Below are 230,686 nucleotides of genomic sequence, written 5' to 3'. Positions count from 1 at the left end.
ATGATCTGCCGTTGCTACGATTTTCTGTGTTCTGAAGACAGGAATTTTTCGTTCTTCCAATTCCGAAAAAGCTTGCGGACTGGTCACTTCGTGAATTAAATGTTTATCTATATATAAAATTTGAGGACCGTCAGGAACAGTACTTACAACATGACTATCCCAAACTTTATCAAATAAGGTTTTCTTTTCCATAATTTATAGTGCAATACCAATTTTACAATGTTCAATAATACGATGAATATCATCGTTCTCCACTTGTTTTTTACGATCCGCTACTCTTAAAAACTCCTGATAAACCGTATCTAACTGAAGTTTCGTTAATTCGTAACCAATATTTTTAGCCCGATATGCCAAAGCAGCGCGACCACTTCTTGCAGTTAACACAATAGAAGAAGCATTAACCCCAACATCTTCCGGATTAATGATTTCGTAAGTGGCTCTGTTTTTAATAACACCATCCTGATGGATCCCTGAGCTATGTGCAAAAGCATTAGCGCCCACAATAGCTTTATTAGGTTGTACCATCATTCCCATTGTATCTGAAACCAATCGGCTAACCTCATTCAATAACTTTGAATCGATCTTAGTTTCCAGATTCAAATAAGGGTGTTGACGCAGGATCATTACTACTTCCTCTAATGCTGTATTTCCGGCTCGTTCTCCAATTCCGTTAATTGTACACTCTATTTGTCTGGCTCCGTTGACAACTCCTGAAATTGCATTGGCTGTTGCCAAACCTAAATCGTTATGACAATGGCAAGACAAGACTGCTTTTTCAATCCCCACAACATGTTCGGAAAGGTATTTGATCTTAGCGCCGTATTCTTCAGGCAAACAATACCCTGTAGTATCCGGAATATTTAAAACCGTAGCGCCTGCTCTAACCACTTCTGTACAAACCTGAGCCAAGAACTCATTATCCGTTCTTCCGGCATCTTCGGCATAGAATTCTACATCATCCACAAAGGTTTTCGCATAAGAAACTGCTTCAACGGCACGTTCAATGATCTCTTCTTTAGAAGCGTTAAATTTGTATTTGATATGAGAATCAGAAGTCCCGATCCCGGTATGTATCCGAGGTTTTTTAGCCTGTTTTAGTGCCTGAGCAGCAACTTCAATATCGTTCTTCACAGCACGGGTCAAGCCGCAAACTGTTGCATTTTTCACTTCCTTTGCAATAGCTTGTACCGCATCAAAATCTCCCGGACTGGAGACCGGAAAACCGGCTTCAATAACATCCACTCCCAATTCGTCCAGCTTTCGGGCAATTTTTATTTTCTGTTCTTTATCAAGCTTGCAACCCGGAACCTGTTCGCCATCTCTCAATGTAGTGTCAAAAATATAAACTCTTTGCTTATTCATTTTTTATTTAAGATTGTTCTATACGAATATATTTTATAGTCAAAAAAAGGTTACTTTTGATTTTACGCTATTTACAACGTCAAACAAACCAAGAAACATAAATAAAATACTGATTTACAATATTTTAAATAAAATAATTTTACGATGGCTAACACTTCTAAAGATTTTTTGTTTGTATTGATCAAGTCTCTATCTAAGTCTGAAAAGCGGCAATTTAAGCTGTATGTCAACCGAATAGGAATGAATACGGATGCTAAATTTTTACAGCTTTTTGAGCTTTTAGACAAGATGAATGACTATAACGAAGAAAAGATCCTGAAGAGTAACATTGTTACCAAAGTACAATTGTCTAACCTTAAAGCGCATTTATACAAGCAGATCCTGGTAAGCCTTCGCTTAAACCCGACCCTTCAAAACATTCGTATTCAGATCAGGGAACAGATCGATTTTGCCACTATTTTGTACCAAAAAGGACTGTATAAACAAAGCTTAAAGTTATTGGAAAAGGCCAAAACAATGGCTCTTGAGCATGAAGAAAAAAATATTGCTTATGAAATTGTTGAATTTGAAAAAGTGATCGAATCGCAATACATTACCCGAAGTATTTCAGGAAGAGCCGACGAATTAAGCATTCTCGCCAAAGATCTGAGCCGTCAGAATGTAGTGACCAGTAAGCTTTCTAATCTTTCATTACAATTATATGGTTATTTACTAAAACACGGCTATGCAAAAAGTGATGAGGAGATGAAGCAGATCACACAATATTATAGTGACCGGATGCCTGAATTTGATTTTGAAGAATTAGGCTTTCGCGAGAAATTATGGTTGTATAAAGCCAACTTGTGGTATAGTTTTTTAATTCAGGATTTTTTGGGTTGCTTTAAATATGCTTCAAAATGGGTAGAACTGTTTTACGAATATCCGTCAATGATCCAGATCAACCCGATCTGGTTTATTAAGGGGAGTAATTACCTTTTAGAATCGTTGTATCTCGTTAAACATCAGACCTATTTTAAAGAAGCTTTAGTGCGTTTTGAAGATACTTTAACACACAAAGGCTTTCCTAAGAATGAGAATATTTTGTCTCAGAAATTTTTAACCCTTTACAACAGCAAGCTGAACCTGCACTTTTTAAAAGGCGATTTTGAAGGCGGTTTGTATTTGGTTGACGAAATCCTAACCCAACTGGATTTATTTAACGAGCAAATTGACGAGCATCACCACATGGTCTTTTATTACAAAATTGCATCGCTATACTTTGGTATCGGAGACAACTTACAGTGTATCGTTTATCTCAATAAAATTATCAGCAACAGAAATTTAGAAATGCGCGAGGATCTGATGTGTTTCGCCAGAGTTCTTAACTTGGTTGCTCATTATGAAGCCCGTGAGGACGAACAGTTGGACAAATTGATCAGAGACACTTATCAATTCTTAATCAAAATGAACGATCTGCACGAGGTACAACGAGAAATGATCCGTTTCTTAAAGAATCTGGGAACTATTTATCCGCACGAATTAAAAGACGCATTTATAGCACTTCACGCTAAATTAAAGACTTTCGAAAATCACCCTTATGAAAAAAGAGCCTTCTTGTATTTAGATATTATTTCGTGGTTAGAAAGTAAAATCTACAACAAGCCTGTGGCTCATATTGTTCAGGAAAAGGCTTTAAAAGTAAACCGTTAATTATTTATTTTTGTCTGAAATAGATATCGATCGGCACTCCTGAAAAGTTATAATTTTCGCGCAATTTATTTTCAATGAAGCGCTTATAAGGTTCCTTTACATATTGCGGTAAATTGGCAAAAAACACAAACTGAGGAGTCGCTGTGGGCAACTGCATACAATATTTGATCTTGATATATTTTCCTTTAATCGCCGGTGGCGGTGTATGTTCTATGATCGGCAACATCATTTCGTTAAACTTAGAAGTCGGTATGCGTTGTTTTCTATTCTCAAACACCTCAACAGCAGCTTCTAAGGCTTTTAATAAACGTTGCTTTGTTAATGCGGAAACAAATAAGATCGGCACATCTGTAAAAGGTTCGATCTCTTTACGGATCTTAGCTTCATATTGTTTAGCTGTCATAGTATCTTTTTCGATCAGATCCCATTTATTCACTAAGATCACAACACCTTTTCTGTTCTTTTGAGCCAACCAAAATATATTTTGATCCTGACTTTCGAAACCACGGGTAGCATCAATCATCAAGATACAAACATCGGCATGTTCAATAGCGCGAACCGAACGCATTACGGAATAGAATTCCAAATCTTCTTTTACTTTCGCTTTTCTACGAATACCTGCTGTATCTACCAATTTGAACTCAAAACCAAAACGATTGTAAGTAGTATCAATAGCATCGCGGGTTGTTCCGGCAATATCCGTTACTACGAAACGATCTTCGCCTATTAAAGCATTGATAAAAGATGATTTTCCGGCATTAGGACGACCTACTACTGTGAATCTCGGCAACGGATTTTCTTCCTCCTCTGCTTCCGGCAATTCCGGTAACACCTCAACTAACTTATCTAACAATTCACCAGTTCCGCTACCGCTCATTCCGGCAATCGTAAAATATTCGCCTAATCCTAAAGAGTAGAATTCAACCGCATCGGCAACGCGCATAGCATTATCTACTTTATTTACTGCTAAAAGCACCGGCTTTTCCACCTTGCGAAGCAAATTAGCCACTTCCATATCCATTGGCGTGATCCCTTCTTCCACATCTACCACAAATATAATGGCATCCGCTTCATCAATAGCCAATTGCACCTGACGTCGTATTTCGCCTTCAAAAACATCGTCCGACCCTACGATGTAACCACCGGTATCAATTACTGAAAATTGTTTGCCGTTCCACTCACTTTTTCCGTAATTTCTATCGCGTGTAACTCCGCTTACCGAATCTACAATGGCATCACGTCGTTGTATTAAACGATTGAAAAAGGTTGATTTCCCTACATTTGGCCTACCTACTATGGCTACAATATTATTCATCTTCTTGTTTTTGAATGTGCAAAGATACTTTTAAAATTTAGAAATCAGAAATCCGAATTTAGAAAATAAGTGTTCTTTCTTTTCAGAAATCCATTGCTTTTGCGTTAGGAAATTTACTATTTAAAAAAAATATACTATTTTAGTTCTAAATAACTTGCCTATGGAACCGGAAAAAGAGTTGCGTTTGCGCCTGCGCTTTTATAAAACTACTTCTAAATCAGTAGAAGAAATTAAAGCTCGTTGCGAAAATTTAAAGGCAGAAGTTGCTCCTGATTTTAACATTAAAACGCTAGACAATCATATCTGGTTGAGCATCGGCGCCTTAAAAAGGGAAAAATATTCTCCTAATCTTCATTTGGAAATTGAACCAATGGAAGATGGTAACACAGCAGTGAATGGATTATTCGGTCCGGATCCGGTTTTATGGACCATGTTCATGTTCCTGCATTTTATTGTTGCCGGAATCTTTATTATTTTTGGTCTGATTGCCTATTCAAAATGGACTTTACATCAAAATTTTGCGCTTGATATTTCCATCATGGTTCTTATGGTAGGCTGCTGGTTCACTCTTTATTTTTTAGCTCGTCGTAATCGTAGCAGAGGAATTCCTCAAATGCAAGAACTCGAAGAGTTAATGGATAGAATTTTATATTGATCTTTAAATCTCATTTTCTTCCATTAATCTCATCATGTAATCAAAAAATCCTTTATGTGATTTCTCACTTTGTTCAAAATGACAAAAAACAGGAACAAGTTTGGTTGGCGACAAAATTATTTTTGATTGTAGCCAAAACGTTTTAGCTGACGTAAATTGGTTCTCCAGTCTTTATTAACCTTCACATAAGTTTCCAAATGGATTTGTTTCCCAAAGAATTTTTCCAGTTCTTCGCGTGCCTGAATCCCAACTTTTTTGATGGCTGCTCCTTTATGACCAATGATAATCCCTTTTTGGGTATCCCGTTCCACCATAATTAAAGCACGGATACGGATAATATCATCGTCTTCTTTAAATTCTTCTGTTTCAATTTCTACTGCATAGGGAATTTCTTTATCGTAATTCAATAATATCTTTTCACGAATGATCTCGTTGACGAAGAAACGTTCCGGCTTATCAGTCAATGCATCTTTCGGATAAAACGGAGGAGAATCAGGCAAGAGTTCTATAATTCTGTCGAAAACTGTTTGAACATTAAAGTTTTCTAAAGCTGAAATTGGAATGATCTCTGCATTAGGCACCTTCTCTTTCCAAAGTCCGATCTGTTCTTCCAGTTGTTCCTGATTGGATTTATCAATTTTATTTAATAGTAACAGAACCGGGATCTTAGAATGAATAATCCTTTTAAAAAAGGCTTCGTCCTTTAAGTCCTTCTCTCCTATTTCGACCATGTACACTAAAACGTCGGCATCTTCAAAAGCACTTTTAACAAAATCCATCATAGAATTTTGCAATTCATAGGCCGGTTTTATGATTCCCGGTGTATCAGAAAAAATAATCTGGAAATCATCGCCATTCACAATTCCGAGAATTCTGTGACGTGTTGTTTGCGCTTTACTTGTAATAATAGACAAACGTTCACCTACTAAAGCATTCATTAGCGTTGATTTACCTACGTTAGGATTTCCGATGATATTGACGAAACCGGCTTTGTGATTCATGTTTAAAATTTTATAATGCAAAGGTAGTATATCTATTGAAATGCAGAAAATAAAAGTTTTTTCAAAAAAAGCTTGCTTTTTGATATAATCGTTGTATTTTTGCAGTCCGATAACAGCGCGGGATAGAGCAGTAGGTAGCTCGTCGGGCTCATAACCCGAAGGTCACTGGTTCGAGTCCAGTTCCCGCTACTAAGTTGGTCACTTCAACCCTTTCAAAAGATTTAATGAAGTCGTATTTTGAAAGTATTTTAAACTTCATAAAAACGCACAGCGCGGGATAGAGCAGTAGGTAGCTCGTCGGGCTCATAACCCGAAGGTCACTGGTTCGAGTCCAGTTCCCGCTACTAAGTAAAGAGAATCAAGAAATTGGTTCTCTTTTTTTATATAGTCAACTCTCCTATTATAAAGGGATTTACAATAAATCTACTTCTATATTAAAAATTCAAATTTTCAATTTTTTGAGGTTACAATAAGGTACACATTTTATTATTTGGGTACACTTTTAGGAATACTCATTTTTTAGTTAGGTACACACTCAGGTACACAATTGGGTACACATTGACAAAACTTCAGGTACACATAAATCTAATATCTATGAAAAGTTCAACAGTAATTAAAATTCTGTTTTTATTAAATAAGACCAGGATTAATACAAAGGATGAAGCACCAATTAGGTGTAGAATCACTTTTAATGGGATTAGGAAAGTTTTCTCTACTGGATTATTTATAAATCCTGAAAATTGGGATAGTTCATTACAAAAAGCTATTCCTGATGATACAGAACACAAACAAATAAACACTCAATTGAGCCTTATTAAACAAGAAATTAATCAGGCTTTTTTATTTCTACAAGTTCAACAAGAACAATTTGATGTAGAGGACATTTATTTAAAATACAAAGGAGAAGATACAAAACCATCAAAATCCTTAATTGAAGTTTTTAATCTGCATAATTCAAGAATGGAAAAATTAATTGGTATTGAATATACAAAATCAACATTCTCAAAATTTGTAGAAGCAAAACAACATATTATTGATTTCCTATTCTTTAAATTCAAGAAGAAAAATATTCCTTTAGAGGATATTACATTAAAATTCTTAAATGATTTTGATTATTACCTTAAAACAGAAAAGAATTTTAAGCAAATTACCATTAATAAAAGTATTCAAAGAGTAAGGAAAATAATTAAATTGGCTATTTCAGAAGGCTTTATTGTTACTGACCCATTTCTACTTTATAAACCTAAAAAAGTAATCAATACTATAACTTATTTAACCTCTAAAGAACTTTATAAATTGGAAAATCATAAGTTTTCTCAAAAGAGATTAGAGCAAGTTAGAGATATGTTTGTATTCTGTTGCTATACTGGTTTACCCTATCAAGAAATGTCTGTATTAAATCAAAAGCATTTGGTAAATAAGTTTGATGGTAAACTATGGATTGATATGTATAGACAAAAGACAAAAAGACAATTTTCAATTCCATTACTTCCTAAAGCCATTTCAATAATTGAAAAATACCAGGATGATAAAAGACTATTACCTATTATTAGTAATCAAAAATTCAATTCTTATTTAAAAGAAATAGCTGAGATTATAGGTATTGAAAAGAAATTAACCCATCATATTGCCAGAAAAACATTTGCTACAACTGTATTACTTTATAATGATGTTCCAATAGAAGTTGTTTCAGAACTTTTGGGACATTCAAAAATATCTACTACACAAGAGCATTATGCTAAAGTAGTTCAGAAAAAAGTTAGTGAACAAATTTTGCAGTTGGGCAAGAAGTTAAATTAACTGTGTTGTAATATCTTTACAGCACAGTTTTATTTTAAGTTTTATGAGTACAATAGATTTTGATTTGGTAAATGTTCCTGTGGAATACAAAAAAATTAATGTTGAGGATTTTGATTCTAATTACTATAACTCAACTAAAGAATGTATTAGCCCTAATGCTGAAACTGGATATATTTCAGAAGAATTAATGCCTATTCTGATAAGAGACTTAGATGTAAAAAATACAACTGTAATAAATGCTGGAACTGGTCAAGGAAAATCAAAATGCATAATAGATATTGTTTCTGAATATTCTAATAAAGAAGATTACATTGTTGTTTTTGCTTTACCATACAATAATTTAATTGAACAATATTATAATGATTGTAAAAGTGTTATAGATGAAAATAAAATTTTCAGTCTATTAAATATTGATAAATCAAAGCCTGCAACAGAATTTGTTTTTGGAGCAATAAATGATGAGGAGATAATCAATAATTCAAAAAACAAACAATTTAAAATTCATATTTTAACCGTTTATGCTTTACTTGAAAACCCCGGAGATGATGCCTTGTTTCAATCAAATAAGAGGAAAAAATATTTTAATGACTTAATTAAATATTGTGAAACTCATAATAAAAAAATTGTATTAATATTTGATGAATTACATGACTCTATACACACTTTTAAAGAGGAGTATATTTTCAATCTTTGGAGATTTAAAAATGTTATTTATAAAAACTATGTAATTAGTGCAACATTTAATGAATCATCCAAAGAAATAATAAAATATCTTTCTGAATTTACTACTAATAATATTCATATAATTGAGTCTGAAAGAGTAATTATTCCAGAAAAACAAGGTAGTTTACACTTAATCCTGCATCAAGAAAACAATGATATAACAGAAAACAATGAATTAAAAAAATTGTTTAGAAAATTGCTCCATGAAAACAAGAAGTTTGATGTAATTGTTTATTCCAAAAGCCAATTAAAAAAAATGCAAAAGAACAATTACTTTAATGTAATTGATAGGAAAATTTTAAATTTTTGTTATAATGATATCTTTAATCCCAATTTTGTTAGAAAGTATAATAAAAGTAAAATAAATATTGGAACAAATTTTTCTACTGGAATCAATATTACTAAAGAAAATCACTCACTTTTCATTCTACTACCACCAAGAACAAATATTAAATATTTTAACAATAAAGGTGTATTCACTTCTGGATATGTATCAATTCTCCAAGCAATTGCAAGGTTAAGAGTAAAAGGAGATATATACATTGTAATGTCTGAACCCTTAGAAGTATTAGAAAATAGTTTACCATCCTTTATTGAAAATAAAACCATAATTAAAAATATATTTCAAAAATATCAAACCCTTGGTTCAGTTGAATATTCTGACATAAACAACCAAAATTTACAGTTAAATGATGCTTATATTCAACATACTTACAATATAAGGAAGGCTAAAAAAAATATTGAAAAAGTAGAAAGAAAAGGGTTTAACACACTAAATTATCTAAGAAAAGAGCAATTTGTTTTAAAAAAAGGGGAAAAGTATCTGAATAGTACTTTTTTTAATGGAGATTTATCAACTTATGTATTCTTTACTGCAGTTACAAATCAGTTTTCAAATTGTAAATTAAAATCTATATACTACAATCCAGATATTTACTTTGAAAGTGAGTCTTTAATTGAGGGTATTAGATATCATTATAATATTACAGCTAATTCTGCTTTTAATAATAATTTAGCTCAAACAAATTTAATGGCTTATTCTGGTCATCAATTTTTTGCAACATTCAATTCATTTTTAAATAAAAGAAAAGTTTATTTAGATAAAGTATTAATTGATTCAGTTAAAATTAAAGAATTAAAAATGCATTATTTGATAAATGTTTTAACATATGGTGAATTTGTATTTGAGGAGAGTACAAGAGACTACAGAAAGTTAATAAAATCTATTTACTTCAAGTCTTGTTTGAATCAAGTCTTAAATTTAAGTTCAACTGGAGCAACCATTTCATTTGAAAATGAACAATTAAATTTTTATTATAATCAATATAAGAATTGGAATGAACTATTAGAAGTTATTAATGAGGAAATTATAAATCAAAAAAGCAAAAATTTACTTAATACTAAAGCATCAAGTTTGTTTATTCAAAAATTTAATGAGCTTGATATGCTTAATAAATTAAAAAGATTGATTAATGAAGATATAGTGATTAATCTTGACTTATTTCCTTTTTATGATACTTTTAAAAGATTCAACAATAGCTTAAAAGCAGGACAATATTTCTATGAACTTTTAATAGAGATATTTTTCAAAGTAAATGAAAAGAAATCTCAAAAATTAATTAATGGGAAAAAAGTTCTGCATTACAGAATTGAAGAATCCTTTTCAAAAGAAAAATTCCAAAATGAGTTTTATGTCAATATGTTATTCAGTAATTCAGAAATAATAGGAAATAGCCTTTTTAATTAAATCACATATTTTCCTATTCCTATATATATAATTTAGGAAAATATGTGACTTTTTCAAAACCAATCTCAATCAAATGAGGTTGGTTTTTTGTTTTGTATAAACCAGGAATCTAAAATATTAATCAAATAAAAATTATAAACTATGCAATTAAGACAATCAGAAAGGAAGAAAGCCAAAATAAAAATGGCTTTGCAAGGTTCAGCAGGTAGTGGTAAAACTTATTCAAGTTTATTACTTGCACAAGGATTGACAAATGGTGATTTTAGCAAAGTTGCCATTATTGATACAGAAAATGGAAGTGCTGATTTATATGCTCATTTAGGCAATTATAATGTACTTACATTAACTCCACCATTTACACCAGACAATTACATTAAAGCAATTGATGTTTGTGAAAAAGCAGGTATTGAAGTGATAATTATAGATAGCATTAGTCATTGTTGGGATTACTTACTTGATTATCATTCTTCATTAGCTGGAAACTCATTTACAAATTGGGCAAAAATTACTCCATTACAGAAAGCATTTACAGATAAAATTTTACAGTCTGATGCTCATATTATTGCCACAATGAGAACCAAACAGGATTATGTTTTAAATCAAAAAGATGGCAAATACATTCCTGAAAAAGTAGGATTGAAAGCAGTACAAAAAGATGGGTTGGATTATGAATTTACTATTGTATTTGATGTAGATATTAAACATTTTGCTGTTTCAAGTAAAGACAGAACAGGCTTGTTTATGGGTAAGCCTGAATTCATTATTAATTCTGCTACAGGAAGAAAAATTTTAGAATGGTGTAATAGTGGTACAAATCTACAAGATGCCAGAGAAAAGATTAAAAACACTAAAAGCCTTGATGAATTAAAAGTATTGTACAACCAATATAGCAATTGGAGAGAACTTTTAGAATATGATTTCAAAGTTCAGAAAGACACTATTAATTCAAAAGAAATATTGTTAAACCCAAAATCATTCAGTACAAATGGAAGCACAAGTCATCATTGAATCCAAAATAAACCAGGAATCACATAAATTAATTCCTGTAAAGCAAACTAATAACATTATAAATCCTGGTACTATCCAAACAGGTAATGTTATAACTCCTGGTACTTCAAAATTTCCAAACAAACCTTTTATTGAAGCTAACACACAAGAAATCAATTTATACAATTTAAAAAATGATTGTGTTATTCCTGTGTTTAGCAAGGATAATGAAAGGACTATTTCACACCAGGAATTTATTGAAATTGCACAAGAAGCAGTTTTAAAAGTATTTCCACATCATACATTTGAGAAACCTGAAATTAGAGTGTCACATCAAATTAAAGGTAGAACTCCTGAAGCAATACATAAAAATGTAAAAGACTTATTAGACCATGAGAGAACTCAATATTTTGAAAGAATGGCTTTTATTATTAGGATTCCAAGTATTGTAGATAAAATAAATGGAAATGAAATTGCTCTTACAATAGGTGGAGTTAGAAGCTATAATTTGGAAAATTTATACAATAAAAAGACTTTTGAAAAATTCAAGTTTTTTATAGGTTTCCAAAATAAAGTTTGCTGCAATTTATGTGTTTGGAGTGATGGTTTTGTAGATGATATGAAAGTAAGCTCATATCAAGAATTACAAACTAAAATTATAGAAGTAATAGAAAACTATAATGCTGAAAAGCATTTGTTAGGAATGAAAGAGTTTGCTAAACATTCATTAACAGAAACTCAGTTTGCTCAATTAATTGGTAGAACAAGATTATATCAACATTTACCAAAAAAGGATAAAGTATTGATTCCAAATTTAAACTTCACAGATGGACATATTAATACTATTGTGAAAGATTATTTTGAAGATGATAGCTTTTGCAGAAATGAGCAAGGAGATATAAACCTTTGGAATGTTTATAACCTCTTTACACAAGCCAATAAATCTTCTTATATAGATACTTTTCTTGATAGAAATGTGAATGCCTTTGATTTTACAAATGGCATTCAGAAAGCACTGATTGGTAATGGAGATTACAATTGGTTTTTGAGTTAAATGAAAACCCAGCTTTTTTAAGCTGGGTTTGTCATAAAAAAAGAAACCCAGAGCAAGTCTGGGTTGTTGTTTTATTTTTTTATAGTGCAGTATTAAAGCGTAATGAATAATAGGGCACTTCATAGTGCAAAGATACATAACATATTTGTTATATACAAATTAATCTATATAACCAATTTCATTTGTGATTATATTTTTAAGTACTTCATTTTCAGAATGCTTATCAAAAGTTTCTTTTATTTTTTCTGTCATTTCATTTTTTCTGTCATTTGAAATTTGTTCTAAAATATATAGAATTACTTTTATTGATGAATCAAGAGAATGTCTATTGTTATTGTTAAAAGTTATTCCAGGTATTGCAGATATCCCTTTAGGTAATCTAAGGTCAAATAGAACACCACCATGAGCACAAGTATTCCTAATATAAACAATAGTTTCCATTAGATTAATAAATTTATCAATGTTGATAATGCCATATTCATTAGCAATTCTCTTTTTGATTTCACTATCCAAAAGAGATTTATAAATTTTTAAAATTGTTCCAAAAGTAAAAAACTCAAGAGTTTTCCAAGCAGGAGCAAATTTGTCATTAATGTATTTTTGATGATGAAGTTTTATTACTTTGTTGTTCTTTTTAAATTCATCATTATAGTGATTTTCAACAGCATTAATAAATTCAGAACTAATTACCTTAGGGTCTATAAACCAAGTTGGAGAATTTTTGTGAGTGTTTGAGGCATAATAAACAACTTTTGTTCTAAAGTTTATTTCAATTCTGTTCATATACTTAAGAAGTATGTTTCTCAAATCAACATCTAAATAATATAATAAAACAGCATTTGAAAACTTAGTCCCTTTAGCAAAATTATGGTCTTTATCAATTTCAAATGGATTCCAATAAAAGCCAAGCCTATAATAACCAATATCTAATAAAAACTCTTTGATTTTGTCTTTGTCATAATCAAGCTCCATTCCTCTTTCTTCAAGCTTCACTATTTGCTCATTAAAATTTGTTGCTTTATTCCCCATACTATCTATAACTTTTTACAAAGATTACCCTTTATTATATTAAATGAAAGTCAAACTTATTCACAATCAGGGTGAGTTTTTAACAGAATCCTTAGTAACAAGTTTTGCTAAATTTTGTTTCATTTTATTTTAACTTTTCAAGAATTCCACCAGGTAAAGTTGGAGATGAATCTTCTTTTAATAATCCAGTATCAGTTCTGCTAAAAAGTGATTGTAAAATCATTTTTCTATCTTCTTCATTAACTTCTGTGTCTTTAACTAAAGCTAAGAAGAAGAATGTTAAAGTATGTCTTTCTTCAGCATCTCTTGCTAAATGATAAGAGCTAAACATATATTTAGTTAAAGCTCTAATTGCATAAACTAAAAGTGAAATTAATGTAATGAATACTATTGACCATCTTACTATGCTTACTTCATTTCCTTTAAATACCTTTTGGAAAATCCAATCAGGAGCTGTAAATAAAAGAATACTTAGAAAAATTGATGAAACAATAACAACCCAAATTAGGATAGTTTTTGCAGTATTACCTTGTTCATAATATTTATCAGACTTAATTTGCCAGTATCTTGCTGGTTTTTCAAGTTTTAATTTAGTCTCATAGGTTTTTTCAAGTCTTGATAAAGTTTCAATTTTATCTTCATACCATTTTTTCCATTCTTCATTTTGGGTATTCTCAAACCATTCTTCAAAATTTTGATTTTTCTCTTCTTGAAGTTTATCTAATTGCTTTAAATGTTCAGAGTAATTAGCCTCTATGTTGTTGGTATATTCTGAAAGAGTTTTTTGATTGTCACTAATTTTTCTATTAAAATAATTTCTTACTTGATTTAATGTTTTCTTTTCTAATTCAGTTTTAGAAATTTTATTATCATTTTTTAATTCTTGAAATTCATAAGATTTAAGTTGACCTTTGAAGTACTCTTTACTATTCCTAATTTGAAAATTAGATGTCATATAGTTAAATGCACCCTCAAATTGTTCTTTATTTTCATTTAATAATCCAAGTAAAAGTTTAAGTTCTGATGATTCTATTGGGAAAATTTGATTATTATAACTTGATAAATAGTTATTTATACTACTTTTTATTGAATTCCAATTTGTATTAAAACTATTTAAGTCATTAAAATAATTATCTAATCCAAATATTAAATCATAATGTCTTTTGAAAAAATTAGAAGATACTTTTAATTCATTTGGTAAATTAACGAGTTTACTCCAATCATTATTTTGATTTAGAAAAAACTCATATATAGATGATAGACCTGTAAACTCAATTTCATAATTTATATGAGGAAAATTAATATTGAGTGTTATTTTGTTAATCTCATCTGAAAATTCAGTTTGTGCTATTTTCTTAGTTAGTTCTTTTACAGTCATACTCATTATTCATTTGAAATTTTTTTACAGTCTCTAACATTCAGTCTTTTCTCTATTTTACCAAAAGCAGAAGAGTCATAAACAGTTTTTAAACCTTCAATTATTTCAAAATGCTTTTCCTCATTATAAGTGGTATAACCATGAACAGTATTTTGATTGTGAGGGTTATCAATTACTTCTTCAATTTCTAAAGAAGTTGGTTCTGTTAATTCAAAAGCAGAAGTTAAAAAATCACAATACCCTTTTTCTTTATTGGTTTTAATAGGGAAAACAAAGTTATAAGATGGAACATTTTTTAGTTTGGAATAATTAATCTTTGTTGATGGGAATTTAATTCCATCAAAATTATCATCTTTTGAAACATACTGTAATAACAATTGAGGGATAACATATTCTGGTTTAAAATTAGCCTTTGTATTCTTTACTTTAATTGAACATGCAATTGAAAGTGGAAAAGTGACTAAATACCTTAATATAAAGGTTAATTGGAAATCCTTAGAAACCTTTTCTATTTCTGTTAAAAAGTCTTCAAGCCTTTCTATTAAAATAATTTTTAAATCCACTGTATTTTTAAATTTAGAAAACCATAAACTTCTAAATTTTGTTCTATCAAACTCCTCCCAACACACATATGTGCTTTCACCTAAGTATAGTGCTGGAAAACCTGGTATACTATATCTTTTTGTAGTAACATGAATTCTATCTTCAAATTTAATATGAAACAAATCAGCTGATGTGAAATGTGATTCATTATCTTTTCTTGCTCTGTAAAACTTTCTCCCTGCAGCAATTTTATCAGAAGTATTTATTTCTTCAAAAAGTATCTCTTTTAGAGAGTTATTAAAAATTTCAATAGATTCTAAGACTTTACCTTGATAATGAAGATTTATAGATTCAAGTAAAGAATTTGAAAATTGTTTAATCTTGTTAAGAATTATTCCTTTTTCTAAAGATTCAAATTCTACATATTCTTCAATTATAGGGTTAATTGTTTTTTCAAATACTTTAGCATATTTATCTAATTCTTCTTTCAAAAAAGTTGGAAAGCTATTACTTCCTTTTTGTTCTATTGGAATTTTAAATATCTCTTCTGTTAATAATGGCTTGATTTTATCAACAGCATCTCTAAATAATTTTGCCATAACTTAAATTAACTATTCTCAACTATACTAATTTCATCATCTGTTAAGCCATACAACTCATACACCATTTTATCTATTTCCTTGTCTGTGGTGGTTATTTGTTGTTTTAAAGCAAGTGCTTTTTGTTGTTCTTGTAAAAAGTAATCTTCCCATTCTGCTTCTTCTGAAAGTGATAGCTTTATTTTCTTCTTACTTAATTCTTTTACAAATTCTGCAAAAGTTAACTCATACCAGGATTCTAACTTTTTAGGCAAACTCTCTAATTCAAATTTTCTTTGTAGAGTCCTTTGGAATTTAGAAGCTGAATCTTTTAATTCTTTATTTAATAATAACATTAAATCAGCTTTATCTACAAATATTAATTGTTCTGACAAGGTTGCTTTTAATATTGGGAGTTCTTTGCAATTTGCAATCAATACTTTTTGAAATAAATCCTTTTCCAAATCCAAAAATTTATATTTATGGTAAAAATTTAAGAGCTTTGAATTCAATAAAGTTAATATGTATTTATTAGCAAATTCTTCTTGATTTTTAGAAATAATCCCAAACCCAATTTGAGTAAAATAAAGTTCTTCTTCAGTATATCCACAATATATTCTTGGTGGATTACCTGAAACAATTTGTCTAATTAGTATTCTTGAATTAATAAAAAATCTTTCTTCTCTTTTTGCTCCTAACCAATCTCCATATTTTATATATTCTTTTATTTCAGGACTAACAAAATATCTAATTATATTCTCACCTGTAATTAAAGGTTTGTATGAATCATCAATTTTAATAACTGAATGATATGCTCTTGATTTTATAATTTCCTGGCTATGACCTTTGTACTTGTCATATGGTGTTATACCTAATGTGAAATCAGCTATTTGATTAAGAGTTATTATATTTAATTTTTCAATTTTATTAATTAAATTCAGTTCAGATTTTGAAGCATATAAGTTAAAATTCAAATTTGAATCTTTTTCCCAATCAGTACTTAAATACTTAATAGTTCTTGATTCATCAATAAAATTTATCCTTTCATCTTTTGAGTAATTAATAACATTTATTTCTTTACTCAAATTATTTTTAAATAACTCAAAAATTATTGTTTCAACTTTAGCATCTTCAAAGACATTATCAGGTAATTTAATTATCTTTTTTAGATAAGGTAAAATGAGTTTTCTTAATTTAAAATATGAAGAATTAACCAGCATTGAGTTTGGGTTAATATAAGATAATACACCATATTGATTAATTAATCCTAATCCTTTTTCAATAAAAATAGAATAAAGATTTATTCTATTTTCAGTTGTTGAATATTTATCAAAGTAAAATTTTACATCATCTTTGTTCAATCCTTTTATATCTACATAAGGCGGATTCCCAATAATCACATCAAAACCACCTTTTTCAAACACTTTAGGAAAAGCATTTTGCCAATTAAAGGCTTTATCTCCTGCAATTTCAGGGTCATCAATTAATGAGTTCCCACATTTAATATTACCACTTAAATCATTTAATTTTCTATTAGGTTGAGCAGTTCTTAACCAAAGGGATAGTTTAGCAATTTCAACACTTTCTTCATTTAAGTCCACACCAAAAAGGTTGTTTTCCAAAATGCTATTTTCCATGTCTGTTAATACCAATGCATCACCAAATAATTTGGCTTGTAATTCATCAATGTATTGGTGTTCTTCAATTAAAAAGTCTAAAGCTTGGTTTAGGAATGCACCACTACCACAAGCAGGGTCACAAATAGTTAATTGTAATAGCCACTTTCTGTAAGTATCTAATTTATCAACTAAATCTTTAATGGTTTTCTTTTGCCTTTTCTTATCAGTAATATAATCCTCTTCATTAATGGCTAATTCCAATTTCTTTTCTTCACACAGTTTACTAATAGTATTTTCAACTATATATTTGGTAATGTATTTTGGAGTATAGAAAACTCCATCTTTCTTTCTCTTGGTCTTGGTTTTGTCAATTTCTTGACCTTCCAATTGGGCTTTAATTTCATCTAACTCATTTAAGGAGTTTTCAAAAATATGACCTAATATGTTTACATCAACCTCACTTACAAAATCATATTCTGATAGCTTTAATGTGTGTTCATAAAGCAATTTATCATCAATAGTAATGTTGTCTAAAATGTCATCAGGTTTAAATAAGCCACCATTATAGGCATACACATCATAGTTTTTGCCTTTATGTCCTGTGTTTAAGTACCCAAAGTATAACTTGAATCTATCATATAGTGGGGCATAAGCATCTAATTCTTCTAATTGTTTCCATTGGTTAAGAATCAGTCTAACTGAATTAGGAGGCAACAACATTCTATCTTCTGCAAAGAATATGAAAAGGAATCTATCTAACAGTTTTTGGGATTTCTTGAAAAGCTCTAATTGGTCAAATTGAGGATTTAATTCAACCAAGTTTTTAAATAATTCTCTCTTGAATAAAGAGTAATCTTTATATAACTTTTTGGTAATTACATCTTCTTGGCTTACAGATTCCTCTTTAACTTTTTTAGCAATGTCTTTTGAAATGTTTTCAACAGCCAAACACAAATACAAGATTTTAAATTCTGCTTCTGTAAGTGTAAATAAATTAAACTCTAAATGTTCAATTGCATTATCAATATAGAATCTGATTTTCTCAAAGTTGGAAGTAATTACATAAGTACAATCTGGCTGATTATTTTTATAACCAAAGGCTTGAACTTCTATTTTGCCTAAATCTGTGGTATTAGTTCCTTTTAGTTCAATAACGCCTCTTACCTTGTTGTCTACTAAAATAGCACCATCTGCCTTTTTACTATCTTTTACATTTTTGTATTCAGTAGTAAGATTAAAGTTAGGTTCAGGATTCAGTGTGTAGCCTAAAATCTTAACAAACAATTCTCTTAAAAAGCCTTCTTGATATTGCTCTTCTTTAGAGTTTCTAATGTTTTCTTGTCTTTCAGGATTATGAAAGTAGGTGGTAAATTCATTCCATTTTTGATTAATGGAATCTTGGTTTATAGCTTGTAAATACTTTGTTACAACAGCATTTTGAAACAATGACATCTTTGATAATTTAATATTACTTTTCAGTGTGGTTAATAGTAGTAATATGGGTTTACCAAAGTAGGGATATTTTTACATAAGTGCAAAAGAAGTTATTGACAGTTTATTTCTCATTTTCAAACATTTTTCTAATTGCTATTTCTATATTCTTTTTGGAACTTTCCTCTTCTAAAATTTTAGATCCATGCACAAATAAATCATCATATGTTATTGCTGCAATAGTTTTTTTATCATTGAATTTATAATTATGTTCTTTTAATCTATTACTTGAATTAGAAAAACTATAAATAATAGAAAGGTATTTTGTGAAAATATTCTTTTTTATTTCTTCATTGTAATCACTTTCAGCAATATGCTTTATAAATTTAAATTTTAAATCATCATCTTTTTTTAAAATTTCAATCATAACTTCTTGCTCACAAATGAACTTATTGAAAGAGTCTTCTAACAAAATTTCAACTACATCTATATTCTTAGGTTTTTTAATTTCTTGTTCATTTGTAAACCATGAAATATACTTATAGCCCCTCATTTTTTCTTTTCTTTCATCAGCTCTAAGTTTTAGCATTTCTTCAATTGTTAAAACATTTAAATTTGTTAAATCAACATCAGATGAACTAAAACAATTAATAAAAGATTTAACATCTTCTTTTACACTTAAAAATTTTTCTTTGTCAGTAGTGTCATTTAAATAATTCTCAACCTCAAAAATGTTTTTAGATAATATATTATAGTTTAAGTAATTGTTTGACCCAACAAAAACATAAGCGCCAAAATCATTTATTTTAAATTCTGTGGATAGGTAACATTTAATAAAATTGTTGTTTTCTAAACCAGAATCATAAAATTCAATTATTTTATAATTTTCATCAACATTATGAAAGAAAAATTTTCCGTTTTCAGAATAAACTGGAATTGCAAATGAATTTTCTTTCAATGCTTTTAAATATCCTGCTAATTTCATTAGTTCTTCAAAAATTTAAAATACTCCTGTCTAAGTAAGCCAAAAAATTCAGAAGGATTACCTCTATGAGTATTATATGTTAATGGATTTTCAATACCAAGATTCTCTTTAACCAATTTCATTGCATATTCATCATCCCTAAAACATTTTGGTATTATTATTTGATTGACAGAACTTTTATCTAAGTTGAAACCAGTATCAAAAAGCACTTCAATACTTGATGCTCTATCATCAATTCTACTACTACTATTGTCTGAAATTAAATTGTTATAGCCATGAGCTTCAAAATCTAATTGTGATAGTTCTTTAGTCAAAGAAGGAGTTTGATTAAGATAATTATCATTTGTATTATAAAAAGTTTTAATCACTTTTTTTGCACTTATTATTGAACCTGTTAATTCAAAGTCATCTATTTTAGTTTCTTCATGAAAAAACTTTTCTTTTATTTCATTCAGTTTGCAAAAAGCTCCACTATCAAAAGGATAGACTTTTGCAAATGCACTTTTGTCTTCTGAATTTAAAATAAAGCAAACCATATAGTGTGCAGGGTTATTAGTTGCTTTGTTTAGTTGTACTCTATATGAAGGTAATCCATAATAAGTATATAATAAATCTGTATTGAATACATCACACAATGAAGGTTTTAAAATCATTTCTTCTAAAATATTTCTAAACCTGTAAGCATCACAAGTATGAAGTAAAGGCAAATTTTTTAAACCATCTATCTCTTCAGCTAAAACTCTTTCAAACCTACTCATATAATCAATAATTTATGTAAAGATAGTTTTTTTCTAAAAAAAATTTTCTAAAAATTTTGAACACACAAACTACCAGAATAAAATAGCCCCCACTTGTTTTAAAAGGAAAATCCCCCTGCCCAAATTATATTAAAGGACATTTTTTGACCAGGATATTAAAAACAGTAATTTTTTGAAGGGTAAACTTTACTACAAAAATTGATTCAAACTAATTTCTGTTCAAAGTTGTAAAACACCAGGAATCCAACAAAATGTATTTCTATCAATATCCTGGTAATTTTTCAACTCCATGTGAATAAAAAGCAGACCTTTTAATTGTTTTATATAAGCCAAACCTCTTAAAAACCCTCACTTATACTGAGCATTGAAAACCAGTGTGTAATACTTTCAGAAATTAAAAAATTCAAGGTGATAGCTGAATTTTAAGAATCATTTGAAGTATTAAAAATTACTCAAAAACTCAAAATCAATGGTTACAATTATCAATTACAAAGAGAGACAAACTGAAGAAGGAAAATCCTTTTTTGTTTTAGAAGTACAAGGTGGTATTGAAATGGTTCAATCACAAACCACAGGTAAATTTTATGCAACAGCAAGAAAAGCATTTGTTCCAAGTACATTTGATGAAATGACTTGTAAAGCTCTTATTGGTACTCAAATGGCTGGTGCAATTGTAAAAGAAGAGTGTGATGCTTATGAATATGTTGACCAAGGAACTGGTGAAATGGTTGTATTGACACATAGATATGCTTATGCACAAGAACAAGCTGCAACTGTTCAAAAACCAGTTTATGAAAATTTCACTCCATCAATAGAAGCATTTTCTAAAAATGGAAAACATCATTTTGAACCAGTAAACTAACATAAAACCTATTATGTATAAAAGCATAATAGGTTTTATCTTTTTTTCAATATGGAAATAGCTGAAATTAAAGTGTCTTATTCTACTAATAAACCTGATAAAATAAAACTTAAACAATGTGATGAAGTGTATAAATTCATTTTGTCACAATGGGATTTTGACTTAATTGAATTCCAAGAAGAATGTAAGTTGATTTTATTAAACAGAGCTAATTTGGTTTTGGGTGTTTATAATTTATCAAAAGGTGGAATTACTGGAACTATTGTTGACATCAAAATTATTTTGAGTGTTGCTCTAAAATGTAATGCATCATCTATTATCCTGGTTCATAATCATCCAAGTGGAAATATGAAGCCAAGTGAAGCAGATAAGAGTATTACCAATAAATTGAAAAAGGCTTGTGAGCTGATGGATATATTTTTACTTGACCATTTAATTATAAGTAAATATGAATATTACAGTTTTACTTATAATGGAATTTTATAAATCACACTTTTTCCTAAATGATATATATAAGTTTGGGAAAATCTGTGATTTTTTGAGAATGTGTATTAACTTAAAAACACCCTTTTTAAAGTAAAATTAGTACCAGGACTTTTATAGTAGATTATTATTAATAGCTATTTCTTTGAGATTTCTGGTTTAAAGTTATAAAGTTCAGGTAATTCAATTTCCAATTTTTGTGCAATTGTATAAACTAAAAAACTTGATGGATTGGTATTACCTGCTTCAATTCTATTCATATTAGACCTTTCAATTTCACATCTATAGGCAAGTTCAGTTTGAGTGATATTTTTATCTTCTCTCAACTGCTTAATTCTTTGACCTAATGCTTTTTGAAATTCTTTTTTATTCAACTTTTAGCTATTTATACCAAAAGTTGTCATATTTGATAAAAATATTGTTATCAATTTTGATACAGTACTTATATTTGTTATAATTAATGAAATACTCAGATATTATGTTTAAGTTTTTTAATAATCTATATGATAGAGATACAAATGAGTTTTATTCTTTATGTTTAAATAGAGCAAAAGTTTTTAGTAATCCCAGTTTTACAAAGCAAGGAGAGTTTGAAGCAATGATTTTAATTGGGTTTATTTTAGCTCCTAAAAGTGGAGACACTTTTATGTTTTATATAAATAAATTGAGAGACAGTAGAAAAGATTTTGATGTCAAAATTGATAAAAAAGAATGTCTTGAATTAATAAATCAGAGAGTAATTTACTATAATAGATTATTTAAAGAAATTGTAGGATATCAGGAATATAACATGGAGCTTTGGGGTTCAAAAACAACAAGTTTTTTATATAGCAGTCCACTTTCAAAAATGCAAAATGAAAGTAATGACATACCTCAAATTATTGAAGTTCAGTTAAAAATAACTGATTTGTTAAAACAAAAATCACACATATAGTTACTAATAATTTATTGATGAATCCAAAATTACCACTTCAAGTCCATTTGAAATTTTTATGTAATGAAAATAATCTTTTTGATGCTCATACAATAAATAGATTATTGGAAAGATGGAAAGAAGATTATGATTTGGTTTGTGAAATACAGACAAATAATAAATGTCAAATTTGTGATGATGATTTACATTGGATTCATAAATTAAATTGCCCCCAAAAGGTTTATGCAGAAGCATTCAAATTTAAAAGACTTTATGAAACATTACAAAAGACAGTAGAAATTGCAAAATGCAATAAAGATTATATTGCATTTTTTGATAGCTATGTTTCCCAATCTGAAAATCCTGAATTATTTAGCCAATGGGCTAATTCTGTAATGAATCATAAATCAAATATTGATGAATTAAGATTTGAGCTTTTAAATGATAATTTCTTCATTACAGATAAAAATGAAGTATTACAAAAAGTTAGACCAATATTGGGGAATGATTTTGATTTTGAGTTCTATATTGAACCAAAACATTTTTTGGGTATTTTTAAACTTATAAAATTAATTGCAAAACAATCTAAATATAATTAAAATGAAAAAAACAATTTTACTCTTATTATTTTCTCTTGTTAGTTTAGTATTTTCAACAAGTTGTAGCAATGATGATTCTGATAACAGCTCTAATCAAATACTCCAAAGTTTATTAGGGAAATGGTATTTTGAAGACCCTTCTACAAATCCCACAATAAACAATTCATTTACATTTAATAGCAATGGTCAAGTGATTTATTCATATTGGGATGGTAGTCCAGGCAATAACTATGATAGTGAAACTGGAACATTTTCTGTTGAAGGTGATATTTTAACTATGATTTTTCCTGAAAATGTATCATTAACTTTTGTTCAGAAAGTTGTTATTGTTAATCAGAATAAAATGGAATTTTTACCAACTGGAAATCCAAATGAAGATGCCTATGAAGGAGACTACTTTAAAGAGGGTTACTCACCAAGCCCAACAGATGAACTTAAACTTACTTTTACTGGTTCAGCATTTACAGACCAATGTACAACAACAGGTTCTCCTTTATACAATTCTGTAGATGTTAATGTTAGCTTTCTGTCAAATGGTAATCTTGTTAATCAACATAATTTTCAAGAGGACAGTAATTGGAACTTAAGTTATAATGAAATTCTTGATGGAAATATTATCTCAGTAAAAGTTAAATTACAAAATTTTAATCCTAATGATTCAAATAGTGGTAAAGGTACAGGAGTAGATAACATTACAGTAAAAATTGAAAATTCATATAATGAAGTTATATTTGAAGAAAATATTGGGATGCTTTTGATTTGTACTGATACTTGGCATGAAGTTATTTTTACCTATAATAAAACTACAGGTGCTACCACAACTGATTTTCAAACACATAGTTTTTAAAAAATCATTGCAAATATTCAAAACCACTCTATAAGGGTGGTTTTTTTATACCAGGATTTAAATGAAACAACTTAATTTACCTTTCAAAATAGACAAACAACATGAAAATTGGGAGTTTGAATTAGATGCTTTAGATGATAGGTTAAGTGGTTATCACAGCTATAAATATATAGGCAAACAACTTAATTATTTTCTGAACTATATTACACATGAAACTGAACTTATATTTAATGGAGATTTTTTAACAGCAGTCATTCTAACACTTAAAAAAGTTGAAGTAAAGGATTTGCATATTGTTAATGAGTTCCTGGTACAAAATGCAACTAAACAGATTCAAGTTGATAAATTTTGTTCAAAATTTAAAGTATGGAGAATTATGTACTTCTCAAGTTACAACCCTAAGAAGAAACAAATTATAGTTATTTATGGTAAGCCAAGATTTATCCAAAAACATTTACTAATTTTACTCAAGAGTTGAGTATTCAATTTTAGTGGTTTTGAGTTTGTCAAGGCATACTTTTAGGCATACAAAAAATTATTAATCTTGTAAATAGTTGATAATTAAGTCAGAAGTGTCACAGGTTCGAGTCCAGTTCCCGCTACTAAAGGAGACAAGTCGGCATCATCGCCGACTTTTTCATTTCCTATTTCTCCTGAAAGTCCTTTTATACTTGATACTAACACAAATAACTGATTTACTTTATTGGTTAGATATTGCCTGTTTTTTGCCTTAATGGACAGTCCTTCAGGAAAAACCAATTTTTGTATTCTAATTTTATTTTCTATATCGCCTTCACTCCATATTTTACTAGTGTTTTGAAGAATTGCAATTGATTTATCTATAAAATTTTTGTGGTTAGATATTTTTTGAGAAGCATCTTCAATTTTTTCATTTATAAGTTCCAATTCACTTTTAAATTTATTTTTAAAATTTTTATAAGTTACCTGTGAAAAATCTAAATTAGAAATATTTCGTAATTCCAAATTTTCAAGATTTTTTTCAACCTCAACTTTTTTTGCTTCTAATGACTTCAATTCTTGTAAACCCTCATTATTCATAGTATCAAACAACTTTTTTAATTGTAATTTTAGTGGTTCGATAAATTGATTGTTCAGTGTATAATTAGCCAATAAATCTTCGAATAAGTTGTTTAATCCTTTTGATTTAGATTTTGTTGTTGTAATTGCATTAAAACTTACTTCTTTACATTTTTGACATTTATAATAATGTAATTTCTTTTTATTAACCTCATAAGAGGTTAATGGTTCTCCGCATTCGCATCTTAAAAATCCCGTTAGAGGTCTTTTGTTATGAACTTTAGATTTAATAAACTCTTTTTTAGAGTTGACTTTATTTTTATCCAATTCTTCTTGAATTTTCCAAAAATCCGTTTCACTTACAATTGGTTTCCATTTTCCCTTGGCTGGCTCATCAAGTAAAGCATTTACAATAACACCACAATAAAATGGCTTTCTCCACATATTACTTAATGACTGTTTAGATATTTTTAATCCTAAATTTTCCAATTTTTCCATGATTACAAAATCTCTTTCTCCCATCAATTTCCACTTCCAAGCCTTTTTTAATAGCTCTCCTTCCTCATTAATCAAGATTTCTTGGTGCTCTTGTAATTTAGAATAATCCGTAACTTTTCTACCTCTTAATGTATATCCTCTAGGCACTTTACCTAACCAGTTTCCGTCTTTTAACAATGCTTTCATACCTGGTAATGTTTTTTCCAATCTGTCAAGATTTTCTTTTTTAGCTTCTAAAAGCTTTTTATATACTTCAAGCCTGTCAAACTCATTTTCGGTCGTTAACCCTGTTGAGGTTTCGATTAAGTGAACCCCCATTTTTTCGACTAACTCTTGAACAATACCAATTGCATTATCTCCAGTTCTTGAAAATCTGCTTATAAATTTTATTGCTATTGCAAATGGTCTTTTTTTAGATTTACGAACCTCATCAATTAACCTTTTAAATTCTTTTCTTGAAAAATCTCCACTTGCACTTTCATAAGAACCTCCTAAAATTTGTTCAAGTTCATAATCATTCTTTTTCGCAAATAATTTTAAATCTTGTTCTTGCTCTGTTAAACTGTAGTTGTTTGATTGCTCCTTACTACTTACTCTCGTGTACCCCCAAATTCTTTTTACTGATACAACTAATTCTATTTTTTCTTTTTGAAACTTTTTAAATTTATCTAAACTCATAACTTTTTATTTTAAATTATATACTATAACCGCTAATTTTAATAGACTTTCGATTATTTCTTCACATTCTAAGTCCGAAACATTTTCAAATCCTGTAAACTTTCTTAATTCATCGTTTGTTATTTTTATATCATTTTCATCAACTTTATCAATCACTTGTAAACATTACGCACTTTCCCTATTTTTTACTGCGTGAGATTATTAAAATCATATTTTTTAACATTTTGAAATTAGGCATAGTAATTCCAGCCCAGGTTTTCTCGGATTTTTCTAAAAAATATAATTTTGATTATTTTGAGGATACCACCTCGATGTAGATTACTTAAACACTAAGTAATAATTTCCGAAACATTCCGTAACGTACTCTTTTAAAGCTATTTATACAAAATTACGCAATAATCGGTCTTGTTGCAAGTTTTTAATTTACAAAATTTTATACAAACAAAAAAGAAGCGGTTTTAAACCACTTCTTTCTGTTTTAATATACTTTGTACCTTTTGCGCTGTTCCTAAGCTACAACCTCCTATTTTTGATGCTCGCCTTAATGATTCTCCGTTTTTCAACTCACGAACAACCACTTTATATTTTGTTAGCACCTCATCATCACTCATTCGAGTTCCATAAAGACGACCTTTATACGTTCCTTTGGCTTTTGCTAATTCGATTCCTTGCTTTTGTCGCTCCAGCATATTGTTTCGCTCCATTTCAGCAACATTACCCAAAACACTTACAATCATCTTAAAACTTGGATTTGGTTTGCCATCAATAAGCGAATACATTCCAATATTTTCAACAAAAACTTTTACCGATTTTTCATTGAAGAATTCAATCATCGTTAAAATATCTATTATCGAACGTCCGATACGGTCGATACTTGACGTATGTATTTCGGTTACAATTCCACTTTCAATGTCTGAAATCAGTTTACTTGCTTCTTTACGTTCTGAAAATTTAACAGAACCCGAAACCTTGTCAATATAAACTTTTGAAAATTCTTTTGAATTTGTTTCTTGGCGACCTGTGTTTTGCTCTGTGGTAGAAACTCTAATGTATTTTACTTTTGTCATGGCTTATATTTTTATATTACATGACAAATATAGTGTATATTTTTAGGGTGGCAAAATTATACACCTAAAAACCAGGTTATTAAACAAAAAAAGTGTGCTATTTTCAAGCATACCCTTAAAAGAGTACGAGAAGCTAAAGGACTTTCGCAAAAAGAACTGGCAGGATTATTAGATATGCCACAACCACAGTATAGCCGTATTGAAAACGGTAAAACAGACCCTTCTTTTACCGTAGTTTATAGAATTGCTAATGCTCTTAATGTATCTTTATCGGAACTGTTTAATGCTGATGAGATTTTTAGCGATGTAAACGCCTATGATAAAACACTTATCGAAAAACTAAAATTATTGGATTCGCTTAATGATGATGAAAAAAAATCTATTTATACACTCATAGATTCTTTAATTACAAAGAAAAAATTAAAAGACAACTTGCAAAACCTTGCTAACTTATAAAAACAATAAAGCCCTGCTCAATGCAAGGCTTTTTTTATTTAATACTTCTTAAAAATTACATCACTAACTCTGTAACATTACCCCCTTTATCTATCTATATTACTGATAATAAATATTTAAAAACAATCATATGCAAAAAGCACCATTTTGAACCATTACCCCATTATCGACGGCATTTAATAAATTGAATTATCGATTCTTTCTCTTCATCGCCTACAACAGAAATTTCTTGTATTGAATAAACAAATATTTTTAAAATCTCAGATTTTAGATTATCCCTATCTATTAATTCACAACCTTGAAATTTAATTTTACATACAAAAAAATTATTCTTCTTTATTTTTTTTAAGAAAAAATCATTATTAATGGTATAACCTTTTCTCTTATAATGAAAAAAAACAAGATCAAGGTTTAAGTCTACATAATAATAAATATCTTTTTGAGGATTCTCTATACAATCATTACTTTTAAATAAATATGGAAATTTATAAACCTTACTACCACCTGAATTCCGAACCTTAAGTTCTAATTTATCATCTTTATGCTCTAAAGTTTCTTTATTAAACGAGATGTTGTTTTTGTTAAAATCAAGAGGAAGAAAATAATACTCATTATAAACCTCTTCTGCTATTTGTTCATTATCTATACATAGAATATACCCTTCAAAACTTTCTTGCGAAAATATCTTACCAGTGAAAAGTATAAAAAGAATAATTATAAATGTATGTATTCTCATAGTTCTCTTTTATTTATTTTCATCAATTGGTTTTTCTGATTCATCTATTGACGGAACTGTTTTTAAGATAAAATCTACATTATTTTGTGAAGGAGGGTTACCAGACCCTGTCCCATATAACATTGCTCCTCCTCCTCCTATATTTTCATTCGCATGATATACAGGAGAATTCCCCATATCTAGACTCAAATCGTATGAGTAAAAATTATGAATAATTTCATGTACTATGGCAGATAAATTATTTCTAAAAAAAGCAATACGATTACCTCCTGAACTAGCAATAGTAGAATCATCCCCCATTCTAATGTCTTTTATTTGCCCAACAGTTACTGTTCTTCTTATTACATCTCCATCAGTTGAAGTAAAAGCTGTTTCCTCTGTATTTTTTAAAGTCGCTACTCTAAGGAGTTCTTTACGCCCGTCATCATCTCCTGAACCTGGATAAATTTGCTCAGACACATTAAATACAAATTCAACTGGAACAGTGTGACCTTCAATATTTGTAGTATACTCTCTTTTCTTCTTGCCTATTTTCTTTTTATTAAAAGTTCTATTATACCAATTATCTTCATATACTTCAGTTGGATTAAAATTATCATTCAATATCTTTTCTATTTTTTCACCAGTCCCAACATTAAAACTTATTTTATCTTTACTATTATTAGTAACTAAGACTACCACATCTACCTCCACTACCTGTTTAATTGGAATTTTTTGCCCATTTATAGTTTCGTATTTCGTATATTGAAATCCTTCCATTCCTTCAATTTCCTTTGAATCTATAGGTCTATTACCACTAAATTGATAAGGTGTTAACATAGGATATTTTTTCTCCAATGGGTCAGTAGTAAAAAACCTCCCCACCCTCGGGTCATGCATTCTAAAAGTATAATTTAAAGAATTTCCTTCCCCTTTAATCTCATCGTCTTTTTCTTGTCCCTGGAAGCCGTAACGGTATGAACCTGAGCTTACATGCCTGTTTGGTACTAACATACCGAAAGGGTCAAAACTACTGCATTATTTTGCTGGGTGTTCGTTAGTTTGGGTATACCTTTTTGGGCAAAATCACCAAAAAAAACTTTTTCCGCTTGCCTCTACTACTGCAACTTTTACTATTTTTTATAAGAACGTATATTGGTTATTTATAGCTCAAAAATACTACTTTTTATAGGATATACATAACTCATAATTATATTTTTTTATGCTTTATTTAACAGGAACTTACGCAATATTGGTACACAACTTGCTGTTATACTGGTAAAAGCGGTTTTTATGGCTCTACAACTACCTATTTAGTAACCTTTTAATTTTTATGTTATGAGTAAGCAAAAAGGCGTTATCAAGTTAGTTGGTAATATTGGAGGTATGAGTTTTTATACTTCTAATGGTGAGTATTTGGCAAGAACCGCAGGTGGTGCTTCCAAAGAACAGATAGCTACGGGTTCTAACTTTGTGAGAACACGAGAGAACAATGCAGAGTTTGGCGGTTCTGCTAAAGTAGGTAAAGCCTTTAGAACGGCTTTGAGTAGTGTTATTCAAACAATGGGCGGAAGTACTTTAACAGCTTCTTTAACCAGACTTTTTAAGTCGATTAATGCAAAAGCTTCAGGAGTTCGTGGACAACGCCCTATTGCTTTGAGTGCTAATAAAACACAAGCAAAAGGATTGGAACTAAACAACAAGATTAGTTTTACTTCGGTTTTCAACGCTCCCTTTACCGTTACGCCCGATGCCGACCGTGTGGAGATTACCTTTACAATTCCTAGTTTTATTCCGATAAACTTTATCAATGCTCCCGCAGGTGCTACAGGTTTTCGTATTGCAGCTGCTGTGGGTTGGTTGTCGGATTACAGTTATGATAACAGTACCTTAAGCTATGAGCCGGATGTACCCGACCAAAATAGTTTGGGGATTACTTCCTATAGTGCTATTCAGCCTATTGACAACACCGGAACAACCATCACATTAACGGCTACCGCTCCTGGCGGATTGGTTCCTGATGCTAGTATTAGCGTGGTAGCGTGTTTGGGTATTGAGTTTTACCAAAAAGTAGATGGCGTAGATTATTTACTGGCTCAAGGTAACGCTATGCGGATAGTAGAGGTTTTTTAAGGTTTAAAGCCTGTTTATTGACCACTGGGCTCTCGGGTGACCGAGGGCTTTTTTTGTGCTTAAAACGCTTTAAAATCATTATTTCAAGGATAGTTTAACTTACTGATGTAGTTAACTTATCCTTTTTTTATCTCTTTGATAAAGTCGGCTTTAGTGGAGTTATGGTGGGCTTATACTGGGCTTATCCTCGGGTTATCTATAGCTAAGCCTCAAAAAATCTAAAGCTAAAAATCGTATGTATTTATCCATTATCAAAAGGCAGGTATAAAACTACCTTCGGGGTTTGCCTGTAGTCGGCTGGTTGGTTTAAACGGATGGCTCGATTTTTTTGGAAGATTACCAGTAATCAAACGTTGTTGTATAATCGGATTTCCCTTGGTAATCTTCTAAAAAAATGAGCATAGCCTTGTGGCGATTGAACACACAAAGTGCATCCGTTTTGCTTTTTTAAATTTTTGTGATAAAAAACGAGCAAAGATTTAAGGCTGTGATCCTTCGGGGAGACAGGCGTAATTTTGTGATGTTTTTTTGAACAAAGAATTTTAAATAACTGTATTTTAAGGTGTTAGATTTTATCTGTAAGATTCGTTAGATTTTATCCGTAGGGGTTTGATGGTGTTGTATTTGGTGTTTTTTTACTCTTTGCTTTTCGGGGTTTCGGGTGGTTTTTTGGTGGTTTTTTGCCTTTGGATTCCGCATTATTTTGATACCGGACAAATGGGTGTTGGGTGTGGCGGGGGGAACGGGTGGGCGCTGGGGTGTGCGGCTATTTTACATAGTGCAAATTATGGCTTCATAAAAATATCTTTTAATCAATTATGAACTTTTTTTTATGAACCATAATGCTCGATGCACTATGTAAATATAGCTTGGGGCGTTTTTTGGGGTGCGCTTGTTTATCGGTTGGGGGTAAGGCGCTTTGTTTTTATCTCTTTTATGCGCGGTGGGTTTGGGAAAATAAAAGGGTAAAAACAATGTGCCTTACTCGGGGTAAACAAGGGCTAAGCGTGGGGTGGAAAACGCCATTGCAGGGGAAGCTCGGACTGGGCGGGCGCAAAGAACTCAGCGGAGCGTTCCTATTTTGGGATTCGGCTTGGACTTCGCTTAGTAACTACGTCCTGCCACGGTTCGTTTTGCGAACGTTTTTTTGGTTTAATGTGTTGGTTTTTAAAAGTTTAGTTGTTTTTGGCGTTTAGTTGTTAAAATATGTTAAAATTGTAGGGTTTATTGTATGGGATGGAAGGTGTTGACCATCTCGTGAAGTTCTTCTAAATTGTCTTGCCTGTAGCGTTCTGTACTACTTATGTAACGATGTCCTGCCATATATTGAGCCTTTCTTAACTTGTGTTGTTTGAGCCAGTTTACGATGACGCTGTTTCTGATTTGTATGGCATTTTGATAGTTGTAATTGATTAGTTTTAATTCTTCGCTTATTTTCTTTAAAACATTGCTTAAATTACTATTTCCATAGCTTGATGTAAATAAACTTTCTTCTCCTTTTGGCGTTATTTGTGGTCTGATCTTTTGTAAATATTCCATTAGTTCCATGAGTTGCCAGGGTTTGAGTTCTAATGTTCTGCCGTTGGTTTTTTTACTCTCTGGAATTTGTATTTTGCCTTTGTATAACTCTACGTGTTCTTCTTTTAAGTATTGAAGTTCTTTACTTTGTAAGCCTTGATAGACTAATAATCCGATAATAATTTTGTTGCGTTTTCTAGCTAGATCATTGTCTTTGGTCTCGTAAGAATAATATAAATCTTCGAGTTCATCGGCTGTGAGTAGATTGCCTAATACCGTTTTTACTGTTCCTTTTATGTTGATGTTGGTAATGGGATTGTCTGCTCTGTAATTTTTTTCTTGTAGATAATTGAAGTATATTTTTAAGTTTCCGATATAGGTTTTTAAAGTTCTGATTTTTATTCCTGTTTTTTTGATTTCCTCTACATATTTTAAAAAGGTTTTGTAGTCGATGTTTTCTTTTGTAGTTCCGTATTTATTCATCCATATATTTAGGCGTTCTGTAGCCTTTAGGAATGCTGGAATACTCTTGTTGCTGTAACCGTTTTTCTCTAAGTATGTTGTGTAATTGTTCATCGTTATTGGTTTTTGCTTTGTGTTCTAGTAAATGCGTGTAGATTTGTGTACTCTCTAAACTTGAGTGCCCTAAAAACTGGCTGATGGTTTCTATTTTGGCTCCTTTTTCTAAAAGATGTGTTGCGATGCTATGCCTTAAAATGTGTGGTGTGATATTTTTAGTTATCAGTTCACGGTTTTCAGTTATCAGTGCGATTGCTGTTAGTCGATTACTTAAACTTTGTCCTTGTAGTGGTTTTCCTCGATAGTTGATTAATAGATATTCGGTTTGTTTATAATTGTAAAATGCTGGTCGATAATCGTAAATATATTCTTCTATTATTCTTAAATTATATTCATTTATGGGAACAAAACGCTCTTTATAATTCTTTCCTTTTCTAACGTGGATGCGTTCTTTATCAAAAACTATATCTTTGATTTTTAGATTAACTACTTCGTTTCTACGCAGACCACAACTGTATAATAACACTAAAATTACTTTATCTCTTTTTCTAATTCTTTCTTGTTCATTGCTATAATCGGTTGCTTTAAATAATTGTTTGATTTCGTCTTGGGTTAGGATTTGTAAACTATCTCTTTGGTTTTGTTCTTCTCGTTTTAAATGTATATTAATGCCTTTGTGATTGTGCTCTTTTAAATAATCGTTGAACTTAAAAAGTGCTTGTTGGTGTTTGTTTAAATACGCTTTGCTTAATCCTCCTTCTCGGGCTTGATTGTTTCTTGTTTTTAGATGATTGTAATAGTCTTTTATTTGTTGAACTGTTAAACTGTTTATTGTATTGATGTTTTCGTTTTCTAAGTAGTGAAAAAACTCCCGCAAGTGACTAGGTAAATTTTTAATGGTACTTTCGCTGTAACCTAATATATCTAGCCAGTTCTCAAAATCTTTTACTAATACTTTATAACTTTCATTTTTTATGGGGTATGTATTGTTTTTTGCATCCTGACAACTTTTTAATTTTAACTTATTGATTTTGTTGGTTTTGACCTCGCCACTTTGGAGTGGTTAGTTGTTGGCTCATTGGCGAGTTGTATTTGTACCATACAGTCTTGTAATGCCTTATCTATCATAGCTTTTAAGTCTTGGTATTCATCGGGATTAGTGATTTCATAGGCATAAGATTTAGTCGTTTTATTTTGTACTTTCTTAATATAGTTTTCTAGTAATAACTGGTTGTTGTATCTTCTAAGTGTGGTTTCTTTTACTCTTAAATTTCTTCTGATTTCACTATTGGTAAACTGGGTTTGATTTTGTTTTTTTAAATAGTCTTTTAGATTTTCAAGGTGATTTCTGCACGCTCCTGTTAAACTATCACTTTTTCTTAATAATACTTCTTTAATGAGTTCGTTAGCTTCTTGTATGTCTTCGATTGATGTTTCGATGTATTCTTCGCCTGTTTCTTTGTCGATATGGTGGAACTTTTGGTATTGCTTGTAAAATGTGATTGCCTCAATAAATTGTAAATAGTGGGCGTTGGTTCTTCTTGGTTTAAACACGGATTGCGGAAGTGTTAAGTGCATGGCAAAAGGATTGCGAACAGTAATAACTTTTAATAACCTTTGAGCGTTTTTTAATAATTCTCTTGCTTGATGTTCTTCTTCGTGGTTGATTTGTCCTGCTGATATGGCACGCTGATACAACATAATTTTTTCATCTTGCAACTCACTTTCATCAATGTATAAAAGAAAACTACGGTTACTGTTATCCTCATAAATACTTTCTTGAGTAGTACAACCACTTACACTTACTGGACCTTCGACTGTTAAATGAATGGTTTTTGTTACGCCTTTTTGGTCTTTATGCACTAATGTTTTGGTAATCTTCTTTTTACTTTGTAACTCTCGAAGTGGATAGAGTACACTTTCTGCTCCGTCTAAATCTTCTATTAAAATGAGTTTGTTTTGTAGTTCTGTTCTGTTGAAGTAATAAAAAGCATTTGCCGATAATACGGTCATTTCTATTTTATCTTCTTCTGGGATGAGTTCGGCTACTTTGCTTTGTAAATGTGTTTTTCCTGCTCCTGAACTTCCTAGACTGATGCAATGTAACGGATTGTTGGTTTTTCTTGATGTGAAGATTAAGTACATTAATAATCGGTTGGTTTCTTCGCCGATTACTCCTGATTGTCCGATTAATTCTTGAGTTCTGTTTATCAAGTTATCTGCTTTTAAAAATGCCTGTGCGGCTCGCACTTCTTTTTCGGTTAAAACTTTTACTTGCTTTTCGTATAATTTGCCTTGTTGTTCTACTTCTTGTAATCGGTAGGTTTCCAGTTCATTGGTTAATTGGTCTAAATCCCGTCTCACTATCGTTGTGCCGATTTCTAAACGCTCCGCTACTTTTCTTGTGAGTTTTTCTATACTGGTGTCATTATATAAATCAATATTCTGTCTTAAAACCTGTTCGCTTTTTAGTTTTTGTATTCCGAGAGTAACTCGTAAAGCTTCTAAATTATTAAACCGTATTCCTCCTAAAATGGATATTTTTAAGTGTTTGGTTTCGTAGATGTAATGGTTGGGGTTGGTGGTGTTGAGATTTGATTTTTCCATTGTTAAAAAAAAATAATTACGACTTATAATTCACAAAAGTAAATTATCAATCCGAATTAACCAAACATTATCATACTTGTTTATGACTTTTAAATCATTTATTTTTGTCAAAACAAAGCTTTTTTAGGCTTTTTAACTACCTATTATTATGGATTTAGGAGAAAACATAATGCTCATCCGAAAGAAAAAAGGATTATCGCAAGCAGATTTAGGTAAGCTTATTGGAACTAGTGGTGATGTAATCGGAAGATATGAGAGAAGTAATTTAACTCCTTCTATTGATGTTGTAATTAAAATTGCAGATGCTCTTGAGGTTTCGATTGATTATTTAGCAGGAAAATCAAAAATTATACTTGATAAAGAAATGCTTAATAGAATGGAAAGTATTACTAATTTATCAGAAGAAAATAAAAACTATATCATTAGTCTTATTGATATGGCATTACGTGATTTTAAAACACAACAAACTTATAAATAACTACCACTATGCAGTATTACATTTTAGATACACCTGCCGAAAGTAAAGAAACTGGTAAAGTTTATCCACAAGTAGCTTTTGATAAAATAAAAGAAGCCTTTAAATTCAGACATAATGTCTATCCTGATAATGAACCTATACTCTCTGCAACACTTGAAAAAGGAGCTAAATTGACAGATATACTTAGTCAAGCCTCTATAGCCGGACATGGTTTACTTATCAATGATAAAGTAAAAAATATATTAGCTGATTTTAAAATAATGAACCATAAATTCTATAACTGCCCGGTTAAAGACCATAAAGGGGTAATTCATCAATATTATTGGATGGCTCTCGTTCAACCTGATATCATCAATTGGATTGATTTTAAAAATAGTTCATTTTATACTGTTGAAGTTGGTTTTAGAGAAGATAATATAAAGTTAACTTCATATCAAGATTATATTCAAAAAAAAGAAGAACTACCCAATATTAACTGGTGGATTGAAGCTGAAAATATTAAAATCAACACAATAGAAGAACACGACCTTTTTGTTTTTCCTTATTTATTCAGTAATATAATATTATCTGAAAAACTAACACAATCTTTTATTAAAGACAATATAAAAGGTATAAAATTTGAAAAGGCTCCAGTCAATAACTAAGAGCCTTTCCTTTTTATTATTTTATAATTAAGTCATTAACTTTTGTACTTCCTTCTACAGATTCTTTTTGTATCTTATCTTTTAATTTTCCTGCAAATTTTTCCAAGTACTCTTTAGCTTGTTCTCCTGTATAATTAACATTTTCTTTTGACCATTTTGTTAAATTCTCTAATATTTGCTTTGTATATGTTGGGTGATTAGCATGTGTACCCCCTTCGTTTAACGCTTTGACACCAATGCCATTTACTACACCATTAAAGTCAAAACCTGCATCTACAGCTTTTTGTACTACTTCACTTTTAGTAAGAGCTTCAACAGGTATGATATGATGAGCCTGCATTCCTTTTTGAGTAATGTTTATCGCTTTTGCTAACTTACTTCTATTTGCAATAGCATCTGCTGACTTAACTCCAAACTCCATCGCATTACCAAGCCATTTTTTAGCTGCCCATGCACTTTTAAACGTTCTACCTTCAAAACCAGCTACTTTTAAAGAGTATTTAAACCCTTTAGCTGTAGCATCACCACCTAGAGGAATTAAACTTATTGAAGAAAAAGCAGCATTTAAGTAGTCTCCTTCATAAGTATAAATAATAGCATTTGTACCATCTGCCAACTCACCAAATCCAGGTACAAAACCTGCTCCATCTAAAAGTCCATGAATAGCTTTCATATTAGGTGAAGAACTAAGCTGCTTCTGCCACAATTCTGGTGTCATTCCAGACTGTTTAGCTGTCGGACTAATAGACATCCAATATTGAGGTCCAGTTTCTAATCCTTCTAACTCGTTTCTGTCTATTACCCTATTCCCACTAAATGCATACGGAGAATAAAAAGCATATTTTCTAAACAACGGATCAATGGCAAAAAACCTACCCACCCTTGTGTCGTGCATACGGAAGGTGTAGTTTATGGAGTTTCCTTCCCCTTTAATTTCGTCGTCTTTCTCTTGCCCTTGGAAGCCGTAACGGTATGAATCTGAGCTTGCATGCCTGTTTGGCAGTAACTGACCAAAAGGGTCAAAACTACTGCATTATTTTGCTGGGTGTTCGTTAGTTTGGGTATACCTTTTTGGGCAAAATCACCAAAAAAAACTTTTTCCGCTTGCCTCTACTACTGCAACTTTTACTATTTTTTATAAGAACGTATATTGGTTATTTATAGCTCAAAAATACTACTTTTTATAGGATATACATAACTCATAATTATATTTTTTTATGCTTTATTTAACAGGAACTTACGCAATATTGGTACACAACTTGCTGTTATACTGGTAAAAGCGGTTTTTATGGCTCTACAACTACCTATTTAGTAACCTTTTAATTTTTATGTTATGAGTAAGCAAAAAGGCGTTATCAAGTTAGTTGGTAATATTGGAGGTATGAGTTTTTATACTTCTAATGGTGAGTATTTGGCAAGAACCGCAGGTGGTGCTTCCAAAGAACAGATAGCTACGGGTTCTAACTTTGTGAGAACACGAGAGAACAATGCAGAGTTTGGCGGTTCTGCTAAAGTAGGTAAAGCCTTTAGAACGGCTTTGAGTAGTGTTATTCAAACAATGGGCGGAAGTACTTTAACAGCTTCTTTAACCAGACTTTTTAAGTCGATTAATGCAAAAGCTTCAGGAGTTCGTGGACAACGCCCTATTGCTTTGAGTGCTAATAAAACACAAGCAAAAGGATTGGAACTAAACAACAAGATTAGTTTTACTTCGGTTTTCAACGCTCCCTTTACCGTTACGCCCGATGCCGACCGTGTGGAGATTACCTTTACAATTCCTAGTTTTATTCCGATAAACTTTATCAATGCTCCCGCAGGTGCTACAGGTTTTCGTATTGCAGCTGCTGTGGGTTGGTTGTCGGATTACAGTTATGATAACAGTACCTTAAGCTATGAGCCGGATGTACCCGACCAAAATAGTTTGGGGATTACTTCCTATAGTGCTATTCAGCCTATTGACAACACCGGAACAACCATCACATTAACGGCTACCGCTCCTGGCGGATTGGTTCCTGATGCTAGTATTAGCGTGGTAGCGTGTTTGGGTATTGAGTTTTACCAAAAAGTAGATGGCGTAGATTATTTACTGGCTCAAGGTAACGCTATGCGGATAGTAGAGGTTTTTTAAGGTTTAAAGCCTGTTTATTGACCACTGGGCTCTCGGGTGACCGAGGGCTTTTTTTGTGCTTAAAACGCTTTAAAATCATTATTTCAAGGATAGTTTAACTTACTGATGTAGTTAACTTATCCTTTTTTTATCTCTTTGATAAAGTCGGCTTTAGTGGAGTTATGGTGGGCTTATACTGGGCTTATCCTCGGGTTATCTATAGCTAAGCCTCAAAAAATCTAAAGCTAAAAATCGTATGTATTTATCCATTATCAAAAGGCAGGTATAAAACTACCTTCGGGGTTTGCCTGTAGTCGGCTGGTTGGTTTAAACGGATGGCTCGATTTTTTTGGAAGATTACCAGTAATCAAACGTTGTTGTATAATCGGATTTCCCTTGGTAATCTTCTAAAAAAATGAGCATAGCCTTGTGGCGATTGAACACACAAAGTGCATCCGTTTTGCTTTTTTAAATTTTTGTGATAAAAAACGAGCAAAGATTTAAGGCTGTGATCCTTCGGGGAGACAGGCGTAATTTTGTGATGTTTTTTTGAACAAAGAATTTTAAATAACTGTATTTTAAGGTGTTAGATTTTATCTGTAAGATTCGTTAGATTTTATCCGTAGGGGTTTGATGGTGTTGTATTTGGTGTTTTTTTACTCTTTGCTTTTCGGGGTTTCGGGTGGTTTTTTGGTGGTTTTTTGCCTTTGGATTCCGCATTATTTTGATACCGGACAAATGGGTGTTGGGTGTGGCGGGGGAACGGGTGGGCGCTGGGGTGTGCGGCTATTTTACATAGTGCAAATTATGGCTTCATAAAAATATCTTTTAATCAATTATGAACTTTTTTTTATGAACCATAATGCTCGATGCACTATGTAAATATAGCTTGGGGGCGTTTTTTGGGGTGCGCTTGTTTATCGGTTGGGGGGTAAGGCGCTTTGTTTTTATCTCTTTTATGCGCGGTGGGTTTGGGAAAATAAAAGGGTAAAAACAATGTGCCTTACTCGGGGTAAACAAGGGCTAAGCGTGGGGTGGAAAACGCCATTGCAGGGGGAAGCTCGGACTGGGCGGGCGCAAAGAACTCAGCGGAGCGTTCCTATTTTGGGATTCGGCTTGGACTTCGCTTAGTAACTACGTCCTGCCACGGTTCGTTTTGCGAACGTTTTTTTGGTTTAATGTGTTGGTTTTTAAAAGTTTAGTTGTTTTTGGCGTTTAGTTGTTAAAATATGTTAAAATTGTAGGGTTTATTGTATGGGATGGAAGGTGTTGACCATCTCGTGAAGTTCTTCTAAATTGTCTTGCCTGTAGCGTTCTGTACTACTTATGTAACGATGTCCTGCCATATATTGAGCCTTTCTTAACTTGTGTTGTTTGAGCCAGTTTACGATGACGCTGTTTCTGATTTGTATGGCATTTTGATAGTTGTAATTGATTAGTTTTAATTCTTCGCTTATTTTCTTTAAAACATTGCTTAAATTACTATTTCCATAGCTTGATGTAAATAAACTTTCTTCTCCTTTTGGCGTTATTTGTGGTCTGATCTTTTGTAAATATTCCATTAGTTCCATGAGTTGCCAGGGTTTGAGTTCTAATGTTCTGCCGTTGGTTTTTTTACTCTCTGGAATTTGTATTTTGCCTTTGTATAACTCTACGTGTTCTTCTTTTAAGTATTGAAGTTCTTTACTTTGTAAGCCTTGATAGACTAATAATCCGATAATAATTTTGTTGCGTTTTCTAGCTAGATCATTGTCTTTGGTCTCGTAAGAATAATATAAATCTTCGAGTTCATCGGCTGTGAGTAGATTGCCTAATACCGTTTTTACTGTTCCTTTTATGTTGATGTTGGTAATGGGATTGTCTGCTCTGTAATTTTTTTCTTGTAGATAATTGAAGTATATTTTTAAGTTTCCGATATAGGTTTTTAAAGTTCTGATTTTTATTCCTGTTTTTTTGATTTCCTCTACATATTTTAAAAAGGTTTTGTAGTCGATGTTTTCTTTTGTAGTTCCGTATTTATTCATCCATATATTTAGGCGTTCTGTAGCCTTTAGGAATGCTGGAATACTCTTGTTGCTGTAACCGTTTTTCTCTAAGTATGTTGTGTAATTGTTCATCGTTATTGGTTTTTGCTTTGTGTTCTAGTAAATGCGTGTAGATTTGTGTACTCTCTAAACTTGAGTGCCCTAAAAACTGGCTGATGGTTTCTATTTTGGCTCCTTTTTCTAAAAGATGTGTTGCGATGCTATGCCTTAAAATGTGTGGTGTGATATTTTTAGTTATCAGTTCACGGTTTTCAGTTATCAGTGCGATTGCTGTTAGTCGATTACTTAAACTTTGTCCTTGTAGTGGTTTTCCTCGATAGTTGATTAATAGATATTCGGTTTGTTTATAATTGTAAAATGCTGGTCGATAATCGTAAATATATTCTTCTATTATTCTTAAATTATATTCATTTATGGGAACAAAACGCTCTTTATAATTCTTTCCTTTTCTAACGTGGATGCGTTCTTTATCAAAAACTATATCTTTGATTTTTAGATTAACTACTTCGTTTCTACGCAGACCACAACTGTATAATAACACTAAAATTACTTTATCTCTTTTTCTAATTCTTTCTTGTTCATTGCTATAATCGGTTGCTTTAAATAATTGTTTGATTTCGTCTTGGGTTAGGATTTGTAAACTATCTCTTTGGTTTTGTTCTTCTCGTTTTAAATGTATATTAATGCCTTTGTGATTGTGCTCTTTTAAATAATCGTTGAACTTAAAAAGTGCTTGTTGGTGTTTGTTTAAATACGCTTTGCTTAATCCTCCTTCTCGGGCTTGATTGTTTCTTGTTTTTAGATGATTGTAATAGTCTTTTATTTGTTGAACTGTTAAACTGTTTATTGTATTGATGTTTTCGTTTTCTAAGTAGTGAAAAAACTCCCGCAAGTGACTAGGTAAATTTTTAATGGTACTTTCGCTGTAACCTAATATATCTAGCCAGTTCTCAAAATCTTTTACTAATACTTTATAACTTTCATTTTTTATGGGGTATGTATTGTTTTTTGCATCCTGACAACTTTTTAATTTTAACTTATTGATTTTGTTGGTTTTGACCTCGCCACTTTGGAGTGGTTAGTTGTTGGCTCATTGGCGAGTTGTATTTGTACCATACAGTCTTGTAATGCCTTATCTATCATAGCTTTTAAGTCTTGGTATTCATCGGGATTAGTGATTTCATAGGCATAAGATTTAGTCGTTTTATTTTGTACTTTCTTAATATAGTTTTCTAGTAATAACTGGTTGTTGTATCTTCTAAGTGTGGTTTCTTTTACTCTTAAATTTCTTCTGATTTCACTATTGGTAAACTGGGTTTGATTTTGTTTTTTTAAATAGTCTTTTAGATTTTCAAGGTGATTTCTGCACGCTCCTGTTAAACTATCACTTTTTCTTAATAATACTTCTTTAATGAGTTCGTTAGCTTCTTGTATGTCTTCGATTGATGTTTCGATGTATTCTTCGCCTGTTTCTTTGTCGATATGGTGGAACTTTTGGTATTGCTTGTAAAATGTGATTGCCTCAATAAATTGTAAATAGTGGGCGTTGGTTCTTCTTGGTTTAAACACGGATTGCGGAAGTGTTAAGTGCATGGCAAAAGGATTGCGAACAGTAATAACTTTTAATAACCTTTGAGCGTTTTTTAATAATTCTCTTGCTTGATGTTCTTCTTCGTGGTTGATTTGTCCTGCTGATATGGCACGCTGATACAACATAATTTTTTCATCTTGCAACTCACTTTCATCAATGTATAAAAGAAAACTACGGTTACTGTTATCCTCATAAATACTTTCTTGAGTAGTACAACCACTTACACTTACTGGACCTTCGACTGTTAAATGAATGGTTTTTGTTACGCCTTTTTGGTCTTTATGCACTAATGTTTTGGTAATCTTCTTTTTACTTTGTAACTCTCGAAGTGGATAGAGTACACTTTCTGCTCCGTCTAAATCTTCTATTAAAATGAGTTTGTTTTGTAGTTCTGTTCTGTTGAAGTAATAAAAAGCATTTGCCGATAATACGGTCATTTCTATTTTATCTTCTTCTGGGATGAGTTCGGCTACTTTGCTTTGTAAATGTGTTTTTCCTGCTCCTGAACTTCCTAGACTGATGCAATGTAACGGATTGTTGGTTTTTCTTGATGTGAAGATTAAGTACATTAATAATCGGTTGGTTTCTTCGCCGATTACTCCTGATTGTCCGATTAATTCTTGAGTTCTGTTTATCAAGTTATCTGCTTTTAAAAATGCCTGTGCGGCTCGCACTTCTTTTTCGGTTAAAACTTTTACTTGCTTTTCGTATAATTTGCCTTGTTGTTCTACTTCTTGTAATCGGTAGGTTTCCAGTTCATTGGTTAATTGGTCTAAATCCCGTCTCACTATCGTTGTGCCGATTTCTAAACGCTCCGCTACTTTTCTTGTGAGTTTTTCTATACTGGTGTCATTATATAAATCAATATTCTGTCTTAAAACCTGTTCGCTTTTTAGTTTTTGTATTCCGAGAGTAACTCGTAAAGCTTCTAAATTATTAAACCGTATTCCTCCTAAAATGGATATTTTTAAGTGTTTGGTTTCGTAGATGTAATGGTTGGGGTTGGTGGTGTTGAGATTTGATTTTTCCATTGTTAAAAAAAAATAATTACGACTTATAATTCACAAAAGTAAATTATCAATCCGAATTAACCAAACATTATCATACTTGTTTATGACTTTTAAATCATTTATTTTTGTCAAAACAAAGCTTTTTTAGGCTTTTTAACTACCTATTATTATGGATTTAGGAGAAAACATAATGCTCATCCGAAAGAAAAAAGGATTATCGCAAGCAGATTTAGGTAAGCTTATTGGAACTAGTGGTGATGTAATCGGAAGATATGAGAGAAGTAATTTAACTCCTTCTATTGATGTTGTAATTAAAATTGCAGATGCTCTTGAGGTTTCGATTGATTATTTAGCAGGAAAATCAAAAATTATACTTGATAAAGAAATGCTTAATAGAATGGAAAGTATTACTAATTTATCAGAAGAAAATAAAAACTATATCATTAGTCTTATTGATATGGCATTACGTGATTTTAAAACACAACAAACTTATAAATAACTACCACTATGCAGTATTACATTTTAGATACACCTGCCGAAAGTAAAGAAACTGGTAAAGTTTATCCACAAGTAGCTTTTGATAAAATAAAAGAAGCCTTTAAATTCAGACATAATGTCTATCCTGATAATGAACCTATACTCTCTGCAACACTTGAAAAAGGAGCTAAATTGACAGATATACTTAGTCAAGCCTCTATAGCCGGACATGGTTTACTTATCAATGATAAAGTAAAAAATATATTAGCTGATTTTAAAATAATGAACCATAAATTCTATAACTGCCCGGTTAAAGACCATAAAGGGGTAATTCATCAATATTATTGGATGGCTCTCGTTCAACCTGATATCATCAATTGGATTGATTTTAAAAATAGTTCATTTTATACTGTTGAAGTTGGTTTTAGAGAAGATAATATAAAGTTAACTTCATATCAAGATTATATTCAAAAAAAAGAAGAACTACCCAATATTAACTGGTGGATTGAAGCTGAAAATATTAAAATCAACACAATAGAAGAACACGACCTTTTTGTTTTTCCTTATTTATTCAGTAATATAATATTATCTGAAAAACTAACACAATCTTTTATTAAAGACAATATAAAAGGTATAAAATTTGAAAAGGCTCCAGTCAATAACTAAGAGCCTTTCCTTTTTATTATTTTATAATTAAGTCATTAACTTTTGTACTTCCTTCTACAGATTCTTTTTGTATCTTATCTTTTAATTTTCCTGCAAATTTTTCCAAGTACTCTTTAGCTTGTTCTCCTGTATAATTAACATTTTCTTTTGACCATTTTGTTAAATTCTCTAATATTTGCTTTGTATATGTTGGGTGATTAGCATGTGTACCCCCTTCGTTTAACGCTTTGACACCAATGCCATTTACTACACCATTAAAGTCAAAACCTGCATCTACAGCTTTTTGTACTACTTCACTTTTAGTAAGAGCTTCAACAGGTATGATATGATGAGCCTGCATTCCTTTTTGAGTAATGTTTATCGCTTTTGCTAACTTACTTCTATTTGCAATAGCATCTGCTGACTTAACTCCAAACTCCATCGCATTACCAAGCCATTTTTTAGCTGCCCATGCACTTTTAAACGTTCTACCTTCAAAACCAGCTACTTTTAAAGAGTATTTAAACCCTTTAGCTGTAGCATCACCACCTAGAGGAATTAAACTTATTGAAGAAAAAGCAGCATTTAAGTAGTCTCCTTCATAAGTATAAATAATAGCATTTGTACCATCTGCCAACTCACCAAATCCAGGTACAAAACCTGCTCCATCTAAAAGTCCATGAATAGCTTTCATATTAGGTGAAGAACTAAGCTGCTTCTGCCACAATTCTGGTGTCATTCCAGACTGTTTAGCTGTCGGACTAATAGACATCCAATATTGAGGTCCAGTTTCTAATCCTTCTAACTCGTTTCTGTCTATTACCCTATTCCCACTAAATGCATACGGAGAATAAAAAGCATATTTTCTAAACAACGGATCAATGGCAAAAAACCTACCCACCCTTGTGTCGTGCATACGGAAGGTGTAGTTTATGGAGTTTCCTTCCCCTTTAATTTCGTCGTCTTTCTCTTGCCCTTGGAAGCCGTAACGGTATGAATCTGAGCTTGCATGCCTGTTTGGCAGTAACTGACCAAAGGGATAATAATCATTATATGAAAGAACTTCCGGTTCAAACAAAGATATAAAATTATTGCTTGATACCGCCGGTAGCTCGTAAAAATAATAATTATCCATAAAAACGGAAACACCCGCATAATCATGCCATAACAAGACCTTATACGTATCGGCTGTGGTAAGGGTAAACGTAAAGGATACATAACCGCTTTCGTTGATCGTATGGCTCGCCACTGCCGTAGTAGTGCCATCCAGAATATCCAGATGCAAGGCTGTTCCCTGCGGAATGTTGTCTCTGTCAATATCAAAACTGATCACATAAGTAGCCGGTTGCAAAGCATAGGCTGTAAAAGCGCCGGCATTTGCCGCTCCGGTAAGGATCTCCTGTTGTCTGTCCACTGTAATATCCACACTGGCTTCGCCATAGGCTTCCCATTTGTTCTCCTCAAAATCATTACTGTCCGTTAAACGAGTATCGGTAGGAATGATCTTTCTGTCGGTGATCACGCTTAAAACATTCCCCAGATGGTTCGACAGTTCGTAATATTTATCGCCTACTAATCGGGAATATTCTGTCACGAAGGTTCCTGCGGTATAATTTTGTATACCCAGTCTGCTGCTGCCGTAAATATGGTGTTCTTTCAGGGCAAACTCAGTAGTTGATCTCGGTGCCACAGCATAGCTGTAAACCCCTAATGAGTTCCCTTGCGTATCACGGGCATAATAGGTAGCGGTCGTGTTTTCGCCACTTCTACCGAAGGTAGACAACTTTTTAGCGATCCGGTTCCCTAAACCGTCATAAAAGAACAATACGTTTTGATCGACGATACCGTCGTTGATGTTAATGCTTTTTACCTTTCCGTCGGCTCGCCACTGAATACCGGTTATATGAGACTGCTCGTCTTTGATCAATTGACCGATCTCGTCATACCCATAGTTCGTTGCACTCTGGCTGTCTATATCTTCCGAAAAATTGTTGGCCGCAATATCTGTAATATACAGTAATTTATTGGTCAACGGGTCGTAATGGTATGAGAAATCGTCCATTTCTTCAATCGTTTCGGTTACCCCGTCGCTGTAAGGTGCTGTTCGCTTCAACGTTTGCAGGTTTCCGTTTCGGTCGTAGGTATAATTTGAAGCGTAACTTGTTGTACTGTTGCTCCCGTTTTCGTCGATATCGACCTGGTAAGACGAAAATTCGAAGATTCGGTTTAACTGGTCGTAGCCGTAAAGGTTTACCTGCGTAGGCAATACTTGCAATTCGGTATTGTGCAGCGTGGTTACCATTCGTTTAATATTACCGTTAAACAGATCGCTATCGGTTGGATTAAAGGAAAGATTACTTCCTGAAACACTGTTCATGGTAGCGGTAATACGGGATTCGTAATCGCCTTCATAATACGATAAGGAATAGCCCATAGCATCTTTAGAAACCCAATCGCCGTCGTGTCCCATATCATTATTCTGAGCATTCAGGCTCTCGCTATTTACGGTTTTTAACCAGCCCTGAATCGTATAAGCATGGTCTACCCCCTGTACTTGTTTGTCTCCTAAAACAACCCGTGCCAGCGGCCCGTGATCGTAATACAAATACGTGGCGTCTTTCTCCCAGATGTACGTATCTTTTGACGTTTCCACACTCACGATCCTATTATCTGCATCGTAATTGTATTTGTGAATGAACTGGTCTGCATTGCCTTTCTGAAACCATACTTTTTTAACGTTTCCGCTGATCAGATCGTATTCATAGTTCACCCGCTTGATCGTAGGATCTAGCTGGTAATCCAGTATTTGAGTGCTGGCCACCTGAAGCATTTCGTCTACATTTCCATGAACGTCGTAATTATAGAAAATGGCCGACTCGTAATCGCTTAAAGGCGTGGTTTCGGTATGACCGGCAAAGCTGAGTATGGCTGTAACCCTGTTTTGTGTATTGTATGTAGGGTTTGACAGCAATTGCCCGGCCTGAACCTGAGTCTGGAAGTCACTGTAATCGTCATATAAGGTTCGGGTCACTTCTTCCTGTGCCGACGAAACATTATACGGATAATTGTCTACTAAACCATTAGCATTGACTCCTACTAACGCATCGGTCAACAGATCTCTCAACTTTCCGTTGTCGTCTATATACAAAGGTTGGGTTTGATCTACAGCAAACTGTCCGGCTTCAAAGATACGTCCCAGATCGTCGTAACGGGTATAGCTGAAATTATTGGTCGCATCGTAATTGACCACTTTTAAATTATTGATCCTGTGCTTTTGTTTGTAAATAGCAAAATCGATCAACAAAGGCGATCCTACCAGATACGTTCCCTGATCGGTTTCAGTCTGAGTATGGTAAAGCACGCCGTCTACATAATAGTTTATCGTTTGATTGATCCGTTCTATTCTCAGTATCTGATTCGGATTAGAATACATCACATTTGAAGGAACATAGGTCGGAACAGTTGCGCCAATACTTCTAATAGCTAACTTATTAGCTGACGTGGCCGGATAGACATAGAATCCGTACTTTATACTTGAGAATGTTCCGTCTACATACGACAATCCACAGAATAAATATTCGGTACTGACGGTGTTATCCACACCGGAAACCGAAAACTCAATATACCCGTCACCATTTAGCACATACCCATAAGATGTTCCTCCTACATAGGCGTCTTTAGCAAGTGTTTTTATGATACTGCTTCCTTGTACGGTTAATTCCGGCGGCAGGTTAAAGGTTATTCTGTTGAACGGCACATTATTTCCGGTTCCCTGTTTTTCGTTTTGCGAGGCTACTATTCTGCCCAGTTCATCATACGCAAAGCGGGTTTCTCCTCCGTCCGGAGTTGCCTGCCATACTAACTGGTTTAACGAGTTGTAAAGGTAGCGCGTTTTAAAATCGTGAGCAGGTAACATTGCTGTATTTTCCAGATCGTTTATCCTGATATCGTCGATCAATTGATTCTGTGCCGCATCGAGTACCAGTCTGTCAACTCCTTGCGGTGCAACGGTCTGTATAAGGTTTCCTGCCTGATCGTAATAATACAAGGTGTACTGGTATTCTTTATCAAAATACTCCAGATCAAAGTTCTCAATCGCTTCTCCTAATGCTTCCGCCAGATAGGCAGTCTTAAACTCTCGTTTTAGCCTGTTAAGATACGCCTGATAAGCTTCATTGTTATATGTTTCTGCCACACTAATGGTAAACTCCTCACAAGGGTTGTCCATCTCCACTGTTTCTTCCACATAAACAGGCATCGGTGCCGGCGGACAAACTCGTGGATGTGTTGCTAAATACCAGGTAGCATATAACTGCCAGTTGTTTACTGTAACGATCTGTATATCTCCGTCTCCGTAATCGTATGTCAATTCATGCAAGCCTTCGGTATAATTGATCAGTTCGGCTATATAGTAATCTAAGAAATTATCAATTATGTTTCCGTCTGCCGTGTTGTAATCAAAGCCGTAATTTAACGGTGTATCTCCAAACTCTGAGATCGTCAGGAACAAATCTTCTTTATCCAGATCCGGTATAGAAGTATTACTTGCTAACTGTGTTATGTAATGCAGGTATCCGGCTGTAATAAAATGAAGGTTATAGTCACAGAAATCGTTCTGAGTATCGTAACTCGTAAAATTAAATCCGGACAAATTCGGATATTGCGTTGCAAAACCAGCAACAAAATCATTATATGCCACATATTGATCGTAGCATGATGTAGCAGCCGGTATCTGAGGAATACAATCGCAGGTTGAAACATCTAATGATTCCACTGCTTCATTAAAAACTTCATTCCCCGGTTTATTGGATACTAACTTGTTAGTCAAAGGATTTGATGCATGATATCTTAAGAAACCGCATACCCCTGGATATGTGTCATATCCTACATTACTAACTGTTTTTTTGAACCTGATATTGATGGGTACAGTAACGGTTCCTGAATTTTGTGAAACAACTTCCATTATCAGGTTATAGCCGGTTTGAGAATATCCTGCCGTTTCAATGCTGGTCACAGAAGTAATATCTGTCGGTATTAATTGTGTACTGCTCGTCTCAAATAGTATATCTCCATGTATAGTGGTTCCCCCTCCACTATACATGCTGGTTCCATTTATAAAATAAAGCTTTCTAGGTATCTTATAAACAGATGCATAATACACATAAGCATTAATTACCAAACTATTAGCGTTTAAACTCGGAAAGGTTGTATTGAATCGATACGCTAATTCACAATCACTAATCAAAGCATCCATTGTTGGCGAAGTAAAGGCTGAGCTTTCAATATTAGAAGCTAATGCAATATTATTATCATCTATATAAGTGATATACTCATTAATCATATCTTTTAAGTGGTCTAAAAATTCGACCACTTCCGTATCGCTTGTTTCCCAACATCTTACATTAGAACACGAATCCAATACTCCGTCACCATCTGTATCTACCAAATAGGTATTTCCCGGATTATAGTTATCCGGACAAACATCACAAACGTCACCTATACCGTCATTATCAGAATCTTCCTGCCCCGGATTATAGGTTTGCGGACAATTATCGCAGGCATCGCCTATACCGTCTCCGTCTTCGTCATTTGTATTCGGTGAATTCGGACACGAATCACAACCGTTAGGGATCCCATCTCCGTCGCTATCAAAGTTATTATTACAATACGGATAAGCGTCCTGATCGTTCGGGATTCCGTCGCAATCATAATCTGTTTCGTTATCCGGCATACATACATAGGTATCGTAACAATCCGGTATACCGTCAAGGTCAAGGTCTATCCTATTGTCGCAGAGGTCGCAATAACCTTCTCCAAAATTATCATCATCCGGTATACCGTCACCGTCATAGTCCCATTCTCCGCATTCGTTACAACACGTAAAGACCATCGCTGTTGTTTTCCTAATCTGTTCTCCGAAAATGTATCCTGAAAAAGATTCATAAGGTGGTGTCATTGCATTATTCTCTATCGTTCCGGAAACCGTATTGTATCGGCTGTAAAATAACCCTGAATTAAGGCTTCCGATATTTAAAGAATTCAAATTTCCGGTACTTAGGTCAGAAGCGGTTGCCAGTACCATCCTAACATTACCGTCAACCAAAATTTTATAGGCGTTTAAATATATATTTAACGGTATAAAATAATAATTGCTCACATAAACCCATTCCACCACCGATGAAGCAGTTAACCCGAAATAACCACTCAGATAGTTAGGTACAGTAGTTGTTTGGATCTGGTAAGGAGACGTACTGTTTACATTAGTGCCCAGCCCTACAATCAACTCTTTCAAAGCATCTGCAAAAAGTTCTTTCTTGTTACACCCCTCAGAATCTCCGGGATCGATCAATATAGGATCCCCGTTTTCTCCGTTAGTCACCACTCCGTCCGAACCATTTGTACAGGTTAAACGTGCTTTTGTACGACCGGAAAGTACAATATCTTTATAAGGCACTTGCAAAGAAGTTCCTACACCATTTCCTATTATCCGCACAACCATTTCAAAGGTATACTCCTGATTGGCCGCATCATACCCTGTACTTACTACTTGCGGAACACTATTTATAACCCATAAACTTGAAGTTCCTGAACCGTATCCCTGCCAGTCTAAACCGGCTGCAACTCCTGTAGCAGGGATTGTTAATGTTATAGTCTCTAAGGTTGTTGTCCCCTGCTCAAGTGTAATTGTAATTGTTTTGTTATCAGGGCTAAAAGAAGACTGCAACGATGTTATGGTACTGCTCCAGTCCCCGTTAAGTTCTTCTAACAAACTTTGAGAAATATAATATAAATAGGGGTCAGTGATATTTGAAGCAGAATTCAGGAATGTATCCATTGCATAGGTTGCTCCGGTATTTACGACCGTATTGACTAATCCGTTCTCTTGTCCTGCTCTTCTGATCAGATTTTCTAAAAATGCTTTTAAGTCTCTTACCATAGGACAAACACCATCACTTTCATACATATTCGTATTAATGACACTCATCATGTCTTCGTATATGTCTTGTGCTGATTGTTCGGAATTATACAATTCATCGTATGGTAAAAATCGTTTTTCTTTTACAGCTAAGGAAGTTCCGTTTTCTGTTTGTAAGGTAGTTGTTAAATTACTACTTGTGTTGTCTTCAGGCAATACCATCCAGCTGTTAACCAAGTTTCTCGCTGATGGATACTCTCTGATCACTGAGGTTATGGTATTATAGTTCTCCTGGTTATTATTCCCTATACAATCATTATAAAAACCTAAACGGGAAGCATATAAATTAATAAAAACATGTTGTACTTTTTGCTTCACTCCTAAATAATAGGATACATAATATTGCCAGAACTTATCCTTAATTTCATCTGCATCGGGAACTACTAACGGATCCAAACCGTCAATTACACTTAGTATTGTTGAAAAATTCAAATTTAAAGGTTGAGTACAACCTCCACCTCCCGGTGTATTACAGAACAAGGTTTGATAAACATTTTCAAATAATGTTTGCTGAGTATTTTCATACCCTCCGAAGAAACCGGCATTCAGATTAGAACCGTTTACAGGTGTAGCTATATTTGTTTTAGTTAAAGCCTGATGCATAATGTATTGCTTTACCTCCAGCATCATTGCAGGCGTAATATTTGTTGTTGTTGTTGTTACTTCCCCTCCTTCATTCTGGGTAGAACTAACAATTACCAGACCGTCGTAAGGATGCTCTAACTGGAAAAAAGGATCGTTGTTAAACAAGGCTAACGGATCGTTCAATAATCCTGCATTTTTTGCATCCTGATAATTATCAAAAGATCCTAAAAAACTATCAAAACCATCCGAATTAAAGGTTATTACATCTGTTGTATTTTGATCTCCGTCTAATTCAAAATCATCTGTATCTTCTATCAGAATAGAACATGTTTTGTACTGATAATCTAAATAATGAAACTCAGGGTGGTATTTTACTAAAGATAGCGGCCATGTATCCCTGTTATCAATATAAGTGACAAAATCTGTCACATTTTTTAAATATTGCGGTTCAATCTTATACAAACCGGCTTCAGCATCTACTTCGGCATCAGGAAAAACGGTTAACAAACCTGATATTGATGTTATCTCTGCTGTAAAGTCATTATTCATCACTGCCGGAACAAAGGTATTACTATCATTATCCCATTGAATACCTACAAAGTCTATTTCTCCGATGCTGTTAAAATAGTGTCTTAAATCACTGATGACATAAGTTGTTCCTAAAAAGCCATAAGCATCAAACAATACCGGATGTCTCCAATCATTCAACTCTAATTCGGTTCCCTCAGCTGCTGCATAAATAGTATTCCCTTCATGATAAATAGTAAAATCGTTATTCGCAATCAGACTTTGAGCATCTTGACTCGAATCACTATTTCCTACAGCATTTCCGTTAGTATCGATATCAGAAGTATAAAAACCGTATTGACCGGCAGGCAACATGTCCGTAGCCAAAGTCATCAAATTATTATCACAGCTCATGGATGTACTAACCGTTCCGCTTCCGACTACATAGCCATCCGGTTGGCATGGTCTCTGACATTCTAATAGTATGCCCTCCCATTCTTGTTGATATCTGAGAATTAACAACGTTTCTAAATCTGTAAATTCTTGAGTTCCTTGCTCCAAGGCTTGTAAGTCTAAATTGGAATCAAGCATCATTTGTACATAGGCATCTTGTCCATATAACATTGTTCCATCAGAATCATAACTTAATCCCGGATATACTACATCATTAGAAGGGTCTTCATCCCCGAAATCAAATGGGTAATCTATTCCGTTATAATAGGCTACACACTGATCACAAGAATAATAACATGACACTAAGTTGACATCCGGATTTTGTGGTCCCAAAATACATCCGGCTTCTACTCCTCTTTTAATATAATCTTCTGCAAATATCTCAAGAGCATCCTGATCTACCGTTAGCTGTTTGGTTATACCATAGGCTCCTAAAACCGGATTTTGAAGTACCATAGTATCATCAAAACTTTGGTTAAAAGATGTGCTATAACTTGGACCGACAGCTGCCTGATCATAATTTCCATCTACATCCAGATAGTCGTTTAAAACAGCTTCCGAATCTCCTCCTAAATTTTTATCCAGGGTTGCCAGATCATTACCGCATTCGTCAGATACTCCCAAATGCAGTTTGTATAAGAATGGATAATAAAAAGTTTCTTCATTACATTCAAAGGTAAATGGCGAATCTTTTAAAACTTTATACTTGAAAGTATAATCTCCTTCTGTGACAAACACTTTCTGAGCATCATATCTTAGACCATCTAAATTATTTCCCCAATAATTACTCGCTAAGTATTGTGTGTTATTGTCTAAATCCGTATCAAAATCATTTGCATCCAATTTATTCAGCAAATCTGTTGTGTTGTATTGATGAAGGCTGTTATTTGTTTCGTCTTCTAAATTATTCATATTGGCAGGGCTTCCTGAAGACAAGGCTGTAGCTATTGTTCTTCCCTGAGGGTCGATATAGCTCACACTTACCTGTCTGTTTGGATCTACTACAATATTTTTTTTGTAATGTTGTACATTTCCTACGCTATAACCAAACAGACGATTTAGTTCTTCCTGACTTGGTATAGAGTAGAAATACTTCATTTCATGAGTGGTTCCTAACTGATGATTAACTCCTACTCCTCCTTTTTTTCTTATTCTTCCGGTGTTATCTAAGGAATAATCTATTTGTGAAAAAGGATAGTTCTCCGCTTTTGGAATAAAATCCTGAAAACTATTCTCTTGTGCATTATTCGCTGAATAATATTTACTTGCTCCTATTAGATCCGTCATTCCGCCTGCTTGCAAGTCACAATTTGTTGCGCTAACACTTGAAAAATCCTGATAAGAATATACTTCCGAAGTCATATTTTGATTGAAATCAGGATAGTACTTTATAGCTTTACTGTCTACCGGCACCGGCAATACCTCTATTGCAGCTCTTCCTTCTTCATCGTATATAACTTCTCCGACAACGGCCTTTTCATTTGAATTGATCTTAGTAACTGTTTGTCTGTTTCTCAAAGAACCGTCAAAATAGGAAACAACATCTTTCTTTTTCCCCTCTTCTGCATAAGAAGCCTGAAACTGCCAATTCATGTTATCATGTGCATTCACCGGAAATATTCCCCAATCAAATACACTGGTAATTCCATTCGGATCATTTACATCCCATGGGGTATATGTATTATACGTCGGATCTTGTAGATCTCTACCTATTGCCCTGATCCTGAACAACAAGTATCCTCTGTCATAAATATTTGAAATGGTATATGACGTTTCTTTGGTCTGAATCCGCGTACAATTTTGCTCAAATTCACGTATAGTCATAGGAATCTGGCTTGGTGTTAACGGAACACTAAGTCCATCATTACTATAATCATCAACCCAGGTCCACGCCAATTCATATTCCTCTGCTCCCGTCATTTGTTGCCATGGCACTTCAATAGTATTGTCTACTGTATTTAATACTATCTGCCCATAGTTAATAACTACAACTGTTCCCGTAGGCAGTGGATAATAGCGCTCAACTTCGTTACTTAATGTTAAATGGACATTTGACGGTGTAATGCTTTCATTTACACTAGCATCTTTATTATAGATTGTTACTTCATCAATAGATATTTCTGCCCCTAAAACTCCGTCAATTACCAAGTGTTTTTGTAAATCTATAAAAGTTCCGAAACCATTATAATGATTATTCTCAACTGATAACCGTTGTGAATAGGGTGTTCCTAAACTACCATCAGATAAAATAGGTGTAATTGACATATTCACATCACATGTAAACCAGTAGTAAGGTCCCGCATAATCATCTATTTTTAGTTCTATAAATGTATTTTGGGATACCGTTGTGAATTGTCCGGATTCCGGATCATGAAGGGACATTACTGCTCCCGCCTGAATTTGATTACCTACTAATTCTGTAGTCCATTTTTTTTCTTTTCCAAATGAACAAAATGATATTATTGAGATGAAAAAGAGTCCTATTAGTCGAAAATTAAAACCTTTTTTTTGCATAAACTAATCAATTATTTGATAACCAGCATAGTACAACGATGGTGTATATTTTAAATTAACCTTTTTAACGTAGTGAGAAAGTTCCAACTGTTTTGGTCTTTCTTTCAGGAATGTAAAATCAGTAAAAATCATTTCAATTCTTGGATAATAATCTTTTCCTGATTTTGGAATAGCAGCATACAAATACAAAATCTGTCTATTTATGTATTTAGTTTTTTTGTCAATATAAATTTTAATTTTCCCATAAGGAGTTGAGGCTATTTTTTCAGCTTCTAATGTACAGATCCATTCCTTCGATGTTTCTACAACTTGAAAAGAAGAATAGTTCTTTACAATTCCCGACAAATCATAAATCAATTCTGCCTGTTTATTTTTTTTACCTATTTGGATCAACTTAGAATCGCCATCCGTTTTAACGGTTACTGTTTCCAAATTAGCAGCTTCTCCGTTACTCATTTTTAAATAATTCTCCTGACCGTATTTAATGAACACTCCTTGAGATTCTTCTAAAACTTCTTGTGTGTCAAAATCCTTGTACACGACACTTCTTAAACTTAACGAATAAGCCTTTGTATTTTCGTATGCCTTTTTACTCTCTTCCAACAAGGTTACAACTTTATCTTTGTCTTTGGGTATTTGTGCATAAGTCATTCCAAAGCAAAAAATAACTAATGCTATATATATTTTTTTCATGCCCATCTTAATTATCTTTTTTAACTGTACTTGAGCGGGTTTCCTGAATAGTATAAACGCCTTTCTCCGTTTCTTTCTTTACTCTTACTAAGCCTCCTTCTTTATCATATTCGTAGAATGTTGCATAGTTGTTCTCGTCTAATTCGGCCATTAAACGTTTTGTTTCCTGATCGTAAACAAAACTTTTCATGGTTCCGTCTTTGGGATACACCCTAATGTCATCAAATAAAGCCACTTTTGAAGAATTGTTGATTAACTTAATCTCCATATCAGCTGCTCCGACCGGCACAATAAATCTACCTGAAATTTTTTGCCAGCCGTCTATAATTTTTCCGGAAACAAAGAAACTATTCACACTTAACTGGGATCCTCCTGCATCTAAAAACTCCATTTCTATCAAAGCATCATTAAAATTAGTAAAGCTTACTTCTTCAAAATTAACATCATCATTTCTCAAGGATGTCCATCCACTTATACTATATTCTTTCCCTTGGATCAGTTCAAAAGATGTACAATATAAACAAGGTGTACATGCTATAATATTGACTGTTTTTTGTTTAACAATTTCACACCCTTCAGTACCTGTATAAATATAACTCACGGTATACGTACCCTGAGCTGAGAAAGAATAATAATTCGTAGTACTCGTTGAAAAAGTATCATCAACCTGAGGGTTACAATTAGTACATTCCACCTTGTAATATCCGCTACCTTGCATTCCATTGAAAGTAGGCTCAATTAAAGCATAAGGTGTGTTCATACAAAATTGATCTTCAATCACAGGATTAGTCAACTCAATCAATACCTGACCACCTCCTAAACACGACCCATTATAAAAAGATGATATATCAAAATGTCCTTCATCCGGATCTATACTATCAATTTCGGATGTTGTCATTTCAACAATCACCTTTGATGACGAATCACAAAAATTAACCAAATTTTGTATATTGAGAGGAAGATTATAATTAATTATACGATAATCTGGGTCATTTGTTGTTATTTCATTACAATACTGCGGAATGGTTGAATTAGGTCTTAATAACAGATCAAAATACGTAGTTGACGTTCCGTTTGTTTCAATCATAACCTTTATCCTAAAATAGGTTTCATTTAAACAATCTACGATTGCCTTATTCCCATTACTTTGCTTGAATACTACAAATCCGTAAAAATTATAACTTAGATTATCTGCATTCAAAAACTCTTCGCCTTTGCTAAAGGTTGTATAATTAGATACATCCTGAATATTACTTTGTCTGTATTCTAAAAGACTACCCGTAAAATTAATTCCGGTATTGTTTAAGTTTGTCGTAGTAGAATGTATAAACCAATCGGTATGAGAAGCAGTCGAATTGGATAAAGTTGTTGTTCCTCCCGGAACATGTAAAGAACCGCTTGACGGATCACTAATATCAACATTAGGATCGTTATACCCGTCTAACAGGTAGAAATCCCATCCTTGTGTTTGATTGGCAAAACCAATGTTACATGTCGTTTGTGAAAAGCTATTAATGCTCCACAAAAGTATTGTTGTTATAAAGATTTTATGTATTCTCATCAGATCAATTAATTTGTAGATTCACATTCTGCTATTCTCTTTTTATATTCAACAGTTGTGTTAGCTTTCACAACTATTGCATTTTTACCGGAATGGGATTTTTTATTTGTTATATAAGCATCTGTACTAATCACTCCATTAAAACCAAAATGTGAATTAACATTTTGAGGAGTAGTGAAATTATTAATACTATAATCTTCAAATCCGTCAAAACCTATCTCCTGATACATTGCGTTAGACGATACGGCAACCGGTAAAGTATAACCGTAACCATACTGCGCAGAAGAATACCGATTCAAAGCATCCTTATTTTCTACTTCCATACCATACGGACTATATTTTGAAACTTCACTCGCAAAAGTCCAATCAGTTGCATCAACTTCCCAAACATTAGTTGTCCCATTGTATGAATAAAATGGTGAAAAGTTCTTATAGAACCCTGAATTTCTAACCGTTGTTCCTGAATTTCTACCTGTTAAATAAGCATATGATTTCTTCGCTCTCCAATCTCCTTTTATATTATAGACATAAGGATTTACAGGTCCTATAGTTCCGGAAAGCAAACCAGAAGCATTAGGTAGATTTCTTTCACATTGAGATTCCCATTCATCAGAATACTCTATTGCTGAGGCATTAACAATGAATGGATTATCTGATTCAGAACCGTTATATGTAATTAGCTGTTCATTCAAATTCCCCGTTCCGTCCGGATTAAGTAGTATTGGATCAGCCATTAACGTAATTGAAGCCATTGAAGCCATTTGCTGATTGCGCTTTCCGGAACGAATAACTTTAAAGCCAACTTCATTACTAGGTAAACTACTTGCATCTAAAATATTCCCATTTCTATTCATAAGTTGTATCTCTCCGTTCTGAATTGACGATACCCAAAACTTCAAATAAGATGTTGTACCTCCCGAAACATTAAAAGATATAATCAATTCGTCTCCTAAATTAAATACTTCTTCCACCGAGGGAGCTCCATTACCCGATATGCTAAAATTAGCCTCAGTACTTCCGGATACCATTTCTAACATTCCTTTAATATCGATATTATTTGAAGCCATTCCCATGGCTTTATAATACCAATACGCAGGATAATTAAACGCATAATACTTATCATCAAACTCATTTACAGTCTGGGTTAATACTACTTGTCCTGTATTAGCATCCCAGGCAAGATTCTTTGTTGAAACCCGGGAGCCTAGATCATGCGCTATTTTTTCTACCAGTATTCCTGTTTTATGAATAACTTTAGTTGTTACTGCTGTTCTTAAAATCTGTGTGTGTTGTGAACGTTCCGGAACTGCATATCCTATTACAATCGGAAAAATGAACGGCAAATAATCTATATTCCCTGAAACCCCATTAACATTAGAATAAGAGTAACTCTCTCTAAAATCATTTATAACATCATAATGCATTCCTAATGCATTTGTATTGCTTACCTCTCCGTTCTCATCAATAGTTACTAATTCACTAACTAAAGTAGAGGGGTCATTTTCATCAACATTATATTTATATTCAACCATTGATATAATATCTCCTGCATTATTATAGACTTCCTGTTTCCTCATTTTTCCGTTCATATCATTTGTTTCAACAGAGAACCCCTGTGTCATCGTTAAGTCAATATTAACCTCGATTTTTAATCCTAACAAACCTTTAACTATGTTCTTAATCATATCATTTTCATTGGATCGATAATATTTAGTTAAAGGATTATCTAAGGTTGTAAAACTAGATCTCGTAGGAAAATCATAACTCGTATAAAAAGTAGTCACTACTTCTCCGGTTTTAGTATTACGGACTTCTGTTGTATCATCATCATCTGATGCCGTGACATTTTTGACTCTTACTTTCTTATACGTAACAGTAGGTGTAGGATAAAAAGATTCACCGAATGGTTTTTCTTCATAGGCTTGCGCAGACATTTTTTCAGGCTTATGGTAAAATGGCTGTATTAGCGGATTTTCTTTACAAATATTAGGTTCATAAGTTGCCACGCCGGAAGAACTACCATCATCTAAATTATAATCATATTCTTGCCCATATTTTTTTAAATAACGCTGTATATCAATATTAGGGTCATTTTCATCTACACCTACCATATCATTCCACCCATCAAACATTTCAACTGTTTTGATTCGGGAGCCTCCTCCAAATTTTGTTCCTGAAGGTTCTTGTAAACGTACCCAAGATTTAACCGGTTCAAAATTTTGTGCACAATTCAGGTCTCTGAGTCTCCCATTTGGTCCTCTAAAGATTTCAACCATTGCCCCTAAATTATTAATCAAACTCTGTCCGATACTAAAAATATTTGTAGGGCTTAAATCGGATGGATTATTGGTATATATATAGTCCTGAAGATATTTACGTCCAAAAAACCATCCTGCTAACGAAATGGGATTAACCAAACTACTTTGTGAATCTTTCCCTTCTTTGTTCAAATGCTTCATAGGCACCAATAAATAGGTATCGGCTGACACTGATCGAACAACTGCCTCCTGATCCATCTCAAAATATCCGGTAACAAAATCTTTTACAGTTCCACTTTTCTTTATCTTCATGAAGAAATTAAAATATATTGGCTTTCCTTCTAACTCACCTATGTATTTTTCTAAAATAGTACTGTCAGGCAGTTGCACATCTTCATCATTTACTTTAACCACTACATACTTGGCTTCACCATTTGTTCCGTAAAGTTCATTTGTTATTGAACTAGCTGAAAAATTATCTTTTGCAGCAGCTGTACAAACCCCTTCCACTTTAAACATTTGTAGAGCCCTTTTATCCTGAACAAACTGATAGTCATCACTCTCATAAGTCAATTTTATTTTACCTCCTGAAGGAAGCTCTATTGATGTTAATGACCAAGCACTTGAATATTCATTCTGTTGTTGTTGATCTCCTTGCTCTACATAAGGAAATTCCTGTGCTGTTAAACCAGAGGATGCATCTAACAAAGGTTTATAATTCCCCCATATATCATAAGCCTTCGGATTATAATTTGGGTTTAAACCTTCATAGTTAAATATATAAGGTGTATATTTCCCCATATTGGAATTACCATAAGTAAAATATACTTTCTTTAAAGTTAATTTTCCTCCCTGATTATTAATTTCACTTGTTGAACTCGATATTACTCCTGAATTATTATCTATACCTTGACATAGACTATAATCATAAACAAAATGAGCTGCTTTTATTGGTCTTACACTTGCGTTATTTATGCCCGGGTCTTGTTCATTCTGAAGCTGAGATTTAGAATACAACCTGATACTTGTTATTTTTTTCATATACTTACTCCCGTTTCCTCCATTCTCTCCTAATGTTCCTCTGCCATCTTTCCTGTCCTCTAAGTCTATAAAAGCAACATGAGTTTTTGAAATTATTTTTGTCGCATATTTTATCTCTTTCTCTCCGTAAATATAACTTGCTTTCTGATCTTTCGGATCGGATTTGAACCCTTCATTAAACGAAGCTGAATTTTTCTTATAAGGAATTCTCCAGTTATAATTGTATGGGCTACTATATATTATTTTTGTATATGTCCCTAAGTCATCATCAGTTGGTCCGTCAGCACTTAAATCTTCATAGTCACCGGACAAAACAGATGAAAGTAAATATGTGTGAGCATATTCCGGTGTTGTTATCCTATTAAAGTAATGATCTATCCCTCTATGATTGTTTGGGGAATTATCAGAACCCGGGCTATACAATACAATACCGTCATTATCCGGGTCTGAAACGGTATTTACAGCGAATGTTACCTCTTTTTTACTTTCATTATAAGCTGTTTCACCAAAAATATGTCGATTCCCTTTTTCATCTGTTATAACATAACCTGCTGTATGATGAGGTTTTGCATGTACATTACTTTTTATAAAAGAATTCATTCCGAAATCTTCAACTTCTTTTTTAGTAAACTTTTGTATTACTTGATTCCTGTCTTCTCTTTTATTTCTTTTTAATTGTGAATTGAATGTAAGAGTCGAACTAAATGGAGAACTGTTTCCATAAGACAATGAAGGTGCTTTCACTAAATATTTATTAGTTGCCTGCTTATTACCGTCTAATTGTAGTGTAATAGCTGCAGCAGCACCTATTTTTGTATCAAAAAGGGATTGATATTCTTGGTCTATTCTATTCTCTCCTATATTTTTCAAATAAACAGTCTCGTATGAAATATCATTATTTGAAATCTTTTCTTTGAAAAAAGGCACTACTGTGGTGTTCCACCCTCTGGTCATAGAATTAGAATAAGACCGTTTGATATTTCCGCCGATATGCCCTCCGGCACCTCCCTCATATTCTGCTCCCATACTCATACTTGCAGAAATATCGCTTACTTTGGGTTCATGTACATATCCGATTTGTCCTCTGAAAGGTCTGAAAGTTCCTCCTACACCCTGCCCTTGAATACTGTAAATATCATACGTATAATTAGTTACCGGCAATACTAATGTGTTTTTAGACATTAAAGATTGTTCCTTTTCTCTATTAAAATCCATAATATCATTCTCTCCTGAGAAATGAGTATTTTCATAACCAAAAGCTTTTTCCGATTTTGTTTTTTGAATTAAAGTTTGAAGTGATCCATAACCTGCAAAACTTCCTTCTAAATGAAACCCCAAATATCCACACCTCCGGAATATGAAAATGTAGCCCCGTTATTTTTTAATCCTACTCTCTTTGAAGGAGTGAAAGTGTTATTTAGAAAAGAAATCGATCCTCCTATACTTTTATCTTTTTTTCCGAAATCATTTTTATAAGTTATTCCGGAATTAATGTTAAATGATGACAATCCTTCTCTGGAGTTATATGAAATAGATGGTGATAAACTAAAACCAAAAGAATTTGACAGATCACCTGTCTCTTTTGAAAAATAACTTAGAGAGACATTAGGAGTCAATGTCGCTCCTGACTCATTCGAACTCGATAATTGCATTCCGACAGAAACCTGATCAGACAATCTAAAGGATAGCCCATACGAAGGAACTGCTGAATATCCTTTGTAATTATTAAACTGCATGTTTAACCCTCCTCCTAAACTTATCGGTATGTTATCTAATGACCCTATTATTTGAGGGTTAATATAGAAAGAAGACCCAACTGTAAGATTATCTCTCATGTTATTCTCATAAGTCATCAGATCCCCTTTAAAATCATCCGGAAGTCCTCTTACATCTCTATTGATCTGTCCTATATTAAGATTCCATCCTAAGCCTACCCATGAAGCTTCCTGATCCATACTTACACCGGAGTTATAAGCCAGGTTAATAGGATAGCCACCTACATCCATTATCGGAATGTTATAGTTAAAATCCCCGCTAGCTAAATCCACCATATCGGATGTACCTATAGGTGTAAAAGCATTGAATTCCGGCTGTGTCGGACCACTGGTCAATGCATACATTCTTACAGGCTGGGTAACTTGTAAAAACATCATAATAGCTAAATAATAGGCTATTAACTTAGAAAACTTACTGGTTCTAATCTGCTTCATAATAGTATTTCTGTATAAGTATCTTTAATATTGGAATATTTCTCTTTTCTTTATTACTACAGACTAATGTATCTTCTCCGATTTTAGTCTGAGAATCCGCATTAAGTCTTAAAAAATTATACTTTGAAATTTTGTTTGCGACAAACAATAATAACTTAAAAGATAGCGCCCTAAACTTTAAAGCTCTGTCATTAGCTAAAAGGCAACTATTATTCATTTTTGCCTTTTTTAATAAGAAAGTGATGTGAATTTTCTTTTAATAAACCTCCATCTTCTTATGTAAAAACAATTTCAACAGTACAGTCTGCTCTTGTTTTTTCCGATAAAGAGAATCTATTAAAAAACAAATCTTACGTTTTTTCAAACTATTCATATTGAAAAAACTAACAATAGAAAAATCAGGGGGATTGATCTTTCTGAATAAATTTCGGTTCCTACCTCTTTTTAATCTTTTACACAATAGAAAATCCAATACTATTTTTCAAGTATTTTCATTCCTTTTCTTCTTTTACTAGAAAAGATTAAAAAATGGTTAGTTAGCAGATAAGTTTTTAGCAGCACTCTATCTTATTAACAAAAACATTATTTTTTAAACTATTTCAATACTTTACTATTTCCTGATGACCTTATTCAATTACACTTTGAATAGTTTTTAAGATATCAGGCTATAAATTAACAAACGTTAACATTTACTTTTTATTTTTTAGCAAAGCAAAAATTGTTAAAAAAAATTTTAACAAAAATATTTAGACCTATTGTAATCACCAAATTTTTGTTCTGTTAAATTATTCTTATCTTTTAAGAAAAAGTTAAATTATTTGTACCCAAACAGGAATATGGTCAGAAATTTCTCTTGATTTAGAAAAAAAACGAAATTGTTTATAAAACAAAACAACTCCTGAGCCTATTACAGAGAAACGATTTTTGTTATAAAAAACATTATCATATTCAGAAGCTAAACAGTCATCATCAATACATTTTTGACGGAGTGATGTTTTTTGATTCCGGAAAGTGGACTCGTACCCCATTTTTTTAAGCGGATTAAAAACGGTGTGTTTTTGCGGACAATTGAAATCTCCAAGAAAGATAAGATTTAAATTGGGGTACAAATCCGGAAAAAACTTAAAATATTTGATTTCAGTTTCGGGCTGTTGCCTTTTAGTTTTAGCATGGAAATTAACTAAGGTAAATTCTTTTTCCCCAAATTGAAAGGTGCAAAAAAAGGGCTCCCGTTGAATCTCTTCTACAAAATTCTGATCCAGCCATGGTTCTCCCAGTTTGGTTACTTTAGAAGGCTTCCATAAAAAAGCATAGCGTTCCGATTTATAAGCACTTCCTTGTGTTGCTTCACTGACTACATAATCCCACTTTGCTCCTTTTCTATTAAGGTTATCGGCTAATTGAGCGACAGCTCTTGCTCCAGATCCGTTAACAACAACTTCCTGTAGAGCCACAACATCAAAATCTTTTAATACCTCAGCCATAAATTGAATGGCGGAATCTGATTTTGAGGAGCCAAAGTTTTCAATGTTCCATGAACATATCTTTACTTGCGAAAACGCAATTACGACATAAAAAGAAAACAAAAAAGTAAACCAAATTCTCATCACTACTCTACTACAAATTCATATTCATTGCCGTCTATATCTTTTCCGGCAAGTTTTTCGTTCTCAACCCAATGAACATACAGGTCTTTTTCATGCCCGTCTTTGTCTTCTACCATACCTGCTCCGTATTTTCCTCGTATATTGATGTTTCCTCTTACTTTATTACTGTCTTTATCGTAACCGATGATATCGTAATTGTACTCATAATGTCCGCTAATTCCGGTGCGATACTCGTAGCGGTACTTTTTATCGACGTGATAGGTTTTTTTTTCTTTTTCCGTGATCTCTTTCCGATCTTCCGGCGTTATGGTATCTAACTCTAAATAAAAAGATTGCGGACTTGGTGGTGGAGGTGTATCTGTATCTTTACAGGACAACAGATTAAAAATAATAATAGGTAATAGTAGTTTTTTTATCATGATTCTTTAAAATTTTATTTCAATAACAAATATAAATAATAAGGAGGTTTTCCGTTTGGACCGCCGCCTCCGCCAATTTCATTTTGTAATAAATCTGAGAAATTATCTATCAGTAGCTTTTCCATTTCATTTATATAACTAACCGATGATGTTTCGTACTTCACTATCATCTTCTTCCACCCTTTTCCACTATTACTATGTTGGGAAAAGCGATTCAAAGGATTAGATGTGATTCCTACTTTTACTTTATTGTAATGTCTAAGATACTGAGCAATACTTCTTATTAATGATTCTTTCACATCATTAAAAGTACCTGTCTGGTATTCGTAAAATTCTAATTCCATTTTTTTTCTGATTTTATTCTTCACTATTATATCTCCATGCTGTTTCTAACAACTCATCCTCATACTGATAAATATCCTCAAGGCTTTCTAATGCATGTCGGGTTTCATTTTTAGCATCATCAAACAATCCGATGTACTTCTTAACACCGTTAAAATGCAATCGGCAAAGTGGTTTTCGGTTATTATCATCCAATAAAATTCCGAAATAAGATTGCGTATCACGATGTACAATTCGATGCACTTCTAATTTTCTTCTTAAAATGGCTACTACAATACGAAAGCCTTCCAATTCTTCTTCTGTTGTATTTATTTTACTTTCTTCTATTTCCTCTACCTGATCGCCAACCTGCTTTTCCGCTTCTTTATTTAAAGCGGCATTTAAGCGATCATTGATTCTTTCGTTAATAAATTGATTAAAACCTTTTAAAACCAATTCTTTAAACTCATCCATTACTTTTTCAGTCAATCTTCCGGAATATACTTTACCGGCAAACAAACGAATAAACTCAGTTGAAGGATTTTGTAATTCATCATTGATTAATTTTTTAATCTCTTTTGTGTACTTCAATGAACTGGCATTATTAACAATCTTATTGACATCAAAATTAGATTTATGAAATTTTGCAATTTCATGGATAGTATTTTCTTTCAGACTAGTGATCTCAAACTCGAGAAATGGTTTTTCATCCATTTTATTTTTTTCTTCCAGATCGGTAAAGAATTGATACTGAATTCCATTGGTCAACAAAGCAAATCGGGCTTTTGTTACATGAAAATAACGCAACAATTGCGAATTATGAATTGATAAATCTTCCCGCCAGTTTTTACACTCTATGATTAAAATAGGTTCTCCTTCCTGAAAAATAGCATAATCTACTTTCTCTCCTTTCTTTAAACCTATATCAGCTGTAAACTCAGGTACCACCTCTGTCGGATTAAATGTGTCATAACCTAAACTATTAATAAAAGGAAGCACAAAAGCATGCTTGGTAGATTCTTCTGTTTCTATTTTATCTTTGAGCTGATTGATCTTATCTGCTAAAGCTTTAAATTGTACTTGTAGTTCCATTTTTTTATCTTTTAATTGATTAAACTAAAAAGCAGCCTTATTATATTTAAAATTAAATCGCTCTTCTGACATAAATAAAAAAGCTATAAAATCAAAAAGAGCAATTATTGTTGGAATAAATGTCCAGCAAAACAACAAATACAATATCCCAACAAAAGTCTGCCCTAAATAAAATCTATGTATTCCGACTCCTCCTAAGAAAAACGCCAGTAAAACAGTTGTTAATTTACTTTTCATAATTTTACATTCTTGATAATATTTGTTCTTTTTTTGATTCAAAATCTTCTTTAGAAATGATCTCATTTTCTAATAATCCTTTTAACTTTTGTAAAACGATAAGAGGATCTTCTTCTTTATCTTTCTCATTAGCTGCATTTGTTGCTGTATTAGCGTTCACTACAATACCACCTCCTGCAGCGGCTCTTTTGTCTTCTAAATCTCTTTGCCTTCTATATTCCGCCATCTCTTCTTCTTTTTCCTGTGCAAACTGGTATAATTTTCTTGCCTGAACTTTAGGTAAATAATCTAAAGTATTTAATTGTCCCTTAATTGTTTTTACTGAAAAAACAGCTCCCAGAATAGCTTCTTTCATATGACAGTCTGCTATTTCTTTCCATAAATAGTCTTGAAAATTCATAGACAGACCTAAATTACTAGGTCGGCAAAAAATCACTCTTTTATTTGTCAATGTAATACAATCAGGAGATAAATTAACAATGGGTTTATTCTGTACTGCAATATATTCGACTTCTTCCCCTGCAGTAAGCAATCCTTTCACCTTGTGCATTAATTTTTCTACAACCTTTGGGTTTTGTTCCTCATTTAAGAACTTTTTAATATCATTAATCATTTTTTATTATTTAAGGTTAAACACCCCAAACATAAAACCAATACCATAGTTTTCCTTACGGCTTTCCGTAAAGACTATTTTTTAATTTTGAAGAAAATAAATTAAAAGGTGATTATTGTTCTTTTGAATTTTTGTAGCAAAATATATTTTCTGAAAAAAGTGCTGCAATAGCTGTAGCAAAAGTTAATTTTTAAAAAAAATGCCACAACTGTTGTAGCAAAAAAATTATCTTGAAAATTGTGATACACAATAAAGGCGGAATATTTCAGATCACGCCCATATCTTTTGCAATAGCAATTAAATGCACATTATTGTTGGCTCTGAAATACGTTCTCAGCCTGTTGATCCGCTTTTCTATGGTGCTTTTACTGTTAGGAGTGATTCCTTTCTCCTTAAACGTTAGTTCTATTTCATCCTGAGTAATTCCGGAGGCTAAATGTCTTATGATCTGTAAATCATAACTGTCTATTTCACTCACGGTTTTATCCTGCAAAGCTGAAGCATGATCCGGAGAAACATACCGCTCTCCTTTTTCAGCTTTCAAAATGGCTTCCTTGAGTTCCGGAATACTTTTGCGGTCTTTAACCACATAACCGTCCACCTCAAAATTGTCAAAAAGCGATTTTATCTTGAAAGACTTATCTTCCATAGAATACACTATCGTTTTTAATTCCGGCTGCACTTCTTTTGCTTTTTCTATCAATGCTTCGCCCGACTTTAAGGTTACAGCTCTGAAATCTTCTTTAAAACACAGATCAGAGATCAATAATTGATAAGGATCCCCGTCTAAAAGTGCTCTTTTGATCTTTAACAAGGCATCATCACAATATTTAGCAAAATCAACCTGCTCAACCTCTAATTCTTTTAAAAGTTGCGTAACCGCTACATTAGTCGTGTCAAAATCTTCTGCTATCAATACTTTTGTAAACATACGTGCTTAATTTTTAGGTATTACGATTGAAACTTTTAAGCCTTTCCCCGGCATAGTGTCAAAAGTAATCGTTCCGTTTACACTGTGAATACGGTTTTCCGCACTTTGGATTCCGCCTTTTACATTTTTCTTTTCAAACCCTATTCCGTTATCCGAATAGTTTACTTTCAGTTCTTTGTCCGAACTGAAATTCAGCACCACTAAAGATGCCTGACTGTATTTTTTCATATTCACCAGCAATTCCCGGAGTACTCGATATACTGCGATCTGTTTTTCCGGCGAAATCTGGTCCAAATTCACTTCTTCTTTTTTAATGATAATTCGTACTTCCTTGTCCTGAAAATCAGATATCATTGCTACAAGGTCGGCTTCAAAATCTTTTCCGGTAACTATATCATTATTCTCTCTGGAAATATTACGGGTCTTCTTGTATATCTCATCCAAATCATTGACCAGAGACGCCCTGTTTTTGTCCAGATCCTGCGTTTGCACAAACGACAAGGTTTGAAAAACATCATTAGCCAACTCATCGTGCAACTTTCTGGAAATACGGGTCTCTGTTTCGTAAGCTGTTTTTTGATTTTCTAATTGAAGTTTTATCTTATTTTTCCTTTTGATGTGGAAAAAGATATACAATGACGATAAGAGTACGATAAAAACTAATAGTAAATAGATTATTTTTTGCGTTTTTTGGATTTCTGCATCTTTTGAAATTAAAGAATAATCGTATTTTATTTTGGCAAATTGGTTTTTATCCATTTGTCGAACCAAATCAATACTATCTTTTGTAGTCATAAATTTTTGAAAATATTCTTTAGATTGTGTCCCTGTAGTATTTGAAATTAAAATCCCTAAAGCTTCTATTTGATCATCCGGACTTTTTACATTCGAAGCTGCCTGATATGCTTTCTCTGCATAATCAACTGTAAGCTCTGTTAAAGAATCCTGATAAAATCGGGCTAAATGCATTAATGAAGCTATTTTTTCATGACTTTCTCCCAAACTATCTCTTATTTGTAATGATTCGACCAAATAATGATACGCTTTATTTGTATTTCCTTCTTTAAAATAAGCAAAACCTAAATTATCAATTACTTTAGCATACTGTTTAGATCCATACACTAAAGCATTATTATTTCTAATAGAATCTAATATTTCTCTCGCTATATCATATTTTTCCTGCTCTAAATAATTATAAGCTATATTATTTTTAATAATACACTTAGACAACTCATTAGTGGTTATTGCAAAAGACTTATTATAATATTTCAAAGCTTCTTCAAAATTCTTTTGCTCTAAATAATCAAGCCCCAAACTATTATATATAAAAGTTCTATATTTTTCAAGAGTTTTGCCAGTAACATAAGGCAAAGCTTCTGTTAAGGTTGTTTCACTACCTGAAAAATCGCAATAAATCATCTGAATTTCAGACATCATTAGCAAAGGATATATAATACTATCCGATGCAACCTCTTTACAATGAAACTGAGCTTTATTATAATAATAGAATGCAGAATCATACTTTTCTTCATCAAAAAAAGCTTCTCCTTTTTCTTTTGCTCTTTCGTATTCTTCAAGTCCAAACGTCTTATTATCACAAGAATTTAAACTTAATCCTAGTATAATAAAAAAAATCGGGGAAAATATTTTTCTAAATATCATTCCCCGAAATTATAAAATCTTTCTTAAATTAAAAATTTCTTACAAGAAAGTTACGGTCTTATAGGAGTTGTTCCTCCTTGTCCTCCCGTTGAATCTAAATCTTTCTGATTCAGATAAACTTCATTTTGAGTTTCTGTTGCCACTGTTTCGGGATAGTAAATGTTTCATCATTTGTACAAGACACTAGTCCGATCCCGGCTATTACTAAAAGAATTATTTTTTTCATGATCTTTTAAAAATTAAAAATGAGACATAGGCAGGGCTGTTCGAGATTGTTCGAATGTTTTTTCTACAGCCTTATTGCCGTTCGTTAATACTTTGCGGGAAGTGAAGTGTGCTGAAACAGAAAAGTCAATTTATACTTCCCGGATAAAAATCCTGATCTGTTTAGCGACACTTTTTTAGAAGTAGTTTTGTACATTTGTTCTTATCGCGAGTAGAACAAGAACTAAATCCGAAGACAAAGTAAAGCCTGATTTTCAATAGTTTTGCTACGGAATTCCGATAGTTCTAAGAGTTCTTGAAAAGTCCGACAGAATCCGACAGAATCCGAAAAATCCGAAATAATACATGGAAAAAAATTACTTAGAAGAGTATAAAAAAGCGATTCGAAAAAAGTATGAAACCGAAAAAAATGGTGTTCACAGTAACTTTCTTTTAAATCCTTCTCCGGCAAAACTCAGAGATTTATGCGTTATTATACTTACTGATTCCAAAAACCAAAATGACTCTATTAATTTTCGAAATTTTTTAAGTTTTGAATTTAATCGAGAAAAAGTCCGTGAACTCAATGATCAAAAGATCGTCAACAAATTCAAACCTATTGGAAAGTTCTTTAAAAGAGAATCTGAGCTCTCAACTCATTTTGCCTTAGATATGGCCGCTCTACTGGTAAACTATGAAAGTAGACCTTATCCTAAATTCACGCGATTGGTTGCTGGGAATACTATGCCTGATGAACAAATTGAAAAAACGCTTCCGGAAGAAGAAGCCTCCAAAACTCTTCCATCTACTCTTATCAATTTTGTAGACACAAACCAGAGTCCGGAAAAAAAACGGTGGAATCCGAAAATAGTATTTGGTCTTTTTTCTTTGTTAATTCTATTTTCTTTAGGGGGTTACTATTTAACCAAAGAAAAAGCATACATGGTGTGGACCGAAGATCATTTTGTAAAATATTCGGAAAAAGAAATTCGCGACAATCCCGATCTTCCGTTTGAGAAAATAGATGAAAACAGATTCAGGAACTTTAAAAAGATAATTCCTTGTGACACTACTACTTTTTTTAAGAACGGAATGGAAAATGTCTGGTACGGCAAATCTTTAAAAGGTAATGAGATCGAATGTTTTACAGCTCCGGGATTGCATCCGGAAACCGGAGTTACTCTAAAAAAGATCACGACTTATATCATTGGTGAATATCATTTAAGGAGACCTTGCCGTTAACTTTTTCCGTTCGTCACACAAAAGGTTTCCGTCATAATATTTTGTATCTTTGTACAAATTAAGACGGATGGGTTTATCGTACTTCAGTGAATCACCTTTTAAAACACTCATTTCCTTTCATAAGCTTACGGAAATGCTGGAGCATATTGCCCAAAACGATATTCCGTTCCGCTCGGCTTATGCCCGATCATTACTGGATGAAGTACAAAAAGTTCCGGAATTGATCACCGGAATTGAAAATATCGATACGATACGCCAGAACAGTCAGTTGATCAGCTACCTGCTTTCAGACCTGTTTCCCACCGCTTTAACGCATAATGAAATAAAGGCCGCAGCTATCCCTTTTCACAATTTTACGTTCAATTATACCAAACGGTTTGAAAACATCTTGCAGAATGCCGGTGTCAATTTTGAGGTCAACATCCGTGATCTTGACGAACATCGATTTTATGTCATGAATTGTTGCCTCATTATCAATCACTATTTCAATAGTACGGTTGATTTTGCCATGCCTTTGTTTTACGATATCCCTGATAAAAAAGGATTTATGCGTCATTATCGCATTTTATACAATGCTGATTTTATGGATGTAATACCAACGGACAAAGCGATCATGTTGACCGAAGCGGATATCAATTTGTTACTGGACAATTATGATGATCTGGAGTTGTGGAAAAAATATTTTCCGCATGAAAGTTGGATCTTAAAAGGATTCGGAATTGTTAGTTTATTCGACAGTACAACGGAAAATTCACTTTCCAACTTAAAAACGAACTTACTGAAAACTAAAAGCGAACCGACTATTTTTGAAAACAGTTTTGAATCGATTTTCAGGTCTTTTTTTAAAATCCCTGATTTAAGGATCGGTTTTATGATCTTCAATCAAACTGAAAAAAAATTAGTGAAACCTCCTATCAGTAAAGGTTTTATTTCGAGTTTCCTTTTAGATGAAAAAGATTGCGATTGCGAAACGCTCTTATGTGGCGGTTCCTATGATAATCTGATAAAGAAACAGACTTATTTTACCATATCTGACGTTCAGAATTACATTCAGAATTCCGGAAATGAGACTTTCGGTTATAATTTATTATTAAAAAATATTTCGAGTTGTATTTTAGCTCCTATTGTAAAAGACAATCAATTACTAGGCATCATAGAATTTGTTTCGGCTACACCAAGAGCACTGAACAGTATCGAAGCTCAGAAAATTGAATTGATCACTCCGTTTTTGGTTGACACCATTGAACGCTTCAATAACGAAAGAGACAATCAGATAGAGGCTATCATCCAGCGGGAATATACCACGATACATCCAAGTGTTTATTGGAAATTCACTCAGGAAGCTCAAAAATTTTACGACAGCTTGATCAATCAGGAATCGTATACTTTGAAAGAAATTGTTTTTAAAGATGTCCATCCGCTTTACGGACAAATCGACATCAAAGGCTCTTCGGAACACCGAAACGAAACCGTAAAAAAAGACCTCAACGTTCAGTTAAAATGGCTGCTTGATATTTTCAGCACACTTAATAAGAACCATAAACTTGCTATTGTAGAGCAACGCATCTTTGAATTACAGGATTGGCAACTGGAGATCAGCGGGAATCTGAAAGCTGATATCGAACAGCAGATCCAACGGTATATCGGCACGGAAATACACCCACTGCTACAAACCATTCAGCTTGACGATGATGTCATTCAGAAAGAGATCAATCACTATTTTGACTCTTTGGATGTCAAAAACGGTTTGTTGTATACCGAACGTAAAAAATTTGATGAAGCTATGGCTATTATCAATAAAAAGCTGGCTAAGATCATTGATGAAAAACAAAATGAGGCTCAAAAGATTTATCCGCATTATTACGAACGTTTCCGAACAGACGGTGTTGAACATAATTTATACATCGGTGCGTCCATAACACCGCAACGAAAATTTGATTTGCTTTATCTTCAGAACCTGAGACTTTGGCAATTTCAAACCCTGTGTGAAATGGAAATTGAACACCATAAGATCAAATCGCAATTGCCATTTCCGCTAGAAGTCACTTCTCTGATCTTGGTTTTTAACAGTCCGATCTCTATTCGGTTCCGAATGGATGAAAAACGCTTTGATGTCGACGGTACGTATAATGCACGCTATGAAGTGGTCAAAAAGCGCATCGATAAAGCATTCATAAAAAATAAAAAAGAGCGCATTACCGCTCAGGGAAAAATCACTATTGTGTACTCCGGAAAACATGAGGAAGAAGAATACCTGAAATATGTTCGCTACCTGCAACACAAAAACATTATTGCTCCGGAAGTCGAGCAATTTGAAGTACAGGATCTACAAGGAGTTTCCGGATTAAATGCAATTCGTGTTACCATACTTCACGAAAACGCTAAACCGGAAAAGAGTAAGGTTACTATTGACGAATTCCTGAAGATCAACCCTTAATTTCCGGCCATTTTAAAAGCAACGACAAACGCAATAACTGAAACAATAATTCCGATCATAAAAATATTGTATGTTATGCGTAACAATCGGTATTTCTTTTCTAATACTAGCCCCAGATAATACAGATCAGAGATCATTGTATTGTATAAATAATCTTTATCATTGATCATTTCAGTAACGGCATCCTGATATTCTTTTAACGGCATCTTATAAAAATTACCGAAAAACAACAAATTGACTTTTCGTTCTTCTAAATCCCGTTGTGTGAACTTACCGGAAGTGACTTTTGGTCGGGTCGAAAGAATGGCAAAAATAATTGAGACCACGCTAAACATGACCATAGTAAAAGTAGGACCGATCAAATGAGCATTATTAGGGTTATCTAATTTCGGCACAATGGTTGACAAAGCTACCGAAATGATAATAGCATTTACCGACAGCAAGATATTTGCCTTACTATCAGCAATACCACTCAATCGGGTATGGTTATTTAAAGTTACCCGAAACATGGTATCAATGCCTCTGCTCGGTTTTTCTTTCTTTGCTTTTTTAGTTTCTTTCTTTTCCTCCATCTTTTGGATTGTATTCAAAACTTGTTTGATATTCTTTTCTTTAACCGGTTGTAAAAACTTTTTACAATATTCTGTATAAAAATGATGCTTTTGCTTTAAAAAAAGTAAGTTTTCTTTATTCCAGTCCAAATCTGAAAAACGCTTTTCACAAGTCAGCTCCCACTCTTTCCGGAGAGACTCTGATGATGTCAGATAGTCGATACTCCCTAAGTGACAATGATCTGCATCCTTCATGATCCGTTCCCGTTCGTCCTCAGGTTCATGATTGTACCGGGTTGCCAAAATTATTCTTTTTACGTCTTTAATAAAAGTACTTTCTTTTCCGTTCTCTGTTAAAAATCCGGAAGCAATCTCTGCACTGACCTGTTCGTGATTTATGATGCTTTCTGTATAACCTGTATCATGGAACCATCCGGCAACCAATAAAATTTCCTTTGTTTCAGCATCTAATTTTTCATACGCAACAATCGCTTCAATTGTCCGTACTACATTTTGTGTATGCGTAAAATTATGATACAAATATGCAGAAGATAACTTATCTTTGAATAATTGCTCCACAAACGAAGCTGATTTTGTAATTATAGACATCATAATCTTTTAATGATATAAATTTATGAAAATCATTGCGTTTTCAAATAATAAAACCTTTTTAAAACACGTTTTTTACGTCCTTACGTCATGTTTCCTCTTAAGTTCTTGTGCTACAATGGGCGTTTCCGAAGGTAAGAACGTTAAAAACTATGATTTTAGTCTATCGGAAGACACATTAACTGTCGCCCATACCTTTTTTTTAATTGGTGATGCCGGAAATGCCGACGAGCCGGAAGGCGCAATAACTTTGCGTTTGTTAAAAAACCAATTGGAAACGGCTTCCAAGAACAGCACTCTTATTTTTCTGGGTGACAATATTTATCCTAAAGGTTTGCCTGATAAGAAAGATAAAGCCAGGGCATTGGCTGAAGAAAAATTACAACGCCAACTAGACATTACCCAAAACTTTAAGGGAAAAACTATCTTTATTCCCGGAAATCACGATTGGTATAGCGGCTTAGAAGGGCTTCATGACGAAGCTAAAATGGTTCAACGATACTTTGACTCCAAAAAGGCTTTTCTTCCCAAAGACGGCTGCCCTATAGCAACTGTTTCCGTTACTGATAATCTAGCCTTAATCGTTGTTGACAGTGAATGGTATTTAGAAGACTGGAACCAACATCCGAAAATGAATGACGATTGTGAGATTAAAAACCGAGAAGAATTCTTTGACGAGTTACACAGCCAGATCAACAAAAATCAGAATAAAACGATCATTCTGGCTATCCATCATCCGCTGTTTAGCAACGGTGCTCATGGCGGACAATATTCCTTTCGTAAGCACTTTTTCCCGATAAGCAACGCGATTCCTTTGCCTGTTATAGGTTCTTTTATTAATCTATTGCGAAAAACCACAGGAGCCAGTCCGCAGGATCTTCAAAACAAACAATATGCTGCCTTTATTAAAAGGCTTAAACCTATGATCCAAAACTTAGACAATATTATAGTCGTTTCCGGTCACGATCATAACCTGCAATACATTGAGAAGGAAGGTATCAAACAAATCATCAGCGGTGCCGGTTCAAAAAAAGAAGCGGCAAAGGCAACAGGAAAAGATGATTTTACGTATGGCGGAAATGGTTTTGCCATCATGAAGGTTTATCAGGACGGTACTGTGATTAATCGCTTTTACGGAACGGATAATACCGATCTGCAAGAATTGATCGCTCTGAAAATTATGGAACCAAACAGTAAAGATGAAACCGCTTTTACAGATTCAAATCCTTTACCACCAACCGTTTCTGCCTCAATTTACCCTAAAGAATGGACCGAAAAAAGTAAGTTCTACTCTTTCTTATGGGGACATCATTTCAGGGAATATTACGGATTAGCCGTTGAAGCTCCTGTTGCTTCTCTGGACACATTATACGGCGGACTGGAAACGGATATTGCCGGAGGGGGACACCAATCAATGTCACTCCGGTTAAAAGATACAACTACCGGCAAAGAATATGTTATGAGAGCACTGCAAAAAAGTGCTACTCGCTTTTTACAGACTGTTGCTTTTAAGGATCAGAATGTGGAACAGGAATTCAAAAACACGATTACCGAACGTTTTATTTTTGACTTTTATACTACAGCACATCCTTTTACCCCTTTTATTATCGGTGATCTGGCAGATGCTGTAGGTGTATTTCACACCAATCCGAGACTGTTCTATATTCCGAAACAAAAAGCACTAAAACAGTACAATGAAACCTATGGCAATACCTTGTATCTGGTTGAGGAACGCCCGACAGAGGAGCATCGTGACGAAAAGAGCTTTGGTAAACCGGATGACATTATCAGTACGACTGATGTATTAGAAAAGATCCGAAAAGATGAAAAATATCAGGTAGATGAATCTTCTTTTATAAGAGCCCGTCTATTTGATATGTTGATCGGTGATTGGGACAGACATGCCGATCAATGGCGCTGGTCTGTTTATAAAACCGAAGATCAGGTACTCTTTAAACCTATTCCCAGAGACAGGGACCAGGCTTTTGTAAAGGTCGACGGTAACTTGCTAAGCCTGATTCTCAAGATTCCGGCTGCCCGGCATATCAGTGATTTTAAGAGCCGTTTCCCAGATGAAAAATGGTTTAACTTTGCAGGACACAATCTGGACATAGCCTTTATCCGAAAAGCAGATGCAGAAGACTGGAAAAAGGAAGCTCAATTTATTGCCGATCACCTTACTGATAAGGTAATTGATAGTACTTTTGAACAACTGCCAAAAGAAATTAATCATGACGGCACTACTCAGGAAATTATTGCAAAACTGAAGTTGAGACGCGATAAACTAGCAGCTTATGCCGAAAAATATTATCACTTCTTGCACAAACGGATCATTTTAACCGGAACCGATAAAAAAGATGAATTCATTATTGAACGTTTACCTAATGAACAAACGAAGGTAACGATCAACCGTATCAAAAAAACAGGAATAGAAAAAGAGTTCAGCAGAACTTATTCTGCCTCAGAAACCTGTGAAATCTGGATTTACGGTTTAGATGATGACGATATTTTTAAAGTAAACGGAACGGAAAAACATCCGATAAAGATTCGCCTGATCGGCGGACAGAATAATGACACTTATGATATTGAGAACGGTAAAAAAGTAGTGATCTATGATTACAGATCAAAGAACAACACTTTACTTAATTCCGGGAATGCCACCGTTCATTTTAAAGATGATTATGACCTAAATGAATACCATTATAAAAAAACTTCAAAATATAGTGCTTTTATGGGCTTGCCTTCTATAGGATACAACCCTGATGACGGTATTAAACTGGGAGTAGGGTTATCTTACACGTATCAAGGATTCAAAACAGATCCTTTCACTTCAAAACACTCATTCAAAGGAAACTACTATTTTGCAACAGAAGGATTTGAGCTATTCTATAACAGCATCTTTACTCAGCTTTTAGGAAACTGGAACGTTGAAATTAATGCCCATTATACGACACCAAATTTCAGCATTAATTATTTCGGTTACGGAAACGAAACCAAAAACTTTGACGACATCTTTGGTATGAACTATAATCGCGTTAAGATCCAAACCTTCAAAATAGCTCCAAGCTTTAAACGGATAGAAAAGACAGGAAACGAAATAAGTTTTACGCCATTCATAGAAAACATTGAAGTAGAAGGTATAACCGATCGTTTCATCAATGTTTCTACAGAGATAAACCCGAGGGTTTTTGAATACCAACAATTTGCCGGAGCAGGCTTTAAATATGCCTTTGAAAATTATGATAGTAAAGCGAACCCAGGATTAGGCATTACGTTTGCCTTTTCAACGGAATGGAAAACTAATTTGTCAGACATCAAACGAAACTTCACGTACCTTGAAAGTCATCTTGGATTCAGCCATAAACTAACCGCTGATAAAAAAGTAGTTTTGGCGACTTTATTAAAGGTTAAAAAAATATTCAACAATACCTATGAATTTTATCAAGGAGCTACTTTGGGCGGTGATTATGATCTGAGAGGTTTCAGGAATCAACGTTTTCTGGGTGATGCTGCTTATTTCCAGAGTTCAGATCTCCGCTGGAACATTGGTCGCATTAAAAGTATCGTCCCGATGCAATATGGTATCTTAGCCGGATATGATTACGGAAGGGTTTGGCTAGACGGCGAAGATTCAGATAAATGGCATCAATCGTTGGGAGGTGGTGTTTGGTTGAGCGGATTAGATGCTGTTACAGCCCGATTGACCTTTTTCAATAGTGAAGACGGCAACAGAATTGCCTTTGGTTTAGGGTTCGGCTTTTAGTTTTAACCGATACAAATTCCCGCCTTTCTTTTTCACACGTTCATCAACCATAAAAAGGGTTTCGTTGCTTCCGAAACAAATGCCTTCTTTTTGTGAAGTATTTAGTTTTACAGTCGAAGTAACAGCTTCAGACGGAAATCGGTCTGTTTTTAACTGCATTGTAAAAAGCACTGAATGCCCTAATAGAACCAATGTCTGTGTTCTTGTATTGAATGCCGCATCTGTAACCATAACCGGTTTGTCTTTCACCGATAGTGCCAATGTATCCGTTAAGATAGCCTTAAAATTTCCCGGTCGGTTAGGAATTTGATAGACATGAGAAATGCCATTCTTGTTTTTAGTAAAAAGCCAGAAAACATCTCCTTTTACGATAAATGCTTCTGCATCAAAGCTTTTCTTCTTTTTTTTTGGAGGAAAATGTTTTTGTTCCGGGTAGTTGAATGTTGTGACCTGACTTGGTACTACTTCATTCCGGTTCAACTCTTTTTTATTGATCTTTAAAATCCGGAGGTCTTTCCGATCACTGTCATTGTTACCAAAATCGCCAATGTAAAGATTTCCTTCCTCATCTCTTGTTAAAGCTTCCCAGTCTCTGTTCTCAAATCCTTTCACTTCTATCTTTCCGGAGAGCGTTCCGTCAGTATGAAATACCCAGATAACGGCTTCATTATTGCTATCTTCTACCAAATAGAGCTTATTTTCTATCTCTATTATTCCGGATAATTCTTTTAATTCTTTAGGAAATGAAGCCACTGTTTCCAAAGTTGTCGGTTCTTTTTGACATGATCCTAAAAAACAACAGCCAAAACTCAGAAAAAGAAAAAAAATATATGTTTTATTAATCATCAGATATCATCTAACTGAATTAAATTTCGCTTTAACGCATAAATAACGGCTCCTACAATATTTTTAGAATTGGTTTTCCCGATAATATGTTTGCGGTGTGTATCAACTGTAGTTGAGGCTATATTCAATATTTTTCCCATCTCTTTACTGCTCAATTCCCGGGATGCTAATTTTATGATTTCTATTTCTCTGGATGTAAGCTGTATCGCATCTTCATAATGTGTCGTAGATTGGTTGGCTTTCTTTTCCCATAAAAGAGCCTCACGCAAAACAGTTCCCAGCTCATTTCCGAAATAATATCCTTTTTCCTTTATACTATTTATAGCCTGTTCCAACTGATTAGGATCTGAATTTTTAGTAAAAAATCCGTGGGCGCCCAGTTCCATAACTTTGTGAACACTTTCCTTAGTTGTTAATTGGGATATGATCAGAATGAACATATCCGGATATTCTTTCCGTAGCACTTTACAAGTCTGAAAGCCATCGAGCTCCGGCATTTGTATATCCAGTAGAACCAAATCGATCGGTACGGAATCTATTTGTTCTAAAAATTCCTTTCCATTGCCTGCTTGCAAAACAACATCCACATCCTGAAAGGAATCTACCAGATAGGCTAAGCTTTTTCGAAATAGTTGATGATCGTCAACAATAGCAATACGCATTTCTTATTTTTTTACCGAAATTACAAATTTATTCCCCTTTTCTACGGGAATTTGTTCAAAATCTGCTTCAATAACTTTAATTCGTGAGCTGATATTTTTCAATCCGGCTCCTTTAGATATAGCATATTGCTCTTTGAAATTAAAAGGAATACCATTGTCCTGTATCTCGATTTGATAGTGTTCCGGCGAATCGCTGAAAATAAAAGAACAAGACGTTACCTTTCCGTATTTCATCATATTAGAAGTAAACTCCTGAAGTATTCTGAACAATTCATACGCTTGCTCTGCAGGTATCTGATATCCTGAACCGTTATCGGTTAAAGTAAAAATGGCTTCTGCACTGGTATTAATACGATCGAGATAATCTTTAAATGCAGGCTGAAAGCCGGCTTTTTCCAGTAAAGGCGGCATCAATTTATAAGAGACCAAACGTGTATTCTCTAATGCAGCTTCTACTCCTCCTTTAATCTCAGAGAACATTTGCTTTTTTCCATCATCTGTTTCTGTTCGGAGTAAAATAGCAATAAAGTTCCGTACTGCGTTTAAATCACCGGAAACTCCATCATGAATATCCGCAGCTATACGTTGGCGCTCTTTTTTTTCACTTTCCAAAGAGGTTTTCAAAAGCAACTCAGCTTCTTTTCTCTTTATCTTTAGTAAATTCGTCTGGTAAAAAACGGCCAAAAACAATAGAACAAAAACCAGAATTACAATTAGTCCGGTTCCTATTATGATTAAACTCCCAACTTGACTTGAATAATCCACCTATACATCTTTTAATCAGAACAATGCTCATATTAGCCGCTATTCGGGCAAATATTGTATCATTTGACTCTTATTTAGGCATCAAAATTACAAAAGTTGCTAAATTTTCAACTCACTTTAGTGTTTTTTTCGAGCGCGATTTTAAAATAACCACAAGTAAGACAATTTTTGTTATAACATTCAATAACGCAATAATCACCCAAAAACTGGTGATACCTAATTTTTCCTGTCGTAAATAATCAGCCATTAAGAGGACCAAAAAAGTTCCGCAATAGAAAACCAGAAAGACTGAAATATAATAAAATACCGGGCGATCATACAAAGGAGATTCGTCCATTTTCTTAAAGACCTCTACAAACCATTGAACGCTCAATGTTACCACCATCAATACCATTATCATATTAATTGGCATATCGTCATATACCTTTTGATCAAAAGAAAAGTCTTTGAGCAGATAAGCATAAACCAAAAAATACAAAATACCGAAAAAATACGCTATCTTTTTATTATCCAATAATTTATAATAAAAATATAAAACAGTAAAAAATTCAATAAGACAATAAAAACGATACCATATAGTTGTAGAAATCCTGAAATATTTTTGATTCAGAGGGTCAAAAATACTAACTGCAAATGTTAATACTAAAAACGGTAAAAGGTAAACCGTTTCCCGGTTTACCTTTTTATGATTATACATATAAGTGAGTAATAAAGATACTCCAAATACATAAGAGATATTAGCTAGAATATTTAATGGCGACAAAACGAAACTCTAATTATTTAATAAACTATTAGTATCACAATCCGGTGGACATGGTGCTGTTCTATCAATAATTACAGCCGTCATATCATTACCTTCTGCGTCCACTCCGATTAAAACGGGAGAAAATCGTTCCAGATCTTCATCATAACCATTATAAAGACGAATTCCCATACATCCTTCCTGATTTAATATCAAATTTACCTTTTCAATTCCTACGAACGAACATTGAATTTCATTCGGATACTTCACTTTGAATGCATTAATTAATTTCTTTGCTGCATCAATGGAGATAACTTCCCCACAATTTGGATTAATAGCCATAGTTTAATTATTTAAGATTTGTTATTAGTAATTTTAAATTTTCCTTTTAGCACATTCCACACGATTTTTAGCGCCAAAAAAGAATAAGCCAAAACAACAAAATGTTTAAACCCTAACCCCATAAAATAGTTAAGAACCAAAGAAATTGTCAAATATGCTATAGAATAAAACATGGTATTAATAAAAATAGCAGAACCATCTTCGTACTTTTTGTCGTGAGATAAAAATAACAGCACTGTCGTTAAACTAATATTCATTAAAAACCATGTTATAGAAAATAAAACGCTTAACAATAATATGAAATAAAAATCGAAATCCAAAAGAAGCGGACTATCTAATTCATCTATCAGATCGTGCTTAAAAAGAAAAATAGCAATTAAAAAGTAATGAGCCTGCCCGAAAATCGATAATACAATTTTCGGATAGCTTAACCTGAATCGTAAGAGTTTCACTATGTTGCTCATCACTTTTTTAACTTGCTTTCAAAATGAAAAATTTAATTAACTAAATACCCCTACCAAATTAACCTCATTATTCCATTTTGTCTTTTCCAAAGTTACCTGCTCCCACTAATACGGACAATACTTAGTTTTGGGTATTTTTATACCTAATATTCGGTATTTCTTCGTCAAAAAGCACTATTTGCCACTTTGTCATTCATTTTCTTTTTTTCATTACCTTTGGTTTACTAACCAAAAACTAAACGCTTATGTTATTCAATCCTATTGCTGTAATTGTAGCAGCACTTTCTACCTTTGTAGTGGGTTTTATTTGGTATAATCCTAAAGTTTTCGGAACTATCTGGATGCAGGAATCCGGTATAACGGAAGAAAAAGCGAAACAAGGCAACATGATCAAGATCTTCGGACTTACATTGCTTTTTTCGATCATGATCGCTTTCATGTTACCCACATTTGTCATCCACCAGATCGGTGCTTTGCAAGCTTCAGGAGGAAATGTTACTGATGAAGCTTACCTTGCCTTCATGCAAGTTCACGGAGAACGTTTTCTTTCCTTCAAACACGGTGCATTACATGGCTTTATTTTAGGCTTATTTTTTGTACTCCCGATTACGGCAGTTAACAGCTTGTTTGAACAAAAATCATGGAAATACATCTTAATTACAAGTGGTTATTGGATCGTTTCTCTTACTATAATGGGAGCCATTATCTGCGGCTGGCACTAATTGGTTCACTTATCAGTACATTTCAATTTGAAAAATATCACTTTTACTATATTTCAGAATGTAAACGATCTACCAGAAAATTGGGATCAAGTTTCGCATTATAATCATTTTTTACAAACTCCTTATTTACAGGTCCTGCAAGAATCAGCACCTGTAAATATGGAGTGTTTCTTTATTGGTATTTTTGAAAAAGAAACACTAATAGGAACGGCATTAGCCCAGTATTTAGACCTAAATAAACTGGAGTCTTTCGGAGAACGGGATCATTGCTTAAAAACCAGTATTCGGAATTTTGTTTTTAAAAATTTCGCCTCTCATGTCCTTTTCTTAGGCAACAATATGATTACCGGACAAAACGGATATACCTTTAACAAAACAATCGGTTTTCAAGAAATCAGCCGTTTAATGGTTGAATGTGCTGAAGCCTTAATCACCTATTTTAAAGAAAAAGGGATTAAGATACATCTGGTCAGTTTTAAAGATTTTTACAATGACTGTTCGTCAGAGTTAAAAAAACACGATTTTAGATCCATCTATGAATTTTCAGCGCAACCCAATATGGTTCTCATGATACATCCAAACTGGAAAAGCATGAATGATTACACCAGTGCCCTTATCAAAAAATACCGGGATCAATATAAAAGAGCCCGAAAGAAATTTGAAGGAATCACTATAAAAGAGCTTTCTTTAGAAGATGTTTTAGCAGAAGAAGACCGACTGTATGAATTGTATCATTACGTTGCTTTAAATGCACCGTTCAATACGTTCTTTTTAGCTGAGAATCATTTTTCCACTTTTAAAAAACAATGCGGCAACCGCTTCAGAATCTGTGGCTATTATAAAGACGGAGTTCTGATTGGTTTTCATTCATTATTGCTGAATGATGAAACTTTAGAAACGTACTTTCTGGGGTATGACGAAAAAATCCAGAAAGAGAAACTTTTATACTTGAACATGCTTTATAACATGACCGAATTCGGAATTGAAAACGGCTTTAAGAAAATCATTTTCGGACGAACGGCATTAGAGATCAAAAGTTCCATAGGAGCTCAAGCCATTAAAATGTCCGGATTTATTTTTCACACCAATTCACTAATCAATCGTTTTATTGAACCCTTGTTTACTCGACTTGAACCAGACGTTTCGTGGCAAGAACGACATCCTTTTAAATAACCCGTTTTAGATAGCATCGATCTCCATTTGAACCATTTCCCAGTTTTCCATCAATTGGTCTAAATCTTTCTTTTTCTGTTCGTATGCAGCAAAAAAGGAACTATCCTGCATCAATTTTTCATAGTTCACGGCTAGCTCTTCATCATCTTTTTGAATTGCTTTTTCAAGCTGATTGATCTGGCTTTCAATTTTGCTCAATTTGTTCTGCAATGATTTTTGTTTCTTTTGCTCTTCATAAGAAAGACTTTTCTTTTCTTGTTGCACTGTCTGTTTTGCGGAAGAAACAGCTTCATCACTTTTTTCAATTTCACGCATATTCTGGGCGTTTCGCTGCTCTAAAAAGAAATTGATATCTCCCAAATATTCTTTTATTTTCTGGTCTTTAAATTCATAAACTGTATTGGTCAATCCTTGTAAAAAATCACGATCGTGCGAAACAATTAACAATGTACCTTCAAAATCGCGTAAAGCTGCTTTCAAAACATTCTTAGACTTAATATCTAAATGGTTGGTAGGCTCATCCATCAACAACACATTAATAGGCCGTAAAAGCAATTTACAAAGTGCTAAACGATTGCGTTCTCCTCCCGACAGTACTTTTACCTTTTTCTCAACATCGTCTCCTCTGAACAAAAAAGCACCTAACATATCTCTGACTTTAGAACGATTTGCATCATTTGCAGCATCCAACATCGTGTCCAATAGTGTTTTTTCGCCATCTAAATATTCTGCCTGATTTTGAGCAAAATACCCCAATTGTACATTGTGCCCCAACTTTATCGTTCCTTCATAAGGAAATTCATCAACAATAGCTTTTATAAAAGTTGATTTTCCCTGACCGTTTTGACCGACAAAAGCAATTTTATTTCCGCGTTCTACTAAGAGAGAAATATCCGAAAGCACTTTTTTATCACCGAAAGCTTTAGAAACATGTTCCGCTTCTACTACTACCTTACCGGGAGTAACCGAGATCGGAAAAGTGATCGACATCACTGAATTATCGTCTTCATCCACTTCAATTCGCTCAACCTTTTCCAGTTTTTTGATCAATGATTGCGCCATGGATGCCTTAGAAGCTTTGTATCTGAACTTTTCTATCAGTTTTTCTGTTTCTTCAATTTTCTTTGCTTGATTTTTAGATGCTGCCAATTGGATTTCCCGTTGTTCTTTTCGGGCTATCAGATATTTTGAATACGGCTTATTATAATCATAAATTTTACCCAATGATATCTCTATCGTTCTGTTGGTCACATTATCCAGAAACATCTTATCATGGGAAACAATAACAACCACTCCCGGAAAATTCTTTAAGAAACTCTCCAACCAGATGATACTTTCAATATCCAGGTGGTTGGTCGGCTCATCCAGCAGTAAAACATCATTACTTTGCAACAAGAGCTTTGCCAGTTCAATACGCATTCGCCATCCGCCGGAAAAAGACTCGGTAGGATTATTGAATTCTTCTCTTTTGAACCCTAAGCCCAATAGTACTTTCTCGGTTTCACCTTTGTAATGATACCCTCCTAATATTTCGTATTGATGCGTTACTTCACTTAACTCATCAATCAAATTATGATATATTTCGCTTTCATAGTCCGTTCTGTTAGCCAACTGATGGTTGATGTCATCAATGCGTAATTCTGCCCTTATAATCTCTTCAAATGCCTGATAAGCCTCTTGAAGAACCGTGCGCCCTCTTTCAAAATCTATATCCTGACGTAAGAAACCTATCTTGACTTCTTTTTCAGTGGCAATTGTTCCGGAATCGGGTTTCATATCACCGGATAAAATCTTCAACATGGTTGATTTTCCTGCACCGTTCTTCCCTACGAGTCCCACCCGGTCTCCTGAACCTAAACGAAAAGTCACTTCTTCAAAAAGGTAAGTACCTCCAAATGAAACCGATAAATTATGTATATTCAGCATTGTTATTTTTTGTTACAATTGTTACAGATATGCATACAAGTTGTAGTATCTTTGTATAAATTTTTTGCAAATGTTAAAAAAAGGATCGAAACTCTATAGCATTTTAACAGGAACTTGTCCTAAATGCAACGAAGAGAGTATGTATGAGGATCCCAATCCTTATCATATCAGCAAGATATATAAAATGCATGAAACTTGCAGTCACTGCCATACAAAATATCAAATTGAGCCTTCATTTTTTTATGGTGCCATGTATGTGAGTTATGCTTTGGGAATTGCTTTTAGTGTGGCTGCATTCATTATTTCTTATGTTTTTATCGGAACAAACCTGAAAACAGCTTTTATCGCCATCATAGGAACATTGGTTGTTTTTATGCCGGTAATCATGAGGCTTTCAAGAAGTATATGGATCAACTTTTTTATCAATTATGATAAAGACTGGAAAAAACATCTAAACGAAAAAAGAGCTAAGATTTAGCTCTTTTTTTATAATACCTTTCAATGTTAATTTCCTTATCCAAAGGGAGTCCTTCTTCAATATGTCGGAGTAAACTCTGAGCTAAGAAAGGTCCTAGCATTACTCCTCGTGTACCAAGACCATTCAACAGATGCACGTTATTATATTGGTAATGTGTTCCCACCAGCGGTCTTCTATCTTTAACCGTCGGGCGAACCCCAGCTAAATGTTCCACTACTTCATATTCACAGGTAATCAGTTCATTTAACTTTTCCAACAGCTCTTCTTTGCCTTCTTTTGTCGGTAAATTCGTTTTATCACTCCAGTTGTAGGTTGCTCCCACTTTATAGATTTCATTCCCAACAGGCAAAATAAAGACGCCCGATTTAATAATTTCTTTTAGTTGTAACTCCGGCGCTTTTATATGTAGCAACTCACCTTTTGTACCATCTAATGGCAAATCATTAAAATAAGGGTTCTGATGTAAACCGAAACCTTCAGCAAAAACAATATGTTTAGCTTTATACTCTTTATAAGAAACAAATTCATTATTTATTTCTAGGCTGTCGTATGCAAAGGAATCGTTTACCAAAAATTCTCTTTCCTTTAAATATTCTCTGTAGCTCAACACCATTTTCTGAATATCTAAATAACCCGAATGCAATACCTCTCCGAAGCCATAAGGTGCCGGACAATAATTATAATCATAATGCAATACCTTAGGATTCAAAAAGGCTGACAATTTAGGTTTATCGGCAGCTACAAACCAATTATTTTGCTCTTCAATAGAAGCGAATTTCCTTAAAATAGGCATCGGAAAATCAAAAGTAACACCCAGTTTTTGCTCTAATCTCGGGTAAAATACTGAAGCTATATCCAATTGTTCCTGAGCCTTCCATATCTCGCTAAAACGCTTCAAAACAACAGGATTATACAAGCCTCCGGCTACCATTGAAGAAGGCTGCGAATCATTCTCAAAAACTAAAATAGTTTTACCGTTTTGCAACGCAAATTCAGCAAAACAAACACCGGCTAATCCCGAACCTACAATTAAATAATCTACCATACTACAAAAATAAAAAACTCCCATCATAGATAGGAGTTTTAAAATTAAATTGGAGAAAAATTATATTAATAATTCCACATATCTTGTTCGAAATCTCGGATCTTTTCTTTGATTCTGTCCGCTTCTAACAATTGCATCTGAGCATTTTCCTGCATGTAATCTTTAATTTCACGATCACCATAAACGTTCTCTTCTAAGTAAATAACCGAACTAAAACGTCTTGCATTCAACAAGTGATCAAAAGAGAAAGGCATTGCAGAGTTTCTGTCATTAAATGCTTTTGCTTCATGCAAAATATCTCTTACTGCCGGGAAATAAACCCAGAATAATTCGATATAATCTTTTTCGTCGTTATTCATTGTATAAACATCAGGAACAACCGGACAAATACCTAACATACGGTATTTTAATTCTCCTTGACGTTTATCAAAATACCAGTAACCAACAACTTTATAAGAGTCTACGTGGTAAGCTTCGATCTGAGTTTTTGTAATGAACTCTTCAGGAATAGCTTCACCGGCATTAAAATATTCACGACCGGCATCAGTAGTATCTATATATACTAAAGAAGCCTCAATATCTTTTAATGATTTTTTATCCGTAAAATAACTTGAGTCATAGACTTCAGTGATTTTACCGTCTTTAATAGCATTAATCAAGACATTGTACAAAGGTTGTCTTTCCTTTGTTTTCATGATTTCACCTTCAACAGGAAAGTAATAAGGAAAATTCACTCTTTCATCAAGGTCAATAATCTCCCAAATTCTCTTACCCATCAATACATCTCTATCCATTACGTATCCGTAAGGTAGTGGCTTATCATTATCAGCTACTAATTCAGCTTCTGTTTTCTTCCCGATTTGGTCAGGAGTCTTTGCATTTAATAAATTAGATTGCGCAAATGTTAAAGTAGAACTTAAACCTAATGCTGCAACTAAAATAACTTTTCTCCAATTCATTTTATTTCCTTTTAGAGTTTAAACTATAAACTTAAAATTATTGTATTTCAAATGTACAAGGTGCAGTTTTCTTCAACATGATTGAACTTCCTTGTAATTTTGTTTTAATTTCAGAAATGATAATTACATCACCTCTACTAGCTTTTGAAATAGCCGCTTTTGCTCTTCCGTCCATTTTGTTTCCTGAAACAACGATTGTAGGTTGTCCCGGAACTTTAATATTGAACCCAACAACATTAACATTCAATTCAAAATCAAAGTCATCCAATTCAGCTGTAACAGTTGATACCTCTAAACTTGATTTAGGACCTTTAGCTGCAACTTCTCTTCTGATTTTACCTTGAGGAGCAGGAATATCTTTAATTCTGAATGTTTTCTTATCAGAAACCCCTTGTCCGTCAGGTAATTTACCAGTAACATTGATTGTAACTTCTCTACCTTGTCCTGGACTCATATTATATTGCCCAACTTTAGAACCTTTAGATAAACCAGGTGCACTAGCTGAAACTTTATCGTCAGAGATACCTGCAAATGAAATAGTCATCGGGTTAACAACACCACGGTAAACAACATTCATTTTGTCAGCAGAAATTGTAGCTGAATTCGGTTTAGGAACTACTACATAGTTTCCTTTAATATCGATATCAACCGGTTTTCCTTCTTCCATGAATGTGAATTTACCAGTAATATCATGCTCACCAACATTTCCTGCATTGAACCCTAACATAACCTGACCGTCTTGTAATGAATTAGCCAAGTCAACTTCTCCACCGTTAACTACAACTTTAGTAGGAACAGTTGATTTGTCGTAACGACCTAAAACAACTTTACCTTTAAATTGCTCACCAGCGAAAAAAGCAGATTTTTCAGGAATTACAATTGCATTATAGTTTTTAAAAGAAGCTGCTTCTTTTAAAGTATTACCCATAAATACATTATAAACACCTGCTTCTAATGTTTTAACATCATTTTGTAAAGCACTTAATTTAGCGATTGTTGCAATTGCAGGGAATCCTTTGAAGTGATAATCCAAATATTTTTTGTTTACTCCTTCACCATCTTTAACATCACTTGTGTTAAATTTAGTTTCCAATTCTTTAACAATAGGCTGATAAGTAGCGCCTTCACCTAAAACAGATTTAATTCCGTTTCTATATTTGTCAAAAGCATCAATAATTTTCTTACCTTCAGCTGAATATCCGTCACCAGAGAACCATAGTTCATCAATTGTAGACTTATCCATAGCTTCATAAGGTAATTTTCCATCTTCTTCTTTTTCAAAACCAGCTTCGATTGAAGCTTTAGTTTTTCCTAAGAAATCATAAAATTCATTTGAAACTTTAGCAATTTGATCTGCTTTTCTTTTTGATTCACCGAAACGAGTAGGGTCATCACTCGCTTTAGTATCTAAAGCTCCTAATAACTTAGAGTTATAATCTTTTTGGTTAACGTTAGCTGTATCAAATTTTTCATTCATCAAACCGAAAGCGGTCAAAACCTCTTTCGACATATTTAAAGCTAGCATCGCGATGAAAACCAAGTACATCAGGTTAATCATCTTCTGTCTAGGGGTTAATTTTCCTCCTGCCATTTCTTAATAATTTTGTCTTTTTGATTGTTATAAATTAAGTTGAATAAATGATAATCTTAAAAAATTATCTATTACTCATAGCAGAAAGCATACCTCCGTAAACAGCATTCAATGAAGCAATATTAGAAGTCATTGATTGCATTTGCTCTTTTAATTTAGCAGCATTTTCAGCGATTTCTTCATTAGCAGCAGCATTTTTCTGTGCACTGTCTAATTGAGATTGATATAAACTATTTAAAGTTTCTAAGTTTTTAGCAGCACTTACCATCTCATCAGCATATTTCTTTTGAGAAGCGATTGCATCAACAGTAGGAGCAATATTTTTAGCTGCACCTTCAAAGTTTTTGATACTGTTTCCTAAGCTTTCCATTAAAGCTCCGTCAATTTTAGCATCTTTTAATAAGCTGTCTAATTTTTGAGACAATAATCCTTGTGCTTCAGCTGGATTTTCAGCTTTTTTCCCTTTTTCTTTTGGTTGTCCACCTGCCAATTCAGGATAAACTAAAGACCAGTCTAATTCTTTTTCTACAGGCTCGAAAGCTGATAAAGCGAAGATGAACGCCTCAGTTAACAACCCTACAATAAGCATAGGTCCAGCACCAGGCCAGTGCATCAATTTGAACAACGCTCCAACGATTACTACTGCCGCTCCCATTCCGTAAAGGAATCCCATTGCTTTTTTACTTAAAATTGCCATAATAAATAATTTTTAGTTAGTTAAGTTAATTATAATTAAAATTGGTTAAATATTAGTGTTTATTATTTTGGTCTTGTTCCCGTTGCTGCCGTACCCATGTAATCCTGAACCGTTCTGAAACCGATGTAACTACGAGCAGAATCTGCATATTCAAAGTCACGAGTACCTACTTGCAAGAAGTATCCAACATCTTTCCAAGAACCTCCTCTAACAACTTTTCTCTGATTTTTTTGATCCGGAACATTCGGATTCATTGTAGATACAAACTCATAAGATCCCGGGTCGTAAGAAGATTGCGTCCATTCTGCAACGTTACCTGCCATATTGTACAAGTTGAAGTCGTTTGGCTCGTAAGATTTAGCCTCAACAGTATACAATGCACCGTCAGCAGCATAATCCCTCTATTCGGCTTGAAGTTAGCCATAAAACAACCTCTGTCATTTTTAGCATAAGGACCACCCCAAGGGAAAGTTCCTGACTCTACACCACCTCTGGCAGCATATTCCCATTCTGCCTCTGTTGGCAAACGGAAAGAGTTAACCTGATCTCTTCCTTTTTTCTTTTTGATGTATGAATTTTTATATAAAGTTCTCCATGCACAAAATGCTTTTGCCTGATTCCATGACACTCCTACTACAGGATATTCATCGTAAGCAGCATGCCAGAAATAATCATTATGCATAGGCTCATTATAAGAATAAGCAAAATCTTTAATCCAAACTGTAGTATCAGGATAAATCTCGATCGGAGGATTTTCGCTATACAAACCTTTTCTTCCTTTCTTTTTAACCGCTTTATTCCAATCTACTTCTTTATATCTGAACTGTAATTTAGAAACATCAATTGTTTTTAATCCGTTATACGATTCTGATTCTGGTAAGTACATAGAATCCATAACTTCAACATAATACTCATCCGGATATTTTTGAGGATCGTCGATCAATTTCGCTTTATGATTCAATTTTCTACCCGCATACATATCATCGTCTGTTCCTAAGCTATAGTAATTCTCATACATATACTTATCGTAAGGCGACATTTCTTCCACATTCGCATCGGCAAAAGCATAGTCTCCGATACTACCTGTCGCTTTTCCGTTTCCTCCGTCACCAGAACCACCACCTACTTCGTCTGCAAGAATAGCAAGTCTTGTTCTAATAATAGAGTCTTTTACCCAACTAACAAATTGACGATACTCTGCATTTGTAATCTCAGTTTCATCCATGTAAAACGAACGAACAGTTACAGTCTTTGTCGGAGCGTCTTGTATATTGGCTAAATCATCGTCTGATTTACCCATAATAAAAGCTCCGCCAGGAACTAAAGTCATTCCGTATGGTTTTTCAGGATGCCATTTTTTACTTTTTGCACCAACTAATTCACCTCTATCGCCCTTACCACAGCTGATAAACAATGACAAGATTGCTGAAAATGCAACTAACTTCTTCATATAAATTTGGGTTAAAAATATTTTTACTTTTTAAGGGCGTAAACCTATTCAATAATTTTGAAAAAAACAATATTTTTCGAAAAAAACCTTAAAAAAATCTTAAATGCCATGAATTCCTTGCATAAAATATTCATTTCAAGGGTAGTTTATAACAAATTACGCCGTTGTGCTTTCCACCACCGTTCCGGTATTTCCTGCTCACAAGCCGCTAAATAATCTTCATGCGAGCAAGGTAATAACGTATTTTTCTTTATTTTATTATCTACATCTGAAATAAATGGTATTTCTATCCACCATCTACCCGTTCTGTCACTCTTGTAAAAAATCAATTCTTCATCATCAATCGGAACAATATATTTAAAATAATTCTCTTTTGTTCCGAAAGGATATTCTCCCGACCTCAATGCGAAGCCCTCCAAGAAGTACCACAGGATTTGTGCCACCAAAGATACTTCTTTTGTTGAATTATTAAAATTAAAAATACCTAAAGTTGAAACTTTATCACTAATTCCCGCATACCTTATTAAAGCACATATTTCCTTTCCGTCAAAACCATTCGGATTAAAATGGTTGAAATTACCCGAAAAAGAAGACTGAACAGAGAACATATCCACACTTACTAAATCCGCATCTCTGAAAACCGGTTCAGCGATACTGATCGTATTGGATACCTGTCCTAACCTGTAAGCTTCAAAATACAACTTCTCAATTAAATCGATCTCCTCCTGCGAATTGAGATAAGTCTGATATCCTACATTAGCATAATTAAACAAATTATTAGGCTCTTCAACTATAATTCGTGAAAGATACGAATTAGCAACCGGATTATTCTCTTTCGCAAAATCAAACTTACTATCCACTGTAACCAAATTTACCATTTGCTCTAAAGCATCGAATGAACGGTAAACCGCATAGGTTAAATCCTGCGAACCTCCTATCACTATAGGAATTATTCTCTGCCGTAAAAGATCTTCACAAACCGATCGTACTAAAAAATAAGTATCTTCAATAGAATCTCCGGGAGAAATTGTTCCCAGATCAGCCAATACCAGAGACCAATTCCCCGGAAAAAGACCATAAAAATACTTTCTGAATGTCGTAAAATCTATATCCGTATTTGCTTCTACCATCCCCCTGTACTCGTTCACCGTAACCAAAGCTACTTGAACCCCCTCTAAATCCGGAAACTCTGCTTCTGTATTAAAAAGAGTCTTTTTCCCTAATGTTTGAGGCGATAAGGTTTCTACAAAATTTAAAAACTCATCACTTACAGGTCGCAAAAAATCAAACACCATACCTATTTCTTTTTAGCTGTTGCTTTTTTAGATGCTGTTTTTTTAGCCGGTGCTTTCTTTTCAATCAATTCTTTTACCTCCTCTAAGGTTAACTTTTCCGCATCCACTTCTTTCCCTAATTCTACCTTTGTTTTCCCCTTTAAAATAACCGAACGTCCCCAACGTGCTTTTTCTACACGGATTCCTTCTTCCGGCCAATCGTGAATTAATTTATCTTTTTCTTTTTGTATTTTATCTTGAATAAGCTCTATTATATCTTCCTGACTCAACTTGTCGAAATTATATTTTTTACTGACATTGATAAACATTCCGTCCCACTTAATGAACGGTCCGAAACGACCAACTCCTTTTTGAACCGGTTTTCCTTCGTAAGTAGCAATAGGAGCGTCTGCCTGCTTTTTTTCTTCTATCAGCTCAGCAGCTCTTTCTAATGTTACATCCAACGGTTCTTCCCCTTCGGCAAAGAAATAAATGTTTTCCCGAATCGGACATAAGGCCCGAAACGACCATTATTCACTTCTACTTCCTCCCCGTCATACGTTCCTAATGATTTCGGCAACAAAAACAACGTAAGCGCCTCATCCAAAGTAATAGTTCCGATATTCTGCTCCGGTAACAAACTTGCAAATTGTTTGTTTTCATCTTCAGCATCTCCTATCTGAGCCATTGGTCCGAATTTACCTAATCGAACCGAAACTTGTTTGCCGCTTTCCGGATGAACCCCTAAAATACGCTCTCCGGTCTCTCTGTCAGCATTTTTCTCCACATCCACTACATTCGGATGGAAATGACTGTAAAAATCTTTCATCATCTGCACCCAATCTTCTTTTCCTTCAGCAATCTCATCAAAGTCCTGTTCCACTTTTGCTGTAAAGTTATAATCTAATATCGTTTCAAAATTGGCCACCAAAAAATCATTTACGATCATCCCGATATCTGTCGGCACCAATTTTCCTTTATCAGATCCCGTCGTTTCCGTCAAGACCTTAGAAACCATATCTGTACCTATCAATGTTAACTGGTTATATTTTCGCTCCACTCCTTCATTAGAACCTTTTTCTACATAATTACGCGCAATAATTGTTGAAATTGTCGGCGCATAGGTCGACGGTCGCCCAATCCCTAATTCCTCTAATTTCTTAACCAATGACGCTTCTGTATATCGACTTGGCGGACGTGAAAAGCGCTCTGTTGCGACAATAGTATGATTCGCCAGTTTCTCTCCTACTTTTAAAGCCGGAAGCATTCCTTCCTGTTCTTCTTCATCGTCATCATGCCCTTCTAAATACACTTTTAAGAACCCTTCAAATTTGATCACCTCTCCACTGGCAGCAAAATATTCTTTATGACCGGTTGCTTCTATTTTTACATTTGTTCTTTCCAATTGCGCATCGCTCATTTGAGAAGCCAATGTTCTTTTCCATATCAAATCATATAATCGAGCCTGATCTCTGTCTAAATTTACTGTATGACGACTCATATCTGTAGGACGAATGGCCTCGTGCGCTTCCTGCGCTCCTTTTGACTTCGTCGCAAAATTGCGCGGTTGGGAAAATTCCTTACCATAGTAACTTTCTATTTCCGCTTTTGCTGCTTCCATAGCCTCCTGAGAAAGATTTACACTATCTGTTCTCATATAAGTAATCAACCCTGCTTCATACAACCTTTGAGCAATTTGCATGGTAATCCCTACCGGCAAATACAACTTACGCGCAGCCTCCTGTTGTAAAGTAGACGTTGTAAACGGGGCTGCCGGAGATTTTTTGGTTGGTTTAGTTTCCAGATCGCTTACCTTATAAGCAGAGCCAATATTTTGTTTTAAGAAAGTTTCTGCTTCTGCTTTTGATCTGAAGTTCTTCGGTAAACGCGCTTTAAAGGTTTTCCCGGCTTCATTTGCAAATTCTGCCACAACACTATAAGAAGCTTCTGCATTGAAATTTTGGATTTCACGTTCACGCTCTACTATCAAACGAACAGAAACCGACTGTACCCGTCCGGCAGAAAGTCCTCCCTTGACTTTTTTCCACAATACAGGCGACAATTCATACCCTACTAAACGGTCTAAAACTCTTCGGGCCTGTTGCGCATTTACTAAATTATAATCGATCCCTCTCGGGTTTTCAATTGCTTTTTGAATGGCAGACTTAGTAATCTCATGAAATACAATACGTTTAGTCTTTTCCGGCTTCAATTTCAATTCTTCTGCCAAATGCCAAGAAATAGCTTCTCCCTCGCGATCTTCATCGGAAGCTAACCAAACAATCTCTGCTGATTTAGCTAAATCCTTAAGCTTTTTTACTAACGACTTTTTATCGCCGGAAACTTCATATTTAGGTTTAAAATCATGCGCTACGTCCACGCCGATCTCCTTTGAAGGCAGATCTGCTATATGACCAAAACTCGATTCTACCTGAAACTCTTTTCCTAGAAATTTTTCGATAGTTTTTGCTTTAGCGGGTGACTCTACTATTACTAAATTCTTTGCCATGTCCAATTTTTGTTTGAGGCAAAAGTATAAGTTTTTTTTAAATTTTTCGGCTATTGTCGTTTTTATAACAAATAAATCGTTAAAGATAATATGACAAGATGTCATATTATAGAATTTAGTATTATCTTTGCCCATTAAACGTTTTGGGATTTTTATAAATGGAAAAGATTATTGAAGAAAACAAACAAGGAACAAGCCTTGTTAAAGAACAAAAGGAAGGCAATGCTAAAAAACTTTTCATAGAAAGTTATGGTTGTCAAATGAATTTTTCGGATAGTGAAATCGTTGCCTCTATCTTGGCTAACGAAGGCTATAATACTACTCAAAACCTTGAAGAAGCCGATTTAGTTTTAGTAAACACTTGTTCGATCAGAGATAAAGCAGAACAAACCGTTCGTAAACGTCTGGAACAATATAATGCCGTTAAAAAGATCAACCCATCCATGAAAGTAGGGGTTCTCGGTTGTATGGCAGAACGTTTAAAAGACAAATTCCTTGAAGAAGAAAAGATCGTGGACATGGTGGTAGGTCCCGATGCCTACAAAGATATTCCGAACCTTCTAAAAGAAGTGGAAGAAGGTCGTGACGCCATCAATGTAATCCTTTCAAAAGAAGAAACTTACGGAGACGTTCAACCGGTACGTTTAAGCAGCAACGGAGTATCTGCCTTTGTATCTATTACCCGCGGATGCGACAACATGTGTACTTTTTGTGTGGTTCCGTTCACACGAGGAAGAGAACGTAGCCGAGATCCGCAAAGTATAGTAGAGGAAATTCAGGATCTTTGGAACAGAGGATTCAAAGAGATCACACTGCTAGGGCAAAATGTCGACAGCTATTTATGGTATGGCGGAGGTCTAAAAAAAGATTTTGACAAAGCAAGCGAAATACAAAAAGCTACGGCAGTTGATTTTGCGCAATTATTAGACCAATGCGCCTCTCAGTTTCCTAAAATGCGTTTCCGTTTTTCAACATCTAATCCGCAGGATATGCACGTGGAAGTTATTGAAGTGATGGCGAAACACCATAATATATGTAAATACATCCACTTACCGGTTCAATCAGGAAGCACTCGTATCTTAAAAGAAATGAACCGCCAGCATACTCGTGAAGAATATATGGCTTTGGTTGATAAAATTTATGAATTGATCCCGGATATTTCTTTATCTCAGGATATGATCGCCGGATTCCCGACCGAAACTGAAGAAGATCATCAAGATACCTTGTCTTTAATGGAACACGTAAGATACGATTTCGGATTTATGTTTGCCTACTCAGAACGACCGGGAACTTTAGCCGCAAGAAAAATGGAAGATGATGTACCTGAAGAAGTTAAAAAACGTCGTTTAAATGAGATTATAGATTTACAACAACGCATTGCTTTAGAAAGAACTCAGCGATTTGTAGGGCAAACCGTTGAAGTTTTAGTTGAAAAAGACTCCAAACGTTCCGACAAACATTGGAGCGGCAGGAACTCTCAAAATACAGTCGTGGTTTTCCCAAAAGAAGAGTATAAACCGGGTGATTTTGTAATGGTTAAAATTTCAGATTGTACAACCGCTACATTAATCGGTGAAGCCATCGGGTATTCTGAAAAAATGCAATAATATTTAGTTGAAAGATTAAAGTTTTAAAGTCGAAAGAAATTCTTTTTTGAGTTTAAAACTTTTGACTTTTGACTTTCAGACTTAAAAAAATGGAGAGCATTCAAAATATAAAACAACGCTTCGAAATCATTGGTAACGATCCGAAATTAAATCGTGCACTTGAAAAAGCCATTCAAGTAGCACCAACAGATATTTCTGTTTTGGTTACCGGTGAAAGTGGTGTTGGTAAAGAAAGTATTCCCAAAATAATTCATGCACTTTCGCACCGAAAACACGGCAAATACATTGCTGTAAACTGTGGCGCTATTCCGGAAGGAACTATTGACAGTGAGCTTTTCGGTCATGAAAAAGGTTCATTTACCGGAGCTACTTCCACTCGTGAAGGTTATTTTGAAGTCGCAGACGGCGGAACTATTTTCTTAGATGAAGTGGGAGAATTACCCTTAACCACTCAGGTTCGTTTGCTGCGCGTTTTAGAAAACGGCGAATTTATCAAAGTGGGATCTTCACAAGTACAGAAAACCAATGTTCGTATTGTGGCTGCCACTAATGTAAATATGCAAGAAGCTATTTCCAAAGGCAAATTCCGCGAAGACTTATATTATCGTTTAAGTACCGTGGAAATCCACTTACCTCCCTTGCGTGAGCGCAAAGATGATATTCACATCCTGTTTCGGAAATTTGCCGCTGATTTTGCTCAAAAATATAAAATGCCAACTATTCGGCTTTCGGAAGAAGCTATACAATACCTGATCCGCTACCGCTGGAGCGGAAACATTCGTCAACTGAGAAATATTGCCGAACAGATTTCCGTTTTGGAAACCAACCGCGATATTTCCGCAGCTACTTTACAAGCGTATCTCCCTGCTGAAGGAAACAATCTTCCTTCAATTGTAAACAATACCAAATCGGAAAGTGACTTCAGTAACGAAAGGGAAATTTTGTACAAAGTACTTTTTGATATGAAAGCCGACCTGAATGACCTGAAAAAATTAACTTTGGAACTCATGCAGAACGGAAGTGCTAAAGTTCAGGAAAACAATAAAAACCTGATCCAACGCATTTACGGTCAAAAAGAAGAGGACATTATTTTTGAACAACAGCCGGAAACGGAAATTATTCCTGTAAAAGAGAACAATGTCCTTGCTCCGGAAGGATACCGCCACGAAGACTTTGATGATGACCAATATATTTTTGAAGATGCCATTGAGGAAGAAACCTTAAGTTTAGAGGCCAAAGAGATCGAATTGATCAAAAAAGCTCTGGAACGGAACAAAGGCAAACGAAAAGCAGCCGCTGACGAACTCGGAATCTCTGAAAGGACATTATACCGAAAAATTAAACAATACGATTTATAAAATGATCTCAAAGCTAAAATACAGTTTTTTAATCCTTAGTATCACCCTGCTGTTTACAGGATGTAGTGTAAACTATAATCTTACCGGAACAGGTAAAATCGACGCCGAAACATTTCAGGTCAATTATTTTCAGAATTCAGCTGATCTGATCGAACCCGGAATTGAAAGAACATTCACACTTCGTCTGCAGGATCTGATCCAGAACCAGACGAACCTGAATTTAGTAAATCACGACGGAGATTTAGTATATGAAGGAGAAATTGTAGAATACCGCATTTCCCCTATGTCAGCAACGGCAGACCAGCTTGCTGCTCAAAACCGTTTAACTATAAGTGTTTTGGTTCGTTTTACCAATAAAAAACACGAAGATGATGATTTTGAAAAACGGTTTTCATTCTATCATGATTACCCGGCTTCCGAACAAATGGTAGGAAGTAGGTTAACAACGGCTTTAGACGAAATTTACGAACGGATCACACAAGATATTTTCAACGCTTCCTTAGCAAAATGGTAAAATCAAATTCTATTGAACACTAACGATTTAACATATCTATTAAACAAGCCAGAAGCTATTAATGATGTACAAACCGCATCATTAGAATCCGTTTTACAACAATTTCCGTACTTTCAGGCAGCCAGAGCCTTATATATAAAAGGGCTTTACAACAATCAGAGCTTCAGATACAATTATGAACTGAAAAAAGCAGCCGCTTATACAACGGATAGAAGTATCTTATTTCATTTCATTACTTCTGACGGTTTTCATACACTTCAAAAACAACATATCGAAGAACAACAAACGGCTCTTGAAGAGATTGATGTTACGGAAAGTGAATGGATAGCTCCCGAAAACCTTTCGGAAACCCGAAAAGTCAGACCGACATTCCACAAGCAGAAGAAATAGAAACCCCGATTACTGAGCATGCTTTAAAAACGGATGTTGCACCGAATGAAAATACAGAAGCTTCTCCGGAAGAGCTATTAGAAATAGGCAAACCTTTCAACTTCAATTCAAGTGAAAAACACTCTTTTAACGAATGGCTCCAGCTTACCAGAATTGCTCCTATTGAAAGAAATGAAACTGAAAAAGAGCCTGAAATTGACAGTGAACGAAACAAAAAATTCGATTTGATCGATAAATTTATTGAAACAAACCCTAAAATAGTTCCTTCAAAAGAAAGCCAGTCCAACGCCGTAAATATCAGCAAAAGCCTTGAAGAACCTACACATTTGATGACCGAAACATTGGCGCAGATATACTTAGAACAAAAAAAATATCAACGTGCCATACAAGCTTATGAAATTTTAATTTTGAAATATCCAGAAAAAAGTAGTTTCTTTGCAGACCGAATTAATAGTATAAAAAAATTACAACAAAATAATAATAACTAATTATGTTTACAGGATTTTTAATTGCAATCACAATTGTTTGTTTTTTATTGATTTTAGCCATTATGGTTCAAAACCCTAAAGGAGGCGGATTATCTTCTACATTCGGAGGTTCTCAACAATTAGGTGGTGTTCAGAAAACAACTGACTTTTTAGACAAAAGTACCTGGACCTTAGGAGGGATCTTAATTGCATTGATCTTATTATCTTCAATAGCATTTAACAACAGTGCTTCAGGTTCAAAAGTATTAGGAGATGACGAAGTGACTATTCCTCAAACTGAAATCCCGGCTACTCCGGAAGCTCAACAACAAGCTATTGAACAAGCTCCTGCTGCAACAGAGGACGCTGCAAAATAATTGCTGTAAAAAATACTATCATTAAAATGCCAGCCTGTCAGTGCTGGCATTTTTATTTTCAGCAAAAATGTCAGGAAAAGCATTTGGCATAATTTCTGAAAAGATTTTGACCGTAAAATTTAACATTAAAAAACTAGATAAATTATGTCATTAAACATTAAACCTATTTCAGATCGCGTAGTAATTGAGCCAATGGCTGCAGAAACTACAACGGCTTCAGGGATCATTATTCCTGACACTGCAAAAGAAAAACCTCAAAAAGGAACTGTAGTTGCCGTAGGTAACGGTAAAAAAGACCACACGATGACCGTTAAAGTAGGCGACACTGTACTTTATGGCAAATATTCAGGTACCGAGTTCAAGTACGAAGGTAAAGATTACCTGATCATGCGTGAAGATGAAATTTACGCTATCTTATAAAAAAACAAACAACTTTTAAACCTTAAAATTTAAATAAAAAGAAAATGGCAAAAGATATTAAATTCGACATTGAAGCTCGCGACGGTTTAAAACGCGGTGTAGATGCTTTAGCAAATGCTGTTAAAGTAACTTTAGGACCAAAAGGTAGAAATGTTATTATCTCTAAATCATTCGGAGGCCCTACAGTAACCAAAGATGGTGTTTCCGTAGCAAAAGAAATCGAATTACAAGACCCATTAGAGAACATGGGAGCTCAAATGGTTAAAGAAGTAGCATCAAAAACTAATGATTTAGCCGGAGATGGTACTACAACTGCAACAGTTTTAGCACAAGCAATTGTTAAAGAAGGACTTAAAAACGTTGCTGCCGGAGCAAATCCGATGGATCTAAAACGGGGTATTGACAAAGCGGTTGAGGCCTTAGTAGCAGACTTAGGTAAACAGGCTCAGGAAGTAGGTGATTCTTCTGAAAAGATCAAACAAGTAGCTTCTATTTCTGCCAATAATGACGATACTATCGGCGAATTGATCGCAACTGCTTTTACAAAAGTAGGTAAGGAAGGGGTTATTACCGTTGAAGAAGCTAAAGGTACGGATACTTACGTAGACGTTGTTGAAGGGATGCAGTTTGACAGAGGTTACCTTTCTCCTTATTTCGTAACTAATGCTGATAAGATGGTTGCCGAACTAGACAATCCTTATATTTTACTATACGATAAAAAGATCTCTAACTTACAGGAATTACTTCCTATTTTAGAACCTGTTGCTCAATCAAGCCGTCCGCTATTGATCATTGCTGAAGATGTAGACGGACAAGCTTTAGCTACTTTAGTAGTTAATAAATTAAGAGGCGGATTAAAAATTGCTGCTGTTAAAGCTCCGGGGTTCGGTGACAGAAGAAAAGCAATGTTAGAAGATATTGCCATCTTAACCGGAGGTACTGTAATTGCTGAAGAAAGCGGATTCACTCTTGAAAATGCTACTTTAGCTATGTTAGGAACGGCTGAAACGGTTACTATCGATAAAGACAACACAACTATTGTAAACGGTAACGGCGATGCTGAAAACATTAAAGCTCGTGTAAACCAGATCAAAGCTCAGATCGAAACTACGACTTCTGACTATGATAGAGAAAAACTTCAGGAACGTTTGGCTAAATTAGCCGGAGGTGTAGCTGTATTATATGTTGGTGCAGCCTCTGAAGTAGAAATGAAAGAGAAAAAAGATCGTGTTGATGATGCTTTACACGCTACAAGAGCTGCTGTTGAAGAAGGAATTGTTGCCGGAGGTGGTGTAGCTTTAGTAAGGGCTAAAAATGTATTAACCGATGTGCAAGCTGTTAATGCTGATGAAACAACAGGTATCCAAATCGTAAACAGAGCTATCGAATCTCCTTTGAGAACAATTGTTGAAAACGCCGGTGGTGAAGGTTCTGTTGTTATTTCAAAAGTATTGGAAGGTAAAGCTGATTTTGGTTTCAATGCTAAAACCGGAGAATATGTTGAAATGTTGAAAGCAGGGATCATTGACCCTAAAAAAGTAACTCGTGTAGCTCTTGAAAATGCGGCTTCTGTTGCCGGAATGATCTTAACTACTGAGTGTGCTTTGATCGATATTAAAGAAGAAGCTCCTGCAATGCCTCCTATGGGTGGCGGAATGCCGGGAATGATGTAATAACATCCTTCTTCTTACCAGAACAAATTAAAAGCTGCCTGTCAATTCGGGCAGCTTTTTTTGCATTTGACTAAAAAAGAATTTAACCTGTTTGTATTTTTCCTACATTTGAAAAAAACAGGAATATGTTTCGAAAATTTTTTCTATTAACCCTCTTACTATCAATAGCTTTAAAGGCCCAGAATATCAACGAAGTTGACCGTAAATTTCAGAACTATTTCAAACTTGACAGAGAAAATATTTATTTACACCTCAACAAGAACACTTATTTTTCTAATGAAACTGTATGGTTTAAAGGCTATATTTTAGACAAAAAGACTAACAAATTGAATCCTTTAACCACCAATGTTTATATCTCTCTTTATAATCAAGATAAAAACGAAATAAAAAACCAACTTTTCTATGCTTCAAACGGGATTACTTCAGGGCAAATTAAATTAGATAAAAGCCTCCCTTCAGGAAAATACTTTCTGCATATTTATACCAATTACATGAACAACTTCATTGAAGATGAATCTACCATTGAAGAGTTTGAAATAATCAACATTGAAGACACACCTCTCGATCTTCATTCTGAACCGGAACATCTTAATTTTGAAATAACTCCCGAAGGAGGAAAACTATTATTTGAAAGTGATAATACAGTTGTTGTCAAAATAACAGACTGCCAAAACAAAGGAGTCAAACTTTCCGCCGATGTTACAGACGATTCCGGCAATACCATTACAAGCTTTTATACAAATCAAGAAGGATACGGGAAATTTGATTTACTCAATACTAAAAACACAACTTACTCCATAAAAACAAGTGTTGCTAACCAAACTTTTTCACATGATTTACCTCCTGTGACTATTGAAGGCGTTAATTTATCGGCACTCACCTTTATCAAACAAGATAATGTATTGCTTACTTTAAAAACCAATGCCAATACCTTAACTAAAATAAAAGAAGAAAATTTAAAACTTATCATAGAAAAATATGATTCTATAAAGTTCTTAGACATCCGTTTTGACAACCTGACCAAAAAAGATTTTTTCCTCGAACAAAAAGAATTCTTTAACGGGTTAAATACTTTAAGATTATTAAACTCAAAAAATGAATCCATCGCTGAAAGATTGATCTTTATAAAAAAAGATCCAAACAAAATTGAAATCCGAAATGCTGTTAAAAACAACGACAGTATAAGAGTAAAAGGATTGTTGAAGAATAATATCGGGATTATGAGCATCAGTATTCTTCCTAACTCCAATATAAGCCAAAATTCTATCATTAATCATTTAGCCTTTGAGAATGTAACTAAAGAAAAATTAAATAATACACATTATTATTTCGAAAATTTTGATCGAAAAAAACAATACGAACTCGACCTCTATTTGATGGGCTGTAAATCGAAATACAATTGGAATTCAATACTGAACGACACTATTGTACAGAAATACGATTATGAATTCGGTATTGATATTACCGGAAAAATAAACCAAAATATCCCGAATAAAGAAAAACTACAATTAAAACTATACACTCAAGGAAGTCTTAATTTAGGAACCAACATAGAAACCGACAACTCGTTCTATTTTAAAAACTTACTATTAGAAGATTCCGTTTATTGTCATTTTTCTCTTTTAAAGAACAATACTAATTTAAAAAAGCTCAGCGTAGTTACTACTTTAAAGAATAACAACAGTAAGTTTTTAAAACCTGTTCTTATAAAGAAAAACTCCTGTCAAAGTACTTTCTATGAGAAAAAGCAGGATGAATATGTTAATCTATTTCCTAAAACAGGAAAAATAATTGAACTGGATAGTATACAATTAGTTTCAGAAAAAAAAGAGAAGCTTATCTACGGAAATACAAGATACCAGAATAATTATGCCCGAGCATTCAAAATAAATGAAACAGACAGGCAAACATACAATGATGTCTTATCTTTTATATCATTTAACGGATTCGATGTCAGTGTATCAGGAATAAATGTTATTATCAATGCCAGAGCGTCCAAATCAGTTTTAGGATCCCGAACCCCAATTGTTTATTTAGACAATACTCCTATAACTGATTTCAGTTTACTTTTAGGCATGTCATTAAGACAGGTAGATGAGATTTATATTAACAGAACAGGATTTGGTGAAGGCATGAACGGCTCTAATGGAAGCATACGCATTTACACCCGAATAACTTATGACAAAGACTCAAACCCAACAATTAAATCAAGTAAAATTCAGATCAAAAAAGGGTTTCAAAAAGATATTCCCTTCAAAAACATTGAGTACCAAGATTACGACCATGATTCATTTAAAAAATACGGTGTAGTTGATTGGAAAAATAACATTTACACCAATGAAACAGGTGAATTTGAATTTTCTTTTCCTCATTTTGATCTAAAAGAATTCTATCTCGACATACAAGGTCTTGACGGTTCCGGTAATTTTTTCCATGAAGTACTTCCTGTTAAGCTCTAAAATAAAAAACCGATTAGAAATCTAATCGGTTTTATTTTTTTACAATCGTTCGTATTGACAACAAGAATGCAAACGCTCGTAATCTTCATTACTAGCTTTAAAGTTTTCAGTATCGTGACCGGCTTTAGCAATTGCTTGTTGTACTTCTTCAACTGAACATTTATTTTCATCAATAATCAGATGAATATCGTGATGATCAACATGCCACTGTGCACTTTTTACTCCTTTAACAGAAAAAGCAGCCTTTTCTATACGTTTTTTACACATTTCACAATTCCCGTTAACTTTAAATTCAACTTGTTTATTCTTACTTTTCTTTTCTTGCCCCATCATTCCTGTAGATGCCAAAAAACTTAAAAAGAATACTAACATTACTTTTTTCATATCTACTATAATTTTGAAATTTATTTAATTTTAAATCGCAATCCTGCATAATACATTTGCCCGAAAACAGGCCCGTAGATCATACTACTGTCAAAATATGACCCAAAAGGATCATTTGCCGCCACTATGGCATTATTTTGTTTGTAATTTCCAATATTTTCACCTCCCACATACATTTCAAAAGTACTTGAAAAAGTTCGGGTAATCTGAGCATTTATAACTGCAAAATCCGGAGCATACACTCCTAAACGATATTCTTGCGGATTAGATACTGTAGCAGGCAAACGTTGCTTTCCAAGCCAGTTATAGGTCACATCGAACTTCCACTGTTTTCCTTTTTCCTTAATATGCGTCTCATAAGCTACATTAGCAAAAAAACGATGCTTGGCCTGTAGTGGCTTTTGTTTTTGTCCTGTCAGATATTGACTTTGTACATCATAATATTTATAGGCCATTTTAATATTGAAATGAGTGAACGGAGTTACACTCCATTCCGCCTGAAAAGAATTAGCAAAGCTTTTTCCTTCTAAATTATGAAACAGAACGTATTGCGGACTATAATCCACATCTACCACGACCTGATTTTCAAAATCAGTCCGGTAGTAATCCACAACCAGTTCAGAATCCATACCTAAAAAGGTAAAGGACTGGATAATGCTTAAACCATAGTTCCATGCAATTTCAGGATCTAAACCATATAATTTACCATTGGCGTTTAAAATACCGAAAGCTCTTGAAGAAGCAAAAAGTTGTTGGTTCTCTGCAAAAATATTAGCTGCTCTTTTACCTCTTCCTGCAGAAACTCTTATTACTGCATCTTTCCATGGGTTATAACGGATGTGCAAACGCGGTGTTATGAAAGTCCCCAACCGATTGTGATTATCGACCCGAATTCCGGCAACTGCGCTGAAATTATCTAAATTATCGAATGTATATTCAAAGAATACTCCCGCTGAATTGTCAATTCTGGAAAAATCTTCAGTAAAATTAACAGCTACACCCTCTTTATAAGCATCATACGTAAAATTAACTCCGGTAGTAAACTTATTTTTAGTATTGTTTATAATGGAACTGAACAATAGATTAGAATAATAACTTTGCTGATGAATATTATATCGGTTTAAACCAAAATAAGAATCTTGTTTATGGGATTGAAATGAATTCTGAAAACCAAAACTTTGATACGGCATCTCTTTAAAAACATAACCTGTTTTGTTAGCTATCTCTATTTTTTCAGTATTTACCTCACTTCCCCATGCACTAACCGTTAATCTGTCAATATCCGGATCAAATGTGAGCTGACCGGCTTGTTTTTCATCTTTCATATAACGAACATTCAGAAAACTAACCCATCCTTTTTCAGTATCGTGGAATTGCCACCGATTTAAAATATTAATCTGTTTCCCAATCGGGTTGTCTAAAAATCCGTCATTATTTTTATCATTTTTGATTTGGCGGGTATTACCATGAATAAACAAACTGGAACTTAACTTTTCTGAATACTTTTGATTGAAATGAGTATTCAATTCAAAGCGTCCGCCCATTGCTCCATAGGCATTTAAGAAAAAAGGAATGTCGGTTGCAGGTTTAAGCAGTTCATAATTAATCTGACCGGAAATACTTTCATAACCATTACTAACGCTACCCGCTCCTTTGGTAATCTGGATACTTTCCACCCAGGTTCCCGGAATAAAAGACAATCCGTACGCCTGTGATGCACCACGAACAGAAGGTATGTTTTCTTCCGCTATTACAATATACGGACTGGTTAATCCCAACATCCTGATCTGTCTGTTTCCGGTTACTGCATCAGAAAAATTAACATCGATTGACGGATTAGTGCTAAAACTCTCCGACAAATTACAACAAGCCGCTTTCAGCAGTTCCTTATGCCCCATAGTTTGCATATTGACTGCTTGAAGATATGAATGTTCTGTTGTCTTTTTAATTTTGGAAACCGTTACTTCCTCTAAATTGGTCATTTCTTTTAAAACGACAGTTACAAAGTCAGTTGTAACCGCAACTTTTTGAGTTTGAAACCCGATATAGCTCACTACCAGATCTTGTGTTTCACTTACTCTTTTAAGCGTAAAGCTCCCTTCTGTATCAGTAGTAACACCTACCGACGTATTAAACCAAAATACATTGGCTCCTAAAAGGGGTTGGTTATTTTCGTCTACTACTTTTCCTTTAATTTCAGTCTGTGACCAACCGGATACTGAAATAAGCAGTAACAAAAACAAGATATTTTTGTACATAAAGAATCATGTTTTAATGTTAGTTAAGAATTTTTAAAAACGAATAACATTAAAACTCAGACATAAAAAAGGTATTGACAATACAACTTATAAAGCGGTGGTGCATGGAATCACAGTAAAAACAGAACCACTTTTGTTGAACAATCGTTTCTGCAACAGAGAAAAAATCGGGAATACAAACAGTTGAAAGAACAAAAAACGATAATTCCGATTGATGAGACCGGGCTAAAACAGTAGCTGTTTCATTCTCTGCTTTTACAACTGAATCTGAACAACAGTCTTCATGATCTTTTTGAGCTGCACAACAGTCTTTTTCCTCTATCACACAAGCTTCTTCAACCTGATACCCCAAAGAGACCGAAGCCATTTTATTATGGCAATAATGTACATTTACAGCTAACCCTAAATTAGAGAACAGGATCAGAAACAATAAAACTGCACTTATTACTTTTTTTAGCCTCATCCGGCAAAAGTACTTATTTTTTTATTGCTACTTTACAAAAAATCAAATTTCAATCACTTGCCCTCTACTCGGAACAACTACATGAAAACCATAATGCTCTTCTACTTTTACCCTTAATTCATCAGCAGCTTCATTTTCGCCATGAACCAAAAAAAGCGTTTCCGGTTTTTCTTCCAGATCAGAAAGCCAATTCAACAGATCTGCCTGATCTCCATGAGCCGACAAACCTTCAACAGAAAGAACTGTTGCCTCAACCGGATAATATTTACCATACATTTTTATTTCCTTAGCTCCTTCCAGTAATTTTCGGCCTCTGGTTCCCTCTGCCTGATACCCCACTAAAGCAACTGTAGTTTCCGGTCTTTTTATATAGCGTTCCAGGTAAGACAACACTCTGCCGCCGGTAACCATTCCGCTGGCAGCAATAACCACTTTAGAACGATCATCATATATTGTTTCAATCGTATCTTTGTAATCAGAGATCAATGTAAACATTCTGCACATTTCCACACATTCTTCCTGATTCAGTTTGTGCCATTTTCTATTATCAATGAACAGTTGCAATACGTCAATCCCCATCGGAGTATCAATAATGTACGGAATATCAGGAATTCTTCCTTGTTTTTTCAATTGCCAGAGCAAATACATCATTGTTTGTACCCGTTCGACTGCAAAACTCGGAATAACAACATTTCCTTTCTTATGATACGTATTATTGATAATCAATTCCAGATCAAACATAGGATCTGTTTTAGGATGCAAACGATTTCCGTAAGTGCTTTCCAGAAAAACATAATCAGCCTTTTTAGGTTTTACAGGTGGAAATAGCAGCACATCATCGTCTTGTCCTACATCCCCGGAAAAGACAAATGTTTTCCCTTCAGCAGTCAGAGAAACTGAACAAGCTCCTAAAATGTGTGATGCATAGAAAAATTCAAAATATACGGAATCTGACAAGTAAACTTCTTCATTCGGATCTACAACCTTTAGCATCGGAAATACCTTTTCGGCCTCTTCTACCGTATAAAGCGGTTTAGCGGGATCATGCTTTGAATAATGTTCCTTATTCGCCTTTTCAGCTTCTTCTTCCTGAATCTTGGCACTATCCCACAAGATCAGTTTCGTAATTCCTTTTGTAGGTAATGTACAATAGATCTTTCCTTTAAACCCTTGTCTGACTAATAGCGGTAACCAACCACAATGATCTAAATGCCCATGTGTTAAAATAACACAATCAATAGTTTCCGGCAAAAAAGGCAAAGGCTCCCAATTGAGCTCCCTTAGATTCTTCAATCCCTGAAACAAACCACAATCAATCAACACATTGAGTTCTTCTGTTTCCAATACTGTTTTGGATCCGGTAACCGATCCGGCTCCGCCTAAAAAATGAATCTTCATCTGCTAACGATTTAAAAGTTGAGTACATTCTTGTTTGACATTTTTCATTCGGCTTTGACTTAACTTCAAAACAGAAAAAGCCTTCCCGAAATGCATCAGATCATACACCGTCAACACATCCTGCATGAGCAGGATCTCTTTTTCCGCCATCGTCAATGTAGTCAAACATGTTATAGGGTATACATTAAATTTATTGATCCTGTCCCGAAGGCTTTCCCCTTCCGGATAATCCCAACTCATTAAGGACAAACCGACACAATTTGCAAAGTCGAGTGCATCTGTTGTGAACTTATTATTGGTCACCAACCAGCATTTTGAGATCATATCACTTCCTCCCGAAAAAAAATCATACCTCTTTTGGTTCACATCATTGAATCTCGACAAAATATACATCGGCACCTTAACATCGGTCTTTATCTCCTGATTGCTATGGAATTTACATTCCGCCATAGCTACATGGTTGCCATTCTTTATCACCACATCCAATTCATGCGAAATACAACGCCCTTCCACAAAAACATTGGTTCGTGCCTGATATCCTTCTAATTCGAATATACGGGCAATGAACTTTTCAAAATAAAACCCTGCAGGTCCCAAAGCCTTTATTCCCGATTTTAAATTGTAACGGGCTGCAGTAGCTTTTGATCTGTTCTTTAATCGTTGAAAGGCCAATCTGAAAATTTTTCGGGACGAAATGCCCTCATACAATTTAGGCGTGATCTCGTTGATCACTTCTAAAGCTATCTCTCTGGTTGTTCCGGATGCCATTAAGGAACGGATCAGTTTTTCCTGATCAAACTGGACTTCCTCTCCGGAATATTTTTTGATTTTCATTACGTGCGAATAGAAATCCTAATGTACAAATTATTTTGCAAATTTCTGATAATAAAACGCCGGAATGAACAAAACAAGAAATAAAGGTTGGATCAAAAACCTTCTTACGTAAAACAACATCATATAATCCGGATCATATCGAAGAAGCCAGAAGAAAGCTATACTCAACAAAATAAAAAATAAAACATACATCCAGAAAGAAACCACAAGGATTTGTTTTTGTCTGAACAAAAGACACAGGATACCTAAAGAAAGGACAGTGTTTACTGAATAGCGGAACAACAGCCCTAAAAACAACTGCACCGCATCAAAATCAGGTAAACGCTGATGCTGAAATTCGGTTTTAAAGAAGTTAATGAATGGATCATAGAAAAGGGCATCTTCAAACACCCTTACTCCTACTAAGAGTAAAAGAAGACCTGTAATACCTGCTATATTTTTCTTACTCAGTAATATTTCTTTTGGCATACCCCGAAACTTTTGTCACCCAAAACACCCATAACAGAAAAACCGCTCCGTAAATAAACAACGGAAAAACAGTTCCGTGCAATATGCGTTCATATTCGGGTTTATAATACAAGGCTAACGTCAAAAGTACTATTCTGATTATATTGAGTATATAAATTAATACGGCCCCTGAAACAATAAACAAAAAAGTACGTTTGAAACCACTTGAAAAAGCAAAAACAAATGCAGCAAATAAAATAATTATACTTATTGCATTACACCCTTCTATAATCCTGGAAACATAGACACCTTTATATAGTATTTTTACAGAAGGTTCGTTTTCATGTTTCACAATTTCGGCATTATGCCCGAATAGGTTCAAAACATGACCTGTTTGTTCTGCAACGACCTGAGAAATACCATCTACTTCATTCAAATCCGGATTATATTGATTAAGATACATTTTGTACACGAAGGTACAGACAAAGTAAAAAACTAAAAACCTGATTAAAAAAAGAAAGAAGGGTTTGTATTGGACTAAAAGTGTCTTCACCGATTTTTTTAACAAAAATATATATTTTCCTTACTTCATTATAAATAATTTTGCAAAAAAATTGTTTACATGGATTTTGAAACTTTAAAACCGGAAATAACAAAGATCATTACCGAAGAAGGAAACAAGGATAAAAAACTATTGAAAATTTGTCAGTACTTACACGATACTATTCCTTACTACAATTGGGTCGGTTTTTACTTTGCACAACAAGAGACTAAAACATTGCACTTAGGTCCTTATGTGGGCGCTCCTACCGATCATACTGTAATCCCGTTCGGAAAAGGGATCTGCGGACAAGTTGCCGAATCGAACCGGAATTTTGTAGTTCCTGATGTTAAAGCACAAGACAACTATATAGCTTGTAGCCTAACGGTAAAGTCTGAAATTGTAGTACCTCTTTTTGTAAACGGCGTTAACATCGGACAAATAGACATTGATTCTCATGTTATTGATCCTTTTACGGATCAGGACGAAAGATTCTTAGAATTTGTAAATGAACAAGTTGCCCAATTATTTGAGTAAGTATTTGTTTTATAGAAAAATAAGTTTATCTTTGCACCCGAATTGAGATCATCTCAATTGTACATAAAAATCATTAACTAATATTGGCATGTATTTAACTAAAGAAGTAAAAGCTGATATCTTCGCAAAACACGGAGGAAAAGCTGAAAACACAGGTTCTGCTGAAGGGCAAATCGCTTTATTCACTTTCAGAATCAACCACTTAACAGAACACTTAAAGAAAAATCGTCACGATTACAACACTGAGCGTTCGCTAGTAAAATTAGTAGGTAAAAGAAGAAGTCTTTTAGACTACTTAAAGAAAAAAGATATCAACAGATATCGTGAGATTATCAAAGAATTAAAAATCAGAAAATAATCAACATAAGGGGCTCTGCGCCCCTTTTTGTTTACAAATAAAGACAGAAAAAAGTTTGGTTTTTCATTGGGTTTCAAACAACTAACAACAACACGCAACAACACAACTAAACCCTTTGTTTAATTAAGAATTACAATTTATGATTCCTAAAGTAACCCAAGAAATTATCGATTTGGGTGATGGAAGAACCATCACTATCGAAACAGGTAAACTAGCCAAACAAGCAGACGGTTCTGTCGTGGTTCGTATGGGCGATGCCATGCTACTTGCAACTGCAGTTTCTGCCCGTACGGCCAATCCGGGAGTAGATTTTCTACCGTTGACTGTAGACTACAGAGAAAAATTTGCCGCAGCAGGTCGTTTCCCAGGCGGTTTCTTCAAAAGAGAAGCACGCCCAAGCGACCAGGAGATCCTAACCATGCGTTTAGTAGACCGTGTATTACGTCCGTTATTTCCGGATGATTACCATGCCGAAACACAAGTTATGATCCAATTGATGTCTCATGACGAAAATGTGATGCCGGATGCTTTAGCCGGTTTAGCTGCATCAGCCGCATTAGCTGTTTCAGACATTCCTTTCTACAATCTTATTTCAGAAGTTCGTGTAGGTAGAGTTAACGGTCAATTGATCATTAATCCTAATCGCGAAGAATTAGAGCAATCAGACATCGATATGATGATCGGTGCTTCTAAAGATTCTGTATGTATGGTAGAAGGCGAAATGAAAGAGATCTCTGAAGCCGAAATGATCGAAGCGATCAAATTTGCACACGAAGCGATCAAAGGTCAGATCGAAGCTCAGGAAAAATTAAGAGCAGCGATAGGTACTCCTGCTTACAGAGAGTATGAAGGCGAAGCGGAAGATGAAGCTGTAAAAGCAAAAGTGAAAGCAGCTGCTTATGACAAATACTATGCAATTGCTCAGGAAGCCTCTTCAAAACAAGAACGCGGTGAAAAATTTGCTGCTGTAAAAGAAGAAGTTGTTGTTTTGTATACGGAAGAAGAATACGCCGAAAATGAAAACTTAGCAGAATTGGTTGCTAAATATAACTACAAAGTTCAGAAAGAAGCCGTACGTAATGTGATCCTTGAAAAAGGAATTCGTTTAGACGGAAGAAAAACTACTGAGATACGCCCGATCTGGTGCGAAGTAGATTATTTGCCTTCTGCACACGGTTCGGCAATCTTTACACGTGGAGAAACTCAGGCTTTAGCTACTGTAACATTAGGTACTTCAAGAGAAGCTAATGTTATTGACCTGCCATCTGAACAAGGTGAAGAAAAATTCTATTTACACTATAATTTCCCTCCGTTCTCAACCGGTGAAGCAAAACCTTTGAGAGGAACTTCCCGTAGAGAAGTAGGTCACGGAAATTTAGCACAACGTGCTCTTAAGAACATGATCCCTGCTGATTGTCCTTATACGATCCGTGTGGTTTCTGAAGTATTGGAATCAAACGGTTCCTCGTCAATGGCAACGGTTTGTTCCGGAACATTAGCTTTAATGGATGCCGGAGTACAGATCGCAAAACCGGTTTCAGGTATTGCTATGGGCTTAATTACTGACGGTGATAAATTTGCCGTATTGTCTGACATCTTAGGAGATGAAGATCACTTAGGAGACATGGACTTTAAAGTAACAGGAACTGCTGACGGTATCACGGCATGTCAGATGGATATTAAGATCGAAGGATTGCGATATGACATTATGGAGCAAGCCTTAGCTCAGGCTAAAGACGGACGTATGCATATCTTAGGTAAGATCACTGATACTCTTGCACAACCTAACACTACGGTTAAGCCTAAAGCTCCTAAAATCATCAAATTTGATATTCCGAAAGACTATATCGGTGCAGTTATCGGTCCGGGTGGTAAAAACATTCAGGCATTACAAGCCGATACTAAAACCACTATCGTTATTAACGAAGAAGGAGATTTCGGTATTATTGAGATCTTAGGTACTGATCAGGACGGAATGGATAAAGCTATAAAATCGATCCAGAATCAGATCTTTGCTCCTGTTGAAGGAGAGATTTACAAAGTAAAAGTTACTAAGATCTTAGATTTCGGTGCTGTCGTTGAATTCGTTCCGGGAAAAGACAGTTTACTTCACGTATCTGAGCTGGACTGGAAACGCGTTGAAAAAGTTAGCGATATCTTAAAAGAAGGTGATGAACTGGAAGTTAAATATTTAGGTTTGGATCCGAAAACGAAAAAACCTAAAGTTTCAAGAAAAGTACTTTTACCTCGTCCTCCAAGAGAAGACAAAAAACCAATTGAAAAGAAAAAAGAAGATCCTAAAGGTTAATTTAATCCGTTAATTCAAATACCCGAGAGGCTGTTTCAAAAGTAAAATATCTGTCATTTTAAGTATTTCAGAATCTAAAAAGACCGATATTCAATTTGTAGAATCTGAAACCAGTTCAGATTGATAACAAAATACTTTTGAAACAGCCTCTTTTTTTATTTCTCCGGCAACAGATTTTCGTCTTCATAGCGCTTCAAAGCACTTTCCAGTTTCTGACGGATGGTCTTTCGCAAGCGTTCCGGTTTCAGTACCTCTACCCCATCCCCGAAGCCTAACAGTACTCGTTCTAATTCATAATTCTCGATCAAGAACAGGTTAACAATAATGCTGCCGTCTTCATTTTGCTGTAATACCCGCTGTGTATGGTGCAAAGGTTTAGTCAACACATAAGGCGCATTATATGCGTCAATCCACAAGCGGATCGCCTTAGGTTGTAATCCCGTATTGACCGTAACCCCAATTACGTTCCTGTAAAAAGCCTCCGCATCAAAATCGACTTGGATGAACTCGGCCTGAAAATCATAATCGATCGCTATGATCCTGTCCAAAGCTAAATTGACCACCGGTTGCTTCATGGTCCGCTTCCCTATCAGGAACCAACGGTTGTTGTATTCTTTCAGCACCAACGGATAAAAGCGAAATGTTCTTTCTTCTCTTGATTTGAACGACTTATAGGTGATCACCAAAACAACCTTTTTAACAATCGCCTGATAGATCGTATCTAAAAAATGTAAGCCTTTCAGTTTCTCATTCTTTTCCAGATGAATTATCGGCTTACTATCGGACTTTTCCGCATAGATTTTATCCTCCAAACGTTGTAAAATATCCGAAACATCTGCAAAAAGCGAAAAATCCTTAAACTGTTTCAACATCGAAACCGTTTCCGTCAGCACATTGATATCCGTTTCCGTCAACGGAATATCGGTTATCGTATATTCTTCATCAGCATAGCGGTAGAATTTTTTATCATACACTTCAATAGGAGCGTTATAGCCCAGTTTCTCGCTACGCATCATCTGGATATCCAATTGTACGGTACGCTTACTCACCGGATTTTGTTTGCCCTCATATTCGTATAGAGCCTCATTACAAGCCTCGATCAAATCCTCCAATGTCCATTGACGGTATTGGTTCTGCAAACATTTGTCAATGGTTTTATAGCGAATCAATGCGTTTTTATTTTGAGCCATGTTTACAATAGATTAATTTCTTTTTGAATGTTTGTTCTCGCTTGTTGTTCGTATCGATTTCGGAAAGTTTCCGTTTGGTAAATGAATTCATGCTCCAGAAAATGTTCCAAAGCTTTTTTGCGTCCCGGTTTATACAAAATATCAGGATATATTTTATATTCTTTTCGAATTTGACCGCAATACACTTGATAATCTTCCCAACTTTTCGACAGTATTTTCAGATCGAAATCAATCAGCCAGTTAATATCCTCTTCTTCGTTATGTTGGTGATGTTGCGTAGCAACAATCATATCAAAAACCAGTGTTTTGTTCATATGATGCTGCGGTTGCAATAGAGAAACGGCATACTCCGCACTTTGCAATTCGTTGTCCTTACGAGTGGTTTTATAGATGAAATCATGAAAAAAAATAGCAAACAACACTTCGTCAGGATGTTGCAAGTGCGCCCGATCATTTTCAAACGCCTCGATCATTTCTTCTAAATGGGTCAGGTTATGATACTGCCTGGATTTAGCTGTATATGCTTTTTCTAAATCATTCCACAAGCCCTTTATTTCCACAGAAGTAAAACCTATCCTTACAGCTAATTGCGTAAATATTTCCCGAAGATCCATACCCGTTATTTTTTCAAAAATACAATTCTTTTAGTACTGCGCAAAATAATTGCGCAGTATGTTTTGAATCTTTGCCTTGTTGAAATCAAACAACTATCAGTGTTTAATTTTTAAAACCGAAAAAAGATGAAATTTAATTTTTTAACAAGACAGAAAAACAAAACCGTTAATTACGAACACTCAACGGCTTTTCAGTTGAATCCTGAATATGAATTGTATTCTGCTGTAGTAACTACGAGTCTAAGCACTTCATTTTATGAAAAAGACTCTGAGCGTTTGAAAAGAATTAAAGGTTTGATTCAAAAGTGTAATCCGTTTTTTGTTGCTAAACTTGCAATATATGCCCGTAATGAAATGCATCTGCGTTCTGTTCCGTTAGTATTGGTTGTAGAATTAGCTAAAATTTATTCGGGAGATTCTTTAATCAGCAAAATGATCGTCCAAGTTATTCAACGTGCTGATGAGATCACCGAGTTACTGGCTTATTATCAGATGGCTAATGCAAGAACCGGAACAAAAAGACTAAATCGTTTGTCTAAACAGCTCCAGAAAGGTGTGGCTACTTCATTCAATCGATTTGATGAATATCAATTTGCAAAGTACAACCGTAAAGGGCGGGTTTCGTTGAAAGACGCTTTGTTTTTAACACATCCTAAAGCTAAAGATGAGGCACAGCAGTTGATCTTTAACAAGATCGCTTCGGATACGTTACCAACGCCTTATACTTGGGAAACAGAATTGTCGCAATTAGGGCAACAACGTTTCCGTACTGAAGCCGAAAGATTAAGAGCAGTTACTCAAAAATGGGAAGAACTGATCGATAGCAATAAAGTAGGCTATATGGCTCTGCTACGCAATCTGAGAAATATTTTAGAAGCTAAAGTTTCGGGTGCTCATATCGAAAAAGTGTGTCATTACCTTGCAAATGAAAAAGCTGTTGCCGCTTCAAAACAATTGCCGTTCCGTTTTTTAGCTGCTTATCGAGAAGTTAAAACAATCTACTCGGGTCATACCTCTGTTGTTTTAGAAGCTTTAGAACAAGCGGTTAAGGTTAGTGCGGCTAATATTAAAGGGTTTGACAGTAATACCTCGGTAGTGATCGCTTGCGACGTTTCCGGTTCTATGCAATATCCGATCTCTTCAAAAAGTAAAGTATTGCTTTATGACATAGGTCTGATGTTAGGAATGTTAATGCAGAGTCGATGTAAAAATGTAATCAGCGGTATGTTCGGAGATACTTGGAAATCCATCAGTATGCCTAAAGCCGGCATCTTGTCTAACATTGATATTTTTTACAGACGAGAAGGTGAGGTAGGTTATTCCACTAATGGTTATTTAGTGATAGAAGACCTAATCCGAAGAAATGAAATAGTAGATAAAGTAATGTTATTTACAGATGTACAGCTATGGAACAGCAATGCAACGCATCATTCATTTGCAGATTCATGGAATCGTTATAAAAAGATAGCTCCAAGTGCTAAACTGTATTTGTTTGATCTGGCAGGTCATGGAAATACACCACTTGATATTCGACGAAATGATGTGCATCTGATCGCAGGTTGGTCAGATAAAGTATTTGATATCTTGCATGCTTTGGAAAACCAAAACAATGCTCTGGAATATATCAATCAGATTAAGCTATAAAAACTACTGCGTAAAATAATTACGCAGTAGTTTAAAACCTTTGCAAAACAATTCGTTCATTGATAAATTAAAAATACAAACAAGTGTCGTAGATAAGTGCTACTTCGCTTTTAACGACGAGGTCGCGGGTTCGAATCCCGTCTCTTCCACAAATCCATATCAATTTATACGGGAGAGTAGCTCAGTGGTAGAGCACGATTAGTCACTTATTGCCTTTTACCTTGTTTAGAATTATAAAAGAATGTCGTAGATAAAAGTTCCTTCGTCTCATTTTAGGGGAGGAATAGCGAAGTCGTAAAACCGGCAAGGCTATCCAGTTCGACTCTGGCAAAGACAAGCCCCGCTTATTATATACACTTTTATCGCCTTTACTTCTTTTAACAATAATGGAAAATGTCGTGTGCAAGAGCTACTTCGACTTAAAATCTAACGCTACTCTTGCCATTTATTACTTTTTCATATATAAGATGCCGTTTATAAGTGTTACTTCGTTGGTTGATGTAATTAGGTTCGAGTCCTAAAAGATCACTTATAGATAATTGCTCTTAAAAAAAGAGTGTCGTCAGGAAATGGTTCCTTCGTCCAAAGAATTTTAAACCATTCCTAAATATTACCTCTTTTAAAATAAAAAATGACCTTGTAGCTTAAAAGGAAAAGCCGGTGGCAAAATATTACTTACCATTGAGTTTACGGATATTCCGATTAGACCTGCGCGGACTAATGGGTAGAGTTTACAGATGCACCGAAATTGTAAGGAAAAGTAGGGAAGCGTATTTACAGCCGTAATGCCCGAGAGGGAATATGAGTTCGAGTCTCATTAAGGTCACAAAATAATAAAAAAAACAGTCTAACGTAAAATAATTGCGTACTTAGGTAAAACCTTTGTTGCATCAAACAAAGGGCAGTATGCCCAATGTGTCGGGGGAATACATTGGGCTTGCAAAAAAAACGAATTAAATTTAGGATTATGAACACAGCAATCAACGGAAACGATTTATTAGCATTAGGATATGCAGAAGGAAGTTTAATAGGAATCGCTTTAAAATGCAACCGTAAGAGAACCGGTTTTACCAAAGAACAAATGTTGGAGAACTATGAAAAGGTTTTGGCGCAACCGGATGATTTTTTAGATCATGCATTATTTGGAGCTTTAGCGCAAGCCATTATTGAAAAAGCTAATGAAAAACCGGAAGATTATATTGCATTAAATGAAAATCCATCATCTTTTGTGATGTATGGTGAAGACCATATTGAAGAAGGAGCAAGAAAACAAATGGAAATAGCCATGCAATTACCGGTTACCATTGCCGGAGCTTTAATGCCCGATGCGCATCAAGGCTATGGATTGCCAATAGGCGGTGTTTTAGCCACTAAAAATGCGGTCATTCCTTATGGAGTTGGGGTAGATATCGGGTGTAGAATGGCGTTGTCGGTGTATGATATTCCGGAGTTCTTTTATTTCGAGAACGAAGCCAAATTCAAAAGAGAATTGGTCGCACATACTAAATTCGGAGCCGGACATGGATTTCACGGACAATACAAAGCCGATCATGAGGTATTGGAACGTAAAGACTTTGCGAACAGCAAATTCATACAAGAGTTAAAAGACAAAGCCTGGTCGCAATTGGGAAGTTCCGGTGGCGGAAATCACTTTGTAGAGTTTGGCATCATTGAATTTGAAAAAGAAGATACCGTGTTAAACATCCCGAAAGGAAAATATGTCGCTTTGTTGACACACTCGGGTTCCAGAGGTTTTGGTGCTACAATTGCCGGACATTATACCAAATTGGCCAAAGCAAACTGTAAACTTCCGGAAAAGGCAAAAAACTTAGCCTATTTAGGTTTGGATACCGAATTAGGTCAGGAATATTGGATGGCTATGAACTTAGCAGGCGATTATGCCTCGGCTTGTCATGAAGTGATTCATAACAAAATAGCCAAAGCGTTAGGAGCAACCGTTTTAGCCAAAGTAGAGAACCACCATAACTTTGCGTGGAAAGAGATCCATAACGGCGAAGAAGTGATCGTACACCGAAAAGGAGCAACACCAGCCGCAGAAGGTGTGATGGGAATCATTCCGGGAAGTATGACCGCTCCGGGATTTTTGGTTCGTGGAAAAGGGGAAACCGAAGCCTTACATTCCGCATCACATGGTGCAGGAAGACAAATGAGCAGAACACAAGCCATTAAGAACATTACCCGAAATGAGATGAAAGCCATTTTAAAAGATCATGGCGTAACTTTAATTGGTGCCGGACTGGACGAAGCGCCTATGGCGTATAAAGACATCAACCAAGTGATGGCAAACCAAGAAGCTTTAGTAGAGGTAGTCGCTACATTTACGCCTAAAATGGTGCGAATGGCAGATGATGGTAGTAGAGAGGATTAAATTAAAAAGCTTTAAATAGCGACTATGACTATTTATTAGGGTTTTACTCGGGTTTTGTTCGGTACTTGTTCGGTAATTAGTAGGTTTTTCGCATGCTTTTCCGAACAAATACCGAACAAAACCCCTATTTGCTAAAAAAACTCATTTAAAAAGGGTGTTTTTACCTGTTTTTTGGAAATGTTTTTTGTTAAATTTGAAAGGAAAATATTACAAATGTTTTTTTTCAAAAGAAGAAAACTTATTTCATAAAAGTTTAAATATAAAGTTTATGGATAGTTTTAGTAGTGGAATGGGAAGAAAATGATTTTTTTCTAAATTAATTAAATTTGATATATTAGCTAAAAGTATATAATGCAAGCAAAACCTTTTTTGAAATGGGCAGGAGGAAAAAGTAGATTGTTACCTGAAATTAAGAAGCTCTTACCTATAAATTTTGAGAATAAAAATATAACTTACATTGAGCCTTTTGTAGGAGGTGGCTCCGTTTTATTTTGGATGTTAAACAACTATTCAAACATAGAAAGGATTATAATTAACGACATTAACTCAGATTTAATCAATACTTATAAAGTAATTAAAAAATTTCCAAATGAATTAATAGAAATTTTAAAAGTTTATCAAGAGAAATTTTATTCGTTTGAAAAAGATAAAGATAGTAGAAAAGAATTCTATATGAATCAACGTTCTTTGTTTAATTTGAGAAGCTCAGACAATCTTACTCAAGCTGCACTTTTTATATTCCTTAATAGAACTTGTTTTAATGGATTGTATCGGGTTAATAAAAATAATAATTTTAATGTTCCTATAGGAAGTTATATTACACCATTAATATGTGATGAAGTAAATATACTAAATGTAAGTAAAATGCTGAAAAAAGTGAAGATACTATGTGGTGATTATAATAAATGTTTAAAATATGTAGATGATCAAACTTTATTTTATTTAGATCCTCCATATAAACCAATTAATAAAGTTTCTAGTTTTAATTACACACACACAACCTTTAATGATAATGAGCAAATTCGCTTAAGAGATTTTTGCAAAGAATTAGATTTAAAAAAATGTAATTGGATTTTGAGTAACTCTGATGTTAGGACTAAAGAAAATGAAGACCATTTTTTCGACGAATTATATTCAGATTATGAAATTAATAGGGTTGTAGTGAAAAGATTTATTAATAATAATTCAAACAAAAAACAATTAAATGAACTTTTAATAGCAAATAAGGTTGTTGAAGAAGTTGTCTTAGTACATAATTAATTAAATTTTAATGATTGAAAGAAAATTAAGAGTTGCTGTAGTTAGTGATTTACATTGTCACCCTAAAGAATTTAAGTTAGATAATAATTTAATAATGGATGACACGTATTTATATACGGATTCTTTGAGAGAAAATGACCACCCAATTGAGAGTCTAGCTAGTGTTTTAAAAGACGAAAAGGTAGATCTTATAATTTGTCCAGGTGACTTTACTAATAAATCTAATTTACAAGGTTTTATTTCTGGATGGAATTATGTACTAGAAATTCAAAGTATTTTTAATTCTGAGGAAGTAATTGCAACTCTTGGAAATCATGATATAGATTCATATAATAATTATTCTAGTTATAGTCTTAAAAATGCTAGAGGAATAAAAAAAAATTTCCCTTTAAGAGATGAAAATAGTAGAAGAGATTTTTGGGCAAATGGTTGTGCTTTTGTTGAACGAGAAAATTTTAGAGTTCTAGTAATTAATAGTTGTCATTTTCATTATAATAAAGTTTCTGCTAAAAGTGGTGAGATAGATGAGAATATGATAAATTTTATTGATGAGCATATGGCTAAAATAAGTGATAATAAAATTCAAATTGTTTTGACTCATCATCATCCTATAGATCATTCTGTTTTAGATTTGGGAGAAGAAGATAAGATAATAAATTCCGAAAAGTTATTAGAAGTTTTAGGTAAGTTTAAATTTGATTTAATAATTCATGGACACAAGCATCATCCTTTATTGAGATACCATCCTTTATCAAAGATTGATTATAGAATACCAATTTTTGCATCTGGAAGTTTTTCTTCTGTTACAAATTTGAAATGGACATCTTCAAGAAATTATTTTCATATTATTGAAATTGAAAAAAAAGATGAAGTAAAAGGTGAAATTTTTTCATGGACATATTTTTCAAAACAAGGATGGATTCAAAATTTTGATCAAACTGGTTTTGCACCACATGCAGGTTTTGGAAATAAATTGACAATAGATTGTTTGGTAAAAAAAATTAAAATTTTAATAGGGGAAAAATTATATATTAAATGGGAAGAAATTGAAAATAGTGTTCCTGAAATCAAATATTTAATACCTAATGAAATTGAAAATTTAACAAGCAAATTGTTAGACGAAAGCCTTAAACCGGATTCGCATATTTCTAATTTTCCAAAAATGTTATTTAAAATACAATGAGTAATTTTTACAATACATATAATGCTAGATATCTTGAACCTAAGCAGGTTGCAGAAAAATTTATTTTTTCTGAGAGTTTTGAAGCTTTAATTAAAAACAGACATTCTATTATTTTAGGAGCTAGAGGTTGCGGGAAAACAACTTTAATGAAAATGTTAACTTTACCTGCTTTACATAATTGGAAACATGAAAAAGCAAATGACATAAAAAGTAATATTCCTTTTTATGCGGTTTACATTTCAACTGATGTCTATTGGGATGTAAAAGAACAAGCTTACGATGAACAACTTAAAAAGTTTGGGAATTTTGCTGATAAAATTTCAAAATTTTCTGTAAATAGTAATGTTTTTATTTCACTATGCAATACATTTTTAAACATAATACAATATGAATTAAATGAAGAAAATCTAGATAAAGAGATTGAATTATCAAATTTTTTAATTGATAATTGGAAATTAGAAAAGACTATACCAAAGTTAGAATTTGTAAAAGAATCTATATTAAAAAGAATAGACTTTGTTAATCAATTAGTTCAAGATGTAATTTTTAATTATGATAATGAACAGGATATACCAAACTATGATTTTTTTAATCTAAATTTTGACAGTTCCTTATCTTTAGTTATAGATAAATTTATTAGAGTTTATAATATATCTAGTGAAAAAAAGTGGGCATTATGTTTTGATGAATTAGAATTTGCACCGTCTTGGTTACAAGATAAATTATACAAATCATTAAGAAGTAGAAATAATCAAAAGATTTTATATAAAATTAGTTCTAGTCCAATCTTACCAAAAGAAATTGAAAAAATTTTTAAAGATGAATATTCTCCAAGTGTGGGTAATGATTTTGATTGTATAAAAATGTGGAACTTGAGATCAAATGAGAAATTTTCAAAAGAATTAATTGAATCCTTGTTATTTGAAAAGCATAATACAAGAGATTCGAAAAAATTTTTTGGAGGAAATTATATGTACTTAGATGATAAAGTAAATGAAAGCTATAATCTTGATAGTCCTTACATACAAGAAATTAAAGAACTTATATCTAAAGATCAGTCTTTTAAAAATTATTTAATTTCTAAAGACATAGATCCTAAAAATCCAATTCCAAAAGCAACATTACAAAAAGATTCGGTCTTTAGAAAAATTAAACCCTATGTTTATTTTAGGAATTTTTTTATTGAATCAAATATTTTAACTTCAGATAAACCAAAGTTAAGAACTAGAAAAAAAGCAGTCGAATTATTCAGTGGTATTGAAGTTTTAACAAAAATATGTGAAGGAAACCCTAGATGGTTAATTGGTTTGACCAATTCAATTTTGCAAAAAACTACAATCGAAAAAACAGATTTATCAATTCAGTATGATGAAATTATTAATATTTCAAAACGCTTTATTAATTCTATAAATAACATTCCAGTAAAACTTGAAGACTCTTCGTTAACAATTAATGAATTTATTAGTAAAATTGGTAATTATTTTCAAGATCAAGTATTAGGGAGAAAATTCTATCCAGAACCAAGTACAACATTTAAATTTGATTTAGAGAATTCAAATGATTACATAATTCTTTTAGAAAAAGGCATTTTTCAAGGAGCATTTGTTTTAATTGATTCTGATGATGAAAGTTTTGATTTTGAAGTTAAGAATAAAAAATTTAAGTTGTCATATTTATACTATCCTGAGTATAGACTGCCTATTAGAAAAAGTTCTTCTATTGGCTTAAAGACGATAATAAATGCAAGTGAAATAGATAATTCACCAAACCTATTTAATCAAAAAGTATGAAAGTTAAATTTGGAAAACAAATTGACATAAATGAAATATCAGACATTGTTATAGATGTTTTTTTATTTGCAAATAATATTGAGAGGAGAAAGCTTTCTGCATATAATCAAATTAAAGAAAACAATGACATAGTTAAAGCATATTCTTTTTATTATCCAAACTCAAAAATTGAAAATATTGAAGGAGTTGAGGAATTAATAATTAATAACCATAACGAAGTTGTTGGTTTTTTAAAAGAAAAAATAAGTTCAATTAAAAAAGATGAAATAAACATCTTTATTGATTATTCGTGTATGACTAAATCTTGGTATTATTCAATAATTCTATATTTATCTGAAGTTAATATTGATTTCAAAAAAGTTAGGACTTTTTTTAGTTATACACCTTCTGTTTATTCAGAGCCATTACCTCCAAAGCCAAATACAGATATTCAGCCTTTACCAGGAAAATATAGAATTCCTAATAACAAACCAAAAGCACTTATTGTATGTTTGGGTTATGAACAAAATAAGGCACAAGGTATAATTGATCAATTAGATCCAAAATTAACTTATATTTTTTATACAAACCCAGCTTTAGACAATAGATTTGTTCAAACTATTAAAGATAATAATTCAAATATCTTAGAGCAAGATAAAAATATTATTACTTATCCTTTTGATAATCTCTTATATTTGGAAAGGAAATTAACTTCATTATATTATTTATTGAAAGATGATTATAACATTATTATTGCTCCGTTAGGTCCAAAGCCTTTTACTTTCATTGCAATGATGATGTCAATAGTTTATCCTGAAATTGATATTTGGAGAGTTGGTTCTGGTTTTGATATTAATAAATATGAAAGAGAACCTTTTGATCCTCCTCAATTTATTGTAAATGAAGTCATTTTTGAAAAATAATAAACTCAACTACTATGAATCAATAGAATCCAAAAGTTTGCATTCTCAAATTTAAAAATCTCATACTCTTTAAAACTATTTTGGTCAAAAACAAAAAGAAACACTTGTAAAAAGACTTTTCAGGTTCTCATTCAAACAACTTGTAATCTATTTTTCTTTTATAGCAAAACAATCACAATAATGTGATTAAAAAATCGTTTTATAAATAAAGATCACAATTGATTCCTTTATCAGATCATGAAAGAAGCACGCCAATTTCGGGAAGCGCTCGGACTCACACAAGAAGAAGCCGCACAGTTGCTAAAGATCCCTAAAAGCAGAATAGGAATGTTTGAAATAGGACAGCGGGAACTTCCTGTAAAAGCCAAACTTCGGTTGGTTACGCTCTACCATGACCTCCAAAAACAGGAAGCGCTTTTGCAATCGGCAACCAACGAAACTTTTGAAAAAGAGGCTTATGTTGCTTTCTTGGAGCTAGAACTATTGGAAAACCAATTCAACCGACAAGTACTGGAACGAAAACTGGAACAGTCCAAGGAAAAATATCAAAAAAGTTTGAAACTATCCCGTTTAACAACACTTCTGGAACAGGATACTAAGGAAACCGAGAAACCTTCTCCCGCTTTTATGGAATTCTTAAAGCGAAAAGCCCGAAACGGAATGCAAAAACACGGCTTGCCGGAACAGGCCAAACTGGCATTAAAACTAAAAAGCTACCACAGCTTTCAACAAGAATTGGAAAAAGAATTGAAACAATACCGGAGTTAAGTCATGCTTCATTTCCATAGAAAAAAACCTGCCCGATGAAAGTTAACCAACATTCCGGACAGGTTTCGCGAATTAAATTACTTAACAAGGTCTATACATTACACTGAAACTATTCACAAGATGAAGCCGCGACTGTACTACTCACCTCACGGTTCGTAGTTACCTTAACCTGATAAGGTGCCGTGATCGTTGTACCGTCCGGAACTAATCCGATGTAACTGAACTGACCGCCAGTTGACTGAACCGTATCAATCTGAACTGTTTCGTTCTTCGGTCCGTAGATCAGGTAAACCGAATAAGCCGTTATCGGCACTCCTTTTCGTCCGCTTAATGTTCCGCTGACATAAACAGCATTAACTGAATTACAAGTAACCACATTAGCATCGGAAAGTGTTACCGTTTGCGCTTTTAGAGTAGTGTTGAAACAGCTGAACAACGAACAGGCTGCAAGAGCTAAAAAATATTTTTTCATAATTGATGTTTTTGGTCCCTACTCATCTGGCTTTTCGGTTACGCCCCGTTTTAAAATGGTTTCCGGTCTCCATTCGAAAAATTTTGTTTCACTTCAAAATTCATATTCCAAAACTACTACACTACTCAATTGCAATCCTTTAAAAAGGAATGAGTACTCTTTTTTTATCCACCAATACGGCAACAAACAGCATTTGTAAGTTTTTATCCGCACAACTAACTCCCGATTTAAACAGCCTTACATTTCCGTTCAGAAAAAATACGGTTTCATACCCCAAAAACCCTGCTTTCATTCCATTTTTTCAGAATTTCCCTCTGCCCTCTTCTACATTTGTATACGTGATTTTCTTTAGAAATCACCCGATTAAGAAATATTTATTAACCGTTTATCATTTTAAAATCAGTAGAATTATGAAGCAAAAAAACTACTTTCTTTTATTAATCCTAACCTTTTTTCAACTGGTTAGTAATGCACAAACACTGGATCAATCCAATGCACCTGCCGGCTCCGGAGGCGGAGGTTTTCAGGTAAACAATTCCGGACAAACTGTAGGTCAGTCATTTGTTGCCGGCTTAACAGGAACTTTAGCTCAGGTAAATGTATACTTAGGCAACTATAATTTTGCAGCCGGTGATTTCCGATTATCAATCATTAACGGCGACGGATACGGAGGAGTTGTAGCAGGTACTCAGGACTTTACACTTTCAAGCTATCCGGAGACGGAGAATATGTTATTTCAGTCTCTAATACGATCAATATCACAGCCGGCAATACCTATACTTTAAAATTTGAAGGAATTACCGGAAGTGTTAACATGCTGGCACCATCAGGAGATATTTTTACCGGCGGAACATTATATTATGGCAGCGGCTCTTCTTTCAGTTCGTATGATCTATGGTTTAAAACCTATGTTAGTGTCCCAACGCCAGCTACTCACTTAAATTTTGACGGAGTTAATGATTATGTAAACTTAGGAACTTCAATCTCTACTGCTTTAAATGGAGCAACTGCTTTAACATTTGAAGCATGGATTAATCCATCAGTTTTAAATGGGTGGAATAATATTATTACAGATTATGATGGAGCTTATCATAAAGTATTATTACGTGTAAGAAATAACAACAACATTCAATTTGTTTTAAATGGTACTTTTTTAAATTCTCCTTTTAGTGTTCCCTTAAATACATGGACTCATATTGCTGCAGTTTATGATGGAGCAAATATGTATGTTTATGCAAATGGAACTTTAATCGCTTCTCAAGCTGCTTCTGTAAGTTTACCAACCACTTCAAATCAATTTAACATTGGTAATAGAATTAGTGGTTCAGAGCTTTTCACAGGAAATATTGATGAAGTTCGCGTTTGGACTACTGCAAGAACAGTTGAACAAATTAATGGCTCTATGAACTGTGAATTACAAGGAACAGAATCAGGCTTAGTAGCTTATTACCAATTCAATCAAGGAATAGATCAGGCAGACAATACAAGTGTTACTACTCTAACGGATGCCACTTCAAATGGATATGACGGAACATTGACTAATTTTGCTTTAACAGGTTCAACTTCAAATTGGTTAGCAGGTTCTGCGGTAACAACCGGATCTACAGTTCCTGTTGCTCCTACAGTTGCAACGCCTGTGGTCTATAATCAAAACGCTACAGCTACAGCTTTAACTGCTACAACAGGAGGAACCGGATTATTATGGTATACAAGTGCTACAGGAGGAACAGGAAGTGCTACTGCTCCGATACCGGATACTTCAACTCTAGGAACTACTTCTTATTGGGTCTCTTCCACTAATGCCAACGGTTGTGAGAGTGAAAGAATGGAATTAGTGGTAAATGTATTATCTCCCGCTACTCATCTGAATTTTGATGGTGCTGATGATTATATAGCTATAGGAGCAAATCCTATCTTTGATTTTGCCAATAATGATTTTACTCTTGAAGCTTATATTTACAGAGCGATCTCCGGTACTGATGATTGTATTATCGGAAAAGATAACTGGGCAAGCAATAACGGATACTCATTCTGGATTCTTTCAAGTGACAAACTGGTCTTAAGATTCGGTTCAACGACTTATTCCAGTACTATGAGTGTTCCTTCTTCAACTTTTACTCATGTAGCAGCTACATATGATTCCGTAAATAATGAAGTAAGTCTTTACATCAATGGGGTTTTAGATTCAACACATCCTTCCGGCGATCCTATCTTGAATACCGGCAGTTTATATATCGGAACTCCTCAGGATGCAGTAGCCAATTCAACGTACGGATTTTCCGGCTCCATAGACGATTTAAGAATCTGGAACACACTTCGCTCTGAAACTGAATTAAATGGTTTCATGAACTGTGAACTACAAGGAACTGAAAACGGCTTATTAGCATACTATAAATTCAATCAGGGTTCTGATCAGGCAGATAATACTACTGTTACAACAGTAACTGATGCTACAGCAAACGCAAACAACGGAACCTTGGTCAACTTTGCTTTAACAGGAGCCACCTCTAACTGGTTGGCAGGCTCTCCTTTAGGAATTGCTCCTCAGGTTACAACGCAACCACAGGATCAGACTATCACGGAAACCGATAGCTTAACTTTTACCGTTGCAGCGACCGGCGCAACTTCTTATCAATGGGAAGTCAGCACAGATGGAGGTAGTACATGGATGGCTTTAAACGATAACTTTGCCAATCCTGATGTTTCCGGTTCTACAACAAATACCTTAACGGTTTCCGGAAATAACATGATAATGGTTAACGGCTATTTATTCAGGGTTCTTATCGGTGGAACAGCGATCTGTACAATACCTTCTGATAGTGCATTAGCCACTGTAACCTTAGGAACCGAAACATTCTCTGCTAACGGTAAAGAGGTTACTATTTATCCTAATCCGTTCCGTAATGAGATTATAGTTGATCTGTTACATATAACAACTACTGGCACTTCATTGGAAATATACGATAGTAACGGACGTTTATTAAAAGATCAAAAGTTGAGTACAACTCAAAACAGAATTGACATGCATGATCTGCCGTCAGGTTTGTATCTGTTCCGTATTATTTCCGATGAAAGAACATGGACCCAAAAAGTGATAAAACAATAAAAACAAGCTATCTTAGCATTCGTTTAACCTAAACGAAAAATGTTTTTGTATTTTTTAAATTACGTATTAATCAATTAAAACACCATGGAAACAAATCAAAACTTTACTGCGCTAAAAGGAGAAGACACTAAGATCATCCCTTCTACAGCCAAACCGGCAATTGTCCCTAAACAAGAAGTGCAATCGGTTATTACTTTTACAAACAAAAGACCGGCAACACCACTTCCTCCTTTAGTTCAGGCCTATTATACTGCCGCAGAAAACACGTTACAAGTCAGTGCCGTTATCTTTATTGCACAAGAGAACATTGAGCCTTCCTCAATCACAGTCGGATATGACAATCCAACGGGGGATCAGCCAGCATTTTATATTTACTATTATGGTCCTGAAGTTGAGACCGACACCTTTTACGGGTTTCAGATCAATTTTGAAATCAAATTAGAAAAACAACCGGAGTTGATAGAAACATTTGTATGTGACAAAGATCCGGTAACATCCAGAGGAACATTAACTACAGTACAACCTTAATAATAGAAGGGAGTTTATTTTGCTTAAACAGGCGGTCCGTTTTGACCGCCTGTTTTTTTATCACAAAATTTAGCTAACTTGCCGATTCGTTTTGTAAAGCACCAAATCTGATCCGGCATGCGAATGAATCTTACGTTTTTCAGGATTTTTATTCTCTTTTTTCTGGTTGTCCATCCTTTGGCTAAAGGGCAAGCTCAAAAACAACTGCATCTGCTCTTTGAAAAAGAGATTGAGAAAAAATGCAAGGCTTTATCTGATGCTCCTTACTTTAAAAAAACATATACTTTCTTTTTAGAAAAGAAATGGGATTCTACTCTGGTCTATTCCATAAGACAGCTCAATTCTAACCGCTCAGACAAAACGATCAACGATTACTGTCACTTTTTCAGAGGCTTCAGTTTCAAAGAAAAAAAACTATTCAAAGAAAGTCAAAAAGAATTATCCGATATCACAAACCGTTTCTTTTTTTACCAACGGGTAACCATGCTTTTAGGTGAATTAGCTTTAGAGAACAACGAATCGGAAAAAGCCATCCCTTATTTTAAAAAACTGGAAGCATTAAGCAATCCTGAACTCTACGGTATTAAAGCCAGTACTATAAAACACAATCTGGGGATCTGTTACCTTCATTTAGGTCAGTTTTCTAATGCCGAGTCTTATTTGCTTAACAGCACCGAACTACAGGAACAAGAACAGGACACTATTATGCTGATAGGATCCTACGGCGATATCGCGAATCTTTATTACGAACAATACAAAGACGATCAGGCAATTCCTTATTTTATAAAGGCCTATGAACTCGCTCAAAAGACAAAAGATTTCAGACTAAAATATACTACAGCCTATAATATGGCTATAGTGGAAGAAAACCGAAAAGATTTTCTCCAATCGCTTCAGTACAGAAAAGAATTTGAAAAATGGAAAGATTCTTTGAACGACCAAAATAAGATCTGGGAAGTTGCCCAACTGGAAAAACAATTTGCCGTTAAACAGAAGCAAAAAGAAGTGAGTCTTTTGCAGGCAGAGAACAAAATTAAAATTGCTGAAAGGAACGGGCTTCTGTATTCGGCTATTGTTCTCTTAGTCTTATTGATCACCGGAGTTTATTTTTATCTTGAAAAAATAAAATCAAATAAGATCATACTGGCTCAGAAGCAAAAATTAGACGAATTAAATGCTACTAAAGACAAGCTTTTCTCTATCGTTAGCCACGATCTGCGTTCGTCTGTCAATGCTTTAAAAACAAGTAACAGCAAACTTTTAAAGAACTTAGAGACTAAAAATCTGGATGAATTAGACTTTCTACTGCATCAGAACAGCGCTATAGCCAATTCTACCTATAATTTACTGGACAACCTGTTGCACTGGGCATTATTACAAAGTCAGCAATCATTCTTTGAAATTACCGCTATGCGTTTGTTCTTTATAGTGGAACAGATCAGCTTCAATTACAAATCCCTGTTACAGGAAAAAGAGATTCAGTTTGAAAATAATGTTGCCCGAAGCGAAGTGGTCTATGCCGATCAGGAATCGTTAAAGATCATTTTGAGGAACTTGATGGACAATGCCATTAAATTTTCAAAAGAAGGAGGGTACATTCACATCTATACCCGGAGTCGAAACGATATGTACTGTGACCTCATCATTGAAGACAACGGTTTAGGCATGGATGCCACCACCCGTGAAAACCTTCTTAAAGAAGATATCTCATTAATAAAGAAGCAAAACAATGACAAAATAGGTAGCGGATTAGGGCTGCAACTTTGCAAATCGATGATCAAAAAGAACAAAGGAAAATTCACAATAGAAAGTGAATTGGGAAAAGGAACGAAAATGATTGTATCTTTGCCTAAAACCGTGTCTGATGGATAACATAAATATTCTGGTTGTTGAAGATACTCCTTCTGAAAGTGAAGCCTTAATCACTGTATTAAAGGAGAATGGTTACAATGTTGTAGGCCTGGCTACTAACCATAAAGATGCTTTAGCTTTATTTTATGCCAACAAAGTCGACATCGTTATTATTGACATTTACTTAAACGGTATCCCGGAGGGGATCACCTTTGCCGAAACGATTAACGTTATTCCTAATTCGGCCAAGCCTTTTGTCTTTTTGACCAGTTCTACAGACCGACATACATTTGAACGCGCCAAACTGACAAACCCGTTCAGTTACCTGCTCAAACCATTCAACGAACTGGAACTTTTGTATGCGCTAGAACTTGCCATTGAAAAGTTCTATGCTCAGAGCGATGTTTTTTTGGGTGAAGAGGAAGACACAGTGATCAGTACCGAATACTTATTCATTAAAAAAGGTAAATCGTTAAAAAAAGTATTGATCGCTGATATCATTTATATTGAGGTCGAAGAGAAATACTGCAACATTATCACTGAAAAAGAAAAATTCGTTATCCTGATCTCTTTAACCAAGATCCTCGATATGCTGGACAATACTCTTTTTTGCCGGACACATCGAAACTATATTGTAAATACAGAGAAGATCATTGAGATTGTTCCTTCTGATAACTTGGTTATCTTAGCCGGAAACCATAAAGTGACCTTAGGTGAAAAATATAAAAACCTGACAAAAAGAATACGAACTTTAAAATAACCGCGACTACAACCTATAAACACAACCCCTGTAAACAACCTGTTTATAAAGCAGTTATACCTGTATCTCAAAACAAGCTTTTCTCCTCTGCTCCCTGTTCTTTTTCTGTTGTAATATTGTTATAGAATTACTTCATGCGGAAACCGAAAAGCAAAAAGAGTAGGTCTATTTTAAATTTTAAGTTATGTCTGAAAAAAACGGCACTGCAGAAATGCAGCAAGTAACCCCGGAAATGATTGCACATGATTTTCATGTGGCAACAGCAGGAAAAATGGACGATGCAGCAATAGCATCTGTAAAAAAAGGCTTAACAGCTACTACTTCTTCATACGGAGCAAATGGTAGTGTAGCCAGCATGATCTTTTATCTGAAGTTTCAGGTCAACATCAAAAACGGGAAATCCTTTAACGGAAATGCAGGAGGAGTATCTTCACCCGGAGGAGGAGCTTTGTTCGGAGATGTTTATACTGACGATATTAATAAATTATATTCGGATACAGTTAGTTTTCAATTTAATTGTACTCCTGTATATACTAGTTTATTGTTTTTTGACAAGCATTCTAACTTATTAGGACATTTCCAATCCGGATCTGTTTCAACTGTTTTAGGTACCGGCGGTGGTAGCGGTCATTGGTCATAAAGTAAACAGATAAAAAATTGAGAGTGCTCTATACAGAGCACTTTTTTATGCTGTATAACTAATATTTCATTACTTTTTCAGGTCGTAAAGCATAAATTTTTGATACTTATATGCTTTTTTTTAACAAAAATCTTACCTTTGCCTGCGAAATGAGAACACAAAACCTACATATACAAGCTATTTCAAGTGATAGCAACTATCGTTTAGAGGTAAAATTCCCTTCTAAACCTACCGGATGTTTTGTGAAGATCTATAAAAAATAAATCAAGATTTAAAATACTATAGCTATTTCAAAGCGTCCTTTTAGTCAAAAGGGCGCTTTTTTTTATACCAAAAAAACAAAAAATCGTATGAAAATGACACTTAAACAAACCTAGTGTGAAAAAAAAATTAAAAAATGTCAGATGATCAGTAAACATAAATTGAAATAAAACTTGAAAGGTAATCAAATGAGAGACAGCCATTTGAATTCTTCAGAAAAATCTGCCGAAAGCGGATCGGACACCTATTGCCTAAAAACAACATAAACAATTGATAATCAATGAAATAATTTTAAAAAATATTTGGAAGTTACTTTTTTTTGACCTTATCTTTGCCTCAGAAATTTGAAACAACAAATAGTTAGATCATTACGTACAACGAATACTTTATAACCTGAAGCTTATACTGATAAAAATGAAACGAGATTTAAAACAACATATAACACTTATAGCAATTGAAGCAAAAAATACTTCTTTAGGATCTTACCGTCCGGTGTTTTATAGTGATTATAAATTGGTGCCTCCATATAGGGAATAGATTGTTATATACAATTGTATCGTTATGGAGCACCTTCAAAAAGAGGTGCTTTTTTTATGCCTAAAATTAAGATTCTGTAGCTCAACAGGATAGAGCATTCGCCTACGAAGCGAAAGGTTACAGGTTCGACCCCTGTCAGGATCACATGAGTCTTTAGAAAGGGACTGGCTTATTAAGGGACTAACTAACCTACCTGACTGTCTCTCAGGAAACACGGGTTCCATTCCCGTATAAGCCGCAAATGGTGTTTTTAGCTTATTTGGTAAAGCATTGAACTGTGAATTCAAAGAACAGGGTTCGATTCCCGAAAACACCCTAAATAACTGGGAAGATAACGATTGGTTGCTTGTCTTCTTTGGATGTAGAAGATTGCAGATTCGAAATGCGAAGCATTCGTGAACACCTAAAAAAATAATAAAATTAGGTAAACAATCCTGCTTCTCAGACAATTTGGAAGTACGTCGGAGTCAGAGAGCCGAGCTTGTCTGTAAAACAAGTGCTTTTATGCTGAATAAGTGCAAATCTTATTACTTCCACAAAATTGCAGGAATGGCAGAACAGGCAGACGCATCAGATTTAGGATCTGAATTTTGAGCATTCAATTCTCTCTTCCTGTACAAAAGGAACAGTGGTGTACTTGGTGTTGCACACTTGTTTGAAGCACAAGGGGTATTCGTTCGATTCGAATCTGTTCCACTAAAAGAAGTTGAAGTTTAATTAAAAACAAAAGAAGATGAGACCAGACATTGTAAAACGCTTTTTGACCAACACAGATGAAACAGGAAGATTTTTGATGAAGTCAAGAATTACCGGAATCATCTATTTTGTAGAACCGCTCTATAACGGTAAAACACCACAATGGGGCGACGTTGATCCGGCAACGAAAAAAATAACTGGGCAATATGGTTCTAAATATACTGGAGCCGTAACCAAAAAAGAATCCTTAATAACAGAAGAAAACGGATTTGTCAACATCGGCTATTTTAAAGGAAGTCCCTTCGGAGCTATAGAGGTACGAGATAAAGAACATCAAAAACGAATGGGATTATAATTATTTTTTGCTACGCAAAATAACTGCGTACTTCGTTTTGAATCTTTGTTCAGTAATAAAGAAAACGTTCTTTGAATACAAAAGATTATGAGATTTCTCCTAACGTCGAAATAACAATATTAGGGTAAAAATATCAAGCAAGTCCTGTTGGGTGTTTCTGTATAGCACTAATGTAATGCTCTTTACGTAAAACGTATGAAGTAGCATTATGCAACTTGGCTTGGAGGTTTGCGGTTGTTTTCCAAAAAACGATCTACCATTAGTTTCGCAGGTTCGAATCCTGCTACTACGAAAGTAGTATGGCGGAGCGGCTAAACGCGCAAGATTAAGGTTCTTGTAACTTTCCATTTGGTGGTCATCGGTTCGATTCCGATATGCCTGCAGAGGCGTTAACTCAGTTGGTAGAGTCCCAAAAGCAGACTGTAAATCTGTTTTTACGAGAGAGGCATTACTCTTAAAAAAGGTGCAAAAAATTGAAAACATTTGGTTTTTATCTGTTTCAACATTTTTCGAAATTGAGAAACACTTACGAAGAAACCTGAAAAGGGCTTCGCTTTCAAAACCGTTCTTTTGCTTTTCTGTGTGATCACTGGTTTATAATAAGCCAATGAAACAAAACAGTTAACCATTTGAATGCTTCTGTTAACTAACCTTTTTTCCGTTTTGGGTTAAGGATAAAAACCGAAAGTTTTCTTTAAAAGAAAACAATAGAATTAAAATATAAAGACATGATTAAATACATTACTATTAATGCTTACCAAGTAGGTTTAGTATTTGAAAGAGGAAAATTGACCGACGTATTGCAGGAAGGAAACTTCTGGATCGTCGGGAATAAAGAAGTGAAATTATTTGAAATGAAGCAGTCTTTCGTGGCTACGGTGGAATTGAACATTTTGTTAGAGAATTCAACCTTAGCTTCTATGTTAGAGATCGTTGAAGTGGGCGATACTGAAATAGCCTTGTACTTCACAAACGGAATGTTCAAAGAAGTTTTGCAAACCGGTCGATACGCATTCTGGAAAGGTTACTTGACCAATGAATTTATCAAAGTGGACCTGGCTAAAGTGGCAATTAAAGAAAATATAAACACGAGTTTGCTGGAGAACATCAAATTGCGAATGTACACCCGTAAATTTCAAGTCTTCAATTACGAAAAAGGATTATTGTTTATCAACGGAACATTCGCCAAAGAATTGTCTGCCGGAACTTTCTATTTCTGGAATAACGCCATTCCAATTGATGTAATAAAAGTGGATATTCGCCAAAAACAAATGGAAATATCAGGACAAGAATTGTTGACCAAAGACAAAGCCGCCTTACGTATCAACTTCTTTGTGAATTACAAAGTAACCGATATTCAGAAGGCTGTTGTAGAAAACAAAGACTACGAAAAACAATTGTATGTTTTAATGCAGTTGGCCTTAAGAGCTTTTGTCGGTGGATTTACATTAGACGAATTGTTGAGCAAAAAAGACCGTATTACCGAAATTATTTTGGAAGACACTCAAGCAAGAGCAAAAGAATTAGGTGTTGCAATTACAGATGCCGGAATTCGCGACGTAATCTTACCGGGCGAAATGAAAGAGATCATGAATCAGGTATTGATGGCCGAGAAAAAAGCACAGGCTAACAGTATTATGAGACGTGAGGAAACTGCGGCAACCCGTAGTTTATTGAACACTGCTAAATTGATGGAAGAAAACGAAATGTTGTGGAAATTGAAAGAAATGGAATATGTGGAGAAAATCGCTGACCGTATCGGAGAAATTACCATTTCAGGAAGCGGAAACGTCATCGGGCAGTTGAAAGAGATTTTTGTAAAATAAAAAAACCTCGAAAAGATAGCATTTTCGAGGTTTTTAAAAAACTAAGAAAATGAAAGAGGTAAAAATTGATTTTCAAACTATTATAAAAATTATTTTAGCTCTCTTGAAAATTATTGAGAGCATGATCGATTAAACAAAACATGAAAACAACAGATAAAATTTTAATTATTGACTTAGAAGCTACTTGCTGGAAAGGAGAAATCCCTACCGGTGAAGTGCATGAGATCATTGAGATCGGTATTTGCGAGCTAGATCGTTCCAGTGGTACCATTTCTAAGAACAAAGGGATATTAGTACGCCCTACCCGTTCGAAAGTAAGTTCTTTTTGTACTGAACTGACCACTATTACTCAAGAACTTTTAGATACGGAAGGTGTAACTTTTGAAGAAGCTATTGCGATGTTAGTCCGAGAGTATCAGGCGGATCAATATACCTGGGCCAGTTACGGACAATACGACCTGAATATGCTTAAGCGCCAGTGTAAAGCCAGAAAAATCCCTTATCCATTAGGAAGCCAACATATTAATGTAAAAGAATTGTTTGCTGAGGTTAAAGGCTTACATAAAAAAACAGGTATGAATGGTGCTTTGGCAATTTTAGGGTTGCCTCTGGAAGGAACTCATCACAGAGGTATAGACGATGCAAAGAACATTGCTAAGATTTTGCATTGGTGTTTACAATCACACTAATGCTCCTTATCTAAAAGGCAAACTTTAACATTGTGATTCACTTATTTTGTTGAATAACTGGAACTCTTTTCAAGAACCACATGCATAAAAGTTTGCCTAAAAATTCTACCTCATCTCCTCCTCTCAACTTTTCCTGATCTCTTTCGAAGAAAAACAATTCCATAATCTTCATAAATAACTGTATTGCACTTTCCTTTCTTTCGATATTCTTATACACTCCTTCACTAATACCTCGTTCTATATTTGTTTGTAAAAAAAGCTCCACCAATTGCTCATTCTCTTTCCGTAATTTAATAAATGAATCTTTATAGTATTTCCTTAGATCGTTTATGAAAACAGTATTGATATGTATATAGATATCATTTAAATATTTGAAAAAGGAAATTAACTCGTCAATAGCATTTATAGCTTTACTATTTATTTTCTCAAGATTTAGTTCAAAAATTTCCTGTTCCTGCTCCAATATCATGGATACCAGACATGCTTTATTTTCAAAAAGAGTATAAAGAGTTTTCTTAGAGATACCACACTCTTGAGCAATATCATCCATAGAAACTACATGAATCCCTATTTTACAAAAATACGCTCTGGCTACTTGCAGGATATACTCTGCTTTATCATCCTTGGTCATTATTGCATTTTTTATCGGGTATCAATAATCTAAATATCCCATTTTATAAGAGTAGCACCCCAGGTAAACCCTGCTCCGAAAGTTGTCAATAATAAAAGGTCTCCTTTTTTTATTGTAGCTTCATAGTCCCACAGACATAAAGGTATAGTAGCAGCCGTTGTATTACCATAATACTGTACGTTTGTTAGAATCTTTTCATTTTCTATTCCTAATTCTTTTCCGACTGCTTCTATAATCCTAAGATTTGCCTGATGAGGTACAAACCAACTAATGTCTTTTATACTTAATTGATTCTGTTCAAGCAGATTTCTACACACTTTAACCATTTTTGCAATAGCATTCCTAAATACAACTCTCCCTTCTTGCTTAATAAAATGTTTTTTAGAGAGTAATGTTTCCATTGAAGCCGGATAGCGTGACCCTCCTCCCTCAATATTTAGAAATTCCATTCCTTCTCCATTGCCTTCTAAAATACTGTCCATTACACCGGCTTTTTCCGTTGATGACTGTAATAAAACGGCTGCTGCTCCGTCCCCAAAAAGAATATTTGTAGTCCTATCATACTTATTTAATACACTACTCATTTTATCTGCCCCAACCACTATAACATTTTTATACCTGCAACTTTCAACTAAAGAAGCTCCCAAAGACAAAGCATACAAGAAACCGCTACATGCTGCATTTATATCAAAGCCAAAAGTTTGTTTAATGCCTAATTTCCGACAAACAATATTAGCTGTTGAAGGCATCGGCATATCAGGAGTTGAGGTCGCAACAATTAAACATGCTATTTCTTCAACTGTAATTTCTGCTTTCATCAACAGGTTCTGTACGGCCTCTACTACCATATCAGAAGTTCCCAAATCGTTAGCCAAAATCCTTCTTTCCCGGATTCCTGTTCTCTTTAAAATCCACTCATCGGAAGTGTCAGAAATATCAGATAACCATGCATTAGTTCTGATCCCGGGAGGCACATAACCTCCCAAAGCTGTTATCTTGGCGTTCAATCGCATAGCTTGTTAATACTCTCCAATTGCTTTTTTGTATCTGGCTTCACTTACTTTGTATTCAGCTCTAGCATCTATTACATTAGAGTAGGCTTGTTGCCACAATACCTGAGCTTCCAGCACATCCTCGCCCAAGACCGTTCCTGCTTCAAATCTATCCTGATTTAAACGAAGGTTTTCTTCTGCCTGCTGTAGTGATTTTTGAGTAAGATCTATACGTTTTGCTGACTGATTGAGTTGCAACCACGCATTTTGAATTTCCAATCCAAGTAATTCTTTGGTTTCTTCTAACTCTAATTTTTGTGCTTCTGTTTTGAACTGTTGTTCTTTTACTTTTTGCTTTCTTCCGCCCCAATCAAAAATGGGAACATTTACTGATAGTAAGCCTACAAAAAATTGCATATCATTACTTCCGTCTTCAAAATTGATTTGTTTCCCGAATGCAGCAATTCCATTAGCACTCAATGCAACTGTTGGTCTGCGATCACCTCGCAACAATTCTGTTTGTAATTTCTGAATTTCCACAGCTTTACCAAGCATCTTAACTTCAGGTCGACTTTCCACTGATAAGGTATTTGCTTCCGAAACTAATGAATAGGTAATCGACACGTCGTCCTGTATATCAAAATTAATATTGTCTAAACCTATAATTTGTGCCAAACTCAATTTTGCCATCGTTAAGCCATCTTCTGCTTTTGTCAGATTGAGTTCAGCTTCATTGCGTTGTACTTCTACTTTTAGTAGATCATTCTTATAAATTAAGCCTGCATCAAAAGAATTTTTAAGACTGGTATGCAAGGCATTGAGCAACCTTACGTATTCATTGGCCAGAACATTCTTCTCTTTCAGATTAACTATCTGCCAATAAGCCGTTTCTGCATTCAGTAAAATTTCATCTTCTGTTAAATCTTTTTGAGCGGCTTGCAGTTCAACAGCTGATGCCGAAAGTTTTTTTGCATTGTGCACTTTTCCACCCGCATACAATACCTGAGATACTGAAAGCACTCCGCTTCCCTGATATTCGGGTAATAGCATATTCAAAGGATCGGAAAGATAAATCCCTGTTGCGCTGGCATCGACTGTAGGTTTGCCGCCTGCTTGTGCAGAAGCGCTTGCTGCTTGTGCAGCTTCCAGACTTTTTTGTGCCTTTTGGAGTTTTTTGTTATTTTCCAAAGCCAAAGATTTCACTTCTTCCAATGAAAGTTTTCTTTCCTGCGCATTTCCATCATACCCGAAAAGTAACATGACGGACAAAAACAGGATCACAATTTTATTTTGCTGTATTTTCATCATTTTTTCTTTATAAAAACTGCCCTGTCAAAGGGAATTACAGAATTGCAGTAAATAACAGGACAGTTTGAAGATTACTGTTTAATAGAGTTAATGAGTCGTTACGGGTTTATACATCACATCATCATCACCATCAGGCTGAATTTCAGGCGCTTCTTCAGGAATAATGGGCTGTTTTAAAAATTTATAATACATTACCGGCACGACAAACAAGGTAAGTATCATTGAAAATATCAATCCGAAAGCCAATACACTTCCCAGTGGTGCCCACATTGGAGATTTACCAATAATCATCGGAACCACTCCAACTGCCGCCGCCGCTGATGTAAGGAAAATAGGTCGCATTCTCCTTTTTGCAGCTGCAATAGCCGCCGCCTTGTGTGTGTATCCGTGGTCACGTATAAGTTCGTCGGCATAATCTACCAATATAATCCCGTTTCGCACTACAATACCAATCAAACTGATGATTCCCATAAAACCTGTCATTCCCAACGGATTCCCTGTAATAAGCAATCCGAAGAATGCACCGAACAAGCTCAACAAGAACGTACACAAAATGATAAGTGATTTCCCCAAACTTTTGAATTGAAACAATAACGTAAGGAAAATAAGGATAAGACTCACCCCAAGTGAAATTCCCATTCCCGGAGCATTTTCCGCACTTGACTCTGCATCCCCTCCATATTGAATACTTGTTCCTTTGGGCAATTCTAATGCATTTATCTGCGGTTGAATATCTTTCAAAATACGTGATGGCTTTTTACCTAATTGTGCTTCGGAATATACACTTAACAGTTTTAACCCATTGCGTCTTAAAAGCATTCCGGTATGCCATTCCGGTTCCAGCGTGGCTATTTCTTTCAACGCAATCTTAGTCCCATACATAGATGTAATATGCAGGTTTTCAAGTGCTGTAAGATCTTTTCTGCTTTCTTTATCATAGCGCAAAAAGATATCCACGGGCTTATCGCCTTCCCACAAAGTGGAAAAAGCAAAACCTTTTAATCCTGCACCCAAAGTTTGAGTGATTCTCTGATTAGAAATACCAAGTCGGTTCGCTTTTACATTATCGATATTAAGCTTTACCCCCATGTAGTCGTATTCGCTACTCAAACGGACATAGTTCGTACCTTCGGCTTCTTCAAGTATCTTTTTAACTTTTAAGGCTACTCTTTTTTGATCTGTTTCGTTCTCGCTTACTATACGAATATCAATAGGTGCGCCTTCCTGAAAACTTAATTGTTTTATTTTAACAGCCCCGTCAGGTATAAAACCTTTCAGCTTTTGCAGATATTCATGTGCCATTTCGTTAGTTGCATCATTATCAACCGTTGTAATAAACACTTGGGCAAAATGTTTTTTAGGCGATTCAGGTGCATATGAAGTATGGAAACGAGGTGAACTCATTCCTATAAAACTCGTTACATCTACTACTCGCTCATCTTTTTTCAAAATAGTTTCCAGTTCTTTTACTTTTTCTTCTGTTTTCTCCAGTGAAGTTCCGTTTGGCATCCAGACTTCCATATTGAACTGATTGCGCTCTGATAACGGGAAAAATTCAGAATCTACTTTAGTTGCAATGAAAAAAGCAGATAATACCGATAATACACCAAGAGCAATAGTGGTTTTAGGATATCTGAAAGCGGCTTCTATTCCTTTGTCGAAAGCAGATTGTAAGTGGTCAAGCATATTTTTCTTTACAGGACGATCGCTTACTTTGTGTTTTAATCCTTTTTTAATAAATACATAACACGTATAAGGTGTAAACAACAGTGCAATGAGCATGGAAATAGTAAGGGCTATTGCCACTGTAACAGGAAGCCAAAACATAAAATCTTTAGCAATACCATCCATAAAAAGAGCCAATGGAAGGAATGCAAAAATAATAGCTAACGTTGCCGTAAAAATAGGAATCATTAACTGCTTGGCTGCCTGCCATGCCCCTGTCCAAGGTGTAATGCCTTCATCCAGTTTTTCAATATAATTATCAACAACTACTATAGCATTATCTACAACCATTCCCAAAACAATGACCAAAGCTGCTAATGTTACCTGGTGAAGTTCGACACTGAACATTTGCATAAAAGCAAAAGTTATCAGAATAGAAATAGGTGCTGCTGCTGAAGCTACTGCTGCTACGCGAAAAGGCAACAACAACATTACGACCAACACTACTGAACCGATAGCCAAACCAAACTCCTTCATAAAATGACTGATACTCTCATCAACTACTTCCGGTTGGTTTACAATCGTTTTCATTTTTATATCGGGCGGAAAAGTTTTCTGGATCGTAGCAATCTTTTCTTCTACTTCTTTTCCGAAAGCTACAACATTGTTCCCGGGCAACATATCAATAGACAGTACCATTGCCTGCTCTTCCCCTATTCGTACAAAAGATGATTTTTCCTCAAAACGACGCTCTAATGTTGCTACATCTTTCAAACGGACAATTGTTCCTGAAGGTGTGGTATATATAATTTGATTGGCGATATCATTCTCATCTTTATAACGACTATTGGTATAAATCGGGATCGTATTGTTTGACCCCATTGCCACTTCGCCGGTATAACTCGTTACATTCTGTTGTTGCAACGTTCCGATAAGTGTACTAATATCAAAACCGTATTGTTGCAACTTCTTATCGTCTATTTTGATATAGATCTGCTGACGCTGCCCACCTGAACGGTTGATTTTAGAAACCATCGGAATCACTTTCAGTCCGTCTTCCAGTTTATCAAGATACTTTTCTATTTCGGCATACGAGCGCTCTTTTGACGATACCGAAATAATCATTGCTGTTACATCAGCAAAATTACTATTGATAAAAGGTCCGATCACACCGGCAGGAAGTTTAGAACGTAAATTCGCATCCATATCTAACTGTAAAGTGTGCCAAAACTTTTTGCGATCTTTCACACTGGTATAGATCTCTGTTGTTAAGAAAACCTGCCCTTCTCGGACTTCAGATTTAACTTTTTTCTTTTTGATTTCTTCAAATGAAAACAAATATTGTTCTATTTTTTTTGCTACTTCTTCCTCTACCTGATGCTCATCAGCTCCGGGATACAAAGCATATACCAATGCCGTAGGCATATCAATGCGCGGATTTTCGCTTCGCGGCATATTCATCAGCGAATTAAGCCCCATAATCATCAACAGGACTACCAGCACAATAACTACCTGCTTGTGCTTCATTGCAGCTTCTAGGAAATGTATGTTACGTTTCGTCATTTTTAAACAAGATTTTACATTAAAAAGAGATTAGAATTTAACCGATGAACCGTCTTCCAAGTTCGTTTGTCCGCTTATGATAAGTCTATCGCCTGCTTGCAACCCTTTGCTTACCACCACATCGTTAGTTCCTGTTATTTTAGAAATACTTACTCTTTTTTTAATTGCAATATTGTTTTCTTTAGCAACAAACACGTAATTGATATTATCCGGATCACGTACAAGTGCTTGTGCCGGAACAATAATCCCTTTTTGATTTTTACCTGTGCTGATAATAATATCAGTAATCATTCCCGGTAGAAGTTGTCCGTTTGCATTATCGAGACGAACTTTTACAGTATATGTTTTTGAAAAGTTATCTGCCTGCGGATTGATTATGGTTACTTTTCCACTAACCTCCTTGTTCAGTGACGGAATAGAAACCTGTGCTTCGGCTCCTATTTTCAATGATGAAATTTCATTTTCAGTAATAGCCGCTACAGCATAGACTTTATCTGTTTTTACAAGAGTAAAAGCAGGAATACCAGGCGCTGCAGTTGCACCTGCTTCAGTATTTTTTTGAGTAACTATACCTGAAAAAGACGCATAAAGTTTAGTGTCTTTTAAATTTTTAGTTGCAGACTGACTATTGGCTTTTGCCTGTGCCAAAGCTACTTTTGCAGCAATATAATCCCGCTCGGGCAAACTGTTCTTTTTGTACAACTGATCTAACCGGTTAAAGTTATCTTGTGCTTGTTCTAAACCCGCACTTGCTACATCAAGATTATTTTGGTATGTATCAGGTTCAATGGCTGCTAATAACTGTCCTTTAGAAACATGTTCTCCTTCCTGAACATAAACTACGGTTACTCTACCCGCAACACTAAAACCAATGGAAACGGTATTATCTGCTTCTATACTTCCACTGTAAGTAAGTTTTTCAGGTTGCTCTGAAACCGTTATTTCCTTTACGGAAACAGGGTATGCTTCTGTTCCTTTTTCTGTGCTTTTTTGTTCTTTATTCCCACAGCCGGACACTATCAGCGCAGACAACAATATCAAAAAAAGATTTACTCTAACCATATTCATCGGATTTTTACATTTGATAATTTGAATTGCAAATATCCGTGAATCGGTTAGGGTTCAAAAGACCTGTTTTCGGCTAGTTTTGGTCTAAATCCGTACTTTTTAACAGAAAAAGATCACTTGTGTTGTTCTCGGAAAGCTTTCGGAGAAATTTTCATCTTCTTTTTAAAAAATTTTCCAAAAAAAGACTGATTGCTAAAGTTAAGCTTCTCCGCTATCTGAGCTATAGTCAACGAATTATCAACAAGTAAGTCCAAAGCTTCCATAATAACTACTTCTTCTATGACTTCGCGAGCAGACAAACCGGATGCTTCTTTTGTTACTTTGGACAAATAATCGGGTGTAACAGAAAGTTTATTAGCATAAAACTGTACTCCTCGTTCTTCTTTTACATGGACTTCCAATAAACTGAGAAACTTCAGGACAAGTTGTTTTTTACGGGATGTTTTCATTTTCATCTCTTTTATATCTTTTCTGAAAACGTCCATAAACTCCAAAGTTATCAAATTAAAATAATGAGCAATTCTTTCTTTTTGATAAAATGCTTCCTGATTCAAATTGAGATAATACATATTTCTGATCAGGACAAAAAATATGTCTCGCTTTTCTACCGTAAGTTTCCAAACCGGTTTTTCTTTTACTGTAAAAAAACGCAATACATTTAAATCACTGTGATTCAAAAGGTTTCTTTGTGCAAAATCTTGTGTAAAACTGACTCCGATAGACTCTGTGTCTTCTATGATTTCTAAGACCTGAATAATGGTTTGCGGAGAAAAAATAATAAGGTCATTTTCTTCTAACAAATATGTAACCAAATTAAGTTGTATCTTGATTTTTCCTTTTGTTATAAGCATTATACCTATAGTATCTGAACGAAACGGATACGGAAAAGGGTTTTCTGTTATTGGTTCTTCATCAAAGCTAACGTGTAATTCGCTTGATTGCTCTTCCTGTCCCAGAATACTGAAAACATCTTTTAAACTATGTTGCTGTATAGAATATTTATTGTTCAAATTGTATTGCTTTTTATGTAAAAATAAAAAATATATCTATCATTCAAATCTTATCTTTTTCCTCTTCAACAACCTCTCTATTCATCAATTTTAAAAAAATAAAAAAAAATTGTAACTTTTTTGAAACTCATTCCGTATAAGTACTGAACTTAAAAGAACTAAGGAGAGAAATAAATGAGACAGCTCAAAATTACGAAGCAGGTTACAAACCGTGAGACTGCTTCTTTAGACAAATACCTTCAAGAGATTGGTAAAGTTGATCTTATTACTGCTGATGAAGAGGTAGAATTAGCACAAAGAATCAAAGCCGGTGACCAAAGAGCATTGGAAAAATTGACTAAAGCTAATTTACGTTTCGTGGTATCGGTTGCAAAACAATATCAAAATCAAGGACTTACACTACCCGATTTAATTAATGAAGGTAACTTAGGCTTGATTAAAGCAGCACAACGTTTTGATGAAACCCGTGGTTTTAAATTCATTTCCTATGCTGTTTGGTGGATTCGTCAATCTATCTTACAAGCTTTGGCAGAACAATCACGTATTGTACGTTTGCCACTGAATAAAATCGGTTCCATCAACAAGATCAACAAAATGTATGCTTTATTGGAGCAATCCAGTGAGCGTGCCCCATCTGCTGAAGAGATTGCAAAAGAGTTGGACATGACAGTAAATGACGTTAAAGAGTCTATGAAAAATTCAGGACGTCACTTATCCATGGATGCCCCGCTTGTAGAAGGTGAAGATTCGAACTTATACGATGTCTTACGTTCCGGAGAATCTCCGAACCCTGACAGAGAATTGATCCACGAATCTTTGCAGACTGAAATCGAAAGAGCTTTGGAAACACTGACTCCAAGAGAAGCTGATGTGGTTCGCTTATACTTCGGTTTAGGAGATCAACATCCGATGACTTTGGAAGAGATCGGTGAAACTTTTGATTTAACTCGTGAGCGTGTTCGCCAGATCAAAGAAAAAGCGATCAGACGATTAAAACACACTTCAAGAAGTAAAATTTTGAAAACATATTTAGGCTAAGCCTATTAAACGCAACAACAGTTTAATAACTGTTCGTTTTTTGATTGATGATTGAAACCTCGGCTGATTACCGGGGTTTTGTTTTATTAATAAACTTCTAGATTCAAAATTCTAAGTTGAATATTCAAAACTCAAAATATAAGATCTTAATTTGTACATTTGCAAAAATATTGAACATTAGCAATGCTAATTTGCAAATGTTCAAATTTATAAACGACACAACAACACAACAAAATGAAAAATACTTTAATTGCTCCTTCTGTTTTAGCAGCTGATTTTGCCAACCTTCAACGCGATATTGAAATGATCAACCAAAGTGAAGCAGACTGGTTTCACATTGACATCATGGATGGTGTTTTCGTTCCGAATATTTCTTTCGGTATGCCGGTATTAGATGCCATCAGTAAACATGCTAAAAAAACAATTGATGTACACCTGATGATCGTAGATCCTGATCGTTATATCACTACTTTTAAAAAATTGGGAGCTGATATCCTTACTGTTCACTACGAAGCCTGCACTCACCTGCACCGAACATTACAAGCTATAAAAGCAGAAGGAATGAAAGCCGGAGTAGCTATTAACCCTCATACTAATATCATGCTATTAGAAGATGTTATCCAAGACATCGATCTTGTATGTTTAATGAGTGTTAATCCGGGATTTGGCGGACAATCTTTTATAGAGAACACTTATGCCAAAGTAAAAAAACTGAAAGAACTGATCGCTCTGAAAAACGCTCCGACTTTAATTGAGATCGACGGAGGAGTAACTAATAAAAATGCGAAGGCTCTTGTAGATGCCGGAGCCGATGTTTTAGTTGCCGGAAGTTATGTTTTCGGGGCTCAGGATCCGGTTGCCACCATCGCCGATTTAAAAGTCATTACGCAATAAAAATTCAATTTAAAATATCACTTCGATCAAAGAGAGAAGTCTCATAATTTTATAAGATTTCTCTCCTTGGTCAAGATAATAAACTATCTGATCTATTTGGATTCTAATATTGACTTATCAAATATTTGATCAGATCTGTTGTTGTCAGAATTCCTACAAGCAGATTCCCTTCGCAAACAGGAAGCGCGTGAAATTCTTTATTTGATAAAACCTCAGCAGCTTCTTTGATCGTTGTTTCCGGTGAAATAGAAACCAAATTTTTGGCCATAACCTGCTCTACTGTAAACATATTATACACTGTGGTATCTACTACTTCATCATTATCATCAACGGCATCAGCAAACGAGATACGCAACAAATCCGTATAACTTAACATTCCTAAAATCTTGTTGCCGCTTACAACCGGAATATGGCGAATATGGTGCTTCTTAAAAAGGCTCTCTGCTTTGGTCAGATCATCGGTAATATTCAACTTAACTACATTTGTTGTCATTATAGTTGAAACTGGAACACGTTGTTTCATAAGGCTTAATTTTTGATTACTATTCAAAATTACATATAAAACAACAATAATCCGAGGCACTAAATCATTGGAAATTACTATTTTTTTTCGTATCTTAACAGTTAGTTTTTATCTTATTTCTTTGAAATTGATCATTGTTTTGACCAACTCATATAATTGCGGGAATTCAGCCTGAAATCGATCCGGAGTTTCAAAAAAGTGTTCTAATACAACTGCTATAAACTCGAATTCATTAGTATAGGCATAAATACGGAAATAATCAGATTCGACCATTCTTTTATGGTTTGCAGGATATCTGATCTGTTCAATGATCTCATCGTAAGTTGCTGAAAAGATCGTAGAAGAAGTATCTGTACTTTTTAAACCCTGGTAGTGCAATACGTGACCGAATTCGTGTAGTCCTAAATTCAGATTATCATTGGATATCTGATAGCCTTCTAAAAAATCTTTCCATGAAAAAACAATAGCATTCATTGCCGGGTTGAACTCTCCCTTGTGGTAATTATCATTGATTGTAGAATAATAGATATCCGGATAAACTATGATCTTATCAATCACATCAAATAAATAACGTCGCATTCCGAAAGTCAGCATAATGGCTGTTGCTGCAATGAGCACCTGTATCTCATCTGTAATCTCTAAACCGTCTTTTCCGTAAAACGGGTATTGCTTTATAAATTTTGCCACTCTGTGTTCAAAATAGCGTTTTTGCTTAACCGGCAACTTAGCGTAAAATTCAAATCGGTTGTTTAGCACTTCTAATTGCTGAAGCGATAATTTTTTCGGAAAAGGATAGAAATGCACATAAATAGGCTTCCTGAATAAAAAGGCATAAACAGGCTCTACGACTACGTGGTAGGCAAAAAAAAGTGTAAAAGCAAGTCCTGCAAGAATTAAAAAATATACCAAAAAAATAAGCGAGATTAGATAGAATTGCTAAGATATAAAATTACACTAAGAACTCGCTTATTTAATACCCTTCTATTTCTCCAATAATGTCAAAACAACTATCCCTGTTCTCCCGATCAAAAAGGTAAACATGCCGAAAACAGAGGGCAGGAAAGAGACTTTTAAACCACCTGCTAAAATTTCAGCAGTAACACTGCCTGTTTTTTGGATAAATTCAAAAGCACTTATTAAACCGATCGATTGCCCTAAAATTCCCCAGACCAGTACAAACAAGCTGATGGATGCAATTAAGTTTTTTGTTTTAGTGTTGTCTGATTTTTTCAACACTCCTTTCACCACCAATAATAAAATCACAATTAGCAGTAAAACAATAGGAACCATAAAAAAAGGTCCGCCCTCATAAATTTTTTCTAAAATCATTTTCATATTTTTTTGTTATTAATATGGTTCAAAATTAGTCTACTGCTCTTTTGTATTTTCTATTTTGCGACTAACGCCTCCTATTAAGCTTTAAAGAGCCAAATTTACATTGCTATCCGCAATTATTTCTATTAAAAAGCTAAAACAAGCTCTAAACAGGTCATTCGTCGCAAAAGTTTTAAAAAAACAAGAATTTAATTAAATTGGCTACATGAATTCTAAAGCTTTAAACACCACCAGGTCATTTTTCCTTCATTTCATATTTTGGGTAGGGGTTTGGGTGTTTTACATTTATTTTTTCAGCTATAATTCAAATGATACCAACTACATCACTTGGTTTTCCGGCTTACTGCTTCCTGTTACTATTATTGCTACGTACCTTACAAATTTTATTCTGATCCCTAAATTCCTGTTGACTAAAAGATATTTTAAATTTAGTCTATATACGTTATATTCACTCATTTTATCTGCTTATTTGATCCTCATGGCCATATTCGGCGGTTATATTTTTGTAACTGATCTGAATATTACCAAAATACCTCCAATGGGCAGAAACTTTATTTTTATCTTTATTCTAGTCTATCTGGTCGTAGGCCTTTTCAGTTTTATCACGATTTTAAAACACAATTTGCAAGATAAGACCCAACTTAAAATTTTAGAAAATAAAATTTTAGAGACAACTCTTCAAATTAAGGAACAGGAACTCGATTATTTAAAGAAGCAGATTCACCCTCACTTCTTGTTCAACACCTTAAATACCATTTATGCTTTTGCCTTAAAAAAATCGGAATATACTCCGGAACTGATCTTAAAACTCTCTAATCTTTTAGATTATATTTTGTACCAAATTCAGAAACCAAAAGTATTTTTAACTGATGAAATAGAACATTTAAAAGAATATATTGACTTAGAAAAAATTCGCTTTCAAGATAGGCTTGACATACAGGTTCATTTAAAAAACATTCCGGACGATTTAGCAATTCCGCCTATGCTGCTGATCCCATTTGTTGAAAATGCGTTCAAACATGGCAGCATTCTGAACGGGAAGCTTACCATACTGGTCTCTTTAGAATACAGGAACAACAAAACATTATACTTTACAATCCGGAACAGTACTTTAGAAAGTCCTGAATCTGATACAGGAGGTATTGGCCTAAAAAACATAGCAAAAAGATTAGACTTATTGTTTCCGGACAATTATACTTTAAAAAGGGTGGTTTCTGACGATTGGTATTTTATAGAATTAACACTGCTTAATAGAACTGAGGAAAATGGGAAAATATTATAATTGTTTAATTGTAGATGATGAGGTTTCTGCCCGGGAAATCATAGCCTCTTATCTCTCAAAGATCGGGAACTTTAAAGTTTGCGGAATTTGTGAGAATGCCATTGAAGCTTTTACCGTTATTAATAACGAAACTGTAGACTTGATCTTCTTAGACATTAATATGCCTGACATTTCCGGATTGTCTTTCGCCAGATCCATCAATAAAAACATCAAAATAATCTTTACAACAGCTTACAGGGAATATGCTATTGATGGTTTTGATCTGCAAGCTGTCGACTATCTTTTAAAGCCGATCTCTTTTGAACGTTTTATAAAAGCAACGAACAAATTTTTAGGTGAAAACAGCATTCCGGAAAGTACTCCTGAAAAAGAGATTGAAACGGATAAGAATGATTTTTTATTTGTACGCTCAGACAGAAAAATGATAAAGGTTGATTTTAATGAGATCCTTATTATAGAAAGCCTAAGCGATTATATTAAGATCATAACGCAGAAAAAAACGATTATAACGCGAGAAACGATCTCAAATATTGAAGCAAAACTTCCGCAGGAAAGTTTTCTGCGAGTTCATCGTTCTTTTATCATTTCAATTGATAAAATAGACTCTTTTACTAACGAGTGTATTGAGATCAACAAAACAGCCATTCCGATAAGCAGAAGTTATAAGAAAAATGTTTTATCTGTTTTAGAGCGGTTTTAAAATAAAACAAACTGACCTTTAAGGAATATTCTGTATCGTCCAATTTGTTGATGATCCGTCAGCAGCAATTACCTTAAACGTCACAGACCCGTTTCCCTCTTTAAAGTTGAACCATCCGGATGTCGGAATATCTGTTTTGGCACCATAACTCAACTGTAAATCATAAGCCACTTTAAAATTGTTACCAGTGCTTTTTTGCTTTATAAAAATAGTTTGCTGTTCCCAATCGATCATTTCGGTTTCCAGACTGTCAATGCCCGTTGAAAAAAGTTTCTTATTATTTACAGGTATTCCATTAGGACTTACTCCTCCAAGTAAAGATACTTCTGCTTCGCTCATTGCATAATTACGCAACTGCAAAGCATTAATATAAACTGCTGCAGTTTCATTATCATTATCTGAAAAAAGTAAGAAACCATGTTTACCATGGTAAGCCATATTGTTAAAAACAGGCCATCTTTTCAAACCTAAGGGAGCCTCTGTTTCGCCGATAAACGCTTCATCAAGGTATTTCCTTATTGCGTTCCCATCAAGTACAAATACCAACCTATGCCATGTGTCAAAATCAAAATTTCCATGATAGCTGTCAAGAGTTCCTAATTGTCCGTCCGGATTAATAAAAAAATCAGCATCGCCCAAATTATCCGGATTTGTTTGCAACAATGAGATATATTTTCCTTTATTAACTGAGGCCACATAGAGATCAACTATAACTGAGTAGGAAGCATCTAAGGCGCCATAATCCTCCATCATAAAGTTATCGTATACAAACAAACCATTATGAGGGTTATAAGCCGGAATTTTGGCCACTGTCACATCCATACCGCTAACAGGGGCAATACCAAAATAACTTGTTGTTCCAAACTCCACCGACTGCAGCAGTGTACTATCTTTCTGAAAATTTTTCAATCGGGAACCCACACCATTACTTTCAAAATCGGCTTTTTTAAAATTCCAATTACCTGTTGTCTCTTTTTTCGGATAATCAGAAACAGGATTGTATCCGCATACGGCAAGTTGGGCTACATAAGGCCTATCCGTTTCCACTCCATCAAACCCCATATTCGCATATTCTTTAATCTTTTCTTCATTATTAACCGTATATACCCATACTTTTGCCCCTGAGTCATGAGCCATATCAATGAAAGTGCTAGCCCAGTCACTGCCTTTTAACACATCATCTTCCGCTAATTCGAAGACTTTGCAACCAAGCTGTACTTTTGATTTATACCAATCCACATCCTCAGGATTTTCCGGCATTCCACCAAACCATACCCATGGGGAATCAGGGCAACTGTCTTTAAACTCGTTCAAAGCAGCTATTGTTGTTATTGCCGGCATCATTCTTATAGGGTCAGCACCAGACTCCAGGAGTGCTTGTTTTAACATCGAGCCACTAAAGTTTTTTACATCCAGATATAGACAAGCATCATATTTTTGTGCCAACTTCAAAGCATCTACTAAAAGGGGAAACGAAGTTCCCTCAAAATAACTTTCTTTCCATTTTCCGGTTTCAAGTGCCATGAGTGTTGCATAAGAATTGTCGGAAACAGCTCCCGTACCATCCGTTGTTCTGGAAATAGTATGGGGATCGTGGCTTAAAACATATACACCATCCTTACTTATCGCTACATCTACCTCACAGTATTTTATTCCTCTTTTAAAGGCTTCTTCAATGGCAAGCAAAGTATCTTCCGGGTAAAACTCCGAATATCCTCTGTGAGCAACAGCTGTAAAGCTACAATCTGAGAAATCAACAGGGCTTTGGGCCTTCTGTGAAAAAGAATTTAAAAAAAATAAGACAAATACAAAAACACTTGAATTTCTGATTATCATAATCCTTTAGTTTAAAATTGTTCTATACACTTACCTGAAACTCAAATACCAAGTAAGTCCAACGTTGTATACCCAAAAATAAGAACCGGGGTTAAAAATCATTTCTTGATGAGCAACACCTGTTTGAAGCCCCATCTATTCTTATTGTTCTTGGACGAAAAATAATATTCCAGTCTCAATTTCTGTGACTTAAGATTTATTATAGTTTCTTCATTTCCTTGGGATTGAAACTGGTATATTTCAGGAGAGAACCCCATTCCGATTTCAACTCCAAAATAATTATAGGCATTTTTTCTATACTTTCTATACGTAAAGAAACCTGACTTGCTTGTGCCTCGATCATTAGGTGTAAGATAAGCCCGGAATTGCAAATAGTCATTTCCGGTATACCAGCCTAAAGACCCTGTATAAACCGTTGTTGTAGTATTATATTTCAACACCCTGACTCCTAAGGAAGCATCTAAACTTAAAGGCAGTGATTTGTATAGCTCTGCACCATACCTTACATCCGGATATAAAGAAGAATTTGATACCCCGAAATTCAGATAGCCGTACATCCCTTTTGTGATCTTCGGATACATGTCAACCTCATATTGGGTTCCGGTGGTCTGAAACCTATGGCTCATATTAACCTTTGCGGTTATGCTTCCCAGTTTGGTTTTTCTCCTCCAACCTACAGAATAATACTGCATGGGGTCAAAAACCTTTGAATATATATCTACATAAGAGCGTACAATTATGTCATTTTTGCGCAAATCCCTTAAAATACTGGCTTTAAGCGCTAATGCCTCTTCATTATCAGGATCCTTTTCCAAAACGGGTTCCAATGTTGCCAATGCCTCTTTATTGTTTTTTAATTCTGCTTCTGCTTTTGCTTTTAAGAAGAGTATCTTATCATTGTTCGGAAGGTGTTTCAAAGCTCTATCTGCCATTTCTAAAGCCTTAAATGGTGAATTGCTGTAGAATTCATTCTTAATAGCAGCTTCCCAAACTTCAAATTCTCTCGGGGCATATTTTATTAGCTCTTTAAATTCATCCCGTGCCAAATCATACTTTCCGTCCCAAGAATATGTTTTTGCCAATAAAGTTCTGGCTTGAACATCATAAGGATTCTCCTCTAAAAGCAACTGTAATACTTCTTGAGACTGCTGTCTTTTACCATTAAAAGCCAACTCTCTGGCTTCTTCAAAAGTTCTTTTTTGATTTTCCTCTCCTCCCTTTTGCTGAGCAAAAGAGTTTAAGTTCAATACAATCATTAAAAAATATAAAAAATTTTTCACTATAAAAATGTCTATTTTAAAGTCTCTTTAAATGTTAAATACTCCTCTCTTTCCGGATAGTGCTCTATAATGCTATCCATTATTTTATTTGCCTTATCAAAAGAACCCGTTCTTGCATACTCCTTAGCCATTTCAAAACTAATCTGCGGATCATTTGCACCATTCCTCAATGCTTTTTTTAGTATCTCCTTTAATTTATATTCTTGTTTTGACCAATGATATACATCTATCAATGCTATATAACTATCATAATGTCGGGGTACTCCTTTGATAACTTTCAACAACTCTACCTCAGCCCCTGAGTAGTCGCCTTTCCACGCCAACACCCGTCCCTTTAAAGCACGACAATCTGAATGGTTTGGCTTTGCATCCAAAATATAATCGCAAAGTAATAAGGCATCATCATATTCCTTGGTAAAAGCCTTCTCTCTTGCCAGTTGAAAAGCCTGTTCAAAATCCATCCCTTTTGTCATTCTTTCTACCTTTTCTTGTTGTTCCTGAGAAAATTTCTTTCTCGATTTAACGTAAATACGAACCAAAGAATCCGGAAAGATCTTGTTCTCTCTGGTAAGGTAATTGTTCAATTGTTTAAATGCTGTTAAGGAATCTAAAACAGGCTTAAGGAGTTTTCTATTATTCTCCTTGTGTACGTTAAAATCTTTGTCCATCTTATATAGTTCGCCCTCAGAATACAAATAATCATTGTATATGTAATCTTCTATATTTCCTTTATAACGCATCAAAGGAATTTTATGTACATTTCTGAAATCTGCCACAGTATCAAGTCCATCACTCATCCAAGCTATTTTTTCAGGTTTGTTGAACTCGTAATTATTGGTCAGAAATGTTAACAGACTAGGGGCGATATCCCAATGAGATGAAACAGACTTAAATGTTTTTGATGTTTTCAGCATTGGGCTAAAAATAAATAATGGTACGTGATACCTACACAGATTATCTTTTTGTGTAACCGGAATAAGTCTGTGGTCTCCGGTAATGATAAATACAGTATTATTGTAATCCTTTCGCTTGGCATAAGCAAGCATGAAATCTTTTATAGAATTATCTGTATAAACTAAACTCGCAAAAATATCTTTATTTGCAAGTACCTCTTTCTTAATGCCCGCAAATTTTAGATCAGATGACAAGATACTGTCAATCTTCACTTTATACGCTTCCTTTGACGGAAAAATAAAAGGTTCATGATTCGTAAGCGTCATAATAATATCCAGTCTGGGATCTGGCTTAGAATTTATGGATGCTAAGGCTTTCTTAAATATAAGTTCATCCGGATATCCCCAAGAAAATCCTCTTGAATCCTGTTCCGTCTTAGCATACTCTAAACCATAGCCGTCTTCATCAACCACATGGTCTATATTATTATATTCTAAAAAATTTATTTTTTTATCAAAAGCCGATTTATCTCCGCAGTAATAAGACGTTGTATAACCATTTTGTTTTAACACACTGATGAGAGATAAGTGACTCGGTGTATCAGTAAGTTCTAAGAAGCCTTCGTGCCCATACGGTAATGATCCCAGCAAAGAAGGAACTACTCCAAATGTACGACCTGTATTGCTTACAAAATTTTCCCAGTACAACGATTTTGAGGTCAATGAATCCAAATATGGTGTAAAGCCATGGTAAGTACCATTTCCTACAAAATCACCTCCTAATCCTTCTACAATGATGATCACTACATTAGGTTTCTCTCCATTTTTGATGCTAAAAAACGGAGTAAGTACATCTTTTGACTGACTAAACGGTCTTAACAAAGGGTATTCCTTTCCTTTGAAGGCTTCAGTATCCAATTTACGCTTCTCCTTTTGGGAGTGAATAATGTCGCTGATTAAAAAGACTAATTTATTTTGATATTTTATTTCTGGAGTAAGATCAGATGTCATCTTCAACAAACCTAACAGTAACATTAAAAACAACATCCCAGCAATTAAATTAATATTACTTAGGTATTTAGCAATTATTCCGTACGAAAACAAGAATAGAAGCGGGAAGATCACAAACGGGATAAAATATCCTATTGAAAAAGTTTCAGATGCGGTTACGGTATGAGTTATATCATTAAAAGAATACCCTAAAAAATCTGCACCCAAGTTCAATAAGGTAGAAATACTATATTTTACCAAAGCAAACTGAACAATTACCACAACTACAAACAGTACTTTAACAACCTTAATGCTGTTCTTTTTAGTTAATAACCTCAAAACCGAATATAAAGGAAACAGCAAAAGACCTATTAATAACCCTGCCCAAAAATCATTTGTGATTTTTAACAGATAAACCAAGGCAAAGCTGTCATTCATAGATTTTATCATGACAAGCTCAAAAAGGCTCATCAGGCAAAAAAGGAATATCAAAGCCAAAGTCAAATTAGCAAAACTACGAATGTCATTATTATTTTGTGAACTAATCTTCATTGATTTAAGATTTTCTTTTTATGCATGTTCATTGGTCAATCCTTTTCGCTTCATGTTGCCCCATTTTTTTTCTTTGCTGAAATAATAGATAAAATTTCCTTTAATGGCTGCATAAAGCACAAGTGGGTGTAAGATAAAAGGTTCCAGAAAACACATCAAAATAAGTTTTCGACCGTATCCTTTTTTTAAGTACTGCCCAAAGGTCAATTCCTCTGCATATAGGGTAACCAATGAAAAAATAACGGAGAACAAATAAAACAAAACGAAGAATGCTATTGCATAATCCCATCTTACCCCTCTGAATATCAACAGCATGGCAAAATAGATAATTCCCACCACTTCGATAATAGGAGCCAAACGTTCAAAAATAAACCAATACGGCATACTTATCATACCCAAAAATCCATACTTTCTGTTAAATCCTAGTTTTCTATGCTTTCTTAGCGTTTCTATAGTACCTCGTGTCCAACGATTTCGCTGTGAAACAAAAACTTTACGATCATCAGGGACTTCAGTCCAACACAACGGATCCGGAATATAAGATACTTTATAAGCTTCTCCTTTATCCTCCATATAGCGTCTCATGCGTACGACAAGTTCCATATCTTCTCCGACAGTATCTCTATCATACCCTCCGACTTCAATGACGGTTTTTCGATCAAAAAGTCCGAAAGCTCCGGAAATTACCAAGAGACCATTAAGTCGGCTCCATGCCATTCGACCTAATAAAAAAGCTCTGAGATATTCTATAATCTGCGCACGAACCAACATCCTTTTCGGCAAATTAATTTCTAATAACCGGCCATCCTTTATGGTACATGCATTCGCTAAACGTATAACTCCTCCTGAAGCAATAACCCTTTTTTTGGTTTCTTCCAGAAAGGGTTTTACCATCCTTTGAAGTGCATCTTCAACTAATAAACAGTCAACATCAATACTTACCACATACTTGCTTCTGCTAATGTTGAATCCCATATTAAGCGCATCTGATTTTCCCCCGTTTTCTTTATCAATGACAGTCAGTTTTTCAAAAGCAGGATTCTTTGATTTAAAAACACCTTTTCGCAGAGGCTCTGTTTTAAGTTGCTCGTTTAATATATAATCATCAACCCGTCCCAGATCATAAGCTTTAATAAGCTCTTCCAAAGTGTCATCATCACTTCCGTCGTTTACAACAATAATATCGTAATTAACATAATGAAGCGACATCAAAGACCGGGTACTCTCAATAATGTTAAGGCTTTCGTTATACGCCGGAGCTACAATCGTTATAGCCGGAGATACTGAAGATGATGGAATATCTTTATAATTAACAAAATGATTTTTTCTTAGATACTCTTCGGTTTCACTTCTTGAGATAAACCCCAAAACAACATACGATATTGTAATCAATATTGTAAAACCAAAGAAAATATAATTACATATCTCAAATATTATATGAATTACTGTCATTGCTTTATAGTTATTACTTTTTTGACTTTAGCGCAACAGAAGAAAGTTGCCTTGATTGTAAATCGTTCAAACTCTCCATAGTTAGTGAGTTGTTGATCGCTATTATTTTTTGTGCTAAAAAGGATAGCTCTAAATTTTCATTCTGCAAATTCTCTTTAGCAAGTAAAATATCTTCCGGTGTCGCTTCTTTTTCTAATAATTCAAGAAAACATATCTTTTCTTCAAGAGCCAAAGCATTAAATTTCGGTCTGATCCTCTCTTTAGCTTCACTACCCAATAGACTAACTAATACTATAATAGTATATGTTCTTATATTCACATTTTCATGAGATAATAGTTCAAACAAGTCGTCCTTAACTTCTGAACGTTTATATATTCGTGCTAATTTTAATGCAAACAGTACTACTGTATCGTTCTTTGACTGCAACCATGAATGTAATCCTTCCATTTCTCGGTCATCAAACTTCCTGAGGTTTTCAAGTAACTGAATCTGTATCCATTCTGAAAGACCTTCGGTCAACTCGTCTAAGAAGAATAGTCCTTTAAATCCAAACAAAGATATCAGGTAAAGGTGTGCCTTTCTTCTAACTTCTTCCCGTTCATGGTTTATATATCGTTTGGCGTAATTCTTAGCTTCATCACTATCAATTTTAAACCTCATTAATTCTACCAGAGCCCCTGCTATAACATTCCACTTGTTCGCTATCTTTAAGTCTTTAATAGCCAATTGCTCTAAACCTGATTCACTATATATCTTTTTTACCGACTCTTCCTTTTCTCCGGAAACCTGCATCATAACCCCAAATAAACTAGATACAAGTACTTTACGTCTGAATTTTTTTGAAATCTGCCTGTTAAACTTAACAAGAATTATGTCCCTTTCTTCTGCACTGGACGCAACTATATACTTAAACAACAAGTCTTCAAAAAAACGTTTGTATACAATGCGTTCTTTGTTTTTGCTTCTTAATGCGCCTCTTATAAAACCTATATATGAGATCAGAATAAGAATATATAAAATGAAAAAAAATATTAATAGCCAAACTACTTGTACCAATAAAGGTAATTGGTAATAGTAGTCTTTTAAGTACTGTATTATTCCCATCACAATTATTAAGTGCTATACTCCTTTAATTTAGAAATTGTTTTATTCGCACAACAAGGCTATCCGGATCAAAAGGCTTTTCTATAAAGTCATTTGCCCCGACCCCTCTTACTCTATGAACCATATCGTCTTGCCCTGATGCAGAAAAAACAATAATAGGCATAGTCATATCTAACATCCCTCTAACATAACTAACAACCTCTAAACCATTCACATAAGGCAGCATAACATCTAACAAAACTATATCCGGATTTTCTGACTCTATCAATGTTTTAGCCTCTTTTCCGTCACCAGCCAAAAACATAGAATACCCTTCTTTTTCTAATACAAACTTCAGTATCATTGAAAATACTGCATTGTCTTCTACTAAAACTATTTTCTTTTTGTCCATAACTTCTTGTATTTAAAGGTAAATTTATAACCACATATATACAGGACAAACTTATAGAATAAAACAAAGTTGCTTTGTGGACAAAAACCGTTTACTTGTAGTTTTTTATCTATGCGCTAAATAAGATTTATCAAAAAGAGAAATAGATAAAATTTATTACAAATCAGATATACTTAACATTACAATTCATTTTAAGTTGCTTTACTTAGGGAAATAAATTTAAATTAGTGAATGGCAGAAAAATTTCAACTGTTGCATTTTTCATGTTTGATAAGTTTATTAAACTTATCAGGATTTCGAACCAGTGTCCTAACAGTATGATTCTTTTGCAATAGGTTTTTTATCACAACCTGACCTTGCTTACCCCGTTGTTCCAATGACTACTCTTAACCTGTTGTCCATTTTTTAGATTTTTATACGGTACTTGTACTATTTCGAAAATTACATTCCTGCATCGGTTAAAAAAGGAAAGGAACTGCCTGTATTTTGACAGTCCCAGTAAAAAAATATTAGTTGTTTTTTAAAAATTCCTCTGTACTGATCAAAGCTTTGGCGTGAAGAGAAAGTGTTTTCATCGATACGTCCAACAGTTCTAAGCTGGTAGAACCAATGGCATCTGATATCACAACGGTGGAATAACCGTTCTCAGCGGCGTCCCTGACATGGGATTCTACACAGCCTTCTGCCAACATCCCAGCAATGTATATGGTGTCAACCCTTAGTTTTTTCAATTGCTCCTGGATCGATTTGGCCCAGAATGATGAAAACCCTTGTCGGTACGGTAGCACAATTTCATTTTCCAAAGGAAACGCTTCCGGAATAAACTTGCTTCCCGGAGCATTGATTTCCAATAATCTGTTCTCAATGATTATTTTCTGGAAGGTGTTCAGTGGTTTATAGCCTGCCATTAGTTCATAGTCAAACCCTACAGGAGAATGAATAATAGGAATATGTTGCTTCCTTGCTTCCTTTATAATCTTTTTAAGGTTTTCTCTGATCCGATTCTTTTCTTCAGAGTCTTTAGTGAAACCCCATGCTTTGCCTTCTTCAGACAATAGATCGACCTGAGCCGAAGTAATCAGTAAAACCTTATTTGAACTTCCTGAGCTGGATGTCTGGGCTGAAGCAGCGTTTGTAAAAAAAATACTTAAGCAAAAAAATGCTAATGTAGATGCAGTGTGTTTTGTCTTCATTGTATTAATGATTTTAAAAATTAATACAACAAATTTCATAAGAGAAAGGCTGACCGAACGGTATCAAAAGATACAATGCCGCTATTTTTTTAATTCAATATAGCCCCTATGCAAGATAACTTTCCCTTCTATCTCAAAATTTTTAAGAATCCTTGAAACCACAACCCGAGTGGTTCCCAATTCATAAGCCAAAGCCTGATGGGATAAAGGAATATTTCTCGAGTTGTTCTTAGTGGCGTGCTCTTCAAGATAGATCATAATCCGTTCATCTATTTTTTTAAAAACAACGTTATTGAAAGCCTCCAACAATTCATTGTACCTGTTTCTATAAGCTTTTAAAATAAACTCATTCCATGAAGGATATTTTTTTTGCCATATCGGAATGAGATGCGAAGGAATGAACAACACCTCTGTGTCTTCTTCTGTAACCGCATTTGAGGCGCTACCGGTATTGAAAAAACAGGCTGCTAACGACATGATACACGTTTCCTGCGGGAGCACGTAGTACAATACTATTTCGCGGTCTTCATACGTTTGAAAAACTCGAATAGAGCCATTTAATACTATGGGCAACACTTTCAAATACTGCCCTTCCCTGATTAATAATTCGTCTTTGCTGAACGATTGGATATCTCCATTTTTTTGGATTTCCTCTTTCAGTTCAGGCTCTTTAAACAGGTTAAGTTGGGAAATACTCGTTTTACTATCCATGATCTATATGAATCTGAACCCAAAATTACGTAAAACAGCGCTTTTTTGGATAGAGATGGTCATAAGTTGGAAAAATCACTACTTTGAAAAATCGTCCTCAAAGTTGGCGATAAAATCATTGATATACTTTTTATCTCTGTCAGCCTTTCGAAACACCAAATAATGGGTTCTTTTCAAGCCATTCCTGCCAATTCGCTTAAACGCTAAATTATCAGAAAGTTTGAAGGATTTCAAAGCCCACTTGGGCATGCACATAATCCCCATATTGGCATCTACCATTTCAAGGGCAACTTCCGTTAAGGGGATGGCGGAAATTTTCAGTGGTGTAATTCTGTTCGGTTTTAAAAAACGGTCGTAAACCGAAACTGTTTCCAAGGGAAAAGAATGAATGATTAAATGAACATTCGAAAAATCATCCGCTTCCAGAAATTCAACCCGGCTTAAAGGATTTTCGTCATGGACAATTGCAAAAATTTCATCTTCATACACTTCAATGTTAGACAAACTTTCGTTTACTGGCTTTTGGGTAACAATGGCCATATCAATTTCGTTCGATAAAATTTTTGAAATAGGTTGATGGGTGGCTTCCAGAATCAAATCAACCACTATTTCAGGATATAAAATCCCCATTTTTTGAATGAAAGAAGAAAGTCCCTGGTAAAAACTATAACATTCCGTACTCACTTTAACGCTGCCCACAGAACCTGTTCGCAACTGTTCAATATTTTGGAATCCCTTTTCTATACTGTCGAGTATGGAATTACCCATTTTATAGAGTTCGGTACCTTCTTCCGTAAGTTGCCACTTGTTTCGTTTTCTGTGAAATACCTTAAATCCTAAACGCTCTTCCAATTCTCTTAATTGATGGCTCAATGCAGATTGCGTTAAAAACAACTTATCAGCAGAATTGGCAATGCTACCTTCTTCTTTGATTGTTTTTATGAGCCTGAAATATTTGATATCCATAGTTTACAAAATTAACAATTTATGCCTTTGTTCAGTATGAAAAATTTTCAGCTTCCATTTTAAATTGCTCAATTCCAATATGTAAGAAGTCTGCTCCTGACCGATTACTTTTGACAGAAATTAAAATTTTAGAAATGATGAAAAAACAAATTGAATTTTATGAAAACAAACTGGCTTACGAAATGGATCCTTCAGATTTATATGATGCCCTTGAAAATGGCACGGAACATATTGTTGTGGATGCCAGACAAGCCTTTGGATATAAAAAAGAACATATCCCTACAGCCATCAACCTTCCGCATAGGGAAATGACGGAGGAAACAACCAAACATTTGGATAAGTCCAAAACCTATATTTGCTATTGCGACGGGATCGGTTGTAATGCTTCCACCAAAGGTGCTTTAAAAATGACCCAATTAGGCTTTAAGGTCAAAGAACTAATAGGCGGAATTGAATGGTGGAAATTTGACGGGTATGCAACAGAAGGAACGCAGCCACAGAAGGGTTCTAAGTTTGTGTGCGCCTGTTAAATTGGTGGAAATGGAAATAAGATTGGCCCAAAAAGGAGACTTACCACAAATCGTTGGTTTATGCAAACAACACGCCGAATATGAGCAAGCTGAATATAGCACAAAAGACAAAGAAAAGTTGTTGTCCAAAGCAATTTTTGGAACGTCTCCAAGCCTGAAATGTTTGGTCGTTGCCGAAGGAAACACAATTGTTGGGTATGCCACTTTTATGCAACAATTTTCGACATGGGATGTCGGTTTTTACCTCTATCTCGACTGTCTGTTCCTTACAGAAGAAACAAGGGGAAAAGGTTTGGGAACCGCTTTAATGGAGAAAATTAAAGAATACTCCAAAATTGAAAACTGTACTGAAATACAATGGCAAACACCTGATTTTAATGAAAAAGCGATCCGGTTTTATCAAAAAAATGGTGGAATTTCCAAGAAAAAGGAGCGTTTTTTTATGAAAGTTTGAAATGCATCCGAAAGTAAACAACGAATATAAACAATAGTTAGTTAGAAGCCCAATTGACCGCCATAAATCACGATACTGATAATGTGGAAGGATTTATAAAGATTATTGTCAAATGCTTTTAATAACAAGGGATGGGAAGAATCCAGAAGCCTGATCGGTTCGATTTTTTTTCGAAAATCTCACTTTTCACGATTCAACATTTCGAACCACAAGAATAAATGAAGCTTCAAGGATTATATTTCAGACTAACAAAGTATTAAACCCAAATAAAAACGGGACAAATTCAAAGTAGTGAACTTGTCCCGTGAAGTGACCCCGGAGGGATTCGAACCCCCAACCCTCAGAGCCGAAATCTGATATTCTATCCAGTTGAACTACGGAGCCATTTTTAAGAAAAGAAGAAAGAAAAAAGACATTTCTTTTTATACCTTTTCTTATTCTTATATTTTTTTTATTAAGCTAAAAGCTTTTTAACGATCGTTGAAATTGTTTTCCCGTCAGCTTGACCGGCTAATTGCTTAGATGCCATTCCCATTACTTGTCCCATGGCTGCCATCCCTGAAAAACCACCTTCAGCAATGATCTTTGAAACTGCTGCTTCAATTTCTGCTTCTGATAATTGAGCCGGTAAAAACTTTTCAATAACTGCTACCTGAGCCAACTCCGGTTCAGCTAAATCTGCTCTTCCCTGTTCTGTATAGATCGTAGCACTGTCTTTACGTTGCTTAACTAATTTCTGCAATAATTTTATTTCATCATCCGCTGCCAATTCTTCTTTTGCACCGGATTCCGTTTTGGCTAAAATGATCCCTGATTTTATGGCTCTTAAAGCTTCCAAAGCAACTGTATCTTTTGCTTTCATCGCTTCTTTCATCTGATCCATAATTTGTTTTTCTAAACTCATATTTCTCGTTTTATACTAAACTTAAAAACTTTCTTTTTCAAAGACAGATTACATCTTCTTTTAATTATTCCTGCAAAAGTAATAAAAAAACCCGAAAAAAATCGGGTTTTCAGTGAGTAGGCAGGGAGTTTATGGATTAGTCTACATTATCATGTAGAAATGAATTATTTGAACGTAATTGTAAATCATCGTTACTATCTGTCCCTAAGGACATTCTCGATGTATTATTCGTTTGCGGAGTTGATGTTACATCTATTCCCATACGTTTGTACGCCGGTTCATTTTCAATTTTATCAATATTAGCAGCGCTATTATTAAATTTATAATTGAACTCTTTCATTTTTCTTTTTCGCTCTTCTGCTCTTGCTTTTAAAGTTTCTTCTATTGACATTTCAAAAGGAGATACATTATCCAGTTCTTCACTATTTTTAAATTCAGTGGTTTTTTGTTTCACACTGAAATTCAATGACTCATCAATCGGTTCTTCTACTTTTGCAGCCGGCTTTGCTATTACTTTTTCCTCTTCTTCTTTTTCTTCAAAATCTTCTAATGAATATTTGACCACTCCGCTTTGAGTCACCTCTGTTACCGGAACTACATTGATAGGATCTTTGACTTCCATTTGTTTGGTTTCCTCAGAAACATCAAAGATTGTCTTCTGTACAGCTTTAGGTTCTTCAAACAGATCGAATGAATAATTAAATTCTTTATTCGCTACCACAAATTCAGGTTCAACCACTTCTATATCTTTAACTTCAGAAGTAATGATTTCAAAATTTTGCGAGATATTTGTATTTGCTTTTGGCGAAACAATCTCAAATTCCACATTCATATTCTTGATAGCGTCTGTTGTAGCCACTAAATCCATTTGCGGTTTTTCCTTGATCTCAAAAGATAAAGGCTTCTCAGCAGTTTCTTCATCAAGTGAAAAAATAATTTTCTCTTCTTTAACCTGATCTGCCACCGGATTAATAATATCCTGTTTAGGCTCTTCCAGTTTTACTTCATTCTGAATCGGTGCAGAATATGAAGCTGTTGCATTCTTTTGACTTAAATCGTGAACAATCTTTTGTTCATCCTCTAAAGAATGGATAATTTTTTTAGGCTCCGAATTAACAATTTCTGCTTGTTGCTCGATATTAAAACCTGTAGCAATAACCGTTACTGCAATGGCTTCTCCTAAAGTTTCGTCTTCACCAACCCCCATGATAATATTAGCATTGAAGCCAGCTTCAGTCTGAATATGATCGTTGATCTCTCCGATCTCATCCAATGTGATTTCGGAAGTACCGGAAACAATTAATAACAATACATTTTTAGCACCATTAATTTTATTGTCATTTAACAACGGAGAATCTAAAGCACTAACGATGGCCTGTTTCGCACGATCAACACCTTCTGCTACTGATGAACCCATAATAGCAGTTCCGCTATTTGCCAATACAGTCTTAGCATCGCGTAAATCGATATTTTGTGTATAGTGATGGGTAATAACCTCTGCAATTCCTTTTGCAGCTGTTGCTAAAACCTCATCTGCTTTGGAGAACCCTGCTTTAAACCCTAAATTTCCGTAAACTTCTCTTAATTTATTATTGTTGATAACAATCAGAGAGTCTACCTGCTTGCGCAATCTCTCGACTCCGTTCATTGCCTGTTCTGAACGGATCTTCCCTTCAAACTGGAATGGGATCGTCACAATACCAACCGTTAAAATGTCTCTTTCTTTTGCTAACTGAGCAATTACAGGGGCAGCACCAGTACCTGTACCCCTCCCATTCCTGCTGTAATAAAGAGCATTTTTGTGTTTGTATCTAACATTTTTTCTATTTCTGCGATACTTTCAATAGCGGATTGCTGTCCTACTTCAGGATTAGCACCTGCTCCAAGTCCTTCGGTCAGGCTAACTCCTAACTGGATCTTATTAGGTACAGAGCTATTTTGTAAAGCTTGAGAATCAGTATTACAAACAACGAAATCAACACCTTTGATTCCTTGTTGAAACATGTGGTTAATTGCATTACTACCACCTCCTCCTACTCCAATAACTTTGATAACGTTTGATTGGTTTTTGGGTAAATCGAAAGAAATACTTGTAAATTCTGACATAATGGTACTTTTTATTCGGCGTTATCTAAAAATTCTTTAATCTTTTCTATATACTTATCAAAAAATGATTTTTTGATTTTGCTTTCAGTAGTCTCGGGTTGCGGTTCTTCTTTTTCTACTGCTTCCTCTACTACAGGCTGCTCTTCAACTACGGATTGTTCAGCGATCACAGGTTCTTCCTGTTTCATCTCTACAAAAGGCGTGGCACTTTTTGTATTGTTACGGATACTGTTCATGACCAAACCAACGGCAGTTGCGTATAACGGACTCGATAATTCTTCATCAGAACTACCGGCTAAATGTTCGTTCGGATAACCGATACGGGTATCCATTCCTGTGATGTACTCCACTAACTGTTTAATATGCTTTAATTGAGCTCCACCACCTGTTAATACTATTCCGGCAATGAGTTTCTTTTTAGGGTTCTCATGTCCGTACAATTTAATTTCTGCATATACTTGTTCAATAATTTCCACCACACGTGCATGTATAATTTTTGACAAGTTTTTCAGTGAAATCTCTTTAGGTTCACGTCCTCTTAAGCCCGGAATAGAAACAATCTCGTTGTCTTTATTTTCTCCCGGCCAGGCTGAACCGAATTTTACTTTTAACAATTCTGCTTGCTTTTCTATAATAGAACAGCCTTCCTTTATATCTTCAGTAATGACATTTCCTCCGAAAGGGATCACAGCTGTATGACGGATAATACCATCTTTAAAAATGGCCAGATCTGTCGTTCCACCTCCTATATCGATCAATGCCACTCCGGCCTCTTTTTCTTCCTGACTTAAAACAGCATCTGCAGAAGCCAATGGTTCCAATGTAAGTCCGGACAACTCTAATCCTGAACTTTTAACACAACGTCCGATATTTCTGATTGAAGCTGCTTGTCCGACAACAACATGAAAACTGGCTTCTAATCGTCCACCTGACATCCCGATCGGTTCTTTTGTTTCTGTTTGTCCGTCTATCTTAAATTCCTGCGGCAAAACATGAATGATCTCTTCACCCGGCAACATCGCTAATTTATGCACTTGCCCGATCAAAGCATCGATATCCATATCTCCTATTACTTCTTCGGCATTCTGACGACTGATATAATCACTATGCTGTATACTTCTGATGTGTTGCCCGGCAATACCTACCACTACATCATTAATTTTATATCCGGAATCGTTTTCGGCTTCCAAAACTGCTTGCTGAATAGACTGAATGGTTTGGGTAATATTATTTACCACACCTCTATGAACACCTAAACTCTTGGATTTACCTACCCCAAGAATTTCCAGCTTACCATATTCGTTTTTTTTACCTATCATCGCTACAATCTTTGTAGTTCCGATATCTAAACCTACTGCAATGTTATCTCTGTTCATAACTCAATTCTATTTCTTACAAACTACTTGCTCCGTAAACATTAAGTTTACTTCTTTATATTGTTTAACCAAAGTGTCTTTTATTGCATGATAAAAGAACGCTTTATAATTTTTTAACTTTCTGTCAATAAAAACAGGTTTGCCGAAAATTATGGTATAATCATAATTTCGGCTTTTCATCAAAATGCTTCCTGAAGGCAATATTTTTATGCCTGTTATGTCTTTACTCAAAAAATCATCATCACTTATCTCATTAAAAAGCGACAAGTATTGATCCTTATCCTTTTCGACATAGGAACCCACTACAAGAGGAACTCTCGCAGAAAAATTTTCGGATAAAGGCATCGTAGTACCTTTTCTATCAATATAATACGAAGTATTATCTGATATAAATCTTACGGTTGGGGACTTTTGTTTTATATGCGCATTTAGAGAACCATCTACTGTTGAAAAAACTTCTGCTTTTTCTATCATCCCGTGATCATCGAGAACAGTTTCTAAAGTATTCAAATCTACCGCATCTTTTTGAATTGATAAAGAGCCTCCCAAATTTTGTTTCAACAAGTTATTAACCATTTCATGAGTTATGAACATATTATCTGTTCCTCCTTCAAAGGATATATTAACTTCTTTCAACGCTCTGCTTCCATTTCTTTTTGATGAAAAAGAATATAAAAAGACCATTAAAAGAACGATTATAACCAAACGAATATTATGCCATTTGAGTCCTATCATCTAATACTTTTTTTAAATCTTTTACCATTTCTCCGATGTCTCCCGCACCAATAGTTATAAACACTTCTGCATCAGATTGTTGAAAAACTTCAAACAAAGTTTCTTTACCCACCAACTTCTTATTCGGGTTTTCAATTTTTGTTAATAAAACCTCAGAAGTTATACCTTCAATCGGCAATTCTCTTGCCGGATAAATATCCAATAGGACAATTTCATCAAATTTTGATAAGCTTTCCGTAAAACCTTCCATAAAATCTCTGGTTCTGGAAAACAAATGCGGTTGAAAAACAGCCAACACTTTTTTTCCGGGATAAAGCTCTCTGACTGCATTATGAACAGCTTCTATTTCTGTAGGATGATGTGCATAATCGTCTACATATACTCTTTTTTCATTTCGCACCTGAAAGGAAAATCTTCTTCTTACTCCGCGAAAAGTTTCTAATGCTGCTTTCAGACCATCCTCAGACACACCATATTTTTCAGCCATTGCCAAAGCGATCAAGGCATTAGACAAATTGTGTCTTCCCGGAAGTCCGAACTTTACATCTTTCATTAATTTTGAAGGTGTTTGAACGTCAAAATGGTAAAAACCATTTAGAATACGGATGTTCAAAGCCTCATAATCTGCTCGCTCGTCAATACCTATCGTATTTCCTTTTAAGTTAACTTTCAACGGAACAAACAAGTGTTCCGGATTGACTTTATTGGCAAACATTCTAAAAGATTCTTCAATAGATTCCACATTTCCGTAAATATCTAAATGATCTGCATCCATTGAAGTTACACAAGCTAAATTCGGATGTAAATGTAAAAATGAACGATCAAATTCATCAGCCTCTACTACTGTTACCGTTTTACCACTTCCGATAAGGTTTGAGTTATAACCTTCAACAATTCCACCTAAAAAAGCTGTAACATCGATTCCGCTCTGATACAAAATATGACCTAAAATACTCGATGTAGTCGTTTTTCCGTGTGTTCCGGCAACTGCAAAACAAAAAGTATCTTTAGTAATAATTCCTAAGACTTCTGCTCGTTTTCTAATTTCAAAACCATGGCTCAGGAAATAATTCCACTCGGAATGGTTTTTAGGAATAGCCGGAGTAACCACTACTAAAGTAGTCTCCTTTTCTAAATATTTTTTCTCGATCCGATCAACATTGTCCTCAAAATGAATGTGCATTCCCAAATCTTCTAATTCATCGGTTAATTGGGTATGCGTTTTGTCATATCCCGCAACATTTTTTCCGATATGCATAAAATATCGAGCCAAGGCACTCATACCGATACCTCCGATCCCTATAAAATATACGTTTTGTATTTGGTTACTATTCATTTTATCTCTTTTTTAAAGGTTATTCACCTTTTTCCAAAGCCAATTTAACAATCTCATCTGCGATCTGTTGCGTTGCGTTTGGCAATGCTTTTTTATGTATTTTTTTGCTCAGCTTTGCTTGTTTCTCGTCGTTCGAAATCAAGTCCGCAAAGGTACGTCTGAATTTTTCATTTAGCTCACTTTCTTTCAATAAAATTGCAGCTTTTTTTGCTGATAAAGCGAGTGCGTTTTTAGTTTGGTGATCCTCAGCCACATTCGGTGACGGGATCAAAATAGTAGGTTTTCCGACAATACATAACTCTGAAATCGAAGAAGCTCCGGAACGCGAAATTATAAAGTCGGCTGCCGCATAAGCCAGATCCATTCGGTCAATAAAAGCAAAGACATGAACATTTTCTTTTTCATTGAAATGTTTGTACTGATCGTAATACAATTTGCCGCATTGCCAGATGACCTGAATTCCTAATTGCAGAATAATCTCCAACTCATCCGAGATCAGTTGGTTTATTCTTTTTGCACCTAAGCTCCCACCCAAAACCAATAGGGTTCGCTTATCAGCATTTACTTCAAAATATGTTAATCCTTCGATACGTTTATCGTCAACAAAAATAAGATCCTGACGTACCGGATTACCGGTTAATTTTATTTTTTCAGCCGGAAAAAACTTTTCCATTCCTTCATAGGCCACACAAATTGATTGTGCTTTTGCCGCTAATAATTTATTGGTAATTCCCGGATAGGAATTTTGCTCCTGAATTACTGTAGGAATCCCTAACATGCTGGCAACTTTGAGCACTGCTCCGCTGGCAAAACCACCTGTTCCGATCACAACATCCGGTTTAAATCTTTTTATAATAAAATAGGATTTCCATAAACTTGACAGAAGCTTGAATGGAAACAATAGATTTTGAAGGCTGATTTTCCGTTGAATTCCTGAAATCCACAATCCTTTGATGGAATAACCCGCCTGCGGAACCTTTTGCATTTCCATTTTATCTTTAGCTCCCACAAACAGAAATTCCGCTTGTGGAAAACGAGCTTTTAATTCGTTTGCAATTGCTATTGCCGGATAGATATGTCCTCCGGTTCCTCCTCCACTAATAATAAATTTCAGCTTCTGTTCCATACTACTGATTTAAAACCGGTTCTAACGGGTTAGCTTCTGATTCTTCACTTTTTTCTCCTTCAGCCAGGTCTAATTCTTTATCTATAATACGTTGTAATGCTTCTTCTCTCTTTTTCCGTTCTTCTTCATCCTGTGCCACTTCTTCCTCTTTTTTGGTAACGCTTAAAATAATACCAATAGACACACAGGTCATCCATATTGAAGTTCCTCCGGCACTGATCAGCGGTAGCGTTTGTCCTGTTACCGGCAATAATTCTACTGCTACCGCCATATTCACCAAAGCCTGAAAGATAATCGGAAATCCTAAACCTACTATGAGTAACTTTCCGAACAAGCTGGAGGCTTTTTGAGCATTAATGATAAAACGGACAAACAACAACATATACAAGAACACTATTCCTAATGCCCCATTAATCCGTACTCCTCTACTATAATAGCAAAGATAAAATCGGAAGATGATTGTGGCAGGAAGTTCTTTTGCACACTTTTTCCGGGTCCCAGTCCGTAAATTTTACCAGATGCAATGGCTATTTTTGCTTTTTCGATCTGATAATCATCATCTTTAGCATCTTCATTTTTATCAAAAAAGCTATCCACACGACTGATCCAGGTATCCACACGGTTTGGCATAGCTCCCGGAAAAGCCTTGGCAACCAAAATAAAAAATGTCAATGCTATAACTCCTGCTCCTATAATTAACGCCAGATACTTAACAGGATAATACCCTACATATACCAGCATGCACACCATTGAGAAAATTAGCGCTGTTGTAGAAAAGTTGGCCGGCAAAACCAATGCTAATACTGCAAAAACCGGCAGCCAAAGTTCCAGTAATGAATCCTTAAACGAATATTCTTTTTCGCTGACCTTAGCCAAATAACGCGCTACATAAACCATCAATACGGTAAAGGCGAGTGTTGACGTTTGAAAACCGATCCCGATAAAAGGAATCTGTATCCACCTGCTGGCATTTGCGCCGCCTATGGTTGTTCCCTGAAAAAGGGTATATAACAACAAAACCAACACAAACGGGATTCCTAAAATAGACAAGGCTCTGAAATAATGGTAAGGCACTTTGTGAACCCAATAGATCACAATAAAACCGATAAACAAATGCACCAAATGCTTGATCAGATAACCAATCGTTGAGCCTTTACCTATTACATACACTAAATTTGTACTGGCGCTGTAAACCGGTAAAAAAGAGATAAGAGCCAATAGAAAAACTATTGCCCAAATTACTTTGTCTCCTCTTAACCTGTTTACTAACTGTGTCATGCTTTTTATAAATTATGTACTGCTTGTTTAAACTGACGTCCTCTGTCTTCATAATTTTCAAACAGATCAAAACTTGCACAAGCCGGTGACAACAATACCGTATCTCCTTTTTCGGCCATTCTCTGTGCGATCTTTACTGCTTCTGTCATTGAAGTTGTTTCTATCATCACATCCACTACTCCACTGAAAGCGTTGAAAATTTTCTGATTATCTACCCCCAAGCAAATGATCCCTTTTACCTTTTCGCGCACTAAAGGCATCAATTCGTCATAATCATTTCCTTTATCTACACCTCCTACAATCCATACCGTTGGCGTTGCCATACTATCCAATGCAAAGAATGTAGCATTAACATTAGTAGCTTTAGAATCATTGGTATACTGCACTCCTTGTATTTTCAACACCTTTTCCAAACGATGTTCCGCTCCTTGAAAATTACTCAGACTTTCACGAATGGTCTGTTTTCTTATTTTCATCAATTGAGCCACTGCAGTCGCTGCCATAGCATTTTTCACATTGTGCTTTCCTTCTAATGATAATTCATTTATTGGCATGGTAAATAAATCGTTATTTATATTATTGTTCAAATTGTTATCTTCTATACTTCCTCCGTTCTCAATCTTTTTAGTGAGTGAAAACGAAATTAATTTTGCTTTTATCGGATGTTGATCCAACCATTTTTGAGTTTCAACATCATCGCCATCGACTATTAAATAATCTTCTTCCGTTTGATTCATGGTAATCCGAAACTTGGCTGCTATATACTGGTTATAATCATAATTATACCGATCCAAATGATCCGGACTCAAATTGGTTAGCACAGCAATATGTGGTTTAAATTTTTCAATCCCGTCCAATTGAAAACTACTTAATTCCAACACATACACGTCATGTTTATTCTCTGCTACCTGCCAGGCAAAGCTCTTTCCGATATTCCCGGCCAGACCAACGTTTAATCCGCCTTGCTTTAACAGATGATACGTTAAAAGCGTCGTTGTGGTTTTTCCGTTGCTTCCTGTAATACCTATGGTCAAAGCATCTGTGAATTGCGAAGCAAATTCAATCTCCGAAATAACCGGAATTCCTTTCTCCTTTAATTTTTTAACTATCGGAGCCTTATCCGGAATACCAGGACTTTTCATTACCACATCAGCATTAAGAATTAAGTCCTCCGTATGCTTTTCGTCTTCCCAATCTATCCTATTAATTAAAAGAACTTCTCTATAATTATTTTTTATCTTTCCGAAATCAGACAGAAAGACATCATATCCTTTCTTTTTACCTAAAATTGCAGTTCCTACACCGCTTTCACCTCCTCCTAAAACAACCAGTCTCATCCTATCTTAGTTTTAATGACACTAAAGTGAAAATGGCTAGTAAAATGCCTACAATCCAGAAACGAGTCACAATCTTACTTTCATGGTATCCTTTTTTCTGGTAATGATGATGTAAAGGCGACATTAGAAAAATGCGGCGCCCTTCTCCGTATTTCTTTTTGGTATATTTAAAATAGCTCACCTGCAACACCACTGATAAATTTTCAGCCAGAAAGATTCCACATAAAATCGGGATCATTAATTCTTTTCGGATAGCAATAGCAATTACGGCTATTATTCCACCGATCGTCAAACTTCCGGTATCTCCCATAAATACAGTAGCCGGATAGGTATTGTACCAAAGAAAACCAACTAATGCTCCCACAAAGGCAGCAATATAAATGGTCATTTCTCCAGAATTAGGGATATACATAATATTCAAATAATCTGAAAAAATAATATTTCCGGAGAGGAATGTAAAAATCCCCAAGGTCAGCACCGATATTGCCGAAGTTCCGGCGGCTAAACCATCAATTCCATCTGTCAGGTTAGCACCGTTTGAAACGGCAGTGATGATAAAGATCACAACCGGTATAAAGATCAACCATGCCCATTTTTCATAACCATCGCCCATAAACGACAGTACTTTAGCATAATCAAACTCATTATTCTTTAAGAACGGAATCGTTGTTGCTGTTGATTTTTCCTGTAAGAATTTAGTATCTACGTTTTCTATTTTAACACGAGCTCCCATAGTATCTTTACGTACGGTAACCCCTGAGTGGAAATAGAGTACAGATCCTACTATTAACCCCAGACCAACTTGCCCGATTACTTTAAACCTTCCTTTTAATCCTTCTTTGTCTTTCTTAAATATCTTAATATAATCATCAATAAATCCTATTGTTCCCATCCACAGGGTAGTTATTATTAAAAGAATAACATAGATATTCTCTAACCTTGCAAACAGGAATACCGGAACTAATGTTGCCAGAATAATAATGATCCCTCCCATTGTAGGCGTTCCCGCTTTTTGCGTTTGTCCTTCTAACCCTAACTCTCGTATGGTTTCACCAACTTGTTGTTTTCTTAAAAAGTTGATGATCTTTTTTCCGTAAATAGTAGCAATTGCCAGCGAAAGAATGAATGCCATCGCTGAACGAAACGTGATATACTGAAACACTCCGGCTCCCGGAACATCAAATGCTTTGTCTAAATACTGAAATAAATAATATAACATTGCGAGTTAGTTTTAGCTTAATTGGTTTAAAAATTCTTTTACGATCTTCATATCATCAAAATCATGTCGCACGCCTTTAATTTCCTGATAGGTTTCATGTCCTTTTCCGGCAATTACTATAATATCATTGGGCTGTGCCATTTGGCACGCTGTTTTTATGGCTTGTTTTCTATCTAAAATAGAAAGTGTTTTTTTGAAATTTTGCGGTTCTACTCCTTTTTCCATCTCATCAATGATGACTTGCGGATCTTCTGAGCGTGGATTATCGGATGTAAAAATGACTTTATTACTTAAATCGGAAGCTATCTTGGCCATTACTGGTCTTTTAGTCTTATCCCGATCTCCACCACAACCTACAACCGTTATTAAAATTTCATTTTTTGTCCGTATATCGTTTATTGTTTTCAGCACATTTTCCAAAGCATCCGGTGTATGAGCATAATCTACAACGGCTGTTATTTTGCCCGGTGACACGAAATACTGGAATCTTCCCGACACACTTTCGAGTTCGGAAAGTAAGCGCAATACTTCATCACTTTCTAAACCTAATTCGACACCCGTTGCATAGATCGCTAATAAGTTATAGGCGTTGAACGCTCCTATTAATTTAGTCCAAACTTCATTATTATTGATCTTCAGCAACAAACCACTAAACTGATTTTCCAAAATCTGCGCTTTATAATCTGCATAGGACTTTATAGCATAAGTAACTTTTTTAGCTACTGTATTTTGCAACATTACCATTCCGTTCTTATCGTCAACGTTACTGATTGCAAATGCCGTTTTCGGCAAATTATCAAAGAACGATTTCTTAACATCCCGATATTCTGCAAAAGTTTTATGATAATCTAAATGATCGTGTGTTAAGTTGGTAAATATTCCTCCGGTAAAATGTAACCCTTCCGTTCTTTTCTGATGAATTCCGTGCGAGCTTACCTCCATGAAACAAAACTCACAACCGGCTTCAGCCATTTCATTCAAATAATAATTGATCGTTAATGAATCCGGGGTTGTATGCGTTGCCTTAAATTCGTTATTATCTACCAGAATTTTTACAGTTGACAACAAGCCTACTTTATACCCGGCACGTTTAAACATTTGGTATAATAAAGAAGCTATTGTTGTTTTCCCGTTGGTTCCGGTTACTCCCACCAATTTTAACTTATCGGAAGGGTTGTCGTAATAATTAGCTGCTGTAAAAGCTAATGCCTCATGTGTATTCTGAACCTGAATATAGGTCACACCGTTTACAATTCGCTCAGGAAACTCTTCGCAAATTACAGCTATCGCTCCTTGATCCACAGCCTTATCAATAAATGCATGACCATCTGACAGAGTACCTCTGATAGCTACAAAAGCATCATTCAACTGAATTTTTCTGGAATCAAATTCAATTTTCCCGATAGTCACATCAGTGGTTCCTCTTACCGCTTCAATGTGTACTTTGTATAATATATCTTTTAATAGCTTCACGATAATTCTAAAATGATGATTGAATCTTTATTGATCTTTTCACCGGCTTTAACCGATTGTGTTTTTACTTTTCCGACACCTTTAATTTCAACATGCAACCCTAAATTCTCCAGAAGTGCAACGGCATCCATTGCCTGCATTCCTTTTACATCAGGAACTTTATCTGTTGCATTATTTGACTTCTTATAATAAGAAGCATATTGTTTTTCTACCGCATTTATCTTCTCATTAATATCCTTTATATGATTTGTAGGAGGAGAATCCGTGTAAATTTTCTGTGCAATACGTTTAAAAACTGGTCCGGCGACATCAGCACCATAATATCCGGCAGAAACATTAGGTTTATGAACCACTACTATACAAGAATACTTAGGATCATTAGCCGGAAAATACCCCGCAAATGAGGATACATAATACAGCTTTGACCGATCGCGATAATTAGCTTGTGCCGTTCCTGTTTTTCCTGCCATCGAAAAATCTTTAGAATACAGTTTAGAACCTGTTCCTCTCTTCACCACGTTCTCTAATACTGCCCGAACTTTTTTTAAGGTTTCATCCGAAGCAATTTTAGGATTGATCACTTCAGGCTCGAACTTTTCAATAGTTTTATTCCACTCTTTAATCTCTTTTACGAAATAGGGTTTTACCATTTTCCCATTGTTAGCCACTGCATTGTATAGGGTAAGTGTTTGTAAAGGCGTCATTGCAATTCCGTAACCAAATGCCATCCATGGTAAAGTGGTTCCGTACCAATTCTTGTCGCCGGGTTGCGGAATTCTCGGTTTTCCTTCACCTATTAACTGCAAGCCTAAAGGTTTGCTTAAACCATAACTATTTATTCTATCTATAAACTGTTGCGGATTATCTTTATAATTATCATGAACAGCTTGTACCAACACAGTATTGGAGGACAGTTCGAATCCTCTGGCTAAAGAGATCTTTCCATAGCCTCCTTTTTTGGAATCCCGTACTTTTCTCTTATAATATTCAACAACTCCGTTATGGGTATCATACACTTTACTGGTATCCACCTTATGGTCGTCTAAAAGTGCTATCAGGTCAAACAGCTTAAAAGTAGAACCCGGTTCGTGCGATTCTGCTACGGCATAATTCTGTGATTCATAATAACTGCCATCAGAGGCCCTTCCCAAGTTTGAAATAGCCTTAATGGCTCCGGTTTTGGTTTCCATCACTACTACACAACCGTGGTCAGCCTCGTAATGCTCCAATTGTTTCAACAAAGCATGATGGGCAATATCCTGAATATACACATCTATAGTAGATACGATATCATAACCGTCCTGCGGGTCTAATTCATTATTATCACTAATAGGTTTCCACTGGCTTTTGGCAATTTTTTGCATCATACGATGACCGTTCTTGCCATTGATGTATTTACGAAAAGCGTATTCTAATCCTTTCCCGTTAGGCGAGCCATCTGCATTTGCTCTTTCGTAACCGATAGTTCTCTGCGCTACCAAACCAATAGGATGTTCCCGAACTGTTTTCTGCTCCACAATAATACCCCCTTTGTAAGCTCCTTTATTAAAAAGCGGAAAACTTTTTATACGCATATATTGGGTATAACTTAGCTTTCTGGCTATCAGATAATACCTGTTTTTATTAGCTCTGGCTTTTTGTAATTGCGCCTGATAATGACCGGGTGTTTTACCAAACATAACTGAAAGTGAATCACTCAGAGGTTTTATAAGATTGGTAAAGTTTTCCTGCGATGGAGAAAGTGCATCAAAGCGAATCGTATATTCCGGAATTGAAGTTGCCAAAAGACTGCCATCAGCCGAATACACATTTCCTTTATTAGCCGGAATGGTAAAGTTCTTAACGGTTCGTTCTTTTGCTAATTTTCGGTAGTATTCTCCTTCTACCCATTGAATATTATTCAATTTGACCAAAACCAAAATAGCTATCACAAATATTGTGAAAGCTACGCCATACATTCTATAATTTGTATTTTTCGGTTTTACTGCCATAATTTGAAACGGTCAAAAAAACTTTTTTCTTCTTTTATACTTTTCTTTACTATTATTTTTGTCGGCGGTACACTTGCCGGGTAAATCTCTCTTTTTTCCATTTTTTTAGCGACGGTCGATTCCATTTTCAACTTCATCAGCTCTGACCGTCTGTCCACAAATTCCGAACGCAACTCCTTTACTCGGTTGGTCAATTCGGTTATTTTATAATTTTTAGCATCGTACCTGTGATTATTAGCAATCATTATCATAGCTAAAAAGATCAGAAAAACAATAAACTTCCAGTTCTTAAGTGCGTCGTCACTTACCAGAAACTTAGCTTTCAACAAACTGTATATACCGTTCTTCATTTTTTATAATTTTTCCGCCACTCTTAATTTCGCACTTCTTGCCCTGTTGTTTAGCTCGATTTCTTCCTCAGTCGGCACAATCAAACGTTCTATAATTTTAAACGGCACTTCAAAGTTCCCAAAGAAATCTCGTTCCGGCTCTCCTTCAAACATTCCGTTTCGCATAAAGCGTTTAACCAAACGATCTTCCAATGAGTGATACGAAATCACACTCAAACGTCCGCCCGGATTTAACAATTCCAGTGATTGCTCTAAAAACTCCTTCAACACTTCAATTTCCTGATTCACTTCAATACGGATCGCCTGATAGATCTGAGCCAATATCTTGTTACTCTTGTGAGCCGGTAAAAACTTCGCCAGCACTTGCTTTAAATGTTCGGTATTGCGAATTTGCTTATCTTTTCGTGCCGACACAATTACGTTTGCCATCGCCCCACCATTCTTCAATTCGCCATATTGTACAAAAACCCTTTTCAGATCCTGCTCACTATATTCGTTCACTACATGAAAAGCACTTAACTCACCTTTCTGACTCATACGCATATCCAGTTCAGCATCAAAACGAATAGAAAAACCTCTTTCCGCCACATCAAACTGATGAGATGAAACTCCCAGATCCGCTAAAATACCGTCCACTTTTTTAATTCCGTGAAAGCGTAAGAACCTTTTAATATTTCTGAAATTCTCATTAATCAACAAAAAACGCTCGTCATCAATAGCATTCCGCAACGCATCTTCGTCCTGATCAAAAGCTATCAATTTCCCACGATCTCCCAATCGCGACATTATCTCACGGGAATGTCCGCCCCGCCAAAAGTCACATCCACATAAACCCCATCCGGTTTAATATTCAAACCATCTACCGTTTCTTTTAATAAAACCGGATTATGATATTCCATCTTCGTCAATATTAAAATTACCCATTACCTCTTCTGCTAAATCTGCAAAATCCTGAGCGGAATCCTCAATTGCATTTTCGTACAATTCTTTATCCCATATCTCTACAATTGAAACCGCAGAAGACAAGACCACATCTTTATCAATCTTTGCAAACACCACTAAATCTTTAGGAATCAGCAAACGACCGTTTGCATCTATCTCTATCATTTTCACACCAGCCGTAAACCGACGAATAAAGTCATTGTTTTTCTTTACAAAACGATTCAATTTATTGATTTTTGCCATCATTTTGTTCCATTCCTCTATCGGGTACAACTCCAAACAAGGCTGAAACACCGAACGCTTCAGTACAAAAGCAGCTTCTGTTCCGTCAAATTGCTTTTTTAAAGCAACCGGAATCATCAATCTGCCTTTTGCATCAACTTTACATTCGTATGTTCCAATCAGTGGTTTCAAAGTCTGTTTACACTATAGTTTATACAAAAGTAGAAAAAAATCACCACTTTTTACCACAAACTACCACTTTGTTGATAAGTTTTTACCCTTTCGTAATCAAATACTTAAGTACACTTTTGAGACAAGCTACCGTACACATTGAGTTTTCAACTGTTTTTATAACTTTAATTTAACATTCAACAGCCATCACTTTTAACAAAAAAATCATCCAAAAAAACACAAAACAAACTGAAATTTAAGCATATAGAGTCTCCAAAAAACACCAAAAACACTCGTTAAAAACAGCTTTATATTTTTGCTTCCTATTAAAGCATAAAGTCTTATATTTGTGAAAATTTCATGTTGACAATTTGAAATTGACACTATGCTAATAAAAGATAAAAAATATACTTATTTTGAAGCCGGAGAAGGCACGCCAATAATTGTATTACACGGATTAATGGGAGGGCTAAGTAACTTTGACGGTGTTTCTGATTTTTTCCCTAAGAACGGTTATAAAGTAGTAATTCCCGAACTCCCACTTTATACACAAAGTATACTGAAAACCAACGTAAAAGCTTTTTCAAAATTCGTTAAGGATTTCATTATCCACAAAGGTTTTGAAAAGGTTATTTTATTAGGAAACTCTCTTGGTGGCCACATCGCATTGTATCACACCAAGATGTATCCGGAGCTGGTAAAAGCTTTAGTAATAACCGGTAGTTCCGGACTGTATGAAAGTGGCATGGGTGAAAGTTACCCGAAACGCGGCAATTACGAATATATCAAAAAGAAAAGTGAGGATGTTTTTTACGATCCGAAAGTTGCAACTAAAGAGATCGTAGATGAAGTTTTTGCAACTGTAAATGACAGGATAAAACTTTTAAAAACATTAACCATAGCTAAAAGCGCTATCCGACATAACATGGCAAAAGACCTGCCTAATATGACTACACCTACGTGTATTATCTGGGGAAAGAATGACAAAGTGACTCCGCCAGATGTAGCTGAGGAATTCAATCGATTATTACCTAATTCTGAATTGTTCTGGATCGACAAATGCGGACATGCTGCAATGATGGAACACCCGGACGAATTCAATCGGATTTTGTTTGATTGGTTGCAAAAAAATCAAATATAACTTTCCCCGCAAGGGGAATCTTTTTATTATAAAAAATGAAAATTACCAGTGCAGAATTTATCGTGAGCAACTCAGACGCTAAAAAGTGTCCAAATGAACCTATACCGGAATATGCTTTTATCGGGCGTTCCAATGTAGGTAAAAGCTCTTTAATAAATATGCTGACTGGTCAAAGACACTTAGCCAAAACCTCATCCAAACCGGGAAAAACACAATTGATCAATCATTTTAAGATCAACCATAACTGGTTTCTGGTAGATTTACCCGGATATGGCTATGCCAAAGTTTCCAAATCCGTTAAAGCCACTTTCCAAAAATTCATCACGGAATATTTTGAAAAAAGAGAACAATTGGTTTGCGCTTTTGTATTGATAGACATTCGCTTAGAAGCCCAAAAGATCGATTTAGACTTCATTAATTATTTGGGAGAATCCGGTATTCCGTTCTGTATCGTTTTTACTAAAGCTGATAAGATCGGAAAAGTAAAAGCCCAGCAGAATATTGCGGCTTATCGCAAGAAAGTTTTAGCTAACGGTTGGGAAGAAATGCCACAACACTTTGTTACTTCGTCTTTAGATGCTTCAGGAAAAGAAGAATTGCTTCAGTTCATTGACCAAGTAAATCAAGATATGTTCGGAAGCAATTCCATGCTATAAAAAGCTACGCTTTTAATTCCAGTTTTTCGGCAAAATAATCGCAAAAATCACGCATTGTAGCGCTCATTTTCTCATCTGTCGTAGCTCTTTCAAAAGTATCTGCCATAGCTACCAGTGTTTGATGAAAGAATTGTTTCATTTCGTCAACCGGCATATCTTTAGTCCACAAATCTATCCGAAGTGTTTCTTTTTGTTTACTATCCCAGATTGACAACAACATAGCTTTAGCTTCAGCCTGGTCAACACCTCCGTCCTTTGCTGTCCACTTTAATTTTTCCGGAATCTGATTTTCGTCTAATTCTACTGAAATCTTTATATCTGATCTTTTATTTGTCATTATTTTGCAGGTTTATATTTGGAACGTTCAAAAATAGTTTTGGCATCCATTGCCAACATATCGTGCAAAGATACATTATTATTTTCCATATAACTCTTAACGATTTGCCAACCTATCCATTGTCCTACTCTACCGGGAGACTCATTATCAATATCCAAATAAAATTTTGAAAAAGGCGCTTCTGCTATAAATCGGAATTCATTTTTTTGATTGGTATCAAACAACAAGTTATTTTCAATAAAGTAACTCCACATTTGCGATTCGTTTTCTTTACACCAAGCTACCTGGTTCTCACTATAACCTATTTTTGAAGCATCTGAAAACTCAGGCAACAAAACATCTTCCATATATAGTATCTTTCCGTAATAAATCATACCGGAAAGAAGAGTTCTGTCAAATGGTGCAGGCACTTTTTGTTGAGCAAAACTAGCTGCTAAATCAGGTAACATTTCATTACTATTAAAACGAATACGCTGGTATTCCGGAAAATCAGTATAAAAACGATGCTTCTCTCCCAAATAACAATCCAGAGAAATCAATGCTAAACTGTCAGCATAAATAGCTTTTGCTTCAGTGTCTACTTCATTAATTAAAGTAATTACTCTGGGAGTTTTATATTTCGGAAAATAATACTGTACACGCGCAAAGAAATCTTCCAACTCAGTATGCAACTGATCCAGATTGCCATATTTTTTTTGCACCTCGCTGTACAATTCTCTTAACAAAGGATCTTTCAATTTTTCCAACCAAACACTATCTGCATTTCCCGGTGGAAAAAAGAACGGGTATTTTGTTTTTATTTTTTTCAGATCCTCAGGTTTAGATTCATAAAATACCTGATCAAAACGTTCTATATTGAATTCAACCGGTATAACGGCTACTTCTTTATCTATCTTACTTTCTTCTTTACAAGCTAACAAAAGCCAAAGAATAGAAAAAACGAACAGTTTCTTCGCCATATTTTTTAAGTTTATAGTATTTTTGAATAAATGATTAAAGTCGCAATTTTACTTTGTAAAAAGTAACGGCAAATATACAGTTATAGTACAAAAAAATATAAAAAATGAGTGTATCAGCAACTTTTAACCCCGAAAAAATTAACGAACATATTGTAAAATGGCTTTACGACTACGCAACTAACGCTAATGTGAAAGGCTTTGTTGTAGGTATATCAGGTGGAGTCGACAGTGCTCTGACATCGACTCTCTGCGCACAAACCGGCTTACCAACTTTATGTGTAGAAATGCCCATTCATCAACACAAGAGCCACGTGGACAGAGCCAACGAGCACATTACACAATTGCGTGAACGTTTTCCAAATGTAAGCAAAGCCTACACTGATCTGACACCTGTTTTTGACACTTTCCTGAGTCAGGTTGAAAAAGACGAAAACAACAAATCCTATGACATCACGCTTGCCAATACAAGAGCCCGATTGCGAATGACCACTCTTTATTATTTTGCCGGATTAAACGGATTTTTAGTCGCCGGAACAGGAAATAAAGTAGAAGATTTCGGTGTTGGGTTTTACACAAAATATGGCGACGGAGGCGTAGATCTAAGTCCCATTGCCGATTTAGTTAAGAGCGAAGTACGGGCTTTAGCTGAGTTTTTAAATGTTCCCAACAGTATTTTAACGGCGAAACCTTCGGATGGTTTATATGAAAATGATTTATCGGATGAAGATCAGATCGGAGCAAGTTATGACGAACTGGAATGGGCAATGGAACAAAACGAGTCCGGTAAGTCCGCAAACGATTTCAATGGGCGTCAAGCCGAAGTTTTCACCATTTTCAAACGACTAAACACTATCAATCAGCATAAGATGATTCCTATCCCAATTTGCATAATTCCGAAAAATTTTAAATAATAATTACGTAATTAACAGGAATTTACATTTTTATCACTATATTTGTACCCCTACTATTATTAACCAAATTATTAAAAAAATGATTAGAGTTTGTACCGCCGACAATCAACCCATTGTTCGTTATGGACTAAAAACGTATTTTAAAGAAAATGCGGACATCGAGGTTGTAGCTCAAGCATCGGATCTAGATGAATTAGTGAACATTTTAGAAGACAAAAAGATCGATGTAATTTTATTAGACATCGAGCTTAGTGGTATTTCAAGCATTCGCGACATTAAAGAATTATTAAAAGAATTCCCGGGTTCAAGAATTGTTCTTTATACCACAGTTTCTGAAAAAATGTATGCACCAACAGCTGTTAAAGCAGGAGTCTCTGCTTATGTTTCTAAAAATGCTTCTTTAAAAGAACTTGAAAACATTATTTACAAAGTTAAAAAAGGAGAAGTTGTTGTTAGTGAAGATGTGAAAAAGAAAATTGAAGTTTTAAGCAAAGGTAAAAAAGCAGATCGTTTGTTTAAAAAACTTTCAGCCAGAGAAGTTGAAGTTTTGCGTTATTTGAATGACGGAAAGAAAAACAAAGAAATTGCCGAGATCTTAAAACTAGATGAAAAAACCATCAGTACGTATAAATTACGTTTATTAGCTAAATTAAATGTTACCAACTTAGTTGATCTTTTAAACAAAGCTAAAACTTTAGATGTAATTTAACTTTTAACTGTAACGACTCATTACTCTGCCGAGCTTTTTAGCAAAAACGTTAGTGAGTCCTAAATAATCTATTACCAAAGACAATGTTTCCGCATTGTCTTTGTCTGTTTCATGACCTATCGATTGTTTTAATTCTTCTACAATACTATTTACCCAATACCATCTTAACGACAGGATTGTTTCGGTCACATACTGAGCAATGGTTTGCTCTTTCTGTTTTACAAATATCTGTTTAACTTCCCAATTGTGTAAGGTCTCTTTTTCCTCATTCATCAGAATAGACGTTACCTCGCCTGCTATTTCAGGTTGTAACTGCATTAAATATTGTTCCATATGGAACTCATCCGTCTGATTGTAATAGTTGATCAGATCGGTATAAATAGCTTTAAAAACCGGATTAGCTAATTCTATCTCGTCTTCCTGCAAACTCATATAAATCCGCTGAAAAACTTTATACTTGCGATATTCTTTTACCTCTGTTAATTCTCCTTCTTCATCTGCCTTTAGAAAAACATCCTCAAACTCTTCTTCTGTATTTCCATACAATAACAGAATTTCAATTATTTTTTGCTCCAGTTCGAATTGAATATTTACTTTCGTTTGTTGTTGAAAATTTTCATTCTTGACAACATCAAAGGCCTTTTCTTTCTGTTCTGCTTTAAACTTTTTATTGGCATCGGCAATTTCCTTTTTATCGATCTGTGCTAAAGTATTGAACAATACATCTTCCGATATATCCATAATTCTGGAACATTCCTGCATATAAACTTCTCTTTTGATCCTATCGGATATCTTAGAGATACTAACTACCATATCACGAATCAAATCCGCTTTCTTAATAGGATCGTTATTCGCTTCTTTCATTAAAAGTGAAGCTTTGAACTGGATAAAATCTTTAGCATTTTCCTCCAAATAACGAACTAACTCTTCAAGAGGTGTTTTTTTGGCAAAACTATCCGGATCTTCTCCGTCCGGAAATGCACACACTCGAACGTTCATTCCGGCTTCCAAGATCAGGTCGATCCCTCGTATAGATGCTCGCAAACCTGCTGCATCGCCATCAAAAAGAACCGTCATGTTTTTAGTCAGCCGTTTTACCAGATTGATCTGATCAGGTGTTAAAGCGGTTCCTGAAGATGCTACTACATTTTCAATTCCTGCCTGATTGAACTGAATTACATCAGTATACCCTTCAACGAGATAACAATTGTCCTGCTTAGCAATGGCTTGTTTAGCGTGATAAATTCCATACAGTACTTTACTCTTATGATAGATTTCACTCTCAGGCGAATTAAGATACTTTGCGGCTTTTTTATCATTGGTCAGGATCCGACCACCGAAACCTAACACCCGCCCGCTCATACTTTGTATCGGGAACATCACCCGACCTTTAAAACGATCGAACTGTTTGTCTTCTTTTACTATGGTTAGTCCGGTTTTTTCTAAAAATTCCAGTTGATAGCCCTTATCTATAGCTTCTTTGGTAAAAGCATCCCAAACATTGGGAGAATAGCCTAAACCGAATTTTTCAATAGTATCCTGAGAAAAACCTCTTTCTTTAAAATAAGTTAGCCCGATTGCTTTTCCTTCTTCCGAATTTTGTAAAATATCATGGAAATATTTTCCGGCAAACTCTGAAACCAGATACATGCTTTCTTTTTCATTTGCAACGGCTACTTCTTCAGAAGATTGCTCGGTTTCTTCGATCTCAATATTATACTTTTTCGCTAAATACCGAATAGCTTCCGGATAACTGAAATGTTCGTGTTCCATTAAAAAAGTTACGGCATTGCCCCCTTTTCCGGAACTAAAATCTTTCCATATCTGTTTTACCGGAGACACCATAAAAGAGGGCGTTTTTTCGTCAACAAACGGACTAAGTCCTTTTAAATTACTACCAGCGCGTTTTAATTGCACGAAATCTCCGATCACCTCCTCTACACGGGCGGTTTCAAAAACAGTGTCTATAGTACTTTGTGAAATCAAACTGAATAATTCTTTGCAAGATTCAAAGATACAAAGTTCCATAAAAAAACCTGCAAGGTTTTCTTCCTTACAGGCTTTTTTAAACTAAACCCAAATTTTTTAATTAATATCAAACCGTACTCCAAAGGAGATATTGTTTTGATCTACCGCATTGTCTTTAAATAATGGATTAATATCATATTTAGCATAGAAGCTTATTTCTCCGTAACCGATATAGGCGCTTAAGCCGTAATTAAAATCAGAAACGTTGAAGTCGCCTTTTTGCTTCGTTTTAATTCTTTGATCGTCTTCCTTATATTTCAGGATCTGTTTTGATTTTACCCGAACTCCGGCATACCCTCCGATTCCAACACGGAATGACTCATGCGTTCTGAAATAGCTTTCTCCGTCCTTATCTACTTTTTTTGGTGTAAAATCGAATTCTAAATGAAGTGGCACTGTTAAATACACATTTCTTAATCGCGATTCATCAAAATCAACTGTTCCTGTTTGTAATTCCGTTACATCTCCGTTTTTTACAAAGTACTGATTATCTGTCGGACGTAAATTATTGTACATAAGCGACAAACCGTATTTGGCGTGTAACAGATTGTGATCTTTAAGAATTCGAGAATTTAAGGTTAAACCCCATTCGTAAAAATGTGAACCCCAAACTCTAAAATCCGATTTGTTAAAACTCTCTCCGTTTGTCACCACATTATTTAAACCTGCTGCAAATACAAACTGAGTCGTTGTTCGTCTTTCTGATCTTGGTTTATATTCTTTTCTTGATTTTCCTCTGGAAGGTTCAAAGCTAATTATAAGCCGGCCTTTTCTTAATTGTATTGTATCGATATCTTGCTCTGTTTCTCTTAATCTTCCATCCACTTTATCCTGAACCAATTGAGACAATCTGGCTTCTTCAGCGGCTACTTTTGTCTCAATATTCTGAGCTCTTTCTTTGGCAATTCCCAATTTCAGTTCGTCTCCTTTTTCTTTGGTGATCTTACCTTCTTCAATTTGCTTGTCAATAGCTGCCACTTCTTCTTTTAATGCTTTCTTCTCTTCCGTTGTAATAATTTGAATATTGTTAGCTATTTCTTTGGCTTGCAATTCAAAGCTTTTAGTTACCTTCACCTCCAGCGAATCTTTTTCCTGAGCGCTTATTTTACAGATAACGGTTAACAAGACTACAACCGTGTATAGAATAATTTTTTGCATAACTGTTCGTTTTTTAATTAATGATTATGATGATTGACTATTTATTCCTGATAATTCCTGCTAGCTAATGCCGATCTTACTTTATTGTAGTTTTTACTGATCTTATTCAAAGTACTTTCTCTATATTCTGTTTTAATTTCGCCCTCAACAGACGATAAAAGCTCTTCAGCATTGACATTTAGTTTGCTTTTTTTATTGCTAGTTTTCTCCGAAACAACTTTTTTAGTGTCGCCTCCTTCAACAGCTGCTAATAATTCTTCCGGAGTAACATAATGATATGCTACTTCTTCTCTTTCTGCTTGTATTTCTGAAGCAGAAGGAATAACTACCGTTTCAACATTTTCCGCAACAACTGTTTCCTGAATATTCTCTAAAGGAACGACAACCTTATCTTCTTTTTGGGCAATACTTTGTTGTCTTTGTAATACTATTTCGGGGCAACAACTTCTTTTCAGGATTCTCTTTAATTTCTTTCGCTTGTACCTCCGGTGCTGTAACTATATTATGTTCCGGAATTATCATTTCGCTATTATCCGACTTCGTGAACCAATAAGAAACTCCGAGAACCACAAATAACGATGCCGCTATATAAAACCAGAAATTACGTTTCTTTTTAGGTTGTTCCTGAGTCGCCAACATTGCGTCCAATCTGTCCCAGGCAACATCAGAAGGTTTCATCTCTCTTTTCGCCAACTTTCCTTTAGCTATTCTTTCAAATTTATTCCGTTCCATTTTCATTAGCTTTTAACAGGTTAATTTTATTTTGCAGTAATTTGCGCGCATGTGCCAGTTGTGATTTTGACGTCCCTTCGTTAATATTCAACATCTTGGCTATTTCCTGATGTTTGTATCCTTCTACTGCATAAAGATTAAAAACGGTTCGACACCCGTCCGGTAAATTATCAATCAGATACTGAATATCATCAACTGAGAAATCTGTTGTTTCTAAAGAGATCTCTTGCCCGTCAGATAATACGTCAATAGCATCATGTGAGATAAAATTTTTCTTTACTCTGAGAAAATCAATACATTCATGAATCATGATTCTTCGTATCCAACCTTCAAAACTTCCTTTATTCTCATATCGACCTAGGTTGGTAAAAACTTTCATAAATGCTGTGATCATTACATCTTCTGCATGCTGTACATCTTTTACATACTGACGACAAACGCTCAACATTTTAGGTGAATATTTTTCATACAATATCCTTTGCGCCTGCCTGTTATGGACTATAGCCTGCTGAATGGTCTTATTTTCGTCTCTATGTAAATTGATTACTTTCACTTACAAATTCAATATTCGTCTTCAAGTTTTAAATCAAATTTTTAAAAATTCTCTTTTGATTACCTGACAAATTCGTTTCTATTAGTATAGACGAGATGGGGTTTAAAATAGTTGTATGATGTATGAAAAAAATATATCTTTCAATAAAAACAATTCACAAAACACTAAATTACAGTATTTTAATGAAATTATTTTTTACGTTCAATAACGTAATTCACCATTAAGGTCAGTGAATTTTTATAAGGAGAAGGAGGAAAATCCTGAATTAATGCCAAAGCTTCTTGTTGAAAAGTTATCATTTTTTCTTCAGCATACGTAAGTCCACCTTGTTTTTTAACAAACTCAATAACTTCTTTTACTCTTTTTTTATCCTTATTGTGGTTTTTTACTGAGTTGATCAGCCATTTCTTCTCTTGTTCAGAAGAATTGTTTAATGCGTAAATCAAAGGCAAAGTCATTTTTTGCTCTTTAATGTCGATCCCTGTTGGTTTTCCGATAGCATCATCAGTATAATCAAATAAATCATCTTTGATCTGAAAAGCCATCCCGATCAATTCTCCGAATTTACGCATTTTCTCGATCAATTCTGTGTGTTCCGGTTCAACGGAACAAGCCCTAAAGCACAACATGCCGCTATAAGTGTTGCTGTTTTTTGACGAATGATCTCGTAATATACTTCTTCGGTAATATCTAAACGCCGGGCTTTTTCTATTTGCAACAACTCGCCCTCACTCATTTCACGAACGGCAACAGAAATAATTCGCAACAAATCAAAATCACCATTATCAATAGAAAGCAAAAGACCTTTAGACAACAAATAATCGCCAACTAAAACCGCAATTTTATTTTTCCAAAGAGCATTGATGGAGAAAAAACCTCTGCGTTTGTTACTGTCATCCACTACATCGTCATGCACCAATGTAGCCGTATGGATCAACTCAATTACTGAAGCCCCGCGATATGTTCTGTCGTTAATAGTTCCTCCGGAAATCATTTTAGCTGTTAAGAAAACAAACATCGGACGCATTTGTTTTCCTTTTCGGTTTACGATATAATAGGTGATCCTATTGAGCAGTGCCACTTTTGAAGACATCGATTCAAGGAACTTTTTTTCAAAAAGCTCCATCTCGGTGGCAATAGGTTGTTTTATCTGCTCTACTATTTTCATTTAGAAGCCAAATGTAGCTAAATCTTGCGATATTACAAATATGAGAATCATAATTATGATTTATTAGCTAACTGTCCGCAAGCCGCATCAATATCCTTTCCGCGACTTCTTCTTACTTTTACTATAATGTTATGATGTTCTAATGCCGTAATATAGTTTTGAACGGCCTGTTCTGATGCTTGCTGGAACATTCCGTCATCTATCGGGTTATATTCGATCAGATTTACTTTACACGGAACATATTTACAAAACTTTACCAAGGCATCTATCGACCTTTTATCATCGTTTATTCCTCTCCAGACTACATATTCGTAGGTTACTTTACTCTTGGTCTTTTTATACCAATATTCCAAAGCTTCCCTCAAGTCAGTCAGCGGGAAATTTTTAGTAAACGGCATGATCTCATTTCTGATTTCCTCTACCGCTGAATGCAATGATACTGCCAACTTGAATTTAACTTCGTCATCAGCCATCTTTTTGATCATCTTAGAAATTCCTGAAGTAGATACGGTAATCCGTTTCGGGGACATTCCCAAACCTTCCGGAGAAGTGATCTTTTCAATTGCTTTCATTACATTAGGATAGTTCATCAACGGCTCTCCCATTCCCATAAAAACAATATTTGATAAAGGGTGCCCGTGGTACAAACGACTTTCATTATCAATAGCCGCTACCTGATCGTAGATCTCATCAGGATTAAGGTTTCGCATTCTTTTTAATGTAGCCGTAGCACAGAAATTACAATCTAAACTACACCCTACCTGACTAGAAACACAAGCTGTAGTTCGCTTTTCGGTCGGGATCAAAACCGATTCCACAATCAAATCATCGTGTAGCCTTACCGCATTCTTAACCGTTCCGTCGGAACTGCGTTGCATGGTATCTACTTTTATATGATTGATTACAAAATTAGCTTCAAGCATAGCTCTGGTTTCTTTTGAGACATTGGTCATATCTTCAAAAGAGTGCGCTCTTTTTTGCCACAGCCATTCATATACCTGATTGCCCCGAAAAGCTTTATCTCCGTTAGCTGTAAAAAAATCGCGCAATTGCTCTTTGGTCAAAGCACGTATGTCTTTTTTCTCCGTTTGCATGATGCAAAGGTAATAAAGTCGGCTCAGTTTTCACTAAAATCTTTCTACGCTAGCTTTTTTCCAAAAGTAATACAACCTATTCGGTACAGATTCCGGATTTAATAAACATCCCTCTTTAACTTCCGGAAACGTTTCTGCAAAAGTTTCTACCTTGTTGTGCTCTACCCTTGTACTTACCACATCTCTTGTTACTTCATCGGGATGGTGTAAGCCTGCGGAAGCCATTAATTCCAAAGCACTATGAACTGTTTCTTTCTGATATTGAGCCACCCGAACGCTCTTCTCCTGAGGGACCAAACCTTTTACCAGATCCGGATCTTGTGTCGCAACGCCAGTAGGACACGTATTTGCATGGCATTCTAAGGCTTGGATACATCCCAAAGCCATCATCATTCCTCGTGCTGAATTGCATAAATCGGCACCAAGAGACAACGCTCTGATAATATCGAAACCGGAAACTACTTTTCCGCTGGCTATAATTTTGATCTCATTCTTCAATCCGAATCCTTTTAAACAGTCATATACAAAAGCAATAGCATCCCGAAGCGGCATCCCTACATGATCAGAATATTCAGGCGGTGCAGCACCTGTTCCACCTTCTCCGCCATCGACTGTAATGAAATCAAAATAGGTTTTAGTAGCGATCATTGCTTTACAAATTGCGATAAACTCGGATTTATTCCCCACACACAACTTCATTCCAATGGGTTTTCCTCCCGATTTTTCACGTAATAATTTTACAAATTCCATTAATTCCAAAGGTGTACTGAATGCCGAATGTTTAGGTGGCGACACTACATCATTACCTTTCGTCACCAAGCGAATGTGTGCTATCTCATCTGTTACTTTTGCTTTGGGCAAAATACCCCCGTGCCCCGGCTTAGCTCCCTGAGAGAACTTGATCTCAATCATCTTAACATTATCCAGTATTGCCCTTTTTTCAAACTCCTCAACTGAAAACTTCCCATCTGACGTACGGGTACTGAAATATCCGGTTCCAATGTTCCAAACTACATCTCCGCCACTCTCTAAATGATACGGAGACAAGCCTCCTTCTCCTGTATTATGGTAAAAATCTCCCGCTTTTGCCCCTGCATTTAAAGCCTGAACTGCATTCTTACTCAACGAACCATAGCTCATAGCACTAATATTGAACATGCTGGCGAAATAAGGTTGGCTACATTGAGAAGACCCGATCTTTACTCTGGGGTTCTCAGCCAATTTATTAAACGGAAGTGCGTTCATACTATGGTTGATCCATTCGTAACCGACATTATAAACATCTAGTTGCGTTCCGAAAGGTTTGTTAGCCGAAACGCTTTTACTTCTCTGGTAGATCATACCTCTTTCTAAACGGTTAAAAGGCTTTCCCGCAGTATCCGTTTCTATAAAATATTGTCGCATTTCAGGACCGATCTCTTCCAACAAATAGCGTACGCGTCCTAAAAGCGGAAAATTATTCCGGATAGTATGTTTAGACTGGTACATATCATATAACCCCATTAAGATCAGAGGTACAAAAATGAGCAATAACAACAGGAATTTCAGGTTAACATAGCCTAAAATTGCAATAATCGATAAGGATGTGATTGAAAAAACAAGAAAAGCTTTTCGCATTTTATTGGATTTGAATTGAATTTGAGTAAAATTATTAAATCTAAATGATGTAATGAAGGGGAATTTGTAATTTTGCCTAAAAATCATCGGAACATGCACTTTATTTCGGAAGAATTAGAACATTACGTAGCAAAGCATTCAGAAAACGAACCGGAGTTATTAGCAAAGCTCAATAAAGAAACACATCAGAAGATCTTGCAACCGCGAATGATCAGCGGGCATTTTCAGGGTAGAGTATTGAGCATGCTTTCTAAGATCATTCAACCTGAACACATTTTAGAAATAGGAACTTATACCGGTTATGCTACGCTTTGTCTCGCCGAAGGGTTGGCTAAGAACGGAACGTTGGATACTATTGATAACAATGAAGAATTGTATGATTTTCAAAAAAAATATTTTGATGCTTCGGAATACAAAGATCAAATCTTCCAACATTTAGGAAATGCACTGGATATCATTCCTTCGCTAAATAAAAAATTTGATCTGGTTTTCATTGATGCCGACAAGCAGAACTACATCAATTACTTCCATGCCATTGTACCTATGATGAACAAAGGCGGTATTATTCTCAGCGACAATGTTTTGTGGAGCGGTAAAATTCTTGACGAAATAAAGTCTAATGACAAATCTACTCTTATTCTTTTAGAATACAACAAACTACTGAAAGAAGACCCTCGGGTAGAAACAGTTTTACTTCCTATTCGTGACGGCTTAACTGTTAGTCGGGTAGTTTAAAACGATCACCTGTTCGTTTTTGAAACAATTGGTACAACTTAAAAAATACTGCACCAGAAAGACCTCCGAAAACATATCCTGTCAGGATATCTCCCGGAAAATGCAATCCTAAATAGATGCGACTGTAGGCAAATATTAACGGAAATAAGAATAATAAAAAGGCGTATTTATAATATTTTCTAAGAATAAGAACAATGAACATGGTACTCGACATTGAACTTGCTGCATGTCCTGAAAAGAAACTATAAGAACTCCTATGGACTACGATTCGGATAAAATCTTTTATTTCGGGATCGTTGCAGGGACGTAAGCGTTGAAAATGATTCTTGAACAAATTGGTGGTTTGGTCAGTAAAAGTAATCAGTACTGCCAGAAACAAAACAATAATCCCCAGATTTTTCCAACCTACTTTTCTTTGCATCGCATAAAAAATCAACAAGAAAACGGGTGCCCAGTAAAATTGTTTGGTTATGATCTTCCAGAAAGGATCAAATGCTTCTGAACCTAATCCATTTAGGTAAACGAATAATTCTTTGTCAAGAGAAAGGATATGTTCCAATTAGAGTTGTCTTTTTATCGGCCCGGTCATATTCTCAATATCTTCTTTTGCCTGCTGAATAGGTTTTTCAATATCTGAAGTAATATTGCTTAACGGGTTAACGGATTTATTAATTTCTTCTTTTGCTTTTTTTATTTCATCTGTAATACCTCCTGTCAGCGAATTCATATCTAAACCGGTATCTTTGGTTCCTTTCTGAATTTCGCTTTTGATCTCATTGGTTGCATTTTTAATTTGCGCCATTCCCTTACCTAAGGAACGGGCAAATTCTGGGATCTTATCTGATCCGAAAAGCATTAATACCACAAATATGATAAAAATAAGCTCGCTTCCACCAATTCCAAACATTTTCTTTTCTTTTTAATAGAACAAATGTACAAAGAATAAATAACAATTTTGTGTTAAAAAAAAGTCATCCTAAAGGATTTACAAAACGTAAAAAGACTTTAGGATGACTTTTATATTTTTAAAAACAAAAGATTATTTTTTATCTAATTCATCAAATTTAGACGGCAACTCTTCTTTTGGCCACATGTTGTTTGAAACATCTATATCTGCAGTTTCTAAATTCGGGTCTAATTGGATTTTTACAATTTTTTTATCTGTTGCAAAAACTCTTTTTGCCGTTTCATTGTTTCTTCTCCAAATCTGTGCCGGAAAGGTATGCAACTCCGTTGATCCGTCTTCAAAATGCAATTCTGCGATAATCGGCATGATCATTCCTCCCGGTTTTTCAAATTCGACTTCATAAAAATATTTCGGTGCTTTGTTCAAAGCTGCTTTCTCCTCAGTTGTAAGGTTCTTATCTAAATAATCCTCTAACATCTGAACATCTTTAACCTCAAACGGTTTTTTTGTTACCGGATTAAATTCTTTATTCGTTTCGTCTACCAAATAAATAAAAGGCCCCATATCACGTAAAAATCTTCCTCTACGTGCCGCAAAGTTTTTCATCTCCTCTGTAGGCTCTAGTGAAACATAATATTGTTTTACATCCTTAACTCCTAAATCTACATAATCTGTAGAATAGAACCATCCTCTCCAGAACCAATCCAAATCAACTGCTGATGCGTCTTCCATTGTTCTGAAGAAATCTTCCGGTGTCGGGTGTTTGAACTTCCAACGGTTTGCATAGGTTTTAAAAGCATAGTCAAACAACTCATGTCCCATGATTGTTTCTCTCAAGATGTTTAAACCTGTTGCCGGTTTACCGTAAGCATTATTCCCGAATTGAAAAATGTTTTCAGAGTTTGACATGATCGGAGAAATAAAATCCTGATTTCCTCTCATATAAGGTACAATTTTATCAGCCGGTCCTCTGTCTAAAGGAAAATTAGGGTCGAACGATTTCTCGGTTAAATACTCCACAAAGGTATTCAATCCTTCGTCCATCCATGTCCATTGTCTCTCATCCGAATTAACGATCATCGGAAAGAAATTGTGTCCTACTTCATGGATAATTACTCCTAACATTCCGTATTTTACTCTATCAGTATAGTTTCCGTCTTTATCAGGACGTCCGAAATTCCAACAGATCATCGGATATTCCATTCCCTGATCCTGAGCAGATACGGATACGGCTTTCGGATACGGAAAATCAAATGTAAAATGAGAATATGTTTTTAAGGTATGTGCCACAGCTCTTGTCGAATATTCTCCCCAAAGCGGATTCGCTTCTTTAGGATATAGCGAAATTGCCATAGGGGTTGTTGTTTCCAACTTTACTGCCATTGCATCTAAAATAAATTTTCTGGATGTTGAGAACCCGAAATCACGAACGCTTTTAGCTTTAAATTTCCACGTTTTCTTTTTATCGGAAAAACCTTTTTCCGTTTGTTCTGCTTCTGCTTGTGTTACAATCACTACAGGCTTATCGTATGTCTTTTGCGCTAACTCCCAACGATTTTGTTGTTCCTTAGTGAATACATCTTTGCGGTTTTGTAACTCTCCAGTTGCTTCCATGATATGATCTGCCGGAACGGTGATATTTACTTCAAAATCTCCGAATGGTAACGCAAATTCTCCTCTTCCCCAAAACTGCATATTTTGCCAACCTTCCACATCATTATAGACAGCCATTCTCGGGTAGAATTGTGCAATTACATACAAGCGGTTACCGTCCTCAAACTGCTCATAACCTGAACGCCCTCCGTCAACCTGATAATTGTTAATATTATACCACCATTTGATAGCAAATGAAATTTTATCTCCTGATTTTAAAGGCTGAGCCAGATTAATACGCATCATCGTTTGATTGATGGTATAACTCATTGCATTTCCTTTAGCATCTTTTACATAATCGATATGAAAACCTCCCTGAAAAGGCTCTTCCATAAATTGCTTTGCAAATCGGTCAGGAGTTAATGCCGGACTCATTCTTTGGCTTTCCACCAATGGTGTTTTTGATTCCGGAGCACGCATATTCTGATCTAACTGCACCCATAAATATTCTAAATTTTCAGGCGAATTATTATGATACGTAATTGTTTCTGTACCGAAAAGCTTCGTGTTCTTATCATCTAATTCCACATTTATTTTGTAATCAGCCTTTTGCTGATAATAAGCTGGCCCCGGAGCTCCTGATGCTGTTCTGAACATATTAGGGGTAGCCATCTCTTCGTACATTTGACGAAACTTGTTTTCGTTGTAATGTCCGGGTTTTCTGTTTTCCTCTGTTTTAGTTTCCTGTGCTATAGCAATCGAGGCCATAAAAACTAAAGCAGCTGAAAATAAAAAATTCTTTTTCATCTTTTAAAAATTAATATTCTATATGGGCTGTTTTATCGCTTAATGTTAACAAAAAGCTTTTTTTCACTTTATTAATATTGGTATGTACAATATTTTGCTGTTCTGAAAAGAACTCTGTCAACAAACTGTTATAAAGGTCGAAAGTAGTTATTTTTTCAGAATAATCCACTTTAAGATAGCAAATTAACACATCATCTTCATATTCGGAACCTAAAAAAATGAGTTTCTTTTCTTTGTGATTCACTAAAACCGACATCTTTTCAGTTACGTATTGCGCTATTAATTCTTTTGCTTTAGACGACTCTTGTCGGGTCGCCAAATTTAACTTTTGATTGTACTTTTTATCCAATACTTTTTCCAGATCATCAATAAAGATCCGGGACGATATTTCGATTCTTCCTTTCGTTTGGTTATAATCAACTTGCGTTACTGACACATAAAATTTGTGCAAACCTCTAAATGACAACAATGCCAGAACCGCACAAAAAAAAGTGAGTGCTATTCTATTTTTTTTCATATTCTGTATTAGTAGCTTTTTCTTCCGTTTTGTTACGTTTGTATTCTTCTGATTTTTTGATCAGATACTCTATCAATTGTATTTCGTTCTCAGGCTTCATCAAATGAAACATTTTCTCATTATCCGGTTGAGCAAAAGCAACGAACAAGTTAATTTCATTTTGTGGTATTTTAAAATTCTGAACTATAAAATTTTGCGAATACCTACTCAGCAACAAATCGTAAAAAGAATGAGACAACAACTCTCTCCTTCGGTCTCTCTCCATCCTCTCAGCTCTGGTGTCTTTTTTCTTAGCGTTCGGAAGTAACATATTGAAAAGAGCCAAAAAATTAACACCACTCAACGGGCTAAATGTAGAAGGCAATGCCTCATTTTTCACAGGACTATATTTATCATCTGAAAAAACAAGTGTAGCATAATCGATCCCACTTAAATCCGGTGCATAAACTTTGATCCGCTTTGTATCTTCCTTCAGATCACCTGTTAAACTATAAGGCGTTACTACAACTTCATTTAATTCATTAATTTTATAATGCAATCGAATTTCAAATTCTTCTACCCAAAAATCACTTTCTGTAACAATGTAAACTTTAGACACAAAACTAACCGCTTTGAACAAAAGCGTATCTTTTTCTCTTGCTCTAATCGAAAACTTCCCGTCAAAATCGGTCATAACGGCTAAGCCTGTTGTCTTATTCATAACCGTAACATTTTCAACATCTGTTGAATCAGAAACAATTCTGCCTTTCAAGACTTTTCGCTCTTTTTCCTGAGCTTGTAAACTAAAAACAGATGTAAAAATTAGTAATGTTAATTTGAGTAGTAGTTTTATCATTTTTTTATTTTTTGAAGTTCCAAAAATCGAGATGCTACTTTGTTAAGAACAAACTCACACATAGTCTTATTATCTGAACGATAAGCAGCTACAAATTCCCTATCTTCTATCAGATAATACAAGAACCCCTCTACCAGTTCTCCCGGAATATTCAGGTTTTTAGTCAAATATTCTTCTGAGTAATCCAACTTTACATTTTCCAGCAGCATTTCTCTTTTCTCAACCTCTAACTCCTTCTTCAGCATCCTCGTTCGCCCTGATATTCCGTTTAAAATCGCATCAAATGAAACACTGGAATTAAGCCCGTATTGGTTATCTCCCCCTGTTGCCTGTTTCAATTTTCGTTCAGCAGGCGTATACGACCTCATTCCTTTCGGAATTATCCCTAAAGATTCTGTGGTAATACTCTTATATTCCGTCAACACCACTTCGTTCAATTGATTAACCAGCGCTTCCATCGGAACAAACAGCAACTCTTTCGTTTGATCTTCTTCTGTTACGACGTGCATCGTTCCTCTCAAATTAATTGCACTGAAAATAATGGTATCATTCACTTTTGCTTCTATTGTAAAATATCCGCCACGTTGGGTAGCCACACCAATATCCTGAGTCTGATTTACAACATTAATGCCTTCCAATTGATAGGACTGTGACACTATTTTTCCCTTCAGAATAAAATTGTGTTGCGCAAAAGAAAATTGGACTAAAAAAAGAAGTAAAAGTATTTTTTGTCTCATTTATTTGTTTTTCAAGGGTAAAGATACCAAGCCACCCTGCCAATTAATTCCTAAGAACTTGATAAACTTATGTTAAACAAAATCGTAATTTTGAAAAAAATTAAAAAATGAGGAATCTAATCATAGCAAGTACCTCCACTTTACATCAAGGAGATTATTTAGACTATTTATTGCCTGAACTCAAAAATCATTTTGCCTCGACAGAAACCATCGTTTTTATTCCTTACGCCCGTCCGGGAGGTATTTCACACGATGCCTATACGGAAAAAGCAAGACAAGCTTTTAACACAATAGGCAAGAAAATAATAGGACTACACGAGTTTACCAACCCGATTGAAGGCATTCAAAAAGCTGAAGGGATTTTTACCGGTGGCGGCAATACTTTTTTATTAGTAAGTGAACTGTATCGTACTAAAGTCATTGATGCATTAGAAGAAAAACTAAAAACCGGAACACCCTATTTAGGTACCAGTGCCGGCAGTAACATTTGTGGCTTAACGATGGGAACCACTAACGACATGCCCATTGTATATCCTCCAAGCTTCAGAACATTAGGCATGGTTCCTTTTAATATCAATCCACATTATCTGGATCCGGACACAAATTCTACCCACATGGGCGAAACCCGGGAAACCCGCATCAATGAGTTTCATCAGTTTAATCCCCAACCTGTAATCGGTCTACGGGAAGGGAGCTGGCTAAACGTTAAAGGAGACAAAATTATTTTAAAAGGAAATTTAAAAGCCCGTTGGTTTACAACCAATCGTCCGGCAATTGAAGTAGATCCTGAAACTGAAATCAATACTTTATTGACATAAAAAAAGCCCTTGTAAAAAAGGGCTTTCTTTGAGCGGGAGACGAGGTTCGAACTCGCGACATTCAGCTTGGAAGGCTGACGCTCTACCAACTGAGCTACTCCCGCAAAAAATTATTAATTCAGTAAAACTTAAGAGCGGGAGACGAGGTTCGAACTCGCGACATTCAGCTTGGAAGGCTGACGCTCTACCAACTGAGCTACTCCCGCATTTGTGGCTGCAAATATACTTCAAAAGATAATTGATTTGCAAATTTTTTTTTGAAAAAATTTACATTACCTTTAAAAAGCCTTTCCGAATTTACCCCTTCCAAAACCCAATATTTTAATTTTTAACACCTTAGATCATGATTGTAGTAAACGTTTTTTCTACAAAAGAGATATCCTCTATTCGCCACGAAGTTCTTATTAAAGGAAAAACTTTCAGTATTTGTCATTTTTTAAACGGTAACAAGCCTACTACTATTCGACTAGAGCGCTTTACAAATAAAGTGCTAAATAGAATTTCATCACGCAACCAAAAACAAGGTTTAGAATCTTTAGTAATAGAAGGAGGGGTAAAAAATCGACTGAGTTTAATATTGCCTCATTTCATCCAGTACAAAAAAACGCAGTAGATTTTTACAAAAAATTAAATTGTGTAATTTTGGGCACGTGTTTTGAGATTAAGAATTATAGGTGCTCTCTGCGCAATGTTTAAAAAACTAAAATAGTATATGCCGCTAAAAAATTACTTTTTATACGTTTCTGTATTTATAGTCCTGAGTTGTAACAAGAATAACACTTTAGCAACTTCAGAAGATGATGCTTTACTGAAAGATCAAGAAACGGAAGAGATTGCAAGACCGATTCCTGAAACACTTTTAGAACACAAAAGTGACTCTATTCGATTGTATTATCATTTATTCCGAAACAAAGAGATCTGGTATAACAGCATTAACAGAAAAGCATTGCTGTCCGAAATTGAGAATTGTGGCAAGGATGGTTTGTTTTCTAAAGATTATGAATTCGCAAAACTTTCTGAATTAGAAAAAAAACATTCTGAACTGAATGATGACGAGAGTATCGCATACGATTTTCTACTCACAGAAATGTTTGAAAAATTAGCGCATCATTTACATGGCGGTAAATTAAATCCGAAAAAAATATATGATGACTGGGATCTGAACCCGAAAAAAATTGCATTATCTAAAAGATTAGAGAAAGCTATTATGGAAAAACAAGTCTCTCAACTTTTCGATTCTCTGAAACCGCAACATTACGTTTACAGTACTATTAAAAAAAGCTTAGTCCTTTTAAATGCTTTTCCTGACACTGACTTTAAAAAGATTCAATTGGCTAAAAAAATTGAATTAAACGATACTATTGACGTTATGATCAACATCAAAAAAAGATTGGCGTATTGGAATGACTACAAACCCAAAGACAGCATCATCACTGCGGTCTATGATTCAATTACTTATTTAGCCGTAAAAAAATTTCAAAACCGTCACGGACTAATTCCAGACGGAGTAATAGGCAACGGCACTATTAAGGCTCTTAACTATTCTAAAAGCGAACGAAGAGAACAGATTTTTGCTAATTTAGAACGCTGGAAATGGTTTCCTGATGATTTTGGCAGTGATTATCTAATCGCTAATTTACCGGAATATAAGATCTACTATATCGTAAACAAAGATACAATCTCAGTACACAATATTGTAGTCGGAAAACCATCACGTAAAACTCCGGTCTTAACCTCTAAACTTTCAAACTTTGTATTTAACCCTACTTGGACGGTTCCTCCGACTATTATAAAAGAAGATCTGACGCCTTCAGCCTCAAAAAATAGAGAATATTTTGAACGAAACAGGATTACTATCTTTAATAAAAGCGGAGAAGTTATAGCGCCTTCTGACTGGAATCCTGAAAAAGCCAAAACCTTTAGATATGTACAAACATCCGGTTACAACAATTCTTTAGGATTAGTGAAATTTAATTTCCCCAACCGCCATCTGGTATATCTACATGATACCAATCACAGGGATTATTTCTCAAGAGAGACCAGGGCCTTGAGTTCGGGGTGTGTACGAATTGAAAAACCTTTGGATCTTGCTGAAATGATTTTAAAGAAAGAAGATGCTAAGAAATGGAACAGGACTGAGATCGACTCTATTTTAAGCAAAAAAAACAGTAGAATTGTCAACTTAAATTCTACTGTTAATGTGTTTTTCCTGTACTGGACAAATTGGTCAAAAAGCAATCAACTTTATTTCTGTAATGATATGTACGGTTACGACAAAAAATTATTTGAACTATTACGAAACTAATTTTGATTTTACTACATAATTTCTGGAAGGATGGTAGATGAACAAACACGATTTATCCTTGATCAATTCAATCAATTTATCGTGCACCTCATAAGAAACCGCCGGACAACCTTGGCTTCTTCCTAACCTTCCATAAGACTTCACAAAAGACTCTGAAACATAATCTGCTCCGTGAATTACTACTGCTCTGTCGCGGGCATTGTCATTTATTCCGTATTCTACTCCGTCCAAACGCAATGACAAACCGTGTTTTCCCTGATAAGTTTCCCCTGTAATATAAAAACCTAAACTGCTTTGATAAGATTCTGATTGATTTGAAAACTTAGTTGCCATATCTTCTCCTGAATTTCTACCATGTGCCACTAACGTTTGTAAAACCACTTTTTTGTTTACCATATCAATAACCCACATTCTATCTTCTTTTGACGATAGGCTAAAATCGACGATAGTCAAATATTCATTTTTTATTTTTCCTTGATTTTTCAATTGCTCATAACCTTCAAAAGCTTTTGTAAAGCTTTCGTATTGTGGCAACTCATAAGAAGTACTATCAATCGAAGTGTAAAAAGATTTACATTTAGCCTCAAAAGAAGCTTTTTTATTTTCCGCTACTAATTTGGGATCAGTACCATTATCCGAAGCGTCAACAATTGTAACTCTATTCTCTAAAACTCCTTTTTCTCTGAAAACGGGAGCAAACGACATTAAGCTTAAAACTAGTAGGGGCAAAAATTTATAAGTCATTGTATTCGTAGCAGTTATTTTCGATTAATATGTTTCCAAATCTATTTATTTATTTTCTCTCTTGCAACTTTTTTTTGTTATTCATCGAAAAAAATTGCTTTTTATCGATATTTACTACAAAAGTTAAAGAATTAATAATTTTTTCAACTTATTTTTTCATTATCGTATTTTTGAAAAAACAAACTTCATGCTTAATAACTTAAAATTCAACATATTATTATATTTTCTATGTTCTTTTTCTGCTCTTTCCCAAGATAATCCAGAAGAAATAAGAAAAAAAACGCTTCAAACCCGAAAGATCAGTTCTTCCATTTCTATCGATGGCCATTTAAACGAAAAAGAATGGGAAAATGCCGAAACCGCTACTAATTTTGTAATGTACTCTCCTGATAACGGAAAACCCATAGATCAAACTAAAAAAACAATCGTTAAGATCCTTTATGATAATAACGCCATATACATTGGTGCTGTTTTACACGATGACGAACCTGATAAAATTTTAAAAGAAATCACGGAACGGGATAATTTCGGAACTTCTGATTCCTTTGGCGTTTATATCAACGGATATAACGACGGACAGCAGGATTTTCGCTTTTTTGTTACCGCTGCCGGCGGACAGGCTGACTGTTTAGCTACAGAACAAAACGGAGAAGACTATTCCTGGAACGCAATCTGGGAAAGTGCTGCTAAAATAACCGATTCCGGATGGACAGTAGAGATGAAAATCCCGTATGCTGCCTTGCGATTTTCAGCTGAAGAAAAACAAACTTGGGGAATCAACTTTGTGAGGGAACTGAAACGTTACCGCCAGACCTACACTTGGAACTTCGTCAATTCGCAAATCGGAGCTGTCATACAACAAGCCGGACTACTCAAAGGCATTTCTAATATAAAAACACCGACCCGTTTGTTCTTTATCCCTTATACCTCAGGTTACTTGAGTACCGATAAAGAAAATACTGATTTTGAATTTAAAGGAGGATTAGATATCAAATACGGAATCAATGATGCTTTCACGCTTGATGCTATTCTGATCCCGGATTTCGGACAAACCAAATATGATAATGTTGTCCTAAATCTAGGACCGTTTGAACAGCAATTCAATGAAAATCGCCCTTTTTTCACAGAAGGTACTGATCTATTCAGTAAAGGTAATTTACTCTATAGCAGAAGAATCGGATCCGTTCCTAACCTTAGCATAACCTTAGACGAAAACGAAACAATTGACCAATATCCGGCCTCAGTGAATTTATTAAATGCCGTTAAGATTTCCGGACGGGATAAAAATGGCCTGGGCATCGGGTTCCTGAATGCTGTTACCGAAAAAACTATGGCTACTGCTTATAATGAAACAACAGGTACCTCCCGAGAGGTTGAAATTGCCCCGTTAACCAATTATAATGTTACGGTTTTAGACCAACGCTTCAACAAAAATTCATCTGTTACCCTGATCAATACAAATGTTATGCGTAACGGTTCTTTCAGAGATGCTAATGTTCTGGGACTTTTATTTGACTTGAATACAAAAAAGAACACATTCAATCTTTCCGGAGATCTTAAAATGAGTAGTCTTTATGAGCTTGAAAACACAAACGGCTATAACACCTCATTATATTTAGGCGAAACAAGCGGAAAAGTACGCTTTTCATCCGGTATTAATTATGTTTCAAAAGATTTCGACAACAATGACCTAGGAATAAACTTCCAGACTAATTACACTTCCTGGTCCGGCAATGCTAATTACAGAATTTTAAACCCAAATAAAACATTTAACACTTTCCGGGTTGACCTCAACTCTTATATGCAGTACAACAACACGACGGGAAAGATCCAATCAAACAATTTTAATATCAATGTAAGTACAACAAACAAAGACAATCACTATTTTGGAGGAGGTATCGACTACAATCCTTTTAAGAATTATGATTACTACGAACCGAGAACAGACGGTCGTTATTTAGTTTTGCCGGACAGTTATGGCGCATGGGTATATTTTTCTTCTAACTATAATTACAAATTTGCACTTGATATCAATCCTTATTTCACTAATACTTCTGAAAAAAACCGAAATGAATACGGCATAACCATCAGTCCGCGCTATCGTTTCAGTGATAAATTTTCATTCATCTATTCTTTTGATATCTACAAACAACAAAAAAATGTAGGTTATATAGATTCAGATGAAACTGCTATTTATTTAGCCAAGAGAGACCGGGACACCTATACCAATTCCATCACCAGTAAATATTCCATTAAACCCAATATGAATTTTGCACTTTCCGTAAGACATTATTGGTCCTATGCTGAAAACAAAAATATCTACAGCCTGAATGAAGACGGAACCCTAACAGAAAATAGTTCTTACACTGCAAATAAGAACTCTAATTTCAGCACATGGAATATGGATTTGTCGTATTCTTGGTGGTTTGCTCCCGGCAGTCAGCTTTCCATACTTTACCGAAATAATGCCAATGCTTTCAGCAGAGACATCGATAAAGATTTTGGCAACAATCTATCCGGAATCCTAAAAGATAATTTACAGCATATTTTTTCAATCAGCATTCGTTATTACATTGATTACAATCAGGCAAAAAACTGGTTCAGCAAAGCCTGAATCTCCTATAACGATTTCGTACTTTTTGGCACTAAAAATTAAGCAATCCTCAACATTTCGCTATCTTTGTATAAATTACCGAATCCATGAACAAAAAAGTTATTTTAATGATATTAGACGGTTGGGGAAAATCACCCGACCCGAAAGTTTCTGCTATTGACAACGCTGAAACCCCTTTTATTGACAGCCTTTACACACAATACCCGAATGCCCAATTGAGAACCGACGGATTAAATGTAGGATTGCCGGAAGGACAGATGGGAAATTCTGAAGTGGGTCACATGAATTTAGGAGCCGGAAGGATCGTATATCAGGATTTAGCTAAGATCAATTTAGCCGTACAAAACCAAACTATGGCAAATGAAAAAGCATTAAACGATGCTATTGAATATGCTTTGAATCATGATAAACCAATTCATTTTTTAGGATTACTTTCGGACGGAGGTGTTCACTCACACACTTCACATTTGAGAGGCTTGATTGATGCCGCACAGGCAAAAGGTGTTAAAAAAATGTTTGTTCACGCTTTTACAGACGGTAGAGATGTTGACCCTAAGTCAGGAATCCAATATGTAGAAAGTTTTGAAAACTTCACACAACACAACAATGCAAAATTAGCTTCCGTCATCGGGCGTTACTATGCTATGGATCGTGACAAACGTTGGGAAAGAGTTAAATTAGCTTATGACCTGATTGTAAACGGTGAAGGCGAAAAATCAAGAAATGCCGTAGCAAGTATAGCAGAAAGCTACCTGAATAATGTAACCGACGAATTCATTAAGCCAATCGTCATGGTGGATAAAAATAACGAGCCTGTTGCTACCGTCAAAGAAGGGGATGTCGTTATCTTTTTTAACTTCAGAACCGACAGAGGTCGTGAATTAACCGAAGCTTTATCGCAAAAGGATTTCCATGAGCAAAACATGCACAAACTCAATTTGTACTATGTGACCATGACCAACTATGATGAAACTTTCGTTAATGTTCATGTTATTTACGACAAAGAAAATATTACAGAAACTTTAGGAGAAGTGGTTTCTAAAGCCGGTAAAAAACAGATCCGTATTGCAGAAACTGAAAAGTATCCGCATGTAACCTTTTTCTTTTCAGGAGGGCGAGAAGAACCTTTTGAAGGAGAAAGCCGTATTTTAAAAAACTCACCTAAAGTGGCTACTTATGATCTAAAACCGGAAATGAGTGCTTACGAACTGAAAGACGCTTTGGTTCCTGAATTACAAAAAGGAGAAGTTGATTTTGTCTGTTTAAATTTTGCCAATGGCGATATGGTAGGACACACCGGTGTAATGGAAGCCGCTATAAAAGCCTGCGAAGCTGTTGACCAATGTGTAAAAGAAGTTATCGAAGCTGCTTTAGCTAATGGCTACACAACTCTTTTAATCGCTGATCACGGAAATTGTGAAACCATGATCAATCCGGATGGTACACCTAATACGGCACACACAACGAATCCGGTTCCGTTAATTTTAATTGATCCGGAGTTACAAGAAATTCACAACGGAGTTCTGGGTGATATAGCACCTACAATTCTGGAGCTAATGGGCATTCCTAAGCCTGATGCCATGACACAACATTCATTATTACATTCATAATTTAAGCGCCTTAGGGCGCTTTTTTAATTTTTATATTTTTATTAATTAAAAGTTAAACTTTTAATAGTTAATAGTATTACTATTATATTTGTATATCTATGCTAAATAAGTATACTATATGCATTCTATTATAGAAAATGTAAAAATTACTATTAACGAGAAACTATATCTTAAAGATCCCGAAACTTCTGAATTAGGGAGAAAGATAGTAGGACAAAGTATTTTACTGATTAATGAGATCGGTTTTGATGCATTTACTTTTAAAAAACTAGGAGAGCGAATCCAGTCCAATGAAAGTTCAATCTATCGCTATTTTGAGAACAAACACAAGCTTCTGGTTTATTTATCTTCCTGGTACTGGTCCTGGGTTGAATACAATCTGGTCTTAGCAACAAACAACATCGAAAACCCTGAAAAAAAACTCAATAAAGCTCTTGAGATCATTACTCGTAATGTGCAAAAAGATGATTCGATCGCTCACATTGATGAATACATTTTAAACAAAATCATTATTGCCGAATTCACCAAAACATTTTTAACCAAAGAGGTCGACGAAGAAAACGAAGATGGCTTTTTTGTAGTCTACAAAAGGGTCATTAACCGGATTCACCTGATGATCGAAAGTGTAAACCCAACATACAAATACAGTAAAAGCTTAGCTTCATCTATTGTACAGGGAGCTTTGCACCAAAACTTCTTAAAAGACCACTTTCAAAGCATTACCAGTCTTTCTGAAAGTAATTGCCTAACCGATTTTTACAAAGATCTTATCAAAAAAGTATTATTATGACACCCATACAACGATTTAAGAACCTAATACAGATCGACAAAAAAGACATTTACCAAATTATCCTCTACTCTATCCTTGCAGGGGTAATCAGTCTTTCCCTGCCTTTAGGTATTCAATCTATTGTCAACTTCCTGCAAGCCGGAAAGATCAGCACTTCTTGGGTTGTTTTAGTTACTATTGTAGTCATCGGTGTTGCCATGGTAGGTATTTTGCGCATTATGCAATACCGCATCATTGAAGACCTTCAACAAAAAATATTCGTGCGTTCCTCATTTGAATTTGCGTATCGCTTTCCGAAAATTAAATTCAATAAACTATATAACTATTCTCCGCCTGAATTAGCCAACCGATTCTTTGATACACTAACGGTACAAAAAGGTTTTTCGAAATTATTATTAGACATCTCAGGTGCTGCTTTACAGATCTTTTTCGGGATCATTTTGTTATCCTTATACCATTCCTTCTTTATTTTCTTCGGGATTATTTTATTGATCTTACTTTATTTTATTTTCAAAGTAAACTTCAACCAAGGCTTAAAAACCAGTTTGGAAGAATCCAATTATAAATACAAAGTGGCTCATTGGCTACAGGAAATTGCCCGAAACCATTTGAGTTTTAAAAACGAACGCTTATTTGATTTTTCATTAGATAAGAATGATGCGTTAGTAAACGAGTACATCTCACACCGCGAAAGTCACTTTGAAATCCTCAGAAAACAATTCATTCAGCTAACAGGCTTTAAAGTCTTGATCACAGCCGGTCTTTTAATCATAGGAGGGATCTTAGTACTGAACCAACAAATGAACATCGGACAATTTGTTGCGGCTGAAATCATTATTTTAACCATTATCACTGCTGTTGAAAAATTATTCTCCGGCTTAGAATTGTTTTATGATGTACTGACTTCTCTGGAAAAAATAGGAAAAGTTGTGGACATGGAAATTGAAACCTGTGATACGAACAAAAACTACCAGATAGGAAATGAAGATATCTTCTTAGAAACAGAGAACTTAAGTTATAAATTCCCTGACGGAGAAACTGAAGTCCTTAAAAACATCAACATCCGCATTGCTCCTAAAGACAAAATATTGATCACCGGAGAAAACGGTTCCGGCAAAACAACGCTACTTCGTTTACTAAGCCGGCTGCTGGAACCTGCAAACGGAACTGTATTTATCAACAACAACAATTATAACAAATATTCCATTGACGATTACCGCTCACATATAGGAGTTATTACCGTAAACGACAAATTATTTGAAGGAACCATCTTAGAGAACATCAGTTGTAACAACCCGGATTTCCCTATCAACCAGATCAATGAACTGATGGAAAAACTGAAATTAAGTAAATACATCAAATCATTACCCGATGGTCTGGACACAAAAGTTCATTCCGAAGGAAAAAAGATGAACTCTTCCATTATTCAAAAAATACTCTTAGCCCGTTGTATTATTTCAACTCCTAAAATTTTGTATCTGGAAGAACCTTTAGAAAACGTTGACACACAATCGGCAAAAGAAATTATTGATTTCTTAACTGCCGAAGATAAGACCTGGACTATTGTTGTGGTTTCTAAAAATGACTATTGGAAACAAAAATGCAACAAACATTACAATCTTGAAAACGGTGTAATTCAACTCATAAAATAAGTACGATGCTAAATATAACCGACAATAAAATAAGCCAATACATTGATTTAAAAAAATACAAATCAACGCAAATATTTGCCGACAACCCTCATTACAACGTCATCAAAAAAATTGTATGGGGAATTGTTATCGTCATTATTTTATTCTTGTTTTTACCATGGACACAGAATATTTCCGGCAACGGATTTGTTACTACATTGCGTCCTAACCAACGTCCGCAAACCATTCATACTGTTATTGCCGGCCGAATTGAAAAATGGTACGTACAGGAAGGTGATTTTGTTAAGAAAGGCGATACGATCCTCTTTATCTCTGAGATCAAAGAAGATTACCTAGATCCTGATCTAGTGGAGAACACCGGAAATCAGGTAAAGGCAAAAGAAAATGCCGTTGATTCATATGAAGAAAAAGTTAAAGCTTTGAACCTTCAGATGAACGCCATTGAAAACGAAAAAGGTCTGAAACTGAAACAAGCACAAAACAAACTTAAACAATCCTATTTAAAGGTTAAAAGCGACAGTATGGACCTACAAGCTGTCATTACACAGCTTAAAATAGCAGAAACACAATACAACCGTGCTGTAAGCCTGAACAAAGAAGGGTTAAAACCCATGACGTATGTAGAGGAAAAAAAGGTAAAACTTCAAGACATGGAAGCCAAAATTATTACACAGGAAAATAAATATCTGGCAAGCCAAAATGAAGTCTTAAATGCCACCATGGAAATTAACCGTATTATGGCAGAATACACAGAAAAAAGAGCCAAAGCCAGTAGCGACAAACAAACCGCTTTGAGTGCACAATTTGACACAGAAGCTCAAGTGAACAAGTTGCGCAATCAGTACACCAATTACAAAATCCGAAACGGGTTATACTATATTACTGCCCCTCAGGACGGTTATGTAAATCGCGCATTACAATCAGGTATCGGAGAAACCATTAAAGACGGTACACCTATTGTAAGTATCATGCCGTCTAATTTTGAAATCGCCGTAGAAACCTATGTCGACCCGCTGAACTTTCCGCTAATCAACAAAGGAGAAAAAGTACGCGTTTGGTTCGACGGATGGCCAACTATCGTTTTCAGCGGATGGCCCGGAGTTTCTTACGGAACCTTTGGCGGTGTCATTGTTGCCAAAGAGAATTTCATCAGTGAAAACGGCAAATACCGCGTTTTAATTGCTCCTGATCCCAACGAAAAGCCGTGGCCGAAAGAATTGAGCATCGGAGCCGGAACACAAACCTTAGCGCTATTAGAAGACGTTCCTATCTGGTTTGAAATCTGGAGGACACTCAACGGATTTCCGCCTAATTTTTACCAACCTAACGCTGCAAAAGGCAAAACGGATAAAAAATAAGGAACTTATATGAAGCATATAACCTATCTTATAATCAGTTTGTTTAGTTTGACTTCCTTTAGTCAACAGATCAATGATGAATTTACCTATGAAGAATTTTTAGCTTATGTTAAAAAATTTCATCCTCTGACCAAACAAGCCGATCTGAAAATAACAGAAGCTCAGGCTAAATTACTAAAAGCCCGTGGTGCATTTGATCCTAAAATCGAATCCGATTTCAACCAAAAAGAATACAGCGACAAAAAATACTATTCGCTCTTCAACGGAAGTTTTAAAATTCCTACCTGGTATGGCATTGAGATCAAAGCTGCCTTTGACAATAACGAAGGAATTTATCTGAATCCTGAAAATACCGTTCCTAATCAGGGATTAACTTCACTGGGAATTAGCGTTCCGGCGGGGCAAGGTTTATGGATCAATGAACGAATGGCCGATCTGAAAAAAGCAAAGTTATACCAAAGCGTTAACGAATCGGAACGAAAAATAATGATTACCGAAGTAATCGTTGCAGCTTCAAAAAGTTATTTTAACTGGAAAAGAAGCTATAGTGAAGTAAAGCTCTATGAAAATTATCTGGACAATGCTCTGATTCGTCATGAAGGTATTATAAAATCAGTTCACTTGGGCGACAAATCAAAAATAGACAGCGTAGAAGCTGGTATTTTAGTCAAATCGAGACGATTGAATCTGGAAAAAGCTAAATTAAAGCTTAATAAAGCCAAATTAGAACTATCCAATTATTTATGGTCTGAAGACAACATTCCGTTGGAAATCAACGATAACCTATATCCCGAAGAGAACCTGAAATCAACGATCTTACAAACGCTGAATTTAGCCGATCTTAACAATCTTTCTTCAGAAAATCATCCGAAATTAAACGCCCTTCAACAAAAAATTGCTATTCAAAAGATAGATAAAAATCTCAACGCTAATAGCTTGTTACCCAAAATCAATCTGAGCTATAACTACCTATCAGAGCCCAGTGCTTTTGATAATTATCGCTTTGAAGATTATAAATTCGGCGTTAATTTTTATTTTCCATTGTTCTTGCGAAAAGAGCGTGCTAATTTAAAACTGGCAAAAATAAAGCTCCAGGATTACCAATACACCTTAGATTTTGAAAAACTGAACATTAGCAATAAGATCGAAGCCGGAAAGCAAGAAATCTTATCCTTACAAGATCAAATGGAAATAAATACCTCTTTGGTGAACGATTACCAACACATGTTAGACGGAGAAGAACGCCTGTTTGAAATGGGCGAAAGCTCCTTATTTGTGATCAATTCCAGAGAAAACTCATTGGTTTCCGCCAAAATATCTGAAATCAATTTAGAAATTTCCTATCTCAACGCCGGGATCTCTTTATATAAAACTTTAGCCAATCCATAAAAAATCCCGCTAAATGCGGGATTTTTATTTTATTGTATCCAAAAGAATATTAGTAACGTCCTCTATTGTTGTCTCTTGAGTTCGAAAAACCTCCTCTGTTTCCACCACCATTTCTATTGAAAGGTTTTCTTTCTCCTTGCGGTTTCGGTTCTGATTTGTTTACCACAATTGAACGACCGTCAATCTTAGCACCATTAAGCTCGTCAATTGCTTTTTGTGCCGCTTCATCATCAGGCATTTCAATGAAGCCAAAACCTTTACTTCTTCCGGTAAATTTATCCGTTATCAGTTTAGCTGAAGTTACTTCACCGTATTCCTCAAAATACTCTCTTAAATCTGCTTCCTCTACGTTATAAGGAAGGCTTCCTACAAAAATGTTCATTGAATTAATTTTAATTGGGAGTAAAGGTAATCTTTTATCTCTCTCCTTTTCTCTTTTATTTAATTTATTTTCAAATATTTATAATTTCTTAACTATTTCATAGTACTAAAGGCCCTTTCTATTGCCTCCTGATGATCTGGATGTGCAATTCTAACTAATTCTTTTTGGCGCTGCTGTAATGTTTTTCCATACAAATCAGCAATTCCGTTTTCCGTAATCACATAATGAACATGTGCCCGCGTTGTAACCACTCCGGCTCCTTCTTTTAAGAACGGAACAATTCGGCTTTCTCCTCTCTTAGTCACAGATGGCAGAGCAATAATTGCTTTTCCGCCTTCACTTAAAGAGGCCCCTCTTATAAAATCCATTTGGCCACCAACCCCTGAATACATTCTTGTCCCAATGGAATCTGCACAAACCTGTCCGGTCAAATCCACTTCAATAGCCGAATTAATAGCTACCATTTTAGGATTCTTACGAATAAAAGCCGTATCATTTACCATAGAGGATTCTTTCATTACTAAAAACGGATTATCATCTACAAAATCATACAACCGTTTAGAACCTACTAAAAATGTAGCCAGAGCTCTACCTCTCAAAACACCTTTATAATTACAATTGATCACATCTTTTTCGATCAGGTCTATTACCCCGTCTGAAAACATTTCTGTATGCAGTCCCAGATCTTTGTGATGGACCAGTTTACTTAAAGCCGCATTAGGAATAGAACCGATCCCCATTTGCAACGTACTTCTGTCTTCTATCAATGAGGCTATATATTCCCCTATCTTTTCTTCTTCTTTGGTAAACGGTGCTACCTCATGAGCATAGATCGGTTCATTGACTTCAACCAGATAATCGATCTCACTTACATGCAACACACCGTCTCCGAAAGTTCTGGGCATATTCGGATTTACCTGAGCGATAATGTATTTAGCATTTTCAATAGCTGCCACAGTAGCCTCAACGGAGACCCCTAAAGAACAATAGCCATGACTATCAGGTGGTGAAACGTGAATAAGCGCTACGTCTAAATGTACGATCTTATTGCGAAACAAATGAGGTAGTTCGCTCAAAAAAACCGGAGTATAAGATCCGTTCCCTGCTTTCAGCGTGTGACGAACATTAGCCCCGATAAAAAAAGAATTCACATGAAAACTCTCAGCCAGATCTAGGTTGGCATAAGCAGCTTCTCCTTCTGTGTGCAAATGACAAACTTCTACATTGCGAAGTTCCCCGGCTCTGTCTGCCAAAGCCTTTGTCAGGGCTGTTGGTGTAGCCGCAGCCGCCTGCACATAAACCCTATTACCCGACTGCACTACTTTTAAAGCATCTGCAGCCGAAACATACTTACTCATATTTTGTTTTTTATTTATTTTCAACAAAGTTAACTTGAGGTTTTCAACCTAAAAATGATATTCCTCACTCTTTTATACGGTCAATTTACTACTTTTCGCAGACAAAATTGCCTCCGCTCCCTCAAAAGTCTGTCTCTGAACTTCAAAAAAGGATTAATTGTTGTACTTTTGCACTTTAATTTTTCAAAGAATGATTGTTTTAAAAACTAAAGAAGAAATCGAATTAATGCGCGAAAGTGCTTTGATTGTTTCTAAAACATTAGGCATGCTTGCCAAAGAAGTTAAACCCGGTGTTACCTCATTATATTTAGATAAATTAGCAGAAGAATTCATCAGAGACTACGGAGCAGAACCTGCCTTTTTAGGAATGTATGGCTTTCCGAACTCACTTTGTATGAGTCCTAATGCTCAAGTTGTACATGGTATTCCGAATAATACTCCGTTACAGGAAGGCAACATCATCTCTGTGGATTGTGGTGCTTTAAAAAATGGCTTTTACGGAGATCACGCTTATACTTTTGAAGTAGGTGAAATAGCTCCCGAAACTAAAGAGCTTTTAAAAATAACAAAAGAATCATTATACGTAGGAATTCGTGAAACCAGAGCAGGAAATCGTGTGGAAGACATTGGTTATGCAATTCAGCAATATTGTGAAAAACACGGTTATGGTGTTGTCCGTGAATTGTGCGGACATGGTTTAGGTCGAAAAATGCACGAAGACCCTGAAGTACCGAACTATGGTAAAAGAGGTCGCGGTAAAAAATTAGTGAACGGAATGGTTCTGGCTATAGAACCAATGATCAATCTGGGGACTAAAAACATTCGTCAGCATAAAGACGGTTGGACAATTACAACTGCTGACGGTAAACCAAGTGCTCACTTTGAACATGATGTTGCTATTATTGACGGTAAACCTGAGTTGCTTTCAACATTTGCTTACATCTACGAAGCGTTAGGCATTACCAGTAATGAAGAAGATGGTCTGAGACAAGTTCCTTTAGTGTTATAATGAAGAAATTATTCAAGCTTGTTTTAAATACTATTCCCCGTCCTATCTTAATCCGTTTGAGTATAGTGGTACGACCTGTTCTGGCTTTTCTGTTGAAAGGAAATCGCTATACGGATCCTATTGACGGCAAAAGCTTCCGTATGTTCTTACCTTATGGCTACGGAAACCAACGCAATAATGTACTCTCACCCAGTACACTTTCTTTAGAAAGACATCGTTTATTGTGGTTGTACCTGCAAAATGAAACTGATTTTTTCAGCTCTGAAAAGAAGCTAAAGGTTCTGCATTTTGCTCCGGAACAGGAATTTTACAAGCGTTTTAAAAAACAAGCCAATTTAGAATACACCACAACCGACCTGTTATCACCATTAGCCGATGTAAAAGCCGATATCTGTAATTTGCCTTTTAAAAACAACAGCTATGACATTGTTTTTTGCAACCATGTGTTAGAGCACATTCCTGATGACACAAAAGCAATGCAGGAATTATATCGGGTAATGAAACCGGGAGGTTGGGGAATCTTCCAGATCCCACAAGACTTAAACCGTGCTGTTACGTTTACGGATGACAGTATTACGGATCCTAAAGAGCGCGCTAAAATTTTCGGACAGTACGACCATGTACGCGTTTACGGGAGGGATTATTTTGACAAACTGCGAAGCATCGGCTTCAAAGTAAACGAAGTAGACTATACCGCAAAACTATCACCGGAACAAGTAGATCGCTATTGTTTAGCCAAAGGCGAAATCATTCCGGTCGTTTTTAAATAGTTTTCTAAAACAGTTTAAAAAATAATAATCTTTCCGATTGTGTGACTTCTCGACTCCACTCGAAGTGGCAATTATTTTAAAAGTAATTTAAAATTTTCTGTTTGTAGTTGTTGTAATTTATTATTTTCATCTGCATACATAATCATTACATACAATTCAGGATGCTTTTTCAAGAATTCTTTCCCTTGCTCTAAAGACATTACCATAAAGGCTGTCGCATAACCATCAGCCATCATACATGTGGAAGCCAAAACCGTTGCGCTAAGCACATTACTTTTTTGTGGCTTTCCGGTTTTCGGATTAATAGTATGCACAAATTTTTCTCCGGTTATCGAATCAGTTATTACTTTTCTGTAATTTCCGGATGTAGCCATCCCTAAATTTTCAACTGCTATCGTTGCGATCAATTTTCTTTCTTCGGGTGTTTGCAGCGGATCATCTATTCCGACTATCCAGTTTTTATCTTGAATCGTATTTTTTCCTATAGCAAACAACTCTCCTCCGATTTCGACAATAGCGTCCTGAATCCCTTTTGATTTCAAAAAATCAACCGTTACATCTACTGAATAACCTTGCGCTATAGCATTGAAATCAAAATACGTTTGCGGAAAATCTTTATGAATAGTTTGGCTTGGACTGATCTTCACTTTGGAAAAACCGACATATTGTAGCAAACTATCAATTTGATACGGACTCAGGTTATGGTGCTGATGTCCCGGACCAAATCCATAAGCATTGACCAAAACTCCGATAGTAGGATCAAACAAACCGTTCGTTTCCTTATATATCTTTTGAGACGCATTAAAAGTATCAGTAAACCATTTATCAACAACTATTGTTGTATCACCTGAATTAACTTTTGCAATCTTTGATGTTGATTTATAGGTGGAAAGAGAATTATCAAAAGCTTCCAATAAAGAATCAATCTCAATTTTGCTTACTAATTCTTCTTTAGCAATATATTTTATACTGTATGTACTTCCCTGAGCTTGTCCTTGAATGACGAAAAACGTCTCTTCTTCAGGTTGTTGACAGCTCCATAAAAGCAGCCCTAATATCAGGCTATAATAAAACTTTAAATCCATCATAATTGATAATATAATCTGACGTTCTGTAAATCGGTAATTCAAAATCAGTGGCATTTGCTATTCCTACACCGGCAAACAGCACCTTAGCTTTTTTCTCTTTAGCATGCTTTAAAAAAGTTTCCATAAAGACCACATCGTATTCATTAGGATTCTCAGGATATAAAACAACCTGTACCATAACAAAGTGCAATGTATTGGCTTTATCGACACAAATAAACTGCGGATGTTTTCGCAACTGACTGTTTATGGCGATGAATTCAAAATCTTTAGATTCTAAATCTTTCCCCACGTGATTCATTGCTATTTGATGCAATTCTTGCAAGCTTAGTTCTTCCATAGTACAAAAATACGGATTTGCCTTAGGGTAATAAAAAAACCGATTCAAAAAGAATCGGTTTTTTAGTTTTTATATTCTTAATCGGATTAGCCTCCGAAGTCGTCAAAACGAACATTCTCTTTCGGTACTCCCAATCGTCACACATTTTTACAACTGCATTATTCATCATTGGTGGTCCACAGAAATAGAATTCGATATCTTCCGGTGCTTCATGGTTTTTCAAATGATTGTCAATTACTACATTGTGAATGAATCCTACGAAACCGTCACCCGGTGCATCAACATTCTCTTTTACTTTCCAATTATCTTCTTCTAACGGCTCAGAAAGAGCGATATAGAAACGGAAATTAGGGAAGTCTTTTTCTAAAGCTCTAAAGTGATCTACATAGAACAACTCACGTTTAGAACGTCCACCGTACCAATACGAAACTTTTCTTCCTGTTTTTACGGTACGAAACAAGTGGTACAAATGCGAACGCATTGGCGCCATACCTGCACCTCCACCGATGTAAACCATCTCAGCATCAGACTCGTTGATGAAGAATTCACCATAAGGTCCTGATACGGTTACAGGATCTCCCTGTTTTCTTGAGAAAATATAAGACGATGCAATACCCGGATTTACTTTCATCCAACCATTGGCAGCTCTGTCCCATGGCGGAGTAGCAACACGAACATTCAACATAATCTTACGTCCTTCAGCAGGGTAAGAAGCCATGGAATAAGCTCTTTCTACCGTTTCCGTATTTTTCATGACTAAAGGCCACAAGTTGAATTTATCCCATTCTAATTGGAATTTATCCGGTGCTCCCGGATGCTCAACAGGATGGGCAGAGATGTCTATATCTCTATAATTGATCTCACATGGTGGGATTTCAATCTGAATATAACCTCCCGGCTCATAGTGCATATCTTCGGGTAATTCTACCACAAATTCTTTAATAAATGATGCTACGTTATAGTTAGAGTACACTTTAGCTTCGAATTTTTTGATCCCGAAAATTTCTTCCGGTACCTCGATAACCATGTCTCCTTTTACTTTAACCTGACATCCTAAACGCCAACCTTCTGCTAATTCTCTTCTGTTAAAATGCGGCGTTTCTGTAGGCAATGCTTCTCCTCCTCCGGATAGAACTTTACATTTACATTGGATACAAGTTCCACCTCCACCACATGCTGATGGTAGAAAAATCTTAGCACCACCTAAAGTAGACAATAGTGATGATCCTGAACCTACTTCAATTTCATTTTCTTTATTGATTGTAATTTTTACCGGTCCTGAAGGAACTAATTTTGCTTTAGCAAACAAAATAATAGCAACCAAAACCAATAATAAAACTAAAAATGCGATTACGGTTGTTGTTATTAATCCCGTAGTGCTTACTTCTAATGCTATCATAATTAATTTTGTGCTATTTCGGTTAATGAATCTTTTACAGTTTCCACAACAGTAGAATCAGGCACTACTTCTACAGGAATTTCTTCTTGTGCCGGAGCGATGTTTTCTACCACTTCTTTTTTAGGAGCTTCATCACCACCTGTTAACATACCACCGAATGACATGAATCCGATAGCCATTAAACCGGTTAAAATAAAGGTAATACCTAAACCTCTGAAAGCCGGCGGAACGTTTGAATATCTGATCTTTTCACGAATAGCACCAATTGCTAAAATAGCCAAGAACCATCCTATACCTGAACCTACTCCATAAACTGTTGCTTCAGTAATATTAGCAAATTCTTTTTGTTGCATGAACAACGAACCTCCTAAGATCGCACAGTTTACCGCGATCAAGGGTAAAAAGATCCCTAATGAGTTATATAATGCCGGAGCAAATTTCTCAACGATCATTTCCACCAACTGTACCATAGTAGCAATTGTAGCAATGAATAAAATGAAGGTAAGAAAACTTAAATCATATTCTGCATATTCTTCTCCTAACCAAGCCAAAGCTCCCGGGCGAAGTAAATATTGATCTAACAAGTAGTTAACCGGTACCGTTACAAACATTACGAAGATTACCGCAGCACCAAGACCTACAGCTGTAGATACTTTTTTAGAAACCGCAAGGTAAGAACACATTCCTAAGAATGTAGCGAATACCATATTATCAATAAAAATTGACTTTAAAAATAATTGTAATAATTCCATTTCTTAGTGTGTTTCTTCGATTAAACTTTTATTTCTAGAGCGTTGGAAACCGATGATTAAACCAAGAGTAATTAACGCCATTGGAGCCAACAACATGAAACCATTGTTTTCATATCCTAATGCATATAATCCAGAAAGTTCACCTTTAATTGGATTTCCTAATAACGGATGTCCTAAATAAGTTTTCCCAATACCGAATAAATCACCAGAACCAAATAATTCACGGAAAAAACCAACGATTACTAAAATAACTCCATATCCTAATCCGTTACCAACTCCATCTAAGAACGATTTCCAAGGTGTGTTACCCAAAGCAAATGCTTCGAAACGCCCCATGATGATACAGTTCGTAATAATTAACCCAACGAATACGGATAATTTTTTAGCCAAGTCCGGCACAAAAGCTTTCAAAGTTAAATCTACTAAGATTACTAATGTTGCAGCAACTACTAATTGTGTAATGATACGAATGGAATTAGGTATAATATTACGCATTAATGAGATTACTACGTTACCCATAGCTGTTACGAAAATTACCGATAAAGCCATAATTACAGAAGCTTTTAATTCTGCTGTAATTGCCAGTGCAGAACAAATTCCCAATACCTGAACTGTAATAGGGTTGTTGTCTGCTAACGGATCTTTAATAAGTCCAAGATTCTTTTTGGAGAACAATGGCTCTTTTTCTTTTGTTTTATTGTCTGCCATAGTTTTTATTTTTTTAGAGTTTCAAAATAAGGCAAGTATAAACTGATGCCTTTTTTCAACATAGCACTTACACCATTACTTGTAATAGTAGCTCCCGAAATAGCATCAACCTCATTATCTGTTTTATCTACGTTATTCGGATCGGCATTTGACTTAGAAGTAGTTACAGATTTGTAATTCCCGTCTTTATCATAGATCATTTCTCCTTTAAAATCGTCTTTGAAGAAACTTTCAGTGATGTTTGCTCCTAATCCCGGTGTTTCTCCTTTGTGATCAAAGAATACTCCGTAGATACTTTTTAGATCATCGTTCAAGGCTACATAGCCCCAGATAGCATCCCACAAACCATTACCTCTTACCGGAAAGATATAGATTGTTTTTCCGTCTTTCTCCCCTATAAACAAAGGTAATCTTTGTACTTTTCCGGCTTTAGCCGCATCTTGTTCTTTTTTCACATCTATCAAATAAGCTTCAGCGTTTTCAGTCGCCGTAGTTCCTTCAACCACATATTGCTTTTTGATGTACTGACCGAACATTTCTGTTGCATTAGTTCTGGTTGCTTCCACTCCCATTGAACTCAATATATCGATCTGCGTTTTAACCTTATCATTGTTATCACGCATTTCCTTCGTTGCGTTTGCAAAGAATGCCAACAACGAACCTACCACTACTACCAGTATTACAGCGAATACAATAGTATATACGTTTGAATCTGTACGTTTTGTTGACATAAATTAAGCAGTTTTAAGTTTTAAACGTTTCATTCTTCTCTTCACATTAGCCTGAACCACATAGTGATCAATTGTCGGTGCAAATACGTTCATCAATAAGATCGCCATCATTACACCTTCCGGATAAGCCGGATTGAATACACGAATCAAAATACTGAATAACCCGATTAGGAAACCGTAAATAATTTTTCCGATATTTGTCTGTGAAGCCGTTACCGGATCGGTTGCCATGAATACAATACCGAAAGCTATACCTCCGATCAATAAATGTTGCCAGAACGGGAAGTGCATTAAACTGTAGAATTTACTGCTTTCAGTAATAACACCACTATCAACCACTCCATTAAATATCAATCCCATCACTAATGCTCCGATTACAGCAGAAATCATGATACGGGCACTTCCGATCCCTGTGAACAACAACCAAGCTGCCCCCACTAAGATCAGGAAAGTAGACGTTTCTCCCACAGAACCCGGAATGAATCCCATGAACATCTCATAAGCTGAATAGCCTACGTGTTTGTTTGCTGCCAAAGTACCTAATATTGTTTCTCCGGAAATTGCATCTACACCATTAGCTTTTTTGATGCCATCCACAACTCCGTGAACCCAAATCTTATCTCCGGACATGAACGCTGCCCAGTTAAAGAATAAGAAAGCACGAATGGTCAAAGCCGGATTCAATACATTCATACCGGTTCCTCCGAATAATTCTTTACCAATGATTACTCCGAATGCAACTGCAACCGCTAACATCCATAAAGGTAAATCTACAGGAACTATTAAAGGTACTAACATACCTGTTACTAAGTATCCTTCCTCTACTTCGTGTTTTTTAACGGTAGCGAAAATAAATTCGATCCCTAAACCGACTCCGTAAGAGACGATTAGTAACGGAAGTATTTTTTCTAAACCTACAACTAAGTTATCCCAACTTAAAAAAGCCAGATTCTCAAACCCGTTGATTTGTCCGTTGTATTGGTAACCGGCGTTAAACATACCGAAGATCAATGCCGGAACCATTGCCATAATAACCGTGTTCATCACACGCTTCAAATCGGCAGCATCCCTAACATGCGCACCTGAATGCGTAGTATTGTTAGGCATATAAAGAAAAGTATGCAAAGCATTGAACGTTTGTTCCATTTTTGTGCCTTGATACTTGAGCTTTAAATTATGTAAATTTTGTTTTAAACTCATGTTTTGTGTTTTTAAATCCCTTTAGAAATTATCCTACTTCCTTAATCATTAAGTCTAATCCTTGTCTCACTATTCGCTGATGATCTTGTTTTGACACATCCACAAATTCTGTTAAAGCGAAATCTTCAGGGGCTACTTCGTAGATCCCTAAAGCTTCCATTTGATCAATATCTTTTACCAAGATTGATTTTAACAATTGCATTGGATAGATATCTAAAGGACAAACTTTTTCATACTCTCCAGTTAACACAAAACCTCTGTGTTCTCCGTTAGTGTTTGTATTTAAGTCGTATTTCTTATTCGGTGTTAAGAACGAAAACAACCCTGCACGGTACACACTGAATTTATTTGGTCTCGGCAAATTCCAACCGAAGAAATCGTAATCGTCTCCTTCCGGAATTGCTGTAACCTGATTATGATAGAATCCTAAAAAGTCTTCTTTTGACTTTTTATCACCGGTTAACACATCACCACTGATCACACGATAGTTCCCTTCTTTTAAATTTCCGGCAACAACATCGGCAATTTGGGATCCTACAAACGCTTTCACATAAGAAGGATTTTCAAAACCGGCACCTGTTAAGGCAACTGTTCTTTCAAAGTTTGCTTTTCCGGTCATGAATAGCTCACCTATGATAGCTACATCTTCAATTTGAACAACCCAAACACGCTCCCCTTTGTTAATAGGATCTATAGCGGCAATTTGGGTAGAAACCAATCCTACAGGATGTTTACCGGAACCTTTATGAACTTCTAAACCTTCCACAGTAGGAATAAAATCTGCATCTGAAGCCACGGTCAAGTGAACTTTCCCTGATGTTAATTTGGTTAAAGCAGCAAAACCGGCAGCAAGCATCTCTTTTTTATCGGCAAGCATAAAATTCAAATCTCCGGCTAACGGAGCAGAATTTAGTCCAGAAACAAAAATAGCTTTTGGTGTTTCAGCCGAATTAGCAATTACGTCATACGGACGTTGCTTAATAAATGGCCAGCAACCAGAAGCTAACAACATTTCTTTTACTTGTTTTCCATCTAAATCTTTAGGATTTTTCTTGCTATGCTCAACAAAAGTATCCTGAGATTCGGCAGCAATTTTAATCGCTAAAATTACTCTTTTTTCGCCTCGAACAATCTCCTGAATAGTTCCGCTAACCGGTGATACAAATTTTACAGCTTCATCACTTTTTGAATAAAAAATAACTTCACCTGCTTTCACCTTAGCTCCTTCTTTTACCACCATTTTAGGTATTACACCATGGAAATCAGAAGGTTTGATTGCATAGACTTTCGAGCGGGTACTTGCTGTAACGTTTTTTTCAGCTTCACCCTTCAACTTAAGGTCTAAACCTTTTTTAATTCGAATGTCTTTTGACATGTTTATTGAAGATATGGTTAGTACTATATTTTTATAAAACAGGCAAATTTAGTTAATTACCCATTTCGCTACCAAAAATTAGACAAGGCTTTTTATTTATTTATACTCATTCTAAATTAAGACTTAAGAATATTACGGTATTTAATTTGTAATAGTAAAAATAGTTTGATTATTTTTACAACAAAACAGCTTAAAATATGTTTTCAAAAAATACTTTTTTATTATTCTTTTATTTGATATCCGGCTTTCTTTTTGCTCAGAAAGAAACGGAAAAAGCACCTCCGTTTAACATTAAAACCGTTTGCTTTGTCAAAAACAATGCTGTCAGTGTTCCTTTTTTTAAATTAGGAGAAAGTTTCGAGTTACAATTTGACGATCTGTATGCTAATGAAGCGGATTACTATTATACCATTACACAATATAATTACGACTGGACGCCAAGCAACTTGGTAAAAGCCGAATACTTACAAGGCTTGGACAACCAGAGAATAATGACTTACCTTAACTCATACAACACTTTACAATCCTACTCTCATTATACTCAGGTATTTCCTAACCGTTACAATCAGATCACTAAAACCGGAAATTATATCCTTAAAATTTTCAACGACGAAGAAGAGTTAGTTTTTTCGAGAAAATTTGTGATCTATGAAGACAAAACTTCAGTAATCGGTGAAGTGCGGCGTGCACGCGATTTTGAAGGCATGAACAGTAAACAAAACATTGAAATAGCCATTGATTACGGCGAGCAAATTTTACAAAATCCTATTCAGAATGTCAGGATCTGCATTTTCCAGAATGCGAATTGGAGTACCATGATCTCAAACATTAAACCGCAATATACTTTAGGCACACAACTTATTTACAAATACAATAAAGAAACGCAGTTCTGGGGAGGAAATGAATTTTACACATTTGATACCTCTAATATCAGAATAACAAATAACAGTGTGGCACGGGTTACCTCCGGAGACAATATTTATAATTCTATCTTATATACAGCTGTTCCGAGAAGAAACAATGTGTATACTTATTTCCCTGATTTTAACGGAAACTTCTATATCAAAAACGCTTCCGCTGTTGATGATAACACTATTGAGTCTGATTATTCCTGGGTTTATTTTTCTCTGGACCAACCGGAACTTTTCTCTAACGAAGCCATTTATATTAACGGAATGTTTAATAATTACGAACTGGATGATGAGAACAAGATGGATTTTAATCCTAAAACGAACCGCTATGAAAAAGCGCTTTACTTAAAACAGGGGTATGTTAATTATCAGTACGTTATAGCAGATGCCACTAAGAAAATAAACTTTGCAGATGCAATAGATGGTAATTTTTACTTAACCGAAAACAGCTATACTATTTTAGTGTATTACCGAAACAATACCGACAGGTACGATCGTGTAATAGGCATTGCTACGATTAACAGTGAAAACATCCGAAACTAATATATGGGAAGAAAAGACGCTAAATACAGAAGTGACAAATGTTTAAACTGTAATACTCCTTTAGATATAAGCGAACGTTATTGCCATTATTGCGGCCAGTTGAACTCCACAAAAAAAATAACTATCTCCGATTTTATAGAGGAATTCTTTTCTAACTTTTATGCTTACGATTCGAAACTAAGAAATTCCATTATTTCTATCTTTTCTAAACCGGGAGTTTTAGCTAAGCGATATAATAACGGACAGCGATTTACGTATGCTAATCCGTTCCGATTATTTCTAAGTGTCTCGATCTTGCTTTTTTTAACCTTTTCTTTAATTGAGGGCAACGACAGAACCATGCCTAAATCTTCCGACTTTCTTGATCTTAAAAACGACAACGACAGTATAATAGCTTCTGCAACTATTTCCGGCAAAAAAGAAACAGTAACCTATAAAAACTTCAGCGTTGATTCTATTTACAGCCAAGAAACACTACATAAAAGTTCTGACAATAGTTATAAAAAATTAAAATACACCTTAACTACATTCAGAAATTACCACATTGAACACCCCGATAAAGAGATCAGCTTCATGTTACAAGATCTGGGCTTTGAAAATAATACCCTGAATCATTTTTTAGCCAGTAAAGCCAAAACTTTCAAAACAAACGATATTGAAGAAGAGATAAAAGATTATTTCTACCAAAAACTTCCGTTCCTAATATTTCTTTCAATCCCTTTTATCACTGTCATTTTTTGGTTGGTTTTTTACAACCGAGATATCAACTACACGGAACACCTTATATTCGTATACACTTTCTATACCTTTATTTTTATTTGTTTCATTCTTTTCAATTTAATTAACCTTTTCAGCCCGCCCTTTCAAAATTTTGTCTCATCGGTCTGTTCTCTTTTAATATTTCCTTACTATCTATACCGCTCTTTAAGAAATTTTTATCAATTGAGTCGTTGGAAAACAATTTTAAAATTAGTACTTTTACATCCATTATTCATGATCGCATTCATATTCGTAATATTTATTACGTTTATTTTTGGAATAATATTAAAATAGATGGTAACCCAAATTACAAAAGGCATAAAAATCTCTGTATTAACTAGTTTTGAAGGTACTTATTTCAAAAACTACAGGATTCACTTTGCTTTCAGTTACCAGATCACTATTGAAAATCAAAGTAAAGATTCCGTTCAGTTAAACTCAAGACACTGGGAAATCTTAGACGCTTTGAACAACAAAGAATTAGTCGACGGCGAAGGGGTTGTAGGTAAAAAACCGGTTCTGAAACCCGGCGAAAAACACACCTATACTTCAGGCTGCCTCCTTTCTTCTCCCATCGGGGCTATGAAAGGCTATTTTAACATGATCAACTTTACTACTACTAAAAGTTTTAAAGTTTACATTCCTACTTTTAAATTCAGTGCACCTTTTGCATTGAATTAAGTTTTTATTAACGCATTTGTCAACTACTTTTATTACTGAAAGATGTTTATTTTTTAGTAAATTTGCGTACCAAAAATTTAATAATTCCTAAATAACAATATCATGTCAAAAGGATTTTTCAATGTTCCTAAGGCTGTAAACGAACCTGTAAAATCGTATGCACCCGGAACTCCCGAAAGAGAGCAGGTTTTAGCTGCTTATAAAAAAATGTGGAATGAAACTGTTGATGTTCCGTTATATATCGGTAAAGAAGAAATAAGAACCGGAAACACAAGAAACTTAACAGCACCACACGATCACCAACACGTTGTAGGCACGTATCACTTAGCAGAACAAGAGCACGTAGAAAAAGCTATTGCAACAGCTTTAGAAGCACGTAAAAAATGGGCAAATACTTCTTGGGAATCAAGAGCTGCTATTTTCCTAAAAGCTGCTGAATTGGTTGCCGGACCTTACCGTGCTAAAATCAATGCCGCAACCATGATTGCGCAATCTAAAACGGTTCATCAGGCAGAAATAGATGCTGCTTGTGAATTAACCGATTTCTTGCGTTTCAACGTGGAATACATGACGCAGATCTATAAAGAACAACCTATTTCAGATTCTTCTGTTTGGAATCGTGTAGAACACCGTCCGTTAGAAGGTTTTGTTTATGCGATTACGCCGTTTAACTTTACTGCCATTGCTGCTAACTTGCCTTCAAGTGCTGCCATGATGGGAATGTTGTCGTTTGGAAACCTAGTGACAGCCAAATTTTCTCAGCTAAAATTATTGTAGACATTTTCAAAGAAGCCGGTGTTCCTGACGGTGTGATCAATGTAGTTTACGGAGACCCTGTAATGGTAACCGACACGCTATTAGCAAGTCCGGATTTTGCAGGTATTCACTTTACAGGATCAACGCATGTATTTAAAGACTTATGGGCTAAAGTTGGCGCCAACATTCATAACTATAAAACATATCCGAGAATTGTAGGTGAAACCGGTGGTAAAGATTTTATCTTAGCTCACCCGTCTGCTAATGTAAAACAAGTAGTAACAGGAATTGTTCGCGGTGCTTTTGAGTTCCAAGGACAAAAATGTAGTGCTGCTTCAAGAGTATACATCCCACAAAGTTTATGGCCGGCTGTAAAAGAACAATTAACGACAGACGTTCAATCCATTAAAATGGGGTCGCCTGAAGATTTATCGAACTTCTTCACAGCGGTTATTCACGAAGGATCATTCAACAAATTAGTTTCATATATCGAACAAGCGAAACAAGATAGCGATGCCGAAATTATTTTAGGTGGCGGTTATGACAAATCAAAAGGATGGTTTGTGGAACCAACGGTTATCTTAACAACTAATCCGAAATACAAAACTATGGAAACGGAACTTTTCGGACCTGTAGTTACGATTTATGTATATGAAGACGAAAAATGGGCTAAAACTTTAGAATTAGTTGATACCACTTCTGAATATGCTTTAACAGGTGCTATTTTCAGTCAGGATCGTTATGCTATTGAAGAAGCAACCCTTGCTTTACAAAATGCTGCCGGAAATTTCTACATTAACGACAAACCGACAGGTGCTGTTGTAGGAAACCAACCGTTTGGCGGCGCAAGAGCATCAGGAACTAATGACAAAGCCGGTTCAATCCTGAACCTATTGCGTTGGGTTTCTCCAAGAACAATTAAAGAAACACTTATTGTTCCGGAAGATTACAGATATCCATTCTTAGGATAATTCAACATATAAAAAGTCCCGCAATTGCGGGATTTTTTAGTTTTTCTTATTATACTTCATAGGCAGGTAAACCACCTTTTTGGTTTCAAAAAATTCACCCTCAAAAATATCCGCCAGATCAAAAAGTTGTACATTCTGATATACTGCTAATTCTTCAGCCAGATCACCTCCTTTTAAATATAAAATTCCGTTTTTCATTTCATGTACAGAGTCTTTAGCCACTCTTCCTTTTATCCATTTTACAAAATCGGGCATATTCGTTACGGCACGACTTACAATAAAATCAAATTCTTCTTTGACCAATTCGGCACGTTTTTGTTCTGCTTTAACATTTTTCAAACCTAAGGCATTCGCCACTTCCGTAACCACTTTAATCTTTTTAGCGATAACGTCGATCAAATAAAAATCTACATTCGGAAACAAAATAGCCAGTGGAATTCCCGGAAACCCACCTCCGGTCCCCACATCCATGACCTTTGCTCCGTCTTTAAACGAAATAACTTTGGCAATACCTAAAGAATGCAATACATGACGGGTATACAACTCGTCAATATCCTTACGCGAAATTACATTTATTTTAGCGTT

The 230,686-nt window shown here is 34.9% G+C and carries 190 protein-coding genes, 10 tRNA genes and 9 pseudogenes (2 of these 209 cut by a window edge); 85 read left to right on the top strand and 124 right to left on the bottom strand.

What is annotated here, in order from left to right; all coding sequences use genetic code 11:
* A pseudogene (leuC, locus tag DI487_RS10395) lies at nucleotides 1-192 on the bottom strand (3-isopropylmalate dehydratase large subunit); it reaches 1,196 nt to the left of the window's first position.
* A gap of 3 nt (nucleotides 193-195) precedes the next feature.
* Complete coding sequence (locus tag DI487_RS10390) at nucleotides 196-1,362, bottom strand: 2-isopropylmalate synthase (RefSeq protein ID WP_109569579.1); 1,167 nt, start codon at nucleotides 1,360-1,362, stop codon at nucleotides 196-198.
* A 144-nt stretch (nucleotides 1,363-1,506) separates the two neighbouring features.
* On the opposite strand from DI487_RS10390, the gene DI487_RS10385 reads away from it, so the two are divergent.
* The gene (locus tag DI487_RS10385; RefSeq protein ID WP_109569578.1) at nucleotides 1,507-3,051 is read left to right on the top strand and encodes a hypothetical protein; all 1,545 of its coding nucleotides are present in this window, start codon (nucleotides 1,507-1,509) and stop codon (nucleotides 3,049-3,051) included.
* A 4-nt stretch (nucleotides 3,052-3,055) separates the two neighbouring features.
* Here DI487_RS10385 and der read toward each other — a convergent pair whose 3' ends face one another.
* Entirely contained in the window at nucleotides 3,056-4,366 is a 1,311-nt protein-coding gene (gene der, locus DI487_RS10380) for a ribosome biogenesis GTPase Der (protein ID WP_109569577.1), read from the bottom strand.
* A 160-nt stretch (nucleotides 4,367-4,526) separates the two neighbouring features.
* Between der and DI487_RS10375 the strand changes: the two genes are divergently transcribed.
* Nucleotides 4,527-5,021, top strand: coding sequence for a hypothetical protein (locus tag DI487_RS10375; protein ID WP_109569576.1), 495 nt, complete (start codon nucleotides 4,527-4,529; stop codon nucleotides 5,019-5,021).
* A 116-nt stretch (nucleotides 5,022-5,137) separates the two neighbouring features.
* Here DI487_RS10375 and era read toward each other — a convergent pair whose 3' ends face one another.
* Nucleotides 5,138-6,022 carry a GTPase Era gene (era, locus tag DI487_RS10370; protein ID WP_109569575.1) on the bottom strand — a complete coding sequence of 295 codons (885 nt, stop codon included), beginning with the start codon at nucleotides 6,020-6,022 and terminating at the stop codon, nucleotides 5,138-5,140.
* Between the two features lie 116 nt (nucleotides 6,023-6,138).
* On the opposite strand from era, the gene DI487_RS10365 reads away from it, so the two are divergent.
* The 6 genes from DI487_RS10365 to DI487_RS10340 all read left to right on the top strand — a co-directional run bounded on the left by DI487_RS10365 (nucleotide 6,139) and on the right by DI487_RS10340 (nucleotide 12,333).
* A tRNA-Met gene (locus DI487_RS10365) sits at nucleotides 6,139-6,211 on the top strand.
* An 82-nt stretch (nucleotides 6,212-6,293) separates the two neighbouring features.
* Nucleotides 6,294-6,366: transfer RNA gene (locus DI487_RS10360), tRNA-Met, on the top strand.
* A 250-nt stretch (nucleotides 6,367-6,616) separates the two neighbouring features.
* Nucleotides 6,617-7,822: a site-specific integrase gene (locus DI487_RS10355; protein ID WP_109569574.1), complete on the top strand. Its 1,206-nt coding sequence runs from the start codon at nucleotides 6,617-6,619 to the stop codon at nucleotides 7,820-7,822.
* A gap of 43 nt (nucleotides 7,823-7,865) precedes the next feature.
* The gene (locus tag DI487_RS10350) at nucleotides 7,866-10,292 is read left to right on the top strand and encodes a DEAD/DEAH box helicase family protein (protein WP_109569573.1); all 2,427 of its coding nucleotides are present in this window, start codon (nucleotides 7,866-7,868) and stop codon (nucleotides 10,290-10,292) included.
* Between the two features lie 141 nt (nucleotides 10,293-10,433).
* Nucleotides 10,434-11,300: an AAA family ATPase gene (locus DI487_RS10345; RefSeq protein ID WP_109569572.1), complete on the top strand. Its 867-nt coding sequence runs from the start codon at nucleotides 10,434-10,436 to the stop codon at nucleotides 11,298-11,300.
* Nucleotides 11,278-12,333 carry a DUF3871 family protein gene (locus DI487_RS10340; protein ID WP_109569571.1) on the top strand — a complete coding sequence of 352 codons (1,056 nt, stop codon included), beginning with the start codon at nucleotides 11,278-11,280 and terminating at the stop codon, nucleotides 12,331-12,333. The genes DI487_RS10345 and DI487_RS10340 overlap by 23 nt, the downstream gene beginning before the upstream one ends.
* 159 nt (nucleotides 12,334-12,492) lie before the next feature.
* On the opposite strand, the gene DI487_RS10335 is transcribed toward DI487_RS10340, so the two are convergent.
* The 6 genes from DI487_RS10335 to DI487_RS10310 form a co-directional block, all read right to left on the bottom strand.
* Entirely contained in the window at nucleotides 12,493-13,362 is an 870-nt protein-coding gene (locus DI487_RS10335; RefSeq protein WP_109569570.1) for an Abi family protein, read from the bottom strand.
* A 124-nt stretch (nucleotides 13,363-13,486) separates the two neighbouring features.
* Nucleotides 13,487-14,740 carry a DUF6161 domain-containing protein gene (locus DI487_RS10330; protein WP_146193444.1) on the bottom strand — a complete coding sequence of 418 codons (1,254 nt, stop codon included), beginning with the start codon at nucleotides 14,738-14,740 and terminating at the stop codon, nucleotides 13,487-13,489.
* Nucleotides 14,741-14,745: 5 nt separating this feature from the next.
* A complete protein-coding gene (locus tag DI487_RS10325) occupies nucleotides 14,746-15,882 on the bottom strand; it encodes a hypothetical protein (RefSeq protein WP_109569568.1) in 1,137 nt (378 codons plus the stop codon).
* A gap of 8 nt (nucleotides 15,883-15,890) precedes the next feature.
* The gene (locus tag DI487_RS10320; protein WP_109569567.1) at nucleotides 15,891-18,932 is read right to left on the bottom strand and encodes an Eco57I restriction-modification methylase domain-containing protein; all 3,042 of its coding nucleotides are present in this window, start codon (nucleotides 18,930-18,932) and stop codon (nucleotides 15,891-15,893) included.
* A gap of 103 nt (nucleotides 18,933-19,035) precedes the next feature.
* Nucleotides 19,036-19,896 (bottom strand): hypothetical protein, encoded by an 861-nt coding sequence (locus DI487_RS10315; RefSeq protein WP_109569566.1) that lies wholly within the window; start codon nucleotides 19,894-19,896, stop codon nucleotides 19,036-19,038.
* Nucleotides 19,896-20,654, bottom strand: a complete 759-nt coding sequence (locus tag DI487_RS10310; RefSeq protein WP_109569565.1) for a hypothetical protein — start codon at nucleotides 20,652-20,654, stop codon at nucleotides 19,896-19,898. The genes DI487_RS10315 and DI487_RS10310 overlap by 1 nt, the downstream gene beginning before the upstream one ends.
* Nucleotides 20,655-21,123: 469 nt before the next feature.
* Here DI487_RS10310 and DI487_RS10305 point away from each other — a divergent pair, with 469 nt between their 5' ends.
* Together DI487_RS10305 and DI487_RS10300 are read left to right on the top strand one after the other, a co-directional pair.
* On the top strand, nucleotides 21,124-21,516 hold the full coding sequence (locus tag DI487_RS10305; protein WP_109569564.1) for a hypothetical protein: 393 nt from the start codon (nucleotides 21,124-21,126) through the stop codon (nucleotides 21,514-21,516).
* 51 nt (nucleotides 21,517-21,567) lie between these two features.
* The gene (locus DI487_RS10300; protein WP_109569563.1) at nucleotides 21,568-22,002 is read left to right on the top strand and encodes a JAB domain-containing protein; all 435 of its coding nucleotides are present in this window, start codon (nucleotides 21,568-21,570) and stop codon (nucleotides 22,000-22,002) included.
* A 134-nt stretch (nucleotides 22,003-22,136) separates the two neighbouring features.
* Here DI487_RS10300 and DI487_RS10295 read toward each other — a convergent pair whose 3' ends face one another.
* Nucleotides 22,137-22,373 (bottom strand): helix-turn-helix domain-containing protein, encoded by a 237-nt coding sequence (locus DI487_RS10295; RefSeq protein ID WP_109569562.1) that lies wholly within the window; start codon nucleotides 22,371-22,373, stop codon nucleotides 22,137-22,139.
* Nucleotides 22,374-22,459: 86 nt separating this feature from the next.
* On the opposite strand from DI487_RS10295, the gene DI487_RS10290 reads away from it, so the two are divergent.
* From DI487_RS10290 to DI487_RS10275, 4 genes are all read left to right on the top strand, one after another.
* Complete coding sequence (locus DI487_RS10290) at nucleotides 22,460-22,933, top strand: hypothetical protein (RefSeq protein WP_146193442.1); 474 nt, start codon at nucleotides 22,460-22,462, stop codon at nucleotides 22,931-22,933.
* Nucleotides 22,934-22,950: 17 nt separating this feature from the next.
* Nucleotides 22,951-23,511, top strand: a complete 561-nt coding sequence (locus tag DI487_RS10285; protein ID WP_109569560.1) for a hypothetical protein — start codon at nucleotides 22,951-22,953, stop codon at nucleotides 23,509-23,511.
* A gap of 1 nt (nucleotide 23,512) precedes the next feature.
* Nucleotides 23,513-24,358, top strand: a complete 846-nt coding sequence (locus DI487_RS10280) for a lipocalin family protein (RefSeq protein ID WP_146193440.1) — start codon at nucleotides 23,513-23,515, stop codon at nucleotides 24,356-24,358.
* 61 nt (nucleotides 24,359-24,419) lie between these two features.
* A complete protein-coding gene (locus DI487_RS10275; RefSeq protein ID WP_109569558.1) occupies nucleotides 24,420-24,836 on the top strand; it encodes a hypothetical protein in 417 nt (138 codons plus the stop codon).
* Between the two features lie 83 nt (nucleotides 24,837-24,919).
* On the opposite strand, the gene DI487_RS10270 is transcribed toward DI487_RS10275, so the two are convergent.
* The 3 genes from DI487_RS10270 to DI487_RS10265 form a co-directional block, all read right to left on the bottom strand.
* Entirely contained in the window at nucleotides 24,920-26,572 is a 1,653-nt protein-coding gene (locus tag DI487_RS10270; protein WP_109569557.1) for a recombinase family protein, read from the bottom strand.
* Between the two features lie 6 nt (nucleotides 26,573-26,578).
* The gene (locus DI487_RS16065; protein WP_170108198.1) at nucleotides 26,579-26,728 is read right to left on the bottom strand and encodes a hypothetical protein; all 150 of its coding nucleotides are present in this window, start codon (nucleotides 26,726-26,728) and stop codon (nucleotides 26,579-26,581) included.
* A 302-nt stretch (nucleotides 26,729-27,030) separates the two neighbouring features.
* Nucleotides 27,031-27,639, bottom strand: a complete 609-nt coding sequence (locus DI487_RS10265) for a recombinase family protein (protein WP_109569556.1) — start codon at nucleotides 27,637-27,639, stop codon at nucleotides 27,031-27,033.
* Between the two features lie 36 nt (nucleotides 27,640-27,675).
* Between DI487_RS10265 and DI487_RS10260 the strand changes: the two genes are divergently transcribed.
* Nucleotides 27,676-28,095 carry a helix-turn-helix domain-containing protein gene (locus DI487_RS10260; protein ID WP_218925800.1) on the top strand — a complete coding sequence of 140 codons (420 nt, stop codon included), beginning with the start codon at nucleotides 27,676-27,678 and terminating at the stop codon, nucleotides 28,093-28,095.
* Nucleotides 28,096-28,258: 163 nt separating this feature from the next.
* Here DI487_RS10260 and DI487_RS10255 read toward each other — a convergent pair whose 3' ends face one another.
* Nucleotides 28,259-28,831: a hypothetical protein gene (locus DI487_RS10255; protein ID WP_109569554.1), complete on the bottom strand. Its 573-nt coding sequence runs from the start codon at nucleotides 28,829-28,831 to the stop codon at nucleotides 28,259-28,261.
* Nucleotides 28,832-28,840: 9 nt separating this feature from the next.
* Nucleotides 28,841-29,824, bottom strand: coding sequence for an RHS repeat-associated core domain-containing protein (locus DI487_RS10250; RefSeq protein ID WP_109569553.1), 984 nt, complete (start codon nucleotides 29,822-29,824; stop codon nucleotides 28,841-28,843).
* A 324-nt stretch (nucleotides 29,825-30,148) separates the two neighbouring features.
* Here DI487_RS10250 and DI487_RS10245 point away from each other — a divergent pair, with 324 nt between their 5' ends.
* Nucleotides 30,149-30,943 carry a hypothetical protein gene (locus tag DI487_RS10245; RefSeq protein ID WP_109569550.1) on the top strand — a complete coding sequence of 265 codons (795 nt, stop codon included), beginning with the start codon at nucleotides 30,149-30,151 and terminating at the stop codon, nucleotides 30,941-30,943.
* A 1,224-nt stretch (nucleotides 30,944-32,167) separates the two neighbouring features.
* Here DI487_RS10245 and DI487_RS10235 read toward each other — a convergent pair.
* The 3 genes from DI487_RS10235 to DI487_RS10225 form a co-directional block, all read right to left on the bottom strand.
* The gene (locus DI487_RS10235; protein WP_170108197.1) at nucleotides 32,168-32,944 is read right to left on the bottom strand and encodes a tyrosine-type recombinase/integrase; all 777 of its coding nucleotides are present in this window, start codon (nucleotides 32,942-32,944) and stop codon (nucleotides 32,168-32,170) included.
* Nucleotides 32,937-33,857: a tyrosine-type recombinase/integrase gene (locus DI487_RS10230; RefSeq protein ID WP_170108196.1), complete on the bottom strand. Its 921-nt coding sequence runs from the start codon at nucleotides 33,855-33,857 to the stop codon at nucleotides 32,937-32,939. The genes DI487_RS10235 and DI487_RS10230 overlap by 8 nt, the downstream gene beginning before the upstream one ends.
* Nucleotides 33,858-33,997: 140 nt before the next feature.
* Nucleotides 33,998-35,587: a hypothetical protein gene (locus DI487_RS10225; RefSeq protein WP_109569545.1), complete on the bottom strand. Its 1,590-nt coding sequence runs from the start codon at nucleotides 35,585-35,587 to the stop codon at nucleotides 33,998-34,000.
* A gap of 148 nt (nucleotides 35,588-35,735) precedes the next feature.
* On the opposite strand from DI487_RS10225, the gene DI487_RS10220 reads away from it, so the two are divergent.
* Nucleotides 35,736-36,065, top strand: coding sequence for a helix-turn-helix domain-containing protein (locus DI487_RS10220; RefSeq protein ID WP_109569544.1), 330 nt, complete (start codon nucleotides 35,736-35,738; stop codon nucleotides 36,063-36,065).
* A gap of 8 nt (nucleotides 36,066-36,073) precedes the next feature.
* Nucleotides 36,074-36,709 carry an imm11 family protein gene (locus tag DI487_RS10215; protein WP_109569543.1) on the top strand — a complete coding sequence of 212 codons (636 nt, stop codon included), beginning with the start codon at nucleotides 36,074-36,076 and terminating at the stop codon, nucleotides 36,707-36,709.
* Nucleotides 36,710-36,725: 16 nt separating this feature from the next.
* On the opposite strand, the gene DI487_RS10210 is transcribed toward DI487_RS10215, so the two are convergent.
* Complete coding sequence (locus DI487_RS10210; RefSeq protein ID WP_109569551.1) at nucleotides 36,726-37,604, bottom strand: AHH domain-containing protein; 879 nt, start codon at nucleotides 37,602-37,604, stop codon at nucleotides 36,726-36,728.
* A 438-nt stretch (nucleotides 37,605-38,042) separates the two neighbouring features.
* Here DI487_RS10210 and DI487_RS10205 point away from each other — a divergent pair, with 438 nt between their 5' ends.
* The gene (locus tag DI487_RS10205) at nucleotides 38,043-38,837 is read left to right on the top strand and encodes a hypothetical protein (protein WP_109569550.1); all 795 of its coding nucleotides are present in this window, start codon (nucleotides 38,043-38,045) and stop codon (nucleotides 38,835-38,837) included.
* Between the two features lie 1,226 nt (nucleotides 38,838-40,063).
* Here DI487_RS10205 and DI487_RS10190 read toward each other — a convergent pair.
* From DI487_RS10190 to DI487_RS10180, 3 genes are all read right to left on the bottom strand, one after another.
* Nucleotides 40,064-40,840 (bottom strand): tyrosine-type recombinase/integrase, encoded by a 777-nt coding sequence (locus tag DI487_RS10190; protein WP_170108197.1) that lies wholly within the window; start codon nucleotides 40,838-40,840, stop codon nucleotides 40,064-40,066.
* The gene (locus tag DI487_RS10185) at nucleotides 40,833-41,753 is read right to left on the bottom strand and encodes a tyrosine-type recombinase/integrase (RefSeq protein ID WP_170108196.1); all 921 of its coding nucleotides are present in this window, start codon (nucleotides 41,751-41,753) and stop codon (nucleotides 40,833-40,835) included. Before DI487_RS10185 ends, DI487_RS10190 begins: the two co-directional genes overlap by 8 nt.
* A 140-nt stretch (nucleotides 41,754-41,893) precedes the next feature.
* Complete coding sequence (locus DI487_RS10180; RefSeq protein WP_109569545.1) at nucleotides 41,894-43,483, bottom strand: hypothetical protein; 1,590 nt, start codon at nucleotides 43,481-43,483, stop codon at nucleotides 41,894-41,896.
* Between the two features lie 148 nt (nucleotides 43,484-43,631).
* Between DI487_RS10180 and DI487_RS10175 the strand changes: the two genes are divergently transcribed.
* Nucleotides 43,632-43,961, top strand: a complete 330-nt coding sequence (locus DI487_RS10175) for a helix-turn-helix domain-containing protein (protein WP_109569544.1) — start codon at nucleotides 43,632-43,634, stop codon at nucleotides 43,959-43,961.
* Between the two features lie 8 nt (nucleotides 43,962-43,969).
* Nucleotides 43,970-44,605: an imm11 family protein gene (locus tag DI487_RS10170; protein WP_109569543.1), complete on the top strand. Its 636-nt coding sequence runs from the start codon at nucleotides 43,970-43,972 to the stop codon at nucleotides 44,603-44,605.
* A gap of 16 nt (nucleotides 44,606-44,621) precedes the next feature.
* On the opposite strand, the gene DI487_RS10165 is transcribed toward DI487_RS10170, so the two are convergent.
* The 13 genes from DI487_RS10165 to DI487_RS10100 form a co-directional block, all read right to left on the bottom strand.
* The gene (locus tag DI487_RS10165; RefSeq protein WP_109569542.1) at nucleotides 44,622-55,619 is read right to left on the bottom strand and encodes an AHH domain-containing protein; all 10,998 of its coding nucleotides are present in this window, start codon (nucleotides 55,617-55,619) and stop codon (nucleotides 44,622-44,624) included.
* 3 nt (nucleotides 55,620-55,622) lie between these two features.
* Entirely contained in the window at nucleotides 55,623-56,312 is a 690-nt protein-coding gene (locus DI487_RS10160) for a hypothetical protein (RefSeq protein ID WP_146193438.1), read from the bottom strand.
* Nucleotides 56,313-56,319: 7 nt separating this feature from the next.
* Entirely contained in the window at nucleotides 56,320-57,873 is a 1,554-nt protein-coding gene (locus DI487_RS10155) for a hypothetical protein (protein ID WP_146193436.1), read from the bottom strand.
* An 8-nt stretch (nucleotides 57,874-57,881) separates the two neighbouring features.
* On the bottom strand, nucleotides 57,882-62,510 hold the full coding sequence (locus tag DI487_RS10150; protein WP_109569539.1) for a hypothetical protein: 4,629 nt from the start codon (nucleotides 62,508-62,510) through the stop codon (nucleotides 57,882-57,884).
* Entirely contained in the window at nucleotides 62,495-63,382 is an 888-nt protein-coding gene (locus tag DI487_RS10145) for a hypothetical protein (protein ID WP_109569538.1), read from the bottom strand. The genes DI487_RS10150 and DI487_RS10145 overlap by 16 nt, the downstream gene beginning before the upstream one ends.
* An 809-nt stretch (nucleotides 63,383-64,191) precedes the next feature.
* A complete protein-coding gene (locus DI487_RS10135; RefSeq protein ID WP_109569536.1) occupies nucleotides 64,192-64,989 on the bottom strand; it encodes an endonuclease/exonuclease/phosphatase family protein in 798 nt (265 codons plus the stop codon).
* A 2-nt stretch (nucleotides 64,990-64,991) separates the two neighbouring features.
* A complete protein-coding gene (locus DI487_RS10130; protein WP_109569535.1) occupies nucleotides 64,992-65,408 on the bottom strand; it encodes a hypothetical protein in 417 nt (138 codons plus the stop codon).
* Between the two features lie 14 nt (nucleotides 65,409-65,422).
* Nucleotides 65,423-65,752: a hypothetical protein gene (locus DI487_RS10125; RefSeq protein ID WP_146193434.1), complete on the bottom strand. Its 330-nt coding sequence runs from the start codon at nucleotides 65,750-65,752 to the stop codon at nucleotides 65,423-65,425.
* 13 nt (nucleotides 65,753-65,765) lie between these two features.
* Nucleotides 65,766-66,821 carry a type I restriction endonuclease gene (locus DI487_RS10120; protein ID WP_109569533.1) on the bottom strand — a complete coding sequence of 352 codons (1,056 nt, stop codon included), beginning with the start codon at nucleotides 66,819-66,821 and terminating at the stop codon, nucleotides 65,766-65,768.
* 24 nt (nucleotides 66,822-66,845) lie between these two features.
* Nucleotides 66,846-67,058 carry a TM2 domain-containing protein gene (locus DI487_RS10115; RefSeq protein WP_109570661.1) on the bottom strand — a complete coding sequence of 71 codons (213 nt, stop codon included), beginning with the start codon at nucleotides 67,056-67,058 and terminating at the stop codon, nucleotides 66,846-66,848.
* A 4-nt stretch (nucleotides 67,059-67,062) separates the two neighbouring features.
* Nucleotides 67,063-67,671: a PH domain-containing protein gene (locus tag DI487_RS10110; RefSeq protein ID WP_109569532.1), complete on the bottom strand. Its 609-nt coding sequence runs from the start codon at nucleotides 67,669-67,671 to the stop codon at nucleotides 67,063-67,065.
* A gap of 265 nt (nucleotides 67,672-67,936) precedes the next feature.
* Nucleotides 67,937-68,602: a P-loop NTPase family protein gene (locus tag DI487_RS10105; protein WP_109569531.1), complete on the bottom strand. Its 666-nt coding sequence runs from the start codon at nucleotides 68,600-68,602 to the stop codon at nucleotides 67,937-67,939.
* A 6-nt stretch (nucleotides 68,603-68,608) separates the two neighbouring features.
* Nucleotides 68,609-70,264 carry a tetratricopeptide repeat-containing sensor histidine kinase gene (locus DI487_RS10100; RefSeq protein ID WP_109569530.1) on the bottom strand — a complete coding sequence of 552 codons (1,656 nt, stop codon included), beginning with the start codon at nucleotides 70,262-70,264 and terminating at the stop codon, nucleotides 68,609-68,611.
* Nucleotides 70,265-70,834: 570 nt separating this feature from the next.
* Here DI487_RS10100 and DI487_RS10095 point away from each other — a divergent pair.
* Nucleotides 70,835-71,710, top strand: a complete 876-nt coding sequence (locus tag DI487_RS10095; RefSeq protein ID WP_109569529.1) for a hypothetical protein — start codon at nucleotides 70,835-70,837, stop codon at nucleotides 71,708-71,710.
* A 67-nt stretch (nucleotides 71,711-71,777) separates the two neighbouring features.
* A complete protein-coding gene (locus DI487_RS10090) occupies nucleotides 71,778-74,147 on the top strand; it encodes a GAF domain-containing protein (RefSeq protein WP_109569528.1) in 2,370 nt (789 codons plus the stop codon).
* On the opposite strand, the gene DI487_RS10085 is transcribed toward DI487_RS10090, so the two are convergent.
* On the bottom strand, nucleotides 74,144-75,307 hold the full coding sequence (locus tag DI487_RS10085; RefSeq protein ID WP_109569527.1) for a Pycsar system effector family protein: 1,164 nt from the start codon (nucleotides 75,305-75,307) through the stop codon (nucleotides 74,144-74,146). The two genes, DI487_RS10090 and DI487_RS10085, sit on opposite strands and share 4 nt — an antisense overlap.
* A gap of 25 nt (nucleotides 75,308-75,332) precedes the next feature.
* Between DI487_RS10085 and DI487_RS10080 the strand changes: the two genes are divergently transcribed.
* Nucleotides 75,333-79,070, top strand: a complete 3,738-nt coding sequence (locus DI487_RS10080; RefSeq protein ID WP_109569526.1) for a metallophosphoesterase — start codon at nucleotides 75,333-75,335, stop codon at nucleotides 79,068-79,070.
* Here the strand turns inward: DI487_RS10080 and DI487_RS10075 are convergent.
* The 6 genes from DI487_RS10075 to DI487_RS10050 all read right to left on the bottom strand — a co-directional run bounded on the left by DI487_RS10075 (nucleotide 79,053) and on the right by DI487_RS10050 (nucleotide 82,894).
* The gene (locus tag DI487_RS10075) at nucleotides 79,053-79,916 is read right to left on the bottom strand and encodes a hypothetical protein (RefSeq protein ID WP_109569525.1); all 864 of its coding nucleotides are present in this window, start codon (nucleotides 79,914-79,916) and stop codon (nucleotides 79,053-79,055) included. The two genes, DI487_RS10080 and DI487_RS10075, sit on opposite strands and share 18 nt — an antisense overlap.
* Nucleotides 79,916-80,578: a response regulator transcription factor gene (locus DI487_RS10070; RefSeq protein ID WP_109569524.1), complete on the bottom strand. Its 663-nt coding sequence runs from the start codon at nucleotides 80,576-80,578 to the stop codon at nucleotides 79,916-79,918. Before DI487_RS10070 ends, DI487_RS10075 begins: the two co-directional genes overlap by 1 nt.
* Nucleotides 80,579-80,581: 3 nt before the next feature.
* A complete protein-coding gene (locus DI487_RS10065) occupies nucleotides 80,582-81,343 on the bottom strand; it encodes a sensor histidine kinase (RefSeq protein WP_109569523.1) in 762 nt (253 codons plus the stop codon).
* Nucleotides 81,344-81,455: 112 nt separating this feature from the next.
* Nucleotides 81,456-82,040, bottom strand: a complete 585-nt coding sequence (locus tag DI487_RS10060; protein WP_109569522.1) for a hypothetical protein — start codon at nucleotides 82,038-82,040, stop codon at nucleotides 81,456-81,458.
* Nucleotides 82,041-82,115: 75 nt separating this feature from the next.
* Nucleotides 82,116-82,427, bottom strand: coding sequence for a hypothetical protein (locus DI487_RS10055; RefSeq protein ID WP_109569521.1), 312 nt, complete (start codon nucleotides 82,425-82,427; stop codon nucleotides 82,116-82,118).
* An 11-nt stretch (nucleotides 82,428-82,438) separates the two neighbouring features.
* Entirely contained in the window at nucleotides 82,439-82,894 is a 456-nt protein-coding gene (locus DI487_RS10050; RefSeq protein ID WP_218925767.1) for a hypothetical protein, read from the bottom strand.
* A gap of 242 nt (nucleotides 82,895-83,136) precedes the next feature.
* On the opposite strand from DI487_RS10050, the gene DI487_RS10045 reads away from it, so the two are divergent.
* Together DI487_RS10045 and DI487_RS10040 are read left to right on the top strand one after the other, a co-directional pair.
* On the top strand, nucleotides 83,137-83,613 hold the full coding sequence (locus tag DI487_RS10045) for a DUF1761 domain-containing protein (protein WP_109569519.1): 477 nt from the start codon (nucleotides 83,137-83,139) through the stop codon (nucleotides 83,611-83,613).
* Nucleotides 83,614-83,640: 27 nt separating this feature from the next.
* Nucleotides 83,641-84,786 carry a GNAT family N-acetyltransferase gene (locus tag DI487_RS10040; RefSeq protein ID WP_109570660.1) on the top strand — a complete coding sequence of 382 codons (1,146 nt, stop codon included), beginning with the start codon at nucleotides 83,641-83,643 and terminating at the stop codon, nucleotides 84,784-84,786.
* A 6-nt stretch (nucleotides 84,787-84,792) separates the two neighbouring features.
* Here DI487_RS10040 and DI487_RS10035 read toward each other — a convergent pair whose 3' ends face one another.
* Nucleotides 84,793-86,712, bottom strand: coding sequence for an ABC-F family ATP-binding cassette domain-containing protein (locus DI487_RS10035; protein WP_109569518.1), 1,920 nt, complete (start codon nucleotides 86,710-86,712; stop codon nucleotides 84,793-84,795).
* 70 nt (nucleotides 86,713-86,782) lie between these two features.
* Between DI487_RS10035 and DI487_RS10030 the strand changes: the two genes are divergently transcribed.
* Nucleotides 86,783-87,190 carry a DUF983 domain-containing protein gene (locus DI487_RS10030; protein ID WP_109569517.1) on the top strand — a complete coding sequence of 136 codons (408 nt, stop codon included), beginning with the start codon at nucleotides 86,783-86,785 and terminating at the stop codon, nucleotides 87,188-87,190.
* On the opposite strand, the gene DI487_RS10025 is transcribed toward DI487_RS10030, so the two are convergent.
* The 7 genes and pseudogenes from DI487_RS10025 to topA form a co-directional block, all read right to left on the bottom strand.
* Nucleotides 87,180-88,262 (bottom strand): NAD(P)/FAD-dependent oxidoreductase, encoded by a 1,083-nt coding sequence (locus tag DI487_RS10025; protein ID WP_317046211.1) that lies wholly within the window; start codon nucleotides 88,260-88,262, stop codon nucleotides 87,180-87,182. The two genes, DI487_RS10030 and DI487_RS10025, sit on opposite strands and share 11 nt — an antisense overlap.
* A gap of 38 nt (nucleotides 88,263-88,300) precedes the next feature.
* Nucleotides 88,301-89,194, bottom strand: coding sequence for a type IX secretion system ring subunit PorN/GldN (gene porN / locus DI487_RS10020; RefSeq protein WP_109569516.1), 894 nt, complete (start codon nucleotides 89,192-89,194; stop codon nucleotides 88,301-88,303).
* A gap of 37 nt (nucleotides 89,195-89,231) precedes the next feature.
* Nucleotides 89,232-90,785 (bottom strand): type IX secretion system motor protein PorM/GldM, encoded by a 1,554-nt coding sequence (gene porM / locus DI487_RS10015; RefSeq protein ID WP_109569515.1) that lies wholly within the window; start codon nucleotides 90,783-90,785, stop codon nucleotides 89,232-89,234.
* Between the two features lie 64 nt (nucleotides 90,786-90,849).
* Nucleotides 90,850-91,482, bottom strand: a complete 633-nt coding sequence (porL, locus tag DI487_RS10010; RefSeq protein ID WP_109569514.1) for a type IX secretion system motor protein PorL/GldL — start codon at nucleotides 91,480-91,482, stop codon at nucleotides 90,850-90,852.
* Nucleotides 91,483-91,544: 62 nt separating this feature from the next.
* Nucleotides 91,545-92,932: pseudogene (gene porK / locus DI487_RS10005) on the bottom strand (type IX secretion system lipoprotein PorK/GldK).
* 146 nt (nucleotides 92,933-93,078) lie between these two features.
* The gene (locus DI487_RS10000; RefSeq protein ID WP_109569513.1) at nucleotides 93,079-94,227 is read right to left on the bottom strand and encodes a formimidoylglutamase; all 1,149 of its coding nucleotides are present in this window, start codon (nucleotides 94,225-94,227) and stop codon (nucleotides 93,079-93,081) included.
* Nucleotides 94,228-94,229: 2 nt separating this feature from the next.
* A pseudogene (gene topA / locus DI487_RS09995) lies at nucleotides 94,230-96,715 on the bottom strand (type I DNA topoisomerase).
* Between the two features lie 158 nt (nucleotides 96,716-96,873).
* On the opposite strand from topA, the gene miaB reads away from it, so the two are divergent.
* From miaB to DI487_RS09955, 9 genes are all read left to right on the top strand, one after another.
* Nucleotides 96,874-98,322 (top strand): tRNA (N6-isopentenyl adenosine(37)-C2)-methylthiotransferase MiaB, encoded by a 1,449-nt coding sequence (gene miaB / locus DI487_RS09990; RefSeq protein ID WP_109569512.1) that lies wholly within the window; start codon nucleotides 96,874-96,876, stop codon nucleotides 98,320-98,322.
* An 89-nt stretch (nucleotides 98,323-98,411) separates the two neighbouring features.
* Nucleotides 98,412-99,680 carry a sigma-54 interaction domain-containing protein gene (locus tag DI487_RS09985; protein ID WP_109569511.1) on the top strand — a complete coding sequence of 423 codons (1,269 nt, stop codon included), beginning with the start codon at nucleotides 98,412-98,414 and terminating at the stop codon, nucleotides 99,678-99,680.
* A 1-nt stretch (nucleotide 99,681) separates the two neighbouring features.
* Entirely contained in the window at nucleotides 99,682-100,194 is a 513-nt protein-coding gene (locus DI487_RS09980; protein WP_109569510.1) for an LptE family protein, read from the top strand.
* Nucleotides 100,195-100,206: 12 nt separating this feature from the next.
* Complete coding sequence (locus tag DI487_RS16640) at nucleotides 100,207-100,584, top strand: hypothetical protein (protein WP_317046210.1); 378 nt, start codon at nucleotides 100,207-100,209, stop codon at nucleotides 100,582-100,584.
* Complete coding sequence (locus tag DI487_RS16635; RefSeq protein ID WP_317046209.1) at nucleotides 100,515-101,072, top strand: tetratricopeptide repeat protein; 558 nt, start codon at nucleotides 100,515-100,517, stop codon at nucleotides 101,070-101,072. Before DI487_RS16640 ends, DI487_RS16635 begins: the two co-directional genes overlap by 70 nt.
* 2 nt (nucleotides 101,073-101,074) lie before the next feature.
* Nucleotides 101,075-101,428, top strand: a complete 354-nt coding sequence (secG, locus tag DI487_RS09970; RefSeq protein ID WP_109569509.1) for a preprotein translocase subunit SecG — start codon at nucleotides 101,075-101,077, stop codon at nucleotides 101,426-101,428.
* A 144-nt stretch (nucleotides 101,429-101,572) separates the two neighbouring features.
* On the top strand, nucleotides 101,573-101,848 hold the full coding sequence (locus DI487_RS09965; RefSeq protein WP_109569508.1) for a co-chaperone GroES: 276 nt from the start codon (nucleotides 101,573-101,575) through the stop codon (nucleotides 101,846-101,848).
* 44 nt (nucleotides 101,849-101,892) lie between these two features.
* On the top strand, nucleotides 101,893-103,521 hold the full coding sequence (gene groL / locus DI487_RS09960) for a chaperonin GroEL (protein WP_109569507.1): 1,629 nt from the start codon (nucleotides 101,893-101,895) through the stop codon (nucleotides 103,519-103,521).
* 125 nt (nucleotides 103,522-103,646) lie between these two features.
* Nucleotides 103,647-105,980, top strand: a complete 2,334-nt coding sequence (locus DI487_RS09955) for a hypothetical protein (protein ID WP_109569506.1) — start codon at nucleotides 103,647-103,649, stop codon at nucleotides 105,978-105,980.
* A 39-nt stretch (nucleotides 105,981-106,019) separates the two neighbouring features.
* Here the strand turns inward: DI487_RS09955 and DI487_RS09950 are convergent, their stop codons facing one another.
* The 7 genes from DI487_RS09950 to xrtF are packed head-to-tail and all read right to left on the bottom strand — an operon-like array spanning nucleotide 106,020 to nucleotide 112,317.
* Nucleotides 106,020-106,364, bottom strand: coding sequence for a heavy-metal-associated domain-containing protein (locus DI487_RS09950; protein ID WP_109569505.1), 345 nt, complete (start codon nucleotides 106,362-106,364; stop codon nucleotides 106,020-106,022).
* Nucleotides 106,365-106,384: 20 nt separating this feature from the next.
* Entirely contained in the window at nucleotides 106,385-108,622 is a 2,238-nt protein-coding gene (locus DI487_RS09945; protein ID WP_109569504.1) for a TonB-dependent receptor, read from the bottom strand.
* 49 nt (nucleotides 108,623-108,671) lie between these two features.
* Nucleotides 108,672-109,085: an HYC_CC_PP family protein gene (locus DI487_RS09940; RefSeq protein WP_109569503.1), complete on the bottom strand. Its 414-nt coding sequence runs from the start codon at nucleotides 109,083-109,085 to the stop codon at nucleotides 108,672-108,674.
* Nucleotides 109,086-109,127: 42 nt separating this feature from the next.
* Complete coding sequence (locus DI487_RS09935) at nucleotides 109,128-110,483, bottom strand: MBL fold metallo-hydrolase (protein WP_109569502.1); 1,356 nt, start codon at nucleotides 110,481-110,483, stop codon at nucleotides 109,128-109,130.
* A 3-nt stretch (nucleotides 110,484-110,486) separates the two neighbouring features.
* Nucleotides 110,487-111,317, bottom strand: coding sequence for an ATP cone domain-containing protein (locus DI487_RS09930; RefSeq protein WP_109569501.1), 831 nt, complete (start codon nucleotides 111,315-111,317; stop codon nucleotides 110,487-110,489).
* A gap of 30 nt (nucleotides 111,318-111,347) precedes the next feature.
* Entirely contained in the window at nucleotides 111,348-111,785 is a 438-nt protein-coding gene (locus tag DI487_RS09925; protein WP_109569500.1) for an exosortase F system-associated membrane protein, read from the bottom strand.
* The gene (xrtF, locus tag DI487_RS09920) at nucleotides 111,760-112,317 is read right to left on the bottom strand and encodes an exosortase family protein XrtF (protein ID WP_109570658.1); all 558 of its coding nucleotides are present in this window, start codon (nucleotides 112,315-112,317) and stop codon (nucleotides 111,760-111,762) included. The genes DI487_RS09925 and xrtF overlap by 26 nt, the downstream gene beginning before the upstream one ends.
* Before the next feature lie 69 nt (nucleotides 112,318-112,386).
* Here xrtF and DI487_RS09915 point away from each other — a divergent pair, with 69 nt between their 5' ends.
* The 3 genes from DI487_RS09915 (at nucleotide 112,387) to DI487_RS09905 (ending at nucleotide 115,508) form a co-directional block, all read left to right on the top strand.
* Entirely contained in the window at nucleotides 112,387-112,842 is a 456-nt protein-coding gene (locus DI487_RS09915; protein WP_109569499.1) for a GAF domain-containing protein, read from the top strand.
* Between the two features lie 88 nt (nucleotides 112,843-112,930).
* Entirely contained in the window at nucleotides 112,931-113,200 is a 270-nt protein-coding gene (rpsO, locus tag DI487_RS09910) for a 30S ribosomal protein S15 (RefSeq protein WP_109569498.1), read from the top strand.
* Between the two features lie 139 nt (nucleotides 113,201-113,339).
* Entirely contained in the window at nucleotides 113,340-115,508 is a 2,169-nt protein-coding gene (locus tag DI487_RS09905) for a polyribonucleotide nucleotidyltransferase (protein ID WP_109569497.1), read from the top strand.
* Nucleotides 115,509-115,663: 155 nt separating this feature from the next.
* Here DI487_RS09905 and DI487_RS09900 read toward each other — a convergent pair whose 3' ends face one another.
* Both DI487_RS09900 and DI487_RS09895 read right to left on the bottom strand, forming a co-directional pair.
* Nucleotides 115,664-116,698, bottom strand: a complete 1,035-nt coding sequence (locus tag DI487_RS09900) for a helix-turn-helix transcriptional regulator (RefSeq protein WP_109569496.1) — start codon at nucleotides 116,696-116,698, stop codon at nucleotides 115,664-115,666.
* Nucleotides 116,699-116,700: 2 nt separating this feature from the next.
* Entirely contained in the window at nucleotides 116,701-117,312 is a 612-nt protein-coding gene (locus DI487_RS09895; protein WP_109569495.1) for an HD domain-containing protein, read from the bottom strand.
* A 126-nt stretch (nucleotides 117,313-117,438) separates the two neighbouring features.
* Here DI487_RS09895 and DI487_RS09890 point away from each other — a divergent pair, with 126 nt between their 5' ends.
* The 7 genes from DI487_RS09890 to DI487_RS09860 all read left to right on the top strand — a co-directional run bounded on the left by DI487_RS09890 (nucleotide 117,439) and on the right by DI487_RS09860 (nucleotide 127,248).
* Complete coding sequence (locus tag DI487_RS09890) at nucleotides 117,439-118,956, top strand: TROVE domain-containing protein (protein ID WP_109569494.1); 1,518 nt, start codon at nucleotides 117,439-117,441, stop codon at nucleotides 118,954-118,956.
* A 967-nt stretch (nucleotides 118,957-119,923) separates the two neighbouring features.
* Nucleotides 119,924-121,345, top strand: a complete 1,422-nt coding sequence (locus tag DI487_RS09885) for an RtcB family protein (protein WP_109570657.1) — start codon at nucleotides 119,924-119,926, stop codon at nucleotides 121,343-121,345.
* A gap of 351 nt (nucleotides 121,346-121,696) precedes the next feature.
* On the top strand, nucleotides 121,697-122,605 hold the full coding sequence (locus tag DI487_RS09880) for a DNA adenine methylase (RefSeq protein WP_109569493.1): 909 nt from the start codon (nucleotides 121,697-121,699) through the stop codon (nucleotides 122,603-122,605).
* 10 nt (nucleotides 122,606-122,615) lie between these two features.
* Nucleotides 122,616-123,788 (top strand): metallophosphoesterase family protein, encoded by a 1,173-nt coding sequence (locus DI487_RS09875; protein WP_109569492.1) that lies wholly within the window; start codon nucleotides 122,616-122,618, stop codon nucleotides 123,786-123,788.
* A complete protein-coding gene (locus DI487_RS09870) occupies nucleotides 123,785-125,578 on the top strand; it encodes an ORC-CDC6 family AAA ATPase (RefSeq protein ID WP_109569491.1) in 1,794 nt (597 codons plus the stop codon). Before DI487_RS09875 ends, DI487_RS09870 begins: the two co-directional genes overlap by 4 nt.
* A complete protein-coding gene (locus DI487_RS09865; protein ID WP_109569490.1) occupies nucleotides 125,575-126,480 on the top strand; it encodes a hypothetical protein in 906 nt (301 codons plus the stop codon). Before DI487_RS09870 ends, DI487_RS09865 begins: the two co-directional genes overlap by 4 nt.
* 237 nt (nucleotides 126,481-126,717) lie before the next feature.
* Nucleotides 126,718-127,248, top strand: coding sequence for a helix-turn-helix domain-containing protein (locus DI487_RS09860; RefSeq protein ID WP_109569489.1), 531 nt, complete (start codon nucleotides 126,718-126,720; stop codon nucleotides 127,246-127,248).
* A gap of 109 nt (nucleotides 127,249-127,357) precedes the next feature.
* Here the strand turns inward: DI487_RS09860 and DI487_RS09855 are convergent, their stop codons facing one another.
* A complete protein-coding gene (locus tag DI487_RS09855; RefSeq protein ID WP_146193431.1) occupies nucleotides 127,358-127,720 on the bottom strand; it encodes a hypothetical protein in 363 nt (120 codons plus the stop codon).
* Between the two features lie 139 nt (nucleotides 127,721-127,859).
* Nucleotides 127,860-128,012 carry a hypothetical protein gene (locus DI487_RS16060; RefSeq protein WP_170108195.1) on the bottom strand — a complete coding sequence of 51 codons (153 nt, stop codon included), beginning with the start codon at nucleotides 128,010-128,012 and terminating at the stop codon, nucleotides 127,860-127,862.
* 118 nt (nucleotides 128,013-128,130) lie between these two features.
* On the opposite strand from DI487_RS16060, the gene DI487_RS15985 reads away from it, so the two are divergent.
* The 14 genes from DI487_RS15985 (at nucleotide 128,131) to DI487_RS09795 (ending at nucleotide 138,969) form a co-directional block, all read left to right on the top strand.
* Nucleotides 128,131-128,505, top strand: a complete 375-nt coding sequence (locus DI487_RS15985; RefSeq protein WP_146193430.1) for a hypothetical protein — start codon at nucleotides 128,131-128,133, stop codon at nucleotides 128,503-128,505.
* A 29-nt stretch (nucleotides 128,506-128,534) separates the two neighbouring features.
* Entirely contained in the window at nucleotides 128,535-130,826 is a 2,292-nt protein-coding gene (locus DI487_RS09845) for a LamG-like jellyroll fold domain-containing protein (protein ID WP_109569486.1), read from the top strand.
* 84 nt (nucleotides 130,827-130,910) lie between these two features.
* A complete protein-coding gene (locus tag DI487_RS09840; RefSeq protein WP_109569485.1) occupies nucleotides 130,911-131,354 on the top strand; it encodes a hypothetical protein in 444 nt (147 codons plus the stop codon).
* 117 nt (nucleotides 131,355-131,471) lie between these two features.
* Nucleotides 131,472-133,226 carry a tetratricopeptide repeat-containing sensor histidine kinase gene (locus DI487_RS09835; RefSeq protein WP_245896345.1) on the top strand — a complete coding sequence of 585 codons (1,755 nt, stop codon included), beginning with the start codon at nucleotides 131,472-131,474 and terminating at the stop codon, nucleotides 133,224-133,226.
* Complete coding sequence (locus DI487_RS09830; RefSeq protein ID WP_109569484.1) at nucleotides 133,219-133,965, top strand: LytR/AlgR family response regulator transcription factor; 747 nt, start codon at nucleotides 133,219-133,221, stop codon at nucleotides 133,963-133,965. The genes DI487_RS09835 and DI487_RS09830 overlap by 8 nt, the downstream gene beginning before the upstream one ends.
* Nucleotides 133,966-134,149: 184 nt before the next feature.
* The gene (locus tag DI487_RS09825; RefSeq protein ID WP_245896343.1) at nucleotides 134,150-134,605 is read left to right on the top strand and encodes a VapA/VapB family virulence-associated protein; all 456 of its coding nucleotides are present in this window, start codon (nucleotides 134,150-134,152) and stop codon (nucleotides 134,603-134,605) included.
* Between the two features lie 868 nt (nucleotides 134,606-135,473).
* A tRNA-Arg gene (locus tag DI487_RS09820) sits at nucleotides 135,474-135,547 on the top strand.
* Between the two features lie 100 nt (nucleotides 135,548-135,647).
* A tRNA-His gene (locus DI487_RS16055) sits at nucleotides 135,648-135,718 on the top strand.
* A gap of 228 nt (nucleotides 135,719-135,946) precedes the next feature.
* Nucleotides 135,947-136,020, top strand: a tRNA-Leu gene (locus tag DI487_RS09815).
* Nucleotides 136,021-136,025: 5 nt separating this feature from the next.
* A tRNA-Phe gene (locus tag DI487_RS09810) sits at nucleotides 136,026-136,099 on the top strand.
* A 37-nt stretch (nucleotides 136,100-136,136) separates the two neighbouring features.
* A complete protein-coding gene (locus DI487_RS09805; RefSeq protein WP_109569483.1) occupies nucleotides 136,137-136,454 on the top strand; it encodes a hypothetical protein in 318 nt (105 codons plus the stop codon).
* A gap of 294 nt (nucleotides 136,455-136,748) precedes the next feature.
* Nucleotides 136,749-136,837: transfer RNA gene (locus tag DI487_RS16050), tRNA-Leu, on the top strand.
* Between the two features lie 345 nt (nucleotides 136,838-137,182).
* Nucleotides 137,183-138,280 carry a slipin family protein gene (locus tag DI487_RS09800; protein ID WP_109569482.1) on the top strand — a complete coding sequence of 366 codons (1,098 nt, stop codon included), beginning with the start codon at nucleotides 137,183-137,185 and terminating at the stop codon, nucleotides 138,278-138,280.
* Nucleotides 138,281-138,420: 140 nt separating this feature from the next.
* Nucleotides 138,421-138,969 (top strand): 3'-5' exonuclease, encoded by a 549-nt coding sequence (locus tag DI487_RS09795; protein ID WP_109569481.1) that lies wholly within the window; start codon nucleotides 138,421-138,423, stop codon nucleotides 138,967-138,969.
* A 37-nt stretch (nucleotides 138,970-139,006) separates the two neighbouring features.
* Here DI487_RS09795 and DI487_RS09790 read toward each other — a convergent pair whose 3' ends face one another.
* The 6 genes from DI487_RS09790 to DI487_RS09765 form a co-directional block, all read right to left on the bottom strand.
* The gene (locus tag DI487_RS09790) at nucleotides 139,007-139,600 is read right to left on the bottom strand and encodes a TetR/AcrR family transcriptional regulator (protein WP_109569480.1); all 594 of its coding nucleotides are present in this window, start codon (nucleotides 139,598-139,600) and stop codon (nucleotides 139,007-139,009) included.
* A gap of 29 nt (nucleotides 139,601-139,629) precedes the next feature.
* Nucleotides 139,630-140,613, bottom strand: coding sequence for a beta-ketoacyl-ACP synthase III (locus DI487_RS09785; RefSeq protein ID WP_109569479.1), 984 nt, complete (start codon nucleotides 140,611-140,613; stop codon nucleotides 139,630-139,632).
* Between the two features lie 6 nt (nucleotides 140,614-140,619).
* Nucleotides 140,620-141,900, bottom strand: a complete 1,281-nt coding sequence (locus DI487_RS09780; RefSeq protein WP_109569478.1) for a TolC family protein — start codon at nucleotides 141,898-141,900, stop codon at nucleotides 140,620-140,622.
* An 87-nt stretch (nucleotides 141,901-141,987) separates the two neighbouring features.
* The gene (locus DI487_RS09775) at nucleotides 141,988-145,128 is read right to left on the bottom strand and encodes an efflux RND transporter permease subunit (protein WP_179948677.1); all 3,141 of its coding nucleotides are present in this window, start codon (nucleotides 145,126-145,128) and stop codon (nucleotides 141,988-141,990) included.
* Between the two features lie 30 nt (nucleotides 145,129-145,158).
* Nucleotides 145,159-146,190: an efflux RND transporter periplasmic adaptor subunit gene (locus tag DI487_RS09770; protein ID WP_170108194.1), complete on the bottom strand. Its 1,032-nt coding sequence runs from the start codon at nucleotides 146,188-146,190 to the stop codon at nucleotides 145,159-145,161.
* Between the two features lie 119 nt (nucleotides 146,191-146,309).
* Complete coding sequence (locus DI487_RS09765) at nucleotides 146,310-147,206, bottom strand: helix-turn-helix domain-containing protein (protein WP_109569476.1); 897 nt, start codon at nucleotides 147,204-147,206, stop codon at nucleotides 146,310-146,312.
* A 174-nt stretch (nucleotides 147,207-147,380) separates the two neighbouring features.
* Between DI487_RS09765 and DI487_RS09760 the strand changes: the two genes are divergently transcribed.
* A complete protein-coding gene (locus DI487_RS09760; RefSeq protein ID WP_045967558.1) occupies nucleotides 147,381-148,244 on the top strand; it encodes a sigma-70 family RNA polymerase sigma factor in 864 nt (287 codons plus the stop codon).
* A gap of 234 nt (nucleotides 148,245-148,478) precedes the next feature.
* Entirely contained in the window at nucleotides 148,479-149,138 is a 660-nt protein-coding gene (gene rpe / locus DI487_RS09755) for a ribulose-phosphate 3-epimerase (protein WP_109569475.1), read from the top strand.
* 103 nt (nucleotides 149,139-149,241) lie between these two features.
* Here the strand turns inward: rpe and DI487_RS09750 are convergent, their stop codons facing one another.
* From DI487_RS09750 to DI487_RS09740, 3 genes are all read right to left on the bottom strand, one after another.
* Nucleotides 149,242-149,661 (bottom strand): CBS domain-containing protein, encoded by a 420-nt coding sequence (locus DI487_RS09750; protein ID WP_109569474.1) that lies wholly within the window; start codon nucleotides 149,659-149,661, stop codon nucleotides 149,242-149,244.
* A gap of 108 nt (nucleotides 149,662-149,769) precedes the next feature.
* Entirely contained in the window at nucleotides 149,770-150,570 is an 801-nt protein-coding gene (locus DI487_RS09745; protein WP_245896341.1) for a zinc-dependent peptidase, read from the bottom strand.
* A gap of 72 nt (nucleotides 150,571-150,642) precedes the next feature.
* The gene (locus DI487_RS09740; RefSeq protein ID WP_109570652.1) at nucleotides 150,643-150,990 is read right to left on the bottom strand and encodes a MotA/TolQ/ExbB proton channel family protein; all 348 of its coding nucleotides are present in this window, start codon (nucleotides 150,988-150,990) and stop codon (nucleotides 150,643-150,645) included.
* Between the two features lie 211 nt (nucleotides 150,991-151,201).
* On the opposite strand from DI487_RS09740, the gene DI487_RS09735 reads away from it, so the two are divergent.
* Both DI487_RS09735 and DI487_RS09730 read left to right on the top strand, forming a co-directional pair.
* Nucleotides 151,202-152,278 carry a sensor histidine kinase gene (locus tag DI487_RS09735; protein ID WP_109569473.1) on the top strand — a complete coding sequence of 359 codons (1,077 nt, stop codon included), beginning with the start codon at nucleotides 151,202-151,204 and terminating at the stop codon, nucleotides 152,276-152,278.
* Nucleotides 152,262-152,978 (top strand): LytR/AlgR family response regulator transcription factor, encoded by a 717-nt coding sequence (locus DI487_RS09730; protein ID WP_109569472.1) that lies wholly within the window; start codon nucleotides 152,262-152,264, stop codon nucleotides 152,976-152,978. The genes DI487_RS09735 and DI487_RS09730 overlap by 17 nt, the downstream gene beginning before the upstream one ends.
* Nucleotides 152,979-152,996: 18 nt before the next feature.
* Here the strand turns inward: DI487_RS09730 and DI487_RS09725 are convergent, their stop codons facing one another.
* From DI487_RS09725 to DI487_RS09680, 9 genes are all read right to left on the bottom strand, one after another.
* Nucleotides 152,997-154,814, bottom strand: a complete 1,818-nt coding sequence (locus DI487_RS09725) for a glycerophosphodiester phosphodiesterase (RefSeq protein ID WP_109569471.1) — start codon at nucleotides 154,812-154,814, stop codon at nucleotides 152,997-152,999.
* Between the two features lie 98 nt (nucleotides 154,815-154,912).
* Entirely contained in the window at nucleotides 154,913-156,094 is a 1,182-nt protein-coding gene (locus DI487_RS09720) for a YaiO family outer membrane beta-barrel protein (protein ID WP_146193429.1), read from the bottom strand.
* A gap of 11 nt (nucleotides 156,095-156,105) precedes the next feature.
* Nucleotides 156,106-158,529, bottom strand: a complete 2,424-nt coding sequence (locus tag DI487_RS09715) for a sulfatase-like hydrolase/transferase (protein WP_109569469.1) — start codon at nucleotides 158,527-158,529, stop codon at nucleotides 156,106-156,108.
* Between the two features lie 18 nt (nucleotides 158,530-158,547).
* On the bottom strand, nucleotides 158,548-159,981 hold the full coding sequence (locus DI487_RS09710) for a glycosyltransferase family 2 protein (protein ID WP_109569468.1): 1,434 nt from the start codon (nucleotides 159,979-159,981) through the stop codon (nucleotides 158,548-158,550).
* 13 nt (nucleotides 159,982-159,994) lie between these two features.
* The gene (locus DI487_RS09705) at nucleotides 159,995-161,089 is read right to left on the bottom strand and encodes a hypothetical protein (RefSeq protein WP_170108193.1); all 1,095 of its coding nucleotides are present in this window, start codon (nucleotides 161,087-161,089) and stop codon (nucleotides 159,995-159,997) included.
* Between the two features lie 22 nt (nucleotides 161,090-161,111).
* Nucleotides 161,112-161,477, bottom strand: a complete 366-nt coding sequence (locus tag DI487_RS09700; protein WP_109569466.1) for a response regulator transcription factor — start codon at nucleotides 161,475-161,477, stop codon at nucleotides 161,112-161,114.
* Nucleotides 161,478-161,986: 509 nt separating this feature from the next.
* The gene (locus DI487_RS09690) at nucleotides 161,987-162,670 is read right to left on the bottom strand and encodes a cysteine hydrolase (RefSeq protein WP_170108192.1); all 684 of its coding nucleotides are present in this window, start codon (nucleotides 162,668-162,670) and stop codon (nucleotides 161,987-161,989) included.
* An 81-nt stretch (nucleotides 162,671-162,751) separates the two neighbouring features.
* Nucleotides 162,752-163,381: a Crp/Fnr family transcriptional regulator gene (locus DI487_RS09685; protein ID WP_109569463.1), complete on the bottom strand. Its 630-nt coding sequence runs from the start codon at nucleotides 163,379-163,381 to the stop codon at nucleotides 162,752-162,754.
* Nucleotides 163,382-163,459: 78 nt separating this feature from the next.
* Nucleotides 163,460-164,347 (bottom strand): LysR family transcriptional regulator, encoded by an 888-nt coding sequence (locus tag DI487_RS09680; RefSeq protein ID WP_109569462.1) that lies wholly within the window; start codon nucleotides 164,345-164,347, stop codon nucleotides 163,460-163,462.
* 137 nt (nucleotides 164,348-164,484) lie between these two features.
* Between DI487_RS09680 and DI487_RS09675 the strand changes: the two genes are divergently transcribed.
* Nucleotides 164,485-164,877: a rhodanese-like domain-containing protein gene (locus tag DI487_RS09675; RefSeq protein ID WP_109570651.1), complete on the top strand. Its 393-nt coding sequence runs from the start codon at nucleotides 164,485-164,487 to the stop codon at nucleotides 164,875-164,877.
* Nucleotides 164,822-165,331, top strand: a complete 510-nt coding sequence (locus tag DI487_RS09670) for a GNAT family N-acetyltransferase (RefSeq protein ID WP_245896339.1) — start codon at nucleotides 164,822-164,824, stop codon at nucleotides 165,329-165,331. Before DI487_RS09675 ends, DI487_RS09670 begins: the two co-directional genes overlap by 56 nt.
* A gap of 310 nt (nucleotides 165,332-165,641) precedes the next feature.
* Here the strand turns inward: DI487_RS09670 and DI487_RS09665 are convergent.
* From DI487_RS09665 to mraZ, 15 genes and pseudogenes are all read right to left on the bottom strand, one after another.
* A tRNA-Arg gene (locus DI487_RS09665) sits at nucleotides 165,642-165,715 on the bottom strand.
* Between the two features lie 70 nt (nucleotides 165,716-165,785).
* Entirely contained in the window at nucleotides 165,786-166,235 is a 450-nt protein-coding gene (locus DI487_RS09660) for a GatB/YqeY domain-containing protein (RefSeq protein ID WP_109569460.1), read from the bottom strand.
* A gap of 136 nt (nucleotides 166,236-166,371) precedes the next feature.
* Nucleotides 166,372-168,341, bottom strand: a pseudogene (gene ftsZ / locus DI487_RS09655) (cell division protein FtsZ).
* Nucleotides 168,342-168,352: 11 nt separating this feature from the next.
* A complete protein-coding gene (gene ftsA, locus DI487_RS09650; RefSeq protein ID WP_109569459.1) occupies nucleotides 168,353-169,717 on the bottom strand; it encodes a cell division protein FtsA in 1,365 nt (454 codons plus the stop codon).
* A gap of 9 nt (nucleotides 169,718-169,726) precedes the next feature.
* Nucleotides 169,727-170,452, bottom strand: a complete 726-nt coding sequence (locus DI487_RS09645) for a cell division protein FtsQ/DivIB (RefSeq protein ID WP_109569458.1) — start codon at nucleotides 170,450-170,452, stop codon at nucleotides 169,727-169,729.
* Nucleotides 170,430-171,788, bottom strand: coding sequence for a UDP-N-acetylmuramate--L-alanine ligase (gene murC, locus DI487_RS09640; protein WP_109569457.1), 1,359 nt, complete (start codon nucleotides 171,786-171,788; stop codon nucleotides 170,430-170,432). Before murC ends, DI487_RS09645 begins: the two co-directional genes overlap by 23 nt.
* 19 nt (nucleotides 171,789-171,807) lie before the next feature.
* A complete protein-coding gene (murG, locus tag DI487_RS09635; RefSeq protein WP_109569456.1) occupies nucleotides 171,808-172,914 on the bottom strand; it encodes an undecaprenyldiphospho-muramoylpentapeptide beta-N-acetylglucosaminyltransferase in 1,107 nt (368 codons plus the stop codon).
* A gap of 1 nt (nucleotide 172,915) precedes the next feature.
* Nucleotides 172,916-174,192, bottom strand: a pseudogene (locus tag DI487_RS09630) (FtsW/RodA/SpoVE family cell cycle protein).
* Between the two features lie 5 nt (nucleotides 174,193-174,197).
* Entirely contained in the window at nucleotides 174,198-175,529 is a 1,332-nt protein-coding gene (gene murD, locus DI487_RS09625; RefSeq protein ID WP_109569455.1) for a UDP-N-acetylmuramoyl-L-alanine--D-glutamate ligase, read from the bottom strand.
* A 1-nt stretch (nucleotide 175,530) separates the two neighbouring features.
* Nucleotides 175,531-176,748, bottom strand: a complete 1,218-nt coding sequence (mraY, locus tag DI487_RS09620) for a phospho-N-acetylmuramoyl-pentapeptide-transferase (protein WP_109569454.1) — start codon at nucleotides 176,746-176,748, stop codon at nucleotides 175,531-175,533.
* A 12-nt stretch (nucleotides 176,749-176,760) separates the two neighbouring features.
* Nucleotides 176,761-178,221, bottom strand: a complete 1,461-nt coding sequence (locus tag DI487_RS09615) for a UDP-N-acetylmuramoyl-L-alanyl-D-glutamate--2,6-diaminopimelate ligase (RefSeq protein ID WP_109569453.1) — start codon at nucleotides 178,219-178,221, stop codon at nucleotides 176,761-176,763.
* Entirely contained in the window at nucleotides 178,218-180,212 is a 1,995-nt protein-coding gene (locus DI487_RS09610; RefSeq protein ID WP_109569452.1) for a penicillin-binding protein, read from the bottom strand. Before DI487_RS09610 ends, DI487_RS09615 begins: the two co-directional genes overlap by 4 nt.
* Entirely contained in the window at nucleotides 180,203-180,562 is a 360-nt protein-coding gene (locus DI487_RS09605) for an FtsL-like putative cell division protein (protein ID WP_109569451.1), read from the bottom strand. Before DI487_RS09605 ends, DI487_RS09610 begins: the two co-directional genes overlap by 10 nt.
* A gap of 3 nt (nucleotides 180,563-180,565) precedes the next feature.
* Nucleotides 180,566-181,473: pseudogene (rsmH, locus tag DI487_RS09600) on the bottom strand (16S rRNA (cytosine(1402)-N(4))-methyltransferase RsmH).
* Nucleotides 181,448-181,918, bottom strand: coding sequence for a division/cell wall cluster transcriptional repressor MraZ (mraZ, locus tag DI487_RS09595; protein WP_109569450.1), 471 nt, complete (start codon nucleotides 181,916-181,918; stop codon nucleotides 181,448-181,450). The pseudogene rsmH and the gene mraZ overlap by 26 nt, the downstream one beginning before the upstream one ends.
* A 364-nt stretch (nucleotides 181,919-182,282) precedes the next feature.
* Here mraZ and DI487_RS09590 point away from each other — a divergent pair, with 364 nt between their 5' ends.
* Nucleotides 182,283-183,038: an alpha/beta fold hydrolase gene (locus tag DI487_RS09590; RefSeq protein ID WP_179948676.1), complete on the top strand. Its 756-nt coding sequence runs from the start codon at nucleotides 182,283-182,285 to the stop codon at nucleotides 183,036-183,038.
* 35 nt (nucleotides 183,039-183,073) lie between these two features.
* Nucleotides 183,074-183,694, top strand: coding sequence for a ribosome biogenesis GTP-binding protein YihA/YsxC (yihA, locus tag DI487_RS09585; RefSeq protein WP_109569448.1), 621 nt, complete (start codon nucleotides 183,074-183,076; stop codon nucleotides 183,692-183,694).
* Between the two features lie 4 nt (nucleotides 183,695-183,698).
* Here yihA and gldC read toward each other — a convergent pair whose 3' ends face one another.
* The gene (gldC, locus tag DI487_RS09580) at nucleotides 183,699-184,031 is read right to left on the bottom strand and encodes a gliding motility protein GldC (RefSeq protein WP_109569447.1); all 333 of its coding nucleotides are present in this window, start codon (nucleotides 184,029-184,031) and stop codon (nucleotides 183,699-183,701) included.
* Nucleotides 184,031-184,990, bottom strand: a complete 960-nt coding sequence (gene gldB / locus DI487_RS09575) for a gliding motility lipoprotein GldB (RefSeq protein ID WP_109569446.1) — start codon at nucleotides 184,988-184,990, stop codon at nucleotides 184,031-184,033. Before gldB ends, gldC begins: the two co-directional genes overlap by 1 nt.
* A 104-nt stretch (nucleotides 184,991-185,094) precedes the next feature.
* Here gldB and nadE point away from each other — a divergent pair, with 104 nt between their 5' ends.
* Both nadE and DI487_RS09565 read left to right on the top strand, forming a co-directional pair.
* Nucleotides 185,095-185,901: an NAD(+) synthase gene (nadE, locus tag DI487_RS09570; RefSeq protein WP_109569445.1), complete on the top strand. Its 807-nt coding sequence runs from the start codon at nucleotides 185,095-185,097 to the stop codon at nucleotides 185,899-185,901.
* Nucleotides 185,902-185,980: 79 nt separating this feature from the next.
* Nucleotides 185,981-186,610 (top strand): response regulator transcription factor, encoded by a 630-nt coding sequence (locus DI487_RS09565; RefSeq protein ID WP_109569444.1) that lies wholly within the window; start codon nucleotides 185,981-185,983, stop codon nucleotides 186,608-186,610.
* Between the two features lie 3 nt (nucleotides 186,611-186,613).
* Here DI487_RS09565 and dnaG read toward each other — a convergent pair whose 3' ends face one another.
* The 7 genes and pseudogenes from dnaG to DI487_RS09530 form a co-directional block, all read right to left on the bottom strand.
* Nucleotides 186,614-188,596, bottom strand: coding sequence for a DNA primase (gene dnaG / locus DI487_RS09560; RefSeq protein WP_109570650.1), 1,983 nt, complete (start codon nucleotides 188,594-188,596; stop codon nucleotides 186,614-186,616).
* A 99-nt stretch (nucleotides 188,597-188,695) separates the two neighbouring features.
* Complete coding sequence (locus DI487_RS09555; protein WP_109569443.1) at nucleotides 188,696-189,796, bottom strand: porin family protein; 1,101 nt, start codon at nucleotides 189,794-189,796, stop codon at nucleotides 188,696-188,698.
* Nucleotides 189,797-190,183: 387 nt separating this feature from the next.
* Nucleotides 190,184-190,528, bottom strand: coding sequence for a hypothetical protein (locus DI487_RS09550; protein ID WP_146193427.1), 345 nt, complete (start codon nucleotides 190,526-190,528; stop codon nucleotides 190,184-190,186).
* A complete protein-coding gene (locus DI487_RS09545; RefSeq protein WP_109569441.1) occupies nucleotides 190,515-191,081 on the bottom strand; it encodes an RNA polymerase sigma factor in 567 nt (188 codons plus the stop codon). Before DI487_RS09545 ends, DI487_RS09550 begins: the two co-directional genes overlap by 14 nt.
* A gap of 188 nt (nucleotides 191,082-191,269) precedes the next feature.
* Nucleotides 191,270-192,249, bottom strand: a pseudogene (locus DI487_RS09540) (polyprenyl synthetase family protein).
* 53 nt (nucleotides 192,250-192,302) lie between these two features.
* Nucleotides 192,303-193,343 carry a 23S rRNA (adenine(2503)-C(2))-methyltransferase RlmN gene (gene rlmN / locus DI487_RS09535; protein ID WP_109569440.1) on the bottom strand — a complete coding sequence of 347 codons (1,041 nt, stop codon included), beginning with the start codon at nucleotides 193,341-193,343 and terminating at the stop codon, nucleotides 192,303-192,305.
* A 33-nt stretch (nucleotides 193,344-193,376) separates the two neighbouring features.
* Nucleotides 193,377-194,960 (bottom strand): FMN-binding glutamate synthase family protein, encoded by a 1,584-nt coding sequence (locus DI487_RS09530; RefSeq protein ID WP_109569439.1) that lies wholly within the window; start codon nucleotides 194,958-194,960, stop codon nucleotides 193,377-193,379.
* A gap of 93 nt (nucleotides 194,961-195,053) precedes the next feature.
* On the opposite strand from DI487_RS09530, the gene DI487_RS09525 reads away from it, so the two are divergent.
* Nucleotides 195,054-195,695 (top strand): O-methyltransferase, encoded by a 642-nt coding sequence (locus DI487_RS09525; RefSeq protein ID WP_109569438.1) that lies wholly within the window; start codon nucleotides 195,054-195,056, stop codon nucleotides 195,693-195,695.
* Here DI487_RS09525 and DI487_RS09520 read toward each other — a convergent pair.
* The 6 genes from DI487_RS09520 to DI487_RS09495 form a co-directional block, all read right to left on the bottom strand.
* Entirely contained in the window at nucleotides 195,679-196,254 is a 576-nt protein-coding gene (locus DI487_RS09520; protein ID WP_109569437.1) for a phosphatase PAP2 family protein, read from the bottom strand. The genes DI487_RS09525 and DI487_RS09520 overlap by 17 nt on opposite strands.
* Nucleotides 196,255-196,602: a Sec-independent protein translocase subunit TatA/TatB gene (locus tag DI487_RS09515; RefSeq protein WP_109569436.1), complete on the bottom strand. Its 348-nt coding sequence runs from the start codon at nucleotides 196,600-196,602 to the stop codon at nucleotides 196,255-196,257.
* A gap of 132 nt (nucleotides 196,603-196,734) precedes the next feature.
* Nucleotides 196,735-199,002, bottom strand: a complete 2,268-nt coding sequence (locus tag DI487_RS09510) for a M1 family metallopeptidase (protein WP_109569435.1) — start codon at nucleotides 199,000-199,002, stop codon at nucleotides 196,735-196,737.
* A 10-nt stretch (nucleotides 199,003-199,012) separates the two neighbouring features.
* Entirely contained in the window at nucleotides 199,013-199,519 is a 507-nt protein-coding gene (locus DI487_RS09505; protein WP_146193425.1) for a DUF6702 family protein, read from the bottom strand.
* On the bottom strand, nucleotides 199,506-200,354 hold the full coding sequence (locus DI487_RS09500; protein ID WP_109569433.1) for a carboxypeptidase-like regulatory domain-containing protein: 849 nt from the start codon (nucleotides 200,352-200,354) through the stop codon (nucleotides 199,506-199,508). The genes DI487_RS09505 and DI487_RS09500 overlap by 14 nt, the downstream gene beginning before the upstream one ends.
* The gene (locus DI487_RS09495; RefSeq protein WP_109569432.1) at nucleotides 200,351-201,091 is read right to left on the bottom strand and encodes a hypothetical protein; all 741 of its coding nucleotides are present in this window, start codon (nucleotides 201,089-201,091) and stop codon (nucleotides 200,351-200,353) included. The genes DI487_RS09500 and DI487_RS09495 overlap by 4 nt, the downstream gene beginning before the upstream one ends.
* 107 nt (nucleotides 201,092-201,198) lie before the next feature.
* Here DI487_RS09495 and pepE point away from each other — a divergent pair, with 107 nt between their 5' ends.
* Entirely contained in the window at nucleotides 201,199-201,909 is a 711-nt protein-coding gene (pepE, locus tag DI487_RS09490; RefSeq protein WP_109569431.1) for a dipeptidase PepE, read from the top strand.
* 31 nt (nucleotides 201,910-201,940) lie between these two features.
* On the opposite strand, the gene DI487_RS09485 is transcribed toward pepE, so the two are convergent.
* Together DI487_RS09485 and DI487_RS09480 are read right to left on the bottom strand one after the other, a co-directional pair.
* Nucleotides 201,941-202,013: transfer RNA gene (locus DI487_RS09485), tRNA-Gly, on the bottom strand.
* 29 nt (nucleotides 202,014-202,042) lie between these two features.
* Nucleotides 202,043-202,115: transfer RNA gene (locus tag DI487_RS09480), tRNA-Gly, on the bottom strand.
* Between the two features lie 506 nt (nucleotides 202,116-202,621).
* On the opposite strand from DI487_RS09480, the gene DI487_RS09470 reads away from it, so the two are divergent.
* The gene (locus DI487_RS09470; protein ID WP_109569429.1) at nucleotides 202,622-204,214 is read left to right on the top strand and encodes a L,D-transpeptidase family protein; all 1,593 of its coding nucleotides are present in this window, start codon (nucleotides 202,622-202,624) and stop codon (nucleotides 204,212-204,214) included.
* On the opposite strand, the gene DI487_RS09465 is transcribed toward DI487_RS09470, so the two are convergent.
* Nucleotides 204,203-204,919, bottom strand: a complete 717-nt coding sequence (locus DI487_RS09465) for a murein L,D-transpeptidase catalytic domain family protein (protein ID WP_245896337.1) — start codon at nucleotides 204,917-204,919, stop codon at nucleotides 204,203-204,205. The genes DI487_RS09470 and DI487_RS09465 overlap by 12 nt on opposite strands.
* A 226-nt stretch (nucleotides 204,920-205,145) precedes the next feature.
* Between DI487_RS09465 and DI487_RS09460 the strand changes: the two genes are divergently transcribed.
* The 6 genes from DI487_RS09460 to DI487_RS09435 all read left to right on the top strand — a co-directional run bounded on the left by DI487_RS09460 (nucleotide 205,146) and on the right by DI487_RS09435 (nucleotide 214,371).
* A complete protein-coding gene (locus tag DI487_RS09460) occupies nucleotides 205,146-207,572 on the top strand; it encodes a DUF5916 domain-containing protein (protein WP_109569427.1) in 2,427 nt (808 codons plus the stop codon).
* Nucleotides 207,573-207,658: 86 nt separating this feature from the next.
* Nucleotides 207,659-209,182, top strand: coding sequence for a 2,3-bisphosphoglycerate-independent phosphoglycerate mutase (gene gpmI / locus DI487_RS09455; RefSeq protein WP_109569426.1), 1,524 nt, complete (start codon nucleotides 207,659-207,661; stop codon nucleotides 209,180-209,182).
* 118 nt (nucleotides 209,183-209,300) lie between these two features.
* Nucleotides 209,301-209,972, top strand: a complete 672-nt coding sequence (locus tag DI487_RS09450) for a TetR/AcrR family transcriptional regulator (RefSeq protein ID WP_109569425.1) — start codon at nucleotides 209,301-209,303, stop codon at nucleotides 209,970-209,972.
* A complete protein-coding gene (locus DI487_RS09445; protein ID WP_109569424.1) occupies nucleotides 209,969-211,624 on the top strand; it encodes a peptidase domain-containing ABC transporter in 1,656 nt (551 codons plus the stop codon). Before DI487_RS09450 ends, DI487_RS09445 begins: the two co-directional genes overlap by 4 nt.
* Before the next feature lie 5 nt (nucleotides 211,625-211,629).
* Nucleotides 211,630-212,982: an HlyD family secretion protein gene (locus tag DI487_RS09440; protein WP_109569423.1), complete on the top strand. Its 1,353-nt coding sequence runs from the start codon at nucleotides 211,630-211,632 to the stop codon at nucleotides 212,980-212,982.
* A gap of 9 nt (nucleotides 212,983-212,991) precedes the next feature.
* Nucleotides 212,992-214,371 carry a TolC family protein gene (locus DI487_RS09435; RefSeq protein ID WP_109569422.1) on the top strand — a complete coding sequence of 460 codons (1,380 nt, stop codon included), beginning with the start codon at nucleotides 212,992-212,994 and terminating at the stop codon, nucleotides 214,369-214,371.
* A 49-nt stretch (nucleotides 214,372-214,420) separates the two neighbouring features.
* On the opposite strand, the gene DI487_RS09430 is transcribed toward DI487_RS09435, so the two are convergent.
* Nucleotides 214,421-214,753, bottom strand: coding sequence for an RNA recognition motif domain-containing protein (locus tag DI487_RS09430; RefSeq protein ID WP_109569421.1), 333 nt, complete (start codon nucleotides 214,751-214,753; stop codon nucleotides 214,421-214,423).
* Between the two features lie 92 nt (nucleotides 214,754-214,845).
* Nucleotides 214,846-216,111, bottom strand: a complete 1,266-nt coding sequence (locus tag DI487_RS09425) for an acetyl-CoA hydrolase/transferase family protein (protein WP_109569420.1) — start codon at nucleotides 216,109-216,111, stop codon at nucleotides 214,846-214,848.
* A gap of 190 nt (nucleotides 216,112-216,301) precedes the next feature.
* Here DI487_RS09425 and map point away from each other — a divergent pair, with 190 nt between their 5' ends.
* Nucleotides 216,302-217,120, top strand: coding sequence for a type I methionyl aminopeptidase (gene map, locus DI487_RS09420; protein WP_109569419.1), 819 nt, complete (start codon nucleotides 216,302-216,304; stop codon nucleotides 217,118-217,120).
* Entirely contained in the window at nucleotides 217,120-217,890 is a 771-nt protein-coding gene (locus DI487_RS09415) for a class I SAM-dependent methyltransferase (RefSeq protein WP_109569418.1), read from the top strand. Before map ends, DI487_RS09415 begins: the two co-directional genes overlap by 1 nt.
* A 71-nt stretch (nucleotides 217,891-217,961) precedes the next feature.
* Here the strand turns inward: DI487_RS09415 and DI487_RS09410 are convergent, their stop codons facing one another.
* The 8 genes and pseudogenes from DI487_RS09410 to DI487_RS09375 all read right to left on the bottom strand — a co-directional run bounded on the left by DI487_RS09410 (nucleotide 217,962) and on the right by DI487_RS09375 (nucleotide 225,480).
* Nucleotides 217,962-218,978, bottom strand: a complete 1,017-nt coding sequence (locus tag DI487_RS09410) for an FAD:protein FMN transferase (RefSeq protein WP_245896334.1) — start codon at nucleotides 218,976-218,978, stop codon at nucleotides 217,962-217,964.
* On the bottom strand, nucleotides 218,953-219,315 hold the full coding sequence (locus DI487_RS09405; protein WP_109569416.1) for a Na(+)-translocating NADH-quinone reductase subunit F: 363 nt from the start codon (nucleotides 219,313-219,315) through the stop codon (nucleotides 218,953-218,955). The genes DI487_RS09410 and DI487_RS09405 overlap by 26 nt, the downstream gene beginning before the upstream one ends.
* 86 nt (nucleotides 219,316-219,401) lie before the next feature.
* Nucleotides 219,402-220,714, bottom strand: a pseudogene (nqrF, locus tag DI487_RS09400) (NADH:ubiquinone reductase (Na(+)-transporting) subunit F).
* A 2-nt stretch (nucleotides 220,715-220,716) separates the two neighbouring features.
* The gene (gene nqrE / locus DI487_RS09395) at nucleotides 220,717-221,466 is read right to left on the bottom strand and encodes an NADH:ubiquinone reductase (Na(+)-transporting) subunit E (RefSeq protein WP_109569415.1); all 750 of its coding nucleotides are present in this window, start codon (nucleotides 221,464-221,466) and stop codon (nucleotides 220,717-220,719) included.
* 3 nt (nucleotides 221,467-221,469) lie between these two features.
* Nucleotides 221,470-222,174, bottom strand: coding sequence for an NADH:ubiquinone reductase (Na(+)-transporting) subunit D (locus tag DI487_RS09390; protein WP_109569414.1), 705 nt, complete (start codon nucleotides 222,172-222,174; stop codon nucleotides 221,470-221,472).
* Between the two features lie 5 nt (nucleotides 222,175-222,179).
* Nucleotides 222,180-222,905: an NADH:ubiquinone reductase (Na(+)-transporting) subunit C gene (gene nqrC, locus DI487_RS09385; protein ID WP_109569413.1), complete on the bottom strand. Its 726-nt coding sequence runs from the start codon at nucleotides 222,903-222,905 to the stop codon at nucleotides 222,180-222,182.
* A 3-nt stretch (nucleotides 222,906-222,908) separates the two neighbouring features.
* Nucleotides 222,909-224,105: an NADH:ubiquinone reductase (Na(+)-transporting) subunit B gene (locus DI487_RS09380; RefSeq protein ID WP_109569412.1), complete on the bottom strand. Its 1,197-nt coding sequence runs from the start codon at nucleotides 224,103-224,105 to the stop codon at nucleotides 222,909-222,911.
* Nucleotides 224,106-224,133: 28 nt separating this feature from the next.
* Nucleotides 224,134-225,480 (bottom strand): Na(+)-translocating NADH-quinone reductase subunit A, encoded by a 1,347-nt coding sequence (locus DI487_RS09375; protein ID WP_109569411.1) that lies wholly within the window; start codon nucleotides 225,478-225,480, stop codon nucleotides 224,134-224,136.
* Nucleotides 225,481-225,677: 197 nt separating this feature from the next.
* Here DI487_RS09375 and DI487_RS09370 point away from each other — a divergent pair, with 197 nt between their 5' ends.
* From DI487_RS09370 to pruA, 4 genes and pseudogenes are all read left to right on the top strand, one after another.
* Nucleotides 225,678-226,934, top strand: a complete 1,257-nt coding sequence (locus DI487_RS09370; protein WP_109569410.1) for a type IX secretion system plug protein — start codon at nucleotides 225,678-225,680, stop codon at nucleotides 226,932-226,934.
* 3 nt (nucleotides 226,935-226,937) lie between these two features.
* Nucleotides 226,938-227,987, top strand: a complete 1,050-nt coding sequence (locus DI487_RS09365) for a DUF3667 domain-containing protein (RefSeq protein WP_109569409.1) — start codon at nucleotides 226,938-226,940, stop codon at nucleotides 227,985-227,987.
* Complete coding sequence (gene apaG, locus DI487_RS09360; protein WP_109569408.1) at nucleotides 227,988-228,374, top strand: Co2+/Mg2+ efflux protein ApaG; 387 nt, start codon at nucleotides 227,988-227,990, stop codon at nucleotides 228,372-228,374.
* A gap of 102 nt (nucleotides 228,375-228,476) precedes the next feature.
* Nucleotides 228,477-230,101: pseudogene (gene pruA, locus DI487_RS09355) on the top strand (L-glutamate gamma-semialdehyde dehydrogenase).
* Between the two features lie 36 nt (nucleotides 230,102-230,137).
* Here pruA and rsmG read toward each other — a convergent pair.
* Nucleotides 230,138-230,686, bottom strand: partial view of a 16S rRNA (guanine(527)-N(7))-methyltransferase RsmG gene (gene rsmG / locus DI487_RS09350; protein ID WP_109569407.1) — the 3' portion only. 87 nt of this gene lie beyond the right edge of the window; the window shows 549 of its 636 coding nt (coding positions 88-636); the start codon falls outside the window, past its right edge; the stop codon is at nucleotides 230,138-230,140.

Source organism: Flavobacterium sediminis (assembly GCF_003148385.1).
In the GTDB taxonomy this organism is placed as follows: Bacteria; Bacteroidota; Bacteroidia; order Flavobacteriales; family Flavobacteriaceae; genus Flavobacterium; species Flavobacterium sediminis.
This window is presented reverse-complemented; position numbering and strand designations above follow the sequence as displayed.

Excerpts from the sequence above, each read along its gene's own strand:
- DI487_RS10275 (WP_109569558.1), top strand. The coding sequence starts at position 24,420 with ATGAAACAACTTAATTTACCTTTCAAAATAGACAAACAACATGAAAAT.
- DI487_RS10255 (WP_109569554.1), bottom strand. The coding sequence starts at position 28,831 with ATGAGAATACATACATTTATAATTATTCTTTTTATACTTTTCACTGGT.
- DI487_RS09690 (WP_170108192.1), bottom strand. The coding sequence starts at position 162,670 with ATGAAGACAAAACACACTGCATCTACATTAGCATTTTTTTGCTTAAGT.
- DI487_RS10350 (WP_109569573.1), top strand. The coding sequence starts at position 7,866 with ATGAGTACAATAGATTTTGATTTGGTAAATGTTCCTGTGGAATACAAA.
- DI487_RS10145 (WP_109569538.1), bottom strand. The coding sequence starts at position 63,382 with ATGAAGCAGATTAGAACCAGTAAGTTTTCTAAGTTAATAGCCTATTAT.
- groL (WP_109569507.1), top strand. The coding sequence starts at position 101,893 with ATGGCAAAAGATATTAAATTCGACATTGAAGCTCGCGACGGTTTAAAA.
- DI487_RS10280 (WP_146193440.1), top strand. The coding sequence starts at position 23,513 with ATGAAAAAAACAATTTTACTCTTATTATTTTCTCTTGTTAGTTTAGTA.
- DI487_RS10180 (WP_109569545.1), bottom strand. The coding sequence starts at position 43,483 with ATGGAAAAATCAAATCTCAACACCACCAACCCCAACCATTACATCTAC.
- DI487_RS10030 (WP_109569517.1), top strand. The coding sequence starts at position 86,783 with ATGTTAAAAAAAGGATCGAAACTCTATAGCATTTTAACAGGAACTTGT.
- DI487_RS09780 (WP_109569478.1), bottom strand. The coding sequence starts at position 141,900 with ATGATGAAAATACAGCAAAATAAAATTGTGATCCTGTTTTTGTCCGTC.
- DI487_RS09710 (WP_109569468.1), bottom strand. The coding sequence starts at position 159,981 with ATGACAGTAATTCATATAATATTTGAGATATGTAATTATATTTTCTTT.
- DI487_RS09700 (WP_109569466.1), bottom strand. The coding sequence starts at position 161,477 with ATGGACAAAAAGAAAATAGTTTTAGTAGAAGACAATGCAGTATTTTCA.
- DI487_RS10385 (WP_109569578.1), top strand. The coding sequence starts at position 1,507 with ATGGCTAACACTTCTAAAGATTTTTTGTTTGTATTGATCAAGTCTCTA.
- DI487_RS10095 (WP_109569529.1), top strand. The coding sequence starts at position 70,835 with ATGGAAAAAAATTACTTAGAAGAGTATAAAAAAGCGATTCGAAAAAAG.
- DI487_RS09440 (WP_109569423.1), top strand. The coding sequence starts at position 211,630 with ATGCTAAATATAACCGACAATAAAATAAGCCAATACATTGATTTAAAA.
- DI487_RS10045 (WP_109569519.1), top strand. The coding sequence starts at position 83,137 with ATGTTATTCAATCCTATTGCTGTAATTGTAGCAGCACTTTCTACCTTT.
- DI487_RS10105 (WP_109569531.1), bottom strand. The coding sequence starts at position 68,602 with ATGTTTACAAAAGTATTGATAGCAGAAGATTTTGACACGACTAATGTA.
- DI487_RS09515 (WP_109569436.1), bottom strand. The coding sequence starts at position 196,602 with ATGTTTGGAATTGGTGGAAGCGAGCTTATTTTTATCATATTTGTGGTA.
- DI487_RS09735 (WP_109569473.1), top strand. The coding sequence starts at position 151,202 with ATGAATTCTAAAGCTTTAAACACCACCAGGTCATTTTTCCTTCATTTC.
- DI487_RS09450 (WP_109569425.1), top strand. The coding sequence starts at position 209,301 with ATGCATTCTATTATAGAAAATGTAAAAATTACTATTAACGAGAAACTA.
- mraY (WP_109569454.1), bottom strand. The coding sequence starts at position 176,748 with ATGTTATATTATTTATTTCAGTATTTAGACAAAGCATTTGATGTTCCG.
- porL (WP_109569514.1), bottom strand. The coding sequence starts at position 91,482 with ATGGCAATTTTAAGTAAAAAAGCAATGGGATTCCTTTACGGAATGGGA.
- DI487_RS09830 (WP_109569484.1), top strand. The coding sequence starts at position 133,219 with ATGGATAACATAAATATTCTGGTTGTTGAAGATACTCCTTCTGAAAGT.
- gldB (WP_109569446.1), bottom strand. The coding sequence starts at position 184,990 with ATGGCGAAGAAACTGTTCGTTTTTTCTATTCTTTGGCTTTTGTTAGCT.
- yihA (WP_109569448.1), top strand. The coding sequence starts at position 183,074 with ATGAAAATTACCAGTGCAGAATTTATCGTGAGCAACTCAGACGCTAAA.
- porM (WP_109569515.1), bottom strand. The coding sequence starts at position 90,785 with ATGGCAGGAGGAAAATTAACCCCTAGACAGAAGATGATTAACCTGATG.
- DI487_RS10100 (WP_109569530.1), bottom strand. The coding sequence starts at position 70,264 with ATGATATTTAGAAAAATATTTTCCCCGATTTTTTTTATTATACTAGGA.
- pepE (WP_109569431.1), top strand. The coding sequence starts at position 201,199 with ATGAGGAATCTAATCATAGCAAGTACCTCCACTTTACATCAAGGAGAT.
- DI487_RS09885 (WP_109570657.1), top strand. The coding sequence starts at position 119,924 with ATGAACACAGCAATCAACGGAAACGATTTATTAGCATTAGGATATGCA.
- map (WP_109569419.1), top strand. The coding sequence starts at position 216,302 with ATGATTGTTTTAAAAACTAAAGAAGAAATCGAATTAATGCGCGAAAGT.
- DI487_RS10165 (WP_109569542.1), bottom strand. The coding sequence starts at position 55,619 with ATGCAAAAAAAAGGTTTTAATTTTCGACTAATAGGACTCTTTTTCATC.
- DI487_RS09725 (WP_109569471.1), bottom strand. The coding sequence starts at position 154,814 with ATGATAATCAGAAATTCAAGTGTTTTTGTATTTGTCTTATTTTTTTTA.
- DI487_RS09680 (WP_109569462.1), bottom strand. The coding sequence starts at position 164,347 with ATGGATATCAAATATTTCAGGCTCATAAAAACAATCAAAGAAGAAGGT.
- DI487_RS10175 (WP_109569544.1), top strand. The coding sequence starts at position 43,632 with ATGGATTTAGGAGAAAACATAATGCTCATCCGAAAGAAAAAAGGATTA.
- DI487_RS09855 (WP_146193431.1), bottom strand. The coding sequence starts at position 127,720 with ATGAAAAAATATTTTTTAGCTCTTGCAGCCTGTTCGTTGTTCAGCTGT.
- DI487_RS09980 (WP_109569510.1), top strand. The coding sequence starts at position 99,682 with ATGATCTCAAAGCTAAAATACAGTTTTTTAATCCTTAGTATCACCCTG.
- DI487_RS16060 (WP_170108195.1), bottom strand. The coding sequence starts at position 128,012 with ATGAAAGCAGGGTTTTTGGGGTATGAAACCGTATTTTTTCTGAACGGA.
- rpsO (WP_109569498.1), top strand. The coding sequence starts at position 112,931 with ATGTATTTAACTAAAGAAGTAAAAGCTGATATCTTCGCAAAACACGGA.
- DI487_RS10210 (WP_109569551.1), bottom strand. The coding sequence starts at position 37,604 with ATGCACGACACAAGGGTGGGTAGGTTTTTTGCCATTGATCCGTTGTTT.
- DI487_RS10110 (WP_109569532.1), bottom strand. The coding sequence starts at position 67,671 with ATGATTAATGATATTAAAAAGTTCTTAAATGAGGAACAAAACCCAAAG.
- DI487_RS10345 (WP_109569572.1), top strand. The coding sequence starts at position 10,434 with ATGCAATTAAGACAATCAGAAAGGAAGAAAGCCAAAATAAAAATGGCT.
- DI487_RS10070 (WP_109569524.1), bottom strand. The coding sequence starts at position 80,578 with ATGCGTATTGCTATTGTTGACGATCATCAACTATTTCGAAAAAGCTTA.
- DI487_RS09715 (WP_109569469.1), bottom strand. The coding sequence starts at position 158,529 with ATGAAGATTAGTTCACAAAATAATAATGACATTCGTAGTTTTGCTAAT.
- DI487_RS09775 (WP_179948677.1), bottom strand. The coding sequence starts at position 145,128 with ATGACGAAACGTAACATACATTTCCTAGAAGCTGCAATGAAGCACAAG.
- DI487_RS10245 (WP_109569550.1), top strand. The coding sequence starts at position 30,149 with ATGAGTAAGCAAAAAGGCGTTATCAAGTTAGTTGGTAATATTGGAGGT.
- DI487_RS09950 (WP_109569505.1), bottom strand. The coding sequence starts at position 106,364 with ATGAAAAAAGTAATGTTAGTATTCTTTTTAAGTTTTTTGGCATCTACA.
- DI487_RS09945 (WP_109569504.1), bottom strand. The coding sequence starts at position 108,622 with ATGTACAAAAATATCTTGTTTTTGTTACTGCTTATTTCAGTATCCGGT.
- DI487_RS09840 (WP_109569485.1), top strand. The coding sequence starts at position 130,911 with ATGGAAACAAATCAAAACTTTACTGCGCTAAAAGGAGAAGACACTAAG.
- miaB (WP_109569512.1), top strand. The coding sequence starts at position 96,874 with ATGGAAAAGATTATTGAAGAAAACAAACAAGGAACAAGCCTTGTTAAA.
- murC (WP_109569457.1), bottom strand. The coding sequence starts at position 171,788 with ATGAATAGTAACCAAATACAAAACGTATATTTTATAGGGATCGGAGGT.
- nadE (WP_109569445.1), top strand. The coding sequence starts at position 185,095 with ATGAGTGTATCAGCAACTTTTAACCCCGAAAAAATTAACGAACATATT.
- DI487_RS09965 (WP_109569508.1), top strand. The coding sequence starts at position 101,573 with ATGTCATTAAACATTAAACCTATTTCAGATCGCGTAGTAATTGAGCCA.
- apaG (WP_109569408.1), top strand. The coding sequence starts at position 227,988 with ATGGTAACCCAAATTACAAAAGGCATAAAAATCTCTGTATTAACTAGT.
- DI487_RS10135 (WP_109569536.1), bottom strand. The coding sequence starts at position 64,989 with ATGAGAATTTGGTTTACTTTTTTGTTTTCTTTTTATGTCGTAATTGCG.
- gldC (WP_109569447.1), bottom strand. The coding sequence starts at position 184,031 with ATGACAAATAAAAGATCAGATATAAAGATTTCAGTAGAATTAGACGAA.
- ftsA (WP_109569459.1), bottom strand. The coding sequence starts at position 169,717 with ATGAACAGAGATAACATTGCAGTAGGTTTAGATATCGGAACTACAAAG.
- DI487_RS09750 (WP_109569474.1), bottom strand. The coding sequence starts at position 149,661 with ATGAAACAACGTGTTCCAGTTTCAACTATAATGACAACAAATGTAGTT.
- DI487_RS09890 (WP_109569494.1), top strand. The coding sequence starts at position 117,439 with ATGAAATTTAATTTTTTAACAAGACAGAAAAACAAAACCGTTAATTAC.
- DI487_RS10115 (WP_109570661.1), bottom strand. The coding sequence starts at position 67,058 with ATGAAAAGTAAATTAACAACTGTTTTACTGGCGTTTTTCTTAGGAGGA.
- DI487_RS09550 (WP_146193427.1), bottom strand. The coding sequence starts at position 190,528 with ATGGAACGGAATAAATTTGAAAGAATAGCTAAAGGAAAGTTGGCGAAA.
- DI487_RS10120 (WP_109569533.1), bottom strand. The coding sequence starts at position 66,821 with ATGGAACTACAAGTACAATTTAAAGCTTTAGCAGATAAGATCAATCAG.
- secG (WP_109569509.1), top strand. The coding sequence starts at position 101,075 with ATGTTTACAGGATTTTTAATTGCAATCACAATTGTTTGTTTTTTATTG.
- DI487_RS10235 (WP_170108197.1), bottom strand. The coding sequence starts at position 32,944 with ATGAATAAATACGGAACTACAAAAGAAAACATCGACTACAAAACCTTT.
- DI487_RS10060 (WP_109569522.1), bottom strand. The coding sequence starts at position 82,040 with ATGTATAATCATAAAAAGGTAAACCGGGAAACGGTTTACCTTTTACCG.
- DI487_RS09555 (WP_109569443.1), bottom strand. The coding sequence starts at position 189,796 with ATGCAAAAAATTATTCTATACACGGTTGTAGTCTTGTTAACCGTTATC.
- DI487_RS09985 (WP_109569511.1), top strand. The coding sequence starts at position 98,412 with ATGGAGAGCATTCAAAATATAAAACAACGCTTCGAAATCATTGGTAAC.
- DI487_RS09880 (WP_109569493.1), top strand. The coding sequence starts at position 121,697 with ATGCAAGCAAAACCTTTTTTGAAATGGGCAGGAGGAAAAAGTAGATTG.
- DI487_RS09375 (WP_109569411.1), bottom strand. The coding sequence starts at position 225,480 with ATGTCAAAAGACATTCGAATTAAAAAAGGTTTAGACCTTAAGTTGAAG.
- DI487_RS10315 (WP_109569566.1), bottom strand. The coding sequence starts at position 19,896 with ATGAAATTAGCAGGATATTTAAAAGCATTGAAAGAAAATTCATTTGCA.
- gpmI (WP_109569426.1), top strand. The coding sequence starts at position 207,659 with ATGAACAAAAAAGTTATTTTAATGATATTAGACGGTTGGGGAAAATCA.
- DI487_RS10340 (WP_109569571.1), top strand. The coding sequence starts at position 11,278 with ATGGAAGCACAAGTCATCATTGAATCCAAAATAAACCAGGAATCACAT.
- der (WP_109569577.1), bottom strand. The coding sequence starts at position 4,366 with ATGAATAATATTGTAGCCATAGTAGGTAGGCCAAATGTAGGGAAATCA.
- DI487_RS09805 (WP_109569483.1), top strand. The coding sequence starts at position 136,137 with ATGAGACCAGACATTGTAAAACGCTTTTTGACCAACACAGATGAAACA.
- DI487_RS10155 (WP_146193436.1), bottom strand. The coding sequence starts at position 57,873 with ATGAGAATACATAAAATCTTTATAACAACAATACTTTTGTGGAGCATT.
- DI487_RS10085 (WP_109569527.1), bottom strand. The coding sequence starts at position 75,307 with ATGTCTATAATTACAAAATCAGCTTCGTTTGTGGAGCAATTATTCAAA.
- DI487_RS09365 (WP_109569409.1), top strand. The coding sequence starts at position 226,938 with ATGGGAAGAAAAGACGCTAAATACAGAAGTGACAAATGTTTAAACTGT.
- DI487_RS10390 (WP_109569579.1), bottom strand. The coding sequence starts at position 1,362 with ATGAATAAGCAAAGAGTTTATATTTTTGACACTACATTGAGAGATGGC.
- DI487_RS09470 (WP_109569429.1), top strand. The coding sequence starts at position 202,622 with ATGCCGCTAAAAAATTACTTTTTATACGTTTCTGTATTTATAGTCCTG.
- DI487_RS09505 (WP_146193425.1), bottom strand. The coding sequence starts at position 199,519 with ATGAAAAAAAATAGAATAGCACTCACTTTTTTTTGTGCGGTTCTGGCA.
- DI487_RS10035 (WP_109569518.1), bottom strand. The coding sequence starts at position 86,712 with ATGCTGAATATACATAATTTATCGGTTTCATTTGGAGGTACTTACCTT.
- DI487_RS09500 (WP_109569433.1), bottom strand. The coding sequence starts at position 200,354 with ATGATAAAACTACTACTCAAATTAACATTACTAATTTTTACATCTGTT.
- DI487_RS10160 (WP_146193438.1), bottom strand. The coding sequence starts at position 56,312 with ATGAAAAAAATATATATAGCATTAGTTATTTTTTGCTTTGGAATGACT.
- DI487_RS10000 (WP_109569513.1), bottom strand. The coding sequence starts at position 94,227 with ATGGTGTTTGATTTTTTGCGACCTGTAAGTGATGAGTTTTTAAATTTT.
- DI487_RS09610 (WP_109569452.1), bottom strand. The coding sequence starts at position 180,212 with ATGGCAGTAAAACCGAAAAATACAAATTATAGAATGTATGGCGTAGCT.
- DI487_RS09435 (WP_109569422.1), top strand. The coding sequence starts at position 212,992 with ATGAAGCATATAACCTATCTTATAATCAGTTTGTTTAGTTTGACTTCC.
- DI487_RS09670 (WP_245896339.1), top strand. The coding sequence starts at position 164,822 with ATGCAACAGAAGGAACGCAGCCACAGAAGGGTTCTAAGTTTGTGTGCG.
- DI487_RS09785 (WP_109569479.1), bottom strand. The coding sequence starts at position 140,613 with ATGCGATTGAACGCCAAGATAACAGCTTTGGGAGGTTATGTGCCTCCC.
- DI487_RS10225 (WP_109569545.1), bottom strand. The coding sequence starts at position 35,587 with ATGGAAAAATCAAATCTCAACACCACCAACCCCAACCATTACATCTAC.
- DI487_RS10335 (WP_109569570.1), bottom strand. The coding sequence starts at position 13,362 with ATGGGGAATAAAGCAACAAATTTTAATGAGCAAATAGTGAAGCTTGAA.
- DI487_RS09495 (WP_109569432.1), bottom strand. The coding sequence starts at position 201,091 with ATGAGACAAAAAATACTTTTACTTCTTTTTTTAGTCCAATTTTCTTTT.
- DI487_RS10300 (WP_109569563.1), top strand. The coding sequence starts at position 21,568 with ATGGAAATAGCTGAAATTAAAGTGTCTTATTCTACTAATAAACCTGAT.
- DI487_RS09790 (WP_109569480.1), bottom strand. The coding sequence starts at position 139,600 with ATGACCAAGGATGATAAAGCAGAGTATATCCTGCAAGTAGCCAGAGCG.
- DI487_RS10265 (WP_109569556.1), bottom strand. The coding sequence starts at position 27,639 with ATGACAAAAGTAAAATACATTAGAGTTTCTACCACAGAGCAAAACACA.
- DI487_RS09770 (WP_170108194.1), bottom strand. The coding sequence starts at position 146,190 with ATGGTTAGAGTAAATCTTTTTTTGATATTGTTGTCTGCGCTGATAGTG.
- DI487_RS09645 (WP_109569458.1), bottom strand. The coding sequence starts at position 170,452 with ATGATAGGACTCAAATGGCATAATATTCGTTTGGTTATAATCGTTCTT.
- DI487_RS09760 (WP_045967558.1), top strand. The coding sequence starts at position 147,381 with ATGAGACAGCTCAAAATTACGAAGCAGGTTACAAACCGTGAGACTGCT.
- DI487_RS09800 (WP_109569482.1), top strand. The coding sequence starts at position 137,183 with ATGATTAAATACATTACTATTAATGCTTACCAAGTAGGTTTAGTATTT.
- nqrE (WP_109569415.1), bottom strand. The coding sequence starts at position 221,466 with ATGGAATTATTACAATTATTTTTAAAGTCAATTTTTATTGATAATATG.
- DI487_RS09370 (WP_109569410.1), top strand. The coding sequence starts at position 225,678 with ATGTTTTCAAAAAATACTTTTTTATTATTCTTTTATTTGATATCCGGC.
- DI487_RS10330 (WP_146193444.1), bottom strand. The coding sequence starts at position 14,740 with ATGACTGTAAAAGAACTAACTAAGAAAATAGCACAAACTGAATTTTCA.
- DI487_RS10080 (WP_109569526.1), top strand. The coding sequence starts at position 75,333 with ATGAAAATCATTGCGTTTTCAAATAATAAAACCTTTTTAAAACACGTT.
- DI487_RS09410 (WP_245896334.1), bottom strand. The coding sequence starts at position 218,978 with ATGATGGATTTAAAGTTTTATTATAGCCTGATATTAGGGCTGCTTTTA.
- DI487_RS09865 (WP_109569490.1), top strand. The coding sequence starts at position 125,575 with ATGAAAGTTAAATTTGGAAAACAAATTGACATAAATGAAATATCAGAC.
- DI487_RS09660 (WP_109569460.1), bottom strand. The coding sequence starts at position 166,235 with ATGAGTTTAGAAAAACAAATTATGGATCAGATGAAAGAAGCGATGAAA.
- DI487_RS09860 (WP_109569489.1), top strand. The coding sequence starts at position 126,718 with ATGAAAGAAGCACGCCAATTTCGGGAAGCGCTCGGACTCACACAAGAA.
- DI487_RS09530 (WP_109569439.1), bottom strand. The coding sequence starts at position 194,960 with ATGCGAAAAGCTTTTCTTGTTTTTTCAATCACATCCTTATCGATTATT.
- DI487_RS10305 (WP_109569564.1), top strand. The coding sequence starts at position 21,124 with ATGGTTACAATTATCAATTACAAAGAGAGACAAACTGAAGAAGGAAAA.
- DI487_RS09825 (WP_245896343.1), top strand. The coding sequence starts at position 134,150 with ATGTCTGAAAAAAACGGCACTGCAGAAATGCAGCAAGTAACCCCGGAA.
- DI487_RS09425 (WP_109569420.1), bottom strand. The coding sequence starts at position 216,111 with ATGAGTAAGTATGTTTCGGCTGCAGATGCTTTAAAAGTAGTGCAGTCG.
- DI487_RS09955 (WP_109569506.1), top strand. The coding sequence starts at position 103,647 with ATGTTTCGAAAATTTTTTCTATTAACCCTCTTACTATCAATAGCTTTA.
- DI487_RS09905 (WP_109569497.1), top strand. The coding sequence starts at position 113,340 with ATGATTCCTAAAGTAACCCAAGAAATTATCGATTTGGGTGATGGAAGA.
- DI487_RS10125 (WP_146193434.1), bottom strand. The coding sequence starts at position 65,752 with ATGGAATTAGAATTTTACGAATACCAGACAGGTACTTTTAATGATGTG.
- DI487_RS10190 (WP_170108197.1), bottom strand. The coding sequence starts at position 40,840 with ATGAATAAATACGGAACTACAAAAGAAAACATCGACTACAAAACCTTT.
- DI487_RS09740 (WP_109570652.1), bottom strand. The coding sequence starts at position 150,990 with ATGATTTTAGAAAAAATTTATGAGGGCGGACCTTTTTTTATGGTTCCT.
- nqrC (WP_109569413.1), bottom strand. The coding sequence starts at position 222,905 with ATGTCAACAAAACGTACAGATTCAAACGTATATACTATTGTATTCGCT.
- DI487_RS09565 (WP_109569444.1), top strand. The coding sequence starts at position 185,981 with ATGATTAGAGTTTGTACCGCCGACAATCAACCCATTGTTCGTTATGGA.
- DI487_RS10285 (WP_109569560.1), top strand. The coding sequence starts at position 22,951 with ATGAATCCAAAATTACCACTTCAAGTCCATTTGAAATTTTTATGTAAT.
- DI487_RS10215 (WP_109569543.1), top strand. The coding sequence starts at position 36,074 with ATGCAGTATTACATTTTAGATACACCTGCCGAAAGTAAAGAAACTGGT.
- DI487_RS09590 (WP_179948676.1), top strand. The coding sequence starts at position 182,283 with ATGCTAATAAAAGATAAAAAATATACTTATTTTGAAGCCGGAGAAGGC.
- DI487_RS10325 (WP_109569568.1), bottom strand. The coding sequence starts at position 15,882 with ATGGCAAAATTATTTAGAGATGCTGTTGATAAAATCAAGCCATTATTA.
- DI487_RS09525 (WP_109569438.1), top strand. The coding sequence starts at position 195,054 with ATGCACTTTATTTCGGAAGAATTAGAACATTACGTAGCAAAGCATTCA.
- DI487_RS09415 (WP_109569418.1), top strand. The coding sequence starts at position 217,120 with ATGAAGAAATTATTCAAGCTTGTTTTAAATACTATTCCCCGTCCTATC.
- DI487_RS09930 (WP_109569501.1), bottom strand. The coding sequence starts at position 111,317 with ATGAAAATCAAAAAATATTCCGGAGAGGAAGTCCAGTTTGATCAGGAA.
- DI487_RS10320 (WP_109569567.1), bottom strand. The coding sequence starts at position 18,932 with ATGTCATTGTTTCAAAATGCTGTTGTAACAAAGTATTTACAAGCTATA.
- DI487_RS09685 (WP_109569463.1), bottom strand. The coding sequence starts at position 163,381 with ATGGATAGTAAAACGAGTATTTCCCAACTTAACCTGTTTAAAGAGCCT.
- DI487_RS10310 (WP_109569565.1), bottom strand. The coding sequence starts at position 20,654 with ATGAGTAGGTTTGAAAGAGTTTTAGCTGAAGAGATAGATGGTTTAAAA.
- DI487_RS09460 (WP_109569427.1), top strand. The coding sequence starts at position 205,146 with ATGCTTAATAACTTAAAATTCAACATATTATTATATTTTCTATGTTCT.
- DI487_RS09795 (WP_109569481.1), top strand. The coding sequence starts at position 138,421 with ATGAAAACAACAGATAAAATTTTAATTATTGACTTAGAAGCTACTTGC.
- DI487_RS09925 (WP_109569500.1), bottom strand. The coding sequence starts at position 111,785 with ATGCCAAAAGAAATATTACTGAGTAAGAAAAATATAGCAGGTATTACA.
- era (WP_109569575.1), bottom strand. The coding sequence starts at position 6,022 with ATGAATCACAAAGCCGGTTTCGTCAATATCATCGGAAATCCTAACGTA.
- DI487_RS16635 (WP_317046209.1), top strand. The coding sequence starts at position 100,515 with ATGGATAGCTCCCGAAAACCTTTCGGAAACCCGAAAAGTCAGACCGAC.
- murD (WP_109569455.1), bottom strand. The coding sequence starts at position 175,529 with ATGAGACTGGTTGTTTTAGGAGGAGGTGAAAGCGGTGTAGGAACTGCA.
- DI487_RS09510 (WP_109569435.1), bottom strand. The coding sequence starts at position 199,002 with ATGAAAAAGAATTTTTTATTTTCAGCTGCTTTAGTTTTTATGGCCTCG.
- DI487_RS10205 (WP_109569550.1), top strand. The coding sequence starts at position 38,043 with ATGAGTAAGCAAAAAGGCGTTATCAAGTTAGTTGGTAATATTGGAGGT.
- DI487_RS10075 (WP_109569525.1), bottom strand. The coding sequence starts at position 79,916 with ATGATTAATAAAACATATATTTTTTTTCTTTTTCTGAGTTTTGGCTGT.
- DI487_RS09390 (WP_109569414.1), bottom strand. The coding sequence starts at position 222,174 with ATGGCAGACAATAAAACAAAAGAAAAAGAGCCATTGTTCTCCAAAAAG.
- DI487_RS09730 (WP_109569472.1), top strand. The coding sequence starts at position 152,262 with ATGGGAAAATATTATAATTGTTTAATTGTAGATGATGAGGTTTCTGCC.
- murG (WP_109569456.1), bottom strand. The coding sequence starts at position 172,914 with ATGGAACAGAAGCTGAAATTTATTATTAGTGGAGGAGGAACCGGAGGA.
- DI487_RS10170 (WP_109569543.1), top strand. The coding sequence starts at position 43,970 with ATGCAGTATTACATTTTAGATACACCTGCCGAAAGTAAAGAAACTGGT.
- rlmN (WP_109569440.1), bottom strand. The coding sequence starts at position 193,343 with ATGCAAACGGAGAAAAAAGACATACGTGCTTTGACCAAAGAGCAATTG.
- DI487_RS09900 (WP_109569496.1), bottom strand. The coding sequence starts at position 116,698 with ATGGCTCAAAATAAAAACGCATTGATTCGCTATAAAACCATTGACAAA.
- DI487_RS09835 (WP_245896345.1), top strand. The coding sequence starts at position 131,472 with ATGCGAATGAATCTTACGTTTTTCAGGATTTTTATTCTCTTTTTTCTG.
- DI487_RS10290 (WP_146193442.1), top strand. The coding sequence starts at position 22,460 with ATGAAATACTCAGATATTATGTTTAAGTTTTTTAATAATCTATATGAT.
- DI487_RS09380 (WP_109569412.1), bottom strand. The coding sequence starts at position 224,105 with ATGAGTTTAAAACAAAATTTACATAATTTAAAGCTCAAGTATCAAGGC.
- DI487_RS10025 (WP_317046211.1), bottom strand. The coding sequence starts at position 88,262 with ATGATGGGAGTTTTTTATTTTTGTAGTATGGTAGATTATTTAATTGTA.
- DI487_RS09845 (WP_109569486.1), top strand. The coding sequence starts at position 128,535 with ATGCTGGCACCATCAGGAGATATTTTTACCGGCGGAACATTATATTAT.
- DI487_RS10090 (WP_109569528.1), top strand. The coding sequence starts at position 71,778 with ATGGGTTTATCGTACTTCAGTGAATCACCTTTTAAAACACTCATTTCC.
- DI487_RS09895 (WP_109569495.1), bottom strand. The coding sequence starts at position 117,312 with ATGGATCTTCGGGAAATATTTACGCAATTAGCTGTAAGGATAGGTTTT.
- DI487_RS10220 (WP_109569544.1), top strand. The coding sequence starts at position 35,736 with ATGGATTTAGGAGAAAACATAATGCTCATCCGAAAGAAAAAAGGATTA.
- DI487_RS10250 (WP_109569553.1), bottom strand. The coding sequence starts at position 29,824 with ATGTTAGTACCAAACAGGCATGTAAGCTCAGGTTCATACCGTTACGGC.
- DI487_RS15985 (WP_146193430.1), top strand. The coding sequence starts at position 128,131 with ATGAAGCAAAAAAACTACTTTCTTTTATTAATCCTAACCTTTTTTCAA.
- DI487_RS09915 (WP_109569499.1), top strand. The coding sequence starts at position 112,387 with ATGGATTTTGAAACTTTAAAACCGGAAATAACAAAGATCATTACCGAA.
- DI487_RS10055 (WP_109569521.1), bottom strand. The coding sequence starts at position 82,427 with ATGGCTATTAATCCAAATTGTGGGGAAGTTATCTCCATTGATGCAGCA.
- DI487_RS09605 (WP_109569451.1), bottom strand. The coding sequence starts at position 180,562 with ATGAAGAACGGTATATACAGTTTGTTGAAAGCTAAGTTTCTGGTAAGT.
- DI487_RS10270 (WP_109569557.1), bottom strand. The coding sequence starts at position 26,572 with ATGAGTTTAGATAAATTTAAAAAGTTTCAAAAAGAAAAAATAGAATTA.
- DI487_RS09405 (WP_109569416.1), bottom strand. The coding sequence starts at position 219,315 with ATGGAAGAACTAAGCTTGCAAGAATTGCATCAAATAGCAATGAATCAC.
- DI487_RS09935 (WP_109569502.1), bottom strand. The coding sequence starts at position 110,483 with ATGAAGATTCATTTTTTAGGCGGAGCCGGATCGGTTACCGGATCCAAA.
- DI487_RS09870 (WP_109569491.1), top strand. The coding sequence starts at position 123,785 with ATGAGTAATTTTTACAATACATATAATGCTAGATATCTTGAACCTAAG.
- DI487_RS09675 (WP_109570651.1), top strand. The coding sequence starts at position 164,485 with ATGAAAAAACAAATTGAATTTTATGAAAACAAACTGGCTTACGAAATG.
- DI487_RS09445 (WP_109569424.1), top strand. The coding sequence starts at position 209,969 with ATGACACCCATACAACGATTTAAGAACCTAATACAGATCGACAAAAAA.
- DI487_RS09465 (WP_245896337.1), bottom strand. The coding sequence starts at position 204,919 with ATGTCGTTTGCTCCCGTTTTCAGAGAAAAAGGAGTTTTAGAGAATAGA.
- DI487_RS09430 (WP_109569421.1), bottom strand. The coding sequence starts at position 214,753 with ATGAACATTTTTGTAGGAAGCCTTCCTTATAACGTAGAGGAAGCAGAT.
- porN (WP_109569516.1), bottom strand. The coding sequence starts at position 89,194 with ATGAATTGGAGAAAAGTTATTTTAGTTGCAGCATTAGGTTTAAGTTCT.
- DI487_RS10130 (WP_109569535.1), bottom strand. The coding sequence starts at position 65,408 with ATGATAAAAAAACTACTATTACCTATTATTATTTTTAATCTGTTGTCC.
- rpe (WP_109569475.1), top strand. The coding sequence starts at position 148,479 with ATGAAAAATACTTTAATTGCTCCTTCTGTTTTAGCAGCTGATTTTGCC.
- DI487_RS09940 (WP_109569503.1), bottom strand. The coding sequence starts at position 109,085 with ATGAGGCTAAAAAAAGTAATAAGTGCAGTTTTATTGTTTCTGATCCTG.
- DI487_RS09875 (WP_109569492.1), top strand. The coding sequence starts at position 122,616 with ATGATTGAAAGAAAATTAAGAGTTGCTGTAGTTAGTGATTTACATTGT.
- DI487_RS10375 (WP_109569576.1), top strand. The coding sequence starts at position 4,527 with ATGGAACCGGAAAAAGAGTTGCGTTTGCGCCTGCGCTTTTATAAAACT.
- DI487_RS10355 (WP_109569574.1), top strand. The coding sequence starts at position 6,617 with ATGAAAAGTTCAACAGTAATTAAAATTCTGTTTTTATTAAATAAGACC.